Source organism: Frigoribacterium sp. CFBP 13729, assembly GCF_014841875.1.
Lineage (GTDB): Bacteria > Actinomycetota > Actinomycetes > Actinomycetales > Microbacteriaceae > Frigoribacterium.
In genome coordinates this window covers 1,066,204-1,291,404 of record NZ_JACYUR010000001.1, presented here as the reverse complement: position 1 = coordinate 1,291,404, position 225,201 = coordinate 1,066,204, and the positions used below count along the sequence as shown (strand labels likewise).

At 73.1% G+C, this 225,201-nt stretch carries 210 protein-coding genes, 5 tRNA genes, 1 other RNA gene, 2 pseudogenes and 1 riboswitch (1 of these 219 only partly in view); of the genes and pseudogenes, 126 read left to right on the top strand and 92 right to left on the bottom strand.

Annotated elements, in window-relative coordinates; all coding sequences use genetic code 11:
- The 4 genes from IFT77_RS05870 to IFT77_RS05855 form a co-directional block, all read right to left on the bottom strand.
- Positions 1 to 18, bottom strand: partial view of a LysR family transcriptional regulator gene (locus IFT77_RS05870; protein WP_123546825.1) — the beginning only. The gene continues 330 nt to the left of window position 1, outside the view; only the first 18 of its 348 coding nucleotides appear in the window; the start codon lies at positions 16 to 18; the stop codon falls past the left edge of the window.
- A gap of 121 nt (positions 19 to 139) precedes the next feature.
- Complete coding sequence (locus IFT77_RS05865) at positions 140 to 967, bottom strand: ferritin-like domain-containing protein (protein WP_123546824.1); 828 nt, start codon at positions 965 to 967, stop codon at positions 140 to 142.
- Between the two features lie 23 nt (positions 968 to 990).
- Positions 991 to 3,390: an SDR family oxidoreductase gene (locus tag IFT77_RS05860; protein ID WP_192169414.1), complete on the bottom strand. Its 2,400-nt coding sequence runs from the start codon at positions 3,388 to 3,390 to the stop codon at positions 991 to 993.
- Complete coding sequence (locus IFT77_RS05855) at positions 3,387 to 4,208, bottom strand: hypothetical protein (protein ID WP_192169413.1); 822 nt, start codon at positions 4,206 to 4,208, stop codon at positions 3,387 to 3,389. Before IFT77_RS05855 ends, IFT77_RS05860 begins: the two co-directional genes overlap by 4 nt.
- Before the next feature lie 86 nt (positions 4,209 to 4,294).
- Here IFT77_RS05855 and IFT77_RS05850 point away from each other — a divergent pair, with 86 nt between their 5' ends.
- The 5 genes from IFT77_RS05850 to epsC all read left to right on the top strand — a co-directional run bounded on the left by IFT77_RS05850 (position 4,295) and on the right by epsC (position 9,709).
- Positions 4,295 to 5,116 (top strand): SDR family oxidoreductase, encoded by an 822-nt coding sequence (locus IFT77_RS05850; protein WP_192169412.1) that lies wholly within the window; start codon positions 4,295 to 4,297, stop codon positions 5,114 to 5,116.
- Positions 5,113 to 6,129: a lysophospholipid acyltransferase family protein gene (locus IFT77_RS05845; protein WP_192169411.1), complete on the top strand. Its 1,017-nt coding sequence runs from the start codon at positions 5,113 to 5,115 to the stop codon at positions 6,127 to 6,129. The genes IFT77_RS05850 and IFT77_RS05845 overlap by 4 nt, the downstream gene beginning before the upstream one ends.
- A complete protein-coding gene (locus IFT77_RS05840) occupies positions 6,126 to 7,832 on the top strand; it encodes an FAD-binding oxidoreductase (RefSeq protein WP_371740948.1) in 1,707 nt (568 codons plus the stop codon). The genes IFT77_RS05845 and IFT77_RS05840 overlap by 4 nt, the downstream gene beginning before the upstream one ends.
- A gap of 385 nt (positions 7,833 to 8,217) precedes the next feature.
- On the top strand, positions 8,218 to 9,156 hold the full coding sequence (gene cysK, locus IFT77_RS05835; protein WP_192042708.1) for a cysteine synthase A: 939 nt from the start codon (positions 8,218 to 8,220) through the stop codon (positions 9,154 to 9,156).
- Position 9,157: 1 nt separating this feature from the next.
- The gene (epsC, locus tag IFT77_RS16785) at positions 9,158 to 9,709 is read left to right on the top strand and encodes a serine O-acetyltransferase EpsC (protein WP_192042709.1); all 552 of its coding nucleotides are present in this window, start codon (positions 9,158 to 9,160) and stop codon (positions 9,707 to 9,709) included.
- A 211-nt stretch (positions 9,710 to 9,920) separates the two neighbouring features.
- Here the strand turns inward: epsC and IFT77_RS05825 are convergent, their stop codons facing one another.
- The 8 genes from IFT77_RS05825 to IFT77_RS05790 form a co-directional block, all read right to left on the bottom strand.
- Positions 9,921 to 10,274, bottom strand: coding sequence for an MmcQ/YjbR family DNA-binding protein (locus tag IFT77_RS05825; protein WP_192042710.1), 354 nt, complete (start codon positions 10,272 to 10,274; stop codon positions 9,921 to 9,923).
- A gap of 229 nt (positions 10,275 to 10,503) precedes the next feature.
- Positions 10,504 to 11,646 carry an acyltransferase gene (locus IFT77_RS05820; protein ID WP_192042711.1) on the bottom strand — a complete coding sequence of 381 codons (1,143 nt, stop codon included), beginning with the start codon at positions 11,644 to 11,646 and terminating at the stop codon, positions 10,504 to 10,506.
- A 311-nt stretch (positions 11,647 to 11,957) separates the two neighbouring features.
- Entirely contained in the window at positions 11,958 to 13,547 is a 1,590-nt protein-coding gene (locus tag IFT77_RS05815) for an MFS transporter (RefSeq protein ID WP_192169410.1), read from the bottom strand.
- A gap of 78 nt (positions 13,548 to 13,625) precedes the next feature.
- Positions 13,626 to 14,216, bottom strand: coding sequence for a PadR family transcriptional regulator (locus IFT77_RS05810; RefSeq protein ID WP_197980406.1), 591 nt, complete (start codon positions 14,214 to 14,216; stop codon positions 13,626 to 13,628).
- A gap of 111 nt (positions 14,217 to 14,327) precedes the next feature.
- Positions 14,328 to 14,963 (bottom strand): MOSC domain-containing protein, encoded by a 636-nt coding sequence (locus IFT77_RS05805; protein ID WP_192042713.1) that lies wholly within the window; start codon positions 14,961 to 14,963, stop codon positions 14,328 to 14,330.
- A 116-nt stretch (positions 14,964 to 15,079) separates the two neighbouring features.
- Entirely contained in the window at positions 15,080 to 16,129 is a 1,050-nt protein-coding gene (locus IFT77_RS05800) for a sugar kinase (protein WP_371740947.1), read from the bottom strand.
- Positions 16,126 to 16,821, bottom strand: a complete 696-nt coding sequence (locus IFT77_RS05795) for a bifunctional 4-hydroxy-2-oxoglutarate aldolase/2-dehydro-3-deoxy-phosphogluconate aldolase (RefSeq protein ID WP_192169409.1) — start codon at positions 16,819 to 16,821, stop codon at positions 16,126 to 16,128. Before IFT77_RS05795 ends, IFT77_RS05800 begins: the two co-directional genes overlap by 4 nt.
- Entirely contained in the window at positions 16,818 to 17,969 is a 1,152-nt protein-coding gene (locus tag IFT77_RS05790; protein ID WP_192169408.1) for a type IV toxin-antitoxin system AbiEi family antitoxin domain-containing protein, read from the bottom strand. Before IFT77_RS05790 ends, IFT77_RS05795 begins: the two co-directional genes overlap by 4 nt.
- Positions 17,970 to 18,353: 384 nt before the next feature.
- Between IFT77_RS05790 and IFT77_RS05785 the strand changes: the two genes are divergently transcribed.
- The 7 genes from IFT77_RS05785 to IFT77_RS05755 all read left to right on the top strand — a co-directional run bounded on the left by IFT77_RS05785 (position 18,354) and on the right by IFT77_RS05755 (position 25,069).
- Positions 18,354 to 19,685, top strand: a complete 1,332-nt coding sequence (locus IFT77_RS05785; protein ID WP_133737953.1) for an extracellular solute-binding protein — start codon at positions 18,354 to 18,356, stop codon at positions 19,683 to 19,685.
- Positions 19,685 to 20,662, top strand: a complete 978-nt coding sequence (locus tag IFT77_RS05780) for a carbohydrate ABC transporter permease (RefSeq protein ID WP_192169407.1) — start codon at positions 19,685 to 19,687, stop codon at positions 20,660 to 20,662. Before IFT77_RS05785 ends, IFT77_RS05780 begins: the two co-directional genes overlap by 1 nt.
- Positions 20,662 to 21,510, top strand: coding sequence for a carbohydrate ABC transporter permease (locus IFT77_RS05775; protein ID WP_123546807.1), 849 nt, complete (start codon positions 20,662 to 20,664; stop codon positions 21,508 to 21,510). The genes IFT77_RS05780 and IFT77_RS05775 overlap by 1 nt, the downstream gene beginning before the upstream one ends.
- Before the next feature lie 200 nt (positions 21,511 to 21,710).
- A complete protein-coding gene (locus tag IFT77_RS05770; RefSeq protein WP_244638392.1) occupies positions 21,711 to 22,673 on the top strand; it encodes a D-isomer specific 2-hydroxyacid dehydrogenase family protein in 963 nt (320 codons plus the stop codon).
- Positions 22,674 to 22,841: 168 nt separating this feature from the next.
- On the top strand, positions 22,842 to 23,501 hold the full coding sequence (locus IFT77_RS05765) for a hypothetical protein (RefSeq protein ID WP_244638391.1): 660 nt from the start codon (positions 22,842 to 22,844) through the stop codon (positions 23,499 to 23,501).
- Between the two features lie 215 nt (positions 23,502 to 23,716).
- Positions 23,717 to 24,274 (top strand): NAD(P)H-dependent oxidoreductase, encoded by a 558-nt coding sequence (locus tag IFT77_RS05760; protein ID WP_192042717.1) that lies wholly within the window; start codon positions 23,717 to 23,719, stop codon positions 24,272 to 24,274.
- 225 nt (positions 24,275 to 24,499) lie between these two features.
- Positions 24,500 to 25,069 (top strand): manganese efflux pump, encoded by a 570-nt coding sequence (locus IFT77_RS05755; protein ID WP_192042718.1) that lies wholly within the window; start codon positions 24,500 to 24,502, stop codon positions 25,067 to 25,069.
- Between the two features lie 143 nt (positions 25,070 to 25,212).
- Here IFT77_RS05755 and IFT77_RS05750 read toward each other — a convergent pair whose 3' ends face one another.
- The gene (locus tag IFT77_RS05750; protein ID WP_192042719.1) at positions 25,213 to 25,566 is read right to left on the bottom strand and encodes a PRC-barrel domain-containing protein; all 354 of its coding nucleotides are present in this window, start codon (positions 25,564 to 25,566) and stop codon (positions 25,213 to 25,215) included.
- A 269-nt stretch (positions 25,567 to 25,835) separates the two neighbouring features.
- Between IFT77_RS05750 and IFT77_RS05745 the strand changes: the two genes are divergently transcribed.
- Both IFT77_RS05745 and IFT77_RS05740 read left to right on the top strand, forming a co-directional pair.
- Complete coding sequence (locus tag IFT77_RS05745; protein ID WP_192042720.1) at positions 25,836 to 26,588, top strand: gamma-glutamyl-gamma-aminobutyrate hydrolase family protein; 753 nt, start codon at positions 25,836 to 25,838, stop codon at positions 26,586 to 26,588.
- A gap of 292 nt (positions 26,589 to 26,880) precedes the next feature.
- Positions 26,881 to 28,359 carry an MFS transporter gene (locus IFT77_RS05740; RefSeq protein ID WP_192169406.1) on the top strand — a complete coding sequence of 493 codons (1,479 nt, stop codon included), beginning with the start codon at positions 26,881 to 26,883 and terminating at the stop codon, positions 28,357 to 28,359.
- 327 nt (positions 28,360 to 28,686) lie between these two features.
- Here the strand turns inward: IFT77_RS05740 and IFT77_RS05735 are convergent, their stop codons facing one another.
- From IFT77_RS05735 to IFT77_RS05720, 4 genes are all read right to left on the bottom strand, one after another.
- Complete coding sequence (locus tag IFT77_RS05735) at positions 28,687 to 29,349, bottom strand: response regulator (protein ID WP_371740946.1); 663 nt, start codon at positions 29,347 to 29,349, stop codon at positions 28,687 to 28,689.
- A complete protein-coding gene (locus IFT77_RS05730; protein ID WP_192169405.1) occupies positions 29,346 to 30,845 on the bottom strand; it encodes a sensor histidine kinase in 1,500 nt (499 codons plus the stop codon). The genes IFT77_RS05735 and IFT77_RS05730 overlap by 4 nt, the downstream gene beginning before the upstream one ends.
- Before the next feature lies 1 nt (position 30,846).
- A complete protein-coding gene (locus tag IFT77_RS05725; RefSeq protein WP_192169404.1) occupies positions 30,847 to 31,665 on the bottom strand; it encodes a hypothetical protein in 819 nt (272 codons plus the stop codon).
- 199 nt (positions 31,666 to 31,864) lie between these two features.
- Complete coding sequence (locus IFT77_RS05720) at positions 31,865 to 32,782, bottom strand: ABC transporter ATP-binding protein (RefSeq protein ID WP_192042724.1); 918 nt, start codon at positions 32,780 to 32,782, stop codon at positions 31,865 to 31,867.
- Positions 32,783 to 32,914: 132 nt separating this feature from the next.
- Between IFT77_RS05720 and IFT77_RS05715 the strand changes: the two genes are divergently transcribed.
- Entirely contained in the window at positions 32,915 to 34,414 is a 1,500-nt protein-coding gene (locus tag IFT77_RS05715) for an NtaA/DmoA family FMN-dependent monooxygenase (RefSeq protein WP_371740945.1), read from the top strand.
- Here the strand turns inward: IFT77_RS05715 and IFT77_RS05710 are convergent.
- Positions 34,411 to 34,842, bottom strand: coding sequence for a hypothetical protein (locus tag IFT77_RS05710; protein WP_192042725.1), 432 nt, complete (start codon positions 34,840 to 34,842; stop codon positions 34,411 to 34,413). The genes IFT77_RS05715 and IFT77_RS05710 overlap by 4 nt on opposite strands.
- A gap of 214 nt (positions 34,843 to 35,056) precedes the next feature.
- On the opposite strand from IFT77_RS05710, the gene IFT77_RS05705 reads away from it, so the two are divergent.
- Both IFT77_RS05705 and IFT77_RS05700 read left to right on the top strand, forming a co-directional pair.
- Positions 35,057 to 36,322 (top strand): FAD-binding protein, encoded by a 1,266-nt coding sequence (locus IFT77_RS05705; protein ID WP_192169403.1) that lies wholly within the window; start codon positions 35,057 to 35,059, stop codon positions 36,320 to 36,322.
- Positions 36,315 to 37,295 (top strand): aldose 1-epimerase family protein, encoded by a 981-nt coding sequence (locus tag IFT77_RS05700; RefSeq protein WP_371740944.1) that lies wholly within the window; start codon positions 36,315 to 36,317, stop codon positions 37,293 to 37,295. The genes IFT77_RS05705 and IFT77_RS05700 overlap by 8 nt, the downstream gene beginning before the upstream one ends.
- A gap of 88 nt (positions 37,296 to 37,383) precedes the next feature.
- Here the strand turns inward: IFT77_RS05700 and IFT77_RS05695 are convergent, their stop codons facing one another.
- Positions 37,384 to 37,701, bottom strand: coding sequence for a hypothetical protein (locus IFT77_RS05695; protein ID WP_192169402.1), 318 nt, complete (start codon positions 37,699 to 37,701; stop codon positions 37,384 to 37,386).
- A gap of 289 nt (positions 37,702 to 37,990) precedes the next feature.
- On the opposite strand from IFT77_RS05695, the gene IFT77_RS05690 reads away from it, so the two are divergent.
- The 9 genes from IFT77_RS05690 (at position 37,991) to IFT77_RS05650 (ending at position 48,924) form a co-directional block, all read left to right on the top strand.
- Positions 37,991 to 38,140, top strand: coding sequence for a hypothetical protein (locus IFT77_RS05690; RefSeq protein WP_192169401.1), 150 nt, complete (start codon positions 37,991 to 37,993; stop codon positions 38,138 to 38,140).
- 188 nt (positions 38,141 to 38,328) lie between these two features.
- On the top strand, positions 38,329 to 39,459 hold the full coding sequence (chvE, locus tag IFT77_RS05685; protein WP_192042729.1) for a multiple monosaccharide ABC transporter substrate-binding protein: 1,131 nt from the start codon (positions 38,329 to 38,331) through the stop codon (positions 39,457 to 39,459).
- A 97-nt stretch (positions 39,460 to 39,556) separates the two neighbouring features.
- Positions 39,557 to 41,107: a multiple monosaccharide ABC transporter ATP-binding protein gene (gene mmsA / locus IFT77_RS05680; RefSeq protein ID WP_192042730.1), complete on the top strand. Its 1,551-nt coding sequence runs from the start codon at positions 39,557 to 39,559 to the stop codon at positions 41,105 to 41,107.
- Positions 41,094 to 42,362, top strand: coding sequence for a multiple monosaccharide ABC transporter permease (gene mmsB / locus IFT77_RS05675; RefSeq protein WP_192042731.1), 1,269 nt, complete (start codon positions 41,094 to 41,096; stop codon positions 42,360 to 42,362). Before mmsA (IFT77_RS05680) ends, mmsB (IFT77_RS05675) begins: the two co-directional genes overlap by 14 nt.
- Before the next feature lie 236 nt (positions 42,363 to 42,598).
- A complete protein-coding gene (locus tag IFT77_RS05670; RefSeq protein ID WP_192042732.1) occupies positions 42,599 to 43,588 on the top strand; it encodes a LacI family DNA-binding transcriptional regulator in 990 nt (329 codons plus the stop codon).
- A 178-nt stretch (positions 43,589 to 43,766) separates the two neighbouring features.
- Positions 43,767 to 45,536 (top strand): ribulokinase, encoded by a 1,770-nt coding sequence (gene araB / locus IFT77_RS05665; RefSeq protein WP_192042733.1) that lies wholly within the window; start codon positions 43,767 to 43,769, stop codon positions 45,534 to 45,536.
- Entirely contained in the window at positions 45,533 to 46,243 is a 711-nt protein-coding gene (locus IFT77_RS05660) for an L-ribulose-5-phosphate 4-epimerase (RefSeq protein WP_371740943.1), read from the top strand. The genes araB and IFT77_RS05660 overlap by 4 nt, the downstream gene beginning before the upstream one ends.
- Positions 46,240 to 47,793 carry an L-arabinose isomerase gene (gene araA, locus IFT77_RS05655; RefSeq protein WP_192042734.1) on the top strand — a complete coding sequence of 518 codons (1,554 nt, stop codon included), beginning with the start codon at positions 46,240 to 46,242 and terminating at the stop codon, positions 47,791 to 47,793. The genes IFT77_RS05660 and araA overlap by 4 nt, the downstream gene beginning before the upstream one ends.
- Positions 47,794 to 47,916: 123 nt before the next feature.
- A complete protein-coding gene (locus IFT77_RS05650; protein ID WP_192042735.1) occupies positions 47,917 to 48,924 on the top strand; it encodes an LLM class flavin-dependent oxidoreductase in 1,008 nt (335 codons plus the stop codon).
- 439 nt (positions 48,925 to 49,363) lie between these two features.
- Here IFT77_RS05650 and phoA read toward each other — a convergent pair whose 3' ends face one another.
- Entirely contained in the window at positions 49,364 to 51,274 is a 1,911-nt protein-coding gene (gene phoA / locus IFT77_RS05645) for an alkaline phosphatase (RefSeq protein ID WP_371740942.1), read from the bottom strand.
- Positions 51,275 to 51,420: 146 nt separating this feature from the next.
- On the bottom strand, positions 51,421 to 52,728 hold the full coding sequence (locus IFT77_RS05640) for a hypothetical protein (protein ID WP_192169400.1): 1,308 nt from the start codon (positions 52,726 to 52,728) through the stop codon (positions 51,421 to 51,423).
- A gap of 151 nt (positions 52,729 to 52,879) precedes the next feature.
- Between IFT77_RS05640 and IFT77_RS16545 the strand changes: the two genes are divergently transcribed.
- The 3 genes from IFT77_RS16545 (at position 52,880) to IFT77_RS05625 (ending at position 58,377) form a co-directional block, all read left to right on the top strand.
- Positions 52,880 to 54,031: a LuxR C-terminal-related transcriptional regulator gene (locus IFT77_RS16545; protein WP_197980405.1), complete on the top strand. Its 1,152-nt coding sequence runs from the start codon at positions 52,880 to 52,882 to the stop codon at positions 54,029 to 54,031.
- Positions 54,032 to 54,308: 277 nt separating this feature from the next.
- Positions 54,309 to 57,497, top strand: coding sequence for a S8 family peptidase (locus IFT77_RS05630; protein ID WP_192169399.1), 3,189 nt, complete (start codon positions 54,309 to 54,311; stop codon positions 57,495 to 57,497).
- A 178-nt stretch (positions 57,498 to 57,675) separates the two neighbouring features.
- The gene (locus IFT77_RS05625) at positions 57,676 to 58,377 is read left to right on the top strand and encodes an endonuclease/exonuclease/phosphatase family protein (protein ID WP_307802944.1); all 702 of its coding nucleotides are present in this window, start codon (positions 57,676 to 57,678) and stop codon (positions 58,375 to 58,377) included.
- A gap of 140 nt (positions 58,378 to 58,517) precedes the next feature.
- Here IFT77_RS05625 and IFT77_RS05620 read toward each other — a convergent pair whose 3' ends face one another.
- Positions 58,518 to 58,799 carry a hypothetical protein gene (locus tag IFT77_RS05620; RefSeq protein ID WP_123546785.1) on the bottom strand — a complete coding sequence of 94 codons (282 nt, stop codon included), beginning with the start codon at positions 58,797 to 58,799 and terminating at the stop codon, positions 58,518 to 58,520.
- 377 nt (positions 58,800 to 59,176) lie between these two features.
- On the opposite strand from IFT77_RS05620, the gene IFT77_RS05615 reads away from it, so the two are divergent.
- Complete coding sequence (locus IFT77_RS05615) at positions 59,177 to 60,016, top strand: aldo/keto reductase (protein WP_192042245.1); 840 nt, start codon at positions 59,177 to 59,179, stop codon at positions 60,014 to 60,016.
- 188 nt (positions 60,017 to 60,204) lie between these two features.
- Positions 60,205 to 61,044: a Pr6Pr family membrane protein gene (locus IFT77_RS05610; RefSeq protein WP_192169398.1), complete on the top strand. Its 840-nt coding sequence runs from the start codon at positions 60,205 to 60,207 to the stop codon at positions 61,042 to 61,044.
- Here the strand turns inward: IFT77_RS05610 and IFT77_RS05605 are convergent.
- Both IFT77_RS05605 and IFT77_RS05590 read right to left on the bottom strand, forming a co-directional pair.
- The gene (locus tag IFT77_RS05605; RefSeq protein WP_197980404.1) at positions 60,957 to 62,501 is read right to left on the bottom strand and encodes an FAD-dependent oxidoreductase; all 1,545 of its coding nucleotides are present in this window, start codon (positions 62,499 to 62,501) and stop codon (positions 60,957 to 60,959) included. The two genes, IFT77_RS05610 and IFT77_RS05605, sit on opposite strands and share 88 nt — an antisense overlap.
- Before the next feature lie 120 nt (positions 62,502 to 62,621).
- Entirely contained in the window at positions 62,622 to 63,419 is a 798-nt protein-coding gene (locus tag IFT77_RS05590; protein ID WP_192042243.1) for an alpha/beta fold hydrolase, read from the bottom strand.
- A gap of 210 nt (positions 63,420 to 63,629) precedes the next feature.
- Between IFT77_RS05590 and IFT77_RS05585 the strand changes: the two genes are divergently transcribed.
- Positions 63,630 to 64,343 (top strand): NAD(P)H-hydrate epimerase, encoded by a 714-nt coding sequence (locus IFT77_RS05585; RefSeq protein ID WP_192169397.1) that lies wholly within the window; start codon positions 63,630 to 63,632, stop codon positions 64,341 to 64,343.
- Positions 64,344 to 64,401: 58 nt separating this feature from the next.
- Here the strand turns inward: IFT77_RS05585 and IFT77_RS05580 are convergent, their stop codons facing one another.
- From IFT77_RS05580 to IFT77_RS05565, 4 genes are all read right to left on the bottom strand, one after another.
- Positions 64,402 to 65,883, bottom strand: coding sequence for an MFS transporter (locus IFT77_RS05580; protein WP_192169396.1), 1,482 nt, complete (start codon positions 65,881 to 65,883; stop codon positions 64,402 to 64,404).
- Between the two features lie 129 nt (positions 65,884 to 66,012).
- Positions 66,013 to 67,509 (bottom strand): DHA2 family efflux MFS transporter permease subunit, encoded by a 1,497-nt coding sequence (locus IFT77_RS05575; RefSeq protein WP_192169395.1) that lies wholly within the window; start codon positions 67,507 to 67,509, stop codon positions 66,013 to 66,015.
- A gap of 257 nt (positions 67,510 to 67,766) precedes the next feature.
- Positions 67,767 to 68,645: an ABC transporter permease subunit gene (locus tag IFT77_RS05570; RefSeq protein ID WP_192169394.1), complete on the bottom strand. Its 879-nt coding sequence runs from the start codon at positions 68,643 to 68,645 to the stop codon at positions 67,767 to 67,769.
- A complete protein-coding gene (locus IFT77_RS05565; RefSeq protein WP_192169393.1) occupies positions 68,642 to 69,619 on the bottom strand; it encodes an ABC transporter ATP-binding protein in 978 nt (325 codons plus the stop codon). The genes IFT77_RS05570 and IFT77_RS05565 overlap by 4 nt, the downstream gene beginning before the upstream one ends.
- A 196-nt stretch (positions 69,620 to 69,815) precedes the next feature.
- Here IFT77_RS05565 and IFT77_RS16775 point away from each other — a divergent pair, with 196 nt between their 5' ends.
- The 6 genes from IFT77_RS16775 (at position 69,816) to IFT77_RS05535 (ending at position 74,649) form a co-directional block, all read left to right on the top strand.
- The gene (locus IFT77_RS16775; protein WP_371740941.1) at positions 69,816 to 70,487 is read left to right on the top strand and encodes a DedA family protein; all 672 of its coding nucleotides are present in this window, start codon (positions 69,816 to 69,818) and stop codon (positions 70,485 to 70,487) included.
- Between the two features lie 16 nt (positions 70,488 to 70,503).
- Positions 70,504 to 71,172 (top strand): nucleoside/nucleotide kinase family protein, encoded by a 669-nt coding sequence (locus IFT77_RS05555; RefSeq protein WP_371740940.1) that lies wholly within the window; start codon positions 70,504 to 70,506, stop codon positions 71,170 to 71,172.
- 72 nt (positions 71,173 to 71,244) lie between these two features.
- Complete coding sequence (locus IFT77_RS05550) at positions 71,245 to 71,901, top strand: histidine phosphatase family protein (protein WP_192169391.1); 657 nt, start codon at positions 71,245 to 71,247, stop codon at positions 71,899 to 71,901.
- Positions 71,902 to 72,173: 272 nt separating this feature from the next.
- Positions 72,174 to 73,574 (top strand): peptidoglycan DD-metalloendopeptidase family protein, encoded by a 1,401-nt coding sequence (locus IFT77_RS17415; RefSeq protein WP_192169390.1) that lies wholly within the window; start codon positions 72,174 to 72,176, stop codon positions 73,572 to 73,574.
- A gap of 129 nt (positions 73,575 to 73,703) precedes the next feature.
- Positions 73,704 to 74,279 carry a GNAT family N-acetyltransferase gene (locus tag IFT77_RS05540; protein WP_371740939.1) on the top strand — a complete coding sequence of 192 codons (576 nt, stop codon included), beginning with the start codon at positions 73,704 to 73,706 and terminating at the stop codon, positions 74,277 to 74,279.
- Between the two features lie 10 nt (positions 74,280 to 74,289).
- Positions 74,290 to 74,649, top strand: a complete 360-nt coding sequence (locus tag IFT77_RS05535) for a hypothetical protein (protein WP_192042234.1) — start codon at positions 74,290 to 74,292, stop codon at positions 74,647 to 74,649.
- A gap of 58 nt (positions 74,650 to 74,707) precedes the next feature.
- Here IFT77_RS05535 and IFT77_RS05530 read toward each other — a convergent pair whose 3' ends face one another.
- The 5 genes from IFT77_RS05530 to IFT77_RS05510 form a co-directional block, all read right to left on the bottom strand.
- Positions 74,708 to 75,658, bottom strand: coding sequence for a hypothetical protein (locus IFT77_RS05530; RefSeq protein WP_192169389.1), 951 nt, complete (start codon positions 75,656 to 75,658; stop codon positions 74,708 to 74,710).
- Between the two features lie 116 nt (positions 75,659 to 75,774).
- Positions 75,775 to 76,647: a DNA/RNA non-specific endonuclease gene (locus IFT77_RS05525; RefSeq protein WP_192042232.1), complete on the bottom strand. Its 873-nt coding sequence runs from the start codon at positions 76,645 to 76,647 to the stop codon at positions 75,775 to 75,777.
- Between the two features lie 86 nt (positions 76,648 to 76,733).
- Positions 76,734 to 77,828 (bottom strand): glutamate--cysteine ligase, encoded by a 1,095-nt coding sequence (locus tag IFT77_RS05520; RefSeq protein ID WP_192042231.1) that lies wholly within the window; start codon positions 77,826 to 77,828, stop codon positions 76,734 to 76,736.
- A 220-nt stretch (positions 77,829 to 78,048) separates the two neighbouring features.
- Positions 78,049 to 78,705: a PadR family transcriptional regulator gene (locus tag IFT77_RS05515; RefSeq protein WP_244638390.1), complete on the bottom strand. Its 657-nt coding sequence runs from the start codon at positions 78,703 to 78,705 to the stop codon at positions 78,049 to 78,051.
- A 150-nt stretch (positions 78,706 to 78,855) separates the two neighbouring features.
- Positions 78,856 to 79,779: a CoA ester lyase gene (locus IFT77_RS05510; protein ID WP_192042230.1), complete on the bottom strand. Its 924-nt coding sequence runs from the start codon at positions 79,777 to 79,779 to the stop codon at positions 78,856 to 78,858.
- Between the two features lie 270 nt (positions 79,780 to 80,049).
- On the opposite strand from IFT77_RS05510, the gene IFT77_RS05505 reads away from it, so the two are divergent.
- From IFT77_RS05505 to IFT77_RS05495, 3 genes are all read left to right on the top strand, one after another.
- Positions 80,050 to 81,699, top strand: coding sequence for a hypothetical protein (locus IFT77_RS05505; RefSeq protein WP_192169388.1), 1,650 nt, complete (start codon positions 80,050 to 80,052; stop codon positions 81,697 to 81,699).
- Between the two features lie 102 nt (positions 81,700 to 81,801).
- Positions 81,802 to 82,518 (top strand): hypothetical protein, encoded by a 717-nt coding sequence (locus IFT77_RS05500; protein ID WP_192169387.1) that lies wholly within the window; start codon positions 81,802 to 81,804, stop codon positions 82,516 to 82,518.
- 316 nt (positions 82,519 to 82,834) lie between these two features.
- Positions 82,835 to 84,115: an Nramp family divalent metal transporter gene (locus tag IFT77_RS05495; RefSeq protein ID WP_192169386.1), complete on the top strand. Its 1,281-nt coding sequence runs from the start codon at positions 82,835 to 82,837 to the stop codon at positions 84,113 to 84,115.
- 26 nt (positions 84,116 to 84,141) lie between these two features.
- Here IFT77_RS05495 and IFT77_RS05490 read toward each other — a convergent pair whose 3' ends face one another.
- Together IFT77_RS05490 and IFT77_RS05485 are read right to left on the bottom strand one after the other, a co-directional pair.
- The gene (locus IFT77_RS05490; protein ID WP_192169385.1) at positions 84,142 to 85,284 is read right to left on the bottom strand and encodes an alpha/beta fold hydrolase; all 1,143 of its coding nucleotides are present in this window, start codon (positions 85,282 to 85,284) and stop codon (positions 84,142 to 84,144) included.
- A gap of 94 nt (positions 85,285 to 85,378) precedes the next feature.
- Positions 85,379 to 85,987 (bottom strand): DUF1990 family protein, encoded by a 609-nt coding sequence (locus IFT77_RS05485; RefSeq protein WP_192169384.1) that lies wholly within the window; start codon positions 85,985 to 85,987, stop codon positions 85,379 to 85,381.
- A gap of 48 nt (positions 85,988 to 86,035) precedes the next feature.
- Here IFT77_RS05485 and IFT77_RS05480 point away from each other — a divergent pair, with 48 nt between their 5' ends.
- Positions 86,036 to 86,701, top strand: coding sequence for an alpha/beta hydrolase (locus IFT77_RS05480; protein WP_192042224.1), 666 nt, complete (start codon positions 86,036 to 86,038; stop codon positions 86,699 to 86,701).
- Positions 86,702 to 86,861: 160 nt separating this feature from the next.
- On the opposite strand, the gene IFT77_RS05475 is transcribed toward IFT77_RS05480, so the two are convergent.
- From IFT77_RS05475 to IFT77_RS05415, 13 genes are all read right to left on the bottom strand, one after another.
- The gene (locus tag IFT77_RS05475) at positions 86,862 to 88,142 is read right to left on the bottom strand and encodes a M18 family aminopeptidase (RefSeq protein WP_192042223.1); all 1,281 of its coding nucleotides are present in this window, start codon (positions 88,140 to 88,142) and stop codon (positions 86,862 to 86,864) included.
- 40 nt (positions 88,143 to 88,182) lie between these two features.
- Positions 88,183 to 88,560: a hypothetical protein gene (locus IFT77_RS05470; protein ID WP_192042222.1), complete on the bottom strand. Its 378-nt coding sequence runs from the start codon at positions 88,558 to 88,560 to the stop codon at positions 88,183 to 88,185.
- 58 nt (positions 88,561 to 88,618) lie between these two features.
- Positions 88,619 to 89,533, bottom strand: a complete 915-nt coding sequence (locus tag IFT77_RS05465) for a DNA-3-methyladenine glycosylase (RefSeq protein WP_371740938.1) — start codon at positions 89,531 to 89,533, stop codon at positions 88,619 to 88,621.
- Positions 89,530 to 90,129 (bottom strand): DNA-3-methyladenine glycosylase I, encoded by a 600-nt coding sequence (locus tag IFT77_RS05460; RefSeq protein ID WP_192169383.1) that lies wholly within the window; start codon positions 90,127 to 90,129, stop codon positions 89,530 to 89,532. The genes IFT77_RS05465 and IFT77_RS05460 overlap by 4 nt, the downstream gene beginning before the upstream one ends.
- Positions 90,126 to 90,755 carry a methylated-DNA--[protein]-cysteine S-methyltransferase gene (locus IFT77_RS05455; protein WP_192169522.1) on the bottom strand — a complete coding sequence of 210 codons (630 nt, stop codon included), beginning with the start codon at positions 90,753 to 90,755 and terminating at the stop codon, positions 90,126 to 90,128. The genes IFT77_RS05460 and IFT77_RS05455 overlap by 4 nt, the downstream gene beginning before the upstream one ends.
- A 29-nt stretch (positions 90,756 to 90,784) precedes the next feature.
- Positions 90,785 to 91,402 (bottom strand): RNA polymerase sigma factor, encoded by a 618-nt coding sequence (locus IFT77_RS05450; RefSeq protein WP_192169382.1) that lies wholly within the window; start codon positions 91,400 to 91,402, stop codon positions 90,785 to 90,787.
- A gap of 1 nt (position 91,403) precedes the next feature.
- The gene (locus IFT77_RS05445) at positions 91,404 to 91,928 is read right to left on the bottom strand and encodes a methylated-DNA--[protein]-cysteine S-methyltransferase (protein WP_192169381.1); all 525 of its coding nucleotides are present in this window, start codon (positions 91,926 to 91,928) and stop codon (positions 91,404 to 91,406) included.
- 254 nt (positions 91,929 to 92,182) lie between these two features.
- Positions 92,183 to 92,461, bottom strand: a complete 279-nt coding sequence (locus tag IFT77_RS05440; RefSeq protein ID WP_192042219.1) for an acylphosphatase — start codon at positions 92,459 to 92,461, stop codon at positions 92,183 to 92,185.
- A 119-nt stretch (positions 92,462 to 92,580) separates the two neighbouring features.
- A complete protein-coding gene (locus tag IFT77_RS05435) occupies positions 92,581 to 93,567 on the bottom strand; it encodes an aldo/keto reductase (RefSeq protein ID WP_192169380.1) in 987 nt (328 codons plus the stop codon).
- Between the two features lie 110 nt (positions 93,568 to 93,677).
- On the bottom strand, positions 93,678 to 94,886 hold the full coding sequence (locus IFT77_RS05430; RefSeq protein ID WP_192169379.1) for an alcohol dehydrogenase catalytic domain-containing protein: 1,209 nt from the start codon (positions 94,884 to 94,886) through the stop codon (positions 93,678 to 93,680).
- Positions 94,887 to 95,097: 211 nt separating this feature from the next.
- Positions 95,098 to 95,460: a hypothetical protein gene (locus tag IFT77_RS05425; protein WP_192169378.1), complete on the bottom strand. Its 363-nt coding sequence runs from the start codon at positions 95,458 to 95,460 to the stop codon at positions 95,098 to 95,100.
- A gap of 243 nt (positions 95,461 to 95,703) precedes the next feature.
- Positions 95,704 to 97,812 (bottom strand): carboxypeptidase-like regulatory domain-containing protein, encoded by a 2,109-nt coding sequence (locus IFT77_RS05420; RefSeq protein WP_192169377.1) that lies wholly within the window; start codon positions 97,810 to 97,812, stop codon positions 95,704 to 95,706.
- Between the two features lie 145 nt (positions 97,813 to 97,957).
- Positions 97,958 to 98,095 (bottom strand): hypothetical protein, encoded by a 138-nt coding sequence (locus tag IFT77_RS05415; protein WP_166644753.1) that lies wholly within the window; start codon positions 98,093 to 98,095, stop codon positions 97,958 to 97,960.
- 107 nt (positions 98,096 to 98,202) lie between these two features.
- Between IFT77_RS05415 and IFT77_RS05410 the strand changes: the two genes are divergently transcribed.
- The 3 genes from IFT77_RS05410 to IFT77_RS05400 are packed head-to-tail and all read left to right on the top strand — an operon-like array spanning position 98,203 to position 101,464.
- Complete coding sequence (locus tag IFT77_RS05410; protein ID WP_192169376.1) at positions 98,203 to 99,357, top strand: winged helix DNA-binding domain-containing protein; 1,155 nt, start codon at positions 98,203 to 98,205, stop codon at positions 99,355 to 99,357.
- Between the two features lie 35 nt (positions 99,358 to 99,392).
- Positions 99,393 to 100,817, top strand: coding sequence for an MFS transporter (locus IFT77_RS05405; protein ID WP_192169375.1), 1,425 nt, complete (start codon positions 99,393 to 99,395; stop codon positions 100,815 to 100,817).
- On the top strand, positions 100,814 to 101,464 hold the full coding sequence (locus IFT77_RS05400; RefSeq protein ID WP_192042212.1) for a thermonuclease family protein: 651 nt from the start codon (positions 100,814 to 100,816) through the stop codon (positions 101,462 to 101,464). The genes IFT77_RS05405 and IFT77_RS05400 overlap by 4 nt, the downstream gene beginning before the upstream one ends.
- Positions 101,465 to 101,532: 68 nt before the next feature.
- On the opposite strand, the gene IFT77_RS05395 is transcribed toward IFT77_RS05400, so the two are convergent.
- A complete protein-coding gene (locus tag IFT77_RS05395; protein WP_192169374.1) occupies positions 101,533 to 103,746 on the bottom strand; it encodes an MMPL family transporter in 2,214 nt (737 codons plus the stop codon).
- Positions 103,747 to 103,864: 118 nt separating this feature from the next.
- On the opposite strand from IFT77_RS05395, the gene IFT77_RS05390 reads away from it, so the two are divergent.
- The 6 genes and pseudogenes from IFT77_RS05390 (at position 103,865) to ribH (ending at position 108,995) form a co-directional block, all read left to right on the top strand.
- Positions 103,865 to 104,452 carry a MarR family winged helix-turn-helix transcriptional regulator gene (locus tag IFT77_RS05390; RefSeq protein WP_192169373.1) on the top strand — a complete coding sequence of 196 codons (588 nt, stop codon included), beginning with the start codon at positions 103,865 to 103,867 and terminating at the stop codon, positions 104,450 to 104,452.
- Positions 104,449 to 105,873: an L-serine ammonia-lyase gene (locus tag IFT77_RS05385; RefSeq protein WP_192042209.1), complete on the top strand. Its 1,425-nt coding sequence runs from the start codon at positions 104,449 to 104,451 to the stop codon at positions 105,871 to 105,873. The genes IFT77_RS05390 and IFT77_RS05385 overlap by 4 nt, the downstream gene beginning before the upstream one ends.
- A 79-nt stretch (positions 105,874 to 105,952) precedes the next feature.
- Positions 105,953 to 106,648, top strand: coding sequence for a pentapeptide repeat-containing protein (locus IFT77_RS05380; protein ID WP_192042208.1), 696 nt, complete (start codon positions 105,953 to 105,955; stop codon positions 106,646 to 106,648).
- A gap of 50 nt (positions 106,649 to 106,698) precedes the next feature.
- Positions 106,699 to 106,835: riboswitch (FMN riboswitch) on the top strand.
- 182 nt (positions 106,836 to 107,017) lie between these two features.
- Positions 107,018 to 107,638 carry a riboflavin synthase gene (locus IFT77_RS05375; RefSeq protein WP_192169372.1) on the top strand — a complete coding sequence of 207 codons (621 nt, stop codon included), beginning with the start codon at positions 107,018 to 107,020 and terminating at the stop codon, positions 107,636 to 107,638.
- Positions 107,639 to 107,724: 86 nt separating this feature from the next.
- A pseudogene (gene ribB / locus IFT77_RS05370) lies at positions 107,725 to 108,381 on the top strand (3,4-dihydroxy-2-butanone-4-phosphate synthase); the annotation flags it as partial.
- 119 nt (positions 108,382 to 108,500) lie between these two features.
- Positions 108,501 to 108,995: a 6,7-dimethyl-8-ribityllumazine synthase gene (gene ribH / locus IFT77_RS05365; RefSeq protein WP_192042206.1), complete on the top strand. Its 495-nt coding sequence runs from the start codon at positions 108,501 to 108,503 to the stop codon at positions 108,993 to 108,995.
- 307 nt (positions 108,996 to 109,302) lie between these two features.
- On the opposite strand, the gene IFT77_RS05360 is transcribed toward ribH, so the two are convergent.
- The 8 genes from IFT77_RS05360 to upp all read right to left on the bottom strand — a co-directional run bounded on the left by IFT77_RS05360 (position 109,303) and on the right by upp (position 117,043).
- On the bottom strand, positions 109,303 to 110,106 hold the full coding sequence (locus IFT77_RS05360; protein WP_192169371.1) for a dienelactone hydrolase family protein: 804 nt from the start codon (positions 110,104 to 110,106) through the stop codon (positions 109,303 to 109,305).
- Positions 110,107 to 110,197: 91 nt separating this feature from the next.
- Positions 110,198 to 110,755, bottom strand: a complete 558-nt coding sequence (locus IFT77_RS05355; protein WP_123546741.1) for a TetR family transcriptional regulator — start codon at positions 110,753 to 110,755, stop codon at positions 110,198 to 110,200.
- A gap of 96 nt (positions 110,756 to 110,851) precedes the next feature.
- A complete protein-coding gene (locus IFT77_RS05350; RefSeq protein WP_192169370.1) occupies positions 110,852 to 111,343 on the bottom strand; it encodes a GNAT family N-acetyltransferase in 492 nt (163 codons plus the stop codon).
- Between the two features lie 53 nt (positions 111,344 to 111,396).
- Complete coding sequence (locus tag IFT77_RS05345) at positions 111,397 to 112,866, bottom strand: serine hydrolase (RefSeq protein WP_192169369.1); 1,470 nt, start codon at positions 112,864 to 112,866, stop codon at positions 111,397 to 111,399.
- Positions 112,867 to 112,926: 60 nt separating this feature from the next.
- Positions 112,927 to 114,321 carry an FAD-binding domain-containing protein gene (locus IFT77_RS05340; protein ID WP_192042202.1) on the bottom strand — a complete coding sequence of 465 codons (1,395 nt, stop codon included), beginning with the start codon at positions 114,319 to 114,321 and terminating at the stop codon, positions 112,927 to 112,929.
- Entirely contained in the window at positions 114,318 to 114,818 is a 501-nt protein-coding gene (locus tag IFT77_RS05335) for a MarR family winged helix-turn-helix transcriptional regulator (protein WP_192169368.1), read from the bottom strand. Before IFT77_RS05335 ends, IFT77_RS05340 begins: the two co-directional genes overlap by 4 nt.
- A 329-nt stretch (positions 114,819 to 115,147) precedes the next feature.
- The gene (locus tag IFT77_RS05330; protein WP_192169367.1) at positions 115,148 to 115,918 is read right to left on the bottom strand and encodes a winged helix-turn-helix domain-containing protein; all 771 of its coding nucleotides are present in this window, start codon (positions 115,916 to 115,918) and stop codon (positions 115,148 to 115,150) included.
- A gap of 492 nt (positions 115,919 to 116,410) precedes the next feature.
- Positions 116,411 to 117,043 carry a uracil phosphoribosyltransferase gene (gene upp / locus IFT77_RS05325; RefSeq protein WP_192042199.1) on the bottom strand — a complete coding sequence of 211 codons (633 nt, stop codon included), beginning with the start codon at positions 117,041 to 117,043 and terminating at the stop codon, positions 116,411 to 116,413.
- Between the two features lie 56 nt (positions 117,044 to 117,099).
- Between upp and IFT77_RS05320 the strand changes: the two genes are divergently transcribed.
- The gene (locus tag IFT77_RS05320) at positions 117,100 to 117,564 is read left to right on the top strand and encodes a nucleoside deaminase (RefSeq protein ID WP_255416175.1); all 465 of its coding nucleotides are present in this window, start codon (positions 117,100 to 117,102) and stop codon (positions 117,562 to 117,564) included.
- Positions 117,565 to 117,635: 71 nt separating this feature from the next.
- On the opposite strand, the gene IFT77_RS05315 is transcribed toward IFT77_RS05320, so the two are convergent.
- Positions 117,636 to 118,598: a cation diffusion facilitator family transporter gene (locus tag IFT77_RS05315; protein WP_192169366.1), complete on the bottom strand. Its 963-nt coding sequence runs from the start codon at positions 118,596 to 118,598 to the stop codon at positions 117,636 to 117,638.
- A 42-nt stretch (positions 118,599 to 118,640) separates the two neighbouring features.
- Here IFT77_RS05315 and proC point away from each other — a divergent pair, with 42 nt between their 5' ends.
- A complete protein-coding gene (proC, locus tag IFT77_RS05310) occupies positions 118,641 to 119,492 on the top strand; it encodes a pyrroline-5-carboxylate reductase (RefSeq protein WP_192169365.1) in 852 nt (283 codons plus the stop codon).
- A gap of 30 nt (positions 119,493 to 119,522) precedes the next feature.
- On the opposite strand, the gene IFT77_RS05305 is transcribed toward proC, so the two are convergent.
- Positions 119,523 to 120,194, bottom strand: coding sequence for a TrkA family potassium uptake protein (locus IFT77_RS05305; protein ID WP_123546732.1), 672 nt, complete (start codon positions 120,192 to 120,194; stop codon positions 119,523 to 119,525).
- Positions 120,187 to 121,644, bottom strand: coding sequence for a TrkH family potassium uptake protein (locus IFT77_RS05300; RefSeq protein ID WP_192169364.1), 1,458 nt, complete (start codon positions 121,642 to 121,644; stop codon positions 120,187 to 120,189). The genes IFT77_RS05305 and IFT77_RS05300 overlap by 8 nt, the downstream gene beginning before the upstream one ends.
- A gap of 34 nt (positions 121,645 to 121,678) precedes the next feature.
- Here IFT77_RS05300 and IFT77_RS05295 point away from each other — a divergent pair, with 34 nt between their 5' ends.
- From IFT77_RS05295 to IFT77_RS05275, 5 genes are all read left to right on the top strand, one after another.
- Positions 121,679 to 122,197, top strand: a complete 519-nt coding sequence (locus IFT77_RS05295; RefSeq protein ID WP_192042195.1) for a helix-turn-helix transcriptional regulator — start codon at positions 121,679 to 121,681, stop codon at positions 122,195 to 122,197.
- Between the two features lie 184 nt (positions 122,198 to 122,381).
- Positions 122,382 to 122,576, top strand: a complete 195-nt coding sequence (locus tag IFT77_RS05290; RefSeq protein WP_192042194.1) for an excisionase family DNA-binding protein — start codon at positions 122,382 to 122,384, stop codon at positions 122,574 to 122,576.
- A gap of 106 nt (positions 122,577 to 122,682) precedes the next feature.
- Complete coding sequence (locus IFT77_RS05285; RefSeq protein ID WP_003792170.1) at positions 122,683 to 122,781, top strand: 30S ribosomal protein bS22; 99 nt, start codon at positions 122,683 to 122,685, stop codon at positions 122,779 to 122,781.
- Positions 122,782 to 122,871: 90 nt separating this feature from the next.
- Positions 122,872 to 123,138 (top strand): glutaredoxin family protein, encoded by a 267-nt coding sequence (locus IFT77_RS05280; protein WP_233568987.1) that lies wholly within the window; start codon positions 122,872 to 122,874, stop codon positions 123,136 to 123,138.
- Positions 123,135 to 123,437: a Dabb family protein gene (locus IFT77_RS05275; RefSeq protein ID WP_192042192.1), complete on the top strand. Its 303-nt coding sequence runs from the start codon at positions 123,135 to 123,137 to the stop codon at positions 123,435 to 123,437. The genes IFT77_RS05280 and IFT77_RS05275 overlap by 4 nt, the downstream gene beginning before the upstream one ends.
- A gap of 81 nt (positions 123,438 to 123,518) precedes the next feature.
- Here the strand turns inward: IFT77_RS05275 and aspS are convergent, their stop codons facing one another.
- Entirely contained in the window at positions 123,519 to 124,853 is a 1,335-nt protein-coding gene (aspS, locus tag IFT77_RS05270; protein WP_192042191.1) for an aspartate--tRNA(Asn) ligase, read from the bottom strand.
- An 82-nt stretch (positions 124,854 to 124,935) separates the two neighbouring features.
- Between aspS and IFT77_RS05265 the strand changes: the two genes are divergently transcribed.
- From IFT77_RS05265 to ccsB, 5 genes are read left to right on the top strand one after another with little or no spacing between them, the layout of a single operon-like run.
- Positions 124,936 to 125,583: a histidine phosphatase family protein gene (locus tag IFT77_RS05265; RefSeq protein ID WP_133737894.1), complete on the top strand. Its 648-nt coding sequence runs from the start codon at positions 124,936 to 124,938 to the stop codon at positions 125,581 to 125,583.
- The gene (locus IFT77_RS05260) at positions 125,583 to 126,191 is read left to right on the top strand and encodes a TlpA disulfide reductase family protein (protein WP_192169362.1); all 609 of its coding nucleotides are present in this window, start codon (positions 125,583 to 125,585) and stop codon (positions 126,189 to 126,191) included. Before IFT77_RS05265 ends, IFT77_RS05260 begins: the two co-directional genes overlap by 1 nt.
- A gap of 2 nt (positions 126,192 to 126,193) precedes the next feature.
- Positions 126,194 to 126,988, top strand: a complete 795-nt coding sequence (locus tag IFT77_RS05255; protein WP_192169361.1) for a cytochrome c biogenesis protein CcdA — start codon at positions 126,194 to 126,196, stop codon at positions 126,986 to 126,988.
- A complete protein-coding gene (locus tag IFT77_RS05250; RefSeq protein WP_192169360.1) occupies positions 126,972 to 128,855 on the top strand; it encodes a cytochrome c biogenesis protein ResB in 1,884 nt (627 codons plus the stop codon). Before IFT77_RS05255 ends, IFT77_RS05250 begins: the two co-directional genes overlap by 17 nt.
- Complete coding sequence (ccsB, locus tag IFT77_RS05245; protein ID WP_371740937.1) at positions 128,852 to 129,931, top strand: c-type cytochrome biogenesis protein CcsB; 1,080 nt, start codon at positions 128,852 to 128,854, stop codon at positions 129,929 to 129,931. The genes IFT77_RS05250 and ccsB overlap by 4 nt, the downstream gene beginning before the upstream one ends.
- Positions 129,932 to 129,977: 46 nt before the next feature.
- Here ccsB and IFT77_RS05240 read toward each other — a convergent pair whose 3' ends face one another.
- Positions 129,978 to 130,994, bottom strand: a complete 1,017-nt coding sequence (locus IFT77_RS05240; protein WP_371740936.1) for an o-succinylbenzoate synthase — start codon at positions 130,992 to 130,994, stop codon at positions 129,978 to 129,980.
- A gap of 39 nt (positions 130,995 to 131,033) precedes the next feature.
- Here IFT77_RS05240 and IFT77_RS05235 point away from each other — a divergent pair, with 39 nt between their 5' ends.
- From IFT77_RS05235 to IFT77_RS05220, 4 genes are read left to right on the top strand one after another with little or no spacing between them, the layout of a single operon-like run.
- Positions 131,034 to 131,501, top strand: a complete 468-nt coding sequence (locus IFT77_RS05235) for a hypothetical protein (protein WP_192169359.1) — start codon at positions 131,034 to 131,036, stop codon at positions 131,499 to 131,501.
- Positions 131,502 to 131,538: 37 nt separating this feature from the next.
- Positions 131,539 to 132,447, top strand: coding sequence for a 1,4-dihydroxy-2-naphthoyl-CoA synthase (locus IFT77_RS05230; RefSeq protein ID WP_192169358.1), 909 nt, complete (start codon positions 131,539 to 131,541; stop codon positions 132,445 to 132,447).
- A 52-nt stretch (positions 132,448 to 132,499) separates the two neighbouring features.
- Entirely contained in the window at positions 132,500 to 133,687 is a 1,188-nt protein-coding gene (locus IFT77_RS05225) for an AMP-binding protein (protein WP_192169357.1), read from the top strand.
- 10 nt (positions 133,688 to 133,697) lie between these two features.
- Positions 133,698 to 134,645: a 1,4-dihydroxy-2-naphthoate polyprenyltransferase gene (locus IFT77_RS05220; protein ID WP_371740935.1), complete on the top strand. Its 948-nt coding sequence runs from the start codon at positions 133,698 to 133,700 to the stop codon at positions 134,643 to 134,645.
- Positions 134,646 to 134,720: 75 nt separating this feature from the next.
- Here IFT77_RS05220 and IFT77_RS05215 read toward each other — a convergent pair whose 3' ends face one another.
- A complete protein-coding gene (locus tag IFT77_RS05215; protein WP_192169356.1) occupies positions 134,721 to 135,050 on the bottom strand; it encodes a DUF4229 domain-containing protein in 330 nt (109 codons plus the stop codon).
- Between the two features lie 99 nt (positions 135,051 to 135,149).
- Here IFT77_RS05215 and IFT77_RS05210 point away from each other — a divergent pair, with 99 nt between their 5' ends.
- From IFT77_RS05210 to IFT77_RS05200, 3 genes are all read left to right on the top strand, one after another.
- Positions 135,150 to 135,524, top strand: coding sequence for a PLD nuclease N-terminal domain-containing protein (locus IFT77_RS05210; protein WP_192169355.1), 375 nt, complete (start codon positions 135,150 to 135,152; stop codon positions 135,522 to 135,524).
- A gap of 82 nt (positions 135,525 to 135,606) precedes the next feature.
- Entirely contained in the window at positions 135,607 to 137,346 is a 1,740-nt protein-coding gene (menD, locus tag IFT77_RS05205) for a 2-succinyl-5-enolpyruvyl-6-hydroxy-3-cyclohexene-1-carboxylic-acid synthase (protein WP_192169517.1), read from the top strand.
- Between the two features lie 47 nt (positions 137,347 to 137,393).
- Positions 137,394 to 138,245 (top strand): PPK2 family polyphosphate kinase, encoded by an 852-nt coding sequence (locus tag IFT77_RS05200; protein WP_192042182.1) that lies wholly within the window; start codon positions 137,394 to 137,396, stop codon positions 138,243 to 138,245.
- Here the strand turns inward: IFT77_RS05200 and IFT77_RS05195 are convergent.
- Together IFT77_RS05195 and IFT77_RS05190 are read right to left on the bottom strand one after the other, a co-directional pair.
- A complete protein-coding gene (locus IFT77_RS05195) occupies positions 138,242 to 139,678 on the bottom strand; it encodes an MFS transporter (RefSeq protein ID WP_371740934.1) in 1,437 nt (478 codons plus the stop codon). The two genes, IFT77_RS05200 and IFT77_RS05195, sit on opposite strands and share 4 nt — an antisense overlap.
- The gene (locus IFT77_RS05190) at positions 139,675 to 140,907 is read right to left on the bottom strand and encodes an isochorismate synthase (RefSeq protein ID WP_192042181.1); all 1,233 of its coding nucleotides are present in this window, start codon (positions 140,905 to 140,907) and stop codon (positions 139,675 to 139,677) included. Before IFT77_RS05190 ends, IFT77_RS05195 begins: the two co-directional genes overlap by 4 nt.
- A gap of 52 nt (positions 140,908 to 140,959) precedes the next feature.
- Between IFT77_RS05190 and IFT77_RS05185 the strand changes: the two genes are divergently transcribed.
- The 4 genes from IFT77_RS05185 to IFT77_RS05170 all read left to right on the top strand — a co-directional run bounded on the left by IFT77_RS05185 (position 140,960) and on the right by IFT77_RS05170 (position 145,002).
- Positions 140,960 to 141,691 carry a demethylmenaquinone methyltransferase gene (locus tag IFT77_RS05185; RefSeq protein ID WP_199732328.1) on the top strand — a complete coding sequence of 244 codons (732 nt, stop codon included), beginning with the start codon at positions 140,960 to 140,962 and terminating at the stop codon, positions 141,689 to 141,691.
- Positions 141,692 to 141,736: 45 nt separating this feature from the next.
- Positions 141,737 to 142,828, top strand: a complete 1,092-nt coding sequence (locus IFT77_RS05180; protein WP_192042180.1) for a polyprenyl synthetase family protein — start codon at positions 141,737 to 141,739, stop codon at positions 142,826 to 142,828.
- Between the two features lie 124 nt (positions 142,829 to 142,952).
- Positions 142,953 to 144,368 (top strand): FAD-dependent oxidoreductase, encoded by a 1,416-nt coding sequence (locus IFT77_RS05175; protein ID WP_192042179.1) that lies wholly within the window; start codon positions 142,953 to 142,955, stop codon positions 144,366 to 144,368.
- 145 nt (positions 144,369 to 144,513) lie between these two features.
- Entirely contained in the window at positions 144,514 to 145,002 is a 489-nt protein-coding gene (locus tag IFT77_RS05170; RefSeq protein ID WP_123546714.1) for a YajQ family cyclic di-GMP-binding protein, read from the top strand.
- A gap of 76 nt (positions 145,003 to 145,078) precedes the next feature.
- On the opposite strand, the gene IFT77_RS16765 is transcribed toward IFT77_RS05170, so the two are convergent.
- Entirely contained in the window at positions 145,079 to 145,708 is a 630-nt protein-coding gene (locus IFT77_RS16765; RefSeq protein ID WP_192169354.1) for an endonuclease domain-containing protein, read from the bottom strand.
- A gap of 142 nt (positions 145,709 to 145,850) precedes the next feature.
- Positions 145,851 to 145,997: pseudogene (locus tag IFT77_RS17410) on the bottom strand (type IV toxin-antitoxin system AbiEi family antitoxin domain-containing protein); the annotation flags it as partial.
- 321 nt (positions 145,998 to 146,318) lie between these two features.
- Between IFT77_RS17410 and IFT77_RS05155 the strand changes: the two are divergent.
- The 3 genes from IFT77_RS05155 (at position 146,319) to IFT77_RS17405 (ending at position 148,739) form a co-directional block, all read left to right on the top strand.
- Positions 146,319 to 146,400 (top strand) — tRNA-Tyr (locus IFT77_RS05155).
- 104 nt (positions 146,401 to 146,504) lie between these two features.
- Positions 146,505 to 147,329 carry an inositol monophosphatase family protein gene (locus IFT77_RS05150; protein ID WP_192042177.1) on the top strand — a complete coding sequence of 275 codons (825 nt, stop codon included), beginning with the start codon at positions 146,505 to 146,507 and terminating at the stop codon, positions 147,327 to 147,329.
- 216 nt (positions 147,330 to 147,545) lie between these two features.
- Positions 147,546 to 148,739: a M23 family metallopeptidase gene (locus IFT77_RS17405; protein WP_192169353.1), complete on the top strand. Its 1,194-nt coding sequence runs from the start codon at positions 147,546 to 147,548 to the stop codon at positions 148,737 to 148,739.
- Positions 148,740 to 148,900: 161 nt separating this feature from the next.
- Here IFT77_RS17405 and IFT77_RS05140 read toward each other — a convergent pair whose 3' ends face one another.
- Positions 148,901 to 150,658 (bottom strand): glycoside hydrolase family 13 protein, encoded by a 1,758-nt coding sequence (locus IFT77_RS05140; RefSeq protein ID WP_192169352.1) that lies wholly within the window; start codon positions 150,656 to 150,658, stop codon positions 148,901 to 148,903.
- A 63-nt stretch (positions 150,659 to 150,721) separates the two neighbouring features.
- Here IFT77_RS05140 and IFT77_RS05135 point away from each other — a divergent pair, with 63 nt between their 5' ends.
- Positions 150,722 to 151,702: an aldo/keto reductase gene (locus IFT77_RS05135; protein WP_371740965.1), complete on the top strand. Its 981-nt coding sequence runs from the start codon at positions 150,722 to 150,724 to the stop codon at positions 151,700 to 151,702.
- Positions 151,703 to 151,746: 44 nt separating this feature from the next.
- Here IFT77_RS05135 and IFT77_RS05130 read toward each other — a convergent pair whose 3' ends face one another.
- Positions 151,747 to 152,313: a 2'-5' RNA ligase family protein gene (locus IFT77_RS05130; protein WP_192169351.1), complete on the bottom strand. Its 567-nt coding sequence runs from the start codon at positions 152,311 to 152,313 to the stop codon at positions 151,747 to 151,749.
- A gap of 121 nt (positions 152,314 to 152,434) precedes the next feature.
- Here IFT77_RS05130 and IFT77_RS05125 point away from each other — a divergent pair.
- The 5 genes from IFT77_RS05125 to IFT77_RS05105 all read left to right on the top strand — a co-directional run bounded on the left by IFT77_RS05125 (position 152,435) and on the right by IFT77_RS05105 (position 155,927).
- Positions 152,435 to 152,506 (top strand) — tRNA-Thr (locus IFT77_RS05125).
- A 36-nt stretch (positions 152,507 to 152,542) separates the two neighbouring features.
- A tRNA-Met gene (locus IFT77_RS05120) sits at positions 152,543 to 152,616 on the top strand.
- 112 nt (positions 152,617 to 152,728) lie between these two features.
- Positions 152,729 to 153,919 (top strand): 3-oxoacyl-[acyl-carrier-protein] synthase III C-terminal domain-containing protein, encoded by a 1,191-nt coding sequence (locus IFT77_RS05115; RefSeq protein ID WP_192169350.1) that lies wholly within the window; start codon positions 152,729 to 152,731, stop codon positions 153,917 to 153,919.
- Between the two features lie 2 nt (positions 153,920 to 153,921).
- Positions 153,922 to 154,746 (top strand): class I SAM-dependent methyltransferase, encoded by an 825-nt coding sequence (locus IFT77_RS05110; protein WP_371740933.1) that lies wholly within the window; start codon positions 153,922 to 153,924, stop codon positions 154,744 to 154,746.
- A complete protein-coding gene (locus IFT77_RS05105; protein ID WP_192042172.1) occupies positions 154,743 to 155,927 on the top strand; it encodes an NAD(P)/FAD-dependent oxidoreductase in 1,185 nt (394 codons plus the stop codon). Before IFT77_RS05110 ends, IFT77_RS05105 begins: the two co-directional genes overlap by 4 nt.
- 45 nt (positions 155,928 to 155,972) lie before the next feature.
- On the opposite strand, the gene IFT77_RS05100 is transcribed toward IFT77_RS05105, so the two are convergent.
- A complete protein-coding gene (locus tag IFT77_RS05100; RefSeq protein ID WP_371740932.1) occupies positions 155,973 to 156,875 on the bottom strand; it encodes a UbiA family prenyltransferase in 903 nt (300 codons plus the stop codon).
- 255 nt (positions 156,876 to 157,130) lie between these two features.
- The gene (locus tag IFT77_RS05095; protein WP_192042170.1) at positions 157,131 to 157,445 is read right to left on the bottom strand and encodes a DUF3072 domain-containing protein; all 315 of its coding nucleotides are present in this window, start codon (positions 157,443 to 157,445) and stop codon (positions 157,131 to 157,133) included.
- A gap of 52 nt (positions 157,446 to 157,497) precedes the next feature.
- Between IFT77_RS05095 and IFT77_RS05090 the strand changes: the two genes are divergently transcribed.
- The 3 genes from IFT77_RS05090 to IFT77_RS05080 are packed head-to-tail and all read left to right on the top strand — an operon-like array spanning position 157,498 to position 159,463.
- The gene (locus IFT77_RS05090; RefSeq protein ID WP_133737874.1) at positions 157,498 to 157,947 is read left to right on the top strand and encodes a MaoC family dehydratase N-terminal domain-containing protein; all 450 of its coding nucleotides are present in this window, start codon (positions 157,498 to 157,500) and stop codon (positions 157,945 to 157,947) included.
- Positions 157,944 to 158,375 carry a MaoC/PaaZ C-terminal domain-containing protein gene (locus IFT77_RS05085; protein WP_192042169.1) on the top strand — a complete coding sequence of 144 codons (432 nt, stop codon included), beginning with the start codon at positions 157,944 to 157,946 and terminating at the stop codon, positions 158,373 to 158,375. The genes IFT77_RS05090 and IFT77_RS05085 overlap by 4 nt, the downstream gene beginning before the upstream one ends.
- Entirely contained in the window at positions 158,372 to 159,463 is a 1,092-nt protein-coding gene (locus IFT77_RS05080) for a UDP-N-acetylmuramate dehydrogenase (protein ID WP_371740931.1), read from the top strand. Before IFT77_RS05085 ends, IFT77_RS05080 begins: the two co-directional genes overlap by 4 nt.
- Positions 159,464 to 159,470: 7 nt before the next feature.
- Here the strand turns inward: IFT77_RS05080 and IFT77_RS05075 are convergent, their stop codons facing one another.
- The 5 genes from IFT77_RS05075 to IFT77_RS05055 form a co-directional block, all read right to left on the bottom strand.
- Entirely contained in the window at positions 159,471 to 160,157 is a 687-nt protein-coding gene (locus IFT77_RS05075; RefSeq protein ID WP_244638531.1) for a response regulator transcription factor, read from the bottom strand.
- A 35-nt stretch (positions 160,158 to 160,192) separates the two neighbouring features.
- Positions 160,193 to 161,485, bottom strand: a complete 1,293-nt coding sequence (locus IFT77_RS05070) for a sensor histidine kinase (protein WP_192042167.1) — start codon at positions 161,483 to 161,485, stop codon at positions 160,193 to 160,195.
- Positions 161,486 to 161,517: 32 nt separating this feature from the next.
- A complete protein-coding gene (locus tag IFT77_RS05065; protein WP_371740964.1) occupies positions 161,518 to 162,321 on the bottom strand; it encodes an ABC transporter permease in 804 nt (267 codons plus the stop codon).
- 89 nt (positions 162,322 to 162,410) lie between these two features.
- On the bottom strand, positions 162,411 to 163,262 hold the full coding sequence (locus IFT77_RS05060) for an ABC transporter ATP-binding protein (protein WP_192042165.1): 852 nt from the start codon (positions 163,260 to 163,262) through the stop codon (positions 162,411 to 162,413).
- 151 nt (positions 163,263 to 163,413) lie between these two features.
- On the bottom strand, positions 163,414 to 164,616 hold the full coding sequence (locus IFT77_RS05055) for a pyridoxal phosphate-dependent aminotransferase (RefSeq protein WP_192169349.1): 1,203 nt from the start codon (positions 164,614 to 164,616) through the stop codon (positions 163,414 to 163,416).
- Positions 164,617 to 164,799: 183 nt separating this feature from the next.
- Between IFT77_RS05055 and IFT77_RS05050 the strand changes: the two genes are divergently transcribed.
- The 6 genes from IFT77_RS05050 (at position 164,800) to IFT77_RS05025 (ending at position 168,633) form a co-directional block, all read left to right on the top strand.
- Positions 164,800 to 164,872, top strand: a tRNA-Trp gene (locus IFT77_RS05050).
- A 100-nt stretch (positions 164,873 to 164,972) separates the two neighbouring features.
- Complete coding sequence (gene secE / locus IFT77_RS05045; RefSeq protein WP_123546700.1) at positions 164,973 to 165,254, top strand: preprotein translocase subunit SecE; 282 nt, start codon at positions 164,973 to 164,975, stop codon at positions 165,252 to 165,254.
- 130 nt (positions 165,255 to 165,384) lie between these two features.
- The gene (nusG, locus tag IFT77_RS05040) at positions 165,385 to 166,494 is read left to right on the top strand and encodes a transcription termination/antitermination protein NusG (protein WP_192169348.1); all 1,110 of its coding nucleotides are present in this window, start codon (positions 165,385 to 165,387) and stop codon (positions 166,492 to 166,494) included.
- A gap of 114 nt (positions 166,495 to 166,608) precedes the next feature.
- The gene (rplK, locus tag IFT77_RS05035; protein ID WP_123546698.1) at positions 166,609 to 167,040 is read left to right on the top strand and encodes a 50S ribosomal protein L11; all 432 of its coding nucleotides are present in this window, start codon (positions 166,609 to 166,611) and stop codon (positions 167,038 to 167,040) included.
- A gap of 99 nt (positions 167,041 to 167,139) precedes the next feature.
- Complete coding sequence (gene rplA, locus IFT77_RS05030) at positions 167,140 to 167,829, top strand: 50S ribosomal protein L1 (RefSeq protein ID WP_123546697.1); 690 nt, start codon at positions 167,140 to 167,142, stop codon at positions 167,827 to 167,829.
- A gap of 243 nt (positions 167,830 to 168,072) precedes the next feature.
- On the top strand, positions 168,073 to 168,633 hold the full coding sequence (locus IFT77_RS05025; RefSeq protein ID WP_371740930.1) for an N-acetyltransferase family protein: 561 nt from the start codon (positions 168,073 to 168,075) through the stop codon (positions 168,631 to 168,633).
- 34 nt (positions 168,634 to 168,667) lie between these two features.
- Here the strand turns inward: IFT77_RS05025 and IFT77_RS05020 are convergent, their stop codons facing one another.
- Positions 168,668 to 169,633, bottom strand: a complete 966-nt coding sequence (locus IFT77_RS05020; protein ID WP_244638388.1) for an NADP-dependent oxidoreductase — start codon at positions 169,631 to 169,633, stop codon at positions 168,668 to 168,670.
- Positions 169,634 to 169,755: 122 nt separating this feature from the next.
- Here IFT77_RS05020 and IFT77_RS05015 point away from each other — a divergent pair, with 122 nt between their 5' ends.
- Entirely contained in the window at positions 169,756 to 170,433 is a 678-nt protein-coding gene (locus tag IFT77_RS05015; protein WP_192169347.1) for a Pr6Pr family membrane protein, read from the top strand.
- A gap of 14 nt (positions 170,434 to 170,447) precedes the next feature.
- Here IFT77_RS05015 and IFT77_RS05010 read toward each other — a convergent pair whose 3' ends face one another.
- Both IFT77_RS05010 and IFT77_RS05005 read right to left on the bottom strand, forming a co-directional pair.
- The gene (locus IFT77_RS05010) at positions 170,448 to 171,161 is read right to left on the bottom strand and encodes a YqaJ viral recombinase family protein (RefSeq protein WP_223269320.1); all 714 of its coding nucleotides are present in this window, start codon (positions 171,159 to 171,161) and stop codon (positions 170,448 to 170,450) included.
- A gap of 112 nt (positions 171,162 to 171,273) precedes the next feature.
- The gene (locus IFT77_RS05005) at positions 171,274 to 172,464 is read right to left on the bottom strand and encodes an ROK family transcriptional regulator (protein ID WP_192042161.1); all 1,191 of its coding nucleotides are present in this window, start codon (positions 172,462 to 172,464) and stop codon (positions 171,274 to 171,276) included.
- 175 nt (positions 172,465 to 172,639) lie between these two features.
- On the opposite strand from IFT77_RS05005, the gene IFT77_RS05000 reads away from it, so the two are divergent.
- The 8 genes from IFT77_RS05000 to IFT77_RS04965 all read left to right on the top strand — a co-directional run bounded on the left by IFT77_RS05000 (position 172,640) and on the right by IFT77_RS04965 (position 181,225).
- Complete coding sequence (locus IFT77_RS05000; RefSeq protein WP_192169346.1) at positions 172,640 to 173,377, top strand: TIM barrel protein; 738 nt, start codon at positions 172,640 to 172,642, stop codon at positions 173,375 to 173,377.
- Entirely contained in the window at positions 173,374 to 174,522 is a 1,149-nt protein-coding gene (locus IFT77_RS04995) for a Gfo/Idh/MocA family protein (protein WP_192169345.1), read from the top strand. The genes IFT77_RS05000 and IFT77_RS04995 overlap by 4 nt, the downstream gene beginning before the upstream one ends.
- Before the next feature lie 195 nt (positions 174,523 to 174,717).
- Positions 174,718 to 176,046 (top strand): sugar ABC transporter substrate-binding protein, encoded by a 1,329-nt coding sequence (locus tag IFT77_RS04990; RefSeq protein WP_192169344.1) that lies wholly within the window; start codon positions 174,718 to 174,720, stop codon positions 176,044 to 176,046.
- Between the two features lie 89 nt (positions 176,047 to 176,135).
- Positions 176,136 to 177,134 carry a carbohydrate ABC transporter permease gene (locus IFT77_RS04985; protein ID WP_192042157.1) on the top strand — a complete coding sequence of 333 codons (999 nt, stop codon included), beginning with the start codon at positions 176,136 to 176,138 and terminating at the stop codon, positions 177,132 to 177,134.
- Positions 177,127 to 177,966, top strand: coding sequence for a carbohydrate ABC transporter permease (locus IFT77_RS04980; protein WP_146899186.1), 840 nt, complete (start codon positions 177,127 to 177,129; stop codon positions 177,964 to 177,966). Before IFT77_RS04985 ends, IFT77_RS04980 begins: the two co-directional genes overlap by 8 nt.
- A gap of 33 nt (positions 177,967 to 177,999) precedes the next feature.
- Positions 178,000 to 179,148 (top strand): Gfo/Idh/MocA family protein, encoded by a 1,149-nt coding sequence (locus tag IFT77_RS04975; protein WP_371740929.1) that lies wholly within the window; start codon positions 178,000 to 178,002, stop codon positions 179,146 to 179,148.
- A 68-nt stretch (positions 179,149 to 179,216) separates the two neighbouring features.
- Entirely contained in the window at positions 179,217 to 180,230 is a 1,014-nt protein-coding gene (locus IFT77_RS04970) for a sugar phosphate isomerase/epimerase (protein ID WP_192169343.1), read from the top strand.
- Positions 180,231 to 180,259: 29 nt separating this feature from the next.
- Positions 180,260 to 181,225, top strand: coding sequence for a PD40 domain-containing protein (locus IFT77_RS04965; RefSeq protein WP_192169342.1), 966 nt, complete (start codon positions 180,260 to 180,262; stop codon positions 181,223 to 181,225).
- A gap of 67 nt (positions 181,226 to 181,292) precedes the next feature.
- Here IFT77_RS04965 and IFT77_RS04960 read toward each other — a convergent pair whose 3' ends face one another.
- Positions 181,293 to 181,973: an ABC transporter ATP-binding protein gene (locus IFT77_RS04960; protein WP_192169513.1), complete on the bottom strand. Its 681-nt coding sequence runs from the start codon at positions 181,971 to 181,973 to the stop codon at positions 181,293 to 181,295.
- A 104-nt stretch (positions 181,974 to 182,077) separates the two neighbouring features.
- On the bottom strand, positions 182,078 to 183,634 hold the full coding sequence (locus IFT77_RS04955) for an ABC transporter permease (RefSeq protein WP_192169341.1): 1,557 nt from the start codon (positions 183,632 to 183,634) through the stop codon (positions 182,078 to 182,080).
- Between the two features lie 171 nt (positions 183,635 to 183,805).
- Here IFT77_RS04955 and IFT77_RS04950 point away from each other — a divergent pair, with 171 nt between their 5' ends.
- From IFT77_RS04950 to rplL, 4 genes are all read left to right on the top strand, one after another.
- A complete protein-coding gene (locus IFT77_RS04950; RefSeq protein WP_123546686.1) occupies positions 183,806 to 184,552 on the top strand; it encodes a response regulator transcription factor in 747 nt (248 codons plus the stop codon).
- A 47-nt stretch (positions 184,553 to 184,599) separates the two neighbouring features.
- Positions 184,600 to 186,111 (top strand): HAMP domain-containing sensor histidine kinase, encoded by a 1,512-nt coding sequence (locus tag IFT77_RS16755; protein ID WP_192042153.1) that lies wholly within the window; start codon positions 184,600 to 184,602, stop codon positions 186,109 to 186,111.
- Positions 186,112 to 186,412: 301 nt separating this feature from the next.
- Complete coding sequence (gene rplJ / locus IFT77_RS04940) at positions 186,413 to 186,928, top strand: 50S ribosomal protein L10 (protein WP_123546685.1); 516 nt, start codon at positions 186,413 to 186,415, stop codon at positions 186,926 to 186,928.
- Between the two features lie 51 nt (positions 186,929 to 186,979).
- The gene (gene rplL / locus IFT77_RS04935; protein ID WP_123546684.1) at positions 186,980 to 187,363 is read left to right on the top strand and encodes a 50S ribosomal protein L7/L12; all 384 of its coding nucleotides are present in this window, start codon (positions 186,980 to 186,982) and stop codon (positions 187,361 to 187,363) included.
- 223 nt (positions 187,364 to 187,586) lie between these two features.
- Here rplL and IFT77_RS04930 read toward each other — a convergent pair whose 3' ends face one another.
- Positions 187,587 to 189,044 (bottom strand): APC family permease, encoded by a 1,458-nt coding sequence (locus IFT77_RS04930; RefSeq protein ID WP_371740928.1) that lies wholly within the window; start codon positions 189,042 to 189,044, stop codon positions 187,587 to 187,589.
- A 22-nt stretch (positions 189,045 to 189,066) separates the two neighbouring features.
- Positions 189,067 to 190,665 carry a LuxR C-terminal-related transcriptional regulator gene (locus tag IFT77_RS17400; protein ID WP_192169340.1) on the bottom strand — a complete coding sequence of 533 codons (1,599 nt, stop codon included), beginning with the start codon at positions 190,663 to 190,665 and terminating at the stop codon, positions 189,067 to 189,069.
- Positions 190,666 to 190,839: 174 nt separating this feature from the next.
- Between IFT77_RS17400 and IFT77_RS04920 the strand changes: the two genes are divergently transcribed.
- The 3 genes from IFT77_RS04920 to IFT77_RS04910 all read left to right on the top strand — a co-directional run bounded on the left by IFT77_RS04920 (position 190,840) and on the right by IFT77_RS04910 (position 196,594).
- Positions 190,840 to 192,798: an ABC transporter ATP-binding protein gene (locus IFT77_RS04920; protein ID WP_371740927.1), complete on the top strand. Its 1,959-nt coding sequence runs from the start codon at positions 190,840 to 190,842 to the stop codon at positions 192,796 to 192,798.
- 173 nt (positions 192,799 to 192,971) lie between these two features.
- Positions 192,972 to 195,155: an adenylate/guanylate cyclase domain-containing protein gene (locus tag IFT77_RS17395; RefSeq protein ID WP_197980399.1), complete on the top strand. Its 2,184-nt coding sequence runs from the start codon at positions 192,972 to 192,974 to the stop codon at positions 195,153 to 195,155.
- Positions 195,155 to 196,594, top strand: coding sequence for a mechanosensitive ion channel domain-containing protein (locus tag IFT77_RS04910; protein ID WP_192169339.1), 1,440 nt, complete (start codon positions 195,155 to 195,157; stop codon positions 196,592 to 196,594). The genes IFT77_RS17395 and IFT77_RS04910 overlap by 1 nt, the downstream gene beginning before the upstream one ends.
- Here the strand turns inward: IFT77_RS04910 and IFT77_RS04905 are convergent.
- Together IFT77_RS04905 and IFT77_RS17150 are read right to left on the bottom strand one after the other, a co-directional pair.
- Entirely contained in the window at positions 196,591 to 197,346 is a 756-nt protein-coding gene (locus IFT77_RS04905) for a DUF305 domain-containing protein (protein WP_371740926.1), read from the bottom strand. The two genes, IFT77_RS04910 and IFT77_RS04905, sit on opposite strands and share 4 nt — an antisense overlap.
- Complete coding sequence (locus IFT77_RS17150; protein WP_197980398.1) at positions 197,343 to 198,032, bottom strand: DUF3105 domain-containing protein; 690 nt, start codon at positions 198,030 to 198,032, stop codon at positions 197,343 to 197,345. The genes IFT77_RS04905 and IFT77_RS17150 overlap by 4 nt, the downstream gene beginning before the upstream one ends.
- A gap of 320 nt (positions 198,033 to 198,352) precedes the next feature.
- Here IFT77_RS17150 and IFT77_RS04895 point away from each other — a divergent pair, with 320 nt between their 5' ends.
- From IFT77_RS04895 to IFT77_RS04860, 8 genes are all read left to right on the top strand, one after another.
- A complete protein-coding gene (locus IFT77_RS04895; protein WP_192169338.1) occupies positions 198,353 to 199,717 on the top strand; it encodes a cystathionine beta-synthase in 1,365 nt (454 codons plus the stop codon).
- Positions 199,718 to 199,787: 70 nt separating this feature from the next.
- Positions 199,788 to 200,951, top strand: a complete 1,164-nt coding sequence (locus IFT77_RS04890) for a cystathionine gamma-synthase (RefSeq protein ID WP_192169337.1) — start codon at positions 199,788 to 199,790, stop codon at positions 200,949 to 200,951.
- A 73-nt stretch (positions 200,952 to 201,024) separates the two neighbouring features.
- On the top strand, positions 201,025 to 202,407 hold the full coding sequence (locus IFT77_RS04885) for an MFS transporter (protein WP_192169336.1): 1,383 nt from the start codon (positions 201,025 to 201,027) through the stop codon (positions 202,405 to 202,407).
- A 103-nt stretch (positions 202,408 to 202,510) separates the two neighbouring features.
- Positions 202,511 to 203,530, top strand: coding sequence for a LacI family DNA-binding transcriptional regulator (locus tag IFT77_RS04880; protein ID WP_123547297.1), 1,020 nt, complete (start codon positions 202,511 to 202,513; stop codon positions 203,528 to 203,530).
- 330 nt (positions 203,531 to 203,860) lie between these two features.
- Complete coding sequence (mmsA, locus tag IFT77_RS04875; RefSeq protein ID WP_192169509.1) at positions 203,861 to 205,381, top strand: multiple monosaccharide ABC transporter ATP-binding protein; 1,521 nt, start codon at positions 203,861 to 203,863, stop codon at positions 205,379 to 205,381.
- Between the two features lie 5 nt (positions 205,382 to 205,386).
- Entirely contained in the window at positions 205,387 to 206,760 is a 1,374-nt protein-coding gene (gene mmsB, locus IFT77_RS04870; RefSeq protein WP_371740963.1) for a multiple monosaccharide ABC transporter permease, read from the top strand.
- A gap of 101 nt (positions 206,761 to 206,861) precedes the next feature.
- Positions 206,862 to 207,959 carry a sugar-binding protein gene (locus IFT77_RS04865; protein ID WP_192169335.1) on the top strand — a complete coding sequence of 366 codons (1,098 nt, stop codon included), beginning with the start codon at positions 206,862 to 206,864 and terminating at the stop codon, positions 207,957 to 207,959.
- Positions 207,960 to 208,059: 100 nt separating this feature from the next.
- Positions 208,060 to 208,632 (top strand): MOSC domain-containing protein, encoded by a 573-nt coding sequence (locus tag IFT77_RS04860; RefSeq protein WP_371740925.1) that lies wholly within the window; start codon positions 208,060 to 208,062, stop codon positions 208,630 to 208,632.
- 19 nt (positions 208,633 to 208,651) lie between these two features.
- On the opposite strand, the gene IFT77_RS04855 is transcribed toward IFT77_RS04860, so the two are convergent.
- Complete coding sequence (locus IFT77_RS04855; RefSeq protein WP_123546674.1) at positions 208,652 to 209,221, bottom strand: TetR/AcrR family transcriptional regulator; 570 nt, start codon at positions 209,219 to 209,221, stop codon at positions 208,652 to 208,654.
- Between the two features lie 300 nt (positions 209,222 to 209,521).
- Here IFT77_RS04855 and IFT77_RS04850 point away from each other — a divergent pair, with 300 nt between their 5' ends.
- The 3 genes from IFT77_RS04850 to IFT77_RS04840 all read left to right on the top strand — a co-directional run bounded on the left by IFT77_RS04850 (position 209,522) and on the right by IFT77_RS04840 (position 213,544).
- Entirely contained in the window at positions 209,522 to 210,751 is a 1,230-nt protein-coding gene (locus IFT77_RS04850; RefSeq protein ID WP_370544782.1) for a multidrug effflux MFS transporter, read from the top strand.
- 87 nt (positions 210,752 to 210,838) lie between these two features.
- A complete protein-coding gene (locus tag IFT77_RS04845) occupies positions 210,839 to 211,558 on the top strand; it encodes a phosphatase PAP2 family protein (RefSeq protein WP_192042143.1) in 720 nt (239 codons plus the stop codon).
- 9 nt (positions 211,559 to 211,567) lie between these two features.
- A complete protein-coding gene (locus IFT77_RS04840; RefSeq protein WP_192169334.1) occupies positions 211,568 to 213,544 on the top strand; it encodes a helicase HerA-like domain-containing protein in 1,977 nt (658 codons plus the stop codon).
- Positions 213,545 to 213,608: 64 nt separating this feature from the next.
- Here the strand turns inward: IFT77_RS04840 and IFT77_RS04835 are convergent, their stop codons facing one another.
- Both IFT77_RS04835 and IFT77_RS04830 read right to left on the bottom strand, forming a co-directional pair.
- On the bottom strand, positions 213,609 to 214,232 hold the full coding sequence (locus tag IFT77_RS04835) for a hypothetical protein (protein WP_192169333.1): 624 nt from the start codon (positions 214,230 to 214,232) through the stop codon (positions 213,609 to 213,611).
- A gap of 182 nt (positions 214,233 to 214,414) precedes the next feature.
- On the bottom strand, positions 214,415 to 214,786 hold the full coding sequence (locus tag IFT77_RS04830; protein ID WP_192042140.1) for an RNA-binding S4 domain-containing protein: 372 nt from the start codon (positions 214,784 to 214,786) through the stop codon (positions 214,415 to 214,417).
- Positions 214,787 to 214,895: 109 nt separating this feature from the next.
- On the opposite strand from IFT77_RS04830, the gene IFT77_RS04825 reads away from it, so the two are divergent.
- Positions 214,896 to 214,980: transfer RNA gene (locus IFT77_RS04825), tRNA-Ser, on the top strand.
- Between the two features lie 69 nt (positions 214,981 to 215,049).
- Here IFT77_RS04825 and IFT77_RS04820 read toward each other — a convergent pair.
- Entirely contained in the window at positions 215,050 to 215,556 is a 507-nt protein-coding gene (locus IFT77_RS04820) for a GNAT family N-acetyltransferase (RefSeq protein WP_192042139.1), read from the bottom strand.
- A 113-nt stretch (positions 215,557 to 215,669) separates the two neighbouring features.
- On the opposite strand from IFT77_RS04820, the gene IFT77_RS04815 reads away from it, so the two are divergent.
- From IFT77_RS04815 to IFT77_RS04800, 4 genes are all read left to right on the top strand, one after another.
- A complete protein-coding gene (locus tag IFT77_RS04815; RefSeq protein ID WP_192169332.1) occupies positions 215,670 to 215,888 on the top strand; it encodes a hypothetical protein in 219 nt (72 codons plus the stop codon).
- A gap of 134 nt (positions 215,889 to 216,022) precedes the next feature.
- A complete protein-coding gene (locus IFT77_RS04810; protein ID WP_192169331.1) occupies positions 216,023 to 217,462 on the top strand; it encodes an amino acid permease in 1,440 nt (479 codons plus the stop codon).
- Between the two features lie 43 nt (positions 217,463 to 217,505).
- Positions 217,506 to 219,653, top strand: coding sequence for a phosphate acetyltransferase (gene pta / locus IFT77_RS04805; protein WP_192042136.1), 2,148 nt, complete (start codon positions 217,506 to 217,508; stop codon positions 219,651 to 219,653).
- Complete coding sequence (locus IFT77_RS04800) at positions 219,650 to 220,843, top strand: acetate/propionate family kinase (protein ID WP_192169330.1); 1,194 nt, start codon at positions 219,650 to 219,652, stop codon at positions 220,841 to 220,843. The genes pta and IFT77_RS04800 overlap by 4 nt, the downstream gene beginning before the upstream one ends.
- A gap of 39 nt (positions 220,844 to 220,882) precedes the next feature.
- On the opposite strand, the gene IFT77_RS04795 is transcribed toward IFT77_RS04800, so the two are convergent.
- On the bottom strand, positions 220,883 to 221,563 hold the full coding sequence (locus IFT77_RS04795; RefSeq protein WP_192042134.1) for an SDR family oxidoreductase: 681 nt from the start codon (positions 221,561 to 221,563) through the stop codon (positions 220,883 to 220,885).
- A gap of 54 nt (positions 221,564 to 221,617) precedes the next feature.
- On the opposite strand from IFT77_RS04795, the gene ffs reads away from it, so the two are divergent.
- Positions 221,618 to 221,714, top strand: an RNA gene (gene ffs, locus IFT77_RS04790) — signal recognition particle sRNA small type.
- Between the two features lie 149 nt (positions 221,715 to 221,863).
- Here ffs and IFT77_RS04785 read toward each other — a convergent pair.
- Positions 221,864 to 222,979 (bottom strand): signal peptidase I, encoded by a 1,116-nt coding sequence (locus IFT77_RS04785; protein WP_192042133.1) that lies wholly within the window; start codon positions 222,977 to 222,979, stop codon positions 221,864 to 221,866.
- A gap of 173 nt (positions 222,980 to 223,152) precedes the next feature.
- Entirely contained in the window at positions 223,153 to 223,773 is a 621-nt protein-coding gene (locus IFT77_RS04780) for a TasA family protein (protein ID WP_192169329.1), read from the bottom strand.
- A gap of 226 nt (positions 223,774 to 223,999) precedes the next feature.
- Between IFT77_RS04780 and IFT77_RS16735 the strand changes: the two genes are divergently transcribed.
- Positions 224,000 to 225,201: DNA polymerase III subunit gamma and tau (locus tag IFT77_RS16735; RefSeq protein WP_371740924.1), on the top strand; the 1,202-nt coding region annotated here is incomplete at its 3' end.

Here is a 225,201-nt window from a genome sequence, read left to right as displayed (position 1 = left end):
CAGGTGGCTCGTCTTCACGTGGTGTCGCCTCTCGCTGGTCGGCCGGGTGCCCGACCGCCCCAGACTAACGGAGCCGCAGGCCGCCCCGCCGAGGCGGGACGACCTGCGGCCGAGGGGACGAGCAGTTCCGGCGGGGACGTCAGGCGACGCTGACCGAGCCGCCCGCGGCGGGGCCGTGCGTGACGCCGAGCCCGTCGAGCGCCTTCTGGAAGATCGTCAGCCCCGACATGCCGGGCAGGTTCGAGATGTTGGCGTCGAGCTTCTCGGCGGCCTTGCGGCCCTCCTCGCCGCTCATGAGCTGGCCGAAGACGAACTTCACGTCGTCGAGCTCCATGATCGACGAGCCGACGGGCGCCCAGACCTTCTGCAGCAGGAAGCGGGTCAGCTTCTGCGCCTTCTTGCTCTTGAGCAGGCGCTCACGGGCCTGCGAGACGTAGAACGCGACGTGGCGCGACTCCTGGCGGGCGATGCGCACGAGCAGCTCGGCGAGCACCGGGTCCTTCTCGAGGGCGGCCATCCGCTTGTACGCGGCGACGGCCGAGTACTCGTTGGCGGCGCCCCACGACATGTGCACGGCCACGAAGTCCGAGCCGACGAACTTGCCGAGCAGGCCCTGCTTGACGGGGTCGAGCTTGTCGCGCCAGCCGAGCTTGAGCCGGTTCGCACGCAGCTGGTCGTAGTCGACCTTCTCGCCGTGCACCTCGAGGATCGCGGCCAGGGCCTCGCCGTGCCAGAACTCCTCGCGGTTCCACATGGTCATGAAGGTCGAGACGTCGCCCTCCTTGTGCGAGGGCGTCGTCAGCAGGTCACGGGTGTAGCAGACCGTGTGGTACTCCACGTCGGCCATGTAGCGCAGCGTGCGGAGGGAGTCCGGGCTGAGCGGGTTCTCCTTGAAGTGGTCCAGGTCGAGGTCGTCCCAGGTGATGCGCTCGCTGGTGGCGGCGAACTTGTCGATGTCGAATGCCATGTGGCGTGAGGAGGCGCGGGTCGTCAGACCCTGTCTCCTTCTCCTTTCGAGGTGGTGCCGACGGCGGGGGCCGTCGATGTTCCGGACGCGGACGAACCGCGGGCACGCGACCAATCTCGGATGCTCCATCTTCTTCGGAGCGCCTCGCGTGCGAGATTGGCGTCGGGGTTGACGGCAGACGGGTTGCCGAGCATCTCGAGCCACGCCAGGTCGGCGTGGCTGTCACCGTACCCGTACGACCCCGAGAGGTCGATTCCCTCTTCGAGGGCCCACTGCGCGAGCCACGCGGCGCGGGCCTCGTCGACGAGCGGCGGCTGGGCGAGGTAGCCGGTGAGGACGCCGTCGCGCTCGTGCATCGTGCTCGCGACGACCTCGTCGAAGAGGTGCGCGATGGGGGTCGCGAGGGTGCCGATAGAGCCCGTGACGAGCACGGTGCGGTGCCCGGCGGCGCGGTGCTCGGCGATGCGCGCGAGCGCCTCGGGCAGGGTGTGCCGGCGGACCGTCTCGGCGTAGCCGGCCGAGCGGACGACGCCCTTCAGGCGCGAGACGGGCATGCCGGCGTAGCGGCGGAGGAACGCCCGGATGAACTCGCCCCGGTCGCGCCCCTCGGCGCGCAGGTAGGCGGGCAGCCCGGTCAGCAGCGACGCGACCTCGGCGGGCCAGGCCGCCTTGCGGAAGCCGTTCGAGCGCACCCAGAGGTACTGCTCGACGATGTTCGAGTCGAGCACGGTGCCCTCGAGGTCGAAGACGGCGACGACGTCGGTGCGCCGCGGCAGGGCCCGGGCGTCGAGCACGGCCCCGGCCGCGGCGGGACGCACCGAGAACGCCCGGGTCATCGCCGTGATCGACGGGAAGTGCACGGTCTGGAAGTAGTCCTCCCAGTCGATGTCCGTCACGTCGAAGCCGATGTCGGCCGGCGCCTCCTCGGGGAGGCCGTCGTGCAGGGCGCGCGTGCGGCGGTCGTCGAAGATGATCTCGGACTGCACGTAGTGCCGGTACAGGTCCGTGAGGCTCTGCAGCGACTCGAGGTCGGCGCGCCGCGTCTGCACGCCCGTGAGGGCCGTGCGGGTGCGGGTCGTCGAGGGCAGGCGAACGAGCACGCGCTCGCGCCAGTCGTTCGCGCGCTGAGCGGTCCGGATCGCGCCCTCGACCTTGCGGACGCCGGGGAAGTCCCAGGTCGGCACGGGGATGTTCGTGTGCTCGTCGCGCGGCAGCGGGTTCGCCGTGAAGAACGTCTTGAGGTTGTCGAACATCCGCAGGATCGGGAACGGGTTGCTGTTGCCCGACGCGACGTGGAAGTACTGCGGCTCGGGCGCCGAGGCCGGGGCAGCAGCGCCGGCGGCGGCGCCGACGGCGTCGTCGTCGCGGGCCGAGGAGGCGCCGGCCGGGTTCGCGGCCACGGCCAGGATCACGTTCACCACGTAGTCGACCGGCACGATGTCGAGCACGCTGTCGGGCACCCCGGGGAACTCGGGCAGCAGGCCGCGGGCGTACGACATGATCAGCGGGTCGGCGACCTTGAAGCCGTCGATCCAGCCCGGGTAGGGGTGGCGGAGGGCGCTCTCGACGATCGCGGGCCGGACGACGGACAGCCGGTGGCCCTCGGCCGCCCAGATCTGCTCGGCGGCGCGCTCGGCGAAGGCCTTGGTCAGCGTGTAGACGTCGGTCCAGCCGAGGGTCTCGGCGCGGGTGCGCCCGTAGTCGACGAGACGGGCGGCCACCCAGGCGACCCGCGCCTCCTCGGCTGCCGCCGCGACGGCCTGCGGGCCGGTCTTGCCGTGGCCCGCCCGGCCCTCGGCCAGGAACCCGCGGAGCGTCTCGGGCTGGCGCGACGCCGCCTCGACGCGGGCGCGGGCGTCGCGGGCGGCCGCGTGCTCGGCGCGCCAGTCGACGTCGTGGCGGAGCGCCGCCTCGGGGAAGACGCCCTTGCGGATGCCCCCCACGTAGGCCGTCGAGACGTGGACGACGTGCGGGTCGCCGCCCGCCGCGACGAGCGCCTCGTAGAGGCCGACGGCGCCGCCCACGTTCGTGTCGAACGCCTGGTCGATCGGCGGGTCGAACGACACGGTCGACGCGCTGTGGATGACGACGTCGAGGTCGCTCGGCAGGGCGGGCAGCGCGCCGAGGGAGCTCTCGACGACCCGCAGCCGCTCGGTCAGCGCGCGCTCGACCTCGTCCGCCCCGACGCGCTCGCGCCACGACGCGAACACGGGCTTCTTGAGGAGGTGCCGCAGACGGGCCAGGGCCGACGTGCCGGCCTTGGGGCGGATGAGCAGCGTGACCGTCGTGTCGGGGTGCGACGACAACAGCCGCTCGAGGATGGCCTGGCCGACGAAGCCGGTGCCGCCGGTCAGCAGCACGTGCGCCGAGCCGAGGCTGGTCACGGTCGAGCCGGGGACGGAGGAGGGGGCAGGGACGGTCATGCGGTGAGCTTTCGGGTCACGGCGGCGCCCACGGAGGCGTCGAGTCCGGGCAGGGAGGCGACGCGGTCGCCGACGGCGTCCGCCCGCAGGTGGCCGGCGGCGCCGCCCCACACCGCGGCGTCGAAGAAGGTGCGCTCGGCGTCCGAGCGCTCGACGGCGCCCAGCGGCCAGACGGCCGTCGACAAGGAGACGCGGGTCTGCTTCACGGCACGGGCCGAGTCCTCGAGGCGCCAGCGGGCCTCGACGTCGAAGAACTCCTCGTGCCGCGCCTTGACGGTGCGGAGGCGTTTGACGATCGCCGTCAGCGCGGGGCTGTCGGCTCGCTCGACGAGGACGTCGTACGCGTGCCGCATCACCCACTCGTCGACGAGGCCGGTGGTCATGTGCACGGCCACGATGGGCACGCCGCGTCCGATCGCCTCGATCGCGCGCGTGATCGGGCCGCGCCGCTCGACGGCCTCGGCGGGGCTGTGTCGGCGGGGCCCCTCCTCGACGTCCTTGAGGCGCGGCTCGCCGTTCGCCTCGAGCACGGCGTCGACCGCGTCGGCGATCCAGTACTTCTCGAACGCCCAGGTCACGAGGAACGCGGTGACGCGAGCATCTTTGTGCGTGGCGGTGACGAGCAGGTTGCGGAGGTGCTCCATCGTCGCGCTCTCGAGGCGGCCGAGGTGGCGCAGGAGGCGGAGCTCGTCCGGGCCGAGCGGCGCGGCCTCGAAGGGTGCCAGGTCGAGCTCGGCGCGGAGCGTGCCCTGGGCGGTCAGGGTGAACTCGCGGATGTCGAAGGCGCTCGAGTCGTAGGGGTCGCGATCGGTCGTCATGGCTGTGTTCCTCCGGGGGACCTCATCGCGGTGGTGAACGGGACACGATGCACGCAGTTTCCCGACAAGACCGTATCGTAAGCGGCATGGCAACAGCGCTCGTCACCGGGGGCACGTCCGGCATCGGAGCCGAATTCGCCCGTCAACTCGCCGCCCGCGGCTGGGACCTCGTCCTGGTCGCCCGCGACCCCGCCCGACTCGACCTGACCGCCCTCGAGCTGAGGGCCCTCGGACGCGACGTCGAGGTGCTCTCCGCCGACCTCGGCGACCGTGCCGACGTCGACCGGGTGGCCGCCCGGCTCGCCGAGGTGGACCGTCCCGTCGACCTGCTCGTCAACAACGCCGGCTTCGGCGTGCACGAGCCGCTCACGAGCACGGACACGGCCGTGCACGACCGGGCGTTCGAGGTGATGGTGCGGAGCGTGCTGGTGCTGTCGGCGTCCGCGGGGCGCGCGATGCGCCTCCGTGGCTCCGGCCACATCGTCAACGTCGGCAGCGTCGCGGGCTTCATGGCGATGGGCAGCTACTCGTCGATCAAGGCGTGGGTCAACTCGTTCAGCGAGGGCCTCGCGGTCGAGCTGAAGGGCACCGGCGTGGGCGTCACGGTGCTGCAGCCGGGGTGGGTGCGCACGGAGTTCCATCAGCGCGCCGGGATCCGGGCGTCGTCCATACCCAACTCGATGTGGCTCAGCGCCGAACGACTGGTGTCCGCGTGCCTGCGCGACGTCGAGAGAGGCAAGGTGGTGTCCATGCCCACGCTTCGGTACAAGGTGCTGATCGCCTTGGTCAAGCACGCCCCGGGCAGCGCCGTGCGCGCCGTGTCCGGCGCGATCTCGTCGAGCCGCCGTGCGCCCGCGGACGCCGTCGCCGGCGGTGCTGCCGGCACGGACGCTCCGGTGGAGCGGTGACGGTGGCGCGCGACGAGCGACCCGACGAGACCGAGCAGGCCGCCGAGGCGGAGTCCGTCTCCTCGTCGTCCGCTGCGTCGTCGTCCGCCGCCGCCGACGCTCGTGCGGCTCGCCCGCGCCGCGACGCCGTGGCCCGCGCCGCCGTCGACGTCAAGGACCGCTTCAGCTCGCGCGGCCACGCGATGGCCCGCTACGTCGCCCAGCGCGTCGTCCTCAAGCCCACGATCTGGTCGATCACGAGCGTCACCGTCATCGACCGCGACCGGCTCAAGGGCGTCGAGGGCGGCTTCATCGTGGTCGCCAACCACTCGAGCCACCTCGACGCGCCGCTCATCCTCGGCGCCCTGCCACGGCGACTCGCCCGCTACCTCGCCACCGGTGCCGCCGCGGACTACTTCTTCGACGTGCCGTGGCGCCGCAAGCTGACCGAGCTGTTCTTCAACGCGTTCCCCGTGCAGCGCGGGTCGTCGACCGCGACCCCGGCGGGCACGCCCGGGTCGCCGACGCCCCAGGCGCCAGGGGCCGTGGCAGCCGCAGCCGCCGCCGCGGCCGCGCACCCCTCGACGGGCGCGACGGCGATCCCGTCCGCGGCGCGCCGCAAGGCCGCCGCCAAGGTCGCCGCCCGCCGCCGCGCCGGCCAGCCGACCGTCAGCGCCCGCTCGCTGCTCGAGCGCGGCTACCCGGTGCTGGTGTTCCCGGAGGGCACGCGGTCCAAGGACGGCACCGTCGCCTCCTTCAAGCCCGGTGCCGCGGCGCTCGCCGCCGCCTGCGACGTGCCGATCATCCCGCTCGCGCTGATCGGGGCGCACATCGCGCACCCGCGCGGCTCGAGCTGGCCGCGGCCCGGCCGGCTGCCCGTCGGCGTCGCGTTCGGCGACCCGATGCGTCCCGAGCCCGGCGAGACCCCCCTCGACTTCTCCGCTCGGCTCCGCGCCGAGGTCCTGCGTCTCAAGGACGCGAACACCGCCCGCATCCTGGGCCCCGAACACCCCTCTGAAGGAGCACGACCGTGACCGACGTCCAGAACAAGCCCCAGACCACGGCCGCCGACCACGGCGTCGCCCACATGAAGTGGTGGGGCTGGGGCGTCGAGGGCGTCGCGTTCCACCACGAGGACAAGCCCGGGTTCGCCCCGTTCGTGAAGAAGATCGTCGGCGTCGAGCTGACCCAGGGCCAGCACGACACGGGCCTCGACTTCGCCCAGCTGACCGTCCCCGCCTCGCGCGCCTCGGCCGAGGTGCTCGACTCGCTCGTGCAGATCGTCGGGCCCGGGCACGTCGACCAGGGCGACCACGACCGCGTCGTGCACACCTACGGCAAGAGCATCCGCGACCTGATCCGCATCCGCGCGGGCATCCTCGAGCGCGTGCCCGACCTGGTGGTCTACCCCGCCGACGAGGCCGAGGTGCAGCAGATCGTCGACCTCGCCGTCGCGAGCGACGTCGTGCTGATCCCCTTCGGCGGCGGCAGCAACATCGTCGGCAGCCTCGAGCCGATGCCGACCGAGGAGCGCACCGTGGTCTCGCTCGACATGGGCCGCCTCTCGAAGGTGCTCGACATCGACGAGGACGGCGGCCTCGCCCGCATCCAGGCCGGCGGCCAGGGCCCCGACCTCGAGGAGCAGCTGAACGCGCGCGGCTGGACCCTCGGCCACTTCCCGGACAGCTTCACGCACTCGACCATGGGGGGCTGGGTCGCGACCCGCTCCTCCGGCATGCAGAGCGACAAGTACGGCGACATCGCGGACATCACCAAGGGGCTGCGCGTCGTGCGCCCCGGGGGAGTCCTCGCGATCCGCGCCGTGCCGAGCGCCTCCACCGGGCCCTCGCTGCGCGAGATGATCATCGGCTCGGAGGGGCGCCTCGGCGTCATCACCGAGGTCACCGCCCAGGTGCACCGCCTGCCCGAGAAGCGCGAGATCCTCGCCTACCTGTTCCCGTCGTGGCACGACGGCCTGGCCGCCATGCAGGCCATCGCCGAGAGCGACGCGCGCCCGTCGGTGACCCGCGTCTCGGACGCCCACGAGACGGCGTTCTCGTTCGCGACCTCGAAGGCCAGCACGGGCATCTCGAAGGTCGTCAACGACGCGCTGCCCAAGGTGCTCAAGGCCAAGGGGTGGGACGTCGACGCGATGTGCCTGTCGTTCATCGGCTACGAGGGCAGCCCCGAGCACGTCGCCCAGACCCAGAAGGCCGTCGCCAAGATCGTCAAGGCGAACAAGGGCATGGGCGTCGGCAAGGGCCCGGGCAAGCTCTACGACCAGAAGAAGTTCGACACGCCCTACCTGCGCGACTTCTTCATGGATCACGGAGGCGCGGCCGACGTCTCCGAGACCGCCGCGCCCTGGTCGAAGCTGCGCGCCGTGTCGTCGCGCGTCTACGCCGCCGCCAACCAGGCCTTCGACCAGATCGGCGTCCAGGGCTGGATCATGGGGCACCTGTCGCACTCGTACCACTCGGGCGCCTGCCTCTACTTCACGTTCGCCTTCGAGCACGGCGAGCAGGCCGAGGCGGAGTACGACGTCGTGAAGCACGCCATCCAGCAGGCGTTCATCGACACCGGCGCGACCGTGTCGCACCACCACGGGGTCGGCCTGGAGCACCAGCCCTGGCTGGCCCAGGACGTCTCGCCCGAGGGCGTCGCCGTCATGCAGGGGCTGTTCGACTCGGCGGACCCGGGGCGCGTCTTCAACCCGGGCAAGGTCACCGGCGCGTAGGCCCGCTTCTCGCCCGTCACTCGGGCTCGGCGCCCCGTCGCACCTCGTGTGCGGCGGGGCGTCGCGCTGTCGCGCCGTCGCACCGTGCGGCTGCGCGCTCGCGTTGTGCGTCGCGCGGCTGCGCTGTCGCGTCGCGCACTCGTGTCGAGGACTCAGGTGCGGGCGTCGTCAGGTCCGCAGCGTCCTCGGCGGGCCGGGCGGCGCCTCCTCCGTCTCCTGAGTCGTCGACGCACTGACGGTCCGCTCGAGCCGACGCGTCGACGGTCCGCCCGAGCCGACGCGTCGACGGTCCGCCGCCGGGCGTCATCTGGGGCGGCGGCGCAGGCCCGCTGCCTACACTGAGGTCTGTTCGTACGTACCGACCCACCTCACGGAAGAGACGCGCATGACCGGCATCCACGACGACATCACCTCCGCCTTCGGCGACACGCCCCTCGTGCGCCTCAACCGCCTGGCGGTGCCCGGCGGCGCCGAGGTCGTCGTGAAGCTCGAGTTCTACAACCCGGGCGCCAGCGTCAAGGACCGTCTCGGCGTCGCCATCGTCGACGCGGCCGAGGCGTCGGGCCAGCTGCAGCCCGGCGGCACGATCGTCGAGGGGTCGAGCGGCAACACCGGCATCGCCCTCGCCCTCGTGGGCGCCGCCCGCGGCTACCGCGTCGTGATCACGATGCCCGAGACGATGAGCGTCGAACGCCGCACCCTGATCAAGGCGTACGGCGCCGAGGTCGTCCTGACCCCGGGCGGCGAGGGCATGCGCGGCGCCGTCGAGCGCGCGAAGCAGATCGTCGACGAGACCGAGGGCGCCGTCTGGGCCCAGCAGTTCGAGACGCTGGCGAACGCCGAGATCCACCGCCGCACGACGGCGCGCGAGATCATCCGCGACACCGACGGCGCGATCGACTTCTTCGTCGCGGGCGTCGGGACCGGCGGCACGATCACGGGCGTCGGCCAGGTGCTCCACGAGGAGGTGCCGGGCGTGAAGGTCGTCGCCGTCGAGCCCGCCGACTCGCCGCTGCTCAGCGAGGGCAAGGCCGGACCGCACAAGATCCAGGGCATCGGCGCGAACTTCGTGCCGGAGGTGCTCGACCGGTCGCAGATCGACGAGGTCTTCCCCGTTCAGCTCGACGACGCCCTGCGCGTCGCTCGGGACCTCGGCACGAAGGAGGGCATCCTCTCCGGCATCTCGTCGGGCGCGATCGTGCACGCCGCCCTCGAGATCGCCGCCCGCCCCGAGAACGCCGGCAAGCGCATCGTCGCGATCGTCTGCGACACGGGTGAGCGCTACCTCTCGACGGTGCTGTTCCAGGACCTCGCGGACGCCTAGCGTGCGGCTGGTCGCGCGGCTCCGCGAGGACCTCGCCACCGTCCGGCGACGCGATCCCGCGGCCCGCGGACGGCTCGAGACGGCACTCGTCTACTCGGGGCTGCACGCGGTCTGGGCGCACCGCCTGACCAGCCGGCTGTGGCGTGCGGGAGGCGTGCCGCGCCTCCTCGGCTCGCGGTTCGTCGCCCGGGTGCTGTCGCAGGTCGCGCGGACGGCGACCGGAGTGGAGATCCACCCGGGGGCCGTGCTCGGGCGACGGCTCTTCATCGACCACGGGATGGGGACGGTCGTCGGCGAGACGGCGGTCGTCGGCGACGACTGCACGCTGTTCCACGGGGTGACCCTCGGGGGCAAGGGCGGCCGCGGCGTCGCCGGGCGTCGGCACCCGACGCTCGAGCGCGGCGTCACGATCGGCGCGGGCGCGGCGGTGCTCGGCGGGGTCGTGGTCGGTGCGGACAGCGTCGTCGGCGCGGGCGCGGTCGTCACGCACGACGTGCCGCCCGGGTCGGTCGCGGTCGGCGTGCCCGCCGTCGCACGGCCGCGGCGGCGCTAGCTCGCTGCTGTCGTTGGCGCTGCTCGTGCGCCTCGCCGTCTCCGCGTCGGGGATTCAGGTGCCGGCGTCGACGCTGGACTCGGGGCCCGGCTGGGCGGCGCAGGTCGTCGTCGTCCGCCTGAGTCCTCGACGGCGACGACGCGACGACGTGACGACGTGACGACGTGACGACGTGACGGACGACGGCACCGCTGCGCCGCGGGGCGGCCGCCTACACGAGCGGGCGCCGTGCCTTCGGCATGCCCGCGACCACGCGGTCGTACGAGTTGCCCACGAGGTCCTCGACCATGGTCGCGGGAAGGTCGCCCGACAGGTCGAGCGTGATCCAGTGCCGCTTGTTGAGGTGCCACCCCGGGGTGATCTCGGGGTGCTCGGCGCGCAGCTGCTCGGCGTGCTCCGGAACCGCCTTGAGCGAGACGGACGGCCTCTCGGCGTCGACGGGCACGAGGGCGAAGATCTTGCCGCGCACCTTGTACACGGCGATCTCGAGCCCGAACGGGAACGTCAGCTCGGCAGAGGGCTGCTCGGCGCAGATCGCCTGCACCTGCTCAGTCGTCGTCGGCATGGGCCCAGGATGCCATGCGCGGCAGATGCCCAGCCTGAGCCTGCCGCGGGCACGTACGTCCGCGCATCCGCGTCGCCCGTGTCCGAGCAACGGGACGAGTCGGCGACCGTGAGTCGCGATCGCCCGCGGAGCCGCGCGATGAGGTGGCCAGCAGTGCCGTGTCAGCCGTGCCGGCTGTGCCGTGCAGGCCCGGCCGTGCCAGCCGTGCCGCGTCGAGCACTGCCGACCGTCAGGCGTTCGTGAGCTCGCGCTCTGCTGCTGTCGTGCTCCGCGCCTCCTTGGCGGACGTGCCGAGGCGGTCCTTGAGACGGAGGGCTGGCCCCTCGACGAAGCGGTGCGAGAGGTACGCCGTCACGACGGACGCGGCGATCACGGCCACGATGCCGAGCGCCCCGGGGACGACGGGGGTGATGAGGGCGATGAAGACGACGTGCCACAGGTAGATCGGGTACGAGAGCGCCCGGCCGAACCAGGCCACGGGGCTGAGCGAGAGCACCCGGGCGGGGAGCGACGGTCGGGAGACGAGGCCGCCGATCAGCAGTGCCGACGCGATCGCGACGCCGGGCAACATCACGGTGAAGGTCGTCACGTTCTGCTGCCAGCCGCTGCCGATCGCCGCCAGGGAGCCGACGACGCCGGCGAGGCCGACCCAGGTGGCGACGCTGCCGAGGCGGCCTCGGAACAGCGCCTGCCCCTTCTCGGAGCCCATCACGAGCGCCAGTCCGCAGCCGAGCAACAGCGGGGCCACGTTCAGCACCGGGCTGAAGTAGATGTCGGGCGTCGACCCGCCCCCGGGCGCCTCGAAGAGGAAGCCCGACGCCACCACGGAGGCCACGACGAGCGCGCCGAGCACGGACACCATGACCCGGCGGGTGGCGACGACCGCGATGAGGAGCATGAGGAGGGGCGGCCAGACGATGTAGAACTGCTCCTCCATCGAGAGGCTCCACATGGGCGAGAACACGCCCTGCGATTCACCGAAGAACGAGCGGGCGACGTTGCCCGTGTAGGTGAGCGCGACCGCGGCCGCGCCGAGGGCGCTCATGGTCGAGCCCTGGTAGTCGCCGATCAGCCACCACAGGGCGACGCCGACCACCACCACGGCGAGCAGGGTCGGGTACAGGCGCAGGATCCGCCTCACCCAGAAGCGGCCCAGGCGGATGCGGCCCGTGCGGGCGTGCTCGCCGAGCAGCAGCGTCGTGATGAGGTAGCCGGAGAGCACGAAGAAGACGTTGACGCCCACGAATCCGCTGCCGAAGCCGGGCACGTGCAGGTGGTAGAGCACCACGAAGGCGATGGCGACCGTGCGCAGGCCGTCGAGCGGCAGGACGCGGTCGCGGCGCGTCGATGTCGTCGGAGAGGCGAGGGGCATCGGGCCAGTCTGCCTGGCGGACCTCCGATCTGCCCGGGTGCGGTCACCCCGAGGCGGCGGGGTGCGCTGGGCGGACAGGTGCGTCAGGCGCGTGGACGGGGCAGGCACGTCGAGCGTGTGGAGCGTGTCGAGCCCGTCGAGCCCGTCGAGCGCGTCGAGCGCGTCGAGCGCGTCGAGCGCGTCGACGATTCAGGAGGAGGTGGCGAGAGCGAGCAGGGAGCCTGCCGGGACGACGACAGGGCGTCGACGACTCCTGAGTCGTCGACGCCCTGCGTGGCCCGCGTGCCGAGGCGAGGCGCGCGCGCGGTGCGTCAGGCCGAGGGCGCCCCGGCGTGCTTGCCCGAGCCGCCGTGGCTGCCCGCTCCCGGACCCGCGTCTGCTGCGGATGCGGCGTCTCCTCCGGCCCCGGATCCGGCTCCCGAGGGGCGGCCGTGGCCGACCCGTCGAGGCAGGGCGAACACCAGCGCGAAGGCGACGAGCGCGAAGGCCGCGCTGACCCCCATGGCCGCGGCGGAGGCGTCGGTGAAGCCCGCGGCGCGACCCGCCGCCGTCGCCAGCTCGCGGCCGCCGGGCAGCGACCCGAAGAGCACGCTGCCGATGATGGCGATGCCCACCGCCGAGCCGATGCGCTGGATGGCGGAGATCACGGCGCTGGCCGAGCCGGCGTCCTGCGGGTCGACCGTGGCCACGATGAACTGGACGTTCGGGGCGATGAAGAAGCCGTTCCCGAGGCCGGCGACCAGCAGCGGGACCAGCAGGATCCAGTTGGTGAGGTCGGCCGGCTCGACGACGAGGAGGATGATCCACATCGCCCCGAGCCCGATCGTGACGAGAGCCGTCCCGAGCACGAGCACGTTGCGGCCGAGCTTCTGGGCGAGCTGGTTGCTCTGCGACGACGAGATGATGCTGCCGACCGCGAACGGGATGGCGACGGCGCCGGAGGCCAGGGCGCTGTTCCCGAGGCCCGACTGCCAGAGCAGCGAGATCGTGAAGAAGATGCTGGTGAAGGCCGCGAAGTACACGAGGGCCAGGACGACGCCGCCCGTGAACTGCGGGTGGGAGAACAGCTTGGGGGGCACCAGCGGCGTGCGTCCTCGGCGGGTGTAGGCCACCTCCCACAGGCCGAACAGCGCGAGCAGCACGAGGCCGCCGGCGATGCTCAGGTAGGTCCAGAGGGGCCAGCCCTCGTCCTGCCCCTGGATCAGCGGGACGAGGAGCGCGACGAACGCCGCCGACACGAGCAGAAGGCCGAACCAGTCGAGCCCGCGGTCGGGGCGAGGCACGGACTCGTCACGACGGGGGAGCAGCACGGCGGCCGCGATCAGCGTGATGATGCCGAAGGGCAGGTTCACGAAGAACACGAGACGCCAGCCGTGCTCGTCGCCGAACGCCTGGATGAGCAGCCCACCGATGATCGGCCCGAGGGCCGACGAGACGCCGATGACGGCTCCCATGATGGCGAAGGCCTTGCCGCGCGACCGCCCCGGGAACAGCAGCTGGATGAACGCCGTCACGGCCGGCACGAAGATGCCGCCCGCGAGCCCCTGCACGACGCGGAACACGACGAGCTGGTGGTCGCTCGTGGCCACGCCGCAGGCGAGGCTCGCGAGGGTGAAGAGCAGCACGCCCGAGAAGTAGACCCACTTGTGCCCGATGCGGTCGCCGATGCGGCCGGCCGGGATGAGCGTCAGGCCGAAGGCCAGCGCGTAGCCCGAGATGATCCACGAGAGGGTCGACTCGGAGGCGTCGAGGTTCGTCCTGATCGTCGGCAGCGCGACGTTGACGATCGTCGTGTCCAGCAGGGCGATGAACATGCCGAGCAGCAGCGCCGACAGGGCGAGCCACGACTGGCGGGGGATGGCGGGCGCCGGGGCGGCTGCCCGGGCGGTGGCGTCGGTCATGGAGGTGCCTTTCAGGGGGCAGGGTCGGGTGCCCGGCGCGTAGCCGGAAGAGGGAGACGGGAGTCGAGGAGGCGGTCGCTACCGACCGGGGGAGCCGGGGGTCAGTGCGTGCCTGGCCCCCGCCTCCTCGTCGGCGACGATCTCGGGGAGCGCGTCGACGAGCGTGTCGTGCCAGGCGAGCTCGGCACGGAGCCGGTGCTCTCGGTGCGCCATCGCGTGCTTCTCGGCGACGGAGAGATAGGGGCTGGCGCGACGGTGGTGCTCGATCTCGTCGTCGAGGAGGCGACGGACTGCCCCGCGACGTTCGTGGACCGTGCCGACCAGGTCGTCGATGGCGTCGGGGTCGACGCGGGTCAGCGCGAGGTCGAAGGGGTCGGGCCGCAGCACGACGGTCTCGAGCGCGTGCCGGCGGGAGTCGGCGAGGGCCGCGCGGCCGTCGTCGGTGATCGCCCAGACCTGTCGCTCGGGGAAGTTGCCCTCGCGCTCGGTGCGGACGGGGGCGAGCAGGCCCTCGGCGGCGAGGCGCTTGAGGGCGCCGTAGAGCCCGCCGACCGAGATGTCGGTCCACTGGTGGACGTGTTCCTGCTCGGCCTGGAGCTTGAGCTGGTGCCCGTGCATCTCTCCGTGGCGCGCGAACGAGTCGAGCACGAAGAGGCGGATGGAGGACACAGAGGTACTCTCGCACGAGTAGTCGTTCTCGTCAAATATCGTGCAGTGCGCGCAACCTCGGCGTCACCGCGGGCGTCGCGGGCCTCGAGGAGACCGGACGCTGTCGAGGACTCAGGCGCGGGACGCGGCGAGCTCGGCGACGTCGCGCATCACGGGCGCGAGCGACGGCGACTCCTGATCGCTCAACAGCAGCGCGGCGCGCTCAGGAGCGAGCCCGGCGAAGCACTCGCCGATGGTGACGCCGTGCTCGGGCTGCGAGACGACGCGGAGGTCGTCGCCCGCCGAGATCTCGCCGCCGACGACCACCTTGAGGTAAGCACCGGGCCTGCCCTCCTCCTGGAACCGACGCACCCAGCCCCGTTCGCCGAGTCGACGTGCGAACGTGGCACACGGAGTCCGCGGCATGGTCACCTCGAGGACGAGACGCTCGCCGACGGCCCACCGCTCGCCGATGACGGCGCCGGTGACGTCGAGGCCCGACGTGCGGAGGTTCTCGCCGAACGAGCCGGGGAGCACCTCCCGGCCGAGGAGGTCGGCGAAGTGGTCGGCGTCCTCGTCCGCGAAGGCGTACACGGCCTTGTCCTCGCCGCCGTGGTGGGCACGACTGGCCTGGACGTCACCCCTCAGGCCGAGCTTGCGGACGGGCACCGGACCCTCGACCGGTCGCTTGTCGATCGCGGTCACGCCGACGCTGCCGGAGTCCTCGAGCAAGGCGTGGACGCGGCAGATCGCAGTGACGTGGGGCATGGATCCATCGTGCCCGAGACCACGACCCTCGACAAGACGGACGGCGACCGGCGGGCGCTCGAGAGACGGTGCGACGACGACGGCGCGCCTCGAGGCTGCGAGCGTGACAGCGCTCGTCAGCGCGTGACTGCCTCGCGGGCGTGCAGCAGCCCCAGCTCGGACCGTCGGGGCAGGCCCTCCCAGTCGCCGGCCGCCAAGCAGGCGAACGCCCCGACCGTCGCGGCGGTCTGCAGGCGCGTCGGTGCGTCGTTCTCGGCCGCGAGCTCGGCGAGGTAGCCCGCGACGAACGCGTCTCCGGCCCCGACCGTGTCGTGGGCGACGATCGACACGGCCTCCTGAGTGACCAACTGGCCGTCGATCATCGCCACGGCACCGTCCGCACCGCACTTGACGACGGCCTGCCGCGGACCGAGCTCGGCGAGGCCGCGCGCGAGCACGGCGCGGGCGGCAGCGGCATCGGCAGCGGCATCGGAGGGGGAACCGGCGGCGGCGTCGGTCGACAACGACGCCGAGGCGGCTGGTCCGAGCAGCATCGCGGCCTCGTCCTCTCCGGCGAACAGCACGTCGCAGCCGGCTGCGAACTCCCGGCAGAACGTCGCGGCGTCGTCCGTCGACCACAGGGCGCGCCGGTAGTTGACGTCGAACGACACCAGGACACCCGCCTCACGGGCGACGTCGGCGGCTCGACGGACCGCCTGCGCCGCCGAGTCGGAGAGAGCCGGCGTGATGCCGGTCACGTGCAGCACGTCCGCCGAGGCGATGGCCGCCTCGTCGAGATCGTCGGCCGACAGACGCGATCCGGCGCTCCCGGCCCGGTAGTAGGTGACGCTCTGCGAGGTCGAGGTCCGACGTTCCTTGATCATCAGGCCGGTCGCCGCGCCGTCGTCGATCGTGACCCGGGCGTCGACGCCCTCGGCGCGGATCTCCCGAGCGACGAGACGGCCGACGGAGTCGTCGCCCACTCGGCCGAACCAGATCACGTCCACGCCGAGCCTGCTCAGGCCGATCGCGACGTTGGACTCCGAGCCGCCGATGCCGAGCTGCATCGTGCTCGCGTGGGCGAGCGGCCCCGGCTGCGTGTTCGACAGCAGCCCCATGGTCTCGCCGAGCGTGACGACCCGTGGCCGCCTGGTCGAGCTCGAGGAGGCGGCGGTCGCGTCCGTCACCGCGCCTCCCCGGCCTCGAGGGCCAGCCCGACGACGCGGCGTGCGCGCTCCTCGAGGGCGCTCGCAGCGCCTCCGGCGAAGGCGTCACGCAGGAGCGGACCGCCGAGGCTCACGGCGAGCGAGCCCGCGCGGATCCATGCCGGGACGTCGTCGAGCTCGATGCCGCCTGACGGCACGACCTCCAGGTCGGGGAAGGGGCCGCGCAGCTGCCCCAGGTAGCCGGGCCCCACCGTCGAGGCGGGGAAGAGCTTGACCGCGGTGGCGCCCGCCGCCCAGCTCGACCAGAGCTCGGTCGGCGTGAGGCCGCCGGGGTAGAAGGGCACGCCACGACTCGTGACCGCGGCGGCGATGGCCGACGACGTGATCGGCGTGACGACGTAGGCGGCGCCGTGGTCGACGGCGGACAGGCCCTGCTCGACCGTGGTGACGGTCCCCAGGCCGATCTCGGCGGCGTCGGCGAAGCGACGGGCGAGCTCGGGCAGAACGGCCAGGACGCCGGGCGTCGTGAGCGTCAGCTCGATGCTCTGGATGCCTCCGCGGACGAGGGCCTCGACCACGGGCTCGAGCTCGCCGGCTGTGGGCGCTCGGAGCACGGCGATGACGCGCGATCCTCGGAGAGCAGCCGAGGCAGGCGTCCGGCCGCCTGGTCCGGTCAGGGCCTGAGCGGCCGTGGACGTGCTGCTGACGGTCATCGTGAGTCCTTCGCGCCGGTGCGGTGGTCATGACCAGTATGACCGGAGGCGGGGGAAAGGGCTGACCCGCGTGCGGCACGGACCAGAGGTCGGCGCCGCTCGGCGAGCTCCCTGCGGCGGGCCCAGCTGTGATGTGCCTCGTCGGGCCGACGACGTGGCAGACGCCACCGTCGGCCAGGTCGCGAGCGTCCGTGCGTCGACCGTCGTCCGGTCGCCTCGTCCCGCCATCGGCCCGGACCGGGGGTCCGTCCGGTCGACAGGCCGTCGCGGACGCGCGTATGTGTCGGCGGCACGGGCCCGGCAGCCGTCCCGTCACGGTGCATCAGGACTGCCGCCTCGATCGCGGCCAGGACGGTGTCCCAGTGCTCCGCGATCAGCTCGTAGCTCAGGTGCACGGGGATCCGCCGGCGGATGAAGGTCGCCATGTCCTTGCTGACGTCGGCGTCGAACCGGTCGGCGTGCCACTTGCGCCCGTCCGTCTCGACTCCGAGCACACCGTTCACGACCAGGTCGGTGTGGCGGCCGAAGCCGACGGGCACCTGCGAGGTGACGTGGAAGCCCGCCCGCCGCAGCCGCGTGCGCACGACGCTCTCGAGGATGCTCTCGCTGTCGGCGTCGACCCAGTCGGCGATGCCGCGGGCGTCGGCGGGCAGACGGTCGAGGACCCCGGAGAACTCGGCATCCGAGACGCGCCCCTGGTGGAGGGCCCAGTCGCAGAGCGCGACCCCGATCTCGAAGTCCTCCTCGAGGACGGCTCGGACGAGGGCGTCCGCGATCGAGACGACGGCCACGCCGCCCCGTTCCCGGACGGCGACCGGATCCCACACGACCCGTGATCGTCGACACCGGCGGAGCCGCGCTGCGTGGGGCGGGACGGAGACGCAGACCGTTTCGGGACGATCCCACATCCATCCGCCGAGGTGGAACAGGGCGGAGGCGCCCGTGAGGCGCCCGCCGACCCGGACCGCCGTGACGCGGTCGTCGTCGAGGGGCAGGTTGCTGTACCAGCCGAGGCGCGGACGGTGAAGGTCGCCCGACCGCACGGCCCTGGTGAGGTCGCGATCCGTCGCGCCGGCCCGGCGGAGCTGCTGACGGGTGGCGAAGCCCCCGGCGTCGCCGACGATGTCGGTGAGGGTGCTGACGTGCATGCCGACACTGTCGCGCGGCGGGCGTCCTCGCTGCCGAGGGTCGGCGGCCCGCTGGGGACGGCCGTGGCGCGTCGGCGGGCTGCGGAGGAGTCACCGATCGGACATCCCGGCGGGGCCGTGCTGTCGGCGACTCAGGTCCTGGCGCCCGCCCGACCCCGGCTCGGCGCGTCGCGACCCGGTGATCGGCAGCGTGTCCTGATCCGTCGACCGCACGCCGACCGCACCCCGGCGGCGACGGCATCCGAGGGGCGCGCGAGGGGCGCTCACGCGCCCTCGGCGCTCTCGGCGCCCTTGACTCCCCGTCGAGCCGGTTCCTAGGGTGGAAGGGCGCGGTCACGGGAGACCAGCGGCCGTCGCGCACGATCGACACGTCGAGGAGGACGCATGCAGATCGACCGCAGGGGGCTGCTCGCGGGGGCGGCGGGACTGGCAGGAGTCGCGGCGCTCGCGGGCTGCGCACCCCGCGCCGAGCGGACCGAGATCGGCGACTGGCCGACCGAGGTGGGCGACGAGCCCGTCACGATCGACTGGTGGAGCGCCAACATCGCCACCAACGAGGGCGGCGACCTCCGCCCTCGCTTGATCGAGGAGTTCAACAAGCAGTACCCGAACGTTCGGATCAACCTCGTCGCGGCGCCTGCCGACACCGACACGAACCGCACGACCCTGACCACCCAGATCGCGGCCGGCTCGCAGAGCCCCGACGTCATCCACGGCGACATCGCCTGGCCCGGCCAGTTCGCCGAGAACTCCCTCGCCACGCCCCTCAGCACGCTCGTCCCGGACGACTTCTGGGACCAGTACCCCGAGGGCCTCCGCTCCGCCGCGAGCGTCGACGGCGAGTACTACATGTTCCCCGTCTACATCGACAACTCGTTCCTGGTCTACCGGCAGGACCTCCTCGACAAGCACGGCTTCCAGGTGCCGGGGTCGTGGGAGGAGGTGGTCGAGACGAGCAAGGCGCTGATCGACACGGGCGACGTCGACTACGGCTTCGTCTTCCAGGGCAACGTCTACGAGGGCATGACGTGCAACGCGGTCGAGTTCGTGGCCGACGCCGGCGGCCGCTTCACCGACGAGGACGTGACCGAGTCCACGGCGACGAGCTCGGAGGCGCGACGCGGGCTGGAGTTCATGGCCTCGCTGGTCTCCGAGGGCGTGACGCCCCGCGCCTCCTTGACGTACATCGAGCAGGCGAGCCTGGACGCCTTCACGACGGGGCGGGCGGCGTTCCTCCGCAACTGGTCGTACGCGTACGACACCGCGAACAGCCCCGACGCCTCGAGCGTCGCGGGCAAGATCGGCATCCGGTCGCGGCCCGGGTTCGACGGCACGGACGAGACGCACACGACGATCGGCGGCTGGGGCAGCTACATCAACCCGCACACCGCGAAGCCGGCCGCGGCCCTGGCGTGGGCGCGGTGGCTGGCCGACGAGGACGCGCAACAGCTGATCGTGCGCGAGGGCGGCGTGATCCCGGCGCGGACCGCGTCGCTGACGAGCCCCGACGCGAAGGCCGCGGCCAAGCCGCAGTACGAGATCGCGGCCGACTACACGCTCGTGCCGAGGCCGACCGCGACCGCCTTCTACCCGAAGGTCTCGCAGGGCATCTACGTCAACGCGAACTCGATCGCCGCCGGGCAGTCGGCCGTCGAGACGGGCACGAGCCGGATGCAGCGGCAGATGGACGTGGCGCTCGCCGGGCAGGCCCTGTGATGAGCGTTCAGGAGGAGACGACGACGCCCCGCCAGGACACCGCCCTCTCGACGACCACGGGGCCGCCGACGCCTGAACGCTCAGCGCGCACCTCGCTGGCGCGCACCCGCAACCGTGCCGCGTGGCTCTTCGCCAGCCCGGCCCTGCTCGTCATCCTGCTGGTGACCGTGTTCCCGGTAATCTACTCGGTCGTGCTCAGCTTCGCGCGGGTCACGATCGACTACGACGGGTTCCAGGTCGAGGAGTACACGCTCGCCAACTACGGCGCCCTGCTGCAGAGCCAGGACTGGTACCGCGCCCTCGGCTTCACGCTCCTCTACACGGTCGTCACGGTGACGATCGAGCTCGTGCTCGGCATGCTGTCGGCACTCGTGCTCGAGCGGCTCGGCGTGACGCGGGGCTGGATGCTCGCCCTGCTGCTGATCCCGTGGTCGCTCGTCACCATCGTCTCCGCGCAGCTCTGGAAGTACATCTACGACTCGACCTACGGCATCGCCACGTGGGGGATCGCCCTGGTCACGGACAGCCCGCCCGTGATCCTCGGCGAACCGGTCAGCGCCGCGGCCGCCCTCATGGTCGCCGACATCTGGAAGACCACCCCGTTCGTGGCGATCATCCTGCTCGCGGGGCTCGTGATGATCCCCGACGAGCAGTACGAGGCCGCCGAGCTCGACGGCTCGAGCGCGTGGTCGACCTTCTGGCGCGTCGTGATGCCGCAGCTGCTGCCGACGTTCACGATCGCCGTCCTGTTCCGCGTGCTGCAGGCGTTCGGCGTCTTCGACCTGCCGTTCGTCCTCACCCAGGGAGGCCCCGGCACCTCGACCCAGACCCTCGCGATCATGGGCTACAAGGTGCTCTTCCAGGACATCAACATCGGCCCGGGAGCCGCGATCGCCACGTCGACCGCCCTGATCGTCGGCCTCGGCTGCTTGCTGTTCCTCAGGGCGTTCCGCAACCAGGCGAAGGGAGTCGACTGATGGCTCGCACCAAGATCCGCCGCGGCTGGCGCCGCTGGGTCAACGTGGTCAACATCGGCGGCGTGCTCATCGCCCTCGTGACGGCGATCCCGCTCTACTGGCTCGTGGTGTCGTCGTTCAAGACGGCTCCCGAGGTCGCGGCGTCGCCTCCCACGGTCGTCCCCCAGACCTGGACGCTCGAGAACTACGTCACCGCGTTCGTCTCGAACGACCTCGCGGTCTACATGCTCAACAGCGTGATCGTGGCCGTCAGCACCACGGTGCTCGTCCTCGGGCTCGCGCTCTTCGCGGGCTACGCGCTCACCGGCCGCAAGCTCAAGGGCGGCACCACGATCATGACGACCCTCCTGATGCTGTCCGTGTTCCCCGCGATCGCGGTCCTGACGCCGATCTACCTGATCGAGCGGCAGCTCGGCCTGCTCAACAGCTACCCCGGCCTGATCATCCCGTATGTCGCGTTCAACCTGCCGTTCGCCATCTGGATCATGCGCAACTACCTCGCCGGCATCCCCACCACCATCGAGGAGGCGAGCGAGATCGACGGCGCCTCGCCCCTCCGCACCGTGTTCTCCGTCATCCTGCCCATGTCGAAGCCGGGCCTCTTCACGGTCGGCGTCTTCACCTTCACCGCCTCGTGGAGCGAGTTCCTCATGGCGCTCACCTTCAACAGCGAGACGTCGTTCCGCACGATCCCGGTCGGCATCGCGCTCTTCGGCACGCAGTTCACCGTGCCGTACGGCGCGATCTTCGCGGCGTCGGTCTCGGCGACCGTGCCCATCGTGATCCTGGTGCTGATCTTCCGCCGCTCGATCGTCTCCGGGCTGACCTCGGGGGCGGTCAAGGGCTGAGACGAGGAGGCGCGGGCCCGGTCGCGTCGAGGACTCAGGCACCCGAGGCGGTCGGCGTCGCAGGGCCGGCCCCGAGGCCGGTGCGTCGTCGTCGTCGCCTGAGTCCTCGACGGCTGTGCGCCCGCTGGCGCCGCCGTGCCTGCGCTGCCCTGCCCCGCCCGGCCCCGGGCGCCTCCCCGGCACATCGGTAGGTTGGGTCGATGACCGACATCGCCGTGACCGTCCTCCCCGCCCGTGACTCGTCCGCAGGGGGCGGCGACGCCTGGGGCGTCGACCCTGCGATGCGCGCCGTCGAGGCGACCGGCGCCAGGGCGGTCGCGCTCGGCGACGAGACACGGATGATCGTGGTCGGCGGTCGCATCGACCAGGCCGAGCTCCGTCGGGCGATCGACGAGCACCCCGCCGTCTCGGTCGTGCAGCTGCCGAGCGCGGGCGTGGACTCGTACGTCAAGACGATGAGGGCCACCCGCCGGGACGGGCTCGTCTTCACCAGCGCGAAGGGGGCCTACAGCGCGCCGGTGGCCGAGCACGCGCTCGCCCTGACCCTGGCGACGCTGCGTTCGCTGCCCCTCCGAGCCCGTGCGGTCTCCTGGGAGCAGGAGCAGCGCGGCATCTCGCTGAACGGGGCGCGTGTGCTGATCATCGGGGCGGGCGGCATCGGCACCGAGCTGCTGCGGCTCCTGGGGGTGTTCGACGTCGAGGTGACGATGGTCGTGCGGACGCCTCGCGAGGTCCCGGGTGCCGTGCGCACCATCACGTCCGAGCGTCTCGCCGAGGTGCTGCCCGACATGGACGTCGTCGTGGTCGCGGCGGCCCTCACCGACGGCACGGCCAAGATCGTGGGCCGGGCCGAGCTCGAGGCCATGAAGCCGACCGCCGTGCTCGTGAACATCGCCCGAGGGCCCCTCGTCGACACCGACGCGCTGGTGGCGGCGCTCGCCGCGGGCGAGATCGGCGGAGCCGGCCTCGACGTGGTCGACCCCGAGCCGTTGCCCGGCGGGCACCCTCTCTGGGACGAGCCTCGGGCGCTGATCACCCCGCACCAGGCGAACACGAACGCGATGACCGAGCCGCTGTTCCAGGCCCGGGTCGAGGAGAACATCCGGGCGCTCGCCGACGGCGGACAGCCCGTCGGCGTCGTGGACGTCGACGCCGGGTACTGACCCCTGCTCGCAGGGCCGCGGGCCCGCGGCCTGCCGCCCCGCCGGGAGCGACCCCGTCGAGGGATCAGGAGGCGGACACGTCGACGGCGTCGGCGTGCAGGTGAGCACGGGCCGTCCGGCCCCAGCCGCCTGAATGCTCGACGTCTCGGTCCGCGTACCGTCGCCCCCATGCGCCGTCCCCGTCCCGTTCTGCCCGCTCTCGGCCGGCACCGCCCGCCGCGCGCCCCCGACGACCGTTTCCGCGGCCGCATCGCGGGCTTCGGCACGGCCTCCGGGACCCGTGTCGTCATCGGCATGTGGGACGAGTCGCCGCTCGGCCGCTTCGCCGACGTGATGATCGAGGACTCGGCTGGCCACCGCCTCCTGCTGGCGCCGTCGGACGAGGTCGCCGAGTACGTCTCGTCGACCTACTCGTTCGACGAGGTGCGGGTCGTCCCGGTCGCCCGGCGCCGGGTCGACGGCGGCATCGCCGTGACGGCGGGCGACCTCGAGGTGACGCTCGCCGTCGGGCCGATCTCGTGGCTCGGCGTGCAGCTGCGGCTGATCCCGCGCGGCCTCGCGACCCGGCCGGCGTGGCTCACCCTCGTCGACCCCGTCGCCCGCGTGCTCGTCCGCGGCGCCCGCACGGCCGGCACCGCGGGCGGAGGCCGCCGCGAGTACTACGGCGTCACGCTGGTGCGCGACCTCGCCGCCGTCACGGCCGTCCGCGACGGCGTCGACCTCGGCTCGATCGCGCCGCTGTCGCCGCCCGTGCGCTTCGGGTTCGGCTCGGCGCCCGCGCGGCCCAGCCTGGTCGACGTCGTGAGCACGATCCGCCGCCCTGCCTGAGCCGAGGAGGCGTGCGGCGGCCCCGCGACGACGCGCGCTGCCTGGATGGAGGCGGCGCGCGGCACCCCCGCGACGATGCGCGCGGCGAGGGCCGGGCCGCGTCCCGCAGCGGTACCCGGGAATATCCCGTGCCTCCTGCAGGTCGTCCTCCGTGCACGTGCATGACGCGTCACCTACCCGCTGCACCCACCGCACCCCTTCACCAAGGAGACCCCATGACCACCGTCCTCGTCCTCGTCGGCAGCCTGCGCGCCGGATCCACCAACAAGCAGATCGCCGAGACCGCGGTGCTGAACGCCCCTGAGGGCGTCACCCTGAGCGTCTACGACGGCATCGCGCACCTGCCGTTCTACAACGAGGACATCGACGTGGACGGTGCCCGTCCGGAGGCGGCCGTGGCGTTCCGCAGCGCCCTCAGCGGCGCCGACGCCCTGCTCGTCGTCACGCCCGAGCACAACGGCACCATCCCGGCCGTCCTCAAGAACGCGATCGACTGGGCCTCGCGTCCCTACGGCGAGAGCCAGATCTCGGGCAAGCCGGTCGCGGTCATCGGCAGCGCGTTCGGCCAGTTCGGCGGCGTGTGGGCGCAGGACGAGACCCGCAAGTCGTTCGGCATCGCCGGTGCGAAGGTCCTCGAGGACGTGACCCTGGCCATCCCCGGCTCGGTCGTCCGCTTCGCCGAGGTGCACCCCAAGGACGACGCCGAGGTCGTCGCGAAGCTCGCCGAGGTCGTGTCCGCGGTCGTGGCGTCGACGCGCAGCGACGCCGCGTAGTCGACTCCTCGCGAGCGTCGTCGCGGGCGCGACGAGCCAGCAGGAGGCGGGCGAGACCCTCGCGGTCTCGCCCGCTTTCCCACGCGGTCGCCCGACACCCCGAATTCGGCGTCCCGAAGTTGTTTGATCAGGTCTTTTCTGGCGTCACGGCCGCCTCCGGCGTGCCAAGATCGACAGGTTCCGGGGCGACGACGCCCGCCGTCGCCGCCACCGAAAGGACCCGTCGTGAGCTTCTGGGCCCTCCTCTTCATCGCCCTCGGCGTCTCTGCCGACGCCTTCGCCGTCGCGCTTGGCAAGGGCCTTCACATGCGCCAGTTCTCGGTGCGCGGGGCCGCGGTCATCGCCGTGACGTTCGGTCTCTTCCAGGCGGCGATGCCCCTCGCGGGCTGGCTGCTCGGCACCGCCTTCGCGAGCTACATCGCCGACTTCGACCACTGGATCGCCTTCGGGCTCCTCGCCCTCATCGGCGCGAAGATGCTCTGGGAGGCCTTCACGAAGGGCGCGGACGACGACGAGGACGTCGACCGGATCTCCACCCGCGAACTGCTGCTGCTCGCGGTGGCCACGAGCATCGACGCCCTCGCCGTCGGCGTGACCCTCGCGTTCCTGCCGGTGTCCATCGGCTGGGCCGTGCTCCTGATCGGCGTGACGACGACCGTCCTCACCTTCGTCGGCGTGCTCGTCGGCCACCGCGTCGGAGCGCGCTTCGGCAAGCCGGCCGAGATCGCGGGCGGCGTCGTCCTGATCCTCATCGGCACGAGCATCCTGCTCGAGCACCTCGGAGTGCTGGCCTAGCCAGGCCACGCACTCGGGTCAGTGGCCTGTGACCCGGATGACGGGGCGCGGGCCCGGATCATCGGGCTGCGGACCGCGACGTCGGGGACGACAGGAGGCGCGGTGCCTGTCGCACCGCGCCTCCTCGTGTCCCGCAGCCTGCGTCAGCGGCGGCCGAGCCGGCGCTCTCCGCCGGCGCCCAGCGCGTAGGGGAGGCCGTAGTGGGCGAAGACGTCCGCCTCCTGCGAGGCCTCGAGCTCGCCGTCGGTGTCGATGGACGGCGCGTCCTTGACGAGCTTCTTGTCGAACTGGACCTTGAGGTGCTTCGGGGCGACGACCGCGCCGTCGAGGGGCACGAAGATGAGCTTCTTGCCCACGAGGCCGGTCTGGACCGTCGCGAAGGACGGGCTGTCCGACGACGTGTCGAAGTAGACGCTCTCGAGCTGTCCGATCTTGTCGCCGCTCGGGTCGACGACCGGCAGGCCGATCCAGTCGCGCAGGTTCTCCGCTTCGAACATGACATCCCTCTCTGCTGCACGGATCAGGGCCGGCACGCGTGTGGTCGACGGTAGTAGCCCGGCGTGCGCACGGGCCGGGCAGTGCGCTCGGGCGAGGCAGTGCGCTCGGGCCGGGCAGTGCGCTCGGGCCGGGCAGTGCGCGCGGGCCGGGCAGTGCGCGCGGGCGTGCCGTGCCGGCCCGTGCGGCTCCTGTCCGCGCCGCGGCGTCGAGGACTCAGGCGTGCGCGTCGCGACCGGCCTCGTCGGCAGGCGCCTGGCACGATGGCGGCATGTCCGACCTGAGTCCTCGACGCGACCCTGCGTCGACGCCCGTCCTGCTCGTCGTCGACGTCGCCGACGGCGGACGCGACGACCCCGCCTTCGAGGCCGAGCTTCAGCGCCTCACCGCCAGCGTCGTCGCGGCGGCGACCTCCGTCGGCTTCGTCGTCGACCGCGTGCCGGCGGCGCAGACGCCCCAGGCCGAGCTCGACGAGCGCCTGGCGGCGGCGGACGCGGTCATCGTCACCGGGGGAGAGGACGTCGACCCGTCGTTCTACGGCGGCGACCCCCGCGAGCCGCACCTCGGCCAGACGTTCCCCGCGGCGGACCGGGCCCAGGTCGCGATCGTCCGTCGCGCCGTCGACGAACGCACCCCGCTCGTCGGCATCTGCCGGGGCATGCAGCTCGTCAACGTCGCCCTCGGCGGCGACCTGGTGCAGCACCTCCACGACGGCGGACACGTCGGGGGCGACACCGCCGACAGCATGGTCGACCACCGCGTGCTCGTCGAGCCCGGCAGCGAGCTGGCGAGGGCGCTCGGCGCGACGGAGCTCGACGTACGGAGCTCGCACCACCAGGCCGTCGGCCGGGTCGCCCCGGGCCTCAGGGTCGTCGCCCGCGCCGACGACGGCACGATCGAGGCGGTCGAGCACGAGGAGGCGCCCGTCTGGTGCGTCCAGTGGCACCCGGAGGACGCGGGGTCGCGCGGCACCGTGCTCACCGACCTGCTGGAGGCGGCGCTGGGCGCTCGCCGCGCCTCCTGAGGCTGTCACAGCGGGGCGGCGACCTGTCGACCAGGGCGGCGACGGTGCTGCGCCGGCCGCAAAACCGAATGTCGTTCTGGATCTTGCGGAGGGGCCGGGGGGCCGTGCGACACTGGACGGACGCCCTCGTCGTGGAGTGGCCCATCCCCGAACGCCCGCCCCTCCGCCGCGACGTGCGCGCTCCGCCTCCCGACACCGCCCGCGTCATCACGCCGGGTCCTGTCGGCTGAGTGGTCCCTCGACGAGCTGATCGTCGTGCGCGCCCGGCCGGCCCGTCCAGGAAGGCCTGACCGTGCCCCAGAACTCCCCGCGTCCCGACGACACCCGCACCGGCTCCGTGGCCCTCGCCCCCGAGCCCGACACGCAGAGCCCGACCCCGACCTCGACCTACACGGGCTCCATGCGGGTGAGCGGCATCGACACCCCCGGCCCCCGTCCGACCCACGGCCACGACGGCACGCCGCACGTCCTCACCCCGTCGGCGATCGTCGGCATCGCCGTGCTCGGGCTGGCCACCTTCTTCGCGATCACGACCGAGCTGATGCCCGTGGGCCTGCTGTCGACGATGAGCGAGGACCTCGGGGTCACCGAGTCCCGCATGGGCGTCGTCATCACGGTCTACGCCCTCGCGGTCGCCCTGCTCGCGCTGCCGCTGACGTGGGCGACGGCGCGCGTGCCGCGGAAGGCCGTCCTCGTCGCGACCCTCGGCGGCTACACCGCGTCGAACCTGATCGTGGCGCTCGCCCCGAACTTCGAGACGGTCTGCGTGGGACGCGTCGTGGGCGGCGTCGCCCACGCCCTCTTCTTCTCGGTGGCCTCGGCGTACGCCACGCGCATCGTCCCGCCCCGGCTCGCGGGCCGCGCCATCGCGTTCGTCTACTCGGGCAGCTCGCTCGGGTTCGTGCTCGGCGTGCCCCTGGCCACGGCCGTCGGCGACCACCTCGGCTGGCGCTCCGCGGTCTTCGCCGTGGCGGTCGCCTCCGCCGTCCTCGCCGTCGTGGCGCTGGCGTTCCTGCCCGCGGTCCGGGGCGAGTCGTCGCCGCACCTCGGCTCGGTCGCGGCCTGGACTCGTTCCGGTCTGCTCGCCGTCGTCGTCGCCGACCTCCTCCTGTTCGCCGGGCACTACGTCGTCTACACCTACGTCGGCCCGTACCTGATGACGGCGGGACTAGGCGACGACGCGGTCGCACCGGCCCTCCTCGTGCTCGGCGTCACGGGCATCGTGGGGCTGCTCACCGCCGGGGCCTTCGTCGACCGGGCGCCGCGACAGACGCTCATCGCCGCCGTGGCCGTCATGGCCCTGGCCCTCGCCGCCCTGCCCCTCGTCCACGGCTCGCTCGTCGGCACCTTCGTGGTCGCCGGGCTCTGGGTCGCGGCGAACGGCACCACCGGGACCTTGTTCATGGCGGCGGCGATCCGCACCGGAGGCGTCAGCCCGGACATCGCCGGAGCTCTCGTCAACGCAGGCTCCAACGTCGGCATCGCGGGCGGGGCCGCGCTCGGAGCACAGGTGTTCAGCACGGCCGGGCTCGGCCTCGGCGCGCTGCCGTTCGTCGCCGCGGTCGTGGTCGGGGCGAGCCTCGTGGTCGTCGTCCTCGGCCGCCGGGGCTTCCCGGTCTCGGGACACACGCAGTCGACCCTGTCGACGTCGAGCCTCCGCACCATCACCTCGTCCGTGTCGGTCGTGACGGCGTCCATCGCGACCGTGCAGGCCCGCACGGGCTCGGTGCCGACCGGGCCCGCGGTGCGCGGCGGGCGTCGGAGCAACTAGCCCCGGTCGGGGTCCGTCGGTCGCCTGCCGTCGCCTCCCGTGCTCGGCGCCACCGCGGCACGGTTGCCGTGTCGAGGACTCAGGCAGCGGCGCCCTCGAGCGTGCCCGATCGGCGGCGCGCACGACGCGCACGGCGTCCTCTCCTGAAGGATCGACGCGGTCGACGCGGTCGACACGGTCGACACGGTCGAGCGGGGCGGCCCTCGTGTCGAGGACTCAGGCGTCGACGTCCTCGACGGGCTCAGACCGGTGGCACGCGCGTCCTCGGCGTCGCCGCCTCCTGATCGCTCGACACAGTGGAGCGCGAAGGACGCCCGCGGCGCGGGGTCAGCCCCCGGCGAGCCCGTTCTCGTAGGCGAAGATCACCGCGTGCACCCGGTCGCGCACGTCGAGCTTGGCCAGCACCCGTCCGACGTGCGTCTTGACGGTCGACTCGGAGAGGAAGAGCTCCCGGGCGATCTCCGAGTTGCTGAGCCCCCGTCCGATGGCGACGAGCACCTCGCGCTCGCGCTCGGAGAGCAGGTCGATCGAGGAGGCGCGACGCACGCCCGCAGGATCGGGCAGCCGCCCCCGGTACAGGTCGATCATCGCGCGGGTGACGCGCGGCGACACGATGGCGTCGCCCGCCGCCACGGTGCGGATCGCGGCGACCAGCTCGGCCGGGGGAGCGTCCTTGAGGAGGAAGCCGCTCGCGCCCGCGTTCAGGCCGCCGAAGGCGTACTCGTCGAGGTCGAACGTCGTCAGCACGAGCACGCGCGCCTCCGGGCGCGCCGCGACGATGCGGCGGGTGGACTCGATCCCGTCGAGGGCGGGCATGCGGACGTCCATCAGGACGACGTCCGGCCGCAGCTCCGCGTCGCGCTCGACCGCGGAGAGGCCGTCGGCGGCCTCGCCCACGATCCGGAGGCCAGGCTGGGCGCCGAGCACCATGGCCATGCCGGCGCGGAGCAGGTCCTGGTCGTCGACGAGCATGACGGTGATGTCGGTCACGGTGCCTCCTCGGACAGCTGGTCGGCGTCGGGCGAAGTAGGGGTCGAGGTCGAGGTCGCGCGCGCGGCGGGCCGAGCGTGCGGCTCGGGGCGGGGCTGGGCGCTCGCCCCGGGTGACGACTGGCCACCGGCGCCGCCGCCGGGTCCCGGCAGGGCGAGCCGCAGCCGCCACCCGCGCCCGCCCAGCTCCGGGCGCGGGCCGGCCTCGAGGGTTCCCCCGTACAGGGCGGCGCGCTCGCGGAGCCCGACGAGCCCGCGCTCCGTCCCGACCGAGGCGGCAGGGGCGGTGCCCGCGCCGTCGTCGACGACCTCGACGGTGACCCCGCCGAGCGCGGGCCCGGGCCCGAGACCGGGCGCGGCGACGTCCCCGCTGCCGCGGCCGTCGTCGTCGCCCCGTCCGTCGCCCCGCCCCTCGGCACCGCGCAGGACCACCGCGACCCGCGTCGGCCGCTCGGCGTACCTCAGGGAGTTCGTCAGCCCCTCCTGCACCGTCCTGTACAGGACCACCTGCAGGGCAGGAGCCGTCGGCAGCTCGCCCACGCGGGTGAGCGCGACGGGCAGGCCGGCCGTGCGGTAGGTCTCGACGAGGTCGTCGAGCCCGTCGAGCCCCGGCTGGGGAGCGAGCGCCGCGTCGTCGGCGTCGTCGTGCAGCACGCCGAGCAGTCGGCGCATGTCGGCCAGCGCCTCCCGTCCGACGACGCCGATCTGCCGCACGGCGTCGCGGCTGCGCGCCGGGTCGACCTCGGCGACGGCGTCGGCCCCGTCGGAGAGGCTGATCATCACGGACATGCCGTGGGCGACGACGTCGTGGAGCTCGCGGGCGATCCGCGCGCGCTCTGCGCCCGCGGCGAGGCGCGCCTCCTGGTCACGGTCGCGTTCGAGCTGTGCGGCCCGGTCGATCAGGGCGGCGAGGTACTGGCGTCGACTCCGCACGTTGAGCCCGACGAGCACGACCACGACGATGCCGAAGGCCGCCACCAGGGGGGCCTCGACGCTCGGGACGACCGTCCCCGCGAGAGCGAGCGACCCCACGACGGCGGCCGAGGAGACCCAGGCCCACCGCGCCCCGCGCTGGACCGCCACCGAGTAGAGCCCGATCAGCAGCGCCCACGGCAGGCTGATCTGGTCGAGGGCGTTCTGTGCGACGAGGGAGACCAGGGCGACGGCCGTCACGACGACGGGCGCCCTGCGGCGCAGCAGGAGGCTCGCGTAGGAGACCGCCCAGAGCACGTACCAGGGCCACGGGGCTGGCAGCACCACGACCCACGTGTCGATCTTGGCGGTGCCGCTGATGAACGCCACGGCGCCCGCCGTGAGGGCGAGCACGACGTCGGCGGCCAGCGGGTGCTCCGCGATGCGTCGTCGGATCAGCCCCGGGGGCCGCGGCGGCCCCGCGTCGGAGCCCCCGTCCGGCAGGCCGCCGGCGTGGGCTCCTCCGACCCCGGCGCGGGGCGGCCTCGGGGCCGACCCGGACGAGGAGGCGCGGCGGACGCGCATCTCAGACGTCGCGTCGCGCGGTGGCCCACGCCGCGGCCGCGGTCGGCACGACGAGCCAGGCGGCGAGCACGCCCACGTCGCGGCCCAGGTCGGCGACGGGCTCGGTGCCGGAGAAGAGCTGGCTCATGGTCGTCTCAGCGTACGTGAGGAGCAGGACGGACCAGTCGGATCCCTGGCCGGCGGTCAGCAGGATCACCGCGACGGGCAGCACGAGCAGCACACCGAGGACGATGGCGATCGCCCCGGCCGAGCTCCGGACGAGGGTGGCGACCATCACGGTGAACACGGTGAGCACGGCCAGCCACGCCGCCGCGGCGCCGACCGCCTGGAGCACGGCGGGGTCGACGAGCGAGGTGCGCAGGCCCGTGCTCCAGAGCAGCACGCTCGACGCGGCCCACGCCGCGACCGACGAGGCCACCGAGAGCACGACGGCGGCCCCTGCCGCGACGAGGGTCTTCGCCGCGAGCACGGGCAGCCGCCGGGGCACGGCGGAGTAGGTGGTCCGCTTCTGGCCGGTCGCGAACTCCTGGGTGACGAAGAGCACGACGAGCACGGCGACGAAGAGCTCGCCGACCGTCGTCGCCGGCGCCATCGTGCGGAGGGTGGTCGCCACCCCGCCCGCCAGCGCGCCGGCAGGGTCGGAGGCGTCGGTGAGGGCGACGGCGGCGCTCGCCGCGGCGGACAGGACGACGGTCAGCGCCGCGATCAGCCAGGTCGAGCGGACGCTCGTCAGCTTGGTCCGCTCCGACCAGGCGACGCGGGCGAAGGTCAGGCGCGGTGCGCGCTCGAGCGGGCTGAGCAGGGGTGCGGTGGTGGTCACGAGGTGTCTCCGATCGGGAGGAAGTGCGAGGAGGGAGGAAGAGAAGGGGGAGGAGGAGAGGACGAGGAGGAGCGGGCACGGAGCAGCCGCAGGTCGGAGCAGCGGGGCAGCGGAGCAGCGGGGCTCAGTCCCGTCGAGGACTCAGGAGGCGCCGGTCACGAGGCCCCGGCAGCCCCGGTCCCCGAGGCGCCCCCGGCGATCACGCCTGAGTCCTCGACCCGGACCGGTACTCGACCGAGTCGTCGGTCAGGCCGAAGAAGGCGTCCTCCAGCGACGTCTGCGTGGGCGTCAGCTCGAGCAGCAGCACGCCGGCCGGCGAGGCCGCCCGGGCGATCTGCTCCGCGGTGAGCCCCACGACCTCGAGCCGGTCCGCGGCGAGGCGCGTCACGGTGCCGCCGAGCGGTCGCAGGAGGGCCTCGAGGCGCTCGGCCGAGTCGGTCCGGACGGCGACCGTGCCGCCTCCCTGGCCGGCGAGCACGTCGGCGACGGAGGCGTCGGCGATGACCCGGCCCCGGCCCAGCACGACGAGGCGGTCGGCCGTCTGCGCCATCTCGCTCATCAGGTGGCTGGAGAGCAGCACGGCCCGGCCCTCGGCGGCGAGGGAGCGGCAGAGCTGCCGCACCCAGATGACGCCCTCGGGGTCGAGTCCGTTGACGGGCTCGTCGAGCACGAGCGTGTCGGGATCGCCGAGCAGGGCGGTCGCGATGCCGAGCCGCTGGCCCATGCCGAGCGAGAAGGTGCCGGCGCGTCGCCGGGCGACGGACTCGAGGCCGGCGAGGCCGATGACCTCGTCGACGCGGCGCTCGGGGATGCCGTGCGTCCGGGCGACGGTGCGGAGGTGGTCGCGGGCCGTGCGCCCGGGGTGGACGGCTCCGGCGTCGAGCAGGACCCCCACCTCCTGCAGGGGCGCCGGGCTGTCGGCGTAGTGGTTCCCGTTCACGGTGACCGTGCCCGACGTCGGCCGGTCGAGCCCGACGATCATGCGCATGGTGGTCGACTTGCCGGCGCCGTTCGGCCCGAGGAACCCGGTGACGGCCCCCGGAGCGACGGTGAACGAGACGTCGTCGACCGCGAGGGAGGCGCCGTGGCGCTTGGTGAGGTGGCTGGCTTCGATCATGGTCACGACGCTACGGAGAGCCGTGGCCGCCCTCGTCGGAGCAGGGTGCCGGCGTGGTGGTACCGCGGTACCACGCGTCGCGGGGCGTCACGGGCTCGGTCCGCGCCTCCGGCCTGTGGCAGTGTCGACCGGGTGACCGACGAGACCGCCCCGACGCCCGAGACCGCCCCGACGACCGCACCCACCGGGCCCACTGTCCCAGCACCCGACTCCGCAGCCCCGCCCGCAGCGAAGAAGAAGCTGATCCTCAACCTCTTCGAGATGAACTGCGTCGGCCACATCACGCACGGCCTCTGGCGGCTGCCCGGCAACCACCGTCGCGAGTACACCGACATCCGCTACTGGACCGAGCTCGCGCGGCTGGCCGAGCAGGGCGGCTTCGACGCCGTGTTCCTCGCCGACGTGCTCGGCACCTACGACGTCTACCGCGACAGCCCGGCGCCGGCCCTGCTCGAGGGGATCCAGGCGCCCGCGAACGACCCGATGCTCGTCGTCCCGGCGATGGCCGCGGTGACCGAGCACCTCGGCTTCGGCGTCACCGCGTCGACGAGCTACGAGCCTCCCTTCGCCTTCGCGCGCCGCATGTCGACGCTCGACCACCTGACGGGGGGCCGCGTCGGCTGGAACGTCGTCACCTCGTACCTGCCGTCGGCCGCGCGCAACTTCGGGCTCGACGACCAGATCCCGAAGGAGGAGCGCTACGCCCGGGCGGCCGAGTACCTGGACGTGCTCTACAAGCTCTGGGAGGGCTCGTGGGAGGACGACGCCGTCGTCGCCGACCCGACCGCCGACGGCCTCGCGCCCGGCTCGGGCGTGTACACCGACCCGTCGAAGGTCCACCCGATCGACCACGACGGCCGCTTCTACAAGGTCGTCGGGCCGCACCTCAGCGAGCCGTCGCCCCAGCGCACCCCGGTGCTGTTCCTCGCGACCGCGTCGCCGACGGGCGTGGAGCAGGCCGCCCGCAACGCCGAGGTCGTCTTCACCGGCGGGCGTGCGGTGGCCCGCGTGGCCGAGGCCACCCGGGCCGCAGCCGTCGAGGCGGGCCGGGCTGCCGGCGACGTCCGCTTCATCGTCCAGGCCGGGGTCATCACGGCCGCGACCGAGGAGGCGGTGGCCGAGAAGCTGGCCCTCTACCGGTCGTTCGTCAGCGAGCAGGGCGCGCTCGTGCACCGCAGCGTCCCCTTCGACGCGCCGTCGCACGACCCCGCGACGACCGTCCGCGAGGCCCTCGTGGCCGAGGGGCGCCTCGAGCACCCGGGGGCCGCCTCCTTGCCTCTCGACATCACGGTCGGCGAGCTGATCGCGAGCGTGGACGAGGCCTGGGGCGGCGCGTTCTTCGTCGCCGGGACGCCGACGGTCGTCGCCGACGAGATCGAGCGCTGGCTCGACGAGGAGGGGATCGACGGCATCAACCTGCGGCAGTACCACTCGTACGACACGCTGCGCGACTTCGTCGAGCTGGTCGTGCCCGAGCTGCGCCGTCGCGGCCGCGTGCGCGAGGCGTACGTGCCGGGCGAGACGCTGCGCGAGCGGTACACGGGGGGCGGGCCGCGCCTCCCGGCGTCGCACCCGGCGGCGGCGTACCGGCGCTGGGCGGCGCGTCGCCCGGACACCGTGAGTGCTGTCTAGGCGGTGCGGCGGACGCGGTAGCGCGCGGGCACCGAGGGCACGCGCAGCCAGGTGGTGCGACGGACGCCGTCCGACGAGGTCCACTCGACGAAGACGGTGCCGAGCTCGGCGAGGGCGCCGATCTCGATCGGCGTCGCGACGCCCATCGCCGAGCGGCGACGCAGGGCGTCGGATCGGCGGGCGACGCCGCCGGGCAGCTCGACGACGACGTCGCGGGGGGTCTGGCCGCCGACGCGGCGGAGCACGAGGCAGGCGCCGAGCGGCAGGGCCGGGTCGCTGCCGTCGTTCGGGACGTCGAGCCAGGTGAGGAAGAACGAGGGCGCACGGCGCAGCCGGACGACGCGTTCGGGGCGCACCCGGCGGTCGTGGCGGAGCTGCTGCGGAGCGGAGGCGCGGACGGCGTCGGTGCCGTGTGCGGTCGAGTCCATCGTGGTGTTCCCCTGGGTCGTGGTCGGTCGGCGGCGGTCTCCCGGGGCCTGTACCCAGCGAACCGCGTCCTGGCCCGGGGGACAACGGGGGACGCGGCCCCGGTCCGGGGGGTCGGCGGTCCCCAGTGAGGGGGACACGGCACCGGCACCGACTCGGCCCGCGCCGAGTGAGCGCTCACTAGACTGGACGACGCCACCGAGTCGAAGGAGTCTCATGCACAACTGGGCCGAGAACGTCGAGTACTCGACGACCGACCTGCGCACCCCCACCTCGGTCGACGAGCTGCGCGACGTGGTCGCCTCCAGCCGCCGGGTCAAGGCCATCGGCTCGCGGCACTCGTTCAACCGGGTGGCCGACACCGACGGGGTGCTCGTCTCGACCGAGGCGCTCGGGCTGCCGATCGAGCTCGACCAGGCCGCGGGCACGGTCCGCGTCGGGGCCGGCACGACGCACGCCGTCCTCGCCCGCGAGCTGCAGGCCCGGGGCCGAGCCCTGCCGAACCTCGCGTCGCTGCCGCACATCAGCGTGGCCGGCGCCGTCCAGACCGGCACGCACGGCTCCGGGGTGCGCAACCCCGCGCTCTCGGCGAGCGTCGCCGCGGTCGAGATCGTGCGGGCCGACGGCTCGCTCGACGTCGTCCGCCGGGGCGACGACGCGTTCGGCGCCTCCGTCGTGGGTCTCGGCGCCCTCGGGATCGTCACCGCGCTGGTGCTCGACACCGTGCCGACCTTCGACGTCGTGCAGACCGTCCACCACGACCTCCCGTGGGAGGCGGCCCTCGGGAACTTCGACGCACTGATGGCGCACGCCTACAGCGTCAGCCTCTTCACGCGGTGGACCGGCGACGTCGTCGGCCAGGTGTGGGCGAAGGCGCGGGTCGGCGACGCCCCGCTCGTGACGCCGCTCGACCTCGTCGCGCTCGGCGCCCGCCCCGCCTCCGAGGCCGTGCACATGCTGCCCGACACGGCGGCCGACGCCGTCACCCCGCAGCTCGGCGTCCCCGGCCCGTGGCTCGACCGGCTGCCGCACTTCCGCGCCGAGTTCACGCCGAGCGCGGGGGAGGAGATCCAGAGCGAGTACCTCGTCCCCGCCGAGCACGCCCCGGCCGCCGTCGAGGCTCTCCGAGCGATCGGCGAGAGCCTGGCCGACGTGATCTTCGTCAGCGAGATCCGCAGCGTCGCTGCCGACGACGCCTGGCTCAGCCCGAGCGGCGGCCGCGACAGCATCGCGTTCCACTTCACCTGGCGGCGCGACACGGAGGCGGTGCTCGCGGTGCTCCCGAGCGTCGAGGAGGCGCTGGCCCCGTTCGACGCCCGCCCCCACTGGGGCAAGGTGGCCGGCCTCGACCACGGGGTGCTGCGTCGTCGCTACCCTCGACTCGACGACTTCGCGGCCCACGCCGCCGCCGTCGACCCCGAGGGCCGGTTCCGCAACGCGCACCTCGACCACACCGTCTTCGGAGGAGCCGCCCGTGCCTGAGACCACCACCACCACCGCCGTCACCGACCCGTCGACGCCTGCCGCCGTGCCCGTCAGCGGCATCCGAACGGTGCTCGAGCACGGCCCGTACCGGGCCGAGATCGCCGGGGTCGGTGCCACGCTGCGTTCGCTGACGCACGACGGTCGCGACCTCGTCGTCCCGTTCGGCGTCGACGAGGTGCGTCCGCTGTACCGTGGCGCGCTGCTCGCCCCGTGGCCCAACCGGGTCGTCGACGGCTCGTGGGACGACGACGGGGTCGAGCGCCAGCTGCCCCTCAACGAGATCGAGCGGGGCCACGCGCTGCACGGGCTGGTCCAGTGGGCGGACTGGGCGTCCGACCCGGCCGACGAGGCCGACGCGCACCGCACCTCCCTCGTGACCCAGCTCGCGCCGAGCGACGGCTACCCCTACCGCCTCGAGCTCCGGGCCGTGTACGAGCTCGGCGACGCCGGCCTCGTCACCACCGTCACGGCGACGAACGTCGGGCAGGGCACGGCTCCGTACGGCGTCGCGCCGCACCCGTACCTCGTCGCCGGCGAGGGCCGGGTCGACGACTGGTCGTTGCTGCTCCCCGCGGCGAGCTACCTCGAGGTCACCGAGGAGCGCCTCGTCCCCACCGGCGTGCACGGCGTCACCGAGCGCGAGGGCTTCGACTTCCGCGAGGCCCGCCCCGTCGGCGACCTGTTCGTCGACCACGCCTTCACCGAGATCGACGCGGACGCCGAGGGCCGCGCCACGGTCGAGGTCGTCGCCCGCGACGGCCGCGGCGTCGCGATGTCGTGGGCCGTCTCCGAGCTGCCCTGGGTCCAGGTGCACACGGGCGACCGCCCCGAGCCCGAGCTCGACCGCCTCGGCCTCGCCGTCGAGCCGATGACCTGCCCGCCCGACGCCTTCACGAGCGGCGTCGACCTCGTCCGCCTCGCGCCGGGGGAGTCGCACACCGCGTCGTGGACCATCGCCGCGATGGCCTGACCCGGCTCCGCAGGAGGCGCGACGGGGCCTCGCAGGAGGCGCGGCCAGGCCGAGCAGGCCGTGTCGCGCCCGGCTCAGGCCGGGGCGCCTACGCGCCGATCGGCTCCGCCCCGAGCGGGGCGGCCTGCCAGGTGACCGCCGAGACGGCGCCGAACGACGACCGGGCGAGCACGGCGTCGAGGGCGCGCCGGGTGCGGCGGGCGGCGAGCTCGTCGCGCACCACGACGTCGAAGCGCAGCATCTCGGGCAGCTCGGTGAGCAGCACCGTCCCCGCGTCGGCGAGCTGCACGAGGTACTGCCCCTCGTCGACGCGCGCCGTCGTGTGCTCCGCCAGGAGCCGCCGCGACAGCCAGAACAACCCGGCGCTGTCGTGCGCGGTGTGGACGGTGGCCGTGACGGTGATCATGCGCACATCGTGCCCCGCGTTCCGCTCAGGCCCGTGAACGGCGTGTATCCGGCGTGTGAACCCTGGCCCCCGAGCGCGCGACTTGACATCGGTCCCGGCCTGCCTCATAGTTGCCCCGGACCACAGATGTGAGCGCTCACATGAAACGGTCACATCCGCTTCGTCGGGTCGGCACAGCAGCCGCACCGGCGACGCACGGCCCCGACATCGGCGCCGCCCAGCACCACCTGCCACACCCCCCGCACCGTCCCGCGCACCAGCGACACACCACCTGACGAAGAGGTCACCTGTGAACCGCACCGCTCGCACCGCCCCCGCCGCCTCGGCCCCGGGCCGGGCCGCAGCCGACTCCTCGGCCGCTCGCGCCGCCTCCTCGGCACCTGCGCCGGCCGCTCGCGTCGCCGCCGCCTCGGCCCTCCGCGCCTCCGCCCCCGCCTAGGCCCCCCAGCTCCGGTGCACCTCCCCGTGCGCCGGCCGGCTCGACGCGACCCCGGTCGCGACCCGCCGCCCCCGGCCCGGTCCCGCGACGTCCCGCCGCCCGGCCCCGCCGATCCCTGCACCACCCACGCAGCACACCATCCGTCATCGACGACGCCGTCGAGATGACACGGACACGAAGGAATCCCCGTGAACAAGAAGAAGCTCCTCGTCGGCATCGTCGCCGCAGGTCTCGCCGTCTCCCTCGCCGGCTGCGCCGGCGGCGGTCGCGGCGGCGACAGCGGCAGCAGCGGCGACAGCGGCGGAGACAACTCGGGCGCCCTCGTCGGCGTCGCGATGCCCACGAAGGTCTCCGAGCGCTGGATCAAGGACGGCGACGCCGTCAAGAGCGCGCTCGAGGACAAGGGCTACAAGGTCGACCTCGAGTACGCCGACAACAAGATCCCGCAGCAGGTCCAGCAGGTCAGCAACATGATCACCAAGGGCGCGAAGGTCCTCATCGTCGCCTCGATCGACGGCGGCTCGCTCAGCGACCAGCTCGACTCGGCCGCCAAGGCCGGCATCAAGGTCATCTCGTACGACCGCCTCCTGACGGGCAACGAGAACGTCGACTACTACGTGTCGTTCGACAACTACAAGGTGGGCGTCGACCAGGGCACCAGCCTCCTGACGGGCCTCGGCCTCGTCGACGCCGACGGCAAGAAGGTCGACGGCGCCGAGCCCAAGACCATCGAGGTCTTCGCCGGCAGCCCCGACGACAACAACGCGACCTTCTTCTTCAACGGCGCGATGGACACCCTCAAGCCCTACATCGAGGACGGCTCGCTGACCATCGGCTCCGGCCAGGACCAGTTCACGCAGGCCGCCACGCAGCAGTGGGACCCCGCGACCGCCAAGGCCCGCATGCAGAACCTGGTCGCGTCGACCTACTCGGGCGGCACCAAGCTCGACGGCGTGCTCTCGCCCTACGACGGCATCTCGATCGGCATCATCTCGGCGCTCGAGGGTGCCGGCTACTCCGACGACGCTCTTCCGATCGTCACCGGCCAGGACGCCGAGGCCGCCTCAGTCAAGTCGATCATCGCCGGCCAGCAGTACTCGACCATCTACAAGGACACCCGTCAGCTCGCTGACCAGTCCGTCGTGATGGCCGACGACATCCTCAACGGCAAGACGCCCGAGACGAACGACGACAAGACGTACGACAACAAGGTCAAGGTCGTCCCGACGTACCTGTTCCAGCCCGTCACCGTCACCAAGGACAACTACAAAGAGGTCCTGATCGACAGCGGCTACTACACCGAGGACGACCTCAAGTAGGTCTCCCCTCCCCGGGGCGCAGGAGGTGCGGTGCACCCGCTCCGCACCTCCTGCGCCCCACAGCTCCGCCCCACCCCATGCACGAAAGAAGGAACACGTGGCGAACACGATCCTCGAGATGCGCGACATCACGAAGACGTTCCCCGGCGTCAAGGCCCTGCAGGACGTCACGCTGGAGGTCGAGCGCGGCCAGGTCCACGCGATCTGCGGCGAGAACGGCGCCGGCAAGTCGACGCTGATGAAGGTGCTGTCGGGGGTCTACCCGTCGGGCTCGTTCGACGGCCAGATCCTGCTCGACGGCCAGCCCGTCGACTTCAAGAACATCAACGACTCCGAGGCCGCGGGCGTCGTGATCATCCACCAAGAACTGGCGCTCAGCCCGTTCCTGTCGATCGCCGAGAACATCTTCCTCGGCAACGAGCAGTCCAAGGGCGGCTTCATCGACTGGAACAAGACGAACCTCGACGCCGCCGGCCTCCTGGCCCGCGTCGGCCTGCGCGACAACCCCGTCACGAAGGTGACCGACATCGGCGTCGGCAAGCAGCAGCTGGTCGAGATCGCGAAGGCGCTGTCGAAGCGCGTGAAGCTGCTCATCCTCGACGAGCCGACCGCCGCCCTGAACGACGACGACTCCGCCCACCTGCTCGACCTGATCAAGAGCCTGCAGGGGCAGGGCATCACGTCGATCATCATCAGCCACAAGCTGAACGAGATCAAGTCGATCGCCGACAAGGTCACCATCATCCGTGACGGCAAGACGATCGAGACCCTCGACATGCACGCGGGCGAGGTCACCGAGGACCGGATCATCAAGGGCATGGTCGGCCGCGACCTCGAGAGCCGCTACCCGTCGCACGAGTCGACGATCGGCGAGGAGCTGCTCCGCATCGAGGACTGGACCGTCCACCACCCGCTCGACGCGAGCCGCGAGATCATCCACCAGGCGAACCTCACCGTGGCGGCCGGCGAGATCGTCGGCATCGCGGGCCTGATGGGCGCCGGGCGCACCGAGCTCGCGATGAGCGTCTTCGGCAAGAGCTACGGCACGGGCATCTCGGGCACCGTCTACAAGCGGGGCCAGAAGATCGACACGAGCACGGTGAGCAAGGCCATCGACGCCGGCATCGCCTACGCGACCGAGGACCGCAAGAAGTACGGCCTCAACCTGATCGACGACATCACGCGCAACGTCTCGGGCTCGGCCCTCCGCAAGCTGGCGAAGGCCGGCTTCGTGAACAGCTCGGAAGAGAGCACGGTCGCCGAGGGCTACCGCAAGAGCATGAACATCAAGGCGCCGAACGTGGCCGCCCTGACGGGCAAGCTCTCCGGCGGCAACCAGCAGAAGGTCGTGCTGTCGAAGTGGATGTACACCGACCCCGACGTGCTGATCCTCGACGAGCCCACCCGCGGCATCGACGTCGGCGCCAAGTACGAGATCTACACGATCATCAACCAGCTCGCGGACGCCGGCAAGGGCGTGATCGTCATCTCGAGCGAGCTGCCCGAGCTGCTCGGCATCTGCGACCGCATCTACACCCTCTCGGAGGGGCGCATCACGGCCGACGTGCCCGTCGCCGAGGCGACCCCCGAGTTCCTCCTGAAGTACATGACCCTCGAACGAGAGAGCCCCGTCAATGAGCGCGCCTAGCCCCACCCAGGCCACCGACCCGAAGCCCACGGGCGGGTCGCCCACCTCCCGTCAGCCGCAGAGCGGCTCCGGCGGCAACCCCCTCGTCGGGGCGGTCTCGTACCTCGGAGGCCAGCTGCGCCAGATCGGCCTCTTCATCGCGCTGATCGTCATCGTGCTGTTCTTCCAGATCACGACGAACGGCATCACGCTGGCGCCGATCAACGTGTCGAACCTGGTGGTGCAGAACAGCTACATCCTGATCCTCGCCATCGGCATGGTGATGGTCATCATCGCCGGCCACATCGACCTCTCGGTCGGCTCCATCGTCGCCTTCACGGGTGCCATGGCCGGCGTCATGATCACGCAGTGGGGCCTGCCCTGGCCCGTCGCGGTCGTCCTCTGCCTCGTGCTCGGCGGCCTGGTCGGCGCCTGGCAGGGCTTCTGGATCGCCTACTTCGGCATCCCGGCCTTCATCGTCACCCTGGCGGGCATGCTCGCCTTCCGCGGCGCGGCGCAGATCGCCCTGCAGACGCAGCAGATCTCGCCGTTCCCCCAGGGCTTCCGCGACATCGGCTCCGGGTTCCTCCCGACGTTCGGGTCGACCGGCTACGAGCCGCTGACGCTCGTGCTCGGCGCGATCGCCGCCGTGGCCCTGATCGGCACCGGCCTCCGTGGCCGTGCCACGCGTCGCAAGTACCAGCTCGAGGACGAGCCGTTCCTGTGGTTCGTCACGAAGATGGTCTTCACCGTCGGCCTCGTCATGTACATCGGGTTCCTCCTCGCCAGCTACTCGGGCACCCCGATCGTCCTCGTCGTCCTCGCCGTGCTCGTGGTCGTGTACTCGACGGTCATGAAGAACTCGGTCTTCGGCCGCCACGTCTACGCCATCGGCGGCAACCTGCACGCCGCCGAGCTGTCGGGCATCAAGACGAAGCGCGTCACGTTCCTGCTGTTCGTCAACATGGGCGTCATCTCCGCCCTCGCCGGCCTGGTCTTCACCGGCCAGCTGAACCTCGCCAGCGGCAGCGCCGGCAACGGGTTCGAGCTCGACGCCATCGCAGCCGTCTTCATCGGCGGCGCGGCGGTCACGGGCGGCATCGGCACGGTCACCGGCGCCATCGTCGGAGGCCTGATCATCGGCATCCTGAACAACGGCATGTCGATCCTCGGCGTCGGCAGCGAGTACCAGTCCCTCATCAAGGGGCTCGTGCTCCTCGCCGCGGTCGCGTTCGACGTCTTCAACAAGCGTCGCGCCGGCTCGAGCACCAAGTAGCAGCAGCGAACGAACGAGCGAGCACCAGCTCAGCTCGGCGAGACTCGTCGACCGGTCGGTCGGTCGACGGATCAGGAGGCGCGGCCCAGGGGGGACCGCGCCTCCGTCGTACCTGGGCAGAGCCGACGCCCGCACCTGAGTCCTCGACGGCGCCGGCCTGGCCCGGCCCGGGCGGCTGGCACCGGGGCCGGCCCACCGCCCCGGGGCACAAACCGAACGACCTTTAGGATCAGACAGTGGCAACCCTCTTCGACGTCGCGGCCGAGGCCGGCGTCTCGCACCAGACGGTGTCGCGCGTCGTCAACGGCGACCCCACCGTGCGCCCGGCGACGAAGGCGAAGGTCGACGCGGCCGTCGAGAAGCTGAGCTACCGGCCGAGCCTGACGGCGCGGGCCCTCGCCAGCCGCAAGACCCGCTCGATCGGCCTGATCAGCACCGGGTTCCCGTTCTACGGCCCGTCGAGCACGATGCACGGGTTCAACGGCGCCGCTCGCCGCGCCGGCTACCAGGTGTCGATGGCCACCCTCGACGGCGACGACGCCCGGGCCGTCCAGCAGGCCGTCGACGCGTTCGTCGGCCAGGCGGTGGCCGCCATCGTGCTGATCGCGCCGGACGCCGAGGCTCTCGACGTGCTGCGCTCCTCCCGGGTGGCGGTGCCCCTGGTCACCGCCGACAGCGTCGCCGAGGACGGCCACCACGCCGTGTCGATCGACCAGGCCGCCGGCGCCGAGCTCGCCGTCGAGCACCTCTCCTCGCTCGGCCACCGTTCCGTCGCCCACGTGGCGGGGCCGGAGGCCTGGATGGACGGGCGCGACCGCGAGCGCGGCTGGCGGGACGCGTGCGAGCGGCTCGGCCTCGACGCGGGGCCGTTGCTGCGGGGCGACTGGACGCCCGCCTCCGGGCACAGGCTGGGCCTCGAGCTCGCCGAGCGCGGTGACGTCACCGCGGTGTTCTGCGCCAACGACCAGATGGCACTGGGCGCCGTGCACGCGTTCTGCGACGCCGGCCTCGAGGTGCCGCGCGACGTGAGCATCGTCGGCTTCGACGACGTGCCGGAGGCGGCCCACTTCCTTCCTCCGCTCACGACCGTCCGGCAGGACTTCGAGGCGCTCGGCCGCCGCATCATGGACACGGTCGAGGCCGTGCTCGCGGGCGACGACGAGACCGTCGACGCCGTGCTGCCCGAGCTGGTCGTCCGGCGCTCGACGGCGTCGCCCCGGCGCTGAGCCCGCGCTGAGCCGTCCCTGGGCCGGCGTCGAGCTCGCCTCCGCGGCTCCTCTCCGGGGCCACCTCCGCGTTGCACGCACCACCCGCGGCGTGTGAGAATGTGAGCGCTCACTTTCGCGTGGGCCCCCCACCAGACCCGCCCCTCCGGGGCTCGCACCACCAGGACAAGGACGTTCCATGGCAGACACCACCGCCGCGCCCGACGCACACGTCGTCGGCGTCGACTTCGGCACGCTGAGCGGACGGGCGGTCGTCGTCCGCGTGTCCGACGGGGCCGAGCTCGGCACCGCCACCCACGAGTACTCGCACGCCGTGGTCGACCGCACCCTGCCCGTCGGCGGGGCGCGACTGCCTGCCGACTGGGCGCTGCAGGTGCCGAGCGACTACGTCGACGTGCTCAAGCAGGCCGTGCCCCGAGCCCTGGCCGAGTCCGGCATCGACCCGGCCTCCGTCATCGGCATCGGCACCGACTTCACCGCCTGCACGATGGTCCCCACGACGGCCGACGGCACGCCCCTCAACGAGCTCGAGCAGTTCGCCGACCGGCCGCACGCCTACGTCAAGCTGTGGCGTCACCACGCCGCCCAGGGCCAGGCCGACCGCATCAACGAGCTCGCCCGCGAGCGCGGCGAGTCGTGGCTGCCGCGCTACGGCGGGCTCATCTCGAGCGAGTGGGAGTTCGCCAAGGGGCTCCAGCTGCTCGAGGAGGACCCGGAGATCTACGCCGCGACCGAGCACTGGGTCGAGGCGGCCGACTGGATCATCTGGCAGCTCAGCGGCCGCTACGTCCGCAACGCCTGCACGGCCGGCTACAAGGGCATCCTGCAGGACGGCGAGTACCCGAGCCGCGAGTTCCTCGCCGCGCTCAACCCCGACTTCGCCGACTTCGCCGAGACGAAGGTCGTGCACGAGATCGGCGCCCTCGGCGACGCCGCCGGCACGCTGACCGCGGAGGCGGCCGGCTGGACCGGCCTGCCCGAGGGCATCGCCGTCGCCGTCGGCAACGTCGACGCCCACGTCACGGCCCCCGCCGCCAAGGCCACGCAGCCCGGCCAGATGGTCGCGATCATGGGCACGAGCACCTGCCACGTCATGAACGGCGCCGAGCTGGCCGAGGTCCCCGGCATGTGCGGCGTCGTCGACGGCGGCATCACCGAGGGCTTCTACGGCTACGAGGCCGGTCAGTCCGGCGTCGGCGACATCTTCGCCTGGTACGTCCGCAACCAGGTGCCGCAGTCGTCGGTCGACGCGGCGGAGGCGGCCGGCACCAGCGTGCACCAGTACCTGACCGACCTCGCCTACGAGCAGCCCGTCGGCGCCCACGGCCTCGTCGCGCTCGACTGGCACAGCGGCAACCGCTCGGTGCTCGTCGACCACGAGCTGAGCGGCGTGATCGTCGGCCAGACGCTCGGCACCGCCCCCGAGGACGGCTACCGGGCGCTGCTCGAGGCCACGGCCTTCGGCACGCGACGCATCGTCGAGGCCTTCAACGACTCCGGCGTCCCCGTCACCGAGTTCATCGCCGCCGGCGGCCTGCTCAAGAACCGCCACCTCATGCAGACCTACAGCGACGTGCTCCGCATGCCGATCTCCACGATCCGCAGCGAGCAGGGCCCCGCGCTCGGCTCCGCGATCCACGCCGCCGTCGCCGCAGGTGCCTACCCGGACACCCGCGTGGCCAGCGACGCGATGGGCAGCCTGGACCGCGCCTCCTACACGCCCGACCCCGCCGCCGCCGACGCGTACGACGCGCTCTACGCCGAGTACCTGCTGCTGCACGACTGGTTCGGACGCGGCGGCAACGACGTGATGCACCGCCTCAGGGCGATCAGCAGGGAGGCGCGGGGCGGCTCGCGCGCACCGGTCGCCGAGCCCGAGGCGCCCGCCGCCTCCGGCGGCTCGGCCGCCGCCGACACCGTCGGCACCGCCGCGGAGGTGACCGCGTGAGCTTCATCGACCGCGCCACCGAGACCGCCATCGACGAGACGCGTCGCGCCGTCTGCGACCTGCACGCCGAGCTGACCCGGTACGGCCTCGTGGTCTGGACGGGCGGCAACGTCTCGCAGCGCGTGCCCGGCACGAACCTGTTCGTGATCAAGCCGAGCGGCGTCGACTACGACGAGCTGACGCCCGAGAACCAGATCCTCTGCCACCTCGACGGCACCGTCGTCGAGGGCAGCCCCGGCAGCGAGCGCAGCCCGTCGAGCGACACCGCGGCGCACGCCTACGTCTACCGCCACATGCCGAAGGTCGGGGGAGTCGTGCACACGCACTCCACCTACGCCACGGCCTGGGCCGCCCGCGGCGAGTCGATCCCGTGCGTGATCACCGCGATGGCCGACGAGTTCGGCGGCGAGATCCCGATCGGCCCCTTCGCGATCATCGGCGACGAGTCGATCGGCGAGGGCGTCGTCGGCACGCTGGACGGCCACCGCAGCCGCGCCGTCCTGATGCAGAACCACGGCGTCTTCACGATCGGGAAGGACGCCCGCGACGCCGTCAAGGCCGCCGTCATGACCGAGGACGTCGCCCGCACGATCCACCTCAGCCGCCAGCTCGGCGAGCCGATCCCCATCCCGGCCGAGAGCATCGACGCTCTTTTCGACCGCTACCAGAACGTCTACGGCCAGAAGCCCTCAGGAGCACTCGCATGAGCATCGACACCACCAGCACCACCCCCTCCCACGTCGTCGACCCCGAGGCCTTCCTCGCCTCGAAGCAGGTCTGGTTCCTCACCGGCAGCCAGGGCCTCTACGGCGAGGAGACGCTCCGCCAGGTCGCCGAGCAGTCGAAGGCCATCGCCGACGAGCTCGCCGAAGCCTCGGGCGTGCCCGTCGAGCTGGTCTGGAAGCCCGTCCTCACCGACGCCGAGACGATCAAGCGCACCATGCTCGAGGCGAACCTCGACGACTCCGTGATCGGCGTCACCGCCTGGATGCACACGTTCAGCCCCGCCAAGATGTGGATCGGCGGCATCGACGCCCTCCGCAAGCCCCTGCTGCACCTGCACACGCAGGCGAACGTCGAGCTGCCCTGGGCCGAGATCGACTTCGACTTCATGAACCTGAACCAGGCCGCGCACGGCGACCGCGAGTTCGGCTACGTCCAGACCCGCCTCGGCGCCCCGCGCAAGACCGTCGTCGGCCACGTCAGCGACCCTCGCGTGCAGCAGCAGGTCGGCACCTGGATGCGTGCCGCTGCCGGCGCCGCCGCCATGCGCTCGCTGAAGCTCGCCCGCTTCGGCGACAACATGCGCTTCGTCGCCGTCACCGAGGGCGACAAGACCGAGGCCGAGCTCGCCTTCGGCGTGCAGGTCAACACCTGGGGCGTCAACGAGCTGGCGGAGGCGGTGGCCGCGGCCCCCGAGTCCGCGGTCGACGACCTCGTCGCCCTGTACGAGCGCGAGTACGACGTCGTCCCCGAGCTGCGTGCCGGGGGCGAGCGCCACCAGTCGCTGCGCGACGGCGCCGCGATCGAGATCGGGCTGCGCTCGTTCCTCGAGGCGGGCGGCTTCGGCGCCTTCACGACCAACTTCGAGGACCTGGGGGCGCTGAAGCAGCTCCCCGGCCTCGCCGTGCAGCGCCTGATGGCCGAGGGCTACGGCTTCGGCGCCGAGGGCGACTGGAAGACCTCGGTGCTGGTGCGCGCCGCTGCCGTGATGGGCGCCGGCCTGCCGGGGGGCGCCTCCTTGATGGAGGACTACACCTACCACCTCGTGCCCGGCGCCGAGAAGATCCTCGGCGCGCACATGCTCGAGGTGAGCCCGTCGCTGAGCTCGGCCCGCGCCTCCCTCGAGGTGCACGAGCTCGGCATCGGCGGCAAGGACGACCCGGTCCGACTCGTCTTCACGGCCGACCCCGGCGAGGCCGTCGTCGTCGCGATGAGCGACGTGCGCGACCGCTTCCGCCTCACGGTCAACGTCGTCGACGTGGTCGCGCCCGACGCCGACCTGCCGAACCTGCCCGTCGGCCGTGCCGTCTGGGAGCCCCGCCCGTCGTTCGCCGTCTCGGCCGAGGCCTGGCTCACGGCCGGCGCCGCCCACCACACCGTGATGTCGACGTCCGTCGGACTCGAGGCCTTCGAGGACCTGGCGCGCATCCTCGAGACCGAGCTGCTGATCATCGACGAGCACACCACCATGCGCGAGTTCACGCGCGAGGTGCGTTGGAACGCCGCGTACCACCGTCTGGCACGCGGCCTGTAGCAGCCGGGAGAGCCAGCCGAGGAGGCGGTCCGTGCGGTCCCGAGGGACGGCGCGGGCCGCCTCCTCGTTCGTCTGCGCAGCACCCGTGGGAACACCACCCGCGCCTCCGTGGTTGCAGTCGGCATGACCGTTCCCCTCTCGATCCTGGACCTCGCCCCCATCGCACCCGGAGAGACGGCGCGCGACAGCTTCGCGGCGTCCGTCGCCCTTGCGCAGCAGGCCGAGAAGAGCGGGTACCGACGCGTCTGGTACGCGGAGCACCACAACATGGCGACGATCGCGTCGAGCGCGACGTCGGTGCTGATCGCCCACGTGGCGAGCCAGACGTCGACGATCCGGCTCGGCTCGGGCGGCGTGATGCTGCCGAACCACTCGCCGCTGACCATCGCCGAGCAGTTCGGCACCCTCGAGACCCTGCACCCGGGGCGCATCGACCTCGGCCTCGGCCGCGCTCCCGGCAGCGACCAGCAGACGTTCCGGGCGCTGCGCCGCGACCCGGCGTCGTCCGAGCGGTTCCCGCAGGACGTCGTCGAGCTGCAGGCCTTCCTCGCCGGGCAGTCGCGCATCCCCGGTGTCAGCGCCACTCCCGGCGCCGGGACGAACGTGCCGCTGTACATCCTCGGCTCGTCGACCTTCGGGGCGCAGCTCGCCGCCGCGCTCGGCCTGCCGTTCGCGTTCGCGTCGCACTTCGCGCCGGACATGCTGCACGACGCCGTGGCGATCTACCGCCGCGAGTTCCAGCCGTCGACCCAGCTCGACGCCCCGTACGTGATCGCCGGCGTCAACGCCATCGCCTCCGACGACTCGGACGAGGCTCACCGGCAGCTCGCCGATGTGAAGCGCGCCCGCCTGCTCATGCTGCTGCGCCAGAGCGGGCAGATCACGGTCGACCGGACCTTCGGCGACGACGAGCTCGACCACCTGCTCCGCACGCCCGTCGGGGCGCACGTCGCCAGCATGACGACCTTCACCGGCGTCGGCACGGGCGAGGAGGTGGCGGACTACGTCGCCGAGTTCGCCCGCAGCGCCGACGCGGACGAGGTCATCGTCGCGCACTCGTCCCTCGCCACGTCGGCCCGCCTGCGCTCGGTCGAGCTGCTGGCCGACGCGCACGCCCGCGTCGCCGCGTAGGCCCCGGCTGGCCGACCTGCCCGCCGGCCCCGATGTCACCGGACGTCGGGCGTTCAGGAGACGACGTCGTCCGCGCTCCCGCCGGAAGGCGTCGCGACTGTGGTCGACCGCCGTCGCCTGAGTCCTCGACGCAGCCGGTCGGGCCGCGTCGTGTCGAGGAGCCAGGAGACGACGTCGTCCGCGGTCCCGCCGGACGGCGTCGCGACTGTGGTCGACCGCCGTCGCCTGAGTCCTCGACGCAGCCGGTCGGCCCGCGTCGTGTCGAGGAGTCAGGAGACGACGTCGCGGGCGGCGCGGCCGGAGGGCGCGGAGCCGGGGCCGCGACGACGTGACCTGATCCGTCGACCGGACGGGTCGACGCGGTTCTCCGCAGGGACCGGGACGTGCAGGAGGCGCGGGCCCTGTCGGACCCGCGCCTCCCGTCGATCTCCCGCCGGGGCTACAGCCCCGAGTGGTCGATCAGGGTGCGGCGTCGCCGACGTGCCACGAGCACCGTGCCGGCGCCCGCGAGCAGCAGCGCGAGCACGAGGGCGGGGAGCGCGTCCGAGCCGGTGAAGGCGAGCGGGCCGGAGCCCGCGGCCGTGCCGGAGCCCGAGCCGCCGACGCCGGTGCCGGTGCCGCCGGCCCCGCCGGTGGCGGGAGCGGAGGGCGACGGCGAGGCGACGGGGTCGGCCACGACCGAGACCGCGGCGCTCCGCACGGTGCGCGTCTGCACGCCCGTGACCGTGACCGTCCGGTCGCCCAGCGTGGCCGGTGCCGTCACGGTGAACGTCGCGACTCCGTCGATCACGTCGACCGTGCCGAGGCTGGCCCCGTCGAAGGTGCCCGACGCCTGGCGGTCGCCGTCGAGGCCCGAGACGACCACGTCGAACGTGGCGCCCGGCGCGACCTGCGTCGGCGCGGCGATCGTCGCGTCGGCGCTCAGCGAGACCAGGTCGCGGTCGAGCTGCAGCGCGTTCGCGATGGTGAAGAAGTTGTCGGTCTGGTCGATCAGGCCGACGACGTTCGCGGCTCCGGGGCCGTAGCCGGCGACGCGCAGCTGCGTGCCGGTGTGCTGCTGCGACCCGCCCGCCGCGGCGGTGCCGTAGGCGATCTTCATGGTGCTGCCGTCGACGGTGGTCAGCGCGGTGCTGAGCGTGGCCGGGGGAGTCGAGTCGACGATCTGGCTGGTGTGGGCGTGGTCGGCCGTGACGATGACGAGCGTCTCGCCGTCGGCCTCGGCGAAGTCGAGGGCCGAGCGGACCGCCTCGTCGAGGTCGAGCACCTCGCCGATCTGGCCGCACGCGTCGGCGCTGTGGTCGCGCTTGTCGATGGAGGCGCCCTCGACCTGCAGGAAGAAGCCGTCGTCGCCGTCGAGCAGGTCGATCGACTTCTCGGTCAGCGAGGCGAGCGACAGGTCGGTGCTGAGCCGTGCCGGGTTCGGCTGGCAGGTCTGCGGTGCGAGGTCGGCGCCTCCCACGGTCGCGGTCGTCGAGGCGAAGCGCGTGGGGAAGTTGCCGTCCGCGAAGGTGCCGAGCACCGGAGCGGTCTGGTCGGCGGCCGTCAGGGCGTCGAGGCCGGCCTGGTCGGTGATCCGCTGGTAGCCGCGGTCGGTCGCCTGGGCGTCGAGGGTCTGGCCGGTCCACTGCCCGGCGCGCGCCGTCTGGCGGAACGACGCCGCGCCTCCGCCGAGGGTGAGGTCGGCGCGGGTGCCGATGATCTGCTCGCTGATCGAGCCGAGGCCGCCCTGGTCGAGCGCGTCCTTGCCACATGCCGCGACCGTGTCGGGGCCGTAGCAGCTGCGTGCCGCGACGTGGGCCGCCTGCACGGCCGGGGTCGCGTCCTGCAGCTCGGCGGTCGAGACGTTGCCGGTCTTGAGGCCGTTGGCCTTGGCGATCTCGACGAGCGTGTCCTGCGGGGTGCCCGCGATGTCGACCGAGATCGCGTTGTCGTAGGTCTTCGTGCCGGTGGCCCAGGCCGAGCCGGTCGCGGCGGAGTCGGGCACGTAGTCGGGCTTGCCGTCCTTGCCGAGCGAGTAGGTCGTGTACTGGCCCGTGAGGGGGAGGGCGTCGATGCCGGGCAGGGTCCCGCCGGCGCCGTAGGCGTAGTTGCGGGCCGACGTGATCTCGCTGTCGCCCATGCCGTCGCCGATCAGCAGGATGACGTTCTTCGCCGGTCCGGCCTTCACCGACTCGAGCAGGGCGGCCGTGCTGTCGTCGGCGCTGCGGGCGGCCCCGCCGTTGTCGGCGACGTCGGCCGGAGTCGCCGCGAGGGCGACGGCCGGGCTGAGGACGAGGGCGAAGGAGGCGAGGGTCGCCGCCGCCCCCGTGGCCAGTGCCGCGCGGCGGCGGCGGGTGTTCGTGGGGGTCACGTGTCTGCTCCAGTGATCGTGGTCGCGAGTGGGCGTGCACTCCCTGCACGTCCGAGCCCAGCAGAACCCGCGGTCGTGTCCGCCCGGTGAACGGACGCGGTGCGTCAGGTGAACACCCCCGGACGGGGCACGTGAGACGACTGCGGCTACGGCGCGACGTACAGCCAGAGCAGCACGACCGCCACCGGCTGCAGCACGATCCCGCCGACGAGCAGCGTCCGGCGGACGGCGGGCCGCTCGGAGACCGCCGGTGCGCCGAGCAGCGGCGTCAGCGGCAGCAGCAGCCGGAACAGGCTCTGCTGCGGCAGGAACACCGCCACGAGGTAGAGCGCGAAGCTCGCCGTGAACGCGACGGTCTCGTGGCCGAGGCGCAGCGTCGACCGGCGGGTGAACCACACGCTGGCGAGCACGAGCAGCGCGAGCACGAGGGCGATGCCTGCGATGCCGAGCCACCGGCCGGCGAGCAGGAACCACGGCGTCAGCGGCACGAAGGCCGGGCGGCCGACGTAGTCGACCCACCACGCCATCTCCGTCTGCAGGTAGGCGTCGTGCTGCCCGGTGGCGAGGTGCGCGACGACGGGCCAGGCGAGCCCGGCCGCGGCGACGGCCGCTCCCGCCGTCACGATCTGCACGAGGTCGCGCCGGGGCAGCACCTGCCACGGCCACGGCCGAAGCCTCAGCGACGACGCCGACGACGCCCCGGCGGCAGGCCCGGTGCCTGACGACGGGCCCGCATCCCGCTCCGTCCGCCAGCGCACCACCAGGTGCACGGCCAGCGCCAGTGCCAGTGCCAGCGCTCCCGGCCGCGTGAACGCCGCCACCACGCCGCACGCCAGCACGAGCCCGTACCGACGCTGCTGCATCGCGAGCACGCCCCCGAACAGGAGGAACAGCATCAGCCCCTCCGCGTACCCGACGGAGAACAGGAACCCCAGAGGCCCGAAGCAGAGCAGCAGCACGGCCCAGATCGCGCCGCGGTGCCCGACGGCCCGGTCGACGAGCCGGTAGAGGACGAGCGCGGCTCCAGCCCCGAAGGCCGTCGACAGCAGCAGGGCGGCGCCGCTGAACGGCATGCCCGTCGCCACCATCAGCAGGTGGCAGAGCGTCGGGAACACCGGCAGGAACGCCCACTCGTTCGGCAGCACGTTCCCCGCCGCGTCGGTCGGCAGCACCGTCGGGTAGCCCTGGAGGGCGATCGTCCGGTAGCGGTCGGCGTCCCACGACGTGGTGAAGTCGAGCAGCGAGAGCTCCGCGCCCGGCGTCCGGAACTCGACGCCGGCGAGGCGCGCGACCTCCCAGACCACGGCGAGCAGCACCAGGGAGAAGACCCGCGACGCCAGGTAGACGGTCAGCACCGTCGACCAGCGGGCGGGCAGCCACGACGCGAGGTCCGGCGACCGGCGCCGACGGACGTCGGGGCGCAGCGAGGAGGCGGTGGTCGCCCCGTCGCTCACGGAGCGTCCCCGAAGCTGGTCATCCGGAAGACGTTACCCCGCGACGGGCGGCGGGGCGGCCCCGGGGCACGCCGGGGTCGCCCAGGGGCCAGTCGGGCCAGCCGGGCCTGCGGGGTCGCCACGGGGCGCCCCGGCAGGGCACGATGGCCAGATGACCCTGCCCTCCCTCGCCGCGCTCGGCATCGACCCGGTCACCGCCGCGGTCTACGAGTTCGTGCTCACCTGCGGCGACACCGTCGACGTCGCCGCCATCGCCTCCGCCCGCGAGCTGGACGACGCCGTCGTCGTCACCGCCCTCGAGCAGCTGCGCAACATCGGCCTCGTGCACCGCACCGCCGAGGGCCACGGCCGACAGGCCCCCGGCTACGGCGCCGTCGACCCCCGCGTCGCCGTGTCCGCCCTCGTGGCCGCCCACGACGAGCAGCTCGCCGACGCCCGCACCGCCGTCTCGGGCCTCGGCGCCCTCTTCGACGACGGCCGTCGGGTGGCCGACCCGTCGGGCACGACGACGGTGCTGACCGGCCACGCGGCGGTGGGCGACTGGTACTCCCGGCTGCAGCACCGGGCGAGGGGCGAGTTCCTCGCGTTCGACCGGCCACCGTACGTGGTCGCCACGAACGAGTCCGTCGAGCGCGGTGCGCTCAACCGCGGCGTGCACTGGCGGGCGATCTACACGGTCGCGAGCTTCACGGTCGACGGCAGCCTGCAGGGCGTCCACCGCCTCGGGGCGGACGGCGAGGAGGCGCGGGTCACCCACGACCTGCCGGTCAAGCTCGCGATCGCCGACCGCCAGGTCGCGCTCGTGTCGGTCGGGCCGCTCGACGACCCGACGGCCGCCCCCGAGGCCCTCCTCACGGAGTCGCCCGCGCTGATCGCCGCCCTCTGCGACCTGTTCGAGTCGCGCTGGCGGACGGCCGTCCCCGTGCCCGCCCTGGCCGAGACGGCCGGCGCCTCGGGCGAGGGTGCCGACGCCGCCGTCGACTGGTCCGAGGTCGCGGCCCGGCTCGCGGCGGCGACGCAGGGCTCGGGCCCCGGCGTCTCGTCCGACGTGCTCGGAGCCGGGGCCGGCCGTGTCGCCGCCGACGGCCCGGCCGACCCGGCGACCGGCCTCCGCGCCCCGACCGTCGACGAGCGCGACCTGCTCGCGTTCGTGGCCGCGGGCGCGACCGACGACGTCATCGCCCGCCAGCTCGGGATCTCGCCCCGGACCCTGCGCCGTCGCCTGCGCGACCTGTTCGACGAGCTCGGCGCGAGCAACCGCTTCCACGCGGGGGTCGAGGCGGCGCGACGCGGCTGGGTCTGACGTACGCCCCCCTCGGCTGACGCGCGCGCTGACCGGCCGCGCCGCGCCTCCTCGCCTCGTACCCCGTCGAGGAGGCGCGGGTCGGCGGACGGCCTTGTCCAGTGGGCATCGTGGGGGACCGGGCGTACCCCGTTCGGCTGCGTCCGTGTAAATTCCGTGGCCGGTCGAGGACAGTGGCCGGGTTCGGCCATGGCCCCCGGTTGAGGGGCGTCGCATTCTCAGGTAATTCTTACGGATCGACCGTGCCCGACCGGGTGCGGCACCCGGAAGGCACCCTGTGATCACATCGTCCGGCCGACGACGGCCGAAGGCTCCACTCTCCGCACTGCTCATCTCGGGACTCGTCGCCGCCGGCGTCGTCGCGCTGCCGGCCACCTCGGCCCTGGCGGCCGACGGTCCCGCCGTGGTCGGCGACTCCCAGTTCGCGAGCGGGTCGTACATCGTCACGCTGCGCGAGCCCGCGGCCGCGACCTACGAGGGAGGCAAGGCCGGCTTCGCCGCCACCGCCGCCCCCGAGGGCGCGCGCCTCGACGCGTCGGCCGCGCCGGTGCAGGAGTGGTCCGAGCACCTCGAGCAGACCCAGGCCGACGTGGCCGGGGCGGTCGGCGCCACGGTCGACGCGCACTTCTCGGTGACGACGAACGCGTTCGCCGCCGACCTCAGCGCCGACCAGGCGCGGGCGCTCGCCGCCGACCCGTCGGTCGCGGCCGTGTCGAAGAACGAGCTGCTGAAGCTCCAGGCGACGCCCTCGACCGAGTTCCTCGGGCTCGGCGACGCCGAGGGGAACGGCGGCGTGTGGGACGAGATCGGCGGCCGTGACTCCGCGGGCGACGGCGTCGTGGTCGGGATCATCGACTCGGGCATCGCCGCGGGCAACGCCTCGTTCGCGGGCGACTCGCTCGGCGAGCAGGACAGCGCCGAGCCGCACCTCGAGGGCGACTCGATCGTCTACGACAAGGGCGACGGCGGCACCTTCACCGGCGTCTGCCAGACGGGCGTCCAGTTCACCGCCTCCGACTGCAACACGAAGCTGGTCGGCGCGCGCTACTTCGTCGACGGCTTCGGCGTCGACAACATCGGCACGGAGGAGCAGGGCGAGTACCTCTCGCCCCGTGACGGCAACGGCCACGGCTCGCACACGGCCTCGACCGCGGCGGGCAACGCCGACGTCGAGGTGACCATCGGCGACCGCGACTTCGGCACCATCTCCGGGGTGGCACCGGCCGCGAAGATCGCGGCCTACAAGGTCTGCTGGGACGGCCCCGACCGGGTCGCCACAGACGACGACGGCTGCGCCACGCTCGACCTCGTCGCGGCCATCGAGGCCGCGGTGACCGACGGCGTCGACGTCATCAACTACTCGATCGGCGGAGGCGGCGCGACGAGCACCTTCTCGGCCACCGACCAGGCGTTCCTCGGTGCGGCCTCGGCGGGCGTCTTCGTCGCGGCCTCGGCCGGCAACGACGGCCCCACCCCGACGACCGCGGACAACGCGGCGCCCTGGATCACCACCGTCGCCGCGAGCACGGTCCCGAGCTACGCGGCCACGGCCCTGACCGGCGACGGCGCCTCGTACCTCGGCGGCTCGATCACGGTGCCGACCGGCGCCGAGGGCGTCAGCGGCCCCCTCGTCGACGCGGCGACCCTCGCGGTCGACGGGGCGACGGCGGCCGACGCGGCCCTCTGCCGTCCCGACTCGCTCGACGCCGACGCGGCCGCCGCCTCCGGCGCGATCGTGCTCTGCGACCGCGGCGTCTACGACCGCACGGCCAAGAGCGCCGAGGTCGAGCGCATCGGCGGCGTCGGGATGCTGCTCGTGAACCCCGCGCCCAGCTCGGTCGACCTCGACGAGCACGTCGTCCCCACGGTCCACGTCGACGCGGCGTCCTACGACGCCCTGCACGCCTACGCGGCCACCGAGGGCGCGACGGTCACCCTCGTCGACGGCAACCCCGCCGGCCTGCCCGAGCCCGCCACGCCCCAGATCGCCGGCTTCTCGTCGCGCGGCCCGGTGACGGCGGACGGCGGCAACCTGCTGAAGCCCGACATCTCCGCGCCCGGCGTCGCGATCCTCGCCGACGGCGCCAACGCCGCCGGCGAGCCCGGCAGCTTCGAGTTCCTCTCGGGCACGTCGATGTCGTCGCCGCACGTCGCGGGCCTCGCGGCGCTCTACCTGTCGCGCACCGTGCACCCCGACTGGACCCCGGCCGAGGTGAAGTCGGCGATGATGACCACCGCCTACGACCTCGTCGGAGCCGACGGCGCCCCGACCCAGGACGTCTTCGCCCAGGGCGCCGGCCACGTCGACCCCACGGCCTTCCTCGACCCGGGCCTGCTCTACCGCAGCGGGACGGCCGACTGGCAGGCGTACGTCGACTCGATCGACACGATCGAGGGCACCGACTCGTCGCTGAACCTCCCCTCGATCAGCGTCGGCTCGCTCGCGGGCACGACGACGGTCACCCGGTCGGTCACGGCGACGAGCCCCGGCACCTGGACGGCCGAGCCGGTCACCATGGCCGGCGTCACGGCCGAGGTCTCGCCCTCGACGCTGACCTTCGGGGAGGCAGGCGAGACTCAGGACTACACGGTCACCTTCACCCGCACCACGGCCGCGCTCGACGAGTTCGCCACCGGCTACCTGACGTGGACCGACGGCACCCGGGACGCGCGCAGCCCGCTCGCGGTGCGGCCCGTCCAGCTGGACGTCGCCGCGGAGTTCGCGGGCGAGGGCGTGACGGGCGAGGCGACGGTCGACGTGACCGCCGGCGACGCCCTGTCGCTGCCGCTCGCCGCCGAGGGCCTCGCCCTCGGCCAGGTCGCGACGGGCTCCGGCACCGCCGGCGCCGACGCCGCCCAGGTGCCGCTCACGGTCGCCGAGGGCACGACGCACGCGCGCTTCGTGCTCGACTCGGCCGAGGACACGGCCGACCTCGACCTGCTGCTGTACACGGCCGACGCGTCGGGCCAGCCCGACGAGCTGGTCGGGGCCGCGGCCACCGGCTCGGCCGACGAGCAGCTCGACGTGGAGACGCCGGCGGCAGGCCAGTACGTGCTGCTCGTCGACTTCTACTCGGGCGCGGGCGACCTCGGCTGGACGCTGACGTCGTACCTGCTCGACCCGGCCGCGGCTCAGGGCGGCCTCGTCGTCGACCCGGCCGTGCTCGAGGCCGGGCTCGGCGAGACCACGACGGCCACCGCCTCCTGGTCCGACCTCGTGTACGAGAGCAGCTACCTCGGCCGCGTCGTCTACGGCGACACGGGCACGGCGAGCTACCTCACCGTCACGACCGGCGAGGAGCCCGAGACGCCGGTCGACCCGGGCCCCGGCCCGGGGGAGCCCGGCGGGCCCGGCCACGGCGGCCCCGGCCACGGCGGCTTCGACCTGCCCGGCCTGATCGGCTGGATCTGGGGCGCCATCGGCGACCTGTTCCACCACTGGTTCCCGGGGCTGCCCTGGCGCTGAGCCGAGGCTGACGCCACAGCGGGCTGACGCCGCTGCGGGCTGACCGTGCAGGAGGCGGCCCGCACCTTCCCCAGGAGGGTGCGGGCCGTCTCCTCGTCCGCCCCCGGACGACGCGCCGGATGGCCCCTGAGCGCACCCTGCGCCTCCGGGAAACACGAAGGGACTAGGTTCGTCACTCGTGACTGGACAGAACGGCAACACCATGCGCGTGGTGAGCTACAACCTGCGCGAGCACACCGCCAAGGGCGAGATCCGGGCCCTCGCAGAGGACCACCACGCCGACGTGCTCTGCCTGCAGGAGGCCGACACGAAGGACATCCCCGACGAGTTCGGCGAGTTCTCGCTCGCCGCGTCGACCCGGAACAACCGGCTCGGGCTCGCGGCGTACTACCGCCGCTCCCGCTTCGAGCTGCTGGGCACGAACGTCTACGCGCTGAAGAAGAGCATGCACGACCGCGTCATGTCGCCCGCGCACGAGCGCCTGCTGGCGATGCACCTGCACGACCGCATCTCGGGCGCGGACGTGCTGATCGGGTCGTTCCACGCCGCACCGCTCACCGCCACCAACGGGCTGCGCAAGAAGCAGGTCGAGTCGGCCCACCAGCTGATGCGCGCGCTCGCGCCCGGCGTGCCGATGCTCATGGTCGGCGACTTCAACTACCCGTGGTTCCACGGCGGGCTCAAGAAGCGCATCGAGCGCGACGGCTTCGTCCTGACCCGCAGCAGCACGCCGACCTACCTCGGCTACAAGTACGTCAAGGGACACTTCGACTTCGCGACGAGCTACGACCTCACCATCGAGGACGTCGTCACGCTGCCCGCCGGCATCAGCGACCACCGGCCGATCCTCGTGCGTGCCACGGGGCTCGCCACGGCCTAGCGGAGCTGCCGACGACGAGACCACGACGAGAGGCCCGGGTGCGTGTGCACCGGGGCCTCTCGTCTGTCGTGCTGTCGCGCCGTCGACGCGCAGGGCGCGACGGGCGTCGAGGAGGCGGGTCGCGCCTCCTCGGGACCTGCCTAGGCGGCGAGGGCGAGCGCGTGGGCGCTCACGGCGTAGGCCTGCACGATGGTGCGGCTCGGCTCGCGGCGCCAGCTGCGGCCGGGGATGACCCAGCCCTGGGCGCCCTCGACCGTGACGGTCGCGCCGACGCGGACGTCGTCGGTGACGACGTCGCTCCAGGCGCGGACGACGAACTCGGCGCCGGAGGCGTCGACGACGACGAACTCGGCGAGGCGGGCGGTGGACAGGACGGGCTCGGTGGTGACCGTGCCGCTCAGGGTGGTGATGTTCTCGTTCATGCGTGTTCTCTTCTTCGATGTGTGCTGTGTTGCTCAGCGTCGTGGCACGCAGCGCGGGGCATGCGTGGACCGCCGTTCTCGGCGGTGGGGCGGACGGATGTCCTCAGGCTCGGGGAGCCTGGTCGGGCCTCGTCTCGGGCGACGACCGGTGAGTAGGCGAGCGGGTGAGGCTCGGACCGGGGTTCTCGAGATGTGCAGACGGGATCTGCAGGCTTTTCGACTCGGCCTGCGTGTGGACGACAGGGCCGTGAGTCGGGAACGATCTGAGAGGATCGTTGCCAAGCGACCTGCAACGGTAACACGGTCGGGCCGGATGCACCAGGGCTGATCCGTGACGTCGCTGAGAACGCCGCAGGAGGCGGTGGTTCGATGGGTGCATGACATCGATCCCCACCATCACCCTGAACAACGGCGTCGAGATCCCCCAGCTCGGCTTCGGCGTCTACCAGGTCGAGCCCGACCAGACGAAGGACGCGACCCTCACCGCCCTCGAGGTGGGCTACCGCCACATCGACACGGCGCAGATGTACGGCAACGAGGCAGGCGTCGGCGAGGCGCTGCGCGAGTCGGGCATCGACCGCTCCGAGATCTTCGTCACCTCCAAGCTCAACAACGGCTTCCACCGTCGCGACGACGCCCTGAAGGCGTTCGACGGCACGCTCGAGGCGTTGAACGCCGACTACGTCGACCTGTTCCTCATCCACTGGCCCCTGCCCACCACGGACGTCGACTACCTCGAGACCTGGAAGGCGCTCGAGGAGATCTACGCCACGGGCCGCGCCAAGGCCATCGGCGTCTCGAACTTCCACCAGCCGCACCTGCAGCGCCTGCTGGACGAGGCCGACGTCGTGCCCGCCGTCAACCAGATCGAGGTGCACCCGTACCTCACCAACGACTCGCTGCGCCTCTTCGGCGTCGAGCACGGCATCCACACCGAGGCGTGGTCGCCCATCGCCCAGGGCAAGGTCCTCGAGGACCCGACCCTCGTCGAGATCGCCGAGCGCGTCGGCAAGTCGACCGCCCAGGTGACCCTGCGCTGGCACGTGCAGCGCGGCGACATCGTGTTCCCGAAGTCGGTCACGCGCTCGCGCGTCGAGGAGAACTTCGCGCTCTTCGACTTCGAGCTGTCCGACGCCGACGTCGCGGCCATCACCGACCTCGACAAGGGCGAGCGCACGGGCCCCGACCCCGACACGTTCGACTACATCCCCAGCTGAGCTGCGGTCAGGTCAGGTCAGGTCAGGTCAGGTGAGCTGACCTGACCCGTCCGGCCCCCGGGCCGGGCCCGGCTGTGCCGACGGGCCGGTCTCCCCGCAGGGGGAGACCGGCCCGTCCTAGTAGGGTCGTCGTCTGCACGGGAGGCCTACCCGAGGCGTCCCCGCGCTACCAGGAGCGAGTGAACAGGGTGCGAACAGTCGTCGGCGTGCTGCGCCTCGTCGTCGCCGCCGTGGGCACGGCCGCCCTCGTGTCGTACTTCTTCTACACGCTCGGCTTCTCGACCTTCTCGACGGTCAACTACTTCGCGTACTTCACGCAGCAGAGCAACATGGCGAACGTGCTCGTCCTCGCCGTGTCGGGGGCGCTCTCGCTCCGGGGCCGACCCGAGGGCCGCGCCTTCGCCGCGGTGCACGCCCTGGTGACGACCTACGTCGTCGTGTCGGGCATCGTCTACGGCATCATCCTGGTCGAGTCGCTGAGCAACGACTTCGCGATCGGCGTGCCCTGGTCGACCCAGGTGCTGCACTTCTGGATCCCCGGGTTCCTCGTGGTCGACTGGGTGCTCGCCCCCGGGCGCACCCGCGTCAGCTGGGCGATGCTGTCGGTCGTGCTGGTGTTCCCGGTCGTCTGGGGCATCGCGACGATCGTGCGCGGCGCGGACGTCGGCTGGTACCCGTACTTCTTCCTCGACCCCGCGCAGGTGCGCTGGCCGGACGAGTTCGTGATGTACAACGCGATCGCCCTGGGCGTCATCGTGGGGGTCATGTCGGCGTTGATCGCGCTCAGTCACCTGCGGCCGGGGCCGCGGCCGGGCGTGCTGCTGCGGCGCGGCCAGCGCGCCGAGTCCGAGGGGGCTGAGGTCGGCGGCACCCAGGTCGGCGGCGCCCAGGTCGGTGGCGCCGAGGTCCGGGGCGCGGAGGTACGCCGCGCCGGCGAGGATCAGCCGGCCGGTGCCTCCGACGAGTCCGTCCCCGCGGCGGGGTCGGACGTGGACTCGGGCGCTGCCTCGGGCACGAGGTCGAAGTAGGGCGCGAGGCCGGCCAGCGCGTCGGCGACGGCCTCGTCGTCGCCGAGCTCGAGGCTCGCGACCGCGTCGTCCCCGCCCGCCAGCGCGACGAGCACCGGCTCGCCCGTCGAGGGCATGAGGTTGACGAAGACGCGGAAGCCCGAGGCGCCGTCGACCGTGGTCAGCACCGTCGCCTCCGTGCTCCAGGCGCGCTCGTCGAAGCGCAGCCAGAGCACCTCCTGCTGGGCGACGCCGAGCGTCTCGATCGCCGCCGTGTGCGTGGTCGGCAGCTCCGGGGCGAACTCGGTCGTCCCCTCCTTCAGGACGCCCAGCGGCAGGGTGACCACGACGCGGTCGACCGACAGGCTCTCGCCGGTGGCGAGGCGGAGGCCGACGCCGCGGTCGCCGTACTGGATCCGGGCCACCGTGCTGCCCCGCAGCACGTCGAGGCCGTCGAGCTGCGCCTCGACGAACGCGGACAGGTCGCCGGTGACGAACGGCTCGCCGAGCGGGAACAGGCTGCCGAGGTCGGCGGCGACGAGCTCGCCGACGTCGCCCGGGTCCTGTCGCTCGGCGAGGTCGTCCGGCCCGGCGCCCCAGCGGACGGGCAGCGCCTCGTCGAGCACGAACTGGAGGCGGGCGGCGTCGGACACGCCCGTGGAGTCGGGCTCGAGCGACTGCTGCTCGGGCCCGGCGCCGGCGCCGGCGACGGCCTGCGCGACCGTCACGGAGGCCGCCTGGTCGTCGGCCCACCCGGCGGCCGACGCGAGGGAGCGCTCGGGGACGCCGTCGAGCGAGGTCGCCTGCCCGCCGGAGGACCGCACCTCGAGCACCTCGCCGAGGCGCACGGTGTCGACCCGGCCGAGGGCGAGCGCGGCGCTGAGAGCCGTGGCTGCCTGGCCGTCGAGGGAGGCGGCGCCGAGCTGGACGGGGAACGGCCAGTCGCCCCCGGTGTACGAGGCGACTCGGCCGCCCACGCGGTCGCGGGCCTCGACGACGACGACGTCGTAGCCGCGCGCCGCGAGGCTCCTGGCTGCAGTCGCGCCGGACATCCCGGCGCCGACGACGGCGATGCGCTCGCCCTGCTCGGCGATCCCGGCGACGGCGTCCGCGACGTCGAAGCCGCTGGCGTGGGCCCCGCCGAGGGTGCCCGGCGCCGTGCTCGCGGTGGCCTCGCCGGCGAAGAAGACCCGGTCGTCGACCGGCCGGCGGAGCGCCGCGCGGTCGTCGTCGGACGACGACGTGGTCAGGTAGCTGCCCGAGCCCCGCGCGAACGGGTCGTCGGCCCAGCCGCTGCGGCGGAACGCGGACGGCGTCGGCCCGGCCGAGGGCGTCGCGGTCGGGGTCGGCGTGGGCGTCGGCGTGCTGCTCGGGGTCGTCGGCGCGGGGGAGGGGCCGTCGGTGGTGCAGGCGGCGAGCAGCAGCACGGCGGCCCCGGAGGCCGACCCCGTCAGGAACGCTCGACGACTGATGCCCATGGTGCGTCCATCATCGCAGGGCGGGGGCCCGTGCGGCGACGTGTGCCGCGACGTGCGCAGCGGGCGGACCGCGACGTGCGCCGCGACGCGCGCGGCGGGGCGGACCCCGACTCGCGCGCCTCAGGCGTCGACGGCCTCGAGCCAGGTGCGGAGCAGGTCGGTGACCTGGTCGACGGGCATCAGCGACGACGCGTGGTCCTGCCCGACGAGCTCGAAGAACGCCGCGGTCGGCATGCGGCGGGCGGCGTCCTGCGACTCGCGGTGCCGTGCCTCGTCGCGGGTGCCCGCGATCAGCAGGGTGGGCACCGACACGTCGTCGAGCTGCTTCGCCGTCAGCCCGCCGCCCGTCTCGGCCGCCCGGAAGAACGCCGCCAGGGCGAGCGGGTCGTCGCTCATGAAGGCGAGGCGGGTCGCCGGGTCCAGGCGACGGCCCATGGTGTGCTCCCAGCGCTCGACGAAGGCGGCCATGCCCCCGGTCAGGAGCGCCTCCTCCCAGTCCGGGGCGAACGTGGCGCCGATGTTGCCGTTCATCGGCGCCCAGCTGCCGCCGATCGTGGTCAGGGTGCGGAGCAGCTCGGGCTCGTGCGCGGCGATCGACAGGCCGACGCGGGCGCCGAACGAGTAGCCGACGAAGTGGACCGGCGCGAGGCCCGTCGCGGCGAGGACGGCCGCGACGTCGCCGCGGTGCAGGGCCATGTCGTACGAGGCGGCGTCGTGCGGCGCACCGCTCCGCCCGTGGCCGCGCAGGTCGAGGGCGACGACGGTGAAGTCGCGCTCGAGGTCGCGCAGGTAGCCGAGACCGCGCCACGCGCCGCGCGACAGGCCCGAGCCGTGCACGAGCAGCAGGGGCGGCCCCTCGCCCGCGACCTCGTACGCGATCTCGGTGCCGTCGACGGGGTTCTGGACGTGGTCGCGCATCGGACCAGTCTGGCAGCGCGGCGACCCGTCGACGACTCAGGCGTCGTCGTCGCCAGGCGGCTCGGCACCGGTGCGGCTCCTGCCCGCCGGCCCGCGCCTCCTGAGTCCTCGACGCGTCCCGCTCACCCCGGCGCCGCCTCGGTGATCCGCCGTCGGCGCGGCCGGGCGGCCGGGCGGGCGGCGTGGGCGGCGGGCGGGCACGATGGAGCGATGATCGACGGGTGGACTGCCGCACAGGTGAAGGCGGCCGAGCAGCCGCACCTCGACGCGGGCGAGCCGCTGATGCAGCGCGCGAGCGCAGGGCTCGCGCACGAGGTGGAGCGGCTGCTGCAGGCCCGGGACCGGTGGCCCGCGCCCGTCGTGCTGCTCGTCGGCAGCGGCAGCAACGGGGGCGACGCGCTCCTCGCGGGTGCCGCACTGGCCGACGCTGGCTGCGCGGTCACGGTCGTGCCCACCGGCAGCCGGCTGCACGGGGAGGGGCTCGTCGCGGCCCGCGCCTCCGGTGCCGTCGTCGACGACCCGGCCCGCTGGTCGACCGTCGAGGAGGCGGGCGCCCGGCTCCGGGAGTCGGGCGCGGCCGTCCTCCTCGATGGCGTGCTCGGCACCGGCACGAGCGCCGACCCGGCCCTGCGAGGCCCGGCCCGTGACGTCGTCGCGGCGCTGCTGCCCTGGGTCACGGCCGTCGACGGCCCGCCCGTCGTCGCAGTCGACGTGCCGAGCGGCATCGGCCCCGACGACGGTGCCGTGCCCGACCCGACCGTGCTGCCCGCGACCCTGACCGTCACCTTCGGGGCCCACAAGGCCGGGCTCCTGATCGAGCCCGCCGCCGCCCTCGCCGGCGAGGTGGTTCTCGTCGACATCGGCCTGCTGCCCGACCTGGCCGCGGTGCCTCCGGCGGTCAGCGTGCCGGAGCCCGCCCCCTGAGCGTGGGCCCTGACGGCCTGCCCCCGCCGGCGCGACCCTGTCGGTCGGGTCTCGACCGCTACGACTTCCCGGTGCCGCCGCCCTTGCCCGGCGTCACGACCGACAGCGGACTCGTGATCGACTCGAGCGACTTCCGCTCGGCCGACACCCCGAAGACGAACGCGATCACGCCTCCTACGAGCATGATGCCGGCGCCGAGGAAGTACCCCGCCGTCAGCGGCCCGCGGTCGGTGCCGTCGCCGATCAGTGAGCCGTAGAGCGTCGGGGCGACCGCGCCGGCGATCTGGCCGAGGGCGAAGAAGTAGCCGATCACCTGGCCGCGCAGTTCGAGCGGGAAGATCTCGCTCACCGTGAGGTAGGCCGAGGAGGCGCCCGCCGACGCGAAGAAGAACGAGACGCACCAGAACACGGTCTGGGTCGTCGCGCTCAGGACGTCCATGTGGAACAGCACGGCCGACACGGCCAGGACGACCGCCGAGACCCCGTAGGTCAGGAAGATCATCTGGCGGCGGCCCCACGTGTCGAAGAGGTGGCCGAGCAGCAGCGGGCCGAGCAGGTTGCCGATGGCGAACGGGAAGAAGAAGTACTGCGTCGACGCCGGGTCGGTGCCGTAGAAGTTCTGCAGCACGAGCGCGTAGGTGAAGAAGATGGCGTTGTAGAGGAACGACTGCGTGATCATCATCGTCGCGGCGACGAGGGTGCGCTTCGGGTAGTCCTTGAGCAGGGTGCGGAGGATGACGCTGAACGGGATCCGGCCCTGGTCGGTCACCTCGAGCGCCTGGTCGTCGCTGACCGGCTCGAGGGTGCGGCCCTCCGCCTCGACGCGGTGCTCGATGTCGGTGACCGTCGCCTCCGCCTCCTCCTCTCGGCCGTGGGTCATCAGCCAGCGGGGGCTCTCGGGGATGTGCCGGCGCAGGTAGATGATGATCAGGCCGAGCACCGGGCCGATGAAGAAGCCGATGCGCCAGCCGACGTTCTCGGCGAAGTAGTCGGTGTTCAGCAGGAAGAGGTTGGCGGCCGAGCCGAGGGCCGCGCCGCCCCAGTAGGTGCCGTTGATCGCGATGTCGACGCGGCCGCGGTAGCGCGACGGGATGATCTCGTCGATGGCCGAGTTGATCGCGGCGTACTCGCCGCCGATGCCCATGCCGGCGACGAACCGGAAGACGGCCAGGAACGCGAAGCTCGGCGACAGCCCGGCCAGGCCGCTGGCGACGAGGTAGATGGCCAGCGTGAGGATGAAGAGCTTCTTGCGGCCGAGCGTGTCGCTCAGCCGGCCGAAGATCAGGGCTCCCGCCACCTGGCCGAGCAGGTAGATCGTGCCGAGGTAGCCGACCTGCGCGGCGGTCAGGCCGAGGTCGGCCTGGAACCCGGCGGAGGCGACGATCTGGATCTCGAGGCCGTCCAGCACCCACGAGAAGCCGAGCCCGACGACGATCGTCCAGTGGAACTTGGTCCACGGGAGTCGGTCCATGCGGGCCGGGACCAGGCTGCGGACGCTGCCGCCGCCTCGGCGGGCCGTGGTCGACGACGAGCTGCTCATGGTGATCTCCCCTGTGCGCGGTGTGCATTCGTGCAGAGGGTGCACGAACACCGGCGACAGTACTCCCGGCGCCGGACGCACGACCGCCCTCCCCGGTGGTCGGGGAGGGCGGTCGTGGGGGAGGTGCGGCTAGTGCGCCACGATCGGCTCGGCGCCCTCGGTCACCGGGGGCTTGCGGACGAAGAAGGCACCGACCACGGCGAAGAGCGAGATGATCGCGCCCACCAGGAACGCGGCGCGGACGCCGGCGCTCGCGGCGGCGATGTCGCCGGCACCGCCGTTCGCCGCGGACACGGTGGCCAGCGTCATGACGGTCACGAACACGGCGGTGCCGGCCGCGCCCGCGACCTGCTGCACCGTGCCGACGATCGCCGAGCCGTGCGAGTAGAGACGGCCGGGCAGCGAGCCCAGGCCCGACGTGAAGAGCGGCGTGAACATCAGCGCGAGGCCGACGCTGAGGGCGACGTGCGCGCCGAGCACCATCGGGATGGGCGTCGACTCGGACACGGTCGAGAGGAACCACAGCACCGCGCTGACGAGCATCGTGCCGGGCACGAGCAGCACGGTCGGACCGTGCTTGTCGAAGATGCGGCCGACGATCGGCGAGAGCACGCCCTGCAGCAGGCCGCCGGGCAGCAGGAGCAGGCCGGTCGCCAGCGGGTCGAGGCCGTGGACGTTCTGCAGGTAGATCGGCAGCACGATCAGGGTGCCGAAGAGGGCGATCATGCCGACGCCGAGCACGAGGACCGACGTGGTGAAGGTGCGCGACAGGAAGGTACGGAGGTCGAGCAGCGCCTTGTCGTCGCGCTGCAGGGCGCGCTGGCGCAGGACGAACGCGAGCAGGGCGACGACCCCGACGCCGATCGGCAGCCACGCCGGCACGGCAGCCTCGGCGCCTTCCCCGATCGAGCTGAGCCCGAACACGATGCCGCCGAACGCGAAGGCGGACAGGATCACCGAGAAGACGTCGAGCGGCACCGTGCGGGGGGTGGTGACGTTCTTGACGCGCGCGGCGCCGAGGGCGAGGGCGCCCAGCGCGATGGGCAGCACGAGGATGAACATGAAGCGCCACTCGAAGACGCTGAGGATGATCCCGGAGATGGTCGGCCCGATGGCGGGCGCGACCGAGATGACGATCGAGATGTTGCCCATCGTGCGTCCGCGCGTGGCGGCGGGCACGAGCGTCAGCACCGTCGTCATCAGCAGCGGCATCATGATCGCGGTGCCGGACGCCTGGACGACACGGCCGAGCAGCAGCACGCCGAAGCCGGGCGCGATCGCCGAGATGGCGGTGCCGAGGCTGAACAGGCTCATCGCGGTGATGAAGACCGGGCGCGTGTTGAACCGCTGCAGCAGGAACCCGGTGATCGGGATGACGACCGCCATCGTCAGCATGAAGCCGGTCGTCAGCCACTGGCCGGCGGTCACGGTGATGTCGAGGTCGCGGGTCAGGCTCGGCAGGGCCACGCCCATGATCGTCTCGTTGAGGATGACGACGAAGGCGCTGACGAGCAGCAGGCCGATGACGAGCTTGTTGCGGGCCGCGAGGGCTGCGTCGTCCCCGTCGGGGGTCGCGCTGACCGAGCCGGTGTCGGCGGCGGTGGACGCGGCGGTGTCGCTCGTCATGTGATCTCCCTGGAGGGGCTGGCGGGTGGCGGTGGCGGTGTCTCGCCGTCGAGACACCGGTGCAGCGCTCGCGAGGCGTCGTTCATTCCCGATCCGAGGTGAACGACAGGGGCGGACAGCAGAGCAGTCGGCAGAACAGACGGAAGAGCAGTCGGCAGAGCAGCCGGCGGAGCAGGCGGCAGAGGGGCACGAGGCGAGGGACCGACGCGACCGGGTGGTCGCGTCGGCCCCTGCCGCCGAGGAGGCGCGGCTGCGGACTAGACGTCGCGTCGCTTCACGAGGGCGAGCGCGATCGCGAACAGCACCACGACCCAGCCGACCAGCACGAGCAGCGCCTGCCACGGCTCGAGCACGAGCGAGCCGTCGAGGCCCGGCAGGGCGGTGAGCGACTGTCCGTCGACCGGGTAGTCGTAGACGCGCGTCGCGGCCTGCGGCGGGATGAACTCGTAGAGCGAGTAGATCCACGACTTCGCGATCAGCGCCTGGCCGATCGAGAAGATGATCGGCAGCACGAAGACGATGCCGATCGCCGAGGCGATCGCGCCGGCCCCGTTGCGGATGATCGCGCCGAGACCGAAGGCGATCATGGCGATGAAGCCGATGGTCGCGGCGCCGCCGAGCATCGACAGCCAGATGCGCCCGTCGGCGAGGTCGGTGTCGACGCCCGAGCTCGAGAGGAGCGGCGTGGACACGAGCAGCGCGACAGCCAGCGCGAGGGCCGACACGACGAAGGTCGTGACGCCGATGAGCAGGACCTTGGCGATGAGCGCCGGCGTGCGGCGGGGGACGGCCGCGAAGGTGGAGCGGACCATGCCGGTGCCGTACTCGCCGGTGATGACGAGGGCGCCGAGCACCGCGGCGACGAGCTGCGCGAACGGCACGCCGATCGTGGCGACGCTGACGGCGAGCGACTGCTGCTGCTCGTCGGTGGCCGGTGCCCCCTCGAAGCCGGACGCGAAGGCGCCGAACAGCAGGGCGAAGCCGATCAGCAGCACGACGATGACCGCGAAGCACCAGGCTGTCGAGCGGAGGCTGCGGAGCTTGATCCACTCCGACCGCAGGACGTGGGCGAACGAGACCCCCGAGCCCGCCGTGTGGGCGTGGGGCGTCGGGCGGGGCGTGGTGGTCGTGGTCATCGCGTCGCTCCCGACGTCGTGGCGGATGCGGCGTCGGCGGCCGCGGGGGCGCCTCCGGCGTGGGCTGTGCCTCCTGCGTGGTACTCGACCGAGTCCTGGGTGAGGGTCATGTAGGCCTCCTCCAGCGATCGGACCAGCGGGGTGAGCTCGTGCAGCACGATGCCCTGGGCGGCTGCGGCCTCGCCGACCTGTGCGGCGGTGACGCCCCGGAGGTCGAGCGCGCCGTCCTCGGTCGTCGTCACGACGACCTCGGTGCGGCTGCGCAGCAGGTCGGACAGCTGGGCGAGGTGCGGGCTGCGCACGCGCACGCCGTCGCCGGACGCCTGGGCGATCACGCTGCTGACGGGCGCGTCGGCCAGGACACGGCCCCGGCCGAGGACGATGAGGTGGTCGGCGGTCTGTGCCATCTCGCTCATCAGGTGCGACGAGAGGAAGACGGTGCGGCCCTCGCTGGCGAGGTGGCGGGCGAGGGTCCGCACCCACACCACGCCCTCGGGGTCGAGGCCGTTGACGGGCTCGTCGAAGATCAGGGTCGCGGGGTCGCCGAGCAGGGCGGCGGCGATGCCGAGGCGCTGGCCCATGCCGAGCGAGAAGCCGCCGACGCGCTTCTTCGCGACGGACTCGAGGCCGGTCAGGGCGATGACCTCGCGGACGCGGGCCTTGCCGATGCCGTGCGTGGCGGCCATGGCCAGGAGGTGGTCGTGGGCGCTGCGGCCGCTGTGCACGGCCTTCGCGTCGAGCAGCACGCCGACCTCGCGGAGGGGCGCACGGTGGTCGGCGTACGGGCGGCCGTTGACGGTCACCGAGCCGGAGGTGGGCCGGTCGAGCCCGACGATCATGCGCATGGTCGTCGACTTGCCCGCGCCGTTGGGGCCGAGGAACCCCGTGACGACGCCGGGTCGCACGGTGAAGCTGACGTCGTCGAGCGCCACCTTCGAGCCGTATCTCTTCGTGAGTGATCGAGCTTCGATCATGGGGGTGCCTCTCGTCGTCGTGCGGGTGTCGTCGCCCCGGGCACGCATCGTCGCGTACGGGGGCTGCCGACCTGCGTCGAGACTAGGAGAGGGGCACCGCCGCCGACATCCGCCGACCGGACGACACCCGCCGGCCACGGCCTGCGACCACCGGGGGAGGAGGCACCCGCGAGCGCGCGGTCGTTACACTCGCCCGGTGACGACAGCCACCCTCCTCGCCTCCCTGCCCCTCGCCTCCGGCGGCTTCCTGCTCTTCGACCCCGAGGCGCTGCTGCCGGCGCTGGGCCCCTGGGCGCTCGCGGGCATCTCGCTGATGGTGTTCATCGAGTCGGGCGTGCTGTTCCCGTTCCTGCCGGGCGACTCGTTGCTGTTCACGGCCGGGCTGCTGCACGAGGCCCTCGAGCTGCCGGTCTGGCTGATCGCCCTCTGCGCCTTCGCCGCCGCGTTCCTCGGCGACCAGGTGGGGTACTTCCTCGGCAACCGCTTCGGCCGGCGCTGGTTCCGGCCCGACGCACGCGTGCTGAAGACGGCCCACCTCGCCAAGGCCGAGGCGTTCTTCGCCAAGTACGGCGGCCTCTCGCTCATCCTCGGCCGCTTCGTGCCCATCGTGCGCACCTACGTGCCGCTCGCCGCGGGCACGGCGGGCTACCGCTACCCGGCGTTCCTCGCGTTCAACGTCATCGGCGCGTTCCTCTGGGCCGTGGGCCTCACGGTGCTCGGCTCGCTGCTCGGCGGCGTGCCGATCGTCGCCGACCACATCGACGTCTGGGCGATCGTGATCGTGCTCGTCTCGGTGCTGCCGATCCTGATCACGGTGCTCCGCAAGGCGATCTCGGCGCGGCGCGCGACCCCCACGCCCGGCGCCTGACCCGAGCTCGCCGGTCGTGACGTCGCCAGCGGACCTGCCGGTCCCGGGTCCTGAGCCGATCGCCGTCGACGACGCCGTCGAGAGCCTCGTCGGCCTCCGGGCCGAGACAAGCCGTCGCGTCGTGGTCGGCCTCGCGGGCGAGCCGGGCAGCGGCAAGAGCACGACGGCGACGGTGCTGGCGGAGGCGTTGCTCACGACCGGGTGCTCGGCCGTCGTCGTCCCGATGGACGGCTTCCACCTCGCAAGCGCGACCCTCGCCCGGCTGGGCCGACTCGACCGCAAGGGCGCGATCGACACGTTCGACGGGACCGGCTGGCTCGCGCTCCTCCGTCGCATCCGACAGGTCGAGCCCGGCGAGACGGTCTGGGCTCCCGACTACGTCAGGGGCCTCGAGGAGGCGGTCGCCGGCTCGATCGAGGTCGCCCCCGACGTCGAGGTGGTGATCGTGGAGGGCAACTACCTGCTCGTCGACCAGGAGCCGTGGCGGAGCGCCCGCGCCGAGCTCGACCTCGCCTGGTGGGTGGAGGTGCCGCAGGTCGAGCGGCTGCGGCGCCTCGTCGCGCGGCACGTGCGGCACGGCATGGCCGAGGAGGCGGCGCTCGCCTGGGCGACCGGGCCCGACGAGCGCTCGGCCGGGCTGGTGCGGGCCACCCGCGAGCGCGCCGACGCGGTGCTCGCGGGCTGACCCGGCCCTGGGCCTGGGCCCGGCCCTGGGCGGTGTCGGCGGTGTCGGTGGCCGTCCGTAAAGTGGAGAGCCATGCGCCTCTACCTCATCAGACACGGTCAGACCCCCGACAACGTCCGCGGCGAGCTCGGCACGACCGTGCCCGGCCCGGGCCTCACCGACCTCGGCCTCGAGCAGGCCGCCGCGCTGCCCGACGCCCTCGCATCGGCAGGCATCGGGGCGCTGTCGACCAGCACCATGCTGCGGACGCAGCTGACCGCGGCCCCGCTCGCCGCCTCCCTCGGCCTCGTGCCGACCGTCCGTGACGGCCTCCGCGAGGTCGAGGCGGGCGAGCTCGAGCTCCGCTCCGACCAGGAGGCCGTGTCGACCTACCTCGGCACCGTGCTGCGCTGGGTCGACGGCGACCTCGACGCCCGCGTCCCCGGCGCCGAGGACGGCCACGCGTTCTTCGCCCGCTTCGACGGCGCGGTCGACGAGGTCTGCGCGGGCGGCCTCGACGTCGCGGCCGTCGTCAGCCACGGTGCCGCGATCCGGGGCTGGGCGGGGCGACGCGCGTCCAACGTCGACGCGGCGTTCGTGCGCGCCCACCAGTTGGCGAACACCGGCGTGGTGGGGCTCGAGGGCGCGCCGGGCGAGGGCTGGGTGATCGTCGAGTGGGCGGACGAGCCGGTCGGCGGCGCCCTGCTCGCCGACCCGTCCGCGTCCGACCCGACCGGCGACGCCGCCTGATCGGAGGGGCGCCCGTCGGGTCGCCTGTCATGACCGGCCACGCTCGCCGCGCTCGGATCGGGGGACAGATCACGGGGTCGCTGTGACTCGTGTGACTCGAGTGAACTGGAGTGGCCCCAGCTCTGGGGGTCGTCGGGTGACGCCCGAACCTTCTACCTCGGGTTTACCCTCGCCCTCTTCCGCCGTAGGGTGGTCACGCATCCGACCTCGGTGACGAGCTGCCGACAGGCAGCTCGACGCAGGTCGCCCCCCTCGAGTCAGGACACGACCACGTGAGTTCTCCGCTGCCTGCACCGCTCCTGCCGGCCCTGCGTTCGCGCAGCGCGTTCGCCGTCGCCTCGACGATGCTCCTCGCGCTCGTCTTCGTCGTCGCCGGTGTCGTGGTCGGCGGTTCGCCCGCACGCGCGGCGACCTACCCGACCTGGGACGACGTCGTGGCCGCCCAGGCGAACGAGTCGTCCAAGCAGGCACAGATCTCCGAGCTGCAGGGGCTGCTCGACCAGCTGCAGTCCGACGCGGTGAACGCGCAGGCCGAGGCCGAGCGCCTGGGCGCGGCGTTCCAGGCCGCACAGGACCTCGCCGACCAGGGCGCCGCGAAGCTCGCCGAGCTGCAGGCGCAGGTCGACGAGAAGAACGCGATCGCGGACGAGAGCGAGAAGCGCGCCGGCCAGGTCTCGGCCCAGCTCGCGCGTACGGGCGGCGGCGACGTCTCGACGCAGCTGGTCGGCGACGGAGAGGCCGCCGACGACCTGCTCTACCGTCTCGGCGCCATGAGCAAGATCACCGAACAGGCCGACGGCATCCGTGAGCAGGCCGTCTCCGACCGCAACGTGGCCCAGTCGCTCGGCGACCAGGCTGCCGTCGCGAAGGAGGCGCTGGTCGGCCTCCGCGACACGGCGCAGGTCTCGATGGACGAGGCGCAGGCCGCGGCCGACGCCGCCACGGCCGCGGTGACCGCGCAGCAGGAGAACGAGTCGCGCCTCCAGGCCCAGCTGGCCGTGCTGCAGGACACGACCGCACAGACCCAGGAACAGTACGAGGCCGGCGTCGAGGCGGAGCGTCAGCGCGTCGCCGCCGAGCAGGCCGCCCGAGCCGCCGAGGCCGCCCGCCAGGCGGAGGAGCTGCGTCAGCAGCGTGCCGCCGCCGCGGCCGCGGCTGCTGCGGCTGCCGCCGCGCGTCCTGCCCCGAGCGCCGGCGCCCCTGCCCCTGCTCCGGCGGCGCCCCCGGCGTCGTCCGGCGGAGGCGGCGGGTCGGGATCCGGCTCCGGCTGGGTCCGCCCCAGCGGCGGCGGCATCTCGAGCGGCTACGGCTACCGCGTCAACCCCGTCTCGGGCCAGTGGAAGCTGCACGACGGCGTCGACCTGGCGCCCGGCTGCTCCACGCCGATCTACGCGGCGGCCTCCGGCACGGTCAACTACGCCGGTGCCTACGGCGGCTACGGCAACTACGTGCGGATCGCCCACAGCGGCGGCCTCAGCACGGCCTACGGCCACATCGTCAACGGCGGCATCAAGGTGCGCAACGGCCAGTCCGTCGTCGCCGGCCAGCTCATCGCCCTCGTCGGCTCCACCGGCAACTCGACCGGCTGCCACCTGCACTTCGAGACGCGCGTCAACGGCGCCTCGACCGACCCGGTGCCGTTCATGGCCGCCCGGGGCGTCAGCCTGCGCTAGCGGGCCGCGGGTCACGGGCCCCGGCTCACAGGCCCAGGCTGACCGGCCCCGGCCCCGGCCCGGCCCCGGCCCCGGCGCGACGTGCACAGCGTGCAGGGAGCGCCCGGGCAGCGATGGCAGGATGTCTCGGTGACGAACGCCGCTCCTCCTGCCCAGGTCTCCCCTCAGCCCTCGCCCCTCGAGGCGGGCGTCCCCGCCGCCTCGTCCGGGGCGGCGCTGCACGTGCAGCACGTCGCGTGGGACGACCCACGGGCCCTCGAGCTCCGGGCGCGCATGGACGCCGAGATGAACGAGCGGTACTCCGACCCCGGCGTCGTGGAGGACCCGGCGGTCACGGCCGCCCGTGACGACGCCCTGCGCGTGCACCCCGAGCAGGTCCACGCGACCGTGCTCGTCACCGACGACGCCGGCCGTGCCGTGGCGCACGCCGTGCTGCGCGACCTCGACGGCGAGTGGGAGGTCAAGCGCGTCATCGTCGACTCGACCGAGCGCGGCCGTGGCCTCGGCCGGGTGCTGATGGCCGAGGTCGAGGCCGTCGCCCGGGCAGGTGGGGCGCCGCGGCTCATCCTGCAGACGGGCGACCGCCAGCCGGAGGCCGTCCGCCTCTACGAGCGCGTCGGCTACCGGCCGATCCCGACGTACGAGCCCTACGTCGAGGCGCTCCCGAACTCGATCTGCTTCGAGAAGGTGCTGGTCGCCCCGTAGGCTGGGCGCGATGATCACGCGACGAGACGCTGCCCTGCAGCTCGACATCCCGCTCGAGATGGCGGTGCGGCACGGCATCCCCGCGACGCTGACGCTCGACGAGCTGCTCGCGCTCGAGAAGTCCCCGCCCGCGTGGCTGCTGCAGTCCCGGGCGAACCGGACGGGCAAGCCCGTCTGGGTCGATCTCGCCTGCGTGGTGTGCGGCTACCACGAGGCCGCCCGGCCGAAGAAGTGGTGGCCCTCGTGGACGCACCTCAGCTGCGACGACCACGGCGTGGACGAGCTGCCCGAGCCCGAACAGGGCACGGCGCGCAGCGAGGTGACCGGCGTGGGCAGCCGCTTCGTCGCCATCGTCGACTGGCGGCCGTAGACCCCGTCCCCGTGCCCGGCAGGTCCGTCCCGAGCGTGTCTCGAGCCCGCCCGGCCGGTCAGCCGCGGTAGCCCACCGACGCCGGCGCGTCGAGGCCGGCCAGCAGGTGCACGAGAGCCTGCCGGGCATCGTCGGCGAGCATCTGCCGCTGGATGTGCTGGTCGTGCCAGTGGACCAGGTCGGTCGGGACGACGTCGGCCGGCCCCTCGGCCCGTGCCGCTTCGACCTCGTCGACCACGACGTAGCGGAACGCCCAGGGGTCGCCCTCGTCCGCGAGGGTGGTCCGGTGCCCGAGCAGGCGGCCCGTCGAGACGTCGACGAGGACCTCGTGGCCGGGGTCGCCGGGGTCGGGCAGGCGGACGTCGACCCGTCCGTGACCGGACTCCGTGTCCGGCCCGGCGACGCGGGTGCCGAGGACCGCCGTGCCGGTCGTGTGCCCGGGGGCGCCGTCCGGGTCGCTGACGGCGTCGTCGTCCGCCGGCGTCGGGGTGGATCGAGGAGGTGCGCTCCGGTCGAGCCCCGACACGACGTCGTCGACCACCCGGGTCACCGCGACCTCGATCGCATCGCCCTCGGACGCGAGGCGTCGCGCGGCAGCGCGGAGCCACCCCTCGAGGACGACCAGGTCGTCGGACGAGAAGGGCTCCGGCTCGAGCGAGTGCACCGAGAAGTCGGCAGCCTCGACCGACCACTCCCACGACAGCACGACGCGCACCATCGCCGTGCTGCAGGGCAGCAGCGCCAGCACGCCTCGTCGCAGGCCGGGCGTCCAGTGCAGCTCGGGGTCGTCGAGCAGGGGACGGACGAGGTCGGCCGACGCCCTCGCGTCGGCCGGCACGTCGAACTCCGCCACCACCTCGCGCCAGGGCGTCGCCCGCTCCGGCACGACGTCGTGCTCGCGCCGGACGGTCAGGACGGTCGGGGGATCGTCGGCGAGGGGTCGTGGGCCTGGGGCGTCAGGGGCGTCACGGGCGGCAGGGTCGGCAGGCACGAGGACGGATCCTGCCACGCCCACCTCCGGCCGAGCCGAGTCGACCGGGCCGAGCCGGGACGGGCAGACCCGGGCCGAGCCGGGACGGGCCGGGCAGACCCGGGCCGAGATCCGACCCGACCCGGCGTGCCCCGCTAGAACGTCAGCTGGTCGGGCGAGTCGAGCGGCACCCACCCCTCGGGGAGCCCCGACGGCGGCCGGACCGTCGGGACGACCTGCAGCGAGTCGGCCTCGGCCAGCTGCGCGAGCTCGAGCCCGGTCAGCGCGGCGATGTCGCGCACCGGCACCTGGAAGGTGCGGTACGGCCCGAGCGGGGGCAGCTCGCCCTCGTCGCCGGCCCGGGCGGTCGCCTGCCCGAGGTCGGCGTCGTCGAGCTGGGGCGACTGGTCGAGCAGGTAGGCCGAGGTGCGCAGCGCGGCGCCGTCGCGCGTCGCCCAGGCCGCGATCTTCCAGAACCGGAGCGGCAGCTGGACGCCCCGGTAGGTCGGGTCGTCCGGGTGCAGCACCGGACCGGTCAGCACGGTGAGGCGCTGCTGGTGCACGGCCGCGTACTCGAGGACCAGGTCCTCCAGGCCGAGCCAGAGCTCGGACGACTGGTTGAAGTCGCCCGCCTGCGGCGCCGCGTTCGTGTAGGTGAACGTGTCGAGGTTCGCGCGCGACGCGATCGCCGGTGTGCCCCAGACCGGGTCGCGGCGCCGCACGAGGTGACCCCGGTCGAGGTCGTTGCGGGCGTAGACCTCGGGCCCGCACTGCTCGTCGGCCGCGACGCGCTCGTCGAGGTGCCAGTCGTCGCCCCGCTCGAGGTCGACGAGCGAGGACCCGTCGACGTTCACCGCGGTCAGCGCCGCCAGGCGCCGGCCGGGATCGAGCAGCACGGTGAAGTGCGCGTAGGGCAGCTCTCGCACGGCACGGGGGCCGGGGCGGGGCAGCGGCACCTGCACGGCGAGGAACCCGGGGTCGTACCCGAGGGCGGCTGCCGCCTCCGGCTGGTCGTCTGCGATCGTCATCCGCGCCTCCTGGTGGTCGGTGGGTGGTCCGAGCCCATCGTGCACTGCCCCTCCGACACCGGCCCGTGCCTCCGTGCCGTCGCAGCTCAGGCGCGGGCCACGAGCGCCGTCTCGCAGAGCCGCCGCAGCTCGGCGGGGCCGCCGCGCCGCACGGCCGCGCGCTGCCGCTCGGCGCCCGTCCCGTCGGTCGTCAGGCGGTCGAGCAGGGCGCGCGTCCGTTCGTGGTCGCCCGACGCGTCGAGCGCGTCGCCGACGTGCACGAGGAGGCGGTGCAGCACCTCCCGGGACCCGCGCAGCTCCCCGGCGACGGGGTCGAGCAGCTCGCCGCCGAGCCCGTCACGGGCGGCGTGCCAGAGACCGGCGTCGAGCAGCTCGGGCTCGACCTCGAGCGGGGCGACGTCCGCCTCGGCCTCCGCGCGGGCCGTGTCGACGAGGGCGCGCACCAGGGTCGCGGCGAGCAGGGCCCCGCCCGGGTCGAGCTGGGCGTCGGCGACCCGGACCTCCACGGTGGGGTGGTCCTCGGCGAGTCGGGCGTTCCACCAGATCGTGCGCGTGTCGTAGGTGCCGCCGACGCCGACGAGCCGACGTATCCGCCGGTCGTAGTCGGCCGCGTCCGCGAAGGGAGGCGGGCAGCCGCCCGTCGACCAGCGCCGCATGTGCATCGCGCGCCAGCTCGCGAAGCCCGTGTCGGCACCGTGCCAGTACGGCGAGTTGCCGGTGAGGGCGAGCAGCGTCGGCAGCCAGGTGCGCACCCGGTTCAGCACGGCCACGCCGACGTCCCGAGACGGCACCCCGACGTGGACGTGCGTCCCGTTGATGAGGTGGTCGGTGACGAGACCCCGGAACTCCTCCTCGACACGGTGGTACCGCTCGGTGTCGGTCACCGCCGGCCAGCCGCTGCACATGAAGGGCGTGCCGACGGCCGCGGCGACGACGCCGCGGCTGCGGGCCTGGGCGGCGAGCCGGGTGCGGAAGGTCACGAGGTCCGCCTCGGCCTGGTCCATCTGCGTGAAGACGGGGCTCGACCGCTCGATCTGCGACGCCAGGAACTCGTGGCTGACGAACTTCGACTCGTGGGCCGAGCCGAGCAGCTCGGCGTGCACGGACGCGGCGACGTCGGCCGGCGTCAGGGTCACGGGGTCGACCAGGATGAACTCCTCCTCGATGCCGAACGTCGTCATGCGGCCCCCTGTCGTCGGGGGGATGCTAGCGACCCGGCCGGGGAGCGCCCGCCGATCGGCCGAGAGGTGACCGTGACGACGGGGTACGCGGGTCCTGCGCGAGGGATGGGCGACGCGCGGGCCGGGCGGGCCGGGCGCGGAGCCGTCGCGGCGGGGCACGCGAAGGAGGCGCGGTGCAGGCGTGCCTGCACCGCGCCTCCTGGGCGGGACCCGTCCGACGTCAGTCGGCGAGGATCGCGTAGAGCGCGCGCCGCGTCTCGTCGAGCTTGGCGGTGGCCGCCGCGCGCTGCGCGTCGGTCACGCCCGAGCGGAACTGCTGCACGACGCCGAAGAGCTTGCCGAGGCTCTCGCGGAACTCGTCCGAGGCCTCGTCCCCGGTCGTGGCGGCCCAGGCCGCCTCGACGGCGTCCGCGTGCTCGGCCACGTAGGTGCGGCCGGCCTCGGTGAGCGAGTACTCGCCCTTGGCGGCCTCGTCGCCGGCGACGATGAGCTCTTCGTCGACGAGCTGCTGCAGCGTGGGGTAGACGGAGCCGGGGCTCGGCTTCCAGACGCCGTCGGTGCGCTCGGCGATGGCCTTGATCAGGCCGTAGCCGTTCGACGGGGCGTCGGCGAGCAGCGACAGGACCGCGAGGCGGACGTCGCCCTTGCGGGCTCGGCCGCGGCCGCCGCGGTGGCCGCCGGGGCCGAAGCCGGGGAACCCGGGGAAACCGCCGAAGGGGGCGGGGCCGCCGGGGCCGAAGCCGGGGCCGAAGCCGGCGCCGCCGGGGCGGCCGCCGCGGGCGAAGGGGCGGCCGAAGCGACCGCCGCCGGCGAAGCGGTCGTGCTGGTCGCGACGGTCGGAGTGGTCGGGGTTCATGTGGTGGTGTGCGTTGCCCATGGGGAACGTCCTCTCGATCTCAAGTCTGTGTCGCGGTGGTTGTCGCGATGTGTCAAAGATATGTCGCCGACTATCGCTTGTCAAGGGTCGACGAAAAAGAAGGAGGCGCACCCCGGTGGGGTGCGCCTCCTCGGCTCTGCTCTCGGTCGGCTAGCTGGCCGGCGCGACGCCGAACGCCGTGGCGAGCTTCTCGATCTTCTGCGCGCGGCCGAGACGGGGCAGGTCGCTGCCGTCGCGGATGACGCGTCCGCGGCCCTCGAAGTCGGCCAGGAAGTCCTGGGCCCAGGCCACGTCGGACGGCGTCGGGCTGATGACCTCGTTGATGACGGGCAGCTGCTCGACGTCGAGGCAGAGCTTGCCCGTCAGGCCGAGTGCGACGGCGACGCCCGCCTGCTCACGGAGCACGGGGTGGCTGCTGCCGACGGTGGGGCCGTCGATCGGGCCGGGCAGGCCTCCGATGCGGCTCGCGACGACCAGGCGGGAGCGGGGGTAGGCCATGGCGAGGTCGTCGGCGCTGGTGCCCGTGTCGCGGCGGTAGTCGCCGCTGCCGAAGGCCAGGCGGAACGCGCCGCGCGCCTTGGCGATCGAGGGGCTCTCCTCGATGCCCAGCGCGGACTCGACCAGCGCGAGGACCCGCACTGCGCCTCCCAGTCGGTCGAACGTCTCGGTGACGTGCTCGGGCGCCTCGGTCTTGGCGAGCATGACGCCCTGGAGGCCCGGCAGGCCGAGGAGGGCGTCGACGTCGTCCGACCAGAAGTCGGTCGAACGGTCGTTGATCCTGACCCAGGCGCTTCCGCCGGCCGTGAGCCAGGCGACCACGTCGTCGCGGGCGGCGGGCTTGCGGGCCGGGTCGACGGCGTCCTCGATGTCGAGCACGATCTGGTCGGCGCGGGAGCGCGCGGCCTGGTCGAAGCGCTCGGGGGCCGTGCCGGGCACGAGCAGCCACGAGCGGGCGATGTCGGCCGGCGGCTTCGAGCGGCCGGTCGCGGTCGAGCCCGTCGTGGTCGAGCCCGTGGCGGCGGAGCCGGACGGGGCGGCGTCGGGGGCGCCGGCGGTGGTGGCTGTGTCGGTCATGGGACGTCCTCGTCTGTCTCGTCGTCGCGTCTCGCCGGGTCCGCTCGTCGCGGGCGGCGTGCCCCACCACGCTACCGGGCCGCCCGGAGCCCGCGGGCGACGGCGCGCAGCGACGTGCGGCCACGGGTCTCCGCTCGGCAGGCGAGGGGTCCAGCCCTGACGCGGCTGTCGGGCGTACCGTTCAGGAAGACCACAGGCGACACCCGGGGTCACGGAGCACCGGCGACGTGCCCCCGGGGCGTCGCGAGGCCACGATCACGAGGAGCTGCCATGACCGACGCGAACACCCCGAGAGACCGCGCCGACGAGGGCGACGCCCGCGACCGCGCCCCGCGCGAGCCCGCCCGCGACCCGCTCGACGACGCACCGCTGACCCGCGACGACCACGACTCGGACGCCGACGCCGGCGATCGCCGTGCCGCCGACGGCCCCGCGGTCGACTTCGGCGCCCCGGCCGCCGACCGGCCCGCCGTCGACTTCGGCGCGCCCACCGCCGACCGGCCCGCCGTCGACTTCGGCGCACCGTCCGACGGGCCCGCCGAGCCCGCCGTCGCACCCGAGGACCGCGTCGAGGACTCAGGTGCAGGCGACCGCGACGACGCCGCCGACCGTCGTGTCGACGACACGTCGACCACGTCTCCTGACTCGTCGACGGGCCCGGCCGCGCCGCCTGCCGTCGCGTTCGGCGACGCCCCCGCCGACCGGACGAGCGACACGGGCTCCGCCGACGTCGACCGTTCAGGCGACGACGACGTGCGTGGCGGCACCGGCGCGTCCGCCGCACCGGCCGCGACGACGACGCCTGAGTCCTCGACCGGCGACGAGCGCCTGCCGGGCTCCGACGAGCGTGCGTCGTCCGACCACGCCGACACCGAGGTCCTCCACGACCGCGTCGAGCCCGCACCCCGGGAGGACGCCGACCGCCAGGTCGACGCCGACACCACCACCGACCGTGCGGACGACTCCGACGGTCGTGACGACGAGGCCCGTGTCGTCCCGCCCGTCGTCGCCCCGACGCCCCCGGCGTCGCGCGCCTGGTCCGCCTCGCCCCAGGACGACTCCGGCCGTCCCCTCCACGACGACGACGCCCTCCGCGCCGCCGAGGCCCATCGTGCCCCGGGTGAGGACGGCTCGCGGGTCGACGGCGACGCTGCGAACGACGGCGACCGACGCGACGACTCGCCGACCGTGGTCGCCCCCGTGGCGGCACCCGGCCGCGGCGACGACGCCCCCACCTCCTCGTGGCGCACGGACGACGGCCGTGTGGCCGGTCGTCCGGGAGGCGCCGGTCCGGCCACCGGGTCGCAGGCGTACCCGCTGGTGGCCGAGGCCGCGGACCCCGTGGCACTGCGCCGCGAGCTGCTCACGGAGCAGAAGCAGGAGTTCTCCGGCATCCGCTTCGGCGCCGGCCTCCTCGGCTGGTTGGCCGCGACGGGCTTCGGCGTCTCCGTGTTCGTCGTCTTCGCCGCGATCGCCTCCGCCGTCGTCGCCGCGTCGTCCGGCTCGAGCTCGGGGGGCTTCCGCGGCTACCTGGGCGAGAACGCCGAGGTCCTCTCGATCACGACCGGGATCGTCGTCCTCGTGATCGTCTTCGCCGGGTACTTCGTCGGCGGGTTCACGGCCTCGCGCGTCGCCCGGTTCTCCGGCTTCAAGCAGGGCCTGGCCACCTGGCTCTGGGGTCTCGTCATCACGATCGTCGTCGGGGTGGTCGGCGCCGTCGTCGGCGTCCAGGCCGGCGACCAGTCCGCGCCGAACCCGATGATCCCCTCCCTGGACGACATGTCGTCGACCTCGGTCGAGTCGTTCGTGTTCCTGGGCCTCCTCGTGGTGCTGAGCTTCGCCGGGGCCGTCCTCGGCGGCCTCCTCGGACAGCGCTGGCACCGCAAGGTCGACCGCTTCGTGCCCGACCACCAGGTCTGATCCACAGGGTCCTCACGGCCGGTCGCCCGGCCGTCAGGATCGTCCGGTCACGCCGGATCCGCGACACCGAACCACAGACACAGCGACACGCAAAGGACCCTCATGCACCTCCTCGACCGCTCCTCCCTCGTCCGCAACACCCTCGCCGTCGTCGCCGCGGGCACCCTCGTGCTCGGCCTCGCGGCCTGCTCGTCCACCTCCGACTCAGAGAGCAACAACACCGCGCCGACGCACCCCGTCAACGCGACCGAGCCCGCCGAGGAGTCGACGGAGGAGCCCCTGGCGACGATCCCCGCGCTCACGGGCGGCGTGGACACCCAGGTCGCCGTCGACGCCTCCTTCGTCGACGCGCTCGGCACCCTCGGCCTCACCCCCGGGGTCGTCGGCGACGCGACGTTCACCGACGGCACGTTCTCGTTCCCCATCACGGGCGGCAACGTGACCTACTACGACCCCGAGGGCGACGTGCGTCCCTACGTGCAGGGCAACATCGACCACGACGACTCGGGCCTGTCGCTGACCGCCGCCGACGGCACGGTCGTCGAGCTGAGCGACTTCCGCATCGACCCGGGCAAGAGCAAGCTCTACGGCACCGTCACCGCGAACGGGACGATCGCGGCGCAGGACGCCTACCTCTTCACCCTCTGGGGCGGCACGCTCGAGCCCCTGAAGACCGAGGGGACGAACGCCGTGCTCGAGGGCACGACCGTGCACGTCAGCCCCGACGCCGCCGCCCTGCTGAACGCCACGTTCGACACCGACGCGGTCCAGGACCAGATGCTCGTCGGCGTCGCGAAGATCACCGTCGCCACCCAGTAGCCCGCCGGGTGCAGCGCGTCGGCGCTCGTCAGCGTCGCCCCAGGAGCCCCGTCTCGCATCTGCGGGACGGGGCTCCGGCGTTCCCCGGCGCGCACCTCCTTCGCGCCCCTTCGGCGCGCTGCGGCTCGCGGCGTTCAGGAGATCGTCGATCGACCTTCCTGGATCGTGCACGGATCAGGAATCATGGCACCGCCGTTGCGCGGATCAGGACCGATCTTCCTGAATGAGGGAGACGAGACGCGCGGGGGCGGGCAGGTGTCTTTCGCGGTGCAGCAAGTGAAAGTTCGGTACCCCGAAATCTGTGTAGGGTCGAGGCATGGCGACGACACGACCCCGCGGCCCCGCCGTGCAGGAGGCGTCCGACCGTCGACCGGCACGGCGCCCGCACCCCAGGCCGCGCGGCACCCTGCTCGGCCCGGCGTTCGTCGCCGCGATCGCGTACGTCGACCCGGGCAACGTCGCGGCGAACCTGACCGCCGGCGCGCAGTTCCAGTACCTGCTGCTGTGGGTGCTCGTCGCCGCGAACGCGATCGCGGTGCTCGTCCAGTACCTGTCGGCCAAGCTCGGCGTGGTCACGGGGCAGTCGCTGCCCGAGGTGATGGGCCGCCGGCTCCCTCGCCCCGCCCGGCTGGCGTACTGGGGACAGGCCGAGGTCGTCGCGGCGGCCACCGACGTCGCCGAGATCATCGGCGGTGCACTGGCGCTGCAGCTGCTCTTCGGCGTCCCCCTCGTCGTCGGCGGCCTGATCACGGGCGTCGTGTCGTTGGGGCTGCTGATGCTGACGCAGTACCGCGGGGGCCACGTGTTCCAGTCGGTCATCATCGGGATGCTGGCGATCCTCACCGTCGGGTTCTGCGCCGGCCTGTTCTTCTCGCCTCCGTCGGGCCCCGGCATGCTCGAGGGGCTCGTGCCGCGCTTCGAGGGGGCGCAGTCGGTGCTGCTGGCCGCCTCCATGCTGGGGGCGACCGTGATGCCGCACGCCGTCTACCTGCACTCCGCCCTCGTCCGTGACCACCACGGCACCGTCACCGAGGGCGACGACCGTCGTCGGGTGCTGCGGGCCACGCGGTGGGACGTCGTGCTGGCGCTCGTCGTCGCCGGCGGGGTCAACATCTCGATGCTCGTGCTGGCCGCCTCGACGCTGCCCGGCCGGACCGGCACCGACACCATCCCGGGCGCCCACGACGCCATCCGCGACGCCCTCGGGCCGGTCGTGGGCGTGCTCTTCGCGGTGGGGCTGCTCGCGTCGGGACTCGCCTCGACCTCGATCGGCTCCATGGCCGGCGCCGAGATCATGCACGGGCTGCTGAAGGTGCGGGTGCCCCTGCTCGTGCGCCGCGTCGTCACGCTCGTTCCTGCCCTGGTGCTGCTCGCGACGGGCGTCAGCCCGACCTGGCTGCTGGTGCTGAGCCAGGTGGTGCTGAGCTTCGGGATCGCGTTCGCCCTCGTCCCGCTCGTCGTGGTGACGAGCGACGCGCGCCTGATGGGCACGGGGCGGAACGCGACCGGCACGCGCGTCGCCGCGTGGGCGGCGATCGCCGTCGTCATCGCGCTGAACGTCGCGCTGATCGTCCTGACGGCGACGGGCGGGGGCTAGGGGCCGCGAGCCTGGGAGCAGCGAGCCTAGGAGGCGGTCGTCCGGCCGTCCCGCTCGGTGCGTCCGGTGCGGCTGGCGTCGTCGGCGGCGGCGTCGTCCTCGTCGTCGGCCCGCGCCTCCTCGTCCGACTGCGCTTCCTCCGACTGCTCGTCGGCCCGGCGTCGCTCGGCGCGGTCGTGGGCGGCGAGCATCGCCTCGGCGTGCTCGGACTTGGCCTCGCCGATGGCGGCGTCGTCGCCGCGGGCGATGGCGACGCCCTCGCGGACGGTGGCCAGCACCGCCTGCGCTGCCTCCTGCGGGGTGAAGTCGAACTCGCCCCGCTCGGTGCCGTCGCCGGCGTCCGCGTAGTGCTGCAGCTCGCCGCCCTCGCCTGGCCGTGGGGGCTGCTCGGCGTGCTCGACGCAGAGCCGCGCCACCTCCTCCGCGTGGGCGTGCATGACGGAGTGGGCCGCGCCGGGCATCTCCCAGAGCCGCGACGACGGCACGAGCCGCCCGATCTGCTCGACCCAGCTGCGCGGTGCGACCGCGTCGTGCTCGCCACGGATGACGAGCGTGTGGGCGCGTACCTTCGGCAGCTGCTGCTCGATCGGGTAGGTCATCATCTTCGGCAGGACCTGTGAGAACCAGTGCACGCCGCAGACGAGGTAGGCCCGCAGCGCGAGCACCTTGACCCGGCCGGGCTCGTGCCAGGCGGCCTGCAGGAAGCGCCGTGCCGCGACGGTCACGCGTCGCTCGGCGGGGTTCACGACGGGGCCGATCAGCACGAGCGTCGACAGCTCGGGGCGCCGGGCCGCGAGGTCGGTGACGATCTGGGTGCCCATCGAGTGGCCGACGACGATGGGGTCCTTGAGCCCGAGGTCGTCGATGGCGGCGCCCACGAGGTCGGCGAACTGGCGGATCGTCAGAGCCTTGCGGGGATGCGTCACGCCCGCGAAGCCCGGCAGGTCGAGGGCGTGCACGGGACCGAACGCGTTCAGGTTCGGGGCCAGTCGCTCGAAGTAGTCGGACGAGACCCCGATGCCGGGGACGAGCACGAACGGGCGCTCGCCGGTCGTGCCGATGGTGCTCACGCGAACCCAGAGGTCGCCGCGCTCGACCCGGCTGACGCGCACGCGGGTGCTGGACTCGTCGCGGCCTCGCCTGCGCGAGCCGGTGCGTGTGACGGCCATGCGCCTCCTCGTCGGTGTCCGCCCCGCAGTGCTGCCGGGGCAGGAGGTGCGGGACGGTGGGCGACCAGTCTCGCACCCCGGCTGGGGCGGGGGCTCAGCGGCGCAGGACCGAGTCGAGCGCGCGGAGGTTGCGGCGCAGCAGGAGGCGCAGCGCGAGCCCGGACGCCGGGCCGGCCAGGCGCATCCAACAGGCTCCCGGCCGCCAGACGACGCGGATGTCGAGGGTGACGCGGCCGTCGGGGTGGTGCGTGACGAGGTAGCTCTCCCAGCCGCGCTGCGGGTGGCCGACCAGGGCCGCGTGCAGGAACCCCGTCGAGCGGGGGAGCACCGGCGCGCCGCCGAGCCGCGCTGGTCCGGGTGCGTCGGCGGGTCGTTCCGCAGTCTCGCCGACGGGCTCGTCGTCGAGCACCCGGACGACCTTGCACGCGACCCGCGGTCGCAGCGGCCCGAACGGGATCGCCCACGAGCTGACCGCGCCGACCTGCACCCGGTCGGGCACCTGCAGAGCCACGAAGCCGGAGCCCCGGTGCACCTGCCAGCCGAGGACGGCGTCCCCGGCGGTCCGCGCGTCGTCCGCCCCGTGGCCGACGAGTCGCGAGACGGCCGTCACGTGGAAGCCCTCCGGGACGGGGCCCGACAGCGTGGGCTCGCCCTCGAAGGCCCACGCGTCGACGAACCCGGGCGGGACGCTCTGTGACGACATGGGTCGAGCCTGGCACGTCCGCCGGCGCCGCTCGGGCAGGATCGGCGGATGACGACGAGCGCGCCCGGGTTCCTGTTGCTGCACGGCTGGCAGAACAGGCGCCCGGCCGACCACTGGCAGCACCTCCTCGCCGACGAGCTGCGGGGGCGTGGACTCGCCGTGCGCTACCCGCAGCTGCCCTCGCCGGACGAGCCCGACCTCGCAGAGTGGGAGGGGGCGGTCCGGTCGGAGCACGCCGCTCTCGGCCCCGGCCCGGTGACGGTCGTCTGCCACAGCCTCTCGACCCTGCTCTGGCTGCGGATCCAGGCCGGCGCCCGCCCGCTCGCGGCCGACCGGGTCGCGCTCGTGTCGCCGCCGTCGCCCGAGCTCATCGCCGGGCAGGACGCCGTGCACGCGTTCGTCGACGGCGGCGCGGCCGGCGGTGAGGCCAGCGGTGAGGCCGGTGGTGAGGCCACCGGGGCAGAGTCGCGGGACACGCTGCTGTTCGACGGCCGTCTCCTGGGCGCGGGGGGCATCGGCGACTCGGTCGTCGTGGCCGGCGACGACGACCCGTGGCTCCCGCTCGGCCTCGGCGACACGTGGCGCGGCCGCCTCGACGCCCGCCAAGTCGTGGTGCGCGGCGGCGGGCACCTCACCCCCGACTCCGGCTTCGGTGCGTGGCCGGCGATGACCGCCTGGGCCCTCGGCCAGCGAGGCGAGGTCGCGCTCGGCTGAGGTGCAGGGCGGCCGCCGGCCCCGTGGGCAGTGCGGGCGGCCGCGCTCGGCCGCGTGCCGGGGCAGGCGGCCGCGTGGGCGGGGCAGGCGGGTTCGTCCTGCACGGGCGCACGTGACGGACCGCTGACGACGGACCCGCCCGCCCCGCGGGCACGAGCCCCTAGGAGGCGGGGGCCAGGAACGCGGCGGCGGCAGCCGACAGGGAGGCCGGGTCGTCGACGCCGCAGAGCTCGCGCGCCGAGTGCATGCCGAGCAGGGGGACGCCGACGTCGATCGTGCGGATGCCGAGGCGGGTCGCCGTGATCGGCCCGATGGTCGAGCCGCACGGCACGCTGTTGCTCGAGACGAACTCCTGGAACGGCACGCCGGCCTGCTCGCACGCCCGCACCCACTCGGCCGCGCCGAGACCGTCGGTGGCGTAGCGCTGGTTCGCGTTGATCTTGAGCAGCGGCCCGCCGTTGACGACGGGCAGGTTCGCGGGGTCATGCCGCTCGGGGTAGTTCGGGTGGACGGCGTGCCCGGCGTCGGCGCTGAGGCACCACGAGGCCGCGAGCGCGCGCCGGTGGTCGGTCGCGTCGGCGCCGAGGCCCGCCGAGACGCGGGCGAGGACGTCCTCGAGGAACGGCCCGGCGGCCCCGGAGGGAGTGGCCGACCCGACTTCCTCGTGGTCGAACGCGGCGAACACGGCGACGTGGTCGAGCTCGGCGTCGGCCGTCGCGATCAGGGCCGCCAGCCCCGCGTGGGTCGACGAGAGGTTGTCCATCCGCCCGGCCGCGAAGAGCTCGCCCGAGAGGCCGAGCACGGCGGGGGCGGCGGTGTCGGCGACGACCACGTCGTAGCCGACCACGTCCGAGCCCGAGAGGCCGGCGAGGCCCGCGAGGTGGCCGAGCACGTCGGCCTGGTCGAGCGGACCGGCGCCGACCACCGGGGCGAGGTGACGCTGGGGGTCGAGCTTGAGCCCCTCGGCGTTGACGCCCCGGTCGAGGTGCACCGCGAGCTGGGGGATGCGGAGGAGCGGCCCGGTCCGCACGAGGGGGGTCTCGCCCGAGCGGGTCACGAGCCGCCCGGCGAACTCGAGGTCGCGGTCGAGCCAGGAGTTGAACAGCGGGCCGCCGTAGACCTCGACGCCCGCCTGCACCCAGCCCCGCGTGCCCGTCGTGGGCTTCGGCTTGAGCTTGAAGCCGGGGGAGTCGGTGTGCGCGCCCACGACCCGGAACGGAGTGGTCGACGAGGCGCCGCCCGGCTCGACCCACGCGATCACGGCGCCGTCACGGACGACGTAGCGCCGTCCAGGACCGGTCGGCCACTCGGCCGTCTCGTCGAGGGCCGTGAAGCCGGCCGCGTCGAGCCGACGAGCAGCCTCGGCCGCGGCGTGGAAGGAGGAGGGGGACGCCTGGATGAAGGAGGCGAAGTCGTCGAGGTGCGCGCGCGAGGAAGTCATCCCCACCAGCTTGCACCATGCCGGCGACGGGGCGGCGTCGTCAGCGCCCGCCGCTGCCCGTGACCTGGGCGCCGGGCTCGGCCCCGCTCTCGCCACGGCCGTCCTCGTCGTCGGCGGTCAGCCCGTCCGTCCGGTTCCCGGAGACACCGGCGGGGTCCACGGCGACGTAGCCGTCCTCGCCCGACAGCGGGCCGCCGAGGCGCTCGGTGACGTCGCCCTCGGGAGTCGCGTCCCCGCTCCCGGCGGGGCGGCCCTGGGTGTCGGTGGCCCCGTCGGCCGGGTGCCCGGCGGAGGTCGTGACGGCGTCGTCGTGGGAGGCGAGCGCGGCCTCCTCGAGGCGCTCGTCGAGGGCGCTTCCCTCGGTGGCGTGGCTCTCGGTCACGTCGTCGTGGGGCTCGTGGTCGTGGCTGGTGCTCATGGGGTCGTCCTCTCGTGGGCGGTGCCCCTCCGACAGTAGGCGTCGTGCGGGCGGCAGGTCAGGGGACGGTCGGCAGGGCGTGCGACCACAGGTGGAAGAGGGCGTAGGCGCGCCACGGGGCCCAGGGCGCGGACGCGACCTCGGCCTGCTTCGTGGTCACGCCGCCGAGCGCCCGCCTGAGCACGAGGTCGCCCGCCGGGTACGCGTCCCGGTCGCCCAGGGCCCGGACCGACAGGTAGTCGACCGTCCACGGACCGATGCCGGGCAGGGCCCGCAGCGACGCACGGACGGCTGCGACGTCGCGGTCGGGCGCGATCACGAGACCGCCGGCCACGGCCTCGGCGACGGCGTGCAGCGTCCGGCCCCGGGCGCCGGTGACCCCGACGGCGGCCCGGAGCTCGTCGACCGGCAGGGCTGCGACGACGTCGGCGCGGGGGAACCTGCGGAGTCCCGTCCCGGCCACGTCGGTGCCGAGCGCGGCGACGAGCCGTCCCGCGAAGGTGCGGGCCGCGGCGAGCGAGACCTGCTGGCCCAGCACGGTGGTGACCGCCGCCTCCCAGCCGTCGGGGCTGCCGGTGATGCGGATGCCGGGCCGTTCGCGGACGAGCGGGCCGAGCACGGGGTCGTCGCCGAGTGCGTCGAGCACCCCGGAGGTGTCGGCGTCGAGGTCGAGCCACCGACGGACGAGACGCTCGACCCGGTCGCGGTCGTCCGGCGAGGGAGCGAGCCCCTCGGAGGCGGTGGCCACGACGTCGACGCCGCTCGGCTCGAGGCGCAGGTCGAGCCGCAGCACGCGCGACGGCTCATCGGCCGCTGCCACGTCGACGAGGCGGGAGTGCGTGCCGGCCGTGACGTCGGTCAGCTCCGCTCCCGGCACGCTGTGCGCCGCGAGGAGGCCGATCGCGTGCGCGGCGTCGTACGGGCCGTCGGTCTCGAGGCGCAGCTCGAGCGGGCGGAGGACGAGGTCGGTCACCGTGCCGCCTCCCACACGCCCGACGACCCTCGTCGGTGGCTGTCGACCAGGTGGGTGTCGACGATCCCGGTGGCCTCCATCAGCGCGTGCATCGTCGTCGGGCCGACGAAGGCGAAGCCGACGGCCTTGAGCGACTTCGAGAGCGCGACCGACTCGGGCGAGGTCGTGGGGACGTCGGCGAGCTCGACGGGACGAGGGGTCTCGGCGGGCCGGTGCGACCACACGAGGTCGACGAGCCCGCCGCGCTCGCGGAGGGCCACCGTCGCGCGGGCGTTCGTGATCGTCGCGTCGATCTTGAGCCGGTTCCGCACGATGCCCGCGTCGACGAGCAGGCGCTCGCGGTCGGCGTCGTCGAAGCCGGCCACCACGTCGGGGTCGAAGTCGTGGAACGCGGAGCGGAACGCCTCGCGCTTGCGGAGGATGGTGGCCCACGACAGCCCCGACTGGAAGGCCTCGAGGCTCAGCCGCTCGAAGAGCCCGCGCTCGTCGCGGACGGGCATGCCCCACTCGGTGTCGTAGTACTCGCGCATCAGCGGGTCGACGGCAGCCCACGGTGGTCGGGCCAGGCCGTCGTCGCCGACCACCACGCCGCTCACGAGCGCGCTCCGGCCGAGAGCTGCGACTCGAGCCCGAGCAGGACCGTCTTCGCGGCCTCGCCGCCGCGGTAACGACCCGGGGTGCCGTCGCTGCGGACCACGCGGTGGCAGGGCACCACGACCGGCAGGGGGTTCGTCGCGCAGGCCGTGCCGACGGCTCGGACGGCCCTCGGGCTGCCGCTCGCGGTGGCGACGCGGGCGTAGCTCGCCGTCTCGCCGTAGGGGATCTCGGGCAGGTGCTCGAGCACGGTCCGCTGGAAGCCCCGGGACAGCCTGCGGTCGAGCACGAGGTCGAAGTCCCGGCGCCGCCCGGCGAAGTACTGGTCGATCTCGACCGCCACCTCGTCGAGCTGCCGGCCGGAACGCAGCACCCGGGAGCCGACCTGCTCGGCGACGCGGTCGAGCACGGCGTCGTGGTCCTCGACCTCGAACGCCACGCGCACGAGACCGACGTCCGTGGAGCAGAGCAGCAGCAGCCCCACAGGGGAGGGGACGGTACGCCAGAAGACGTCGACGGTGCCGACGACCGCAGCCTGGTCCGCGAGTCGGCCGCGGAGGAGGGCGAGGTGTGCGTCGAGGCCGGGGCCAGGCTCGGTGTCGGTCGCCTCGACGAGGCGGCGCTGCACCGTCGTGTCGACGTCGGGTCCGGTGTCGTTCACGGGCGTGCTCCTTCTCGGGGTCTCGTGCGTCGGGGTGCTGCAGGTCGGGGCGCTTCGGGTCGGACCGCCGTCGAGCCGGTCGGGCCGGTCGGGCGGGTCGGGAGGGCGGGGGTGGAGCCTCTCTCGTCGCGCTCGCCCAGCACGTTGCGCAGGGCGGCGACGCCGTCGGCCGCCGAGCGTCGACACGCGGCGTGGCTGCGGCCGGTCAGCTCGGCGACCTCGAGGTGGCTCAGCCCGGCGAGGTGGTGCAGCACGACCGCGTCGCGTTGTCCCTCGGGCAGGGACCGGACCGCGCGGAGCAGGGCGTCGTCGCGGGCGAGGACCTCGTCGAAGGCCGCCGACGACGAGTCGCCGTCCGCCCCGGACTCCGGCAGGTGCTCGACGGGCTGGGGCCGACGGCCCCTGGCCCGGATGACGTCGAGGGCCTTGCGCCGGGCGACGGTCACGAGCCACGCCTCGACGTTGACGTCGGGCGGGAGGTCCGGCCAGGCGACCAGGGCGGCCAGGAACGTCTCGGACCAGGCGTCGTCGGCGTCGGTCGGGTCGAGCAGGGCACGACAGACCCGGAGGACGGTGGTGCCGTGCAGCTCGACGACGCGATCGAAGGGCGGCATCTCAGAAGAGCCGGCCGGAGCCGGCCGACGCCGGTGCCTCGTGGTCGAGCAGGAACCGCTTGCGGACCAGCCCGCCGGCGTACCCGGTGAGCGAACCGGCGGAGCCGACGACTCGATGGCACGGCAGGAGGATGCTCAGCGGGTTGGCCCCGTTGGCGGTGCCGACGGCTCGGGCGAGCCTGACGTCGCCGAGGGCGGCCCCGAGCTGCCCGTAGGTGCGGGTCTCGCCCCAGGGGATGGTCGCGAGCTGCCGCCACACGCGCTGCCGGAACGCCGTGCCGACCGGCGCGAGGGGCAGGTCGAAGGCGCGACGCTCGCCGGCGAACCACGCGGCGAGCTGGCTCTCGACCTCGACGAAGTCGGACAGGCCGGTGCCGACCGACGATCGGGCGCCGAAGCTCACAGGGTCGGGCAGGCGACGGTGGTCAGAGAAGTAGAGGCCCGTGAGGCCGTCTTCGCGGCCGACGAGCGTCAACTCGCCCACGGGGCTGTCGATCGTCGTGTGGACGACGGAGATCGTGCTCATCGGGGCTCCTGTCTCGGCTGATCGTACTCATCATGGAGACGCACGCCGCGCCTCCTGTGTGAGGTCAGGTGGGAGAACCTGCGGAGGGTGCACGGATCAGAACATGAGCCGCGAGTCTCAGCAGACGCCCCGGCGCGGCCTGGTACTACTGAGGGCGCGCCCTTCGCGGGCGCCACCGGCCCGGTCCGGGGACTCCACGCTGTCGGGTGCGTGCGAGCACCCGGGCCGGGTCCCTCTCGCCCGGGCCGCGCAGCTCAGCGACGCGTCTCGAAGCCGCCCTCGCCGGTCGGCGCGAGCTCCTCCACGTCGACCCGCGACACGTCGGCCCCGGTCGGTCCGTCCTCGAGCCAGGCCAGCAGCTGGCCGACGGCCTCCGGCGTGCCCTCGACCTCCACCTCGACGGTGCCGTCGGAGCGGTTGCGCACGAAGCCGTCGACGCCGAGGCGGTCCGCCTCGCCCTCGGTCGAGAAGCGGTACCCGACGCCCTGCACGGTGCCGTGCACGAGGGCGCGTCGTCTGATCACGTCGTCCATCGGTCGACCGTACCCGCGCCTCCCCGTCCCCGGACGCGTCGAGGGCGGGCCTCCCGGGCCGAGGACGGGTCGCGACCGACCTGCCCCCGAGCCGGGAGACCCGCCCTCGAGGGCCGTGCTCAGCGGTCGATGGTCGACATGTCCGAGTAGCGGTCGCCCTTCGGCGCGGCGACGTCGTCGAGCTGGTGCACCTGCTCCTCGGTGAGCTCGATCGCGTCGGCGGCGACGTTCTCGTCGAGGTACGTGCGGCGCTTCGTGCCCGGGATCGGCACGATGCCCTCGCCCTTGGCGAGCAGCCAGGCGAGCGCGACCTGGCCGGGCTTCGCGCCGACCTGGCGGGCGACCTCGTCGACCTGCTCGACGATCCGCACGTTGGCCTTCAGGTTGTCGCCTTCGAACCGCGGGTTGAAACGGCGGAAATCGTCGTCGGCGAGCTCGTCGACCGAGCGCAGGGTGCCCGTGAGGAACCCGCGGCCGAGCGGCGAGTACGGCACGAAGCCGATGCCGAGCTCGCGCACGGTCGGCAGCACCTCGGCCTCGGCCTCGCGGCTCCACAGCGACCACTCCGTCTGCAGCGCCGTGATCGGGTGGGTGGCGTGCGCGCGGCGGATCGTCTCGGGCGACGCCTCGGAGAGCCCGAGGAACCGCACCTTGCCGGCCTCGACCAGCTCGCCCATGGCCCCGACCGTGTCCTCGATCGGCACCAGGGGGTCGACCCGGTGCTGGTAGTAGAGGTCGACGTGGTCGATCCCGAGCCGCTTGAGCGAGCCGTCGATCGACTTGCGCACGTACTCCGGGCGACCGTCGATCGCCCGCTCGGCCCGCGCCTCGGGGTCGGTGACGTTGCCGAACTTGGTCGCGACGACAGCGTCGTCGCGACGGCCCTTGAGCGCCCGGCCGAGCAGCTGCTCGTTCGTGTGCGGGCCGTACATGTCGGCCGTGTCGAGCAGGGTGACGCCGTGGCCGAGAGCGGCGTGGATCACGCGCACCGACTCGTCGTCGTCGGTCCCGCTGCCGGTGTAGAAGGCGGACATGCCCATGAGGCCGAGGCCGATGCGGCCCACGTCGAGTCCGCCGTCGACGCTGCCGAGTGTGGTGTTCTTCATGGCGTCAGGCAACACCCGTGGGCTGTGCGCCGACCGGATGCAGGAGGCGCGGTGCAGGTCGTCCCTGCACCGCGCCTCCTCGTCCGCCTCGCGCCCCGAGGGGCCGGGGCCTACGCCGTCGTCAGCTCGACCTTGAGCCAGCCCGGCTCGCGCCGGTCGAACGCCTCGTACGCGGCGATCGCGTCGCCGACGGGCTCGCGCTCGGTGATGAGCGCGGTCGGGTCGAACAGCCCGGCGGCGACGCGCTCGATCAGCGGGGGAGTGACCGAGTGGTGGTCGCAGTTGCCCATCCGGATCGTGAGGTTCTTGAGCATGGCCGCCCCGATCGGGTACGACTCGACGGTGGGCGAGTAGACGCCGATGATGCCGATCCGGCCGTACTTCGCGACGATCTCGACGGCCCAGCGCGCCGCCTGCGACGGCGCGCTGCCGGGCACCCACAGGTCGCCCTGCGGAGCGGCGTCGGGCGCGACCTGCGCGACCTCCTGCTCGAAGCTGCTCTTCTCCTCGTCGGAGGGAGCGGCGGGGCCCGAGACGGGGTGCTGCGCGTCGACCCCGACGGCGTCGATGACGGCGTCGACGCCGACGCCTCCCGTGAGGTCCTTCACGGCCTGGACCGGGTCCTCGCGGTTGAAGTCGACCACCTCGGCGTTCTGGGCCAGCGCCTGGGCGAGGCGGTCCTCGAGGCCGTCGATCGCGATGACGCGGGAGGCGCCCTGCTGGAACGCGGACGCGATCGCGAACTGCCCCACGATGCCCGCCCCGAGCACGGCGACGACGTCGCCGCGACGGACGCCGGCGAGCTCCGCCCCGAACCAGCCGGTGGGGTAGATGTCGCTGAGCAGGATCGCCTGCTCGTCGCTGACCGTGTCGGGCAGCGGGTGCAGCGTGTTGCGCGCCCACGGGACGCGCACGTACTCGGCCTGGAGGCCGTCGATCGGCCCGGTCGAGGCCGGCCCGCCGAAGAAGGCGGTGCCCGCGTCGGGCCCGTTCGCGTTGGCGACGTCGCACTGGGCGGTGTGGCCCTCGCGGCAGTACCGGCAGGCGCCGCACGACACGGTGCTGTTGATCACGACGCGGTCGCCGGGGCTGAAGCCGCGTACCGCGTCGCCCACCTGCTCCACGACGCCGACGGCCTCGTGCCCGAGGACGGTGCCTTCCTCCATCGGCGCCATCGTGCCGCGCACGAAGTGGAGGTCCGTGCCGCAGATCGCGCTGCGGGTGATGCGGACGATCGCGTCGTTCGCGTCCTGGATGGTGGGCTTCTCGACCTCGTCGAGACGGATGTCCCCGATGCCGTGCCAGACGACTGCCTTCATGTGTGCCTCCTCGATCGGTGCGGCTGCGCCCGCGGGAGTCCGCCGGGCACGGCGTGCACGGTAGGCCGGGGCGACCGGCGGCACCCGCCGAGTCGCCTCCGCGTCCGGGGTACAGACGTGGCTCGCTGGCGCGCACGCGCCGAGGCCGAGACGCGACGACGCCCTCGACCCAGAGGAGGTCGAGGGCGTCTCGTGTTCGTTCCCTAGCCGGTCAGCGCAGGCGGGTCGTCGAGTCCCACAGGTCCTTGCACGGACCCGTCGCCGTCTCGGCCGCCTTGCCCGCGCCCTTGAGGACGCTGCCCCAGTTCTTCTTGAAGACGCCTCCGGCCGCGGTCAGCAGCGCGCCGCCCATGCCGTGGTTGCACTCCAGCATGAGCGTCTTCTCCTTCTGGGTCAGGTTCGGGGTGTTGACGAAGATGCGGTCGCCGGTGACCGGGTCGACGGCGCAGCCGACGGAGGGCGCGCAGTAGTCGGCGGGAGCGCCCGTGGCGGCCTGCGCCTGGGCTGCGGTGCCGGCGCCGGTGAACAGGGCGACGGCCAGGACGGTGGTGCCGATGGAGTGACGCTTCTTCACGGGGACCTCCTCAGGTCGAGGCGGCGCCGGGCGGCGTCGCCGATCGTGCGTCCAGGACGCTACCGATCCCGCCGCGGCCGGCGGAAGGCCCCTTGACATCCGACTCGTTCGGTGAGCGGTGGCCCAGAGTCGTCCCGATCCGCACGGCGACGCGGAAGTCCGGACGCATTAGGGGCGTCCGGACCTGCGCGCAGACCGTTCTGTTCGGAGGTTCTTCCCAGGTCCGAGCCGAGGAGGCGCGGGTCAGCCCCGCGAGGAGCTTGCCTCCGCCGCCGTGGCCAGCGCTGCGCGACGACGCCGCAGCGCGGCCCCGCCGGCCACGAGGCCCAGCCCCGCAGCCAGCAGCCCGCCCGCGAGCAGGAGCGGCTGGTCGATGTCGCTGCCCGTGAAGGCGAGGGGCCCGCGACCGCCGGCCGCGCCGGTGCTCGTGCCGGAACCGTTCCCGCCGGTGCCTGCGCCGCCTGCGGGGGGCGTGCTCGGCGTTCCCGCACCGGGGTCGGTGACCGGCGGCTCGACCGGGGGCACCTCGGCGGCGAGCAGGGCGAAGGTGCCCAGGGTGCGGTCGACGTACGCGACGAACTCGGTCGGGTCTCCGGCACCCGTCACCGCGAGGCGGTAGGTGGTCCCGGGCGTCAGGTCGGCGAACACGAAGCGGCCGGCCGCGTCGGTGGTGGCGGTCGCGACGGGCACGTCGCTGCCGACCGGGAGGACGCTCACCACGACGCCGGGGGCGAGCGCACCGGCCGAGTCGACGACCGTGCCGTCCACGGCGACGGCCGCGGCCGTGGGCACGACGAGGGCGAAGGGCGCGGGCGTCTCGCCCAGCTCGGGCGCCGTGAACGGGATCGGGTGCTCGGCGTCGTCGCCGACGACGACCACGTAGTCGACGCCCGGCGTGAGCCCCCCGGCCGCGAAGCTGCCGTCGGGACCGGTCACGACGGACACGTCGGGGCCCGTCGGCTGCGCGGTGCCCTCGTCGGGCACCGGGACGAAGTCCAGCGTCTCGTTCGCCGCGGGCGTGCCGTCGGCGTTCGTGACCGTGCCGGTGACGTCGACCGTCTCGGGGGTCGTGATCTCGTAGACCCGGTCGCTCGGCGGGTACGCGACGTACTCGATGCCCGACGCGACGTCGATGACCGAGTAGAGGCCGACGGGGTCGAGACCGGGGAACTCGAAGCGGCCGTCGGCACCGGTGGTCACCGTGCCGAGGGGGTCGGTGTCGCCCTCCGCGACGAGCTGGAGCACACGACCGAGGGCCGGCTGCCCGTCCACGAGTACGACGCCCGTCAGGGACGCCGTCGCCGGAGGCGCCACGACGGTCGGGAAGGCGAAGTCCAGCCCGCCCTGGTCGGCGGTGGCGAGGGAGAACGGCAGGGCCGCGGCGGGAGCGGAGCCGTCCGGTGCCGCGATCGACACCGAGTAGCCGGGAGCGGCGACCAGCGCGGCGAACGAGTACGTCCCGTCCGGGCCCGTCTCCGTCGTGCCGACGACGTCACCTGCGGCGTTCGTCACGGTGACGCGGGCGCCCGCGTACGGCGTCGCCGTCTCGCCCGTGCCCACGGTCGCCGTCCCCGACGCGCTGAACGTCTTGGTCGCGAACCAGGTCTGGTAGACGGGGAAGCCGGTCCGCTGCTGGTACGTGATCGTCAGCGTCTCGAGCGGCACGCTCGGGCTGAACCAGCCGGCCGCGCCCTCAGTGTCGGCACCGGCGGGGTTGCCGATCAGCGTGCTCGTGGCGGCGTCCCAGCGTGGCTGGTCGCCGGTGCCGGCACTGTCGCACGACGTCGTGCCCGCGCCGGCGCAGTAGTTGTAGGTGCCCTGGAAGCCGAGCTGGGCAGCCGTGACGGGCGCGCCTCCGACGCCGGTGGCGGCGATCGTCGCCTGGTCGGCGTCGATGTCGCCGAGCACGAACGACCAGCCGGACGACGGCGTGGCCGACTCGAACGTGTAGGTGGTCACGGCCGCGCCGGCCGCGGTCGGCGAGTCCTGCGAGGGCCTCTGGTTCAGGTACGGCAGCCCCTTGCTCGTGCCGTACTGGGCGCCGGGCGGCGTCGAGGCCGCCTGCCAGGTGCTCGAGCCGCTCGGGACCGTCGCCTGTCGTGAGGTCGAGGTGAAGGTCGTGGCGGGGAACCCGCCCGCGAGCGTCATCGTCCCGGTGTAGGCGCGTGCCGAGCCGGAGACCTGGAACTCGCCCCAGGACGAGCCCTGGGCGGCGGAGGCGCCGGTCGCGCCCCCGAGGGCGAGGGCCAGGGCGACGACGCCGGTGGTGGTCGCGGCGGCGAGGCCGCGGAGCGAGGCTCGACGCGGCAGCCGCGAGGGCCGGGCGGAACGGGCGGTGGAACGGTCGAGCATGCGGGCCTCCCAGACGGGGGCCGTGGTGCCCCGGCTGAGGTTATTTCACGAAGGGCACGCTTGTCACCCGCTGGCCGGATCGCGAGCACGAGAGGCCCCTGCGGTCAGGGGGATCACGTCGCCGTGACGTCCCCCGACCGGCGGTCTAGCGCTTCTTGACGTTCGAGACCGCGTCCTCGGAGTGCGACGCGGTGCCGCTCTTGGCCTTCTTGTCCGCGCGCTTCTCCTTGAGGCTGCGGACTGCGACCTTCGCGGTGGTCTTCTTCGCTGATTTCTCTGCCATGGTGGTGCCTCCGTCTCGGACCGAGCTGGTCCGGTGCGCGGAGCCTACGGGCACATCGTCCCCGCCCCGTCCCCGCCGGGCACTCTCACGGCTCGTACACTGCGGGCATGGTCCGCGCCTCCTCGACCGGCCGTCAGACCGGACCGGTCTCCGCAGCGCACCTGCGCGAGGTCGCCGTCGCCCGGACCGCCGCCCAGCGCATCTCCGTCGCGGGCGAGCCGACGGTCGCGGCGACGACGCGAGCGATGCTCGGCACGCAGGCGCAGGACCTCGCCGCGGCGACCTGGGCACTCGCGCTGCGCACCCCCGGCGCCGACGCCGCTGCCGTGCAGGCCGCCCTCGCCGACCGCAGCGTCGTGCGCGGCTGGCCCGCCCGCGGCACGCTGTTCCTCGTCGCGGCCGACGACCTGCGCTGGCTCACCCAGCTGCTCGCGCCGCGCTCGCTCGCCGCGAGCACGGGCCTCTGGCGACGTGCCGGCCTCGAGCCGCAGCACTTCTCCCGGGCCGAGGAGGCGGTGGTCGCGGCCCTCGCCGAGCACGGCGAGCTCTCGAGGCCCGACCTCCTCGGGGCCGTCGCCCGTCACGGCGTCGACACCGCCGGCGAGCGCGGCTCGCACCTGCTGCGCTGGCTGAGCGCCCGGTGCGTGATCGTGTTCGCGGCGCCCCGGGGCACGCAGCAGCGCTTCGCCCTGTTCGAGCAGTGGATCCCCGGCTCCCGCCGCATCGACGACCGGGAGGAGGCGCTCGCCGAGTACGTCCGCCGGTGGCTGGCCCGGCGCGGCCCTGCGACGGTGCGCGACCTGGCCTGGTGGGGCGGGCTGACGCTCACCGAGGCGCGGCACGCGGTCTCCCTCGTCGCCGACGTCGAGGCCACCGTCGTCGACGGCGAGACCTGGATCGAGCGGACGGAGGGGGAGGCGGAGCCGGGGCGTCCGGCACGAGGCGACCTGCGCCTCCTGCCGTCGTTCGACGAGCTGCTGCTCGGCTACGGGGGCCGGGAGGCGTCGCTCGACCCGGCCGACGCCTCCCGCCTCGTGCCGTCCTCGAACGGGCTGTTCCTGCCGGCCGTCACGGTCGACGGGCGGGTGGTCGGCACCTGGCGACGCACGATCGCGCGCGGCACGGTCGCGATCGAGGTGGATCCCTGGGTAGCGTGGACCGAACGTCGACGCGCCCAGGTGCGACGCCGGGCCGAGCAGTACGCGCAGCACCTCGGCCTCGCGCTCGCCGAGGGCCCCGCGTCGTCGCCCACGTCGCCCTGACCCTGCGTCGTGCCGTCCTCAGCACAGGAACCTCGATGACCGACGACGTCGCGACCCCCACGCCCGGCACGCCCGGGCCTCCCACCCGCACCGAGCGGCTCGACGAGCTGCCGTTCACCCGCAAGCACGGGCGCCTGCTCGTCGGGTCGGGCCTCGGCTGGGCCCTCGACGCGCTGGACGTCGGGCTGCTGTCGTTCGTGATCGCCCAGCTCGCGGTCGTGTGGAGCAGCGACAAGGGGGCCCTCGCCTTCGTCGCCTCGGCCGGCTTCGCGGGCATGGCGATCGGCGCCGGCGTCGGCGGGTCGCTCTCCGACCGGCTCGGCCGCAAGACGGTGTTCGTCCTGACCCTGCTCGTCTACGGCCTCGCGACGGGCCTCAGCGCCCTCAGCTGGTCGGTCGGGGCGCTGCTGGTGCTCCGCTTCGTGGTCGGGCTCGGCCTCGGCGCCGAGCTGCCGGTGGCCTCGACCCTCGTGTCGGAGTTCTCGCCCCGCCGCATCCGCGGCCGTGTCGTCGTGCTGCTCGAGGCGTTCTGGGCCCTCGGCTCGATCGCCGCCGCGCTGGTCGGCTGGCTGGTGATCCCCCTGAGCGACGACGGCTGGCGCTGGGCGCTCCTGATCGGCGCGCTGCCGGCCCTCTACGCCGTGTTCGTGCGGCTGCGGATGCCCGAGTCGGTGCGGTTCCTCGAATCGAGGGGCCGGCACGACGAGGCCGAGCGGACGGTGCGCGCGTTCGAGGAGGCGGCGGGCACGGCCCAGCCCGCCGCAGCACCGCGAGCGGCGGTCGACCCGCGCCCGGTCGACCCGCGCCCGGTCGACCCGAGCCCGGCCGACGCACGCCCTGCCGACGCGCCCCGCGCCTCCTCGGCGGCTGCGCTGCTCCGTGACGGCCTCCGGCGTCGCACCGTCGCGATCTGGGTCGTCTGGTTCATGACCAACTTCTCGTACTACGGGGCCTTCGTCTGGCTGCCGACCCTGCTGGTCGAGGCGGGCTTCCCGCTCGTGAAGTCGTTCGAGTACACGCTGCTGATCACGCTCGCGCAGCTGCCCGGCTACGCCGCGTCGGCCTGGCTGATCGAGCGGTGGGGACGTCGTGGCACGCTCGCCGTGTTCCTGCTCGGGTCGGCCGTCGCCGCGACCGCGTTCGGCTTCGGCGCGGTCAGCGGCAGCGCGACGCAGATCGTCGTGTCGGGCATGTTCCTGTCGTTCTTCAACCTCGGCGCGTGGGGCGCGCTGTACGCCGTCACCCCCGAGCTCTACCCGACCCGGCTGCGCGGCACGGGGGCGGGCTGGGCCGCGGGCGTGGGCCGCATCGCGTCGATCGCGGCCCCGCTGACGGTGCCGCCCCTCCTCGTCCTCGGCGGGACGCCGGTGCTGTTCGCCGTGTTCGGCGGTGTGTTCGTCGTCGCGGCCGTGGCGGCGCTGGCCCTGCCCGAGCTCCGCGGCACGAGGCTCGCCGAGTGAGCCGCTCGACGGCGGCGCGTCGCCGCAGCCGCTCTCGCGCCCGGACCCGGGGTGCCGGTCGCCGTGCCCTCCTCGGGCTCGCCGTGGTGGTGGTCGGGGCCGTCGTCGTCATCGCGTTCCCCCAGTTGCTCGACGGCGGGGCGACCGGAGGCTCGTCCGGCGGCTCGTCCGACGGGACCGTCCGGCCCCCCTCGGCCGACGCCTCCGTCCCGTCGAGCGTCCCTGCCGCGGCCGTCCCGGCGACCGTCGAGCGCGTCGTCGACGGCGACACGGTCGTGGTGGTCGCCGCCGACGGTGCTCGCGAGCGTCTCCGCCTGATCGGCGTCGACACCCCCGAGACCGTCAAGCCCGATGCGCCCGTCGACTGCTTCGGCCCGGAAGCGAGCGCGTTCACGACCGACGCCCTGCCCGTCGGGTCGACCGTCTGGCTCGAGGACGACGCGTCGCAGGGCGACGCCGACCGCTACGACCGGCTGCTCCGCTACGTCTGGACCGAGGGAGGCGGCCTGCTGAACCAGCAGCTGGTCGCGTCCGGCCTCGGCGAGGAGGACACCTACGACCAGCCGTACCGCTACCGCGACGCGTTCGTCGCGGCCGAGGCCGCCGCCCGCGACTCGGGCGCCGGCCTCTGGGGCGCCTGCCGCTGAGCTGACCTTTCGGACTCCACCCCGGCGCCCCGGCGCCCTGACGGCCCGGCGCCCTGGTCGCCGAGCCGTCACGACGTGCTCTCGCGGGCCGCCGGGGGAGCGCTTCCCGCCGGTTCGTCCCGTCCGGGAGAGGCGAGAGGCCTCAGATCGACGTCTCGGGGCTCGGGGGTCGATCCAGGGACTCTCGACGGACCTCGCCGGCTCGGCCACCAGAACGCCTCGCCCGTGAGGAACACCAGCGCCGGCACGAGCACGGTCCGGACGACGAGCGTGTCGAGCAGCACGCCGATGCAGACGATGACGCCGACCTGCGTCAGCGCGACGACCGGCAACACCCCGAGCACCGCGAACACGGCGGCGAGCAGCACGCCGGCGCTCGTGATGACCCCTCCCGTCGACGACAGGGCGCGCACCATGCCCTCGCGCGTGCCGTGCCGCAGCCGCTCCTCCTTCGCCCGCGTCGTGAGGAAGATGTTGTAGTCGACCCCGAGCGCCACGAGGAAGAGGAACGCGTAGAGCGTGACGCTCGTGTCGAGGGCCGGGAACCCGAGGAGGTGCGTGAACAGCCACGTCGCCGCCCCGAGGCTGGCGGCGAAGGTCGCGAGCACCGACGCGATGAGCAGCACCGGCGCGACGAGCGAGCGCAGCAGCACGGCGAGGATCGCGAAGACGATCGCGAGGATGACCGGGGCGATCAGCCCGAGGTCGTGGGAGGCGGCGGTGCGCTCGTCGTAGGCGGTCGCGTCCGTGCCGCCGACGAGGGCGTCGGCCACCGCGCCTCCGTCGTCGTGCAGGGCGTCGCGCAGGTCCTGCACCGTCGCGGACGCCTCGTCGCTCTCGGGCTCGGCGTCGAGCCGGACGTCGACGCGGGTCAGCCCGTCGGCCTGCTCGCCGGCCGTGGCGCTGGCGACGCCGTCGACGCCCTCGACGACCCGCACGACGTCGTCGGTCGCCGCGGTCGGGGCGAGCACGATCGTCTGGCTCGTGAGCCCCGCCGAGAACGAGTCGTCGACGATCCGCTGGGCCGTCACGGAGTCGGGGTCGCCGAGCAGCTGGTCGGTCTGCGAGAGGCCGACGGCGTAGCCGCCGAGGCCGAGGCAGAGCACGCCGAGGCCGGCGACCGCGGCGACGGCGACGCGGCCGGGCCGGCGCTGGACGCCGCGGCCGAGGCGCTCCCAGAAGCCCTGGCGGGGGCGGGCGTGGCCGGCGCCCGTTCCGTCCGTCGACGCCGCCGCCGGCCCGTCGACCGAGGCCGAGGAGGCGCGCGGCACGAACGGCCAGAACAGCCCGCGTCCGCAGACCACGAGCGCCGCCGGCAGCACCACGAGGGCGAACGCGATCGCCACGACGACGCCGATCGCGCAGGCGGCCCCGAGTGCGCGGTTGCCCGAGAGCTCGGCGAGCAGCAGGGTCGCGAGGCTGAGCGCGACGGTGCCGCCGCTCGCGGCGATCGCCGGGCCGGCGCTCCGCACGGCCGTCCGCATCGCCTCGTGCCGGTCGGGCCGGACGAGCAGCTCCTCCCGGTAGCGGGCCACCAGCAGCAGGGCGTAGTTCGTGCCGGCGCCGAAGACGAGCACCGAGAGGATGCCCGAGATCGACGCGTCGACGGTCACGCCGAGGGGCTCGGCGAGGGCGACGACCACCCGGCCGGCGAGGAAGTCGGCGACGCCGACGACGACCAGGGGCACGATCCAGAGGACGGGGCTGCGGTAGGTCACGATCAGCAGCACGGCCACCACGAGCACGGTGACGAGCAGGAGGCGGAAGTCGGCCCCCGCGAAGGCGTTCGAGACGTCGTCCTGGAACCCCACCGGCCCGGTCAGGTACGCACGGAGCCCGTCGGGCAGCCCGGCGGAGGCGGCGTCGCGGAGGCTCGTCGCCGTGCCGCTCACGTCGGCCTCGACGTCGGCGGCCGAGAGGGGCACCGCGACGAGGGCGGCGGAGCCGTCGTCGCTCACCTGCGGGCGGACGGCCTGCGGCGTGGTCGACTGCTCCGCGAGGGCGGACGCGGCCGTGTCGACGGCCGCGAGGTCGGCGCTCGACAGCTCCGCGCCTCCTCTGCTCCAGACCAGGATCCCCACGGTGGCGTCGGCGGAGGGGAACTCGTCGAGCAGCGCGGTCACCTGCGCGGCCTCGCTCGAGTCGGGCAGGCCCGACGGCGGGAACGCCTCGTCGTCGCCCGAGGGCAGCAGGGCGAGCAGCAGGGCGACGACGACGAGGGTGCCGCCGAGCACCACCCAGGCGGTGCGGTGTCCGCTGACGAGTCGGGCTAGTGGGCGCACGGGGTCCTCCGAGGGTGGTCGAGCAAGATGAAGCAATTAGCCGACAAAGAGTCTTAGCAAGTAAGAGTATGGCACGCAGGGACACCGTGCGTCGGAGAGAATCAGACGAGGAGGCGCGATGACAGACACCACGACCGGCCCGCGAGGCGACGGCGCCGCGGCCGGCGGCGCGCACGACGACCCCCTCCGCCGCGACGTGGTCGCCTCGATGCAGCGCCTGACGACCGAGTCGCAGCGCGTCGCCCAGTCGTTCGCCGGGCAGCAGGGCCTCGGCCACATCGACCTCGAGGCGCTGCTGCACGTGATGCAGGCCGAGCAGCGCGGCGACCCCGTGACGTCGGGCCGGCTCGGCGACCTGCTCGGGGTCACCTCGGGCGCCGCGACCGGGGTCATCGACCGTCTCGAGCGCGCCGGCCACGTGCACCGCAGCCGCGACGACGCCGACCGGCGCCGCGTGCTCGTGCACTACTCGGAGGCCGCCCGCGCGGTCGCCGGTCAGTTCTTCGGACCGCTCGGCCGGCTCAGCGCGACGGTGATGGACCAGTTCGACGCCGCCGAGCTGCGCACCGTCCAGCGGTTCCTCGCCGACATGTCCGTCGCGATGGCCGAGCACGCCCGCAGCACCGGCGACCGCCCGGCCGCCCCCGCCGCGGGCGCCTCTGCGCCGACACCCGACTCCCCGACAGCACCAGGAGCAGCACGATGACCGACTACGTCTCCGGCCTCGACCTCTTCTCGATCGGCATCGGCCCGTCGAGCTCGCACACCGTGGGCCCGATGCGCGCCGCCCGCCTGTTCCTCGAGACGGTGCGCGACGCCGGCCGCCTGGGCGACGTCGCCCGGGTCGAGGTCGTGCTCTACGGCTCGCTCGCCGCCACCGGGCTCGGGCACGGCACCCCGTCGGCCGTGCTCGCCGGTCTCGCGGGCCTCGCGCCCGAGACCGGCGACCCGGCCACGATCTCGCGCATGCAGGAGGCGGTGGAGGCGGGCGGCGGCATCCGCCTGCTGGGCACGCACCAGATCGCCTTCGCCCGCGGCGACCTCCGGATGGCCCCGCTGACGCGCATCCCGCGTCACCCGAACGCGATGGGCCTCGAGGCGCTCGACGCCGCCGGGCAGAGCATCGCGCGCGACACGTTCTTCTCGATCGGCGGCGGCTTCGTCGTGCGCGACGGCGACGACGAGCACGCGGTGCCCGCCCGCGAGGCGCCGCTCGCCTTCCGCGACGCCGACGACCTGCTCCGGCTCTGCGACGCCGAGGGCATCGGCATCGCCGAGCTGGCCTGGCGCAACGAGGTCGCCCTGCACGGCGAGGAGGCGGCGCAGACCGGCCTCGACGCTCGCTGGGCCGCGATGGAGGCGTGCATCGACACCGGCCTCGCCGCCTCCGGCGTCCTGCCCGGCTGGATGAAGGTGCCCCGCCGCGCCCGCCAGGTCGCCGAGCGGCTGCGCCTGCAGGAGGAGCGGGCCGAGCGGTACGCCCTCTCCGGCACCGCGATCGAGCAGGGCCAGGCCTCGTCGCTGCTCACCTCCGACCTGCCCGCCCAGTGGCTGCAGGCCTACGCGATGGCCGTCAACGAGGAGAACGCGGGCGGCGGACGCGTCGTCACCGCGCCGACGAACGGCGCCGCGGGCATCGTGCCGGCCGTGGGCTACTACGCGATGCGGTTCCACGGGGCGACCCGCGCCTCCCTGGCTCGCGACTACCTGCTGACCGCCGCCGCGATCGGCTCCCTCTACAAGCGCAACGCCTCGATCTCGGGCGCCGAGGCCGGCTGCCAGGGCGAGGTCGGCTCGGCCTCGTCGATGGCCGCGGGGGCGCTCACCGGCCTGCTGGGCGGCACGCCGCGCCAGGTCGAGAACGCCGCCGAGATCGCCATGGAGCACCACCTCGGCCTCACCTGCGACCCGGTCGGCGGCTTCGTCCAGGTGCCCTGCATCGAGCGGAACGCCATCGCCGCCGGCACCGCCGTGGCCGCCGCGCGCATGGCCCTGCTGGGCGACGGCAGCCACGTCGTCAGCCTCGACACCGTGATCGAGACGATGCGCCAGACCGGGCGCGACATGGCCGACAGCTACAAGGAGACGAGCCGGGCGGGCCTCGCGGTCAACGTCGTCGAGTGCTGACGGAGGCGCGTCCCTGCGCGGCGAGCCCGATGGCCGAGGAGGCGCGGGCTCTGTCGGACCCCGCCGCTACCGTGGTCGCATGACCCCGCCGCGCCGCCCCTCGTCCCGTTCCGTCGCCAGCGTGGGCGGCGGCACCGACGCCCCGCGGCTCGACCCGCTCGACCCACAGGGCCTCGTCGACATGGGCGCCGACCTGCTGGGGCCGCGCGACCACCGCGAGCTCGAGCGGTTCGTGGACGCCGACCTGGCCGACCGCGACCTCGAGGGCTCGTCCTTCTCCGAGTGCGTGTTCGAGTCCCCCCGGCTCGACGGCGCCCGGCTGCGCGGCACCCGCATCGTCGAGTCGGTGGTCTCCGACTCGTTCGCCCCCGAGCTCTCGTCGGCCCGGGCGACCTGGCGCGACGTCCGCGTCGAGCGGCCGCGCTGGGGCTCGGCCGAGTTGTTCGACGCCTCGTGGCAGTCGGTGCGGATCGTCGGCGGCAAGATCGACTACCTCAACCTCCGAGGCGCCCGGCTCACCGACGTCGTGCTCGAGGGCTGCGTGGTCGGCGAGCTCGACCTGCGGGGGGCCGAGGCGCTGCGCGTCGCGTTCGTCGACTGCCGCGTCGGCACGCTCGACCTCACCGGCGCCTCGCTCGCCCACACCGACCTGCGCACCACCGACCTCGACCGGGTCGACGGGCTCGACGGCCTCCGCGGCGCGACGATCGACCACCTCCAGCTCGCGTCGATGGCGGGCGTGTTCGCCGCGCACCTCGGCGTCGTCGTCGACTGAGCGGATGCCCGGTGGCCTCCGCGGCGGCGGTGCTAGGGTCGCCGTGAGCAACGCGCTCCGGGGTCAGTGCAAATCTGAACCGGCGGTCACAGCCCGCGACCCGGCAGGTCTCCCGAGAGGGAGCGTGCTGGTTGAACCGGTGGAACTCCGGTGCCGACGGTCACAGTCCGGATGAGAGGAAGCGCGGGCCGGGCGTCGTCTCGTGAGAGCGCGCCCAGCTGAGCGACCCTGCGTCGTCCCCCGGAGCCGCCCCTTCCGGACGGAGACCGACATGACCTCGCTGCACCGCACCTCCTCGTGCGCCCCTGACACCACGCCACGGGCCGACGCCTCCGTGGCCGCTGCCTCGACCATGACGGCGGGCCGCTGATGTTCACCGGGCTCGTGGAGGAGGTCGGCGAGGTCGTCCGGATCGACGACGTCGGCGACAGCGTCCGGCTCACCGTCCGCGGACCGCTCGTCGTCGACGACGCGGGGCACGGCGACTCGATCTCGGTCAGCGGCGTGTGCCTCACCGTCGTCGACCGCAGCGAGGGCTCCTTCACCGCCGACGTCATGAAGCAGACGCTCACCGTCAGCACGCTCGCGGGGCTCGGCGCCGGCTCGCCGGTCAACCTCGAGCGCGCCGCGCGGGTGGGCGACCGCCTCGGCGGGCACATCGTCCAGGGCCACGTCGACGGGACGGCGTCCGTCGTCGAGGTCGAGCCGGGCGAGGCCTGGCGCCGTGTCCGGCTGACGCTCGACGACGAGCTGTCGCCGCTGCTGGTCGACAAGGGCTCGGTCACCCTCGACGGGGTCAGCCTCACGGTGAGCGCGATCAGCGAGCCGCACGAGCAGCCCGGCTGGTTCGAGGTCAGCCTCATCCCCGAGACGCTCGCCGCGACGACCCTCGGCGGCGCGGTCGCCGGCAGCCGGGTCAACGTCGAGACCGACGTGGTCGCGCGGCACGTGCGCCGCATGCTCGCCCTCGGGGCGGGGGCGACGTCGTGACCGGCACGGCAGGCGTGGCCGGCGCGGCAGGCGTGGCAGGCGCAGCAGGCGCGGGCGACGCAGCTCGAGCCGACGACGTGGTCGGCGTGCCTCCCGTCACCGACCCGGGTGCCGCGGCCGACACGGCCGAGGCGACGGGCGCCTCCTCGATCGAGGCCGCGCTCGACCACCTGCGCCAGGGGCGTCCCGTCATCGTGGCCGACGACGCGTCGCGCGAGGACGAGGGCGACGTCGTGCTCTCGGCCGAGCTCGCGACGCCCGAGTGGCTGGCCTGGACGGTCCGGGTGTCGTCGGGCTTCGTCTGCGCGCCGATGGCGGCGGAGATCGCGGACGCCCTCGACCTGCCGCCGATGGTGGCCCACAACGAGGACGCGCGCGGCACCGCCTACACGGTCAGCGTCGACGCGTCGGCGGGCGTGACGACGGGCATCAGCGCCTCCGACCGGGCGACGACGCTGCGGGTCCTCGCCGACCCTGCGTCCGTCCGCGACGACCTGCGTCGCCCGGGGCACGTGCTGCCCCTGCGCGCCCGCCCCGGCGGCGTGCGCGAGCGCAACGGGCACACGGAGGCGGCGGTCGACCTGATGCGTGCGGCCGGGCTCCGTCCCGTCGCCGCCATCAGCGAGATCGTCGCCGACGACGGCGAGATGATGCGCTGGCCGGGACTCGTCGCCCTCGGTGCCCGCGACGGCGTGCCTGTCGTGTCGATCGCCCAGCTCGTGGTCTGGCTGGACGAGCACGACCGCCTGGGCTGAGCCCGACTGCGCGACGGCCCGACTGCGGTCACAGTCGCTGCCGACCGTTCACTGCCGGTCCGTCGTCCACCTACCCCACCCGCACCACCCCACCCGAGGAGACACACATGAGCGTCGAGGGCGCCCCCACCGAGATCGACGTCGACGGGACCGGCGTACGCGTCGCGATCGTCGCCGGGACCTGGCACGAGACCATCACCGACGGCCTGCTCGCTGGGGCGCTGGCCACCGTCGAGCGCCTCGGCGCCACAGCAGAGGTGCTGCGCGTGCCCGGCAGCTTCGAGCTGCCCGTGGTCGCGAAGGCCGCGCTCGAGGCCGGTGCCGACGCGGTCGTGGCGCTCGGCGTGATCATCCGGGGCGGCACCCCGCACTTCGAGTACGTCTCCGACGCAGCCACGTCGGGCCTGCTGCGCGTCTCGCTCGACACGGGCAAGCCCGTCGGGTTCGGCGTGCTCACCCTCGACGACGAACAGCAGGGCCTCGACCGCGCCGGCCTGCCCGGCTCGAAGGAGGACAAGGGCGCCGAGGCCGCCCACGCCGCCGTCGCGACGGCCGTCCAGCTCCGGGCGATCGCCGCGGGCGGCTCGGGCCACGTGGCTTAGGGGGCCTGCCTGGCACCACGGTCGGCGAGTGCCGCGAGGGGGGCGTTGAGGGACAGGGGCGGCGTGGGCCCACGCCGTCGCTGTCCCTTCTCCCCTCCGGGGAGCACGTGGACGGGCTTTGCCGGGACCGAGGCGGCGCTCGGCCCGGCGAGCCGGGCCGTGCCGGCTCGGCAGGCCCGGCCCGGCCGGGCCGGGCAAGCCCGGCCGGGCCGGGCAAGCCCGGCAAGCCCGGTCCGGCAAGCCCGGTCCGGCAAGCCCGGTCCGGCAAGCCCGGCCGGTCCGGCCGGCCCGGCTCGGCCGGTCGCGCCTAGAGCACCTCGTCGAAGAAGGCGCGCATCTGGGCCCACGAGCGGCGGTCGGCGACGGCCTGGTACTGGGCGCCGTGCTCGGGGGAGTCGGTGCCGGGCACCGCGAAGGCGTGCATCGCGTCGCTGTAGCTGACGACCTGCCAGTCCGTGGCGCCGGCGGCGCGGAGCTCGTCCTCGAAGGCGACGACGGCGTCGTCGGGGACGACCGGGTCTGCCGTGCCCGTCATGACGAGCAGCGGCGCCGTCACGGCGCCCTCCTCGGCGGGCAGCTGCGTGCCGAGGCCGCCGTGGAACGACGCGACCGCTGCCACGTCGGCGCCCGAGCGGGCGAGCTCGAGGGCGCCCGAGCCGCCGAAGCAGTACCCCATCACGGCGATCCGCGCGGGGTCGACGCCGGGCTCGGACCGCAGCCGCTCGAGGTTGGCCGCGAGGCGTGCGCGGAACGCGGGGACGTCGCCGTACCAGGCACCGGCCTGGGCGCCCGCCTCCTCGGGCCCCGGGCGGACGCCCTGGCCGTAGACGTCCCCGGCGAGGGCGACGTAGCCGAGGCGGGCGAGCATCACGGCTCGCACCTTGACGTGGTCGACGACGCCGAACCAGTCGTGCAGCACGAGCACCGCAGGACGCAGCTCGTCGGGGTCGGCCGAGGCGGCGGCGTCCGGGGTCGCGAGCCAGCCCTCGAGGGGCGTGCCGTCGTCGTCCCAGACGACGTCGCCGCCCCGGACGGTGCCGGTGTCGGGCACCGTGTCGAGCACGGTGCGGAGTTCGGGGGAAAGGTCGGGCAGCAGCTCTGTCGTGGTCACGAGCGCGACGCTACTCCCGGCCCGTGCGGCGAGGACATGCGGAGGCACGGAAGCGAGGACGTGAGGAGGCGACGTCCCGAGGAGGCGCGGGTCAGCCGACCAGGCGCCTCACGGCCTCCTCCACGACGTCGCAGCGCCGCTCGTGCGGGCCGCCGTGCAGGTTCGTCGCCGACGGCGTGACGAACCAGCCGAGGACGACCCCGAACACCATGGTCAACAGCTCGTCGGCGTTCCAGCCGGGCGCGATGTGGCCGGTCTCCTGCGCCTCCTGCACCGCGGCGCGACGCGCCTCGAGCTGGGCGTGGTCGACCACGCCCGGGCTCGGCAACGAGGCGCCCTCGATCTGGCCCCAGAGCAGCATGCGGGCGTCGTCGGGGTGCAGGGCGAGGTGGTCGTAGAGGCGACGTGCCCAGCCGGGCAGGTCGTGGGCGTCGAACGGGATGGCCTGCACCCAGCGGTCGATGCTCTCGCCGAGGACGGCGTCGAAGAGGTCGCGCTTCGTCGAGAAGTGGGCGTACAGCCGCTCCTTGCTCGCCTCGGCCTCGCGCGCGATGGCGTCGATGCGGGCACCGGCGAGGCCGGTGGCGGCGAACTCGCCCCTCGCGGCGGCGAGGATGCGCTCACGGGGCGGGGTCGCACGGCGTTCCATGGCCCGAGTGTAGGGCCGCCCGCGACCGGACGCGACGGTCCGGTCCTCGATCGGCCAGGACCGGCAGCAGCAGCGGCCGCAGCCGCAGCAGCCGACCTACGCGTCCGTCGTGCCCGCAGCGTCGCCGGACGGCGTCGCCGCCCGCGACATCGGCACGTGAGGGATGCCGTCCTCGAGGAACCCGGGGCCGTCGACGACGAACCCGAAGCGCGCGTACCAGCCCTCGAGGTGCGCCTGGGCGTCGAGCCGCACGAGACGCCCGTCGGCGCGGTCGAGCGCGAGGCGCATCAGGTCGGCGGCGAGACCGCGTCCGCGGGCAGCGGTCGCCGTCGCGACCCGCCCGATCCGCAGGGCGTCGGCGTCGGCGCCGTCGTCGGCGTGGTCCACGAGCAGCCGCACGGTGGCGAGCACCTGCTCGTACTCCTCGGCCCAGAGCATCACCGCGTCGGGCTCGACGTCGCGACCGTCGAGCTCGGGGTAGGCGCACTCCTGCTCGACGACGAAGACGTCGACGCGCAGCCGCAGCAGGTCGTAGAGACGCAGCGGGTCGATCAGGGCGACGGGGGAGATGCGGAACTGGACGGTCACCTCACCAGGCTACGGCCCCGGGGCCCGCAGTCGGGTGCGGCGACCGCCGGCCGTCAGCGCGCCGGGACCGCCCGCACGCCGATCGTCTGCACTCGGGGCCGGCCCTCCGGCGTCAGCCGGATCTCGAGGCGCAGCGAGCCGCGTCGGGCGGGCAGGTGCCAGACCCGGTGCGAGGGCACGGACGAGGAGGCGACGGGCACGTCGGGCTCGTCGCGCACGATCGAGGAGGCTCCGGTCGAGGAAGCGCCGGTCGAGGCCTCCTCCGCGTCGACGAGACCGCCGAGCGAGTCGACCGCCTCGGCCCACAGCCGTCGTCGCCGCTCGAGCGGCACGTCGAGCTCGATGTTCTCGCTGAGCAGGCCGGCCGGCACCTCGCCGCCGCGCACGACGGCCTCGACGGCTGCTGCCGCTGCGAGCGTCTCGGGCCACGGTTCCACGACGACCCGCGCCTCCTCGGTGTCGGCCATCATGCCGTCGAGCGCGAGCCCCACGGGCACGGACACCTGGGCGTACGTCGCGTTCTCGAACCCGACGACGCCGAGCCCGGTGGCGGTCTGCCAGCGCATGTGGGCCGAGAACCCGGGGTAGCCGCCGCTGTGCGAGACGACCGTGCCGAGGTCGGGGTAGTGCTCGACGACGAGGCCGAAGCCGTAGCCGGCGGGATGCGCCCCGAGGCCGGGCACGAAGCGCTGCAGCTGCTGCATCTCGCGCCGGGAGGCGCGGCTCAGCACGCCGTCGACGTCGCCGCGGCCCTCGTCGTCGAAGGCCGAGGAGAGCCAGCGCGCCCAGCGGGCGAGGTCGGTGGTGGTGCTGAAGAGGCCGCCGATCGGCGAGAAGGCGCCGGGGCCGGAGAAGGGGAGGGGCTCCCAGCCGTCGTCGCCGCGGCGGTGGCCCACGGCGAGGCCGCCCGAGGCGTCGACGTCGCTCGAGAAGCCCGTCGACCCGAGGCCGAGCGGCTCGAGGACCGTCTGCTCGACGACCTCGCGGTACGGGCGACCCGTGACCGAGGACACGACGCGGCCGAGCAGGGCCCAGCCGAGGTTGGAGTAGGCGAAGGCCGTGCCCGGCACGCTGTCGAAGCGGAGGCCGCCGCGCAGCAGGTCGTCGAGCTCGTCGTCGGTGATCGACTCCTGCCGGTCGCCCCACGGGTCGTCGGTGGGCAGGCCGCCCGACATGGTCATCAGCATGCGCACAGTCGGCACGGGGGAGTCGACGGTCGGCAGCACGACGTCCGCGAAGGCGGGCACGAAGTCCGTGACCGGCGCGTCGAGCACGAGCCGCCCCTCGTCACGCAGCGCCAGCAGCACCACGGCGGTGAAGCTCTTCGTGCACGAGGCGATGCGGTACGCCGTGTGGGGCCCGGGCACGGCACTGCCCGGGGAGCCGTCGAGCGTGCCGCGGCTGCCGTGGTGCGTGACGCCGTCGTGGTCGAAGGTCGCGAAGACCGAGCTCGGCGCCTTCTCGTCGGACTGGCGGGCGTCGAACACGGCGTCCACGCCGGAGGTGCGGGGCGAGCTGGTCATCGTGTCTCTCGTCGGGAGGCGGGTCGCGTCAGGAGGAGGCGCGTCACGAGCCGGGGCTCGTCACGAGTCGGCAGGCGGGGTGCGCCGCATCTTCTCGTAGGCGTCGAGCGCCTCGCGTCGGGACTGCTTCAGGTCGACCATCGGCTCGGGGTAGTCGTCGTCGTCGACCTCGGGCACCCACTCGCGAACGTAGCCGCGGTGCCCGTCGAACTTGCTGGCCTGCAGCTCGGGGTTGAACACCCGGAAGTACGGTGCCGCGTCGGCGCCCGAGCCGGCCGTCCACTGCCAGTTGGCGGGGTTGTTCGCCTCGTCGGCGTCGACGAGGGTGTCCCAGAACCACTGCTCGCCCACGCGCCAGTCGACGAGCAGGTTCTTGACGAGGAAGCTCGCGGTCACCATGCGCACGCGGTTGTGCATCCAGCCCGTCGTCCAGAGCTGGCGCATGCCCGCGTCGACGAGCGGGACGCCGGTCGTGCCCCGCCGCCACCGATCGAGGTCGGCCTCGGGGAGGTCCTCCCACGGGAAGGCGTCGAACTCGGGCCGGTAGTTCTTCGTCGCGAGGTGCGGGTTCGCGAACAGCACGGTGTGGTTGAACTCGCGCCAGACCAGCTCGCGGAGGAACCCCTGCGCCTGCTCGCGGGAGGCGGCGGGCAGGTCGGCCTGCATGCGGTGCCAGACCTGGAACGGGCTGACCTCGCCCCAGCGGAGGCGGGGCGACAGCCGGCTCGTCGCCTCCTGCGAGGGGAAGTCCCGTTGGTCGTAGTCGGCGAGGTGCCCGGTCGCGAACTCCTCGAGGACGTCGAGGGCGGCGGACTCGCCCGGCGTCCACGTCTCACGGAGGCCGGCGGCCCAGTCGGGCTGCGTGGGCAGCAGCTGCCAGGAGTCGAGGTCGTCGCTGGCGGGGAGAGCGTCGGGCGCCGTGAGCCGCTCGGGCGCGGGGAGCGGCTCCCGCGGCTCGGGCCGGCTGAGGCACGCGCGCCAGAACGGGGTGAAGACCTTGAACGGCTCGCCCGAGCCGGTCTGCACCGTCCACGGCTCGAACATCAGCGAGCCCTGGAAGCTGTGGGCGTCGACGCCGTCGTCGTGCAGCGCCGACTTGAGGGCCGCGTCGACCTCGCGGGCGGCGAGGCCGTAGCGGCGGTTCCAGGACACGGCACCGGCGCCGGTCTCGGCGACGAGCGCGGGCACCTCCGTGGCCGCCGCGCCCCGGCGCAGCGTCAGCGAGGCGCCGAGCTCGCGGAGGTCGTGGTCGAGCGACGCGAGGCTGTGGTGCAGCCACCAGCGAGCGGCGCCGCCGAGCGCCCTGATGCCCGGCGACTGCTCGTCGAGCAGGTAGAGCACGACCACGGGGCCGCCGCGCGTGACCGCGGCGTCGAGCGCGGGGTTGTCCGCGATCCGGAGGTCGTCGCGCAGCCAGACGATCGTCGGGCTGGTGGTCGAGGAGGCGGTGCTCACGCGGTGCCGTCCGTCCCGGGCGCCGGCACGGCGCCCTCGTCGTCGGGTGCCGGCTCGTCGTCGGACGACCCGGCACGCAGCCGGGTGCAGAGGTCGGTGAGGGCCACGAGCTCGTCGTGGTCGAGGCTGCCGCCGACCCGCTCGGCGATCGCGGCGGCGTGGCTGACCGCGGTGCGGCGGTAGAGCGCCGACCCCTCGTCGGTCATCGACACGATGATGCCGCGGCCGTCGCCCGGGTCGCTGTGCTTCGCGACGATCCCGCGCGAGGCGAGACGGTCGACGAGCCGGCTGATGCTCGGCTGCGTGAGGAGGAGGTGACGCGTGAGGTCACGGATGCGTGCGCTGCGGCCGGGCTGGTTCGACAGGTTGAAGAGCACGTCGTACTCGTTGAACGAGATCTCGTCGGTGGGGAAGCGCGCGTTCAGCTCGCGCATCACCGTGACCTGTGCCCGGAAGAGCGACTCCCAGGCCCCGACGGCCACCGCTGTGTCGCTCATGCTGCTCCTCGTGCTCTCGGTCCTCTCGAGAGTCTAGGGAAGACGGCCGACACGGGGCCGACGGAGGGCAGGGAGCCCGTCGCGCGTCCGGGAACGACAGAAGGCCGGTCGCTGAGCGACCGGCCTTCATTCCCTTGCACCAGAGTTGTCCTGCAATCACATCCTGCCTCGGCCGCCACAGCAAACGACCTCGACCCGCTCACGATATAACGGCCAGGTAACGGTCGTCTAGTTATCGAAACGTTATTTTCCTGGGAACTCTCCGCGAGCGCCCGCGACACGATCGTCCCCCGGCCGCGTACCCCGATCGGGCGACCGGTCGGAGCCGCCTAGAAGAGGTCGGGCGAGGGGGTCGACGCGTGGCGGATCGACACGTCGGCGTGCCGGTCGAACCGGTAGCCGGCGCCGCGCACGGTGCGGACGACGTCCTCGAACGCGCCGAGCTTCGCGCGGAGGCGACGCACGTGGACGTCGATGGTGCGCTCGTTCGGCACCTCGTCGTCGCCGTCGGCCCAGAGCCCCCCGATCAGCTCGGAGCGCTCGATCGTGCGGCCCTCGCGGAGCACGAGGTACTGCAGCAGCTCGAACTCCTTGTACGTGAGGTTGGCGGCCTCGCCGTCGAGCAGCACGCGCTTGCGCGAGATGTCGACGACCACGCCGCCGCGGGCCCCGGGCTCCTCGTCCACCTCGGCGGCCTGGCGACGGGCGGCGACGGCCGACGGGTCCTGCAGGGCGAGACGGACGACGTCGACGTCGCGACCGCCGGCGCCGGTGGGCGCGATGGCGACCGCGGCGTGCGTCTCGGCGGCCGGGGCGATCTGGGCGACGAGCGCCTTGATCTGCGCCACGATGTCGCCGAGCTCGGTGCCGGTCTGGGCGGCGGTGACCTCGTCGATGCCGACGTAGAGGGCGAAGCCGCGGGCCTCGGTGCCCTCGGGCAGCGAGCGGGTCCGGGGCGCAGCCGGCTCAGCGGGTGCGGGTGCGGTCGCAGCAGCGGCGGCAGCAGCTGCGGTCCGGCTCAGCGGAGCCGCGGTCGAGGAGGTGCGGGCCGGCGAGACGGTGCGGGCTGTGGTGACGGGGCGGTCGAGGATGAGGGACATGACAGGCGGGGTCCTTGCGGGAGGGCGGCAGGACGACTCCCCGCCCGGCGGCGGCCAGGGGCAGGAGCGTCGTGCTCGATGTGTGTCGGTGCTCGATCCCGCCGGCGATGGTGCCGTGCGTCACGAGCAGTCGGTGCGGTGCACCGTCCGGACGCGCGTCGGGTGACGACGCGGATCGTCCGGGAGTCGATGACTCGACGTCCGGGTGGGGACGTGAGCTCAGCTGGCGGTGTCAGCAGCTGCGACTCGGCGAGGTGTGTGGCCGGGTCAGGCACACATTCGACACATGACCGCGTGCATCGGCATCATGATGCCGGCGCTCCCGAAGGCCTCGAGGGAGGTCGGAGCGTGCACGGGGGAAGTCATGGAGCGATTCTCGGCCAGGGGCCGGACGCGTGTCAAGGTGACACGACGGAGCGCCCGATCCGTGCGCACGCCGCGAGGGCGTGGCCGGATCGGGCGCTCGGGTCGAGCTGGGCGGGGCAGGGTCGCTCAGGCGAGGCCGTAGAGGCGGTCGCCCGCGTCGCCCAGCCCGGGCACGATGTAGCCGTTCTCGTCGAGCTTCTCGTCGACGGCGCCGAGGACGACGTGCACGTCGCGTCCCTCCATCGCGGCCTCGACGGCCGCGAGGCCCTCGGGCGCAGCGAGGATGCAGACGGCGGTGACGTCGACCGCGCCGCGGTCGAGCAGGTAGTCGATCGCGGCGATGAGCGAGCCGCCCGTCGCGAGCATCGGGTCGAGCACGAAGCACTGGCGGTTCGACAGGTCGTCGGGCAGGCGCTCGGCGTACGTCGTCGGCTGCAGCGTCTCCTCGTCGCGGACCATGCCGAGGAACCCGACCTCGGCGGTCGGGACGAGCTTCGTCATGCCCTCGAGCATGCCGAGGCCGGCGCGCAGGATCGGCACGACCAGCGGGCGCGGCTGGCTGATCTCGAGGCCGGTGGCAGGGCCGACCGGAGTCTCGATGTCGACGGGGGACGTCCGCACGTCACGGGTCGCCTCGTAGGCGAGCAGCGTGACGAGCTCCTCGGTCAGGGCCCGGAAGGTCGGCGACGGCGTGTTCTTGTCGCGGAGCACGGTCAGCTTGTGGGTGATGAGGGGGTGGTCCGCTACGTGCACTCGCATAGGCTCCACGGTAGCGGAGTCGACCGGCCCGCGAGTCCCGTCCCTGGAGCGTCGCCGTGCCCCTCGTCCCGTCGCAGCTCGAGGCGTGGATGGGCGACGCGCTCGCCCAGGCCGAGGGCTGCCGGGCGTCCGACGACGTGCCCGTGGGCGCGGTCGTGCTGGACGCCTCCGGCGAGGTGATCGGCACCGGCCGCAACGAGCGGGAGCTGCTGCAGGACCCGACGGCGCACGCCGAGGTCCTCGCCCTGCGCGCCGCGGCCCGGCACACGGGCGACTGGCACCTCACCGGCACGACGCTCGTCGTCACGCTCGAGCCGTGCCCGATGTGCGCCGGCGCGATCCTCGCGGCGCGTGTGCCGCGGGTCGTCTACGGCGCGTGGGACGAGAAGGCAGGAGGCGCGGGCAGCGTCTACGACATCCTCCGCGACCGCAGGCTGCCGCACCGCGCCGAGGTGTTCGCCGGCGTGCGCGAGGCCGAGTGCCGGGCCCAGCTCGACGCGTTCTTCGCCGAGCGCCGATAGTCCGCGGTGCCGACCCTCGCCCGCCCCCGCGGGTTCGGGTGCGGGTGCAGGTGCAGTCGCGGGTGCGGCCGCTAGTCGGCGGCCTTGATCACGATCGCGTCGGTGGGCGGGTCGACCCGGTCCGGCTCGTGCCAGACGTCGGGCTCGACGTAGATGACCCGCGCGATCGGCACGGCCTCGCGGACGCGTGCCTCGATCGCGTCGATGGTCGACGAGACGTCGCGCAGCGCGGTGCGACCGTCCATGGCGACCTTCACGGCGACGAGCAGCTCGTCGGGGCCGAGGTAGAGGGTCTTCATGTGCACGATCTGCTCGACCTCGGGGCCGGCGGTGATGGCGGCGCGGATGGCCTCGACGTCGCCGGCGGAGGCGCCCTCGCCCACCAGCAGGCTCTTCGTCTCGATGCCCAGCACGACGGCGACGGCGACGAGCAGCAGGCCGATCGCGAGCGTCCCGATCGCGTCGAAGACGCCGTTCCCGGTGATCCAGGTGAGGACGACGCCGATCATGGCGAAGCTGAGGCCGAGCAGCGCGGCGGCGTCCTCGAGCAGCACGACCGGGAGCTCGGGCGCCTTGGCCCGGCGGATGAAGGCGGGCCAGCTCTGTGCGCCCTTGGCGGGGCGCGCCTCCTTGATCGCGGTGCGCAGCGAGAAGCTCTCGAGGCCCAGCGAGATCGCGAGCACGAGGACGGGCAGCCACGGCACGTCGAGGGGGTGCGGCTCGCGCAGCTTCTCGACGCCCTCGTACAGCGAGAAGACGCCGCCGACGCTGAACAGGATGATCGAGACGACGAAGGCGTAGACGTAGCGCTCGCGGCCGTAGCCGAAGGGGTGCTCGGCGTCGGCGGCCTTGCGGGCCTGCTTGCCGCCGAGCAGCAGCAGCAGCTGGTTGCCCGAGTCGGCCAGGGAGTGCACGCCTTCGGCGAGCATCGACGACGACCCCGAGAAGAACCAGGCGACGAACTTCGTCACCGCGATCCCGAGGTTGGCGCCGAGCGCCGCGAAGATCGCCTTGTTGCCGCCGGACGTGCTCATGTGGAGGTCCCCTCGTGTCTGGGTCGATCTTAGGATGGCCCGATGGTCACGACTCTCCCCGCCACCGCAGTTCTCGGAGCAGGCTCGATGGGCGGTGCCGTCCTCGCGGGCCTGCTCGGCCCCGACGTCGTCGTCGAGGGGGGCATCCGCGTCACGAACCGCACCGAGGCCAAGGCGGCCCCGCTCCGGCAGGAGGGCGTCACCTCCCTGGCCACCGAGACCGACCCCGGCGCCAACACGGCTGCGGTCGAGGGCGCTCGCCTGGTGCTGATCGGCGTGAAGCCGCACATGGTGGTCGACCTGCTGACCGAGATCGCCCCGGCCCTCGAGCCCGACGCCGTAGTCGTGAGCCTCGCGGCGGGCGTCACCACGGCCACGATGGAGGCGGCGCTGCCCGCGTCCGTCACCGTCGTCCGCTCCATGCCCAACACCCCGTCGCATGTGGGCCTCGGCGTCACGGGCCTCAGCGCTGGCTCGCGCTCGTCCGACGACGACCTCGCGCTCGCGCGACGGCTGTTCGAGGTGGTCGGCGACGTCGTCGTCGTGCCCGAGTCGCAGATCGACGCGCTCAGCACGATCTCGGGCTCCGGTCCCGCCTACGTCTACCTGCTGGTCGAGGCCCTGCAGGAGGCGGCGGTCGGCCTGGGCTTCACGCCCGCCCAGGCCGCCACGATGGTCCAGGGCACCTTCCGGGGAGCGAGCGAGCTGCTCGCCGTGAGCGACCTGACACCCGCCGAGGAGGCGCCCGCCGAGCTCCGCAGGCGAGTCACCAGCCCCGGCGGCACGACCGAGCGGGCCGTCGCCGTGCTCGAGCAGGGCGGCCTCGCCGACCTCTTCGGCCGAGCTGCCCAGGCCGCGCTCGCCCGCAACCGCGAGATCGCCGAGGGCCGCTGAGGCTGCCCGACCGCGTCGCCCCCGAGGGCGTCAGCCCTCGAGCGCCGCGAACTTCTCGATGGTGCGGCTGTCGCCCGACACGATGATGAGGTCGTGGTTGCTGATGACCGTCTCGGGAGTCGCCTCCTTGAACGCGCCTCCCGGGCTCTTCACCCCGACGACCGTGACGCCGTACTTCGTCCGGATGTTCGAGGCGGCCAAGGAGGCGCCCCGCACCGGCTTCGGCGGGTACATCTTGACGATCGCGAAGGCGTCGTCGAACTCGATGTAGTCGAGCATGCGTCCCGAGACGAGGTGCGCGACGCGCTCGCCGGCCTCGCGCTCGGGGTAGATGACGTGGTTCGCGCCGATGCGGGCGAGGATCTTGCCGTGCGACTGGCTGATCGCCTTGGCCCAGATCTGAGGCACCTTGAGGTCGACCAGGTTGGCGGTGATGAGCACGCTGGCCTCGATGGACGAGCCCACCGCGACGACCGCGATGGAGAAGTCCTGGGCGCCGATCTGCTTGAGGGCGTCGATGCTGCGGGCGTCGGCCTGGACGGCGTGCGTGACCCGGTCGGCCCACTTCTGCACGAGCCCGGCGTCGGTGTCGACGGCGAGCACGTCGCGGTCCTGCCGCTCGAGCTGGCCTGCGGTCGCGGCGCCGAAGCGGCCGAGGCCGATGACGAGCACCGGCGCGTCGTGCTTGATCCTGTCAACCAACGATCGGTCGCTCCTCGGCTCTCGTGAACAGCTGGCGTCGCTGGCTGGCGGCCAGGGCGACGGAGAGCGTCACTGTACCAACGCGGCCCATCCACATGGTGACCGCCAGGATGTACTTCGCCGAGTCCGGCAGCCGGTCGGTGAGTCCGGTGCTGAGGCCGGAGGTCGCGAAGGCCGAGATGCACTCGAAGAGCACGTGGTCGAGCGGCTCCTTCGTGATGTGCATGATGAGGATGCTCGAGACGGCCACGATCGTCGCGCCCCAGAGCACGACGCTGACCGCGAGGCGCAGCACGTCGCTGGGGATGCGGCGGCCGAAGGCCTCCATCGAGCGCTGGCCGCGGGCCTCGGCGAAGGCGGCGAGGAACAGCACGGCCAGGGTCGTGACCTTGATGCCGCCCGCCGTCGAGGCCGAGCCGCCGCCGATGAACATGAGCATGTCGGTGACGAGCAGCGACGAGCCGTTGAGGTCCGAGATCTGGATCGTCGAGAATCCGCCCGACCTCGTCATCATGCTGAGGAACAGCGACTGGAACACGGTCGGCCCGGCCTCGATCGCGCCGAACGTCTTCGGGTTGTCGAACTCGAGCACGATGTAGAGCACCATGCCGAAGACGATCAGGATCGCCGTCGTCAGCAGGGTCAGCTTGACGTGCACCGACCAGCGGCGGGGGTGCCGCGGGTTGCGGGCCAGGGCGTAGATCACGGGGAACCCGATGCTGCCGAGGAACACCCCCACCATGATCAGGCTGAGGAACCAGTAGTCGTTCTCGAAGGCGGCCAGGCCGTCGGCGTTGGGCGTGAACCCGGTGTTGGTGAAGGCCATCGCCGAGTAGTAGAAGCTGTCGAGCACGGCGTCGCCGAGGGCGATCCCGTCGATGACCATCCGGGGGATCATCAGCAGCGCGATCACGAGCTGGATCACGAACGAGCTGAGGGCGACGGTCGTCAGCAGGCCGCCGATCTCGCCGAGGCGCACCGCCTGGCCCTCCGGCACCGGGCCCGCGTGGGCGCGGAGCGGGTTGCTGTCCCCGGCGGCCATCAGCCGGGCCCGGAGGCCGAGCTTCCGCGAGACGACGAGGCCCATGATCGAGGCGAGGGTCAGCACCCCGATGGCGCCGATCTGCACGCCGACGAAGATCACGACGTGGCCGAAGAGCGACCAGTGGGTCGCCATGTCGACGGTCGCCAGGCCCGTCACGCAGATCACGGACACCGCGGTGAAGAGCGAGTCGGCGAGCGGGGTCACCGTGCGGTCCGCGGACGAGACGGGCAGCGAGAAGACGACCGTGAAGACGAGGATCAGCCCGGTGAAGATGAGGATCGCGAACCGTGCGGGCGACTTGCGGCCGATGTCGTCGACCCAGTCGGACAGGCGGTGGAACACGCTGCGGGGGCCGGGGGAGGGTCCGCGCCGCGGCGCGACGGAGGCGCGCGTCACAGCCGTCATGGTACATCCGGCCGGTCGTCGTTACTGTGGCTGCATGCCCGACATCTTCGCCGTGATCGCCGACGGCACGCGCCGGGACATCCTCACGGTCCTGCTCGACGCCCACGTCTCCGCCGACTCGCGCACCGGCGACGTCAGCGTCGGCGAGATGGTGACGTCGCTCGGGCTGAGCCAGCCGACCGTCTCGAAGCACCTCCGCGTCCTCCGCGACGCGGGGCTCGTGCACGTGCGCGAGGACGGGCAGCACCGCTACTACGGCATCGAGACCGGGCCGCTCGAGGCGGTGGACGACTGGCTCGTCCCGTTCCTCGGGGCGGACCTCGCCGGTGGCCTCGACGCCGCGTCGGGGGCCTTCGCCGCCTGGGCGGGCGCGAGCGTGCCCGCGCCCATCCGGCGGGCCGCCGAGTCGCTCCCCGACGCGACCGACGTCGCGAGCGGGCTGGGACGGGCCGTGGCCGATGCGCAGCACCGCGCCTCCTCGGCCCTGCACGACGCCCAGAGCGCCCTGGACGAGCGCGTGATCGACCCGGTCCGCAAGCGCCTCGGCCGCTGAGCCCCGCGCCCCGGCCCGTCGCGACGGGAGGCCTGCCGCCGCGTCGTCCCCAGGCGGTGCCCGCGACCGTTGCACCCGCGGCACACGCGCCCCTAGAGTGACCACGAGTCACAGGAACACCTCCTGTCGCTCCTGCACCGGCGTCGTCGTCGGGCTCTCCCGACCAGCAGCCCCAGGAGGCGACGTGACCCACGATCTCTCGGACGTGAGGTTCCTCACCGTCGCCGAGGTGGCCGGCATGATGCGCGTCTCGAAGATGACCGTCTACCGGATGGTTCACTCGGGCGAGCTCCCCGCGATCCGCTTCGGCCGGTCGTTCCGCGTGCCCGAGTCGGCCGTCGCGGCGGTCGTGCAGAACGGCGTCGCCGACGTCGGCTGACGCGCTTTCGACAATCACGGGTCGCCCTAGTACACTGACCCGAGGCATTTTTCCGCGGTTCTGTTTCGGACCCGGTCGTCCGATCCATGAATCAGTGAGGTCCTCTATGGGTTCTGTCATCAAGAAGCGTCGCAAGCGCATGGCGAAGAAGAAGCATCGCAAGCTGCTTCGCAAGACTCGTCACCAGCGTCGCAACAAGAAGTAGACGATGCGCGAAGTGTGCCCTCGACCGTTCGGTCGGGGGCCACTTGTCGTTGAGGGCAGATCGTCGAGGCCAGCCGCTAGGGTCGAGGGCGTGCCCGTTCCCCGCATCTCCCTGCTGACGAAGCCCGGCTGCCACCTCTGCGACGAGGCGCGCGCCGCCCTCGACGCCGTGCTGGCCGAGCCCGAGTTCGCGGCGGCCGAGCTCGGCTACGCCGAGACCGACATCCTCGGCGACGAGGCCCTGCGGGCCGAGTACGCAGAAGAGATCCCGGTCGTCCTGCTCGACGACCGCGTGCACACCATCTGGCGCGTCGAACCCGAGCGCCTCCGCACCGCCCTCCGGAAGGCCCTCGCGTGACCGTCAAGCACATCGTCATCTGGAACCTCGTCGCCACCGACGACGCGTCACGTGAGCACGCCGCCGCGCGCATCGACGAGCTGCTGACCGGCCTGGTCGGCACGGTCGAGTCGATCCGCTCGCTCGAGGTCGTCCGCAACGTCGCCTACCCCGACACGAACGGCGACGTCGCGGTCGTCGCAGAGTTCGACGACGCCGCCGGGCTCGACGCGTACGTCGTCCACCCGGCCCACCAGGAGGCGGCGGCCGAGATCCGCACGCTCGTCACCGGACGCGGCGCCATCGACTACGAGGCCTGACCAGACAGAGCGAAGGAGGCGCGGTGCAGGTGATGCCTGCACCGCGCCTCCTTCGACGTCGGGCCCTCGGGCCCTCGTCCCCTACGGCGTGAGTCGGGTCGGTCCGCGGAACAGGAACGTCACCTCGCGGAGGTTCGGCTGGTGCAGCATGAGCATCAGCACGCGGGCCAGGCCCATGCCGAAGCCGCCGTGCGAGGGGGCCCCGTAGCGGAAGAAGTCGAGGTAGCCGCCGAGCTCCTCGGGCTTCATGCCCTTCTCGCGGATCTGGGCCTCGAGCACGTCGACACGGTGCTCGCGCTGGGCGCCGGTGGTGATCTCGGTGCCGTTGTAGATGAGGTCGTAGCTCTTGGTGAGCTGCGGGTCGTCGTCGTGGCGCATGTGGTAGAACGGCCGGATCGACGCGTCGTAGTCGGTGAGGAACACGAAGTCGTGGTCGAACGTCTCCTTGACGTACGCCGCGATCTGGCGCTCGCCCTCGGGGTCCATGTCGGCGTCCGCACGGGGCACCACGTAGCCGCGGTCGGCGACGATCTGCTTGGCCTCGGCGAGGGGGATGCGGGGGAACGGCGTCGTCGGCACCGTCAGGTCGACGTCGAAGAGCTCCTTGATCGCCGCGCCGTGCTTCTCGACGACGGCGGTGAACGCGGCGACGAGCAGCTCCTCCTGCATCTGCATGACGTCCTCGTGGCTGTCCACGTAGCTGATCTCGGCGTCGACGCTCGTGTACTCCGTCGCGTGGCGCGAGGTGAACGAGGGGTCGGCACGGAAGACCGGGGCGATCTCGAAGATCTTGCCGAAGCCGGCCGCCTGGGCCATCTGCTTGAAGAACTGCGGGCTCTGCGCGAGGAACGCGCTGCCCTCGAAGTACTCGACCTTGAACAGCTCGGCGTTCGACTCGCTCGCCGACGCCATGATCTTGGGGGTGTGCACCTCGACGTAGCCGCGCTCGACCCAGTAGGTGCGCATCGCGTGCTCGAAGGTGGTCTGGACACGGAAGATGAGGGCGTTGCGCGGAACGCGCAGGTCGAGGAACCGCCAGTCCATCCGCTTGTCGATGCCGCTGTCGGCGGCGATCGGCGTCTCGGGGTCGGCGAGGCTGTCGACGACGAGGCCGTCGATCTTCACCTCGATGCCGCCGAGCTTGACGCGCTCGTCGTGCTTGAGCTGGCCCGTGACCGTCACGAAGCTGCCCTGCGAGAGGCCCGAGATCGCGTCGGCGATCTCGTCGGTCTCACCTGCCTCGGCGAGCACGTCGGCGGCCGTGCGGGGACGGACGAGCTGGACGGCGCCGGACTCGTCGCGGAGGACGACGAACTGCACCTTCTTCTGGTCACGGACCGTGTCGACCCAACCGGACACCGTCACGGGGCCGTCGGGGAGGGGCGAGAGGTCGCTGATGAGGGTGCGTTCGATCACGGGGCCAGAGTTTACCGCGACGTCGAGCTTTCGGCCTCCCGTGAGGGAGGTGGGAGTGCAGGCCCGATCTAGACTGGTGGCCATGCCCGCCCAGCAGATCCACCTCGTGCGCCACGGCGAGGTGCACAACCCCGACCACGTGCTCTACGGCCGACTCGAGGGCTTCGGGCTCAGCGAGCTCGGCCACCGGATGGCCGCCTCCTCGGCCGCGATGCTGCAGGCGCAGGGCGCCCCCGTCGCCGCCGTCGTCGCGAGCCCGCTGCAGCGCACCCGCGAGAGCGCCGCGCCCTGGGCCGCCGCGTTCGACCTCGACGTGCAGGTCGACGAGCGCCTGATCGAGCCGACGAACAAGTACGAGGGCCGCCGCTCCGACTTCACCGTCGCGAAGCAGCTCGCCGTGCCGGCCGAGTGGCCGTGGATCGTCAACCCGCTCAAGCCCAGCTGGGGCGAGGCATACGTCAGCATCGCGGCGCGCATGCTCGCGGCCGTCGACGAGGCCTGGTCGAGCGTCGACTCGGGCGACGTCGTGCTGGTCAGCCACCAGCTGCCGATCTGGATGGTGCACCGCAGCGTGACGGGCGCCCGCCTCTTCCACGATCCCCGTCGCCGTCGCTGTTCCCTCTCGAGCATCACGACTCTGGAGCGGCACGGCGGGCGCTTCGTCGAGGTCGGCTACCAGGACCCCGCGGCCGACCTGCTCGAGCGCGCCGTCGACCTCGGGGCGGTCTGATGCGCCGCGCCTCCTTCGTCGTCGGTGCCGTCGCGGCTGCCTCGGCCCTCGCCCTCGTGCTCACCGGCTGCACCTCGCAGTCCGACCCCCTCGCCGAGCAGTACCGCGCGGGCGGCACCGAGAACTACATCAGCGGTGCCGGCACGGTCACCGAGGTGCCCGAGGCCGACCGTGACGACCCGGTCGAGTTCACCGGCACGACCGACGAGGGCGACGAGTTCTCGAGGGCCGACCACGACGGCGAGGTCGTCGTCCTCAACTTCTGGTACGCCAGCTGCCCGCCCTGCCGCAAGGAGGCGCCCGACCTGCAGCAGCTCAGCACCGACTTCGCCGACCAGGGCGTCCAGTTCGTCGGCGTCAACGTGCGCGACCAGGCCGACACCGCCCGCGCCTTCGCCGAGAAGTTCGACATCACCTACCCGTCGATCGTCGACACGAACGACGGCGCGGTCCAGCTCGCCCTCGCCGGCACCATCGCGCCGAACGCGGTGCCGACGACGATCGTCCTCGACAAGCAGGGCCGGATCGCCGCCCGCGTGCTCGGCGGCCTCGACGGCCCCAGCACGCTGAAGACGCTGATCAGCGACGCCGTCGCCGAGCAGGCCTAGAGGTGTACCAGGGCAACCCCTTCTTCGAGGCGGTCGCGGGCGGCCAGCTCGCCGTCGCGCTGCCGGTGGCGTTGCTCGCCGGCCTGATCTCGTTCCTCTCGCCCTGCGTGCTGCCGCTCGTGCCGGGCTACCTCGGCTACGTCGGGGGCCTCGCCGGGGGCGGTCGTCGCGCCGCAGCCGCGACTCCCACGGCCACCGCCTCCTCGACCGCCTCCCGCGACCGTCGGCGGATGGTGATCGGCGTCCTCCTCTTCATCGCCGGCTTCTCGCTCGTCTTCGTCGGCGGCAGCCTCGCCTTCTCGGCCGCGGGCTTCTGGCTGATCCAGTGGCGCGACCTGATCGTCCGCCTGATGGGCCTCGTGGTCATCGCGCTCGGCCTCGTCTTCGTCGGCCAGTTCACGTTCCTGCAGCGCACGATCAAGCCCGGGTTCGCCCCGGCGACCGGCCTCGCGGGCGCCCCGTTGCTCGGCATCGTGTTCGGCATCGGGTGGACGCCGTGCATCGGCCCCACCCTCACCGCCATCTACGCCCTGTCGTTCACGAGCGGCTCGGCCACGTCGAGCGTGCTGCTCGGGCTCGCGTACTGCGTCGGCCTGGGCGTTCCCTTCCTGCTCGTCGCCCTCGGCTTCGGCTGGGCGACACGCTCCATCTCGTTCGTCAAGCGCCACATGCGCGCCGTCAACATCGTCGGAGGCTCGATCCTGATCGCCATCGGTCTGCTCATGGTCACCGGGCTCTGGTCCTCCCTCATGTCGCACCTCGGGGCGGTGATCGCGAGCTATGGCACGATCGTCTGACCCCGAGCGCCGCACGTCGGTCGACCAGGGGGACGGGCCCGACCAGGCCGACCTGACCGACGTCTCGTCCGACCCGCTCCGCCCGAGCGACCACTACGACTCCGCTCCCGCCCGCACGCCGGGCGACCAGGGCGCGGGCTCCGCCGACGTCGTCCAGCCGCGCCTGGGGCTCGTCGGCTACCTCCGCTTCTTCTGGCGCCAGCTGACGAGCATGAAGACGGCGCTGTTCCTCCTCATGCTGCTCGCCGTCGCGGCGATCCCCGGCTCGCTCGTGCCGCAGCGCACCTCCGACCCCAACGGCGTCGTCCAGTACCGCGCCGAGCACCCCGACCTGTTCCCGGTGCTCGACAAGATCGGCGTCTTCGACACCTACTCGTCGCCGTGGTTCTCCGCCGTCTACCTGCTGCTCTTCATCTCGCTGATCGGCTGCATCGTGCCGCGCACGAAGCACCACTTCGAGGCCCTGCGCTCGAAGCCGCCGAAGACGCCTGCGAGGCTCTCGCGGCTGGCGGGCTACCGCTCCGTGACGCTGCAGACCGCAGGAGGCGCGGCGGACGCCGCCCTCGCCCCCGCCTCCGTCGTCGAGCAGGCCCGCGCGCAGCTGAGTCGCGCCGGGTACCGCACGCAGGTCTTCGGCGACTCGGTCAGCGCCGAGCGCGGCTACCTGCGAGAGACCGGCAACCTCGTCTTCCACACGGCGCTGGTCGGCGTGCTGCTCACGGTCGGGATCGGCGGCGGCTTCGGCTACACCGGTCAGCGCGTGGTCGTCGAGGGCCAGACCTTCACGAACGCCCTCGTCTCGTACGACTCGTTCAACCCGGGCCGCTGGTTCAGCGACTCCCAGCTCTCGCCCTACAACATCACGCTCGACGAGTTCACGACGACGTACGAAGAGTCGAACGCCGACGCGCTCGGACAGCCGCTCGACTACACGGCCGACGTCACGACGACGACCCAGTCGGGCGACACGAGCGAGCACGAGATCAAGGTCAACAGCCCGCTGTCGATCGGCGGCTCGAACGTCTATCTGCTCGGCAACGGCTACGCGGTCGACGTCACGGTGAAGGCGCCGGACGGCTCGGTCGCCTTCCGCGACACCATCCCCTTCCTGCCGCAGGACGCGAACCTCACCTCGCAGGGCGTCGTCAAGGTGCCGGACGGATTGTCGGACCAGATCGGCATGATCGGCTTCTTCTACCCGTCGGCCGTCGAGACCGGCGACGGGTCGGGCATCCTCGCCTCGAGCTACCCCGACCTGCTGAACCCGGTGCTGAGCCTGAACGTCTACCAGGGCGACCTCGGCCTCGACGCAGGTGTGCCGCAGTCGGTCTACTCCCTGGACACCGACGGCATGACCGAGATCGCGGGCGCCGCCGCCGACCAGTCGGCGCTGCAGCTCTCTCCCGGCACCACGGCCGACCTGCCCGACGGCCTCGGCACGGTGACGCTCTCCGACGTCAAGCGCTTCGCCTCCCTCGACGTGCACCACGACCCGTCGCAGCTCTGGGTGCTGCTGTTCGCCGTGCTGGTCTTCGCCGGTCTGCTCACGGCGCTGTTCGTGCCGCGCCGCCGTGTCTGGGTCAAGGCCAGCACGACCGACGGGGGAGTCCTGCTCGAGTACGCCGGCCTCGCCCGCGGCGAGGACCCGACGCTGGCCCGCGCCGTCCGCGACATCGCCCGGACGCACCTCGCCGGGCTCGGCGTGCCCGCCGACGCGGCACGTGCCGCGACGAGCGACGACGACCGCAGCGACGACCCGAGCGACCGCCCGAGCGCCGCCGCCGCGTCTGCGCCCGGCTCGACCTCGAACGACCCTGCCCGCTCGACCGAGGCGCCCAGCCGCGCCGGACGTAGGATGCGACCGTGACCGAAGACCTCGCCAACTTCTCGCTCGTCGCCGTGTACTCGGCGATGGCGATCTACACGATCTCGTTCGTGGCCTTCGCCCTCGACCTCGCCAAGCGCTCGGGCGACGCCCAGCAGGCGCCTGCGTCGAGCGCCGCCGCGACCGCAGGGCCCGACGCGGGCTCGGCCCGCGGGGCAGGTCGCGGCTCCGCCCGCGCCGCGGTCTCGGGCGGCAGCACCATCGTGCTCGACCGTGAGGCCGGGACGACCGTGTCGGCGGGCCAGGTCCGAGGCGACGGCACCGGCGGCCCCGACGGCACCTCCGGTCCCGGCTCGACCCGTCGTCGTCGCGGCTCGAGCTTCGAGCGCGTCGCCACCGCGATGATGGTGCTCGGCCTGCTCGTGCACGTCTCGAGCGTCGTGACCCGAGGCCTCGCCGCGGACCGCGTGCCGTGGGCCAACATGTTCGAGTTCTCGCTCACGGGCACCGCGATCATCGTCGCGGTCTACCTGGTCGCCGGTCGCTTCGTCGACCTGTCGTTCCTCGGCGCCTACGTCATGGGCCTGAACCTCGTGCTGCTCGCGATCGGCAGCGTCAACTACTACGTCGAGGTCGTCCCGCTGCAGCCGGCGCTCCAGTCGGCCTGGCTCGTGATCCACGTGCTCGTGGCGATCCTCGGCACCGGCTTCTTCGCGATCGCGGCCGGCCTCTCGATCGCCCAGCTGATCCAGACGAAGCGCGAGCAGGCCCGGCTCTCCGGCCTCCGCTTCATGGACACCCTGCCCGCCGCGGACCGGCTCGAGGACCTCGCCTACCGCGTCGCCCTCGTCGGCTTCGTGCTCTGGACCTTCACGCTCATCGCGGGCGCCGTCTGGGCCGAGCGCGCCTGGGGCCGCTACTGGGGCTGGGACACCAAGGAGGTCTGGACGTTCATCATCTGGGTCCTCTACGCCGGCTACATCCACGCCCGTGCGACCCGCGGCTGGCGCGGAGCCCGGTCGTCCTGGCTGTCGATCATCGGCTTCGCCGCGGTGCTGTTCAACTTCGGCGTCGTCAACGTCTTCTTCAAGGGCCTGCACGCCTACTCGGGCCTCTGACCCCTCCTCGCCGCCGGGCTACCTGGGTCTCGCCGGCGGTCGCGCCTCAGCGGGTGAGCAGCCCGTAGGAGGCGCGCACCCGACCCAGCCACCACTCGCGTCGGTCGTCGGGTGCGGCGTGCGCCCGCAGCAGGTCGACGTCGACGTCGACCCGCCGAACGTCGATGGCCCCCTCCGCCGGCACGAGCGGCTCGCGCGTCACGTCGGCGGCCAGCAGGGCGGCCGTCCCGAGACCGCAGTCGTGCGGCAGGTCGGGCAGCACGGCTGCCAGGTACGCGCCCATGCTCAGCCCCACCGACGTGTCGAGTGCGCTCGAGACGACGACGGGCAGCCCGGCCTCGGACACGATGCGGAGCGCCGTCCGGATCCCGCCGAGCGGCTGCGCCTTGACGACGAGCAGGTCGGCCGCGCCGGCACGCGCGACGGCGAGCGGGTCGGCCGCCTTCCGGACGCTCTCGTCGGCGGCGATCGGCACGCCGAGGTCGGCCGTGCGGCGTCGCAGCTCGGCGAGCTCGGGCACGGTGGCGCAGGGCTGTTCCGCGTACTCGAGGCCCAGCGGGGCCAGGGTCCGCAGCGCCTCCTCGGCTCGGTCGACGGTCCAGCCGCCGTTGGCGTCGACCCGGACGCGGCCCTCGGGGCCGACGTGCTCGCGGGCCGCGGCGACGCGGGCGACGTCGTCGGCGAGCGACTGCCCGCGCTCGGCGACCTTGACCTTGACGGTGCGGCAGCCGGGGAACCGGGCGAGCACCCCCGCGACCTCGCCGGGCCCGACGGCGGGCAGGGTCGCGTTGACGGCCACGCGGGAGGTGCGGGGCGAGAGGGCAGGACCCCAGCCGAACTCGACGGCCGCGGCCAACCAGGCCGCCGCCTCCTCGGGCCCGTACTCGACGAAGGGGCTGAACTCGGTCCAGCCGCGAGGGCCCTCGACGAGGAGCGCCTCGCGGACGTCGATGCCCCGGAAACTCGTGCGGAGGGGCAGCTGCACGACGTGCGCACCGGACAGCAGGTCGTCGAGCGGCGGCAGCTCGGTGCGGGGGAGGAGGGGGTCGGCGGGCGTGGTCACCTCGCCAGTCTCGCACCGCGCCCGCTAGGGTCGGTCTCCATGGCAGCGCCCGATCCGACCCCGTCCGACGACGCCGAGTCCCCTGCCGGCGAGCACGCCGAGCACGCCCAGCCCGCCCAGCCCGTCGAGTCCACGGACGACGCCCAGTCCACGGACGGCGGGTCGCGCGACGCCGAGGGGCTGGCCATCTTCGACGACCAGACCCACGACGACTCGGTCGAGCCGGCCCGCAGCTCGCGGCTGGGCGTCGTCGTCCTCGTGCTCGCCGTGGTCCTGCTCGCGCTCGACGGCGTCGCGATCGCCCTGCTCGCGGCCGACGGCGTCGCGGCCGCGGCGTCGATCGCCCTCGTCACGATGCTCGCCTCGATCGGCGTGGGCGTCGTCGCGCTCGTCGCCGTCGCCACGCGACGGGGCCGCTGGCCCGCCGTCGCAGCGGTGCTGCTGAGCGTCCTCGCCAACCCGTTCGTGTTCGTCTGGCTGCTGGGCAAGCTCGTCCCGTCGCTCTGACCGTCGGCGACCTGGCCCCGGTCGTAGGCTGGTGGGCATGTCCGCAGCCGTCTCCGACCTGTTCGATCCCGCCGAGTGGCGAGAGGTGCCGGGCTTCGACGGCCTGACCGACGTCACGTACCACCTCGACGTCGAGGGCCGGGTGGCTCGCGTCGCCATCGACCGGCCCGAGGTGCGCAACGCGTTCCGGCCGCGCACCGTCGACGAGCTGTACCGCGTGCTCGACCACGCGCGACAGCAGAGCCGCGTGGGCGTCGTCCTGCTGACCGGCAACGGCCCCAGCCCCAAGGACGGCGGCTGGGCCTTCTGCAGCGGCGGCGACCAGCGCATCCGCGGCCGTGACGGCTACAAGGCCGAGGGCGCCGAGGCGAACGTGGCCGACCCTGCCTCGGCGGGGCGCCTCCACATCCTCGAGGTGCAGCGGCTGATCCGGTTCATGCCCAAGGTCGTCATCGCGGTCGTGCCGGGCTGGGCGGCGGGCGGCGGCCACTCGCTGCACGTCGTCTGCGACCTCACGATCGCCAGCCGTGAGCACGGCAAGTTCAAGCAGACGGACGCCGACGTGGGCTCGTTCGACGCCGGCTACGGCAGCGCCTACTTCGCGAAGCAGATCGGCCAGAAGCTCGCCCGCGAGGTGTTCTTCCTCGCCGAGGAGTACAGCGCCGACCGCGCCCACGAGATGGGCGCCGTCAACCGCGTCGTCCCCCACGCCGAGCTCGAGAAGGAGGCGCTGGCCATGGCCCGCGTCGTCCTCACCAAGTCGCCCACCGCGATCCGCATGCTCAAGTTCGCGTTCAACGCCACCGACGACGGCATCGTGGGCCAGCAGGTCTTCGCGGGCGAGGCGACCCGCCTCGCCTACGGCACCGACGAGGCCGTCGAGGGGCGCGACTCGTTCCTCGAGAAGCGCGAGCCCGACTGGTCGCCGTTCCCGTGGCAGTACTGACGCGGACGCCGACGGCGCAGGCGGCAGGACGCGACACGAGGAGGCGCGGCGCGTGACCCGCCCCCTCCTCCCCGTCGACGCGCGGCGCCCGCTCGACGTGCTCGAGGCCCTCCGCGAGGCCCTCGCAGGCGGTCCCGCCGTCGCCCCGCGGACCGACGACCACGTCCCCGCCGACCTTCCCGCCACCGTGCCGCAGCCCGTGGCCCTCGTCGTCGAGACGAGCGGGTCGAGCGGCGTGCCCAAGCGCGTGATGCTGCCCGCCGACGCCGTGCTCGCCGGCGCGGCCGCCGCCGACGGCGCGCTGGGCGGCCCCGGGCAGTGGGTTCTGGCGCTGCCGGCGCACTACGTCGCGGGCACCAACGTCCTCGTCCGGAGCATCGCCGCCGGCACCGAGCCCGAGGTCCTCGCGCCGGGGCACTTCGACCCGGTCGCGTTCGCCGCTGCCGCGCGCCGCCTCGAGCACCCCGTGCGCTACGCGTCGCTCGTGCCGGCCCAGCTCGCCGCGGTGCTCGACGCCGCCGAGCACGACGCCGACGTGGCCGACGCGGCACGGAGCTTCGCCGCGGTGCTGGTGGGCGGGCAGGCGACGCCCGCGTCCCTCGTCGACCGGGCCCGCGCCTCCGGCGTGGCCGTCGTCCGCACCTACGGCTCGAGCGAGACGAGCGGGGGCTGCGTCTACGACGGGGTGCCCGTCGGCCGCACCCGGGTCGCCGTCGTCGACGGGCAGGTGGAGCTCGCCGGTCCGTCGCTCGCGCTCGGCTACCTGGGCGACGACGCCCGCACCGAGGCGGCCTTCGTCGTCCGCGACGGGGAGCGCTGGTACCGCACCGGCGACGCCGGCAGCGTGTCCGACGACGGCGTGCTCGCCGTGAGCGGCCGTCTCGACGACGTCGTGGTCTCGGGCGGCGAGAAGGTGTCGCTCGGGCTGGTCGAACGGCTGGTCCGCGAGCAGCCCGGCCTCGCCGGCGCCGTGGTCGTGCGGGCGAGGCACGAGCGGTGGGGCGAGGTGCCGGTCGTGGTCGTGGGGGAGCCGGGCGGCCCTGCGCCGCACCTGCTGCACGCGACGCCCCGCCTCCCGGAACTGCCCGAGCTGCGTGCGGTCGTCAGCGCAGCCCTCGGCCGCGCCGCGGCGCCCGACCGGCTCGTCCTGCTCCCCGAGCTGCCCCTCCTCGCGAGCGGCAAGCCCGACCGCCGCGCCCTGGCGGCCCTCGTCGCGGGCGAGGACCCCGCCCGGAACTAGGATCGGTCCCGTGGCACGAGCGACGACATCCCAGAAGAAGAAGCGCGGCGGCCGACCGGGAGGCCGGCCGGGCGCCCAGCGCGCCCGCCGCGTCACGCCCGGCGACTGGATCGGCGGCGCCCGCCTCCGCACCCTGCCGCTCGGCGTCGCGCCCGTCGCACTCGGCACGGGAGTCGCCCGGGCGAACGGCAGCTGGGACCTCCCGCTGGCCCTGCTCTGCCTCGCGATCGCCGTGTTCCTCCAGATCGGCGTCAACTACGCGAACGACTACTCCGACGGCATCCGCGGCACCGACGCGCACCGGGTCGGCCCGGCGCGCCTGACGGGTTCGGGCAGCGTCCGGCCCAGGATCGTGCTGCGCGTCGCCCTCGTCTTCTTCGGCCTCGCCGCGCTCGCAGGCGTCGTGGTGGTCGTGACGACCGGCTACTGGTGGATGCTCGCCGTCGGGGCCGCCGCCGTCGTCGCCGCCTGGTACTACACGGGCGGCAAGCGCCCCTACGGCTACAACGCCCTCGGCGAGGTCTTCGTCTTCGTGTTCTTCGGCCTGGTCGCCACCGTCGGCACCGCGTTCGTGCAGGTGCACCGGTTCCCCGCCGACGCGTGGGTCGCCGGCATAGCGGCCGGGCTGTTCGCCTGCGCGGTGCTCATGGTCAACAACATCCGCGACATCCCGCAGGACGCGGCGGCAGGCAAGCGCACCCTCGCGGTCGTCGTCGGCGACACGGTGGCGCGGGCGCTCTACGCCCTCTTCCTGCTGCTGCCGTTCCTGCTGCTCGTCTACTTCGGCTTCCTGTACTTCAACGCGCCGTACGTCTACTTCGTGCTCATCACGGCCGTGCCGGCAGCGGTCATCGGCGTGACCGGCAAGACGCCGCGCGAGCTGATCCTCGCCCTGCAGCTGTCGTCGCTGACGGCGCTGCTGTTCGGCCTCGGCCTCGGGGCCGCGCTCTTCTTCTAGGCGCTGAGGCCCGAAGGCGTCGGGCCCAGGAGGCGCGTCCCGCGTCGGCCCCAGGAGGCGCGTCGCGCGTCGGCCCTAGGAGGCGCGTCCCGCGTCGCGCTGGTCGCGAGCGACGGCGTCGTCGGAGGCCGTGCCGGTGCCTGCCTCGCGGGCGTCGCGCTCGGCCAGCTCGGCGTCCTCGGCGAGGCTGTCGCCGTCGAGCGGCTCCGGCTTCGAGCGGCGCTCGGCGAGCTCCAGTGCGACCTGTCGACGCAGCGGGGCGAAGAAGAGGTACGAGACGCAGAACGCCACGACCGCGGCGATGAGCGTCGCGAGGTACGGGTTCGGCAGCAGGAGCACGAGCACGACCAGCGCGACGAGGAACACGCCGAGGCGCACGATCGTGTACTTGACCCAGGGTTTCACGCGGCGAGTCTACGCGCGCACCCTGCGCCTCCTCGTCCCTGCGCGCACCTCCCTGCCGACCATCAGGCGATGCCCTGCCGGCCCGCCTATGCTCGGTCCATGGTGAAGTTCTTGGTCGTGGCGATCGTCGCAGCGTCAGCGTTCATCATCTACGCCCTGATCGACTGCCTCTTCGCCGAGTCGTCGAAGTTCCGGGCCCTCAACAAGCCCCTCTGGGCCCTCGTGATCGTGCTGCTGCCGGTCATCGGCGCCGTCCTGTGGTTCTTGATCGGCCGTGCTCGCAAGTCCGGCCAGTCCGAGACACGGCGCTTCGTCGCCCCCGACGACGACCCCGAGTTCTCGGGTCGCTCGAGCTCGACGGTCAGCGACCTCGACCGCGAGACGACCGACGAACGCATCCGCCGCCTCGAACAAGAGCTGGCCGAGCTCGACGGCGACGACAAGAACGACACGAACGACAAGAACAACGCCTGAGGCCGACGGCGTGACGCTTCCCGCGAGCGACCGGCCCGACACGGCCGAGTCCGAGCTGCCTGAGGGCGCAGACGTCCCGCCCATGACATCGGGCAGCGTCGCCACCGACTACGCCGTGGCCCTGCTCGCCGGCCTGGTCGACGCCGGGGTCCGTGAGCTGGTCCTCAGCCCGGGTTCGCGATCGCAGGCGATCGCCCTCGCCGCCGCCGAGTTCGAGCGTGCCGGCCGGCTCCGCCTCCGCGTGCGGATCGACGAGAGGTCGGCCGGCTTCCTCGCGCTGGGCCTCGCCGTCGAGTCCGGCTTCCCTGCTGTCGTGGTCACCACCTCCGGCACGGCGGTCGCCAACCTCCACCCGGCCGTGCTCGAGGCCCACCACTCCGGCGTCCCGATGATCGTGCTGACGGCCGACCGTCCCGTCGAGCTCCGGGGCATCGGCGCCAACCAGACCACGCAGCAGCCCGGCATGTTCGGGGTCGCCACCCGGGCCGGGCACGATCTCGAGGCGCCGCGCTCGGGCCCGGTCGACTCCGACGCAGTCCGCACGGTCGCGCGTGCCGCCGTAGCCACGGCCCTCGGACACCCCGACGCCGACCGGGCCGAGAGCGCCCCCGCCGTCCCTGGTCCCGTCCACCTGAACGTCGCGTTCCGCGAGCCCCTGTCGGCGGCGCTCGACTCGCTCCCCGCGGCCCGTCCCGAGCCGGTCGAGGCCGACTCCTGGTCGGACGCCGCTCGGGTCGCCGCCGTGCGCGTCGAGGTCGACGTCGAGCCGGCCACGGTGGTCGTCGCCGGCCACGGGGCCGGTCCGGAGGCGGAGTCGCTCGCCCGCGCCCTCGGCGCACCGCTCGTGGCCGAGGTCTCGAGCGGGGCCCACTTCGGTCCGAACCTCGCCCTCGGCTTCCGCACGCTGCTCGGCGACGCCGAGCTCGGCGGCGTCGTGCGTCGGGTCGTCGTGCTCGGGCACCCGACCCTGACCCGCCAGGTCCCTGCCCTCCTCACGCGCGCGGGCGTCGAGGTCGTCGTCGTGCGCGGGGCGACCGCCGACGCCTACGACCCGGGCCGGTCGGCCACGGTGGTCGACGCCGTCGACGTGGTCGAGACCGCAGGAGGCGCGCCCGACGACCGCGCCCACCGCGCCTGGGTGGGCCGCTGGGTGCACTCCGGACGCCGCGTCGTCGGCGACGACGAGGCCGCGCCCGACCTCGAGGCCGCGACGAGCGACGACGGCTCGGCCCGGGCCGAGTTCCTCCGGGGCGAGGTGGCCCTGCTGCGGCGTCCCGTGACCCGGCGCGCCCTGGCCGAGACCCTCTGGCGCGTGACGTGGCCGCACGACCGGCTGGTCCTCGGCGCCTCCCGCCTCATCCGCGAGGTCGACGAGGTCGTGCCCGGCAAGAAGATCCGCGTCCACGCCAACCGCGGTCTCGCCGGCATCGACGGCACGGTGGCGACGGCCACCGGCATCGCCCTCGCGAGTCAGGTCGACGACGGGGCGCCCGGCGTCACCCGCGTGCTCCTGGGCGACCTGACCCTGCTGCACGACGTCGGCTCGCTCCTGTTCGGCGACGGCGAGGTGCGGCCCCGGCTGCAGGTCGTGGTCGGCAACGACGGAGGCGGGACGATCTTCGACGGCCTCGAGGTCGCGGCCACGGCCCCGGTCGACGCGATGCGTCGCGTGCAGTTCACGCCGCACGGTGTCCAGCTCGCGGGGCTGGCCGCCGCGTACGGCTGGCACCACGTGCTCGCCTCGACGCGGGCCGAGCTCGACCAGGCGCTCGCGAGGGCCTGGGACGGCCCCGTGCTGATCGAGGTCCCGCTCGCGCGCTGAGCGCGCTGACCGAGCGGCGATCAGGACCCGGCCGTAGGCTCGGGCGCATGGCCAAGACCTGGACGACCCAGCCCACCGAGATCCTCCGTGCCGGCCCCGAGCTGAGCCTCGCCGAGATCGACCCTGCCTCGACCCCCGGCTTCTCCGGCGACAAGCGCTACGCCGCGCAGGTGCTCGAGTCGGGCCGTGACACGCTCGGCGAGCTGCAGGAGAAGCTCTTCGCCGGCAGCCGCACCGGGGGGTCGCAGGGGAACGTCCTGCTGGTGCTCCAGGGCACGGACACCGCGGGCAAGGGCGGGATCGTGCGCCACGTCGTCGGCGCCGTCGACCCGCAGGGCGTCGCGCACCACGCCTTCAAGGCCCCCACCGAGGAGGAGCTCGCCCACGACTTCCTCTGGCGCGTCCGTCGCGAGCTGCCCGGACCCGGCATGATCGGGGTCTTCGACCGGTCGCACTACGAGGACGTCCTGATCGGCAAGGTCCGGCGGCTGGCCCCGCCGGAGGAGATCGAGCGACGCTACCATGAGATCGTCGAGTTCGAGCGTGAGCTCGTCGACGCCGGCACGACGATCGTGAAGGTGATGCTGCACTTGTCGCGCGACGAGCAGAAGGAGCGCCTCACCGAGCGGCTCGACCGCCCGGACAAGCACTGGAAGTTCAACCCCGGCGACATCGAGGAGCGCCTGGTGTGGGACGACTACCAGGACGCGTACGAGACCGCCCTGCGTCGGACGTCGACGGACGTGGCGCCGTGGTACGTCGTGCCCGCCGACCGCAAGTGGTACGCCCGCGTGGCCGTCCAGCGCCTCCTCGTCGACGCCCTCGAGGCCCGGGGGCTCGGCTGGCCGCCCGCCGGCTTCGACGTCGAGCTCGAGCGCACCCGGCTCGCCTCGACCTAGGCCCGGCTCCGCAGCGAGTCGCCCGCGCCCCGGGGCAGCCGCAGCCCCTCGGGCAGGCTCAGCAGGGCCAGCGCTGCGAGCACGACGAGCGCGACCTGGTAGCCGGTGGCGGCGCCTCCGACGCCCTCGGCCGTGGCGACCGCGTCGGCCACCCGGACCGTGAGGGCGGTCAGCGCGACGCCGAGCCCGACGGCGAGCTGCCCCGTGATCGACGCGATGGCGTTCGCCGGGGCGATCTGGGCGGCCGGCACGTCGGCGAACTGCAGGGTGTTGTACGCCGTGAACCCCACCGAGCGGAACACGCCGCTGACGAGCAGGATCGCGGCCACGAGCACGGGCGACGTGTCCGGCCCGACGACCGCCGCGGCGACGAAGGTCGCGGCGAGCCCGACGGTGGCGACGACGATGATCGGCACGATGCGGAACCGGTGCATCAGGGGAGTCGTGAAGGGCTTGACGCCGAGGTTGCCGACGAAGACCCACATGAGCATCAGGCCGGCCTCGACGGGCGACCAGCCGAAGCCGTCCTGCAGCAGCAGCGGCACGACGAAGGGCACGCCGTTGACGACGGCCCGGTAGAGCGAGCCGCTGAGGTTCGTGACCCGGAAGGTCGCGACGCGGAAGGGCTCGAGATCGAGGAGGGGGTGCCTGGCTCGACGGAACCACCGGCCGGCCGCGAGCCCGAGGGCCACCGCCACGACGACGAGGAGCGCCCCGAGCAGCACGGTCGCCTCGTCGCCGAGCAGCTCGAACGCGACCACCAGGGCCACGATCGCGCCGACGACGAGCAGCAGCCCCGGCCAGTCGAGCAGGTGCCGGTCGCCGACCTCGGGCGACGGCACGACCCGCCACGCCGCGACGAGCAGCAGGGCGCCGATCGGCACGTTGACGAGGAACACCCACTCCCAGCCGAGGTGCTCGGTGAGGAGGCCGCCGATCAGCGGCGCCACGACGGGGGCCGCGAGGGCCGGCCAGGTCAGGTAGGCGATCGCCTTGATCAGCTCGGACTTCTCGGTGCTGCGCAGGACGATGAGACGCCCGATCGGCACCATCATCGCGCCCGCGGCGCCCTGCACGACCCGAGCCGTCGTCAGCGCGACGAGGTCGGGGCTGAGCGCGCACGCGAGCGACGCCAGCGTGAACAGCACCACGGCGGCGAGGAACACCCGCCGTGCGCCCCACCTCTCGGCGAGCCAGGCGCCCAACGGGATGAACGCGGCCACGGCGACCAGGTAGCCGGTGACCGCGATCCCCAGCTGAGCGGGCTGCACCCCGAAGTCGCGAGCCACGGAGGCGGTGGCCGTCGACAGGATCGTGGCGTCGAGGTTCTCCATGAAGAAGGCCGCGGCGACCACCAGCGCCACCGGTCGCGACCAGCGCGGCGCGGCCGTCGCCTCCTCGGCTCCGGGCCCCGGCGCGGGGGTCGACGTCACAGCGAGAACGCCCCGACGACGGGCTGGAACTTCATGGTCGTCTCGGCGACCTCCCGCTCGGGGACGGACTCGGCGACGACCCCGGCGCCGGCGAAGGCTCGGACCGTGCCGTCGGGGTGCACCTGGGCGCAGCGGAGCGCGATCGCCCACTCGCCGTCGCCGTCGGCGCCCACCCAGCCGACCGGTCCGGCGTAACGGCCGCGGTCGAACGGCTCGAGGCGGCGGATCAGCTCGAGCGCACGCCGGGTCGGGGTGCCTGCCACGGCGGCGGTCGGGTGCAGGGCGGCGATCAGGTCGAGCGACGACGACCCGTCGGTGAGCCGCCCGCGCACGTCGCTGGCGAGGTGCCACAGGTTCGGCAGCTTCAGCGTGAACGGCTGCTCGCCGGTCACGACGTCGTCCGCGTGCGGGCCGAGCGAGAGGAGCAGGCTGCGCAGCGCGAACGCGTGCTCGTCGAGGTCCTTGGTCGAGGTGGCGAGGGCGTGGGCGGCCTGCTCGTCGGTGACGGCGTCGACCCCTCGCGCGCTGCTGCCGGCGAGGACGCGCGCGCTGACCTCGCCGCGCTCGGTGCGGACGAGCGTCTCGGGACTGGCCCCGATCAGGCCGTCCACGGCGAACGCGTAGCAGTCGGGGTAGGCCGTGAGCAGGGTCGCGGCGACGAGCCGCAGGTCGGCCTCGGCGGGCAGCCTGCCCACGAGGTCGCGCGCGAGCACGACCTTGCTCACCTCGCCGTGCCGGATCGCCTGCACGGCCTGCGCGACGGCCGCGCCGTAGCCGGGCCCGGACAGCTCGCCGTCGACCAGCCGGAGCTTCGCGGCCGCGCCCACGGGCGACGCCGGGGGCAGCTCGGCCCCGTCGACCCTCGTGATCCAGGCCACGCCGTCACGACGCCCGAGGACGATGCGCGGCACGATCAGGACGCTCGTGTCGGCCGACTCGTCGTCGAACGCGAACGAGCCGAACGCCATCAGGCCCGTCCCCGGCACGCCGACCTCGTCGACGACGGAGGCGCGGCTCGCGACCGCGCGCCAGGCGTCGGCGGCGTCGCGCATCCGGTCGGGCCCGGTGAACTCGAGCCGCAGCGCCTCGCCGATGCCGGCCATGCCGGCGCCGCCGCGCACGAAGACGAGCGGGCTGCGCGGGTCGACGACGTCGAGGAGGGGGCTGATGTGGTCGATCTGCGTGGTGCGGACGGACAAGGAGGGGACGTGCAGCGACGAAGGGACCACGTCTCGACCCTACTCGGGCCACGCACGGGGCATGCCGGTAGGATCGACCATCGTGACCAAGGCCGATATGAACAAGCAACCCGACGAGGTCGCGTCCATGTTCGACGGCGTCGCCCGCCACTACGACCGCACGAACGACGTGCTCTCCGCGGGCAACGCCGTCCTGTGGCGCGTCGCGACCGTCAAGGCGATCGGCGCGGGCCCGGCAGACCGGGTCCTCGACATCGCCGCGGGCACCGGCACCAGCTCGGCGGCCATCGCCGCGCGGGGCGCCGAGGTCGTCGCACTCGACTTCTCGCACGGCATGGTCGAGGTCGGCCGCGAGCGCCACCCCGAGATCGAGTTCGTCGAGGGCGACGCCGAGCAGCTCCCGTTCGACGACGCGACGTTCGACGCCGTCACCATCTCGTTCGGCCTGCGCAACGTCAACCGGCCGAAGCAGGCGCTCGCCGAGATGTACCGGGTGCTCAAGCCCGGCGGCCGTCTCGTCGTCTGCGAGTTCTCGACGCCGCCGTTCGGCCCCCTCCGCGCCGCCTACGGCACCTACCTGCGGCACGTCATGCCGGTCGTGGCCCGGGCCGTGAGCAGCAACACGCCCGCCTACTCGTACCTCGCCGACTCGATCGACGCGTGGCCCGAGCAGCAGGTGCTGAGCCAGTGGCTGCGCGGCGCGGGGTTCACCCGGGTGGCGCACCGCAACCTGACGCTGGGCATCGTCGCCCTGCACCGGGGCCGCAAGCCGGCCGACCCGTCGACCCGCGCCTCCGCGGCGAAGAAGAAGTAGCCGCCGCCCCCGGGCGGTCGACCAGACCAGACGAAGGTGACCCCTGTGAACCCGAGTGTGCCGCTCACCCGCCGCAGCAGCTCCCTGAGCTCGTCGCTCGGCCTCGGCGAGAAGCTCTTCGCCTCGCCCTCCGACCGGCGCTTCGTGCAGTCGGTCGACGACGGCCTCGAGCTCGTCGAGCAGGGCCTGCTCCGCGAGATCGCGTTCGCCGACGAGATCGCCGACGCGACGACGCGCTACCTGCTCGCCGCCGGCGGCAAGCGCGTGCGCCCGACCCTGACCCTCCTCATCGCGCAGCTCGGCGACGGCGCCACCCCGGGCATCGTCGCGTCCGCCCAGGCGACCGAGATCACGCACCTCGCGTCGCTCTACCACGACGACGTCATGGACGAGGCGCAGATGCGCCGCGGGGTGCCCAGCGCCCAGACGGTGTGGGGCAACAACGTCGCGATCCTCGCCGGCGACCTCCTCTTCGCCCGGGCCAGCACCATCGTGTCCGGCCTCGGACAGGAGGCGATCCTGCTGCAGGCCGAGACCTTCGAGCGGCTCTGCCTCGGCCAGCTGCACGAGACCGTCGGGCCGCGCGAGGGCGACGACCCCATCGCGCACTACATCGACGTGCTCGGCGACAAGACGGGCTCGCTGATCTCGACCGCGGCCCGTGCCGGCGTCATGTTCTCGGGGGCGCCCCGCGAGTACCTCGCCCCCGTCGCCGAGTTCGGCGAGAAGATCGGCATCGCGTTCCAGCTGATCGACGACGTGATCGACCTCTCCGACCAGGCCGAGGAGACCGGCAAGCGCGCCGGGACCGACCTGCGTGCGGGCGTCGTCACCCTCCCGCTGCTGTACCTCCGTCAGGAGGCGCAGACCGACATGGAGGCGGCGGCCCTGCTGGGCGTCATCGACCAGGTCGTCGACGCCACCCGTGCGGCGGAAGACGGCGCGGACCCGGTCGACGAGGCCGAGTTCGCCGAGATCGTCCGTCAGCTCCGCCAGCACGAGGTCACCGACCGCACGCGCCGCGAGGCGCACCGGTGGGCGTCGGAGGCGCTGGCCGCCCTCGAGGCACTGCCGGCGGGCCCCGTCAAGAAGGCCCTCACCCGGTTCGCCGACCGGGTGGTCGAGCGCTCCGCCTGACCGGCGACGCGCCTCCTCGGCACCGTCGCACCGCTGCACCGCAGCCGCACCTGATCACCACAGACACCGCACCGTCCGCACGGCCGGCACCTCCGCGCCGTACACCAGCAGAGAGAGACAACTCGTGACCACCCTTCGACTGGCCATCGTCGGAGCCGGCCCCGCCGGCATCTACGCCGCCGACATCCTGCTCAAGGCCGAGAAGGCCTTCGACGTGTCGATCGACCTGTTCGAGCAGCTGCCTGCCCCCTACGGCTTGGTCCGCTACGGCGTCGCACCCGACCACCCGCGCATCAAGGGCATCGTCAACGCCCTGCGCGACGTGCTCGACAGCGGCGACATCCGGGTCTTCGGCAACGTCCGCTACGGCGAGGACATCACCCTCGACGACCTCAAGCAGCACTACAACGCGGTCGTCTTCTCGACCGGCGCCATCAAGGACGCCGACCTCGACGTCCCCGGCATCGAGCTCGAGGGCAGCTACGGCGCCGCCGACTTCGTCAGCTGGTTCGACGGGCACCCCGACTTCCCGCGCACCTGGCCGCTCGACGCGCAGTCCGTGGCCGTGGTCGGCGTCGGCAACGTCGCCCTCGACGTCTCGCGCATCCTCGCGAAGCACGCCGACGACCTGCTGCCGACCGAGATCCCCGACAACGTCTACGCCGGGCTCAAGCAGTCGTCGATCACCGACGTGCACGTCTTCGGCCGTCGCGGACCTGCCCAGGTCAAGTTCACGCCGCTCGAGCTGCGCGAGCTCGGCGAGGTGCGCGACGTCGACATGGTCGTGCACGACGAGGACTTCGACCACGACGAGGCCTCGAAGACGGCGATCGCGACGAACAAGCAGGTCTTCGTCATCGACAAGGTGCTGAACCAGTGGCGTCAGCGCGAGGTCGGCACGGCGTCGCGTCGGCTGCACCTGCACTTCTACGCGAAGCCGCTCGAGGTCGTCGGCGACGACGAGGGCCGTGTCGCGGCGTTCCGGTACGAGCGCACCCGGCCCGACGGCCAGGGCGGCGTCGAGGGCACCGGCGAGGTCCGCGAGGTCCCGGTGCAGGCGATCTACCGCGCCGTCGGCTATTTCGGCTCGCCCCTCGACGGCATCCCCTTCGACGAGCGTCGCGGCGTGATCCCGAACCACGAGGGCCAGGTCATGGACGACGACAACCAGATCATGCCCGGTGTCTACGCGACCGGCTGGATCAAGCGCGGGCCCGTCGGCCTCATCGGCCACACGAAGTCCGACGCCATGGAGACCGTCAAGCACGTCATCAACGACCAGGCGAGCTGGTGGCAGCCCGCCGACACGTCCGACGAGGCGATCCCCGCCCTGCTCGAGCAGCGCGGCGTCGAGTACACCGACCTCGAGGGCTGGCACCGGCTCGACGAGCACGAGCAGTCGCTCGGGGCGCAGCACGAGCACGAGCGCGTGCGCGTCAAGGTCGTGCCCCGCGACGAGATGGTCCGCGTGTCGCGGTCCGGCTCCGGTGCGGGCCCGGACACGGGCTCCGACTCCGACGCGGCTGTCGTCTCCGTCTGACCTGCCGTCGCCTCTTCTCGGAGGCGGCCCGCGCCTCCTGCGCCTCCTGCCCTCGGGCGGACCGCAGGAGGCGCGTCGTCCTCTCCGGGGCGCGCTCCCGGCGCTCGCGTCACCGGCCCCGGCGCGCGTGGCTAAGCTGGTCGACATGGCAGACAGCTCTTTCGACGTGGTCAGCAAGGTCGACAAGATGGAGGCGGACAACGCCCTCCACCAGGCGCAGAAGGAGATCGAGCAGCGCTACGACTTCAAGGGCGTGGGCGCGTCGGTCGACTGGAGCGGCGAGAAGCTGCTCCTCAAGGCGTCGACGGAGGAGCGGGTCAAGGCCGTCCTCGACGTCCTGGAGTCGAAGTTCATCAAGCGCAGCATCAGCCTGAAGCACCTCGACGCGGGAGAGCCCTTCGCCAGCGGCAAGGAGTACCGCATCGAGGCCGCCCTCAAGGAGGGCATCGAGCAGGACGCCGCGAAGAAGATCGGCAAGATCATCCGCGACGAGGGCCCCAAGAGCGTCAAGAGCCAGATCCAGGGCGACGAGCTGCGCGTGCAGTCGAAGAGCCGTGACGACCTGCAGGCCACCATGGCCCTGCTCAAGAAGGCCGACCTCGACGTCGACCTCCAGTTCGTCAACTTCCGCTAGCGGCAGGCCCGGCCCAGCCCGCCGTCTCTGCGCGCGCCGGCCCGCAAATGCCGACCGCAGGCGTACCCGAGTGGACTCATGTGACCGGATCTCCCACTTTTGTGGCCCCTCCGGTCGGGTTCTGCGGGCGTCCTCGCGCGAGGAGGCGCGAGATGGCTGCCCAGACCGACTCCCAGTCGTCGAAGACCTGGTGGTACGAGACCTCGATCACCACGTAGCCGAGCGTGATCAGCGTGGCGATCCTCACGCGATCCTCGTTGTACTGCTTCGGCGACGAATGGAACTCGTAGCTCGTGCACTCCACGACGAGCCAGCCGTCGAGGAGCAGGTCGACCCGGATCTCCGACGTGAGCCAGACCTGGATCTCCGGACGCAGACCGCGCTCGACGAGGCGGACCCGGGCGACGGACTCGGTGCCCGACTCGGCACGCGCGTCCATCAGCATGAGCAGGCCAGCGGCCGGCCGTCCACGAAGGTGACGATCGACAGCTGCAAGGGAAGGGCGCTCCGCTCCGCGGAGCCGCGGGGCGGAGTCGATCACCGCGACGGCCTGGTCGGCGGGCTCGTGCAGCAGGGCCTGAGCTGCCGCACGGCTCGGCGAGACAACCAGTCGCTCGCCCGCAGTGAGGTCCGTCGCGGAGGACGAGGACGTGAGGGTGGGCGGTGCCGAGTCGTCTCCCTGCGTCGTCGGGATCGCGGAGATCACGGGCGTTGTGCGGCACGGACACGACGAGGCGTTCACCGGGCGGCGCCCATGCGCCTCGGAGCGTCAGTGCGCTGACTCCGGCGAGAACGCCTCCCACCCGGGCGGCCCGGACGACGCTCACCGGCAGCCCGGGCAGAGCGTAGAGGCCGTGTCGCACGCGCTCGACGTCCCCGCGGCGCCAGGCCTGGTCGAGTTGATCGCGTGTGCACCCGGCCCGGAGCAGCTCGCGGCGGTGCGCCAGCCCCTGGTGGTGTGAACGGATGACGTCGACGACTCGCGGAGGCTCCATGGCGCCTGACCCTGTCGTGGAGCCCACGTGCGTGTCTGCACCAGCGCGCGACCTGGGGACGGCTCGTCGTCCCGGCCCGGGGTGTGGAGGAACCGCGGCTACTCGCCCATGCACAAGCACACCGCGGCCGGGAGTCCGCAAATGCCGACCGCTGACGCCCGTTCGCTCCGCCCATGACGGGAAATCCCCTTCTTGGAGGCCCCGCGGTCGGCATTTGCGGCGACGCAGGAGGGGGAGGGGCGGGGTGGTCAGCGGGAGCCGCCGGAGGCTGTATATTTGTCTGGCGCCTCCGGTCGGTGATTACATGGGCCGGGCGTGCATGGCAAGTTACCCAAGCGGCCAAAGGGATCTGACTGTAAATCAGCTGGCGTAGCCTTCGGGGGTTCGAATCCCTCACTTGCCACAGTCCACCGCTCCTCCGGGAGCAGGCGACACCACGACGGACTCGAGAGATCGGGTCCGTTCGTCGTTTCCCCGGTCGATCGGGCATCACCGCCAGGAGGCCCCATGGACGACACCAGCACGAGCCCCCAGGACGCGGCCGCGCTCCTCGCCGTCGCCGTCGACGTCACCACGGCCGCAGCCCGGCTCGCGGCTGCACGGCGTGCCGAGGGGGTCGAGGTCGCCGACACGAAGAGCAGCCTCGTGGACGTGGTCACGCACACCGACCGCGAGGTCGAGTCGTTCCTCCGTGCCCGTCTCGCCGAGCTGCGTCCCGGCGACGGCTTCCTCGGTGAGGAGGGCGACCCCGACGACTCCTCCACGGGACTCACCTGGGTCGTCGACCCGATCGACGGCACCGTCAACTTCCTCTACGGGATCCCGCAGTGGGCGGTGAGCGTGGCCGTCGTCGAGGGCGGCCCCGATCCGCTCACCTGGTCGGCCCTCGCCGCCTGCGTCGTGAACCCGCTCTCGGGCGAGGTGTTCACCGCGAGCCGAGGAGGCGGCGCCTGGCTGGGCGAGGAACGTCTCGTCCCGTCCGCCCCCGCCTCGCTCGCGGAGTCGCTCTTCGCGACGGGGTTCTCGTACGAGGCCGACCGGCGGGTCGAGCAGGCCGCCGTGGTCGGCCGCCTGATCGGGCAGGTGCGCGACCTGCGTCGCCTGGGAGCCGCCTCCCTCGATCTCTGCGCCGTCGCGGCGGGGCGGCTCGACGTGTACGCCGAACGCGGCCTCAAGCCGTGGGACCACGCCGCCGGCGTGCTCGTCGCGCAGGAGGCCGGCGCGGTGGTGCGCGGCGAGGAGGGCCAGGCGCCGAGCGGCAGGCTCGTGGTCGCGTCAGCACGGAGCGTCGCCCGGGCGGTCGATGGTCTCCTCGAGGATGCACGGTTCTGACCTGCGTCTCGCGAGAAGGTCTCTGATCAGGCATTCCTGCGAGAAGTCCGGCGTCTGCACCACCGTGACACCCGAAGGCGGGTAGCCATCTGGTGAACGAGCGGCTACCCTTGACGAGTTCGTTACTTCTCCGTGACATTCGTCCGGAGTCGTCTCGATGTCGACCTCGAGAGCCGATGAGCCCTCTTCCGCCCGAACCCCGAGGATCCATCACCCGTGTCGAAGTCCCACCCCATCGCCGAGCATGAAGGCGACCAGCAGTCGCGTCGTGCACCCGTCGATCAGCGGGACGGCGCGTCCGGAGCCCCGGCGCAGCAGGTCTTCACGACCCGTCGCGAGGCCCGCGAGGCCGAGCGTCGCGCCGCGGCCTCCGTGTCTGCCCCCGTCGCATCTCTCGCTCTTGACGTGTCCGCTCCCGCCGAGCCCGTGACCGCTTCCCCCGAGCCTGCTCGCATCGTGCCTGCTCCTGTCGCGTCGATCGCCGCCGAGACCGCCCCAGCCCACGCCACGAGGGCCGAGCGACGCGCCGCCGAGGCCGAGGCTGCTCGCCGTCGAGGCCGCCGTCCCGCCGTCGCCCCCGCGGTCGCCGCCCCTGAGGCGAGCCGCGCGACCGCGCGTGCCGCGCAGCGCCCCGTCGCCCCGCGAGCTGCAGCCGCCCCGCGAGCCGCTGCAGCCACGACGGCTCCGGCCGCGGCCCCCCGCCAGCGCAGCTCGTTCCGCAGCGCGGGCAAGCGGGTCACGGTCGTCGGCGCCATGGTCTTCGCCGGTGCGATGCTCGTCTCCACCTCCGTCCCCGCGAACGCCTTCTTCGTCGACACCGACGAGCGGACGGTCGCCAAGAAGGCTGCCGCGAGCCAGACCTTCGTGGCCGGCGCCGCCGCCGAGGACGCCGCCTCCCGCGACGGCTACTCCGTCACCGAGATGAAGGTCGCGCCGGTCAGCGAGTACGCCTCGACGAGCTCCAGCACCTTCTCGAACGACGTCGCCGGCACCGTCCAGTGGCCCTTCGCCACCGGGGTGCCGATCAGCAGTGGCTTCGGCGGTCGTCACGTCACGAACTGCGGCTTCTGCAGCACGTTCCACAACGGGCTGGACTTCGTCCCGGGTGCAGGCTCGCCCATCCAGGCCATCGCCGACGGCACGGTCAGCGCGGTCACGGGCCCGGGAGGCGCCTTCGGCAACCACGTCGAGATCGAGCACGTCATCGACGGCGAGAAGGTCACGTCCACCTACTCCCACATGCAGACCGGCTCCGTCCAGGTGTCCGTCGGCGAGAAGGTCACCGTGGGGCAGCTCGTCGGCAAGGTCGGCAGCACCGGCAACAGCACCGGTGCCCACCTGCACTTCGAGATCCACCTCGGCGGCGTCCCCGTCGACCCGTACCCCTGGCTCACCGCCAACACGAACTGACCCGTCGGAGGCGCCCGTCGACCTGAGCAGGCCGGTGATCGACCCGGACAGGCCGGTGGGCAGCCCGCGCACGAGCCGCGGTGCAGAGCGTCCCACCGACACGACGAAGCCCCCGACCTCGGTCGGGGGCTTCGTCGTGCGGGACGGCAGGAGCGCGGGGCTCAGCCCACGTCGTCGACCGCAGCGAGCCACACGGCGGCGTTGGGCGGCAGCGCCGGCCCGTCGAGCGCCATCGTCGACAGCAGCACGTCGCCGACCGGCAGCTCGACCGCCACCTCGCCCGTGTTGGCCACCACGGTGACGCCGCCGGTGCGGAAGGCCACGACGCTCTCGTCGTAGCCGTCGACCCAGGTGAGGTGGGCGGCGCCGAGCTCGTGCTCCGCGCGCAGGGCGAGGGCCGAGCGGTAGAGCTCCAGCGTCGAGCCGGCGACGCCCTGCTGCTCGTCACGGGCGTAGGTCGACCAGTCCTCGGGCTGCGGCAGCCAGGAGGCGCCGGTCGCGCTGAAGCCGAAGGCCGGCGCACCCGACTCCCACGGGATGGGCACGCGGCAGCCGTCGCGCCCGTAGCGCTCGCCGTCGGTGCGGAACCACGTCGGGTCCTGGCGGCTCTCGTCGGGCAGGTCGACCGCCTCCGGCAGTCCGAGCTCCTCGCCCTGGTACAGGTAGGCGCTGCCGGGCAGCGCGAGCATGACGGCGGAGGCCGCCCGGGCACGGGCCAGGCCGAGCTCGGGGATCGGCAGGCCGGCGCTCTTCGGGCCGATGCCGTGGCCCTGCGGGTTCTCGGCCGTGAGGGCCAGGCGGCTGGCGTGGCGCACGACGTCGTGGTTGCTCAGGACCCAGGTGCTCGGGGCACCGACGCTCGAGAACGTCTCGATCGACTGGTCGACGACCCGGCGGATCGCCGTGGCGGACCAGCCCGTCTCGAGGTAGGCGAAGTTGAAGGCCTGCTGCATCTCGTCGGGACGCACCCACTTCGCGAGCTTCGACAAGGGCTCGACCCACGCCTCCGCGACCATGACCCGGTCGCCGGGGTACTCGGCCAGCACCTGGTGCCACTCGCGGTAGATCTCGTGCACGCCGTCCTGCGCCCAGTAGGGCGGGGTGGCGTCGGCGGTCTCGCCGCCCCCCATGCTGCCGGCGTCGGCGGGCGGCGTGTAGTCGGGCAGGCCGTCGGCCTTGATCATGCCGTGGGCGACGTCGACGCGGAACCCGTCGACGCCCCGGTCGAGCCAGAAGCGCAGCACGTCGACGAAGTCGGAGCGCACGAGCGGGTTCGTCCAGTCGAGGTCGGGCTGGGAGGTGTCGAAGAGGTGCAGGTACCACTGCCCGGGTCGGCCGTCGGGCTCGACGAGGCGCGTCCAGGCCGGTCCGCCGAAGACGGACTGCCAGTTGTTCGGCGGCAGGTCGCGGTCGGGCCCCGTCCCGTCGCGGAACATGTAGCGCGCACGCTCGGCCGAGCCGGGGGCCGCGGCCACGGCGGCGCGGAACCACGCGTGCTCGGAGGACGTGTGGTTGGGCACGAGGTCGACGATCAGCCGGAGGCCGAGCTCGGTCGCGCGGGCGCGCAGGGCGTCGAAGTCGTCGAGCGTGCCGAAGAGCGGGTCGACGTCGACGTAGTCGGCGACGTCGTAGCCGGCGTCGTGCTGGGGCGACGTGTAGAACGGCGAGAGCCAGACCGCGTCGACGCCGAGGTCGGCGAGGGCGTCGAGCCGCGAGGTGATGCCGGGCAGGTCGCCGACGCCGTCGCCGTCCGCGTCGGCGAACGAGCGCGGGTACACCTGGTAGATGACGGCAGTGCGCCACCACTCGCCGCCGCGCTCGGCGCCGGACGACGGGGTCGACTCGATGTCGGGGACGGTCGTGGTGTCGGTCTCGGAGGGGGAGTCGAGCGTGTCGCCCGTGGTCTCGTGTGAGGACATCCCGCCACGATACGGCAGCGGCGGGGCCGCTCCGCCCGGTAGCGTGGGGCTCCCACGACACGGATCGGCGGACCCCTGGACTCCTTCATCGACCTCGCGAACGGCGACTGGTCCGACGACCCCCGCCCGTTCCCCCTGGCCCTCGGCACGAACGTCTTCGGCTGGACGGTCGGTGCCCCGACGGCGCTCGAGCTGCTCGACCTGTTCGTCGGCGACGGGGGCCGCGTCGTCGACACGGCCGACGTCTACTCGGCCTGGCTGCCCGGCAACTCGGGCGGCGAGTCCGAGGCGATCATCGGCCGCTGGCTGGCCCGCCCGGGCAACCGCGACCGCGTGCTCGTGAGCACGAAGTGCGGCCAGCACCCGGCCGCGCCCGGCCTGTCGCGGGCGAGCATCCGCAGCGCCGTCGAGGCCTCGCTGACCCGGCTCCGCACCGACCGCATCGACCTGTACTCGGCGCACTTCGACGACGACGAGACGCCGCTCCGCGAGACGGTGACCGCGCTGAGCGAGCTCGTCGACGAGGGGAAGATCCGCTTCGCCGGTGCCTCCAACTACTCCGCCGCGCGGCTGCGCCAGGCCCTGGCCATCGCCGACAGCGACGGCCTGCACCCGTTCGTCGCCGTGCAGCACCCCTACAACCTGGTGAGGAGAGGCGAGTACGAGACCGAGACCGCCCCGGTCGTCGACCACTTCGGCCTCGCCGTCCTCCCGCACTCGTCGCTCGCCAGCGGCCTCCTGACCGGCAAGTACCGGGGCGGCGACGCTCCCCGGTCGTCGCCGCGCGAGGGCCGTGCGGCTAGCTACGCGACCCCGCAGGCCCTCGGGGTCGTCGAGGTCGTGGCCGAGGTCGCGGAACGGCACGGGGTCGCGCCTGCCGCCGTCGCCGTCGCCTGGCTCTCGTCGAGGCCCGGCGTCGTGGGCGCACTGGCCAGCGCCCGCACCGTCGAGCAGCTGGACGACCTGCTGGGCTCGGCGTCGGTCGAGCTCGACGACCGCGACCTGGCGGCCCTCGACGCGGCGTCCGCACCCCAGGCCTCGTAGGCGCACCGCCCGGGCGGGCGGGACCGGCTCCGAGGAGGCGGGCGTCAGCGACCGAGGACGACGATCGTGCGGACGCTCGGGTCCCAACGCCGACCCGAGACGAGGTTGCCGGCCGGGGTCACGACCGGGCCGCGGGCGTCCTCGGGGGCCTCGCGCGCCTCCTCGTCCTCGAACGCCTCGACCGCGGCGAGGGCCAGGCCGACCGCCTCGGCGTCGAGCCGGCTCGCCAGCGTGACGTGCGGCACCCAGAGACCGGGGGAGGAGTGGGGCACGTCGTCCTCGCCGCCCACGATCGCGTGCACCTCGGCCTGGAGCTCGAGCAGGGCACGCGTCGCGACGACCGACCGCACGAGCACGTGCCCCCGGCCGTGCCCGAAGACGAGGGGCGCGCCGAGCACGACCGGCAGCGGGAGCAGGCGGTCGAGCAGCTCGGTCAGAGCCGGGTCGGCCGTTCCGTCGATGCCCCTCCGTGCCAGCAGCGTCACGTGAGGGGAGTTCGAGCTGCTCGCGTGGTCGGCCTGCGACGGCAGACCGGCGTCGGAGAGCGCAGCCCACTGGGCGCGGACCCGGGCGTCGGCGGGCCCGTCGAGCAGGAGTTCGATGCTGTGCACCCGTCGATGATGGCCTCGTGGAGGAGGCGCGCGCCCGGTGTCCTCAGAGGGCTCGCGGCTCTGCTACCCTTGTCTGGTGCCGATCGGCAGTCGCCCTCCTGGGCCGGCTGAACGAGGTCACGCCCCGATAGCTCAGTGGTAGAGCACTTCCATGGTAAGGAAGGGGTCGTCAGTTCAAACCTGACTCGGGGCTCCGGCTGGTCACGGTCACACCGTGCAGACAGCTTGCGGCGGGGTAGCTCAGTTGGTTAGAGCACACGGCTCATAATCGTGGTGTCGCGGGTTCGAGTCCCGCCCTCGCTACCGCAGGGCCCTGAACGTGCATCCGCACGAGCGGGGCCTTCCTCCTTCCTCGGGCTGTGCCCTCCCGGCTGCGTTCCTGATCGCCGTGCACCGCCGGTCGCCTACGCTCGGGGTGTCTCCGAGCATCCACAGCATCGGCACGGCCGTTCCCTCGACGATCATCGGGCAGGACCACATCCGTGACGTGTTCCGCAGCCAGCCGGGGCTCGGCCGCCTCGCACCGCGGCTGATCGGCGCCGTCTTCGACGGTGCCCACATCGACACCCGCCACACGGTGATCGACGAGCTCGGCGCCGAGCAGCCCGGCCAGCCCGGCCAGCCCGACGCCGCCCCCGTCTTCTACGACCGTGCCGAGGGCCGCATCCTGCGCCCCGGCACCGGAGCCCGCAACGACGTCTACGTCGAGCGGAGCCCCGACCTCTTCGTCCGGGCCGCCGAGGAGGCGCTGGCCGGCGCGCCGGGGATCACCGCCGCCGACGTCACCCACGTCGTCACCGTCTCGTGCACCGGCTTCTTCGCGCCGGGCCCCGACTACCTCCTGGTGCGCAGGCTCGGGCTCGCGCCCTCGACCCGTCGGCTGCACATCGGGTTCATGGGCTGCTACGGAGCCTTCCCGGCCCTGCGGGCCGCGCGCGACACGTGCCTCGCCGAGCCGGACGCCGTCGTGCTCGTGGTGTGCGCCGAGCTCTGCACCCTGCACCTGCGGAGCTCGGACGACCCTGACGCGATCATCGCCTCCTCGGTCTTCGCGGACGGCGCCGCGGCGGCCGTCGTGTCGTCCCGGCCGGCCGCCGTGGGGGCTCCGGTGCTCGACCTCGACGTGCTCGAGACCGTGCTCACGCCCGTCGGCGAGGACGACATGGCGTGGAGCATCGGCGACCAGGGCTTCGACATGGTGCTGAGCAGCTACGTGCCGCACATCGTCGAGGAGCACGTCGACTCCGCGCTCGCCCCGCTGCTCGAGGCCGGCGGCGTGGCCGTCGACGAGATCGACGGCTGGGCCGTGCACCCCGGCGGCCGCAGCATCCTCGACCGCGTCGAGTCGCAGGTCGGCCTCAGCGAGGCGCAGATGGCGCCGTCGCGTCGAGTGCTGCGCGAGTACGGCAACATGTCGAGCGCGACGGTCCTGTTCATCCTCCGCGAGCACCTCGAGGGCCGAGGGGGCGAGGGCCAGGACGTCGAGGGCCGAGGAGGCGCGGGCCACGCACCTGCACCTCCCGAGGCCCGCAGGGTGTGCGCCATGGCCTTCGGGCCCGGCCTCACCGTCGAGAGCGCGTTGCTCACCCGCCGGGTCGGCGGCTGAGCGTGGTTCTCTCGGCGACGGGCCCGTCGACGGACCCGCGAGGGCCCTTCATCGACGTCCGGCAGCGCGACACCGGGTTGCGGGAGCTGATGGACGACCCGGACTGCGACCTCGGCCAGCTCCGGCGCACCTACGCCGTCTTCCCGGTCGTGAACGGGCTGGTCGCGGGCTGGCGGCGTGCGTACCGGGAGCGGATCCGGCCGCTCCTGTCGGCCGACCGGGCGACGACCCTGCTCGACCTCGGATCGGGCGGCGGCGACCTCGCTCGCTCGCTCGCCCGGTGGGCTCGCCGCGACGGGCTGCGCCTCGCGGTGACGGCCGTCGATCCCGATCGGCGCGCCCACGACTTCGCGAGGGTCCGTCCGGCCGACGGGGTCACCTACCGGTGCGCGTCGAGCGGAGACCTCGTCGAGGCGGGCGAGCAGTTCGACGTCGTCGTCTCGAACCACGTGCTGCACCACCTCGACGATTCGTCCCGGGCCGACGTCCTGGCCGACAGTCGGGCGCTCGCCCGCCGGCTCGTGCTGCACAGCGACATCCGGCGGTCGCGCGCTGCCTACGCCGGGTACTGGGTGGGGACCCTGCCGCTCGCGCGCACCTCCTTCGTCCGCGTGGACGGGCTGCGCTCGATCCGTCGCAGCTGGACCGACGCGGAGCTGGCCCGCGAGCTGCCTGCCGGCTGGACGGCCGTCCGCCGACCGCCCTTCCGCGTCTGGGCCGTGCTCGACCTCGCCGCCGACGCCGACGCCGCCACGACCTCGGGCTCGGTCGAGAACGAGGGCGCAGGCGCAGGCGCAGGCGACGTCGAGCTCGGGCTACGCTCGTGATCACGCACGACGTCGTCGTCGTCGGCGGGGGACCGGTCGGCGTGCTGGCCGCCGCCCTGCTGGCGGCGCGCGGCCTCGACGTCGCGGTCTGGGAGCGCCGAGCCGAGGCGCCGAGCCTCTCGCGTGCCATCGGCGTCCACCCGCCGTCCCTCGACGTGCTCGACCGGGTGGGCGCAGCCGAGCCCCTCGTCGCGGACGCGGTGCCCGTCCGTCGCGGGGTCGCCCGCAGCGGCGGGCGCACGCTCGGCACGGTCAGCTTCGACCGGGCGCACCCTCGGTGGCCGTTCGTCGCCGCCCTGCCGCAGCACCGCACCGAGCAGCTGCTGCGCGACAGGCTGGAGTCGCTAGCGCCGGGCTCGCTCCGGCGCGGTCTCTCGCTCGACGGGCTCGAGCAGGAGCCGGACCGGGTGCTGCTCCGCGGCACGTCCGACGACGGACCGGTGGAGGCGGCCGCCCGCTTCGTCCTCGCGGCCGACGGTGCCCGCAGCCCGCTGCGCGACGCCCTCGGGATCGACGCGCCCCTGCGTCGCTACCCCGACCACTACGTGATGTGCGACGTGGCCGACGACACCGGTCTCGGCGCCGACGCGGTCGTGCACCTCGAGCGACGCGGCGTCGTCGAGTCGTTCCCGTTGCCGGGCGGGGTGCGGCGTTTCGTGGTGCTGCTCGATCCTCACGCCGCCGGCACCGGGACAGCGGCTGAGGCCGGAGCCGCGCCCGACGCCGAGCTCGTCGCGGGCCTCGTCGCCGAGCGCACCGGCCTCGACATCGACCCCGGCACGGCGACCATGACGAGCGCCTTCGGGGTGCAGCGCCGGCTGGCCCGGCGCACCGTCGCCGGGCGGGTCGTCCTGATCGGCGACGCCGCCCACGAGATCAGCCCGATCGGCGGCCAGGGGATGAACCTCGGCTGGCTCGACGCGGACGCCGTCGCCCCCGTCCTCGCGCGGGCCCTGCGCTCGGCAGGAGGGCGACGCCTCGACCCGACCGTGTTCCGGGCGTACGAGGAGGCGCGTCGCCGGTCGGTCGCCCGCTCGGCCCGGCAGGCGGAGATCAACATGGCCCTCGGCCGGCCCGTCGGGCCCGTGGTCGGCGCGGCTCGGCAGGTCGGCCTGTCGGCGGCGCTGCACCTGCCGACCCGCCGGCTGCTCGCGTCGCTCTACTCGATGCGCTTCGTCTGACCTGGAGATGCTCGCCGGGCCAGGCCGGGGGACCGATCGGGCCTGTCAGGCGACGAGCGCCGTGCCCGCGAGGGCGAGCGACACGACGAGCACCAGCGCAGCGGCGATCACGAGCCGGAACAGCCCCCGCGTCGCCCCGCCCCGACGGACCAGCCTCGCCCCGACCACCGACAGCACGAGGGCGGCGGCGGCCCCGACGAGGCCCGCCCCGGTGCGGACGGGCGTCGGGGAGCCGTCGAGGAGGAGCCCCCCAGCCGTCACGACCGCCGCCGTCCCCAGGGCGGCGAACGCCACGAGCCCGGCGCGCAGGCGTCCGAGCCGGTGGGGCAGCCCGACGACGCCGGTCCGGGCGTCGTCGTCGAGGTCGGGCAGGACGTTGGTGAAGTGGATCGCGACGCCGAAGGCAGCGCCCACGGCCAGGGCCCAGGCCGCCGGGGCGGCCGGAGGCACAGCAGCGAGGGTGACCACGGCAGGCAGGGCCCCGAAGCCGACGACGAAGGGAACGGCCGACCACGCCGTGCGCTTGAGCCCCAGGTTGTAGGCCCAGCCGGAGGCCAGGAAGACCAGGTGGGCGACGCCGGCGGCCCAGCCGAGGACGAACGTGAGGCCGACGGCGAGGACGGTCACGACGGCGACGGCGGCCACCGCGGTGCTCGTCGAGACGAGTCCGAGCGCGAGGGGCTTGTCGCGCCGACCGACCTGGCGGTCGCGCGCGGCGTCGACGAGGTCGTTCGAGAGCCCGATGGAGAGCTGGCCGGCCAGCACGGCGGCACCGAGCAGCAGGGTGCGGCCGACGCCGAGGCCGACCGCCGCCGCGAGGACGACCGAGAGCACGGTCACCGCGACGGTCGGACCGGGGTGCGTGGATCGCGCCAGGGCGGCGACGGTCGAGCCGGCCGAGCCCGTCACGGTCGCGACCTGGCTCGACGTGGACGACCCCAGGGGCACGTCCGAGGCGACGTCCGGGAGCAGATGGGGGACAAGTCGAGGCGGGACCATCCACGGAGGTGAGGTCGAGTGAGCACGCCCGGGTCGGGGGAGACCCGGACGTGCTCGTCAGCCGCTCGCAGCCTTCGGTGGGACACGTGGATCAGGACCTGTCCCTGGCTGTCGATCGAGGGCTCGCGTCGAGTTACCATCCCAGACGTGGGGGAAGTGTACGACGCGAGCCCTCGCAGCGGTAGAGCCATCGAGCAGACTCGGCTACTGGCCGCGACCGGTCTTCTCCTGGAGGCGGTCGATGTGCTCGCTCGCCTTGGCCTTGCTGAGGTCGGCGGGCAGCTCTTCGCCTGCCTCGCGGGCGAGCGTGTCGAGGTAGCTCTTCTGCGGGCCGGTCATCGGCTCGTCGCCGGTCACCCAGTCCTCAGGGTCCTTGGAGGCGGTGGTGGAGGGGTCGGGACGTTCGCCGCCCAGGGTCTCTCCGGAGCCCGCGTCGGCGCCGGAGGCAGGTGCTCCGCCGCCCTCGGGTGCTGCGGGGTCGACGGGCGTGATGTCAGGGTCGATGTTCGAGTCGCTCATGGGGAGAACGTACGCCGCGCCCCCGACATCGGCCCCGGTTAGACTCGACGCCGTGCCTGTGAACCCCGATCTGCAAGGGCGGGTCCTCCCGCCGGCCCCCGCCTACCTCGTCGGCCGGGAGAAGGTGCGCGAGTTCGCCCGTGCCACCGGCTCGACCAGCGCCCTGTCGCTCGACCCCGAGGCCGCGCGCGCCGCCGGCCACGCCGACGTCGTCGCCCCGCCGACCTTCCCCGTCGTGGTGCAGGAGGCGACCCTCGCGCAGCTCCTCGCCGAGCCCGACGCGGGCATCGACTTCTCCCGGGTGGTGCACGGCGAGCAGCGCTTCCGCTACAGCCGCCCCGTGGTGGCGGGCGACGAGCTCACGGCCACGCTCACGGTGACCAGCGTGAAGTCCCTCGGCGGCAACTCCATGGTGACCGCCTCCTCCGACATGGTCGACCAGGCCGGGGCGCACGTCGTCACCGCGGTGTCCACCCTCGTGGTGCGGGGGGACGACGCGTGAGCGCCCTCGAGGTCGGCCAGGTCGTGGCCCACAAGTCCTACCCGCTGACGCGGGACTCGCTCGTCCGCTACGCGGGCGCCTCCGGCGACTTCAACCCGATCCACTACCGCGACGACGTCGCCGAGTCCGTCGGCCTGCCGGGCGTGCTCGCCCACGGCATGCTGACCATGGGCACCGCGGTGCAGCCCGTCGTCGAGTGGCTCGACGGGTCGGGCGACGACGCCGGCGTGATCGGCTGGGTCTCCGACTACCAGGTGCGCTTCACGCGTCCGGTGGTCGTGCACCCGGCCGACGGCGCCGAGCTGTCCGTCATCGCGAAGGTCGCCGCGGTCGACGACGAGGCCGGGACGGCACGGGTCGACCTCACCGTGACGGTCGACGAGAAGACCGTGCTGGGCAAGGCCCAGGTCGTGGTGACCCTGGCGTGAGCTCCTTCTCCGAGCTGACGACGATGCGCGTCGGAGGCGAGCCCACGAGGTTCGTCACGGCCGACGGCACGGACGAGCTGATCGACGCCGTCCGTGCGGTCTGGGCCGACGACGAGCCCTGGTTCGTCCTCGGCGGCGGCTCGAACACGGTCGCCTCCGACGAGCCGTTCGACGGCACCGTCGTCCACGTGCGCACGCGCGGCGTCGAGCGGCTGGACGACGTCGACGGCTGGGTCCGCCTCCGGGTCGCCGCGGGCGAGCCCTGGGACGACCTCGTGGCCCGCACGGTCGACGAGGGCTGGTCCGGCCTCGAGGCGCTGAGCGGCATCCCGGGGTCGACGGGCGCCTCCCCGATCCAGAACATCGGCGCCTACGGGCAAGAGGTGTCGTCGACGGTCGTCTCGGTCGACTTCCTCGACGCCGACACGGGCGAGTTCGTCCGCGTGCCCGCGGCCAACCTCGGCCTCGGCTACCGCACGAGCGTGTTCAAGCAGGGCCGGGCGGGCGTCGTGACGGCGGTCGAGTTCGCGCTCCGCGACGGGGGAGGCGCGAGCGAGCAGGTCGCGTACCCGCAGCTCGCCGGGGCCCTCGGCGTCGACCTCGGGGCCCGGGTCTCGGTCGCCGACGTGCGGTCGAGCGTGCTCGCCCTCCGCGCCTCCAAGGGCATGGTGCTCGACGCCGACGACCGCGACACGTGGTCGAGCGGCTCGTTCTTCACCAACCCCGTGGTGTCTCGCCAGACGGCCTCGGAGCTGCCCTCGGACGCCCCGCGCTGGCCGATCGACCCCGAGCCCGAAGACCAGGTCGTGCCGCTCGGCGAGGCTCCGGCACCGCCGCCTCCGCCGACGAGCGGGGCCGTCAAGCTCAGCGCCGCCTGGCTGATCGAGCACGCGGGCGTCGCGCGCGGCTTCCGCCTGCCGGGCTCGGGAGCCGCGATCTCGACGAAGCACACGCTGGCCCTGACCAACCGGGGCAGCGCCTCCGCCGGCGACGTGGTCGAGCTCGCCCGCTTCGTGCAGCAGCGGGTGCTGGCCGAGTTCGGCGTCCTGCTCCGCCCCGAGCCGGTGCTGCTCGGCCTCGACCTCTGACCTGACGTCAGGCCCGTGCGGAGGGCAGCCAGCCGCGTTCCATCGCGAGGGTGACCGCGCGGGTGCGGTCGCCCACGCCGAGCTTCTCGAAGACGTGCTGCAGGTGGGTCTTCACGGTGGCCTCGCCGACGAAGAGGCGCAGGCCGACCTCGCGGTTCGAGCAGCCCTCGGCGACCAGGACGAGCACCTGGGTCTCGCGGGGGCTCAGCGGCGTCGGTGACGAGCCCTCGGAGCCGTCCGCGCCGGAAGCACCAGCTGCACCAGCCGTGCCACCCGTGCCCGCAGTCCCGGCCCCGTCGGCCTGCGTCGCCGCCCGACGAGCGCGCCCCACGAGCAGCGCGGCCATCGACGGCGCGAGCGCGACCTGCCCGGCGACGACCGAGCGGAGCCCCGCGAGCAGCTCCTCCTCGGGCGCCGCCTTGAGCAGGTACCCGCTGGCGCCCGCCTCGACGGCGCCGAGGATGGCGTCGTCCGACTCGTAGGTGGTCAGCACGACGACGCGGGCGGTCGGCACGTCGCGGAGCACCGCCTCCGTCGCGGCGACGCCGTCGAGCCGCGGCATGCGCAGGTCCATCAGCACGAGGTCCGGCCGCAGCTCGGCGGCGAGCTCCACGGCCTCGACGCCGTCGCAGGCCTGCCCGACGACCTCGAAGTCGGGCGTGGCCGTGAGCATCGCGGTGAGCCCCTGCCGCATGATCGGGTGGTCGTCGACGACCAGGGTGCGGACGCTCACGACGGCTCCCCGCCGGGCAGGTGCGCGGTCACGGTCGTCCCGGCCGCACCGCTGACGACCTCGAGCCGCCCGCCGGCCAGCCGCAGCCGCTCGTCGAGCCCGTCGAGACCGAAGCCGTGGCGGGCGGCGGCCGGGTCGAACCCGCGCCCTTCGTCCCGCACCGAGAGGACGACGTCGCCGACGGCGCCCGAGCCCTCGGCGACGCCGACCCCGCGGACGAGCGCGACGTGCGCCGAGCGCGACCCGCTGTGCTTGCGGACGTTGGCCAGCGCCTCCTGCGCCGCCCGGATCACCACGACCTGGTGGTCGCGCGGCAGCGTGAGCCCGGGCTCGACGTCGACGGTCACGGCGACGCCGCTCTCGCGCGAGAACCGCCCGGCGAGTCGGCGCAGGGCGTCGGCGAGGTCGCCGCTGTCGAGTCCCGAGGAGGCGGTGGCCGCGACGAGGGTGCGGGCGTCGGTCAGCGCGTCCCGGGCCGACGACTCGATCAGGTCGAGCTGGGCGAGGCCGGCGGCCGCGTCGCCGGCGGCGACCGACGACCGGGCCTGCTGACTGAGCATCACCAGCCCGGTGAGGCTCTGCGCGACCGTGTCGTGGATCTCGCGGGCGAGGCGCTCGCGCTCGGCCACGGTGCCGGCCTCGCGGTGCCGGGTGGCCAGCTCGTCCTGGGCGGCGCGCAGCTCGTCGAGCAGCCGGCCCCGCTCGGCGCCGGTGTGCGCGATCGACGTGATCCACAGGCCGAGGGCGATGCTGAACAGCAGCGAGAGCCCCTCGCTCGTGGCGGCGGTCGCGAGCGTGTCGGGCGACCAGCCGAGGCTCACGACGAAGCCCGCCGAGATCGAGAGGCAGAGCAGGACGTTGGCGACGATCGCCGAGCGGGGCGTCGGGAGCGCGGTCCACAGCAGGGGCATGAGGAACGCCTGCAGCACGGCCAGCTGCGGGGCGCCCGCGACGGCGAGCCCGCCGACGACCACGACCGCCGCGACGACCGCGACCTCCGCCCGGCCGACCTGGTCGTCGTCCCTCCGCACGACCGGCCGGGCGAGCAGCAGCCAGGTGAGGACGAACAGCCCGGTCGCGGCGAGGGCGAGCGGGCGGCTGCCGACGGCGCTCCCCACGGCGCTGCCGCCGTCGCCGCCGGTCTCGGAGGCGAGCGCGAGCACGACGAGCACGACGGCCGTCGCCCCGGCCCCGACGTCCCACCAGCGCACCGCGACGCGGCTCGTGCCCGGGCGTGCGCCCGCGCCGCGGCTCGCGGTGCGGGCGCCCTCGGCTGCCGTGGCGGTCATGTCCGTCACCGTACCGTCCCGCGCAGTCGCGGTCAGGCGTCCTTCCGGCCCCAGCGGAACGTCAGCCGGGCAGCGACCGCACCGGCGACGAGCCAGACGGCCAGCCAGAGGGCGATGCCCGGCAGGTCCCAGGTGCCGCTGACCTCGGCGACCGCCGACGACTCGGGCAGGAACACGCTCCGCATGCCCTGGGCGAGCCACTTCAGCGGGAACGCCGACGCGACCTGCTGCAGCCACGTCGGCAGCTGGGCGAACGGCAGGTAGACGCCCGACACGAACTGCAGCACGAGCGTGATCGGCACGATGACGGCGGACGCGCTGCGTCCGGTGCGGGGGACCCGCGACAGGGCGATCCCGATCAGCGCCGACCCGGCGAGGCCGAGCAGCCACACCCACGCGAACGTCGCCCACGACGACGCCTCGGTCGGCAGCGGCACCCGGAACAGCACCCGGGCGACGACGAGGAGGAGCGCCACCTGCAGCAGGTTCGTCACGACCACCTGCCCCAGCTTCCCGACGAACCACGAGGCGACGGGCAGGGGCGTGCCCGCGAGCCGCTTCAGGGTGCCGTCCGAGCGCTCGACGGCGATGTCGATGCCGAGGGCCTGGACCCCCGAGAGCAGGACGCCCGCGGCGATCATCCCGGGCAGGTAGTAGGCGGCGGCGTCGACGGCCGACCCGTCCGGCCGCACCCCGTACGAGCCGGACGCGCTGAAGGCCGTCGAGAAGATCGCGAGCATCACGACGGGGAAGAGGAACGTGAAGAACACCGTGTCGCCGGCGCGGAAGTAGGTCCGCACCTCGTGGCGCACCTGGACGCCGGCGAGGGCGAGCACGCGGCGGAGGCCGGCCGTCGAGGAGGCGCCGGTCCGGTCCGAGGGACCACGGGACGAGCGCGTCGTGGTCACGGTCCGCGGAGCCCCGGTCACGACGCCGCCGCCTCGGCGACGAGCTCGAGGTAGACGTCCTCGAGCGACGGGCGCACGACCTCGAGGTCGCGCAGATCTGCTCCCGCGCCGTGCAGGCGCGCGACGAGTCCGCCCGGGTCGGCCGTCCTCTCCTCGTGTCGGCCTCCCGCGTCCGACCACCGCACCAGCGGGGTCCGGGCCGCGACGCTGCCGATCTCGTCGGGGCGTCCCTCGGCGACGACGCGACCCTCCGTGATGACCGCGACCCGGTCGCTCAGCTGGGCGGCTTCGTCGAGGTAGTGGGTGGTGAGCAGGATGCTCGTGCCGTCGTCGGAGAGCGACCGGATCAGCTCCCAGAACCGACGCCGCGCCTCCGGGTCGAAGCCCGTCGTCGGCTCGTCGAGGAACAGCAGCTCGGGGTCGCCGACGATGCCGAGGGCGACGTCGACCCGGCGGCGCTGACCGCCCGAGAGCGCCCGCACGCGGGTGCCCGCCTGCGCCTCGAGCCCCACCGCCGCGACCACCTCGTCGACGTCGCGCGACCGTGGGTACAGGGCGGCCATGTGGGCGACCTGCTCCCGCACGGTCGAGGTGCCCTGCTCGGCGGAGGTCTGCAGGACGATGCCGATGCGCGCCTTCCAGTCGAGCCCGCCGTCGCGGGGGTCGGTGCCGAGCACGAGGGCCTCGCCGCCGGTGCGGTCGCGGTGCCCCTCGAGGATCTCGATCGTCGTCGACTTGCCGGCGCCGTTCGGCCCGAGCAGGCCGAGCGTCTCGCCGGCCCGGAGGTCGAACGAGACGCCGTGCAGAGCGGTGGCGCGCCCGTAGGTCTTGGTGAGGTCGCGCACTCGCACGACGGGCTGTGAGGTCATGCTCCGAGCCTCGGGCAGGAGGCGCGGGCACGGCACCCCGGACCGGGCTACCCGCATCCCCCGACCGGTGGATGCAGCCGGTGGACCGCCTCGGGGGACGGTGCCGGGGGCCCGCTCGGCGAGCCGGTCCGGCCGACCGGACCCGCGCCTCCTACGAGAAGAGGCGCTGGAGGCGCTGCACGCCCTCGAGCAGCTGGTCGTCGCCGAGGGCGTACGACAGGCGCAGGTAGCCGCTCGGCCCGAAGGCCTCGCCGGGCACCGTCGCGACGTCGGCCTGGTCGAGGACCAGGTCGGCGAGCTCGAGAGAGGTGGTGGGCGTGACCCCGCCCCATTCGCGACCCAGCAGGCCGCTCACGTCGGGGTAGACGTAGAACGCGCCCTCGGGGGTCGGGGCGACGACGCCGTCGATGGCGTTCAGCTCGGCCACGATGCGGCGGCGGCGGACGTCGAAGGCGCGGCGCATCGACTCGACCTCGTCCTGCGGGCCGGTGAGGGCGGCCAGGGCGGCGCGCTGCGAGACGTTCGACACGTTCGACGTGAGGTGCGACTGCAGGTTGGAGGCGCCGGCGATCACGTCGGCCGGGCCCACCATCCAGCCCACGCGCCAGCCGGTCATCGCGTAGGTCTTGGCGACGCCGTTGACGAGGATCGTCTGCTCGGCGAGCTCGGGCACGGCCTCGGTGATCGAGACGGCGCGCACGCCGTCGTAGACGAGGCTCTGGTAGATCTCGTCGCTGATCACCCAGGTGCCGGTCTCGAGCGCCCAGCGGCCGATGGCCTCGACCTCGGCGGGGGAGTAGACGGCGCCCGTCGGGTTGGAGGGCGAGCAGAACAGCAGCACCTTCGTGCGGGGGGTGCGAGCGGCCTCGAGCTGCTCGACGGTGACCTTGTAGCCCTGGTCGGCGCCGGCGAAGACCTCGACCGAGACGCCGCCCGCCAGTGAGATCGCCTCGGGGTACGTCGTCCAGTACGGCGCGGGCAGGAGGACCTCGTCGCCCTCGTCGAGCAGCGCCTGGAACGCCTGGTAGACCGCCTGCTTGCCGCCGTTGGTCACGACGACCTGCGTCGGCCGCACCGTGGTGCCGCTGTCGCGCAGGGTCTTCTCGGCGATCGCCTCGCGCAGCTCGGGCAGGCCCGCGCCGGCGGAGTAGCGGTGGTTGCGCGGGTCGCGGGCCGCCGCGACCGCCGCCTCGACGATGTGGCCGGGCGTGGGGAAGTCGGGCTCGCCCGGGCCGTAGCTGATGATCGGCCGGCCCTCGGCCAGGAGCGACTTGGCCTTGGCGTCCACCTTGAGGGTGGCCGACTCGGCGATGGAGGCGATGCGGGACGAGAGGCGGCGTGTCGGCTGGGTCACGACGGCCAGCCTATCCGGCGGCCTGCGGCCCCGACAGGGCGGCACGGCCCTGCCCGGCGCGCCCCGGCTTTGCAACACCGCAGGCCCTCGCCTACACTTGACGAGGCGGTCGGACACCGCGGAGTCGGCGCGCGCCTCAGGGCGAGCACGAGTCGCAGTCCGGCCCGGGGGCTCCGGCCCCATAGGGCGGTGGCTCAATTGGTAGAGCAGCGGTCTCCAAAACCGCAGGTTGCAGGTTCGAGTCCTGTCCGCCCTGCAGCCCGGCCGGGTCGCCCCGACTGGTCCACCAGAGACCAGCGGGGCGGCCCGGATCACGGACCAGGCCCTCGGGTCGACCCTCGGAAGGTAGTACGACAGTGGCGAGAAAAGACCTCGACGTCCCCAGTGAGGACGTCGTCGACAAGGCGAAGTCGGACAGCGCAGCGCGTCGCAGCCCGTTCGCCCGCATCGCCCTGTTCATCCGCCAGGTGATCGCCGAGCTCAAGAAGGTCGTCACCCCGACCCGCAAAGAGCTGCTGAGCTACACCGGCGTCGTGCTGGTCTTCGTCGTCATCATGATGGCGCTGGTCACCGGCCTCGACTCCCTCTTCGGCCTCGTCGTCGGCTACGTCTTCGGCAACGGCCCCACCGGCAGCTGACGCTGCCCGCCGGCTGACGGACCACCCGGTCCGCGCCGTGCCCCTCGACCCCGTGGGATCGGCGAGGGCGACCCGGTCCGCCGGCTCCCTCTCCACACGGCCCCACTCTTCAAACGGAAGTTGAAATCCAGTGCCTGACAACGAGCGCGACGACATCGATCTCGCCCCCGCCGCCGAGCAGTCCTCCGAGGTCGCCGAGACGCAGGAGGGCGACGTCACCGACATCGACTCCGACGGCGACCAGGGCTCGGCCGAGGAGTCCGCGATCACCGTCGTCGACGAGGGCGACGAGGGCACCACCGACACGGACGACCTCGACGGCCTGCTCGACACGCTCGCCGAGGCCAGCGACCCGGAGGCCGACGCCGTCGTCGACGACGCGCTCGACATCGACGACGCCGCCGAGGCGGAGGCCGCCGTCGAGGCGACCGACGACGAGGCCGACTCCGAGGCCGAAGAGCTCGCGAACGAGGGCGACGCCGTCGGCGCGGACGCCGTCATCGCCGAGGCCGAGCAGTCCGTGCAGGACGCCGACGCGCAGGTCGCCCAGGACGACGTCGACCTCGACGTCGTCAGCGAGCAGGCCGACGAGGTCGCGACCGACGACGACGAGGCCGAGGTCGACCCCTACGAGGCGTTCCGCTACGACCTCCGCGGCAAGCCGGGCAAGTGGTACGTCATCCACAGCTACGCCGGCTTCGAGCGTCGCGTGAAGCAGAACATCGAGAACCGCATGGTCTCCCTGACCATGGAGGACTACATCTACCAGGTCGAGGTCCCCATGGAGGACGTCGTCGAGATCAAGAACGGGCAGCGCAAGCTGGTCACCCGCGTGCGGATCCCCGGCTACGTGCTCGTCCGCATGGACCTCAACGAAGACTCCTGGTCGGTCGTCCGCCACACCCCCGGCGTCACCGGCTTCGTGGGCAACGCCCACAACCCGACGCCCCTCCGCTTCGAGGAGGCCTTCCAGATGCTGAAGAGCCTCGTCCAGGTGCAGGAGGCGGCACCCGCCGCCAAGGGCTCGGCCAAGGGCGGCAAGCAGGCCCAGCGGGTCATCCCCGCCGAGGTCGACTTCGAGATCGGCGAGACGATCACCATCAAGGAGGGCTCGTTCGCCGGTCTTCCCGGTACGATCAACGAGATCAAGCCCGAGAGCGGCAAGCTCACGGTGCTGGTCTCCCTGTTCGAGCGCGAGACTCCCGTCGAGCTCAGCTTCGACCAGGTCACCAAGCTCTAGTCCCCAGGATTACAGCCCCACAGCTCCCCTAGATCACCGGAGTCCGCACCGCGGACCACCGGGAGAGCGGCCCGCGACCGCGGCCAGCTCGAACCCCACGAGAAGGAAAAGAACATGGCACCGAAAAAGAAGGTCACGGGTCTGATCAAGCTTCAGATCAACGCCGGCGCCGCGAACCCGGCCCCGCCCATCGGCCCGGCCCTGGGTCAGCACGGCGTGAACATCATGGAGTTCTGCAAGGCGTACAACGCCGCGACCGAGTCGCAGCGCGGCAACGTCGTCCCCGTCGAGATCACCGTCTACGAGGACCGCTCGTTCACGTTCGTGCTCAAGACCCCGCCCGCCGCGGAGCTCATCAAGAAGGCCGCCGGCGTCGCCAAGGGCTCGTCGACCCCGCACACCGACAAGGTCGGCAAGCTCACCATGGACCAGGTCCGTGAGATCGCCACCACCAAGCAGGCCGACCTGAACGCCAACGACATCGACGCCGCGGCGAAGATCATCGCCGGCACCGCCCGCTCCATGGGCATCACGGTCGACGCCTAGCCACACCCCCTCGTGCAGGCGACCCGCCTGCACGCACCAGACACCAGTGGGAGAGCCGGCCAGGCTCGCTACCACGTCCCCAGTACGAAGAGGTCCAACATGGCTCAGAAGTCCAAGGCGTACCGCGCCGCCGCCGAGAAGATCGAGGCCGGCAAGTTCTACAGCACCAGCGAGGCCGTCGCCGTCGCTCGTGAGACCGGCTCCAAGAAGTTCGACTCCACCGTCGAGGTCGCGCTGAAGCTCGGCGTCGACCCCCGCAAGGCGGACCAGATGGTGCGCGGCACCGTCATCCTCCCGCACGGCACGGGCAAGACCGCCCGCGTCATCGTCTTCGCCACGGGCGCTGCGGCCGAGGCCGCCATCGCCGCCGGTGCGGACGAGGTCGGCGGCGACGAGCTCATCGAGAAGGTCGCGGGCGGCTACACGTCGTTCGACTCGGCCGTCTCGACGCCCGAGCTCATGGGCAAGGTCGGCCGCCTCGGAAAGGTCCTCGGACCCCGCGGCCTCATGCCCAACCCCAAGACGGGCACCGTGACCCCCAACGTCGCGCAGGCCGTCAACGACATCAAGGGCGGAAAGATCGAGTTCCGTGTCGACAAGCACGCCAACGTGCACTTCGTCATCGGCAAGGCCGGCTTCTCGGAAGAGCAGCTGAACACCAACCTCGACGCCGCCCTCGACGAGGTCGTCCGTCTGAAGCCGTCCTCCTCCAAGGGCCGCTACATCACCAAGGGCACGCTGTCGACGACCTTCGGTCCCGGCATCCCCCTCGACATCAACGTCTTCTAGGCCGCCGCTGCTCCGGCAGCATCTGCCCAGGCAGCGCACCTCGATCACCTGATCGTCACGACAGGCCGTCCCGCTCTCGAGCGGGGCGGCCTTCGTCGTCCCCGGCGCCCGCACCCGTCGTTCCCGCGTGCACCCGCCGGCGCGCGCGAGGGTCCGCGCCGGTTCCGCGGGTGTCGCTGGGGGTCAGCCGCGCCCGGCGCGCACGACGAGCACGAGGAGGGGCGGGTGCGGCACCATGGAGGCGTGACCGTCACCGCCCGCCCCGCCACCGCCTCCGACGCCCCGGCCCTCGCCTCCGTGGCGGCCCTCACGTTCCCCCTGGCGTGCCCGCCCGGAACGGCCCTGGCCGACATGGCCCGCTTCGTCACGACGGTGCTGAGCGAGCAGCGCTTCGACGAGTACCTCGCCGACCCGACACGGCACGTGCTCGCCCTGGAGGACGACGCGGCCGCCCCGGGCACCCCGCTGCTCGGTGCCCCGTTGCTCGGCTACGCGATGCTCGTCACCGGCGATCCCGCCGACGCCGACGTGGCCGCCGTGGTCGAGGCGCGACCGGCCGTCGAGCTGAGCAAGTTGTACGTGGCGCCCGACGCCCACGGGCAGGGCGCGGCGCGGGTGCTCATGGAGGCCGCGCTGGCGACGGCCACGGCGACCGGCGCCTCCTCGATCTGGCTGGGCGTCAACCAGCAGAACGCCCGCGCCCAGGCCTTCTACGCCAAGCACGGCTTCGAGCGGGCCGGCACGAAGCAGTTCACCGTGGGCACGGAGACGCACGACGACTTCGTCCTCGTGCGCGCGCTCTAGCCCGCGAGCCGGACCAGACACCCACGCCGCGACGTCACTCGTCGGCCACCCTCAGCACGAGCTTGCCGCGCGTGTGGCTCTGCTCGAGCCTGCTGTGCGCGTCGGCGGCGTCGGCGAGGTCGTAGATGTCGTCGACGTGCACGCGGAGGTCGCCCGAGTCGATCAGGCGCGAGAGGACCGCGAGCGTCGACGCGTCGGGGCAGACGGCGAACCCCGTCGAGCGGATGCCCCTCGCCTCGGCCTTCTCGGCGAAGGCGCGCCACGAGCGGAGCGGGGCGTGGACCGCGAGGCCGCCCGGCCGCAGCACGGCCAGCGACTGCTCGGCGACGTCGTCGTCGTCGACCAGCCCGATGACGACGTCGACGTCGCGCACGCTGCGGGCCAGCTCCGCCGAGCCGTAGTCGACGACCTCGTCCGCGCCCAGGTCGCGCAGCCAGCCGCTGTTGCGCTGCGACCCGGTGGCGACGACGTGCGCGCCGAAGTACGACGCGAGCTGGACGGCGAAGTGCCCGACGCCTCCTGCGCCGGCCTGGACGAGCACGCGCTGGCCCTCGTGCGCCTTGGCGACCTCGACGACCATGCCCCAGGCGGTGAGGGCGGCGAGCGGGACGCCGGCGGCCTCGACGTGCGAGAGAGTCGCGGGCTTCCGGGCGAGGGAGGTGGCGGGCACGCTGATGTACTCGGCGTACGTCCCGCTCGTGTGCGGGAACGCGGCCATGCCGAAGACCTCGTCGCCCGGGCGGAGCGGGTGGGCGGCGTAGGGGGCCTCGACGACGACGCCGCTGAAGTCGTGGCCGAGCACCGCGGGCCAGGCGCGGACGCCGCCGCTGTCGGCACGTCCGGCGCGGGCCTCGGCGTCGACCCGGTTCACGCCCGCGGCGTGCACCTTGACCAGCACGTCCGAGCCGACGCGGCACGGCCACGGCACGTCCGCGGCGATCAGCTCCTCGGGCCCGCCGGTCTTCTCGATCACCATGGCACGCATCGTCGTGTGCGTCATCGGGCTCCCCTGTCCGTCCGCGGCGCCCGACAGGGGCGTCCGTCTCCCCAGTGTCGACAGCAGATGAGTCGGTCGTGTTTCGCGGGTGTCACCGTCTGGCGAAACCTCGCTACGGTGACGGGATGAGACCCTCGACCACCACCGTGCCCGCCCTCGTGCCCGCCGCGCTCCGCCTGCTCGCGGCCCTGGCCGTGGTCGCGGCGGTCGTGGGCCAGTGGGTGCGCAGCGTCGAGAGCCCCGTGTACCAGTTCGCCAACTTCTTCGGCTACTTCACGATCCAGTCGAACCTGATCGCGGCGGTGGCGTTCGTCGTCGGGGCAGTCTTGCTGCTGCGCCGCCAGGCCGCGCCCGAGTGGAGCGTCGTGCTGCGCGGCGCTGCGGCGACCTACATGGTCACGACCGGCATCGTCTACAACGTGCTGCTGACGAACGTCGCCCTCGACAACTCGTTCAACGTGCAGTGGTCGAACGACGTCCTGCACAAGTGGATCCCGCTGTTCGCGCTGCTGGACTGGGTGCTGGTGGGCGACCGGGGGCGCATCGCCTGGCGGCGGCTCCCGGTGTTCCTGGTCTACCCGCTGGTCTGGCTCGTCGTGGTGCTGCTGCGCGGGCAGTCGTTCGTGCCTTACCCGTTCCTCGACGTGCAGCGCCTCGGCGCGGGCGGGGTCGCGGTCTGGTGCCTCGTCATCGCCGTGGTCATCGCCGGGCTGAGCGCGGTCGTGATCGGGCTGAGCCGGGTGCGGGTCCTCGGGGTCGACCACGGCAGCACTGACCACGATGGGGCAGTGCGCGGCAGGTGAGACCGCGGCGAGGCTCAGCGCAGCGGGTCGTAGGGCGGCGGCTCGTAGGCCCGGACGCCGGGGGCGAACGGGTCGACGGGAGCCTGGCGGGCCAGCGTGTCGAGCACGGTGTCGGCGAGGCCCACGAGGCGGTGGATCTCGTCGTCGTCGCGGTCGACCCACCGGCACTGCGGCACGGAGTCGACGGGGACGAAGTCCAGGTGCTGCTCCCACACGACCAGGGTGCGCTCGGCCCCGAGCACGTACTGCTGCCAGAACACCTGCCGCAGGTACGAGCGCGGGATGCTCGTCCAGGCCTTCTTCGTGGTCTTGATCTCGCAGAGCTCGACGGTGCCGTCGTCGCGCACGGCCACGCCGTCGGGCGTGGCGAGGTGGCGCTGCTGCTCGTGGGCGTGGAACAGCTTCGAGCTCGGCGCGATGCGGTGCTCGGACAGCACCCAGCGGGCGATCTCCGGCTCGCGGGCGCGCCCGTGGTCGGTGTAGGCGTTGCCGCCGAAGCCGTTGCCGTACAGCTTGTCGAGCACGACGGCCTGCACGGCCCGCGGGCTCGAGAGGCGGGCGACGTCGGTGGCCGTGATGCCCCGGCTGCGGGCCCGCAGCCACGCGATGCGGTCGGTCGAGTCGGCGAGCACCCGGAGCTCGTGCGCCGGACGGCGCGGAGCCGGGGGAGGCGCGGCGAGGGTCTCGTCGTCGTCCCAGAGCGAGAGCATGGGCTGGACGACGGACATGTCTCCATTGTCGCTCGTGACCGGGGCAGGTCGCGACAGGGCGCCTCCTCGTGTCGGCCGCACGGAGGCGAGACGGAGGCGAGGCGGAGCCGCGGACGGCGCCGATCGGGCGTCAGACGGCGGCGGCGAGCTCGTCGATGGCCGCGGGGGAGAGGGCGTGGTGGATCGCGAGCATGCTCGCGCCGATCACGGCCGCCTTCTCGCCCGACCGCGACTGGACGATGCTGAGGTGCTCGGTGGCCAGCGGCATCGAGCGCGAGTAGACGACCTCTCGCACCCCGGCGATGAGGTGCTCGCCGGCCTGGGCCATCGAGCCGCCGATCGCGATCGTCGACGGGTTGATCATGTTCACACAGGCCGTGAGCACCTCGCCGATGTCGCGTCCGGCCTGGCGGACGGCCTGGATGGCGTCGATGTCGCCGGCGCGCACCAGGTCGATCACCTCGGCGCCGCCGGCGACGTCGTGGCCCTCGCGGCGCAGGGCGGCCGCGATCGCCGGGCCGGAGGCGACGGCCTCGAGGCAGCCGACGTTGCCGCAGTGGCAGGCGATGCCGGCGCCGCGCGGCACCTGCACGTGGCCGATGTCGCCCGCGATGCCCTGGGCGCCGCGCTGCAGCCGACCGCCCGAGATGATGCCGGAGCCGATGCCGGTGGCCACCTTGACGAACAGGAAGTGGTCGACGCCGGGCCAGGCGAAGCTCCGCTCGCCGAGGGCCATGATGTTGACGTCGTTGTCGACGAGGACCGGCACGTCGAGGTGCCCGCGCACCCAGCCGGGCACGTCGAAGCCGTCCCAGCCGGGCATGATCGGCGGGTTCACGGGCCGACCGGTGCTGAACTGCACGGGGCCGGGGAGCCCGATGCCGACCCCGATCAGGTCGCGGCGGGTGCGCCCCAGCTCGGCGAGCAGGGCGTCGGCCTCGGCGACCATCGTCGTGAGCACGCGCTCGGGCCCGTCGGCGATGTCGAGCAGCGAGCGGCGCCCGATGAGCGTCTCGCCGACGAGGTCGGTGAGCACGAGGTTGAGGTGGCCGGCGCCGAAGTCGGCCCCGAGCACGACCCGGGCCGACGGCACGAGGGCGACGCGGGAGGGCGGGCGACCGCCGGTCGAGACGGCGTCGGCGAAGGGGCCGACGAGCCCGAGCTCGACGAGGGCGTCGAGCCGCAGCCCGACGGTCGACCGGGCGAGGCCGGTCATCGCGGCCAGCTCGGCGCGGGTGCGCGGGCGGCCGTCGCGCAGCAGCTGGAAGAGCTCGCTGGCGCCGGTGCTGCCGAGCGCGGACGACCGCGTCGTGTCGGACATGGTGAGCAGTAAAGCACAGGGCGAGGCGACTGCCGAGACAAGGGCGCCGATCGATGACGACTTTTGCTTGCGCTCCGACAGAAGTGGTCCTATGGTCGGTCTCGATCAGCGGTGATCGACTCCCCACGAGGGGCAGCGACGCCGTACTCGCCCCACTCGAAGAGGAGTCCCCCTGGTGACATCACCGATCTCGGTCCAGCTCTACACGGTCAGGGACGCCATCGCGGCCGACCTGCCCGGCACCCTCCAGCGCCTCGCCGACATCGGCTACACGCAGGTCGAGCCGTGGGGCTTCGTCGAGCGCGTCGAGGAGTACGCCGAGGCGCTGCCCGCCGCCGGCCTCACCGCGCCGAGCGCCCACGCCAAGCTCGTCGGCCAGGACCTCGAGCCGATCTTCGCCGCGGCCGTCCGGCTCGGCGTCGGCACCGTCATCGACCCGCACATCGACGAGACGCGCTGGGTCACCCGCGAGGACGTCGAGGCGATCGCCGCCGAGTTCGTCGCGATCTCCGACGCCGCGGCGGCCCACGGCCTCTCGGTCGGCTACCACAACCACGAGTTCGAGCTCGAGTCCGTCATCGACGGCACCCCCGCCCTCGAGATCTTCGCCGCGGCCCTGCCGGCCGGCGTCGTCCTCGAGGTGGACACCTACTGGGTCGAGGTCGGCGGCGTCGACGCGGCCGAGCTGCTGGCGCGTCTCGGCGACCAGGTGCAGTTCCTGCACGTCAAGGACGGCCCGAAGAGCAAGGACGACGCCGAGCAGGTCGCCGTCGGCAAGGGCGTCATGCCCGTCCGCGACATCCTCCGGGCCGCCCCGCAGGCCCTCGCCGTCGTCGAGCTCGACGACACCCGCGGCGACGTGTTCACCGCCCTGACCGACAGCTACGAGTTCCTGCAGGGAGTCCGCGCATGACCGACACCGCCACGACCGCCGACACCGTCGCCGCCCGTGACTCCCGCACCGGCCCCGTCGGGGTCGGCGTGATCGGCGCCGGCGTGATCAGTGACCAGTACCTCAGCAACCTGACCAAGTTCCCCGACCTCGAGGTGCTCTTCGTCGCCGACATCGACGAGCCCCGCGCCGCGGCCCAGGCCGAGAAGTGGGGCGTGCCCGGCAGCGGCTCGGTCGACGAGCTGCTCGCCCACGACGGCGTCGAGATCGTCGTCAACCTCACGATCCCCGCCGCCCACGTCGAGGTCGCCCTCAAGGCAGTCGCGGCCGGCAAGCACGTCTGGGGCGAGAAGCCCTACGCCCTCGACCGCGAGAGCGGCGCCCGTCTGCTGCAGGCCGCGAAGGAGGCGGGGGTGCGGGTCGCCGTCGCTCCCGACACGTTCCTCGGGTCGGGCATCCAGACCGGGCTCCGCGTCGTCCGCCGCGGCGACATCGGCACGCCCCTCACCGGCCTGACGCTGTTCCAGGTGCCCGGCCCCGAGTCGTGGCACCCGAGCCCCGAGTTCCTGTTCGCCTACGGTGCGGGCCCGATGTTCGACGTCGGCCCGTACTACCTCACGACCCTCGTGCAGGTCTTCGGCCCGGTCGCGAAGGTGACCGCCACCTCCTCGAAGGCCCGCGAGACGCGCGTCATCGGTTCCGGCCCGAAGGCGGGCACCGAGTTCCCCGTCGAGGTGCCCACGCACATCAGCGCCCTGCTGCAGTTCGAGGACGGCGCGAGCGCGCAGGCCGTCTTCAGCTTCGACTCGAAGCTGGCCCGTGCCGGGTTCGTCGAGATCGCGGGCACCGAGGGCACGGCCGTGTTCCCCGACCCGAACGAGTTCGAGGGCGACACCGTCGTGCACACCGGCGGCGAGGAGCCGACCGTCGTGCCCGCCTCCGGCTCGACGTTCACCCGCGGCACCGGCGTGGCCGAGCTCGCCCAGGCGATCCGCGAGGGCCGTCGCGAGCGCGTCCCCGGCGAGCTGGCGTTCCACGTGCTCGACGTCATGGTCTCGCTGGCCGAGTCGGCCGAGCGCGGCGAGGGCGTCGTCGTCGAGTCGTCGCTCGAGCCCACGCCCGAGCTGCCCGAGGACTGGGACCCGTCGGTCCCGACCCTGGGCTGATCCGTCGGCGGGCCGGCCTCGACGACGAGGCCGGCCCGCCACCGGGACACCGTCCCCCTCCACTTTCCCTCCCACAGCACCACAGCACCACCGCAGCACTGCACCGAAGCAGCTCAGCACCACCGCACCACCGCCACACAGCACTTCCCCCGCTCGATGAAGAGACCTCTCGAAGATGAGAAACCAGGAGAAGACATGAACACGAAGAAGTTCCGCTGGGTCGCCGCCCTCGCCGTCGGCGTCGTCGCGGCAGGGTCGATGACCGCCTGCTCCGCCTCCGGCGGCAGCGGCGACAGCGACACGATCACCTACTGGGCCAGCAACCAGGCCCCCACGGTCGAGCGCGACGCCGAGATCCTGCAGGAGTCGATCGACCGGTACACCGAGGAGACCGGGGTGGAGGTCGACCTCGAGGTCATCCCGTGGTCCGACCTCTACAACCGCATCCTCACCGCCGTCTCGAGCGGCGAGGGCCCCGACGTGCTCAACATCGGCAACACCTGGGCGGTGTCGCTCCAGTCGAGCGGCGCGTTCGTGCCCTGGGAAGGCGAGGCCCTCGACGAGATCGGCGGCCAGGACCGCTTCGTCCAGTCGAGCTTCGCCACCGGCGGCGCCGAGGGCCAGGCCCCGACCTCCGTGCCGATCTACGGCCTGTCGTACTCGCTGTACTACAACACCGCCATGTTCGAGGCGGCGGGCATCACCACGCCTCCCGCCACGTGGGACGAGTTCGTCGAGGACGCCAAGAAGCTGACGATCGACACCGACGGGGACGGCCAGATCGACCAGTGGGGCGTCACGATGGCCGGCTCGAGCATCACGAACAACGCCCACCAGGCGTTCGTCCGCGGCCTGCAGAACGGCGGCTCGCTCTACGACGACGACGGCAACCCCGACTTCGGCAACGACGGCGTCGTGACCGGCGTCAAGGAATGGGTCGACCTGATGGCCGTCGACAAGGTCGTCTCGCCGTCCGACGCCGAGAGCGTCAACGGCTCCGACATGGCCGCCACCTTCGCCGAGGGCCAGGCCGCGATGTTCTTCGACCAGGCTCCCGGCGACAACCTGAAGTCGCGGAACTTCACGGACTACGCCGCGGCCCCCGTGCCGATGGAGACCGCCGACGCCACCGGCCTCGAGGGCACCCAGAGCCACGTCGCCGGCATCAACGTCAGCGTCTTCGAGAACTCGGGCAACAAGGAGGCGGCGATCGACTTCGTCAAGCACCTCACGAGCGACGACGAGCAGAAGTACCTCAACGAGTCGTTCGGCTCGCTGCCCGTGGTCACCACCGCGTACGACGACCCGGCGTTCCAGACGGACGTCATCAAGCTGAAGCAGACGATCCTCGCGGACCACGCCCAGCCCATGCCCCTCTACCCCTCCGAGGGGCAGATGGAGACCCTGGTCGGCACCGCGATCAAGGACCTCCTCGCCACCGCGGCCCAGGGCGGCTCCGTCAGCGAGGCCGACGTCAAGTCGGCCCTCGAGGACGCGAACAGCCAGATGACCACGGGTCAGTAGCCCCGTCCCACCGTGCGGGGACCCGTCCGGTCGGCAGCGTCAGCGCTGCCGGCCGGGCGGGCCCCCCTGCCCCGCCCGAGAGGACCGTCATGACCGTCAACGTTCTGCCCCCCGCCACCGCCGAGAAAGAATCGGCTCCCGATCCGCACCAGCTGGCTCCGATCGAGCCCGCGAAGCGCAAGAAGCACCGTTCGCCGCTCGCCTACTTCTTGGTCGCCCCCGCGGCCCTGGCCGAGCTCCTCGTCCACATCGTCCCCATGGTGCTCGGCATCTGGATCGCGTTCATCACCCTGAACCAGCTCAGCATCGCCAACTGGGTCAACGCGCCCTTCGTCGGCCTGCAGAACTTCGTCACGGCCCTCGACCCCAGCTCGCCGATCGCCGGCCAGCTCTACGGGGCCCTCGGCCGCACCCTGCTCTTCACCGTGATCGTCGTCGCGATCGCGTGGAGCATGGGCATGCTCGGCGCCGTGCTGCTGACCAGCTCGTTCAAGGGGCGCGGCCTGCTCCGCACGCTGTTCCTCGTGCCCTACGCGCTGCCCTCGTACGTCGGCACCATCGCCTGGGCCTTCATGTTCAACCAGCGCGACGGGGCCATCAACCGGTTCCTGGTCGACGACCTCGGGATCCTGCAGGACCGGCCCTTCTGGCTCCTCGGCGGGAACTCGTTCTGGGCGATCGTCATCGTGACCGCGTGGCAGTTCTGGCCCTTCGCGTTCCTGATGCTGCTCGCGGCACTGCAGAACATCCCGGGCGACGTCTACGAGGCCGCCAGCCTCGACGGCGCCAGCCTCTGGAAGCAGTTCACGAACATCACGCTGCCGATGGTCAAGCCGGCCAATGCCGTGCTGCTGCTCATCATGAGCCTCTGGATCTTCAACCAGTTCAACGTGCCCTACGTGCTCTTCGGTCCGGCCTCGCCCGAGCAGGCGACGCTCATCTCGCCGCTGATCTACCAACAGAGCTTCAACAACTGGAACTTCGGCCTCGGCGGTGCCATGAGCGTCATGCTCCTGGTCGTGCTGCTGATCGCGTCGGCGTTCTACATCCGGATGGTCCTCCCGAAGGGGCAGAACGACAATGATTGAGACCCGCGGCTTCAAGATCTTCCGCTTCTTCGGGCTGGCGTTCCTGTCGCTGGTCGTGATCGTCCCGCTCTACGTGGTGCTCACGACCTCGATCAAGCCGCTGGCCGACGTGCAGGGCCTCTTCACCTGGATCCCCTCGCGCGTCACCCTCGAGCCCTACGTACAGATCTGGCAGACGGTGCCCCTGGCGTCGTACTTCAAGAACAGCCTGATCGTCACCATCTCGGCGACGATCCTGTCGGTGGCGATGGCCGTGCTGGCCGCCTACGCGCTGGCTCGCCTGCGCTTCAAGGGCCAGCGCAGCTTCAGCCTCGTGGTGCTGTCGACGCAGATGTTCCCCGGCATCCTGTTCCTCCTGCCGCTGTTCCTGATCTTCGTGCAGATCCAGCGCACGGTCGGGGTGCAGCTGACCGGCAGCTACCTGGGCCTGATCATCACCTACATGACGTTCAGCCTGCCGTTCTCGATCTGGATGCTGACGGGCTACTTCGCCTCCATCCCGAAGGAGCTCGAGGAGGCGTCGATGATCGACGGCACGGGTCGCCTCGGCGCCCTGTTCCGCGTGATCATCCCCGTCGCGAAGCCCGGCATCATCGCCGTCGCGGTCTACGCCTTCATCACCGCCTGGGGCGAGGTGCTCTTCGCCTCCGTGCTCACGAGCAAGGACACCCGGACCCTGTCGATCGGCCTGCGGGCGTACGCCTCGCAGCAGGACGTCTACTGGAACCAGCTGATGGCGGCCTCGGTCGTCGTCTCGCTGCCCGTGCTGATCGGCTTCATGCTCGTGCAGAAGCACCTCATCACCGGTCTGTCCTCCGGTGCCGTCAAGTGACGCCGACCGGCCTGGCCTGACGGGGGCGGAGCGGTGACCGACGTGGGGGAGGCGGCGCCTCGCCTCGCGGACGTCGCCCCGACCCGGAGGGCCGAGGCCTCGGCCGCGCCCCTCCGGGTCGGCGTGGTGGGCGGCGGGTTCATGGGGCGGGTGCACACGGCGGCGGCCCGGGCGGCCGGCGCGCAGGTGGTCGCCGTCGCGTCCTCGAGCCCGGCCAGCGCCTCCTTCGCGGCCGCCGCCCTGGGTGTCCCGACCGCCCACGACAGCGTGCAGGACCTGCTCGACGACCCCGGCGTCGACGTCGTCCACCTCTGCACACCGAACGCCCTGCACGCGGGGCTCGCCCTCGCCGCCCTGGCGGCCGGCAAGCACGTGGTCTGCGAGAAGCCGCTGGCCACCTCGACGGCCGAGGCCGACGAGCTCGTGCGAGCAGCCCGGGTGGCAGGCAGGACCGCCGCCGTCCCGTTCGTCTACCGGTACCACCCGATGGTGCGGGAGGCGCGGGCCCGGGTGGCCTCGGGCGTCACGGGACGCGTGCTCAGCGTCCGGGGCAGCTACCTGCAGGACTGGCTGCTCGACCGCGACGACGTCGACTGGCGCGTCGACTCGGCCTCGGGCGGCCCCTCCCGTGCCTTCGCCGACATCGGCAGCCACCTCGTCGACCTGGTCGAGTTCGTCCTCGGCGACCGCGTCGCCGCCCTCTCGGCCGTCCTCGACCGGGCCCACGCCGAGCGCGGCGGCCGCCCGGTCGACACCGAGGACGAGGCAGCGGTCCTCTTCGAGACGGCCGCCGGGGTCATCGGCACCCTCTTCGTGTCGCAGGTGGCGCCGGGGCGGAAGAACCGCCTCCTCGTCGACGTCGCCGGCACGGCGGAGAGCCTGGAGTTCTCGCAGGAGGAGCCCGACCGGCTCTGGATCGGGCGCCGCGCCGCGTCCGAGGTCGTGTCGCGCGACGCGGCCCGGCTGGTGCCGGACGCGGCCCGCCTCTCCACGCTCCCGGCCGGGCACCCGATGGGCTACCACGACGCCTTCGCCTCGTTCGTCCGTGACGTGCACGACGCCGTGCGCGGCGGACGGCCGGAGGGGCTGCCGACCTTCGAGGACGGCCGCCGCGCCGTCGTCGTCACCGAGAGCGTCCTGCTCGCCGCCGCCGAGCGGCGCTGGGTGGACGTGCCCTCGTGAACCACCGCCCCGTGGACCAGGATGGAGCTGCGCCGGGTGCCGACGCACCGACGACGAGAGAGGCCGACATGGGCGAGAGCTCGCACCCCGTCACGCTGTTCACCGGCCAGTGGGCCGACCTGCCGTTCGAGGAGGTGGCGGCGCTCGCCGCGGGCTGGGGCTACGACGGCCTCGAGATCGCCGCGTCGGGCGACCACCTCGACCTCGAGCGCGCGGACGAGGACGACGCCTACCTCCGCGGCCGGCTCGACGTGCTCGAGCGGCACGGCCTCGGCGTCTGGGCCATCTCGAACCACCTCACGGGGCAGGCCGTCTGCGACGACCCGATCGACTTCCGGCACCAGGCGATCGTGCGGCCGAGCACGTGGGGCGACGGCGAGCCCGAGGGCGTCCGACAGCGTGCGGCCGAGGACATGAAGCGGGCGGCCAGGGTCGCCCGGCGGATGGGCGTCGACACGGTCGTCGGGTTCACCGGCTCGTCGATCTGGCCGTACGTCGCGATGTTCCCGCCCGTGCCCGAGAGCGTCATCGACGCCGGCTACGAGGACTTCGCCGCCCGCTGGAACCCCATCCTCGACGTCTTCGACGGCGAGGGCGTGCGGTTCGCCCACGAGGTGCACCCCTCCGAGATCGCCTACGACCACTGGACGAGCGTCCGCGCCCTCGACGCGATCGAGCACCGCGAGGCCTTCGGCTTCAACTGGGACCCGTCGCACATGCTCTGGCAGGGCGTCGACACGATCGGGTTCATCGTCGACTTCGCCGACCGGATCTACCACGTCGACTGCAAGGACACGCGTGTCCGGCCGAGCAGCGGCCGCGCCGGGGTGCTCGGCTCGCACCTGCCCTGGGGCGACCCTCGTCGCCGCTGGGACTTCGTCTCGACCGGGCACGGCGACGTCGACTGGGAGTCGGCGTTCCGCACCCTCGACGCCGTCGGCTACGCCGGGCCGATCTCGATCGAGTGGGAGGACGCCGGCATGGACCGGCTGCACGGGGCGCCCGAGGCGCTGGCCCACGTGCGCTCGCTGCTCTGGCCCCGGCCGACCGCCTCCTTCGACGCGGCCTTCTCGAACCAGTAGCCGCTCCGCCCACGAACAGGGAGAACCCCGTGCCCCGCACCCTCCAGCCCGGACAGTCGAGCCGCGTGCTCGTCGTCGACCCCGCGACCGGCGACGTCGAGGTCGCCCTCGAGAGCTCGAGCGTCCTCGTCGAGGCGCCCAACTGGAGCCCCGACGGCCGCTGGCTCGTCGTCAACGCCGACGGGCTGCTCTGGCGGCTGCCCGCCGAGGCGCGCGGCGTCGACGAGACGGCCCTGGTGCCCGTGCCCATGGGCGACGTGCCCGAGATCAACAACGACCACGTGATCGCGCCCGACCAGGGCAGCGTGTTCGTCAGCTCGCGCGACGGCCACCTGTACGAGGTGCCGTGGGACGGCGTCGCGCCCGGCGGCGAGGCACGCCGCGTCACGCGCGAGCACCCTGCCGGCCGCAACCACAAGAACTACCTGCACGGCGTCTCGCCCGACGGCGCGACGCTCAGCGTGATCGTCGGCGCCCTGCCCGAGGCAGTGGCCGACCCCGACGACGAGGAGGCGCGGGCCGGCTGGCAGACGAACGTCGTGCTGGTCTCGGTGGCCGACGGCGCCCCGACCTCCGTCACCGCGGACGGCCACCCCGACGACGGTGCGGAGTTCTCGCCGGACGGTCGACACGCCTGGTTCAACTCCGAGCGGGCGTCGGGCGGCGTGGCGGGCCACGCGCAGCTGTTCCGCGCCCGGCCCGACGGCGGCGAGCTCGTGCAGGTCACCGACGACGAGCTCGTGAACTGGTTCCCGCACGTCTCGCCCGACGGGTCGACCCTGCTCTGGCTCGGCTACCCGGCGGGCACGCTCGGCCACCCTGAGGACCACGACGTCGTGCTCCGCACCCTGCCGCTCGGCACGGACGGGCTGCCGACGCCGGGGGAGCAGCCGCGCGACGTGCTGCGGCTGCTCGGCGGCCAGGGCACGATCAACGTGCCGTGCTGGGCACCCGACTCGACTCGCTTCGCCTGCGTGGACTACCCGCGCGGCTGAGCACCCACGACGGGAGCCGGCGAGGGCGGGACCCGGCGCCGCGCCGGGGCCCGCCCTGGATCGGACGTCAGGCCGTCGGCAGCAGCTCGGCGACCTTCCCGCCCGCGATGCGCAGGCGCCGCTCGGCGCGCCGGGCCACGGCCGAGTCGTGCGTGACGATGACGAGGGTCAGCCCGCGGTCGCGCCAGACGCCCTCGAGCAGGTCCATGATCTCGTCCCGGGTGGCCTCGTCGAGCGATCCCGTCGGCTCGTCCGCCAGCAGCACGGTCGGCTCCGTGACCAGGGCACGCGCGACGGCGACCCTCTGCTGTTGGCCGCCGCTGAGCTCGCCCGGCAGGTGGTCGGCCCGCTCCGCGAGCCCGACCGAGGCCAGCGCCTCCTTCGCCCTCGTCCGTCGCTCGGGGCGCGGCACCGAGTCGTCCGCGAACGCCGTCTCGACGTTCTCCGCGGCCGTCAGCGTCGGGATCAGGTTGAAGCCCTGGAACACGAAGCCGACGTCGCGGGCCCGCACCGCCGCCAGCGCGCGGTCGCCCGCCGCCGAGAGGTCGGAGTCGCCGAGCCGCACCGTGCCGCTCGTCGGCCGGTCGAGCGCGCCGAGCATCTGCAGCAGGGTCGACTTGCCGCCTCCGGTCGGGCCCTGGATCGCGACCATCTGGCCGTCGGGGATCTCGAGGTCGACCCCGTCGAGGGCGGTGACGGTCTTCTTCCCCTGCGAGTAGGTCTTGGTGACGGCGGTGAGCGTGTACATGGGGTGGGTGCCTCCGGAGGCGGTGGTCGGGTCTGTGACGCCGGCGGGTGCCGGCAGGGCGGTGGCGCGGACGTCGGTGCCGGTCGGCTCCGGGGTCGCCCCGGTCACGCGACGCTCCTCAGCGCCTCGGCCGGGCGCAGCCGCGACGCGCGCCACCCGCCCACGGCGCCGGCGAGCAGCCCGCCGACGACGGCCAGACCGACGGCGAGCAGCACGACCGAGATCGTCACCGGGGCGTGCAGGACGACGTCGGTCGTCGCCGTGGCCAGCTGCTGGCCGAAGCCGCCGCCTGCCGCGGCCGCGCCTCCTGCGTCGGCTGCCGCCCCGGGCCCGCCGGCACCCCCGCCGGGACCTGCCGCGGTGGTCGTGGCCGCAGCCGACAGGGTCGGGGCGACGAGGTTCACCACGAGCAGCCCGACGAGGCCGGCCGCGACGCCGACGACGCCGCCGACGAGGCCCTGCACGAGCGACTCGCCCGCCACCTGGCGGGTGATCCGCGCGTTGCTCCAGCCGATCGCCTTGAGGGTGCCGAACTCGCGGGTGCGCCGTCCGACGCCCGAGACGGTGAAGAGGATCGCGATGAGGAACGCCGCGGCGAGCACGATCACCGAGAGCCAGGTGCCGAGCTTGCCGATCAGGTCGGAGGCGGTCGTCAGCGAGCCGGAGACGCTCGACGCGAGGTCCGACTGCGTGCTCACGGTCGCGTCGGGCAGGGCGGCCTGCAGGTCGGTCTTCAGCGCGTCGACGCCGCTGGCGCTCGCCGCGGTCACGTACACGTCGCTGATCTGGTCGGTCAGCCCGCTGAGCGCCTGCGCCGTGTCGAGAGGGACGTAGGCGTCGGAGGCGGTGGCCGCGTCGGACGACGTTGACGCGACGATCCCGACCACGGTGAAGTCGGTGCCGCCGATCGCCAGCGTGTCGCCGACCGCGAGCTCGGCGCTGGTCGCGTAGGTCTGGTCGAGCACGACGACGTCGGTGCCCGCGTCGTCGGCGGCGAGGGTCCGGCCGTCGACGAGGGAGGCGCTGGTCAGGGGACCGACCGCGGCCGCGCTCGGGTCGAGGCCCGTGACCGAGAACTGGTCGACGTCGAACGCGCTGCCGCCGGCGCCGTCCGCCCCGCCCGTGGGAGGTGCGGGCTGGCTGCTGGAGTCGGTCCCGTCCGTGCCGGTGCCGGTGCCGGTGCCGTCGCCGGTCGTGCCGTCCGTGCCCGCGCCTCCTGCACCCTGGGAGAAGTCGGGCAGCGTGCCCGAGAAGCTGGAGTTCTCGAGGCTCAACGTGGCCGTCGCGGCGGACACGCCGTCGACGCCCTCGACCGTCGTCAGGGCCGACGAGGCGAAGGTCGCCGTGTCGCGGGCGGCCGAGAGGGTGCTCTGCGCGACCTCGGTGCTGCCGTCGTCGGTGGTCGTGCCGTCGCCCGAGCCGAAGGCGAACTGCTGGCCGGGCCCGCCGCCGTCGGCGCCCGGCTCCGCGGTCTGCGTGATCGTGACGTCGGTGCCGACGCCGTAGACGGACTCGAGCACGGACGACTGCGCGTTCCGCACGCCGGCCGCCACGCCGCTGACGACGATGACGAGTGCGATCGCGAGCGCCATGCCGGCCGCGATCACCACGGTCTGCTTGCGTCTGTTGCTCAGCTCTCTGAGCAGGTAGGTCAGGAACATCGGGGGTCTCCTCGGTGCAGGGGGATCCGCGGGGGATCAGGTCGGAGGCGACGCTAGGGAGGCGGTCTCGCAGCACCCGATGGGCCGTCCATGAGGTTCCTATGAGAGACGCGCAGGCAACGCATCGGAGCAGCACAGTCCGTTCATAGGAACCGGCTCGAAGCTGAGTGCGTGACCACGACGACCCCCACCCCCGCGCAGGCCCCCCGACTCACCCGGGCCGACGGCTCGCCCCTCCGAGTCCTCGTCGTCGACGACGAGAACAGCCTCACCGACCTCCTCTCGATGGCCCTCCGCTACGAGGGGTGGGACGTCAAGGCCGCCGCCGACGGGCAGGGCGCCCTCGCGCTGGCCCGCGAGTTCCAGCCCGACGCGATCGTGCTCGACTGGATGCTGCCCGACATCGACGGCATCCAGGTGCTCGGCCGTCTGCGCGCCGGGGGCGACGACACCCCGATCCTGTTCCTCACCGCGAAGGACTCCGTCGAGGACCGCGTCTCCGGCCTGACGGCCGGCGGCGACGACTACGTCACCAAGCCGTTCTCCCTCGAGGAGGTGGTGGCCCGGCTCCGCGGCCTCATCCGCCGGTCCGCGTCGGCCGTGAGCGAGGCCGGCGACAGCCGCATCGTCGTCGGCGACCTGGTGCTCGACGAGGAGAGCTACGAGGTGCACCGCGGCGATCGCGAGGTCGAGCTGACCGCCACCGAGTTCGAGCTGCTGCGCTTCCTGATGCGCAACCCGCGGCGGGTGCTCAGCAAGGCGCAGATCCTCGACCGCGTCTGGAGCTACGACTTCGGCGGCAAGTCGAGCGTCGTCGAGATCTACATCTCGTACCTCCGCAAGAAGATCGACGCGGGCGAAGAGGCGATGATCCACACCGTGCGCGGCGTGGGCTACGTCATCAAGCCCACGTCGTGAGCGCGGCCGCACCCGGAGGGTCCCGTCTCGGCGGGCTCCTCGGGCGCGTGCCCCGCGCCTCCGCCCCCCTCACGCTCCGCAACCGCCTGATCCTCAGCATCGTCGCGATCGTGGTGCTCCTGACCGTGGTCATCGGCACCGTGAGCGTGGTCGCGCTGCGCGGCTCGCTGATGCGCCAGCTCGACGACGACCTGACGAGCGCGACCGGCCGGGCCGTGGCCGCCGCCTCCGTCGGGGGATCGTCCGGCCGCCCGAGCCTGAGCCCGGACAGCGACGCGCTCGGCGCGCCGCGCCAGGCGCCGGGCACCTTCACCGCCGTGCTCGTCGGCGACGTCGTGCAGCAGGCCTTCACCGTCACCGAGGCGGGCGAGCTCGAGGATCCCCTCACCGACGAGATCACCTCTGCGCTCGCGACCGTGCCCGACGCGGGCGGCCCGGTCACCGTGTCGCTCGGCTCGGACCTCGGCGGCTACCGGGTCGAGGCCGTCCCCGTGACCCTCACGTCGCGGAGCGGCGGCACCGTGTCGTCGGGCTACCTCGTCGTGGGCCTGCCCACCGACAGCGTGACCCAGACGGTCGCCGGGATGATCGCCTCCATCGCCTTCGTCACCCTGCTCGGCCTCGTCGTCGCGATCCTCATCGCGTACGCCGTGGTGCGGCGGGCGCTCCGCCCCCTCGAGAGGCTCTCGGACACCGCGCTGCGCGTGGCCGAGCTGCCCCTCGACCGCGGCGAGGTGGCCCTCGCCGAGCGGGTCGACGAGCAGGACACCGACACGCGCACCGAGGTCGGCCGGGTGGGAGCCTCGCTGAACCACATGCTCGGCCACGTCGCGGCGGCGCTGGAGGCGCGGCAGCAGAGCGAGAACAAGGTGCGGCAGTTCGTCGCCGACGCCTCGCACGAGCTGCGTACCCCCCTGGCGTCCGTCCGCGGCTACGCCGAGCTGACCCGGCGGATGGGCGCGGGCCTGCCCGACGACGTCGTGTACGCGATGGGCCGCATCGAGTCGGAGTCGCTGCGCATGACCTCGCTCGTCGAGGACCTGCTGCTCCTCGCCCGCCTCGACGAGGGTCGCGACATCGTCGTGGCCGACGTCGACCTCACCCGCGTGGTGCTCGACGCCGTCAACGACGCAGGGGTGGCCGACCCGGCCCACGACGTCGACGTCGTGCTGCCCGACGAGCCGGTCGTCGTGCCCGGGGACGCGATGCGCCTGCACCAGATCGTCGCGAACCTGCTCACCAACTCGCGGACCCACACGCCGGAGGGCACGCCCGTGCACGTCGCCCTGGGCGTCGACGAGTCGGCGCGACGTGCCGTCGTCACGGTGTCCGACGAGGGCCCGGGCATCGACCCGGCGGTGCTGCCCGTGCTGTTCGAGCGCTTCGCCCGGGCCGACAGCTCCCGCTCGCGCAAGGCCGGCTCGACCGGCCTCGGGCTCGCCATCGTCGAGGCCGTCGCGCACGCCCACGGCGGCGACGTCTCGGTCGCCAGCAGCGCCGACGGCGCCGTCTTCACGGTGCGGCTGCCGCTCGCCGCGCCGCCCGCCGCTGCCGCCTGACACTCGCAGCGTCGGGTGCGGGGCGACCGCCGCCCGACCGCAGGAGGCGCGACTTGCGTCGACGCGCCTCCTGCGTCTACTGTGTACCCAGCCCAAGACCGCCGGTTGTCCCTGTCTGCTCGCAGACGGAGACCGAAGGTTCTCGAGAGAGAGCGACCAGCGCAGGTGTGTGAAGTCGTTCCTCGCTTCTGCGAGATCCAGCTCCGTGCGCCAGCGCCGGAGCTTTTTCCATGCCCCGTCCTCGGACGAGACGTGAGCGAGTGCCCGGGGGCTGCCGGCACACCCACGTTTTAGGAGAGCCATGGCGAACAAGGAAGCATCGGTCGCCGAGCTCACGGAGAACTTCCGTAGCTCGACCGCCGTTCTGCTCACCGAGTACCGCGGTCTCACTGTGGCAGAGCTCAAGGAGCTCCGCACCGCCATCAGTGCAGACGCGACGTACGCCGTGGTGAAGAACACGCTCAGCAAGATCGCGGCGAACAACGCCGGCATCAGCTCGTTCGACGACGAGCTCGTCGGCCCGTCTGCGATCGCCTTCGTGCACGGAGACCCTGTCGCCGTCGCCAAGAGCATGCGTGACTTCGCCAAGGCACACCCCGCGCTGATCGTGAAGGGCGGTTACTTCGACGGTAACGCCCTGACCGCAGCCGAGGTCACCAAGCTCGCCGACCTCGAGTCGCGGGAGGTGCTGCTGGGCAAGCTGGCCGGCGCCTTCAAGGCCTCGCTGTTCGGCGCTGCTTACCTGTTCAACGCTCCGCTGTCGCAGGCCGTCCGTACGGTCGAGGCGCTGCGCGCGAAGCAGGAAGCCGACAGCTAACAGCTGTCGCAGCAACCACCACCACTTACAGAACACAACAAGGAGAACACCATGGCGAAGCTCACGCAGGACGAACTGATCGAGGCCTTCAAGGAGCTCACGCTCATCGAGCTCAGCGACTTCGTGAAGAAGTTCGAAGAGGTCTTCGAGGTCACCGCTGCTGCCCCCGTGGCCGCTGCCGGTGCCGCCGGCCCCGCCGCCCCCGCTGAGGAGGTCGAGGAGAAGGACAGCTTCGACGTCGTCCTCGAGGCTGCCGGCGACAAGAAGATCCAGGTCATCAAGGAGGTCCGCGCGCTCACGAGCCTCGGCCTCGGCGAGGCGAAGGCCGTCGTCGACGGTGCCCCCAACACCGTCATCGAGGGTGCGAACAAGGAGACGGCCGAGAAGGCCAAGGCTCAGCTCGAGGCTGCCGGCGCCACCGTCACCCTCAAGTAGTCTGCGGGGCCCACGGCCCCTCGCGACCTCGGTCGCACAGCACTGCCTGCTCTCACGAGCACAGGAGGCGCTGCTCCCCACGGGGAGCGGCGCCTTCGTCGTTCCCGGGTGCGGTCCACGGCAGCGGGTTCGGCGGGTCCCCGTCACCTCCGGCGGGTCAGCGCGGACCCGCCGTGGGCGACGCGGACCCGCCGCATGCCGCTCCGACCCGCCGCGCGCAGCCTCAGCCGCGGGCGACGACCGAGTGGCGGCGGCCGTAGAGCGCGTACACCGCGACCCCGACGCCCATCCACACGGCGAACGCGGCCCACGTGATCCCGCCGAGGGTCACCATGAGCAGCACGCACGTCGCGAAGCCGAGCAGCGGGACGACCGGGTACAACGGCACGCGGAACGTCCGCTCGAGCTCGGGCCGGTTGCGGCGCAGCCAGATGACCGACAGGTTCACGAGCGCGAACGCGAAGAGCGTGCCGATGCTCGTCGCGTCGGCGAGGGCCCCGAGGGGGATGAACGCCGCCGTGAGGGCGACCGCGCCGCCGACGATCAGGGTGCCGGCGACGGGCGTGCGCGTCCGCGGCGAGACCCGGCCCAGGATGGACGGCACGAGCCCGTCCCGGGCCATCGACAGGAAGATGCGCGTCTGCCCGTAGAGCACGGTCAGGACGACGGAGGCGATGGCCGCGACCGCGGTCACCGCGAAGAGGAAGGCCACCCAGGGCTGGCCCGTGATGTCGGCGACGATCGTCACGAGGGTCGCCTCGCCGTCGGTGAAGTCCTGCCAAGGGCGGGCTCCGACCGCGGCCACGGCGACGAGGATGTACAGCACCGTGATGATGACGATGGAGGCGACGATCGCCCGCGGCAGGTCCCGCTTGGCGTCCCGCGCCTCCTCGCCGGCCGTGGACGCCGCGTCGAAGCCGATGTACGAGAAGAACAGGCGGGAGGCGGCGGCCGAGACCCCGGCCGCCCCCATAGGCGCGAGGGGCTCGAAGTTGCCTGCGCTGAAGGCCGTGAACGCGACGGCGACGAAGAAGACGAGCAGGCCGACCTTGACCACGACCAGGACGGTGTTGACCCAGGCGCTCTCGCGGGCCCCGGGCACGAGCACGAGGGTGGCCAGCAGGACGAGCGCGGCGGCGGGGAGGTTCAGCAGGCCTCCCTCGGCGGGCGGGCCCGCGACGACGTCGGGCAGCGAGAGGCCGAAGACGCGCAGGGCCTCGTCGACGTACTGGCCGGCGCCCACCGCGACGGCCGCGACCGACACGGCGTACTCGAGCACGAGGCACCAGCCGCAGACCCACGCGACTCCCTCGCCGAGCGTCGCGTAGGCGTAGCTGTAGCTCGAGCCGGAGACGGGCACGCTGCCCGCCATCTCGGCGTACGACAGGGCCGAGAGCAGGGCGGCGACGCCGGCGAGGACGAACGCGAGGAACACCGCGGGCCCGGCGAGGGGCACGGCGGTGCCCAGCACCACCAGGATGCCCGTGCCGAGCGTGGCCCCGATGCTGATGGCGGTCAGGTGCCAGACGCCGAGGGTGCGCCGGAGGCCCCGGGCGTCGGACGCCTCGGCCTCGCGCGCGAAGGCCTCGAGGGGCTTGCGACGCAGCAGTTGCTCGCCGAGCCGCGGGCGAGCAGGAGCAGGGGCAGGGGCAGAGGAGGCGGGGGTCAGGTCGTCGGGCACCGCGAGAGGCTACCGCCTCGGGTCAGTCCTCGTCGACGTGCAGCCCGAGCTGTCGCACCCGGGCGATGGCCTCGCGGCGGGACGTCGCCTGCAGCTTCCGGTAGATGCTCCGGACGTGGCTCTTGACCGTGTTGACCGAGATGAACAGCTGGCTGCCGATCTGGCCGAGGGTCTGGCCGGTGGCCAGGTGGCGCACGATGACGAGCTCGCGGTCGCTCAGCGGCTCCGCGAGGGGCGCCACGTCGGGACCCTCGGCCGAGTGCAGGCGGGCGAGCACCCCGAGGGTGGCCTGCGGCTGGTCGCGCTGCACGGCGCGGGCGACGAGGTGGTCGAGGAGGGGCTCCGGCAGGGTGCCGAAGACCCAGCCGGCGCCCGAGCGGCCGGCCTCGAGCAGCGCGCGGTCGAAGGCGATGTCGGCCTGGGCGGTGTCGCCCTGGGCCAGGTGGGCGGCCGCGGCCACGGCGTGCACGTGGCCGATGGTCCGCTCCGAGTGCAGGTCGCCGAGCGCGAGGCACGCCTCGAGGTCGTCGAGCGCCGCTTGCGGCTCGCCGGTCGAGAGGTGGATGAGGGCGAGCACGCGGGCGGGGCACTCGATGTGGCGGTCGCCGGGCGAGAGGGGCTGGGCCAGGCGTCGCGCCTCCTGCGCCTGTCCGAGCTGGAGCATCGTCTCGGCGCGGAGGGCCGTGGCCGACCGGCCGAGCACGACGGCGCCCGTGAAGCCCTGCACGAGGCGCGAGATGCGGCCGAGGTGGTCGAGCACCTCGATCGAGCGACCCTGGGCGAGCAGCACGGTGGCCTCGGCGAACCAGCCGAGCGCCTCCCAGTCGCTGCCGCGTGCCGCCAGGTGCACGTCGGCGATGAGGTCGTCGTGCCCGCCGGGGGACTCGTCGCGTTCGAGGGCGAGGTGCAGGCGGGCGATCTGCGCGAGGGCGCCGAACGAGCTGGCGAGCAGGTCGGTGCCCTCGGCGAGCTCGGCCGCGCTGTCGAGGTGCTCGTCGGCGAGCGCGAACTCGCCGAGCAGCACCGCGACGTAGGCGAGCGCGGACAGGCACTCGACGCGCTCGGCGATGCTGAGGTGCTCCTCGCCGAGGCCCGAGGCGAGCCCCAGGGCGAACTGGGCCTGGTCGTACTCGCCGTAGTGCAGCCGGATGAGGCCGAGCTGCAGCGAGAAGGAGGCGCTGAGGCTGATGCGCGCCGTGATCGACTCCGAGAGGTCGCTCTCGATCATCGTGCGCGCGACCTCGAGGTGCTCGTGGGCGACGACGAGGTTGCCGAGCGTCCGCAGGGCGGCGCCGAGGTGCACGTGGTAGCCGGCCCGCACCTCGAGGGGCAGCCCGGGGTCGGCGTCGATGGCCTTGGCCACGCCGCGGAACCACGGGAGCGCCGCGCTGCGCGAGCGGGAGCCGACCGAGCGGTAGCTGGCGGCGAGCGCGAGCAGGATGAGCGGCCTGCCGCTCCACTCCGCCTCGGGAGCCGAGCGGACGGCCTCGCGCAGACGGGCTCCCTGCAGGGGGGCTATCTGCGTCCAGGCCTGCTCGATGGCGTCGAGCGAGGCCCGCGCGTCGGCGGGCTGGAGCTCGACCCCGGTCGGGTCGGGTGATGCATCGTCAAGGGTGCGCACGGGTCCTACCTCTGCCGCATCGGGTAGTTCCCCGTCGGGTAGGGGAATGCGGCGTCAGGGTGTGGTCAGGCACCCTGAGCTCCTAGCATAAATGAGCGATGTTCCCGTCTGCTCGTCTGACGGCCAGATTGCCCCAGGAGTGGGGGGGACGCGCTGCGGGCGTAGCCTCGCTCCATGAGCAGGATGGACTCCGTCGCCGCGGGCGGCGGCATGCGCGGCGCGGGCGGCACAGGAGGCGGCGGAGGCGGTGGCGCAGCCGGCGGGGCGGGCGGCGGCGGCAGGCTGGGCGGCGGGGGCGGCGGCGGCCGTGGCGGCCGGGTCTCGAGCGGCGACGCGGCGGCGCAGAAGGCGGCCAACGCCGCCGCGCCCAAGATCCCCGACCTGTTCCGACGGATCCGCGGCCTCTTCTCTCCCCACCGCAAGGCCCTCGTGGTCACCGTGGTGCTGGTGCTCGTCGGCGCGGCGATCAGCGTCGCGCCTCCGCTGCTGACGAAGCAGGCCTTCGACCGCGGGCTCTTCCCCGCGGGCGGCCCCGACGTCCCGGTGCTGATGGAGCTCGTCGGCCTGATGATCGGGCTGTGGGTGCTGTCGGCCGGCATCGGCGTCTGGCAGACCTACCTCACCGCCACGGTCGGGAACAGCGTGATGGGCGCCCTCCGCATCCGGCTGTTCGGGCACCTCCAGCGCATGGAGCTCGCGTTCTTCACCCGGACGAAGACGGGCGTCATCCAGTCGCGGCTGCAGAACGACGTCGGCGGCGTCGCGAACGTGCTGAGCAACACGATCTCGAGCGTGCTCGGCAACACCGTCACGGTCATCGCCGCGTTCATCTCGATGCTCGTGCTCAGCTGGCAGATGACCGTCGTCACCGTCATCCTGCTGCCGCTGCTCGTCGTGGCGCAGCGCCGCGTCGGCCAGGTGCGCGCGCGCATCGCGACCAAGACGCAGGAGTCGCTGTCGGACATGACGGCGATCACGCAGGAGGCGCTGAGCGTCAGCGGCATCCTGCTCGCGAAGAGCTTCAACCAGCAGCGCAGCGAGGTCGAGCGCTACTCGGCCGAGAACCGCACGCAGATCGGCCTGCAGGTGCGCCAGCAGATGAGCGGCCAGTGGTTCTTCGCCGTCGTCCAGATCTTCCTGTCCGTGATCCCGGCGCTGATCTACCTGGTGGCAGCGTGGCTGATCCTCCGTGACGTCCCCGTCACGGCCGGCACGATCGTCGCCTTCACCACGGTGCAGGCGCGGCTGACCTTCCCGCTGATGGGGCTCCTCCGGGTGGCGCTCGACCTGCAGACCTCCGGTGCGCTGTTCGCCCGCATCTTCGAGTACCTCGACCTGCGGCCCGCCATCACCGACGGCGGTGCCTCGGCGACGGTCGACGAGGCGCAGCTCGGCCGCGTGGAGTTCGACGACGTCGAGTTCGCCTACCCCGACGCCGAGCCGGGGCAGCGGACCCTCCGCGGCGTCTCGTTCGACATCGAGCCGGGCCAGTTCGCGGCGTTCGTCGGCCCGAGCGGCGCCGGCAAGACGACGGTGTCCTACCTGATCCCGCGGTTCTACGAGGCGACGGGCGGCAGCGTCCGCTTCGCCGGCACCGACGTCCGCGACCTGCGGCAGGAGTCGCTGGTCGAGAACATCGGCATCGTCAGCCAGGAGACGTACCTGTTCCACGCCACGATCGGCGACAACCTGCGCTACGCGCGTCCGGACGCCACCGACGAGCAGCTCGTCGACGCCGCCCGGCAGGCGAACATCCACGAGACGATCGCGTCGTTCCCCGACGGCTACGACACGGTGGTGGGCGAGCGCGGCTACCGGCTCTCCGGCGGCGAGAAGCAGCGCATCGCCATCGCCCGCGTGCTGCTCAAGGACCCGGCCGTGCTGGTGCTCGACGAGGCGACGAGCGCGCTCGACACCGTGTCCGAGCGGGTCGTGCAGGAGGCGCTGGACACGGCCACGAGAGGGCGCACGACGATCGCCATCGCCCACCGCTTGTCCACCGTCCGCCACGCGGACGTCGTCTTCGTCGTCGACGGCGGCCGGATCGTCGAGCGCGGCACGCACGACGAGCTCGTCGCCCTCGGCGGCGTGTACGCCGACCTGTACGGGCAGCAGGTGGCGTCGACGGCGTGACCGGCGCCTCCTCGACGGCCGACGAACGCCGGGGACTCGCTCGGGGGACAGCGCATGTGACGAACTCGTGACGGATCGTGCACCGGTCGCTCTCGTCGTGGTATCTGTTGGGGGACGAGTTGAGGCTGCGTCAGGTCCCTCACGGGGCCGGCGCCGGGGGAACGAGGGCACGCGTGTCGAGCACCACCACCACCACCCGTGACGACGAGACCACCACGACACGGCGGCGCTCGCCGCTGCGGGCCCTGTTCGGGCGCGGCTCGCTCGACATCCAGTCGACCCTGCTCGTCATGCTGCTCGCCGTCAGCTTCCTGGCGGCGATCGTCATCGGCAGCGTCGGCTACGTCAACGGGCGGGACTCGCTCCGTGCGGCGGCGTTCGACCAGGTGACGAGCATCCGCGAGTCACGGGCCCGCGACGTCGAGCGCACCCTCGCGGGCGTCCAGCAGGCCGTCGTGCTCGACAGCCGCAACGACAGCGCGCGACAGGCGTCGCTCGACTTCAACGCCGGCTTCGCCGCGCTCGACGACCAGCCCGTCGACCCCGCGCGCCAGGAGGCGTTGACCGCGTACTACGAGGACACGTTCGTGCCCCGGCTGGACGAGGCCACCGGTTCGACGACCGACCCGTCGCTGATCGAGCCGACCTCGCCGGCCCAGGCGTACCTGCAGTCGCTCTACACGGTGCCCTTCGACGACGACTTCGACGCCTCGCTCGCGTTCGACGCCGCCGACGACGGCAGCGCGTGGTCGCAGGCCCGGGCCGACCACCACGACTACTTCCGCGAGATGGTCGACCAGCTCGGCTACGAGGACGTCCTGCTGCTCGACCTCGACGGCGACGTCGTCTACTCAGCCTTCTCCGGCACCGACCTCGGCACGAACGTCGAGGACGGCCCGTACTCGCGGACGGCGCTCGCCGACGTCTGGGCGACGGCGCTGGAGTCGAACACGGTCGACTCGTCGTTCACGACCGACTTCCAGCCGTACGCCCCCTCGCTCGGCGTGCCGACCGCGTGGATCGCCTCGCCCGTCGGCTCGGGCGCGGACGTCACCGGCGTGCTCGCCGTGCAGGTGCCGACCGAGACGATCGACTCGGTCATGACGGGCGATCAGGGCTGGGCCGACCAGGGCCTCGGCCGGACGGGCGAGGCCTACCTCGCCGGGCCGGACGAGACGATGCGCTCGACCTCGCGCGAGCTGATCGAGCAGCCCGACACGTTCGTCGACGACGTCGTCGACCACGGCACCCCGACCGGCGTCGCCGAGCGCCAGGTGGCGACCGGCAGCTCGGTGCTGCTGCAGCCGGTGACGACCACCGCGGTGGAGGCCGCCCTGCAGGGCCGCACCGCGACGACGGTCAACACCGACTACCTCGGCCACGAGGTCCTGGCGGCCTACGCGCCCATCGACGTCGACGGCCTGAACTGGGTGATCGTCGCCAAGGTCGACACGTCCGAGGCGTTCGCGCCCGTCGACGTCTTCACCCGCAACCTGCTGCTCTCGACGGCGGCGATCATCGTCGTGGTGTCGCTGCTCTCGCTGCTGCTGGCGCAGGTGTTCGTCCGGCCGGTGCGGCGCCTCCAGCACGCGGTCAACCGCGTCAGCGGCGGCGAGATCGGCGTCGAGGTGCCCGTGAAGGGCCAAGACGAGTTCAGCGAGCTGGGCGGCGCGTTCAACGACATGAGCCGCAGCCTCCGGGTCAAGCAAGATCTGATCGACGAGCAGCGGCGCGAGAACGACCGCCTGCTGCTGACCCTCATGCCGGAGGCGATGGCCAAGCGCTACAAGGAGGGCGAGGAGACGATCGCCGAGGACCACACCGACGTCGCGGTCGTGTACGCCGACGTCGCCGGGTTCGACGACTTCAGCCGGGGGATGCGCTCGGGCGAGCGGCTCGCCCTGCTCAACGGGCTGTGGCGGTCGTTCGACGAGGCGGCGGAGCGGCTCGGCGTCGAGAAGGTGCGGAGCAGCCAGCGGGGCTACCTCGCCAGCTGCGGGCTCACGGTGCCCCGCATCGACAACGCCCGTCGGGTGGTCGACTTCACCCTCGAGCTGCAGGGGATCATCGATCGCTTCAACGCGACCAACTCGTCCCGCGTCGCGCTGCGTGCGGGCATCGACACCGGCCAGGTGACCAGCGGCCTCGTCGGCCGGACGAGCATGGTCTACGACATGTGGGGCGACGCCGTCACGCTGGCCCACCGGGTGCAGGACGTCTCGTCGCAGGCGGGCGTCTACGCGACCGAGCGGGTCGTGCAGAAGATCGGCGACGGGGTGCCGGCGGTCGACTCGGGCACGGTCACGACCCAGTCGGGCGAGCAGCGCGTGTTCCGCCTCGAGCGGCCGGCCGTCTGATGACGTCGCTCTGGCAGCAGCCCTGGTTCTGGCCGGTGCTCGCCGTGGTGGTCGGGCTGCCGGTGCTGCTCATCGTGCTCACCGAGATCGCGAGCACCCTGCAGCGTCGAGGCAACCCCGGCGCACGGGTCGTGCGGCTGCTCCGCACCTACGTGGTGCCGACGGCCGCGGTGTCGATCCTGGTCGCCCAGGTGACGATCGCCGTCGACTCGGAGGACTTCACCTGGACGCGCGTCGCCGCGACCGCCTTCGGGTTCCTCGTGATCGTCGCCGTGCTGAACGCGGTGAACCTCGCCCTGTTCACGAACGCCGAGAAGGGCAGCTGGCGCGACCGCCTGCCGTCGATCTTCGTCGACATCGGCCGCATCGTGCTCATCGCCATCGGGCTCGCGGTGCTCTTCAGCACGGTCTGGGGCACGGACGTCGCAGGGCTCTTCACGGCGCTCGGCGTCACCTCGATCGTCCTCGGCCTCGCGCTGCAGGGCGCGATCGGCAGCGTCGTCTCGGGGCTGCTGCTGCTCTTCGAGCAGCCGTTCCGCCTCGGCGACTGGCTCGACGCCGGCGGCGTGCGCGGCCGTGTGGTGCAGGTCAACTGGCGCGCGGTGCACATCGACACGGGCAACGGCATCCAGATCACCCCGAACGCGTCGCTCGCCGGCTCGTCGTTCACCAACCTCAGCCGCGGCGACGGCAGCTACACCGTCACCGCCTCCGTGGCCTTCACCACCGACGACCCGCCCGCCGAGGTCGTCGCGCTGCTGCAGAGGGTCGCGAGCGGCCTGCCCGAGCTGTGGCCCGGCACGACGCCGGTCGCCGTCCCGCTCGGCGGCGCCGCCTACGAGGTCTCGTACGAGGTGCGCCGGCCCGCCCACGAGGGCTCGTCGCTCGCGACGCTGCGCAGCTGGCTCTGGTACGCCTCGCGCCGTGCAGGGCTCGGCCTCGACGGCGACACCACCGACGCGTTCGTGACTCCCGAGCGGATCGAGCAGGCCGTCGCGTCCGTCGCCCCGACCCTGCAGGTGACGGCGGACGACGTGCCTGCCCTCGTGCCCTCGGTGCGCCTCGAGCGGTACGCCGCGGGCGAGGTCGTGCTGCCGCTCGGCGTCGTGCCGGAGGCCCTGCGCTTCGTGCTCAGCGGAGCGGTGGCCCTCGGGGTCCCGACGCCGGGCGACGCGGTCCTGCCCGTGTCGCGCGTCGAACGGGGCGACTTCGTGGGGCAGACGGTGCTCACGCGCCAGCCGACCACGACCCGCGCCGTCGCGGTCTCCGAGGTCGCGGTGCTCGTCGTCCCGGGCGACACGCTCGACGCCCTCGTGCGGGTGAGGCCTCGCCTCGCGCGGGAGCTGGGCGAGGTCATCGACCGGCGGGGTGCCGCCGCGCGCGAGGTCGCGGAGGCGTCGGGCGAGGCCGGGGGGACCCGGGGACAGCTGGCGAGCTAAGACCTAAGGGCGAGCATCGCCCGCATGGCGTCGACGTCGCTCTGCTGCGTCATGATCATGCCGCTCGCGAAGGCGTCGACCTGGGGGTCGTCGCTGCGGGCGAGGACGGCCTGGGCCATCTCGATGCCGCCCAGGTGGTGGTCGATCATCAGGGTGAGGAACAGCCGCTCGGCGTCGACGCCGTCGGCGGCCCGCAGCTCGGCCATCTGCTCGGGCGTCGCCAGGCCGGGCATCGGCTCGCCGGGGACGTGGCTCGGCGCGGGGGAGCCGGACGCGGCGCCGCCGTGCTCGTGCCCGGACAGCTGCCCGTCGAGCGTCGGCTGCGTCATCCAGGTCATCACGGGCTGGGAGGGAGCCTGGGGCACGCCCCACACCTCGAGCCAGGCGTACATCTGGCCGGCCTGCTGCGACTGGGTCGCGGCGATGTCGTAGGCGATGGTGCGCACGTCGTCCGAGGTCGAGCGGTCGCGGATCGCGAACGACATCTCGACTGCCTGCTCGTGGTGCACCTGCATGTCGCGGGCGAACCCGGCCTCGACGCTGTTCGTGCCGGGCACGACGGGAGCCGACGAGGTGAGGCGGCCCACGGCGACGCCCGTGCCGAGCACGAGCAGCAGCGCGACCGCGGCGGCGATCACGAGGCGCAGGCGACGACCCGAGGAGGCGCCGGCAGCGCCTGCCTCGGTCGTCACGTCGTCGAGGTCGTCGCGCGGCTCGTCGCGGTCGGGGGCCCTGCGGAGGTCGTCGGTCACGACACCTTGCCGGGGCCGTCGACCCCGCCGGTGCAGGGCGCGCCGGGCTCGGGGGCGTCGGCCGACTTCCAGTACTTGGTGACGAAGTCGGAGACGGCGTCGGCCTCGGGGTCGTCGAAGGCGAGCTGGGCGCCCCAGGCGCTGACGGCCATGGGGCTGTCCATGCCCTCGTAGGGCGAGACGACCGAGTAGGTGGAGGGCGCGAGGTCGGTGATCTGCTCGATCTGCTCGTCGGTGACCTGGGCCGGGTCGTAGGTGAACCAGATCGCGCCGTGCTCGAGGTCGTGCACGGCGTTCTCGTTCGGCACCTGCTCGGTGTAGACGCCGCAGTTCATCCACACGGCGGCGTGGTCGCCGCCGGCCGGGGGCGTCATCTCGTAGTCCACGGCCCCCGTGACGTGGTTCGCGGTCAGGTCGTCCCAGGTCTGCACGCCGGCGACGTCGATCTCGCTGCGGTCGGCCCGGGGCGTGCCGCTCGTCACGACGACGGTGACGATCAGGGCCACCGCGGCGGCGCCCGCGACGGAGGCGGTCACGATGCCGATCGTCCGGTTGCGCTTCGACCTGGCCTGCTCGCGCTTCAGCGCGGCGACCTTCTCCTGCCGGCGCGCGTCCCGCTGCTGCTTCACGCTCATCGAGCTCGGGTCGGGCGTCGCGCCCGGGTTCTTCTTGTCGCTGCTGGCCACGGATGGGGTCCTCTGGTGTCGGGGATCTCGGGGTCTGTCGGTGCCCGCCCAGTCTGCCCCGGCGGGTCGTCCCCGGCGACAGCGCGCGCCGTGCGGCGGCAGGACGTCGGGGATGTGTCACCGATTTGTCCCACACCTGTCTGGGAAGACCGTCACAGCCGACCCGACTCGCCCCGTCATCTGCCGGGGGCCGCCGGTAGAGTCGTGGGGCCGGGGCGACACGTCCCTGCCCCACCCGCCACCGCCTCCTGGTGCCGCACGACGGCCCACGAGGTGCGGAGCAACCGCGAGGGAGCGATCCCGACCGTGAAGGAGCACCCGTGAAGTACGCCGAGACCGTCCTCGACCTGGTGGGCGACACCCCCCTGGTGAAGCTCAACAAGGTCACCGAGGGCATCACGGCCACGGTGCTCGTCAAGGTCGAGTACCTCAACCCCGGCGGCTCGTCGAAGGACCGGATCGCGACGCGGATCGTCGACGCGGCGGAGCGCGACGGCCTCCTCCTGCCCGGCGGCACCATCGTCGAACCGACGAGCGGCAACACCGGCGTGGGCCTCGCGCTCGTCGCCCAGCAGCGCGGCTACCGCTGCGTCTTCGTGCTGCCCGACAAGGTCGGCGACGACAAGCGGAACGTGCTGAAGGCCTACGGCGCCGAGATCGTCGTCACCCCGACCGCCGTCGAGCCGTCGAGCCCCGAGTCGTACTACAGCGTGAGCGACCGGCTCGTCCGCGAGATCCCCGGCGCCTTCAAGCCGAACCAGTACGCGAACCCCGCCGGCCCTCAGAGCCACTACGAGACGACCGGTCCGGAGATCTGGCGCGACACCGAGGGCCAGGTGACCCACTTCGTGGCCGGCGTCGGCACCGGCGGCACGATCAGCGGCACGGGTCGCTACCTGAAGGAGGTGTCCGGAGGATCGGTGCAGATCATCGGCGCCGACCCCGAGGGCAGCGTCTACAGCGGCGGCACCGGCCGCCCCTACCTCGTCGAGGGCGTCGGCGAGGACTTCTGGCCCTCCGCCTACGACCCCACCGTCGTCGACCGCATCATCGCGGCGTCCGACGCCCGGTCGTTCGAGCTGACCCGCCGTCTCGCCCGCGAGGAGGGCCTGCTGGTCGGCGGGTCGTCCGGCCTCGCCGTCGCCGCTGCGCTCGACGTGGCCCGCGACCTCGGTCCTGACGACGTCGTCGTCGTGCTGCTGCCCGACGGCGGACGCGGCTACCTCGGCAAGATCTTCAACGACGCCTGGATGCGCTCGTACGGCTTCGCCGACAGCGTCGACGGGCGCACGGTGCGCGACCTGCTCGCCTCCAAGACCGGCTCGCTGCCGGCCCTGGTGCACGCACACCCGTCCGACACCCTGCACGACGTGATCGGCATCATGACGACCTACGGCGTCTCGCAGATGCCGGTCCTCTCGGCCGAGCCCCCCGTCGTGATCGGCGAGGTCGTCGGCGCGGTCGAGGAGAAGACGCTGCTCGAGGCGGTCTTCGCCGGGGGAGCGAGCATGGGCGACGCCCTGTCGACCGTGGTCGGCGCTCCGCTGCCCCTGATCGGCATCAACGAGTCGGTCGAGAGCGCGCGTGCCGCGCTCGAGACCACCGACGCGCTGCTCGTCACCGACGACGGCAAGCCCGCCGGGGTCGTCACCCGCCACGACGTCCTGGCCTTCCTCTCCGCCTGACGATCGCTCCGCACAGCACCACGCGTCAGACTCCCCGCACCTGCTTCCCCGCGTCACCGAAGGACACCCCATGAGCACCTCCGACCACGGCTTCTCGACCAGGGCCATCCACGCCGGCCAGGAGCCCGACGCGCGCACGGGCGCGGTCGTGCCGCCGATCTACCAGTCGTCCACCTTCGTCCAGGACGGCATCGGCGGCTTCCGCGACGGCTACGAGTACGCCCGCTCGGCGAACCCCACCCGCGACTCGCTGCAGGAACTGCTGGCGTCGCTCGAGGGCGGCACCGCGGCCTTCAGCTTCGCGTCCGGCCTCGCGGCCGAGGACGCGCTGTTGCGCTCGGTCCTCCGCCCCGGCTCGCGCGTCGTGATGGGCAACGACGTCTACGGCGGCACGCACCGGCTGGTGAACCGGGTCTGGACGCCGTGGGGCGTCACCCTCGAGACCGTCGAGATGACCGACCTCGACGCCGTCCGCGCGGCTGTGCGTCCCGGCGAGACCGACGTGCTCTGGGTCGAGACCCCGAGCAACCCGCTGATGAAGGTCAGCGACGTCACGGCGCTCGCCGAGATCGGGCACGCCGCGGGCGCGCTCGTCGTGGTCGACAACACCTTCGCGTCTCCGGCCCTGCAGCAGCCGCTCGGCCTCGGCGCCGACGTCGTCGTGCACTCGACGACGAAGTACATCGGCGGGCACTCCGACGTCGTCGGCGGCGCCGTCGTCGTGCGCGACGACGAGCTCGCAGAGAAGATCGGATTCGTGCAGTTCGGCGCGGGCGCCGTCTCGGCCCCGATGGAGGCGTGGCTCACGGTGCGCGGCATCAAGACGCTCGCGGTGCGCGTCGAGCGGCACTCGTCGAACGCCCTCGCGATCGCGCGGGAGCTCGAGGGGCACCCCGCGGTCGAGCGCGTCTTCTACCCGGGCCTCGAGTCGCACCCGGGGCACGAGCTGGCCGCCCGCCAGATGAGCGCGTTCGGCGGGATGCTCTCCGTCTCGCTGACAGCGGGAGCCGCTGCGGCCCGCCGCTTCGCCGAGTCGACCGAGCTCTTCCAGCTGGCGGAGTCGCTCGGCGGCGTCGAGTCGCTGATCGGCTACCCGACCGAGATGACGCACGCGTCCGTCCGCGGCACCGAGCTCGAGGTGCCCGACACCGTCGTCCGCCTGTCGGTCGGCATCGAGGACGTCGCCGACCTGCTCGCCGACGTGCGCCAGGCGCTCGACCGCGCGCAGGCCTGATCCCGAGGGGCGCCTCCCGACGGGGCGCCTCCTGGCAGGACCCGGCGTCGGAGGCGGCACCTAGGGTGAGAGCATGACGACCGCCCCCGAGAGCACCCTGCCCGCGGGCGGCGTGCTCTCGCCGGCGTACCGGCTGGCCACGCTCGGCATGGTGGCCCTGATCGGCATCGCGGCGTTCGAGTCGCTGGCGATCACCACGGTGATGCCGATCATCGCGCGCGACCTCGACGGCGAGGCGCTCTACTCGGTCGCGTTCGCCGCCCCGCTGGCGTCGGGGGTCGTCGGCATGGTGGTGGCCGGCAACTGGGCCGACCGCAGCGGTCCCCGGGTCGTGGTCACCGCCTCCATGGTCCTCTTCGCGGTCGGCCTCGCCATCGTCGGGACCGCGCCCGACATGGTCGTGCTGCTGCTCGGCCGTCTCGTGCAGGGGCTCGGCAGCGGCGCCGTCATCGTCGGCCTCTACGTCATGGTGTCGAAGCTGTACCCGCCGGCGCTGCACCCGTCGATCTTCGCCGGGTTCGCGGCGGCCTGGGTCGTGCCCGGCCTCGTCGGCCCCGTGGTCGCCGGCACGGTCGCCGAGCTGGCCAGCTGGCACTGGGTGTTCCTCGGCGCGGTCGTCGTCGCCCTGCCCGCCTTCGCGATGATCCTGCCGAGCCTGCGGCGCATCCCGCCCACCGTCCCTGCGCCGGGCGAGCCCCGCGTGTCGTGGAGCGTGGGACGCATCGCGTGGTCGGTCGCCGCCGCGCTCGCCGTGATGGCGCTCAACCTGCTCTCGGAGCTGCCCCTCGCGGCCGCAGCGGCCGTGCTGGTCGCTGCCGTGGTCGTGCTCGTCGTCGCGCTCCGCCCCCTGCTGCCGGAGGGGGCACTCGTGGCGGCCGCCGGCGTGCCCGCCCTCGTTCTGCTGCGCGGTCTCGTGGGCGCCGCCTTCCTCGGCAGCGACGTGTACCTGCCCTACATGCTGTCGGCGCAGTACGGCTTCGCGCCCGCCGCCTCCGGCATCACCCTCACGCTGGGCGCCGTCGCCTGGGCCGCCGCGAGCTGGGCCCAGGGGCGGCTCGGCGACCGGGTCGCCCAGCGGACCGGCATCCGCGTCGGCATCGTGCTGGTGCTCGTCGGCGTGCTCTCCGCCGGTGCGTCGGCCCTGGGGCACCTGCACCCGGCCGTCGTCATCACCGGCTGGGCCCTCGCCGGTGCAGGGATGGGCTTCATGTACCCGCGCTTCTCCGTCCTCGTGCTCCGCTGGTCGCGCGACGACGAGAAGGGCTCCAACAGCTCGGCCCTGACCATCGCCGACTCGTCGGGCTCGGCGATCGCGCTCGCCGTGACCGGGGCCGCGTTCCTCCAGCTCGGCGGCGCCGACGAGCCCGCCGCCTTCGTCGCGTGCTTCGCCGTCGCCGCGGTCGTCGCGCTCACCGCGCTGCTGGTGAGCGGTCGCGGGGCGCCGCGCGGTCGCTGAGCGCGGCTCCTCGCCCCTCGGTCGAGGGGGGCCGCCGAAGTCTGCATAATGGTCTGCAGCGCGCGATGTGTACGGTCACAACGCCGATCAGCGATGGAGCGACGTGAAGCACGAGGTCGAGAAGGTGCGCGCTCCGAACATCCGCGACGTCGCGGCCCTGGCCGGCGTCTCGTACCAGACCGTGTCGCGCGTCCTCAACGACAGCCCGAGCATCCGCCCCGCGACTCGGCAGCGCGTGCTCGACGTCATCGACCAGATCGGCTACCGCCCGAACCAGGCGGCCCGGGCGCTGTCGACCAGCCGGTCCAAGGCGATCGGCGTCCTCACCCTGCAGAACGTCCACTTCGGGCCGCAGACCATGGTCAACGCCATCGAGGTCGAGGCGCGGGCGGCCGGGTACCGGCTGAGCATCGCCAGCACGTCGCGCGCCGACGACGACGTGCGGGCGAGCGTCGACCTGCTGAGCAACCAGGCGGTGGAGGCGATCATCGTCATCGCGCCCCAGCGCAAGTTCTTCGCCGTCCTCGACGAGCTCGAGCTGAGGGTGCCGATCGTCGCGCTCGACTCGTCGCCGCGCACCAACGCCCACAGCCTCGCCGTCGACCAGCACGCCGGGGCACGCCTGGCGACGCGGCACCTGATCGACCTCGGCCACAAGCACATCGTCCACGTCGCCGGCCCGCAGGACTGGATCGAGGCCGACGAGCGGATGCAGGGCTTCCTCTACGAGATGGCCGAGGCCGACCTCTCGGTCGAGCCGCCGATCCTCGGCGACCTGACGGCCGACTTCGGCTACCTCGCCGGGCGCGAGCTGCTGAGGCGACGAGACTTCACCGCCGTCTTCTCGGCGAACGACCTCATGGCGGTCGGGCTGCTGCACGCGTTCCGCGAGGCCGGAGTCGACGTCCCGCGCGAGGTCAGCGTCGTCGGGTTCGACGACTCGCCGACCGCTCCCCACCTCTGGCCGCCGCTCACGACGGTCCGCCAGGACTTCGCGCTGATCGGTCGCCGCGCCGTCGAGCTCGTCGTCGCCGAGCTCGACGGCAAGCCCGTCGAGGGGCGCACCCTGATCGCGCCGGAGCTCGTGATCCGGGGCTCGACCGATCGTCCCTGGTTCCTCTAGGAGAAGGCCTCGCACTCCAGCCGGGCTGCGGCGGGGCATCCTCCCTAGGGCCCGGCGACACGCGGTGGACGGAGGCATTTGACAGGGACCCCCGCCGGGATTAGCTTTGCTCCAGTCGCGGTGTGAACGGTCACATCCCGAGTCTCACAGGCTCTCCCGAAGGGCCTGGACCCGGGCGACGAGAGAAGACGATGGTTCCCGCCGGCCCTGGCCGACGGTGACGACGACGAAGTCGATACATGGAGGTCAGCGTGCGCGCAGCACAGATCACGATGAGCGGGAGCCGCGGGGGTGCCGGCCGTGGCCGTTGACTCTCCCGTCATCCTCGAGATGCGCTCCATCACGAAGGAGTTCCCGGGCGTCAAGGCGCTCGACGACGTGTCGATGCAGGTGCGCGCCGGCGAGGTCCACGCGATCTGCGGCGAGAACGGCGCCGGCAAGTCGACGCTGATGAAGGTCCTCTCGGGGGTCTACCCCTTCGGCACCTACGCCGGCGACATCGTCTACCAGGGCGACGTGATGAAGTTCCGCGACATCAAGTCCAGCGAGTCGTCCGGCATCGTCATCATCCACCAGGAGCTCGCGCTGATCCCCGAGCTGTCGATCACCGAGAACATCTTCCTCGGCAACGAGCCGACCCGCTTCGGCGCCATCGACTGGCCCGCCGCCAAGACCCGCGCCGTCGACCTGCTCGCCCGCGTCGGCCTGAAGGACGACCCCGACACGGCGATCAAGAACCTCGGCGTCGGCAAGCAGCAGCTCGTCGAGATCGCCAAGGCGCTGAACAAGAACGTCAAGCTGCTCATCCTCGACGAGCCCACCGCGGCCCTCAACGAGGCCGACTCGCAGCACCTGCTCGACCTCATCCGCGGCCTGAAGGGCCGCGGCATCGCGTCGATCATGATCAGCCACAAGCTCAACGAGATCGAGGCCATCGCCGACTCGATCACGATCATCCGCGACGGCAAGACGATCGAGACGCTCGACGTCCAGGCCGACGGCGTCAACGAGGACCGCATCATCCGCGGCATGGTGGGTCGCAACCTCGCGAGCCGCTTCCCGGACCGCACCCCGTCGATCGGCGAGGTGTTCTTCGAGGTCAAGGACTGGTGGGTCCGCCACCCGCAGACCGCCGAGCGCTTCGTCTGCAAGGGCTCGTCGATCACCGTCCGCAAGGGCGAGATCGTCGGCCTCGCCGGCCTCATGGGCGCGGGCCGCACCGAGCTGGCCATGAGCATCTTCGGCCGGTCGTACGGGCAGTTCGTCTCCGGCGAGATCGTCAAGGACGGCGAGCGGATCGAGATCAAGAACGTCCGCGACGCCATCGACCACGGGCTCGCCTACGTCTCTGAAGACCGGAAGGTGCTCGGCCTCAACCTGCTCGACGACATCAAGCGCTCGACCGTCGCCGCCAAGCTCGGCAAGATCTCGCGCGCCTCCGTCGTGAACACCTACGAGGAGCACTCGATCGCGGAGGAGTACCGCAAGAGCCTCCGGGTCAAGACGCCCACCGTCGACGAGGGGGTCGCGAAGCTCTCCGGCGGCAACCAGCAGAAGGTCGTGCTGGCGAAGTGGATGTTCACCGACCCCGACCTGCTCATCCTGGACGAGCCGACCCGCGGCATCGACGTGGGCGCGAAGTTCGAGATCTACAACATCATCAACCAGCTCGCAGCCCAGGGGAAAGGCGTGATCGTCATCTCGTCGGAGCTCCCTGAGCTGCTGGGGCTCTCCGACCGGATCTACACGATCTTCGAGGGCACCGTCACCAACGAGATCGACGCGGCGGACGCCGACGCCGAGACGCTCATGCGCACCATGACGTCGAAGAAGAAGGAGCAGGCCGCATGAGCGGAATCAAGGACCTGAAGAAGGTCTTCGGCGGCAACACGTCGAACGCCCGTCAGTTCGGCATGATCGCGACCCTCGTGGTGGCCATCGTCATCTTCCAGTTCCTGACGGGCGGGCTCACCCTCGAGCCGACGAACCTCATCGCCCTGGTCAGCCAGTACTCGTACATCCTGATCCTCGCCATCGGCATGGTCATGGTCATCGTCGCCGGCCACATCGACCTCTCGGTCGGCTCGGTCGCGGCGTTCGTCGGCATCATGGTGGCGACGTCCATGACCACCTGGAACTTCCCGTGGCCCGTCGCCATCGTCTTCGGCCTCGTCGTCGGCGCGGCAATCGGTGCCTGGCAGGGCTTCTGGGTCGCCTACGTCGGCGTCCCCGCCTTCATCGTCACGCTGGCGGGCATGCTGCTCTTCCGCGGCGCCAACCAGTTCGTCGGCAACGCGACCACGCTGCCCGTTCCCGAGGCCTACACGGTCATCGGCGCCGGCTACCTGCCCGAGTTCGGGCCGAACACCGGCTACAACAACGCGACCCTGCTGCTCGGCCTGGTCCTCGCCGCCGTCGTCGTCTGGCGCGAGTTCCGCCTCCGTCGGGTGCAGCGCACCATGGGCAGCGAGATGGCCCCGCTGTGGGTCAGCTTCGTCAAGCTCGCCGTGCTCGTCGCGATCATCCTGTACGCCGCCACGCTCTTCGGCGGCGGCCGGGTCGGCACCTCGTTCCCCGTGTCGGGCATCATCCTCGGCGTGCTCGTGCTGGTCTACGGATTCATCACGCAGAACACGATCTTCGGCCGGCACATCTACGCGGTCGGCGGCAACTCGCACGCCGCCGAGCTCTCGGGCGTCAACGCGAAGCGCATCAACTTCTTCGTGATGATGAACATGTCCGTGCTCGCCGCCCTCGCCGGCATGATCTACGTCGCCCGGGCCGGGGCCTCCGGTCCCCAGGACGGCCTGAACTGGGAGCTCGACGCCATCGCGTCGGTCTTCATCGGCGGCGCGGCCGTCGCCGGCGGCATCGGCACCGTGACCGGCTCGATCGTCGGTGGTTTCGTCATCGCCGTGCTGAACAACGGCCTGCAGCTCATGGGTGTCGGCTCGGACAAGGTGCAGATGATCAAGGGCCTCGTGCTCCTGATCGCCGTCGCCGTCGACGTCTACAACAAGAGCCAGGGCCGACCGTCCATCACGGGCTTCCTGACCCGCGGCCTCCGTCGCGACAAGGACGGCATCGCCGCACCTGCCGCGTCGGTCGAGACCTCGACCGCCGGCCGCCAGTCCGGTGTCGGCTCGACGACCGATGCCCCCGCCGGCGCGGTCCAGCCGAACGGCGACCTCACCGACGTGCAGCGACCCAAGTCGACCACGCCCAACTAGACCCGCACCGCCGCGTGCCCGTCCACCGACGGCCGGGCTCGCATTCCCCGGGAGCACCAGTTCCCACACCTGCAACCCCCCTACAAGAAAGTAGACACAGCATGCGCAAAATCGCGCTGGCGACCATGGCGGTCGCCGCAGCAACGACGCTGATCCTGAGCGGCTGCTCGAACTCGGCTCGCACCGACGCCGGCTCGGGCGACGCGGCCTCCGGCTTCGAGCAGGGCTCGACCATCGGCGTGGCCCTGCCCGCGAAGACCAGCGAGAACTGGGTCCTCGCCGGCGACCTGTTCACCGACGGCCTCACCGAGGCGGGCTTCGAGCCCGACGTGCAGTACGCGGCCGCCTCCGGCACCGTCGCGAACCAGCAGGAAGAGATCCAGTCGATGGTGACCAAGGGCGCGAAGGTGATCATCATCGGCGCGGCCGACGGTGCTCAGCTCGGCACCCAGGTCAAGGCGGCGCACGACGCCGGCGCCGTCGTCATCGCCTACGACCGCCTCATCCTCAACACCGAGGACGTCGACTACTACGTCGCGTACGACAACTTCAAGGTCGGCGAGCTCCAGGGCCAGGCCCTGCTCGACGGCATGGCGGCCAAGAAGGCCGAGGGCCCGTACAACATCGAGCTCTTCTCCGGCTCGTCCGACGACGCCAACTCGAAGGTCTTCTTCGACGGCGCGATGAGCGTCCTGCAGCCGGCCATCGACGACGGCACCGTCGTCGTCGCGTCCGGCCAGACCGACATCAAGCAGACGGCGACCGACGGCTGGAAGGCCGAGAACGCCCAGCGCCGCATGGACTCGCTGCTCACCAGCACCTACAGCTCGGCCGAGCTCGACGGCGTCCTGAGCCCCAACGACACGCTGGCCCGCGCCATCATCACGTCGGTGCAGTCGGCCGGCAAGGACGTCCCGGTCGTCACCGGCCAGGACTCCGAGGTCGAGTCGGTCAAGTCGATCATGGAGGGCGTGCAGTACTCCACGATCAACAAGGACACCCGCAACCTGGTCGCACAGGCCATCGACATGGTGACCTCGCTGTCCGAGGGCGACAAGGCCGAGACGAACGACGACGAGTCGTACGACAACGGCTCGAAGATCGTGCCCGCGTTCCTGCTGCCCCCGCAGATCGTCACCAAGGAGAACGCCGCTGAGGCGTACGCCAACGACCCCACCCTGGGCCCGCTGACGAAGTAGCACCACCCGCACCACCCGCACCACCCGCACCACCACGAGAGCCGATCGCCCTGCACCGGGGCGGTCGGCTCTCGCTGTTCGCGCGCAGTACGGTGGTGCCGTGACGGCAGGGGACGAGGAGGCGACGGTCGCGACCGCGCACCCGGTCATCATCGAGCTGCTGCTCGCGTCGTCCCGCTCCCGCTACGTCGGCCGCCCCGCCGACGGGCCGGAGCCGCCTCCGGTCGGGCCCGAGCTGCACGAGAGCGTCGAGCTCCGCGCCGGCCTCGGGATCGTCGGCGACCGCTACTTCGCGAAGCCCGCGCACCGGGGCGCGTCGGTGACGCTGTTCGCGGCGGAGTCCCTCGAGACGGTCGCGCGCCTCCTCGGCCTGGACGAGCCGCTCGACGTGGTCGCGACCCGTCGCAACGTCGTCACGCGCGGCCTCGACGTCGACGCGCTGCGCGGACGCACGATCAGCCTCGACACGGGCGACGGCCCGGTCCTGCTGCGCGTGAACAGGCCGGCGAACCCGTGCGCCTGGATGGACCACGTGCTCGCGCCGGGCGCCTTCCGGGCCATGCGGGGGCTCGGCGGCATGCGCTGCGAGCCGCTGTCGGACGGCGTGCTGCGGCTCGGCTCCGCGAGGGTCGAGCTCGACCCGGTCGAACCGGGCGACGCGCACCCGGCCTAGCGGCGCGAGGAGGAGGCGGTCACTGCCACCAGGACGGCGTCATGGCGGCCATCGTGTCGAGCAGCGCCTTGCGGCTGGTGCGCTTGCCCCGCAGCCAGGCCTCGATGGCCCCGACGAGGGCGTGGGCGAACCAGCCGGCGGCGATGTGGACCGACAGCCCCTCGGGCAGGGAGCCCTCGGGGAGCCGCTCGATGTGCTGCAGGGACGAGGTCTCGAAGTGGCCGGCGAGCGCCTGGTGGATCGACGCGTCCAGCGCGTCCGGCAGCGCGAGCCGGTACATGTCGCGGTAGCGGACGACGTGGTCGACGACGCGCTCGATGGCCCGGCTGGTGAACTCCGCGCCGTCGGCACCGGTCGAGGCCGCGCGGGCGGCCTGGTCGTCGAGGCGGATCTGGTCGAGCTCCGGCGTGATGACGTCGGTCAGCAGGCCGCCCGGCGACGTCGCGTGGCTGTAGAACGTCGCGCGGTTGATCCCCGCGGCGCGCGTGACGTCGGCCACCGTGATGGTCGACACGGGCTGCTTCGACGCGAGCTCGACGATGGCGCCGTGCAGCGCCTTGGTCGTCTGGACGATGCGGGCGTCGACCATGGAGGCCTCCTGGATGTCGTGCCGTGGCCGCGGCGGGGGCCCCGGCTGAGCCGATCCTAGTGGTGCTCGACAGCCGTCGGCCTCGGCGACGCCGTGTCGCGAAGTCGGACTCCGTCGTGCGGCGGAGGCCGAGACGGAGGCCCTGTCGGCGAGGCCGAGGCGGGGCTACGATCGATGTCGACCACGCCCGTCGTCCGTGCGCAGCGTCACCCCTCCCACCCACCACCACGTCCAGGTCGCACGGTGTCGGATCGAACCGATTCGAGCGCGCCTGGCCGGCCCTGTCGTGAGGACACCCCCGTGAGCATCGTCGTCCACCCCGGTGACGCCCTGACCCGCCGCCAGAGGCTCGTCTACGTGATCGTCCTGGGCGCCCTGACCGCGCTCGGCCCGCTCACGATCGACCTCTACCTGCCGGCGTTCCCCTCGCTCGAGGACGACCTGGGCGTCACCGCGGGCCTCGTGCAGCTCACCCTCACGGCGACGACGATCGGCTTCGGGGTCGGGCAGCTGCTCGTCGGGCCCTGGAGCGACAAGGTCGGCCGCCGCCTGCCCCTCATCGTGGCCACCGCCGTCCACATCGGCGCCAGCATCGGCGCCGCCGCCGCGCCCGACATCACGTGGCTCGCGGTCTTCCGGGTCCTGCAGGGCATGGGCGCCGCGGCCGGCGGCGTCGTCGCCATGGCCACCGTGCGCGACCTGTTCGGCGGCCTGCCGCTCGTGCGCATGCTGTCCCGCCTCGCGCTCGTCACCGGCCTCGCGCCCGTGCTCGCCCCGGTCGTCGGCTCGCAGCTGCTCCGGTTCACCGACTGGCGCGGCATCTTCTGGTTCCTCGTCGCCTACGGCGTGCTCATCCTGCTCGCGGCGATCTTCCTGATCGTCGAGACCCTGCCCGAGTCGGCCCGCCACGGCGCCGGCCACACGACCCTCCGGCAGCGCTACAAAGCGCTCTTCAGCGACCGCGTCTTCGTCGGCGTCGCGCTGATCGGCGCCATGGTCTTCTCCGGCCTCTTCACGTACCTGTCCGCCTCGTCGTTCCTCTTCCAGGACGTCTACGGCCTCGACGCCCAGCAGTACGGCTACCTCTTCGCGGTCAACTCGCTCGGCATCGTCGTCGGCGTCCAGGTCAGCTCGCGCCTCGCCCGTCGGGTGCCCCCGGCGTACATCCTCGCGGGGTCGACGACCGTGCTGATCGTCAGCGCCGGGCTGATCGTGCTGCTCGACTCGCTGCACGTGGGGCTGCTCGGCATCCTCGTGCCGCTCTGGTTCTTCATCGCGGCGTGCGGCTTCACGTTCCCGCAGGTGCAGGTGCTGGGCCTCGCGAACCACGGTGCGGAGGCCGGCACGGCGGCGTCCCTGCTCGGGGCCCTCAACTTCGGCCTCGCCGGCATCATCTCGCCGGTCGTCGGGTTCCTCGGGATCGACACCGCCGTGCCGATGGGCAGCGTGATGATGGTCACCTCGGCGGTGGCGATCCTCAGCCTGTGGCTGCTGGTCCGGCCGCGCAGCGTCCCGGCGCTCGCGCACTAGGCCGGGCCGAGGAGGCGCGGAGGAGCCCCAGGAGGCGCCGGCCGACCCGGGCGGGCCGCGCCGCACCTCCGTCGGTACTGTCGGCAGATGGACACCTCGCCCCTCGCCCCGAAGCCGGCCACCCCGCGGGAGGCGACCGTCGCGCGTCGCGTGCAGCGCCGGTGGTGGGTCTTCAGCGCGCTCGGCGCGATCGGGGTCGTGCTGCTGATCGGGGTGGTCGTCACGGCGAGGGCGGGGCGGCTCGGCATCGACGAACGCTTCATGAACGAGCTCGTCGAGCACCGCAGCGACTTCTGGATCGCCCCGGCCCTCGTCTTCGACACGGTCGGAGCGGGCCTGATCGGCGTCTTCGTCGTGCCGATCGGCGTCGCCGTGGTCTTCCTGCTCCGGCGGCGCCCGTGGGCGGCGCTGTACTGGATCTGCGCCTGCGCCCTGAGCGCCGGCGTCGTCCAGGTGATCAAGCACACCTTCGGGCGGGCGCGGCCGACCGAGATCCTCGTCGTGAGCGACTACGGCTCGTTCCCGTCCGGCCACACCGCCAACGCGGCGACCCTCGCCGTCGTGCTCGGCGTCGTGCTCCGCCGCGTCTGGGTCTGGGCGGCCGGCGTCGTCTGGACCGTGCTGATGCTGCTCAGCCGCACCTACCTCGGGGCGCACTGGCTGACCGACACGATCGGCGGGCTGCTGATCGGCGCCGGCGTCGCGGTCGTCCTCTGGGCCCCGGTCGCCCATCGGCTTCTCGACGAGCAGGAGCGGGTCCGTGGCCGCGGCTGGGCGTGGCAGACGCGCGTCGGTGCGGGTGCCTAGGCTGACCCCATGACCGACCCCCTCGACCAGGCCAGGGCGGAGCCCGCCGCGGCGGTCGCCCCCGCCGAGCAGGCGAAGCGCGACGCGGAGGCGGCGCTGGCGCGGGCCCAGCAGCTCGCGGCCGAGGCCGAGGCGGCGGCGCAGGAGGCGGGAGAGGCCGAGCGGGACGCCCAGGCGGCAGCGACCGCAGCGCCGGACGCAGGCGCCGTCGATCCGACCGCCGCCGCCGTCCCTGGCGATGTGGGCGGCGCCTCCTCGGGTCCGCTCTCCTCCGGTGCCGTCGACGCGGTGCGGGCCGGCTACGCCACCGAGGGTCCGGCCCTAGAGATCGGCTCGCTCGTCAACGGCGACGCACTCGCCGACGTCCCCGTGCGGATCCCGCTCGGCATGCTGAACCGGCACGGCCTGATCGCGGGCGCGACGGGCACGGGCAAGACGAAGACGCTGCAGGTGCTCGCCGAGCAGCTGTCCGCGGCGGGCGTGCCCGTCTTCGCGGCCGACGTGAAGGGCGACCTCTCGGGCCTCGCCGCCCCCGGCGAGTCGAGCGAGAAGCTGCTCGCGCGCACCCGCGGCATTGGCCAGGCCTGGACGCCCCTGGCGGCGCCGGCCGAGTTCTTCTCGCTCGGCGACGGCGGCCCCGGCGTCCCGGTGCGGGCGACGGTGAGCGGCTTCGGGCCGATCCTCCTCAGCAAGGTGCTCGGCCTGAACGACACGCAGGAGTCGAGCCTCGGCCTCGTCTTCCACTACGCCGAGCAGGCGGGGCTGCCGCTGCTCGACCTCGCCGACCTGCGCAGCGTGCTCACCTACCTGACGAGCGACGACGGCAAGGCCGAGCTCGCCGAGCTCGGCGGCCTCAGCAAGGCGACCGTCGGGGTGGTGCTGCGCGAGCTGATCACCTTCGCCGACCAGGGCGCCGACGCGTTCTTCGGCGAGCCCGAGATCGACACGGCCGTGTTCCTCCGCACGGCGGCCGACGGTCGCGGCATCGTCAGCCTGCTCGAGCTGCCCGGCGTCCACGACCGGCCGGCGTTGTTCTCGACGTTCCTGATGTGGCTGCTCGCCGACCTGTACAACGACCTGCCCGAGGTGGGCGACCTCGACCGGCCGAAGCTCGTCTTCTTCTTCGACGAGGCCCACCTGCTCTTCGCGGGCGCCTCGGACGCGTTCCTCGACCAGGTGACACGCACCGTGCGGCTGATCCGGTCGAAGGGCGTCGGCATCGTCTTCGTCACGCAGACCCCGAAGGACGTGCCCGGCGCCGTCCTCGCGCAGCTCGGCTCACGGATCCAGCACCAGCTGCGGGCCTTCACGCCCGACGACGCCAAGGTGCTGCGGGCCACCGTCTCGACCTACCCCACGAGCGAGTACGACCTCGGGGCCGTGCTGACCAGCCTGGGAACGGGGGAGGCGGTCGTCACCGTCATGAACGAGAAGGGCGCGCCCAGCCCGGTCGCGTGGACGCGGGTCCGGGCGCCCCAGGGCTCGATGTCGCCGCTGCCCGCCGACGAGATGGCCGCCAAGGTCGCTGCCTCGCCGCTCTGGCCGGTCTACGGCACGCCCGTCGACCGCGACTCCGCGCGCGAGATGCTGGCCCGCAAGCTCGAGGCCGCCGCGCTGCGCCGTCGCGAGCTCGACGAGGCGACCGCGCGCGACGAGGCCCTGGTGCTCCAGGCGAAGGAGGCGGCCGCCCGCGAGAAGCACGACGCCGCGGCCCTGAAGGCGGCCGAGAAGGAGCGCAGGGCAGCCCAGGCCGAGTACGAGCGCCAGCAGCGCGAGTTCGAGAAAGCCGAGCGGGCCGCCGCGTCGACGAGGGCGCGGCGGGCGGGCGGCGCGACCCGCTCCTCCTCGGGTTCGTCGTCGGGGCGGGGGCGTGCGGGCGGCGGCGGCGCCGGCGGCGTGCTCGGCGACGTGCTCGGCTCGAGCGCGGGCAAGACGATCGTGCGCGAGGTCGTCAAGGGGATCTTCGGGACCCTGCGCCGGCGCTGAGCCCGGCGGGGCGCGGTCCTCGGCAGCGCGACGGTCCCGGAGCGTTGCCGCGAGGAGGGAGCGCTCAGCCCGTGAAGGCCTGCCAGACGAGCGCCAGCAGGCCCGTCGCGACGGCGAAGGCGACCACGACGAGCGTGGTGCTGAGCCACCGGCGACCCTCGTACCACGATCGGCTCTCGGGCCAGGTGCGGTAGAACTCAGGCCCCGACATCGGCCGCGAGACGGTCGTCACGGCGCTGCCGAGCGCATCGGTGACGGCGGTGATCGCCTCGTCGGGCCAGTAGCCGCCCCGCATGCGGAAGAGCACCTCGCCGTCGTGGCCGAGGGCGATCAGCTGCGGCAGGGTCTCGGTCGAGGCGCCGCGGTAGGTGCGCGCGACGAGGACGGTCGCGACGGCGTCGCGGGGGAGCCGCACGCTGCCCGGCAGCCAGCCGCGCTTGAAGAACTCGGTCGAGCTGACGCCGGCGTAGGAGACCCGGAAGCGCCAGTACATGAGGAGCCCCACGACGACCGCGACGTCGGCGACCCACAGCACGGCCGGCCAGCGGCCGGTCGGCCAGGTCAGCCAGAGCAGGGCCCCGAGCACGGGCACGAGGCTGAAGACCGCGGTGAGCACGGCGGTCCGGGCGATCGTGCGCCGGGGCACGGCGATCACCTCGAAGTCGTCGCGCGCGACGCCAGTCACCATCTCAGCCCCCTCGGCCCTCGGCTGCCTCCCCCCTCAGAGAGGACGGCCGTCATCCCGACGGCCTGCCGTGGCACCGATCATAAGGGAGGCGCCCCACGGGCCGGACCGCTCTGTCCGGTCCGCGAAAGCGCGGCTCGGCAGCCTCCCGGCGTCAGCTGACCGGCGTGTGCCCGACGGCCGCGTCAGCGGTCCCGCAGCTTCTCGAGGTCGCGGCGTTCGCGCTTCGTCGGCCGACCGGCACCGCGGTCCCGGACCGCGACCACGGCGGTCTCCTCGCGCGGGGGAGGAGGCGGCGTCAGGTCGGTCATCGCCTCGGCGGCGACGGAGGCGCCCACCCGCTTCACGAGGCACGTGCGGACCACGAGGATCCGGTCGAACCCGGCCACCCGCACCCGGACCTCGTCGCCGGGCCGGACCGACTGCGACGCCTTGACCCGCTCGCCGTTCACCCGGACGTGCCCGGCGCGGCAGCCCGCCGTCGCCGCCGAGCGCGTCTTGTAGACACGGACCGCCCACAGCCAGCTGTCGACGCGGGCGGAGGCGGGGGAGTCCATCCGACGATGCTACGTCGGGCCGGCCGCGCGCCGCAGGTGCGTCCGCAGGACCCCGTGCGGTCCGCTACCATGGACGAGGTCGTGCGCCAGTGATGCTGTCGCCCGCCCTGGAGGATTCGCCTAGTGGCCTATGGCGCACGCTTGGAAAGCGTGTTGGGTGCAAGCCCTCAGGGGTTCGAATCCCCTATCCTCCGCACGAGAAAGGCCCTCCCCTTCGGGAGGGCCTTTCTCGTTCTCCCTTCGGGCGACACCGTGCGGCGGGACTAGGAGGCGGCGGTGCCGTCGAGCATCAGGGTCATGTACCGCAGGTCGAGCCAGCGGCCGAACTTCACGCCGACCTCGCGCAGCAGCCCCGCGTCCTCGAAGCCGAGCGACCGGTGCAGCCGCACCGAGCCCTCGTTGCCGGCCTCGACGAGGGCGACCATGACGTGGTGGCCGGCCTCCGCGGCCCCGGCGACCAGCGCCTCCAGCAGGCTGCGGCCGATGCCGGCCCCCTGGTGCCCCTCGCGCACGTAGACGCTGTTCTCGACCGTGTGGCGGTAGCCGTCCTTGGCGTGGAACGGGCCGAAGCTCGCGTACCCGACGACGAGGTCGCCCTCGACGGCGACGATCGCGGCCGTGCCCGGGCGGCTGTGGGCGGCGAGCCAGTCGCGGCGCCCCTGCAGGTCGGGCTCCACGTCGGTCCAGATGGCGGTCGAGCGGGCGACGGCGTCGGCGTGGATCTCGAGGACCCCCGGCAGGTCGGACTCGGCGGCAGGACGGATGATCACGGCACGATCATAGGAGGGGCCGAGCCCTGGACAAGTCACGCCGCCAGGCCCCCGACCCTGTGAACCGCAGGAGGTGCCGGACCGACCCGATGACGCCCGCGTAGGTTCTGGTCATGACTGACGACACCTACACCGCGTCCTTCCTCGGCGACGACGGCCAGGAGGCCCGCACCGAGCAGCTCGAGTCGATCGGCGGACAGCCGCAGAAGAGCCTGGTCCGGCCTGCGGCCGACGGCGGCGACGACGTCAACTGGGAACTCGACCCCGACACCTCGACCGAGGGCAACGCGGTGTACCGCTCCCTCGGAGTCGCGCAGCACGACTACTCCTGAGCCGTCGAGCTGAGGGGACCGGATCATCGGGACCCGGGACCCACCGGGAGCCGTCGCGGGGGTAACATATCGCCACGGCGCACCTGCGCCCCTCGGCCAGACCGCGCACGACGGCGTGCGCACAGGAGGCGCTCGTGACCACACGACGTGACGGATCCCGCTCGGTGCTCCGCAAGAAGCCCGTCCATCAGATCGAGGACGAGACCGGGGGCACCGGACTCTTCAAGAGCCTCGGCCTGTGGCAGCTGACGGCCATCGGCGTCGGCGGCATCATCGGCGTCGGCATCTTCTCGCTGGCGGGGCTCGTCGCCCACGGCGACGACGCGAACCCGGGCGTCGGGCCGGCCGTCCTGTTCTCCTTCTTGATCGCCGGTCTCGCGAGTGCTGCGGCGGCGCTCTCGTACGCCGAGTTCGCGGGCATGATCCCGCGGGCCGGCTCCGCCTACACCTACGGCTACGTCGCCCTCGGCGAGATCATCGGCTGGTTCATCGGCTGGGACCTGCTGCTCGAGTACGTGGCCATCGTGGCCGTCGTCGCGATCGGCATCTCGGGCTACTTCGACGCGTTCCTCTCGGGGCTCGGGCTGCACCTCCCCGACGCGATCGCCTCGACGCCCGACGCGGGGCAGGGCGGCGTGGTCAACCTGCCCGCGATCGTCGTCTGCCTGGTCGTCACCTTCATCCTGAGCCGGGGCTCGAAGGCGTTCGGCCGCTTCGAGATCGTCGCCGTCGGCATCAAGGTGCTGCTGGTGCTGTTCATCATCGGCATCGGCCTGTTCCACCTGAGCGCCGAGAACTTCTCGCCCTTCGTGCCCAACGGCTTCGGGCCGGTCTTCACCGGGGCCGCCACCGTCTTCTTCGCCGTCTTCGGCTACGACGCGATGAGCACCGCGGCGGAGGAGAGCGTCGACGGCAAGAAGCACATGCCGAAGGCGATCATCCTGTCGCTGATCATCGCGATGATCCTCTACGTCGCCGCCACGCTGGTGCTCACCGGCATGCAGGACTACCGCGAGATCGACCCGGCCGCCGGCTTCGCCTCGGCCTTCAGCAGCGTCGGCCTGCCGGTCGTGGCGACGATCATCTCGGTGTTCGCCGTCATCTCGATCCTCACCGTCATGCTCACGTTCCTGCTCGGCGTCACTCGGGTCTGGTTCTCGATGAGCCGCGACGGACTGCTGCCCGGCTGGTTCGCGCGGACCGACCGCAAGGGCGTCCCGCAGCGCGTCACGTGGATCGCGGGCGTCGCCTCCGCGCTGCTCGCCGGGGTGTTCCCCATCCGCGCCGTCGCCGACCTGACGAACATCGGCATCCTCGCCGCGTTCGTGGTGGTCTGCGTCGCGGTCATCGTGTTCCGCTACCGCAAGCCCGACGAGCCGCGCACGTTCCGCCTCCCGTTCATGCCCTTCGTCCCGGCCTTCGGGGTGCTGGCGAGCGGCTTCCTCATCTCGCAGCTGCACTGGGAGACCTGGCTGCGCTTCGGCATCTGGCTGGTCGTCGGCCTCGCGCTCTACTTCGGCTACGGCCGGAAGCACTCGCTGCTGAACCCGGACAGCCCGCGCGTGCCGCGCTGACCTCCCCGGTGCCTCCGAGCCCGCCGGACGTAGGCTGGGCGACGTGTCCACCCGCATCTACATCACGTCCGCAGAAGGCCACACCGGCAAGTCGACGATCGCCCTCGGCGTCCTCGACACCCTGAGCCACGAGGTCGGCCGGGTGGGGGTGTTCCGTCCCGTGGCGCGGTCGACGCGCGAGCGCGACTACGTCCTCGAGCTGCTGCTCGCCCACGACAGCGTCGACCTCGACTACGAGGAGTGCGTCGGCGTCACGTACGACGACGTGCACCGCGACCCCGACGCGGCGCTCGCCGCCATCGTCAGCCGGTTCTCCGCCGTCGAGCGGCAGTGCGACGCGGTCGTCGTGATCGGCTCCGACTACACCGACGTCGGCAGCCCCACCGAGCTGTCGTTCAACGCCCGGGTGGCCGCCAACCTCGGCGCCCCCGTGCTGCTCGTCCTCGGCGGCCGCAGCGCCGCCGACGGCACGACCCCGCGCACCGGCGCGGACATGCGCCAGGTGGCCGAGGTCACGACGGCCGAGCTGCGCAACGAGCACGCCAGCCTGCTCGCCGTCGTCGCGAACCGGGTCGAGCCCGACCACCTCGACGACGTCGTCCGGGGCATCGGCCAGGCGCTCGCGGCGAGCCCCTCGGGTGCCGTGCCCGTCTGGGCCCTGCCGGAGGACCGCCTCCTCGTGGCCCCCACCGTGCGCGCCGTGCTCGAGGCGACCGGCTCGACCTTCGTGCGCGGCGACGAGGCCCTGCTCGACCGCGAGGTCGAGGGCGTCGTCGTCGCCGCCATGTCGATGGAGAACGTGCTGCCCCGCCTGATCGAGGGCGCCGTCGTCGTCGTGCCGGGGGACAGGTCGGACGTGCTGGTGGCGACGGTGCTCGCTCACGCGTCCGAGACGTTCCCCTCGCTCGCGGCCGTCGTGCTGAACGGCGGCTTCGCCCTGGCGCCCCAGGTCGACCGCCTCGTCGAGGGACTCGGCAGCACGCTGCCGATCGCCCACAACGAGCTCGGCACCTACGACACGGCGCTCGCCATCACCCAGACCCGCGGGCGTCTCGCCGCCGACTCGCCCCGCAAGTACGACCTCGCCCTCTCGCTGTTCGAGACGCACGTCGACGGGGCCGAGCTGCTGCGGCTGCTCGAGGTCAGCCCGTCGGGGGTCGTGACGCCGCTGATGTTCGAGCACCAGCTGCTCGAGCGGGCGCGCAGCGTCAAGAAGCACATCGTGCTGCCCGAGGGCGGAGACGACCGCATCCTCCGTGCGGCGTCGACCCTGCTGCAGCGCGGCGTGGCCGACCTCACGCTCCTCGGCGACGAGACCGTCATCCGGGCACGCGGCGCCGAGCTCGGCCTCGACCTGGCCGACGCCCGCGTGCTCGACCCCTTCGACGCCAGCCTGCAGGTGCAGTTCGCCGCCGAGTACGCGAAGCTGCGGGCGCACAAGGGCATCTCCGCGAGCATGGCGATGGACACGGTCACCGACGTCTCGTACTTCGGCACGATGATGGTCAAGCTCGGCCTCGCCGACGGCATGGTCTCGGGCGCCGCGCACACGACGGCCCACACCATCCGTCCCGCGTTCGAGGTGATCAAGACGGTGCCGGGCGTCGGCGTCGTCTCGAGCGTGTTCCTCATGGCGCTCGCCGACCGGGTGCTGGTCTACGGCGACTGCGCCGTCATCCCCGACCCGACCGCCGAGCAGCTCGCGGACATCGCGATCTCGTCGGCCGAGACCGCGGTGCAGTTCGGCATCGAGCCCCGCGTGGCCATGCTCAGCTACAGCACCGGCGACAGCGGCTCGGGCGCCGACGTGGAGAAGGTCCGCGCCGCGACGGCGCTGGTGCGCGAGCGCCGCCCCGACCTGCTCGTCGAGGGACCGATCCAGTACGACGCCGCGGCCGACCCGGTCGTGGCCGCCGCGAAGATGCCCGACTCCGAGGTCGCGGGCCGGGCGACCGTGTTCATCTTCCCCGACCTGAACACCGGCAACAACACGTACAAGGCCGTGCAGCGGAGTGCGGGGGCGGTCGCGATCGGGCCCATCCTGCAGGGCCTCCGAAAGCCGATCAACGACCTCTCGCGCGGCGCGCTCGTGGGCGACATCGTCAACACCGTCGCCATCACCGCCATCCAGGCCGGCACCGAGGCAGCCGCCGCCGAGACCTCCACCACCACCGAAGGGAACACCCCGTGAGCGCAGTGCTCGTCGTCAACTCCGGCTCGTCGTCGTTCAAGTACCAGCTGATCGAGCTGGACGACGAGACGACGCTCGCGTCGGGGCTGGTCGAGCGGATCGGGGAGGCGGTGGGCCAGACCCGGCACCGCAACCACCTGACGGGTGCCGAGAGCAGCAACGACTCGCAGCCGATCGCCGACCACGCGGCCGGCTTCGAGGCGATGATGGCCGCCTTCGCCGCGCAGGGCCCCTCCTTCGACGAGCACCCGCCGACGGCCGTCGGCCACCGGGTCGTGCACGGGGGAGTGGACTTCGACCGGGCCACCCTCGTCACCGACGAGGTGGAGAAGGCCATCGATCGCCTCTCCGCGCTGGCGCCGCTCCACAATCCCGCGAACCTGCAGGGCATCAAGGCCGCGAAGGAGGCGTTCGCCGACGTGCCCCACGTGGCGGTGTTCGACACGGCGTTCCACCAGACGCTGGCCCCTGCCGCGTACACCTACGCGATCGACGCGGAGCTGGCCGAGAAGCACCACGTGCGCCGGTTCGGCTTCCACGGCACCTCGCACAAGTACGTGTCCGAGAAGACCGCCGAGTTCCTCGGCCGTCCGCTGGCCGAGCTCAAGATCATCGTCCTGCACCTCGGCAACGGCGCCTCCGCCGCGGCGATCGACGGCGGCCGCTCGATCGAGACGAGCATGGGCATGACGCCCCTCGAGGGGCTCGTCATGGGCACGCGGTCCGGCGACATCGACCCGGCAGCCGTCTTCCACCTGCACCGCGAGGCGGGCCTCGACTTCGACGAGCTCGAGACGCTGCTCAACAAGGGCAGCGGCCTGCTGGGCCTCACGGGCAGCGGCGACATGCGCGACGTGCAGGACAGCGCCTCGCGCGGCGACGCCGTGTCCGAGTCGGCGCTGGCCGTGTACCGCCACCGCATCCGCCACTACGTCGGCGCCTACGTCGCGCAGCTCGGCGGACTCGACGCGGTCGTCTTCACCGCGGGGGTCGGCGAGAACAACGCCCTGCTGCGCCGCCGCACGCTGGCCGGGCTCGACTTCTTCGGCATCCGGGTCGACGACGACCGGAACGAGCTCGCCTCGCGGGACGCCCGCCGCATCTCGCCCGAGGGAGCGTCCGTCGACGTCCTCGTCGTCCCCACGAACGAGGAGCTCGAGATCGCCCGGCAGGCCGCGGCGCTCCGCTAGGACGTNCGTCGTCGGCAGGGGCAGCCCCCTGCGTCGTCGTCAGTACTTGATCGTGGCGAGTGCGTCCGAGACGGGGGTCTCACCCGAGACGAGCTCGAACTGCGTCTTCACCGCCGTGCCCTCGATGATCGCGGTGGCGATCACCTCGGCCACGTCGGCACGGGAGACCGTGCCCCGCTCGACGGTCTGGCCCACCGTGACCTGGCCGGTGCCGGGGTCGTCGGTGAGGCCGCCGGGACGCACGACGGTCCAGTCGAGGCCGTCACGGGCGCGCAGGTCGGCGTCGGCCTCGCTCTTCGCGCGCATGTACACCTGGTAGACGGCGTCGTCGTCCTCGGCGGGCAGCTGGGCCTTCTCGGCGTCGAAGTCGTCCGTCCCGATGGCCGAGACCATCACGTAGCGGGCGACGCCCGCCTTCTCCGCCGCGTCGGCGAGCAGGACGGCGCCGTCGCGGTCGATCGTGAGCTTGCGCTCGGCGCCGCTGCCGCCACCGCCGCCGGCCGCGAAGACCACGGCGTCGGCACCGTCGAGGTGGCCCGCCAGGGTCTCGACGTCGGTCTGCTCCAGATCGAGGACGAGCGCACGGGCACCCGCCGCCTCGAGGTCGGACGTGTGGTCGGGGTTGCGAACGATGCCCACGGGGTCGTGCCCGGCGTCGGCGAGTCGGCGTTCGAGGAGCTGGGCGATCTTGCCGTGTCCTCCGGCGATGACGATTCTCATGCACCCAGGGAACACCCCGTGTCGCGCAGACCACCCAGGAGCCGCTAAACTTCTCGAGGCTCCTCACGTGGCGCCATCCAGGCCAACTCCCCCAGGGCGGAAACGCAGCAAGGGCAACCGGGCTCTGGCGGGTGCGTGAGGGGTCTCTACTTTTTAACGCACCGCCGCCCCTGCGGCGCTTCGGCGCGGCGTCCTGCCTGGTGCGGACGGGACCAGCCGGTCGCGTCCTCGAGACGGTGCGCCGCCGCCCCTGCGGCGCTTCGGCGCGGCGTCCTGCCTGGTGCGGACGGGACCAGCCGGTCAGGTCGCTGTGCTGCAGGTGACTCCCAGCAGGCCGAAATTGACCGTTCGAGTCCCCGAGACGGGCGACGACCACGGCGCGGTACCGGCCGTGCCCTGCACGCGGTAGGTCGCGGCGCTGACGCCGAGGATCTCCGCTGGCACCTGGTAGCTCTTCACCGTCACGGTGGCGACCGGCAGCGTCACGCCGTTCCGGTACACGTTCCACGACGGCGGCTCGACTCCGCCCGCGGGGAGCGGCGTCGGGACGTCCCACGACAGCACAGGGGCCCCGAGGAGACCGCCGCCGGTGCACCCGATCGTCGAGGCGCCCACGAGGGTCCCCGTGGTCGCCGTCCCGGTCGCGCGGGTCGTGTCGGCGAAGGCGGCGAGGGTGGACTCGGGGGGCACCGCAGCCAGGCTGGCCGCGAGGGCGAGCGCGACGACGGTCGACACGGCGGCGGTGCCGGCAGTGCCGGAGGTGCGGTGCCGGCCGGCCGCGTGGCGCGGCCCGTCATCGTGGCGGGCACGCACCTCCTCGGCTCGGCCTCCGTCGGCAGGTGCCGGCTCGTGGGCGGTCGCGGCGAGGTCCTCGGCGCGCGGGCGGCGGAAGCCGATCATGGCGAGCATGCCGAAGAGCGTGCCGATCACGAACACCCAGCCGGGGGCGAGCGCCTGGTCGACCCACTCGCCGAGGCGGGGCGTCGACCAGAAGACACGGTCGGCCTCCGCGACGACGATCGGGTCCGGGTCGGTCACCGGGTTCGCGTCGCCCTTGAGGACGAGGGACCGGGAGGCGCCGCCCGCGTCGTCCGTCTCGACCACGCGGTGGGTGACGCGGACGCCGTCCGCGCGGGGGACGCTCACGACGTCGCCGACCGCCACGTCGGCCGCGGGCACCGTCTTCGCCAGAGCCAGGGCGCCGGTGGGGATGCCCGGCGACATCGAGCCCGAGCGGAAGATCAGCGGGGTGACGCCCGCGAAGACGGCGAGGGCAGCAGCCGTCAGGCAGACCACGCCGGTGAGGGCCCCGGCCCAGAGGACGACCTCGCGCGCGAAGAACCGCGCCCGGGCGTTGCGGCGGGCGTGGTCGACCGGCGGCCGGTCGTGCCGCGCGCGTCCGGGGGAGGACGCCATGCGTGGCTCCCCTCGTCGCGCGTCGGGCAGGTGGATCGTGAGGGGAACGGCGGAGTCGGGCACCCGACGCCGGACTCCGCCGTTCCCGTGTCCGGGCCGCGTCCGCCACGGGTGGCGGGGGCCTCGGGACGCCCGCCCTGGGAGGCGGGGGCTGGGAGGAGCTGCGGGGGCAGCTACTGCTGGGTGGCGGTCACCGTCATGGTCGCCGTCACGGTCTTGCCCTGCACCGTGTTGGTCGCGTCGGCAGGGACCTCAGCGCGGACGCAGAGGTACTCGACCTGGTTGACCGCCAGGGCCCGGGCGGCCGCCGTGGCCGGTCCCGCGCTGAGCTTGGTCGTGCTGGGCGTGACCACCGTGGCGGGGGTGGCGCTGAACGTGGTGGCGTTGCAGGTCGGGGGCGTGCCCACGTTGTAGGTGCTCGTGCCGAGGCTCGCGACGCCGAAGTTCAGCACCGGGCCGAGGACGGCCGCGTCGGCGCCGCCGGCGACCGTCGTGTAGGCGTAGTTGAACGGCAGGGTGCCGCCGTTGCGCACCGTGAGGAGCGCGTAGGTCTGGTCCCCGGGCTTCGCGGCCGTCATCGTGAGGCCCGTGAGGGCCGTCGTGACGTCCTGGTCGTTCAGCTTGAGGTCGAGCGTGCCCGTGCTGAAGCTGCCGGTCGCGGTCACGGTGTCGGTGAACGCCGCGAGGGTCGCGACGGTCCCGAGCCCGAGCACGGGGCCGAGGGCGAGTACGGCCCTGACCTTGCCCGAGACGGAGAGGCGGTGGGCGCGCGAGGACGCCGTGGCTGCAGACATGCGGGTGTCTCCTGATCCTGATCCTGACCGGTCTGCCGCGAGGGTGGGTCGCGGCCGGTGCGTCTCCGCTGGTGAGGCGGTTCGGCACGAGCTGGTGAGGCTCGTCCGGTAGGTCGAAGATACCAAGGAGGCGCGGGTTGCGCCAGAGATCGCACCCACCCCCGATGAGGGGTCGCGTCGCCCCCTGCCCGGCGCGGACGTCGGTGGCCCCGACTACTCTTGTCCCGTGGTCACAGCCCTGTATCGCCGTTACCGGCCAGAGAACTTCGCCGAGCTGATCGGACAGTCGCAGGTGACCGATCCGCTCCGCACGGCGCTGCGCGCCGACCGCGTCAACCACGCCTACCTGTTCAGCGGCCCCCGGGGCTGCGGCAAGACGACGTCGGCCCGCATCCTGGCGCGCTGCCTCAACTGCGCCCAGGGCCCGACCGACACGCCGTGCGGCGTGTGCGACTCGTGCGTCGAGCTCGCGCGCGACGGGGGCGGCTCGCTCGACGTCATCGAGATCGACGCCGCCAGCCACAACGGCGTCGACGACGCTCGCGACATCCGCGACCGCGCCGTGTTCGCCCCGGCGCGCGACCGGTTCAAGATCTTCATCCTCGACGAGGCCCACATGGTCACGCCGCAGGGATTCAACGCGCTGCTCAAGGTCGTGGAAGAACCGCCGGAGCACGTCAAGTTCATCTTCGCGACGACCGAGCCCGACAAGGTGATCGGCACGATCCGGTCGCGCACCCACCACTACCCGTTCCGGCTGGTCCCGCCCGCGCAGATGCTCGAGTACGTGCAGCAGCTCGCCGAGAGCGAGGGCGTCGCGGCGGCCCCGGGCGTCCTGCCCCTCGTGGTCCGGGCCGGCGGCGGGTCGGTGCGCGACACCTTGTCGCTGCTCGACCAGCTCATGGCCGGCAGCGAGAGCGGCGGCATCGAGTACGAGCGCGCGGTCGCCCTGCTCGGCTACACCCACGCGGCCCTCCTCGACGACGTCGTGGTCGCCCTGGGGCAGCGCGACGGCGCAGCCGCCTTCGCGGCCGTCGACCGGGTCGTCCAGACGGGCCAGGATCCGCGGCGCTTCGTGGAGGACCTGCTCGAGCGGCTCCGCGACCTCATCGTCGTCGGGGCTACGGTCGAGGGCGCCTCCGCCGTGCTGCGCGGCGTCACGCCCGAGGAGCTCGACCGGCTCGTGCAGCAGTCGCACGCGTTCGGCGCCGCCGAGCTCTCGCGCTCGGCCGACGTCGTCAACCGGGCCCTCACCGACATGACGGGCGCCACGTCGCCGCGCCTCCACCTCGAGCTGATGATCGCCCGGGTGCTCGTGCCCGAGGCCGACGAGACGACGCGGGGCGCGCTGGCCCGCGTCGAACGGCTCGAGCGCCGAGTCGGCGTCGACGGCGCCGCGGGCGACGCCGCCCACCCTGCACGTCCCGT

Excerpts from the sequence above, each read along its gene's own strand:
- IFT77_RS05330 (WP_192169367.1), bottom strand. The coding sequence starts at position 115,918 with ATGTCCCTCATCCTCGACCGCCCCGTCACCACAGCCCGCACCGTCTCG.
- IFT77_RS05785 (WP_133737953.1), top strand. The coding sequence starts at position 18,354 with ATGCAGATCGACCGCAGGGGGCTGCTCGCGGGGGCGGCGGGACTGGCA.
- araA (WP_192042734.1), top strand. The coding sequence starts at position 46,240 with ATGAGCATCGACACCACCAGCACCACCCCCTCCCACGTCGTCGACCCC.
- ribH (WP_192042206.1), top strand. The coding sequence starts at position 108,501 with ATGAGCGTCGAGGGCGCCCCCACCGAGATCGACGTCGACGGGACCGGC.
- IFT77_RS05235 (WP_192169359.1), top strand. The coding sequence starts at position 131,034 with ATGGCAGCGCCCGATCCGACCCCGTCCGACGACGCCGAGTCCCCTGCC.
- IFT77_RS05385 (WP_192042209.1), top strand. The coding sequence starts at position 104,449 with ATGACCGACTACGTCTCCGGCCTCGACCTCTTCTCGATCGGCATCGGC.
- IFT77_RS05390 (WP_192169373.1), top strand. The coding sequence starts at position 103,865 with ATGACAGACACCACGACCGGCCCGCGAGGCGACGGCGCCGCGGCCGGC.
- IFT77_RS04955 (WP_192169341.1), bottom strand. The coding sequence starts at position 183,634 with ATGTTCCTGACCTACCTGCTCAGAGAGCTGAGCAACAGACGCAAGCAG.
- IFT77_RS04855 (WP_123546674.1), bottom strand. The coding sequence starts at position 209,221 with ATGGTCGACGCCCGCATCGTCCAGACGACCAAGGCGCTGCACGGCGCC.
- IFT77_RS04815 (WP_192169332.1), top strand. The coding sequence starts at position 215,670 with ATGACTGACGACACCTACACCGCGTCCTTCCTCGGCGACGACGGCCAG.
- IFT77_RS04970 (WP_192169343.1), top strand. The coding sequence starts at position 179,217 with ATGGGCGAGAGCTCGCACCCCGTCACGCTGTTCACCGGCCAGTGGGCC.
- IFT77_RS05525 (WP_192042232.1), bottom strand. The coding sequence starts at position 76,647 with ATGACGATCGCAGACGACCAGCCGGAGGCGGCAGCCGCCCTCGGGTAC.
- IFT77_RS05605 (WP_197980404.1), bottom strand. The coding sequence starts at position 62,501 with ATGGGCATCAGTCGTCGAGCGTTCCTGACGGGGTCGGCCTCCGGGGCC.
- rplJ (WP_123546685.1), top strand. The coding sequence starts at position 186,413 with ATGGCGAACAAGGAAGCATCGGTCGCCGAGCTCACGGAGAACTTCCGT.
- IFT77_RS05710 (WP_192042725.1), bottom strand. The coding sequence starts at position 34,842 with ATGGACTCGACCGCACACGGCACCGACGCCGTCCGCGCCTCCGCTCCG.
- IFT77_RS05335 (WP_192169368.1), bottom strand. The coding sequence starts at position 114,818 with ATGAGCGACACAGCGGTGGCCGTCGGGGCCTGGGAGTCGCTCTTCCGG.
- IFT77_RS05490 (WP_192169385.1), bottom strand. The coding sequence starts at position 85,284 with ATGGCCGTCACACGCACCGGCTCGCGCAGGCGAGGCCGCGACGAGTCC.
- IFT77_RS05140 (WP_192169352.1), bottom strand. The coding sequence starts at position 150,658 with ATGTCCTCACACGAGACCACGGGCGACACGCTCGACTCCCCCTCCGAG.
- IFT77_RS05440 (WP_192042219.1), bottom strand. The coding sequence starts at position 92,461 with ATGGACGACGTGATCAGACGACGCGCCCTCGTGCACGGCACCGTGCAG.
- IFT77_RS04865 (WP_192169335.1), top strand. The coding sequence starts at position 206,862 with ATGCGCAAAATCGCGCTGGCGACCATGGCGGTCGCCGCAGCAACGACG.
- IFT77_RS05720 (WP_192042724.1), bottom strand. The coding sequence starts at position 32,782 with ATGATCGAAGCCAGCCACCTCACCAAGCGCCACGGCGCCTCCCTCGCG.
- IFT77_RS05005 (WP_192042161.1), bottom strand. The coding sequence starts at position 172,464 with ATGTCCGACACGACGCGGTCGTCCGCGCTCGGCAGCACCGGCGCCAGC.
- IFT77_RS05150 (WP_192042177.1), top strand. The coding sequence starts at position 146,505 with ATGGACGACACCAGCACGAGCCCCCAGGACGCGGCCGCGCTCCTCGCC.
- IFT77_RS05590 (WP_192042243.1), bottom strand. The coding sequence starts at position 63,419 with ATGCGCGACCACGTCCAGAACCCCGTCGACGGCACCGAGATCGCGTAC.
- IFT77_RS05495 (WP_192169386.1), top strand. The coding sequence starts at position 82,835 with ATGGCGACGACACGACCCCGCGGCCCCGCCGTGCAGGAGGCGTCCGAC.
- IFT77_RS05485 (WP_192169384.1), bottom strand. The coding sequence starts at position 85,987 with ATGTCGTCACAGAGCGTCCCGCCCGGGTTCGTCGACGCGTGGGCCTTC.
- IFT77_RS05520 (WP_192042231.1), bottom strand. The coding sequence starts at position 77,828 with ATGACGACGTTCGGCATCGAGGAGGAGTTCATCCTGGTCGACCCCGTG.
- IFT77_RS05765 (WP_244638391.1), top strand. The coding sequence starts at position 22,842 with ATGCGCCGTCCCCGTCCCGTTCTGCCCGCTCTCGGCCGGCACCGCCCG.
- proC (WP_192169365.1), top strand. The coding sequence starts at position 118,641 with ATGGTCACGACTCTCCCCGCCACCGCAGTTCTCGGAGCAGGCTCGATG.
- IFT77_RS05695 (WP_192169402.1), bottom strand. The coding sequence starts at position 37,701 with ATGATCACCGTCACGGCCACCGTCCACACCGCGCACGACAGCGCCGGG.
- IFT77_RS05380 (WP_192042208.1), top strand. The coding sequence starts at position 105,953 with ATGACCCCGCCGCGCCGCCCCTCGTCCCGTTCCGTCGCCAGCGTGGGC.
- IFT77_RS04920 (WP_371740927.1), top strand. The coding sequence starts at position 190,840 with ATGAGCAGGATGGACTCCGTCGCCGCGGGCGGCGGCATGCGCGGCGCG.
- IFT77_RS04785 (WP_192042133.1), bottom strand. The coding sequence starts at position 222,979 with ATGGCGTCCTCCCCCGGACGCGCGCGGCACGACCGGCCGCCGGTCGAC.
- IFT77_RS05345 (WP_192169369.1), bottom strand. The coding sequence starts at position 112,866 with ATGACCAGCTCGCCCCGCACCTCCGGCGTGGACGCCGTGTTCGACGCC.
- IFT77_RS05420 (WP_192169377.1), bottom strand. The coding sequence starts at position 97,812 with ATGCTCGACCGTTCCACCGCCCGTTCCGCCCGGCCCTCGCGGCTGCCG.
- IFT77_RS05585 (WP_192169397.1), top strand. The coding sequence starts at position 63,630 with ATGATCGACGGGTGGACTGCCGCACAGGTGAAGGCGGCCGAGCAGCCG.
- IFT77_RS05410 (WP_192169376.1), top strand. The coding sequence starts at position 98,203 with ATGGTCCGCGCCTCCTCGACCGGCCGTCAGACCGGACCGGTCTCCGCA.
- IFT77_RS05265 (WP_133737894.1), top strand. The coding sequence starts at position 124,936 with ATGCCCGCCCAGCAGATCCACCTCGTGCGCCACGGCGAGGTGCACAAC.
- IFT77_RS05775 (WP_123546807.1), top strand. The coding sequence starts at position 20,662 with ATGGCTCGCACCAAGATCCGCCGCGGCTGGCGCCGCTGGGTCAACGTG.
- IFT77_RS05580 (WP_192169396.1), bottom strand. The coding sequence starts at position 65,883 with ATGAGCAGCTCGTCGTCGACCACGGCCCGCCGAGGCGGCGGCAGCGTC.
- IFT77_RS04985 (WP_192042157.1), top strand. The coding sequence starts at position 176,136 with ATGACCGTCAACGTTCTGCCCCCCGCCACCGCCGAGAAAGAATCGGCT.
- IFT77_RS04910 (WP_192169339.1), top strand. The coding sequence starts at position 195,155 with ATGACGTCGCTCTGGCAGCAGCCCTGGTTCTGGCCGGTGCTCGCCGTG.
- IFT77_RS05790 (WP_192169408.1), bottom strand. The coding sequence starts at position 17,969 with ATGCACGTCAGCACCCTCACCGACATCGTCGGCGACGCCGGGGGCTTC.
- upp (WP_192042199.1), bottom strand. The coding sequence starts at position 117,043 with ATGCGAGTGCACGTAGCGGACCACCCCCTCATCACCCACAAGCTGACC.
- IFT77_RS05430 (WP_192169379.1), bottom strand. The coding sequence starts at position 94,886 with ATGAAGGCAGTCGTCTGGCACGGCATCGGGGACATCCGTCTCGACGAG.
- IFT77_RS05780 (WP_192169407.1), top strand. The coding sequence starts at position 19,685 with ATGAGCGTTCAGGAGGAGACGACGACGCCCCGCCAGGACACCGCCCTC.
- IFT77_RS05295 (WP_192042195.1), top strand. The coding sequence starts at position 121,679 with ATGCCCGACATCTTCGCCGTGATCGCCGACGGCACGCGCCGGGACATC.
- IFT77_RS05285 (WP_003792170.1), top strand. The coding sequence starts at position 122,683 with ATGGGTTCTGTCATCAAGAAGCGTCGCAAGCGCATGGCGAAGAAGAAG.
- IFT77_RS05550 (WP_192169391.1), top strand. The coding sequence starts at position 71,245 with ATGCGCCTCTACCTCATCAGACACGGTCAGACCCCCGACAACGTCCGC.
- IFT77_RS05470 (WP_192042222.1), bottom strand. The coding sequence starts at position 88,560 with ATGAGCACCAGCCACGACCACGAGCCCCACGACGACGTGACCGAGAGC.
- IFT77_RS05620 (WP_123546785.1), bottom strand. The coding sequence starts at position 58,799 with ATGAACGAGAACATCACCACCCTGAGCGGCACGGTCACCACCGAGCCC.
- menD (WP_192169517.1), top strand. The coding sequence starts at position 135,607 with ATGACATCGGGCAGCGTCGCCACCGACTACGCCGTGGCCCTGCTCGCC.
- IFT77_RS05865 (WP_123546824.1), bottom strand. The coding sequence starts at position 967 with ATGGCATTCGACATCGACAAGTTCGCCGCCACCAGCGAGCGCATCACC.
- IFT77_RS04980 (WP_146899186.1), top strand. The coding sequence starts at position 177,127 with ATGATTGAGACCCGCGGCTTCAAGATCTTCCGCTTCTTCGGGCTGGCG.
- IFT77_RS05480 (WP_192042224.1), top strand. The coding sequence starts at position 86,036 with ATGACGACGAGCGCGCCCGGGTTCCTGTTGCTGCACGGCTGGCAGAAC.
- rplK (WP_123546698.1), top strand. The coding sequence starts at position 166,609 with ATGGCACCGAAAAAGAAGGTCACGGGTCTGATCAAGCTTCAGATCAAC.
- IFT77_RS05510 (WP_192042230.1), bottom strand. The coding sequence starts at position 79,779 with ATGACCGACACAGCCACCACCGCCGGCGCCCCCGACGCCGCCCCGTCC.
- IFT77_RS05770 (WP_244638392.1), top strand. The coding sequence starts at position 21,711 with ATGACCGACATCGCCGTGACCGTCCTCCCCGCCCGTGACTCGTCCGCA.
- IFT77_RS05435 (WP_192169380.1), bottom strand. The coding sequence starts at position 93,567 with ATGAAGAACACCACACTCGGCAGCGTCGACGGCGGACTCGACGTGGGC.
- IFT77_RS05015 (WP_192169347.1), top strand. The coding sequence starts at position 169,756 with ATGAGACCCTCGACCACCACCGTGCCCGCCCTCGTGCCCGCCGCGCTC.
- IFT77_RS05825 (WP_192042710.1), bottom strand. The coding sequence starts at position 10,274 with ATGCCGACGACGACTGAGCAGGTGCAGGCGATCTGCGCCGAGCAGCCC.
- IFT77_RS05060 (WP_192042165.1), bottom strand. The coding sequence starts at position 163,262 with ATGACCTCACAGCCCGTCGTGCGAGTGCGCGACCTCACCAAGACCTAC.
- IFT77_RS05210 (WP_192169355.1), top strand. The coding sequence starts at position 135,150 with ATGGTGAAGTTCTTGGTCGTGGCGATCGTCGCAGCGTCAGCGTTCATC.
- IFT77_RS05415 (WP_166644753.1), bottom strand. The coding sequence starts at position 98,095 with ATGGCAGAGAAATCAGCGAAGAAGACCACCGCGAAGGTCGCAGTCCGC.
- IFT77_RS05300 (WP_192169364.1), bottom strand. The coding sequence starts at position 121,644 with ATGACGGCTGTGACGCGCGCCTCCGTCGCGCCGCGGCGCGGACCCTCC.
- IFT77_RS05565 (WP_192169393.1), bottom strand. The coding sequence starts at position 69,619 with ATGATCGAAGCTCGATCACTCACGAAGAGATACGGCTCGAAGGTGGCG.
- IFT77_RS05405 (WP_192169375.1), top strand. The coding sequence starts at position 99,393 with ATGACCGACGACGTCGCGACCCCCACGCCCGGCACGCCCGGGCCTCCC.
- IFT77_RS05650 (WP_192042735.1), top strand. The coding sequence starts at position 47,917 with ATGACCGTTCCCCTCTCGATCCTGGACCTCGCCCCCATCGCACCCGGA.
- IFT77_RS04990 (WP_192169344.1), top strand. The coding sequence starts at position 174,718 with ATGAACACGAAGAAGTTCCGCTGGGTCGCCGCCCTCGCCGTCGGCGTC.
- IFT77_RS05375 (WP_192169372.1), top strand. The coding sequence starts at position 107,018 with ATGTTCACCGGGCTCGTGGAGGAGGTCGGCGAGGTCGTCCGGATCGAC.
- IFT77_RS05315 (WP_192169366.1), bottom strand. The coding sequence starts at position 118,598 with ATGAGCACGTCCGGCGGCAACAAGGCGATCTTCGCGGCGCTCGGCGCC.
- IFT77_RS04885 (WP_192169336.1), top strand. The coding sequence starts at position 201,025 with ATGACGACCGCCCCCGAGAGCACCCTGCCCGCGGGCGGCGTGCTCTCG.
- IFT77_RS05200 (WP_192042182.1), top strand. The coding sequence starts at position 137,394 with ATGGCCAAGACCTGGACGACCCAGCCCACCGAGATCCTCCGTGCCGGC.
- IFT77_RS05760 (WP_192042717.1), top strand. The coding sequence starts at position 23,717 with ATGACCACCGTCCTCGTCCTCGTCGGCAGCCTGCGCGCCGGATCCACC.
- rplA (WP_123546697.1), top strand. The coding sequence starts at position 167,140 with ATGGCTCAGAAGTCCAAGGCGTACCGCGCCGCCGCCGAGAAGATCGAG.
- IFT77_RS05575 (WP_192169395.1), bottom strand. The coding sequence starts at position 67,509 with ATGACGAGCGACACCGCCGCGTCCACCGCCGCCGACACCGGCTCGGTC.
- IFT77_RS05260 (WP_192169362.1), top strand. The coding sequence starts at position 125,583 with ATGCGCCGCGCCTCCTTCGTCGTCGGTGCCGTCGCGGCTGCCTCGGCC.
- IFT77_RS05450 (WP_192169382.1), bottom strand. The coding sequence starts at position 91,402 with ATGCCGCCCTTCGATCGCGTCGTCGAGCTGCACGGCACCACCGTCCTC.
- IFT77_RS05445 (WP_192169381.1), bottom strand. The coding sequence starts at position 91,928 with ATGAGCACGATCTCCGTCGTCCACACGACGATCGACAGCCCCGTGGGC.
- IFT77_RS04795 (WP_192042134.1), bottom strand. The coding sequence starts at position 221,563 with ATGAGAATCGTCATCGCCGGAGGACACGGCAAGATCGCCCAGCTCCTC.
- rplL (WP_123546684.1), top strand. The coding sequence starts at position 186,980 with ATGGCGAAGCTCACGCAGGACGAACTGATCGAGGCCTTCAAGGAGCTC.
- IFT77_RS05795 (WP_192169409.1), bottom strand. The coding sequence starts at position 16,821 with ATGACCGTCAGCAGCACGTCCACGGCCGCTCAGGCCCTGACCGGACCA.
- IFT77_RS05570 (WP_192169394.1), bottom strand. The coding sequence starts at position 68,645 with ATGACCACGACCACCACGCCCCGCCCGACGCCCCACGCCCACACGGCG.
- IFT77_RS04890 (WP_192169337.1), top strand. The coding sequence starts at position 199,788 with ATGAGCACCTCCGACCACGGCTTCTCGACCAGGGCCATCCACGCCGGC.
- IFT77_RS05730 (WP_192169405.1), bottom strand. The coding sequence starts at position 30,845 with ATGCGCGTCCGCCGCGCCTCCTCGTCCGGGTCGGCCCCGAGGCCGCCC.
- IFT77_RS04845 (WP_192042143.1), top strand. The coding sequence starts at position 210,839 with ATGGACACCTCGCCCCTCGCCCCGAAGCCGGCCACCCCGCGGGAGGCG.
- IFT77_RS05515 (WP_244638390.1), bottom strand. The coding sequence starts at position 78,705 with ATGGGCAACGCACACCACCACATGAACCCCGACCACTCCGACCGTCGC.
- mmsA (WP_192169509.1), top strand. The coding sequence starts at position 203,861 with ATGCGCTCCATCACGAAGGAGTTCCCGGGCGTCAAGGCGCTCGACGAC.
- IFT77_RS05820 (WP_192042711.1), bottom strand. The coding sequence starts at position 11,646 with ATGCCCCTCGCCTCTCCGACGACATCGACGCGCCGCGACCGCGTCCTG.
- IFT77_RS16545 (WP_197980405.1), top strand. The coding sequence starts at position 52,880 with ATGACCCTGCCCTCCCTCGCCGCGCTCGGCATCGACCCGGTCACCGCC.
- IFT77_RS05705 (WP_192169403.1), top strand. The coding sequence starts at position 35,057 with ATGCACAACTGGGCCGAGAACGTCGAGTACTCGACGACCGACCTGCGC.
- IFT77_RS05750 (WP_192042719.1), bottom strand. The coding sequence starts at position 25,566 with ATGTTCGAAGCGGAGAACCTGCGCGACTGGATCGGCCTGCCGGTCGTC.
- IFT77_RS05860 (WP_192169414.1), bottom strand. The coding sequence starts at position 3,390 with ATGACCGTCCCTGCCCCCTCCTCCGTCCCCGGCTCGACCGTGACCAGC.
- IFT77_RS04780 (WP_192169329.1), bottom strand. The coding sequence starts at position 223,773 with ATGTCTGCAGCCACGGCGTCCTCGCGCGCCCACCGCCTCTCCGTCTCG.
- IFT77_RS05475 (WP_192042223.1), bottom strand. The coding sequence starts at position 88,142 with ATGACTTCCTCGCGCGCGCACCTCGACGACTTCGCCTCCTTCATCCAG.
- mmsB (WP_192042731.1), top strand. The coding sequence starts at position 41,094 with ATGAGCGCGCCTAGCCCCACCCAGGCCACCGACCCGAAGCCCACGGGC.
- IFT77_RS05250 (WP_192169360.1), top strand. The coding sequence starts at position 126,972 with ATGGCACGATCGTCTGACCCCGAGCGCCGCACGTCGGTCGACCAGGGG.
- IFT77_RS04835 (WP_192169333.1), bottom strand. The coding sequence starts at position 214,232 with ATGGTGACTGGCGTCGCGCGCGACGACTTCGAGGTGATCGCCGTGCCC.
- IFT77_RS05615 (WP_192042245.1), top strand. The coding sequence starts at position 59,177 with ATGACATCGATCCCCACCATCACCCTGAACAACGGCGTCGAGATCCCC.
- IFT77_RS05505 (WP_192169388.1), top strand. The coding sequence starts at position 80,050 with ATGACCGACGCGAACACCCCGAGAGACCGCGCCGACGAGGGCGACGCC.
- IFT77_RS05070 (WP_192042167.1), bottom strand. The coding sequence starts at position 161,485 with ATGACCGCCACGGCAGCCGAGGGCGCCCGCACCGCGAGCCGCGGCGCG.
- IFT77_RS05535 (WP_192042234.1), top strand. The coding sequence starts at position 74,290 with ATGATCACGCGACGAGACGCTGCCCTGCAGCTCGACATCCCGCTCGAG.
- IFT77_RS04995 (WP_192169345.1), top strand. The coding sequence starts at position 173,374 with ATGACCGACACCGCCACGACCGCCGACACCGTCGCCGCCCGTGACTCC.
- IFT77_RS05500 (WP_192169387.1), top strand. The coding sequence starts at position 81,802 with ATGCACCTCCTCGACCGCTCCTCCCTCGTCCGCAACACCCTCGCCGTC.
- IFT77_RS05020 (WP_244638388.1), bottom strand. The coding sequence starts at position 169,633 with ATGACGCACACGACGATGCGTGCCATGGTGATCGAGAAGACCGGCGGG.
- IFT77_RS05805 (WP_192042713.1), bottom strand. The coding sequence starts at position 14,963 with ATGCCCCACGTCACTGCGATCTGCCGCGTCCACGCCTTGCTCGAGGAC.
- IFT77_RS05355 (WP_123546741.1), bottom strand. The coding sequence starts at position 110,755 with ATGGAACGCCGTGCGACCCCGCCCCGTGAGCGCATCCTCGCCGCCGCG.
- IFT77_RS05170 (WP_123546714.1), top strand. The coding sequence starts at position 144,514 with ATGGCAGACAGCTCTTTCGACGTGGTCAGCAAGGTCGACAAGATGGAG.
- IFT77_RS04830 (WP_192042140.1), bottom strand. The coding sequence starts at position 214,786 with ATGGACTCCCCCGCCTCCGCCCGCGTCGACAGCTGGCTGTGGGCGGTC.
- araB (WP_192042733.1), top strand. The coding sequence starts at position 43,767 with ATGGCAGACACCACCGCCGCGCCCGACGCACACGTCGTCGGCGTCGAC.
- IFT77_RS04960 (WP_192169513.1), bottom strand. The coding sequence starts at position 181,973 with ATGTACACGCTCACCGCCGTCACCAAGACCTACTCGCAGGGGAAGAAG.
- IFT77_RS05815 (WP_192169410.1), bottom strand. The coding sequence starts at position 13,547 with ATGACCGACGCCACCGCCCGGGCAGCCGCCCCGGCGCCCGCCATCCCC.
- IFT77_RS05095 (WP_192042170.1), bottom strand. The coding sequence starts at position 157,445 with ATGAGCGACTCGAACATCGACCCTGACATCACGCCCGTCGACCCCGCA.
- IFT77_RS05075 (WP_244638531.1), bottom strand. The coding sequence starts at position 160,157 with ATGCGGCAGGGGCTCACCGCGATGCTCACGGCCACGCCCGACTTCGAG.
- IFT77_RS05010 (WP_223269320.1), bottom strand. The coding sequence starts at position 171,161 with ATGTCCGTCGTCCAGCCCATGCTCTCGCTCTGGGACGACGACGAGACC.
- IFT77_RS05850 (WP_192169412.1), top strand. The coding sequence starts at position 4,295 with ATGGCAACAGCGCTCGTCACCGGGGGCACGTCCGGCATCGGAGCCGAA.
- IFT77_RS05855 (WP_192169413.1), bottom strand. The coding sequence starts at position 4,208 with ATGACGACCGATCGCGACCCCTACGACTCGAGCGCCTTCGACATCCGC.
- IFT77_RS05230 (WP_192169358.1), top strand. The coding sequence starts at position 131,539 with ATGTCCGCAGCCGTCTCCGACCTGTTCGATCCCGCCGAGTGGCGAGAG.
- cysK (WP_192042708.1), top strand. The coding sequence starts at position 8,218 with ATGACCGGCATCCACGACGACATCACCTCCGCCTTCGGCGACACGCCC.
- IFT77_RS04840 (WP_192169334.1), top strand. The coding sequence starts at position 211,568 with ATGACCGACCCCCTCGACCAGGCCAGGGCGGAGCCCGCCGCGGCGGTC.
- IFT77_RS05745 (WP_192042720.1), top strand. The coding sequence starts at position 25,836 with ATGTCCGACCTGAGTCCTCGACGCGACCCTGCGTCGACGCCCGTCCTG.